We start from the raw sequence: 230,686 nt of genomic DNA, 5'->3' as shown, positions 1-230,686 counted from the left end.
CACCATGCTATCCGCTATGTTACCGGCTTACCTGTGGAGGACGATGGTGTGATTCATCAATTGTGGCTTAAGACGACTTCAAGTATACTATTTTCCCGTCTTGGTTATTCCACCGTCTTTAAACCTAAACTCTCAGGTTCAGCATGACAACGAATTATATTTTTGTGACCGGCGGGGTCGTTTCCTCTCTGGGCAAAGGCATTGCCGCAGCCTCCCTCGCAGCCATCCTTGAAGCACGTGGTCTTAATGTGACCATCATGAAACTCGATCCGTACATCAACGTCGATCCGGGTACCATGAGCCCAACGCAACATGGTGAAGTGTATGTCACCGATGATGGGGCCGAAACCGATCTGGATTTAGGTCACTACGAGCGCTTCATCCGCACTAAAATGTCGCGCCGCAACAACTTTACGACCGGTCGTATTTACTCAGAAGTGCTGCGCAAAGAGCGTCGCGGTGACTATCTGGGCGCCACGATTCAGGTTATCCCGCACATCACCAATGCCATCAAAGAACGCATCATTGAAGGCGGCGAAGGCCATGACGTCGTTCTGGTTGAGATTGGCGGAACCGTGGGTGATATCGAATCGCTGCCGTTCCTCGAAGCGATTCGCCAGATGGCGGTCGATGTCGGTCGTGAACACACCATGTATATGCACCTGACGCTGGTGCCGTATATGGCGGCCGCAGGCGAAGTGAAAACCAAGCCAACCCAGCATTCAGTGAAAGAGCTGTTGTCGATCGGGATTCAGCCAGACGTGCTGATTTGCCGTTCTGACCGCGCTGTGCCGGCTAACGAACGCGCCAAAATTGCGCTGTTCTGTAACGTGCCGGAAAAAGCGGTTATTTCCCTGAAAGATGTGGATTCCATCTACAAAATTCCAGGCATGCTGAAATCGCAGGGTCTGGATGATTACATCTGCAAGCGTTTCAATCTGAACGCACCGGAAGCGAACCTGGCCGAATGGGAACAGGTTATTTACGAAGAAGCCAATCCGGGCGGCGAAGTTACCATCGGTATGGTCGGCAAATATGTCGAGCTGCCGGATGCGTACAAGTCAGTGATTGAAGCGTTGAAACACGGTGGACTGAAAAATCGCGTCACCGTGAATATCAAGCTGATCGACTCACAGGATGTTGAAACGCGTGGTGTCGAATTACTGAAAGATCTCGATGCTATCCTGATCCCTGGCGGCTTCGGCTACCGCGGTGTGGAAGGCAAGATGATGACGGCGCAATACGCCCGTGAGAACAACGTGCCTTACCTGGGTATTTGCCTGGGCATGCAGGTTGCGCTGATGGAATTTGCCCGCAACGTTGCCGGTATGGAAGGCGCGAACTCTACTGAATTTGTGCCAGACTGTAAGTATCCGGTGGTTGCGCTTATCACCGAATGGCGTGACGAAGAGGGCAACGTTGAACAACGTACTGAGCAGAGCGATTTGGGCGGCACCATGCGTCTGGGCAGCCAGCAGTGCCAGTTGACGCCGGAAAGCAAAGTGCGTCAGTTGTACGGTTCTGAAATCATTACCGAACGCCACCGTCATCGTTACGAAGTAAACAATATGTTGCTGAAGCCGATTGAAGCGGCGGGTCTGCATATTGCAGGTCGTTCTGGCGACGATCAGCTGGTTGAGATCATTGAGATCCCGAATCATCCGTGGTTTGTTGCCTGTCAGTTCCACCCGGAATTCACGTCGACCCCACGCGATGGTCATCCGCTGTTCGCTGGCTTTGTGAAAGCCGCGCAGGAGCACCAGAAGCGTTTAGCGAAGTAAGTTTCACGAGCAACGCGCGAACTTTTCGCGCGTTGCTTGTCTTAGGATTGACTAACTTGTACTGAGGAAAATCGAATGTCCAAAATCGTAAAAGTCATCGGTCGCGAAATCATCGACTCCCGTGGCAACCCAACTGTAGAAGCAGAAGTGCATCTGGAAGGCGGTTTCGTTGGTCTGGCTGCTGCGCCATCAGGTGCATCTACCGGTTCTCGCGAAGCACTGGAGCTGCGTGACGGTGACAAATCTCGTTTCCTGGGCAAAGGCGTAACCAAAGCGGTTGCGGCTGTTAACGGTCCTATCGCTAACGCGGTAACCGGTAAAGATGCCAAAGACCAGGCGAACATCGATAAGATCATGATCGAGCTGGACGGTACTGAGAACAAATCTAACTTCGGTGCTAACGCCATTCTGGCGGTTTCACTGGCTGCTGCTAAAGCCGCTGCTGCCTCTAAAGGCCTGCCGCTGTACGCACACATCGCTGAACTGAACGGCACCCCGGGCAAATACTCTATGCCGCTGCCAATGATGAACATCATCAACGGTGGTGAGCACGCCGACAACAACGTCGACATCCAGGAATTCATGATTCAGCCCGTTGGCGCGCCAACCCTGAAAGAAGCGATTCGCATGGGTTCTGAAGTCTTCCATCACCTGGCGAAAGTGCTGAAGTCTAAAGGCATGAGCACCGCAGTGGGTGACGAAGGTGGCTACGCGCCAAACCTGGGTTCTAACGCCGAAGCGCTGGCTGTTATCGCTGAAGCGGTAAAAGCTGCAGGCTACGAGCTGGGCAAAGACATCACCCTGGCGATGGACTGCGCAGCATCTGAATTCTACAAAGACGGCAAATATGTGCTGGCTGGCGAAGGCAACAAAGCCTTCACTTCAGAAGAGTTCACTCACTTCCTGGAAGACCTGACCAAACAGTACCCAATCGTTTCTATCGAAGATGGTCTGGACGAATCTGACTGGACTGGTTTCGCATACCAGACCAAAGTGCTGGGCGATAAAATCCAGCTGGTGGGTGACGATCTGTTCGTAACCAACACCAAAATCCTGAAAGAAGGTATCGATAAAGGCATCGCTAACTCCATCCTGATCAAATTCAACCAGATCGGTTCACTGACCGAAACTCTGGCTGCAATCAAGATGGCGAAAGATGCTGGTTACACCGCGGTGATTTCACACCGTTCAGGTGAAACCGAAGACGCAACCATCGCTGACCTGGCGGTAGGTACTGCGGCTGGCCAGATCAAAACCGGTTCTATGAGCCGTTCTGACCGTGTTGCTAAGTACAACCAGCTGATTCGTATCGAAGAAGCGCTGGGCAGCAAAGCACCGTTCAACGGTCTGAAAGAAGTTAAAGGCCAGGCGTAATCGCCTGAGTATGCTGCCTGCGGGCAGCATCGTCTGAATTAAGCCCCGCCTTGTGCGGGGCTTTTGCTTTTATTTGGCACGAAGCAGCTGTTACTCGGCGCAAAAGATCTGCCATAATCTGCGCCTCAAATTTTTAGACGTGAGTAAAAAATGTTCTACCCGATTAACGAAATGTTCCAGACGCTGCAGGGCGAAGGTTTTTATACCGGTGTTCCGGCGCTGTTCATCCGCTTACAAGGATGTCCGGTGGGCTGTAGCTGGTGTGATACCAAACATACCTGGGAAACGCGTGCAGATCGGGAGACCTCGCTGGGCGATATTCTGGTGAAAACCGTCGAAAGCGATGCCTGGGGCAACGCCGATGCCGCGATGCTGATCGACACTGTTCAGCGCCAGGGCTGGACCGCACGTCACGTAGTGATTACTGGCGGTGAACCGGCGATTTTTGATCTGCGTCCACTGACGGAAGCCTTGGAAGCGGCAGGCTTTGCGTGCCAGATCGAAACCAGCGGCACGCACGACGTGCAGTGTTCTGATGCAACCTGGGTGACAGTTTCACCAAAGGTAAATATGCGCGGCGGTTACGACGTATTGCCGCAGGCATTGCAACGTGCAGATGAAATCAAACATCCGGTGGCGCGTGAGCGCGATGTTGAAGCGTTAGATGCGTTGCTGGCAGGATTGCACGACGATAAAAAGCGCATTGTCGCGCTGCAACCGATCAGCCGTGGCGATGCGGCCACTAAACTCTGTATCGAGACCTGCATCGCCCGCAACTGGCGGCTTTCCATGCAGACGCACAAATATCTGAATATCGCCTGAGTTGTAGGGTCGCCATTCAGGCGACCTCACTCAACGGTTACTGCTTCACTGACCTCAACCGCGATACACGCAGCCAGCGGTACAGGTCTCTTTTATCATCACCGCGCTCAACTCTGGCAGAATCGGCTTCATCTGATCCCAAATCCACTTTGCCAGCACTTCACTGGTGGGATTTTCCAGACCTGGAATGTCATTCAGATAGTGATGATCGAGGCGTTCGTAGAGGGGGTTAAACGCCGCCTTCAGTTCGGCAAAATCCATCACCCAACCGGTATGCGCATCCACTTCACCGGTGATTTCTAATCGCACCAGGAATGAATGGCCGTGCAAACGGCCACACTTGTGGCCTTCTGGCACATGCGGTAAGCGATGAGCAGATTCAAACTGGAACTCTTTAAATAACGTGGTAGACATAATGGCTCTCAGACTTAAAAACCGCTGAAGTCTACCTGAATTGCAGATTTTTCGCACCCGCTGGCAGTGAAAAGGGCATTTTGCGGCTTTTCAACATCTAAACGACTAATTAACTCATTGAATCATATCGGCTTCATTTACCACTTTTGCTGGTTAACTTTACCCGAAAAACCACTTAGTCATTTTGGTTATTTAATATGTCGAAGGCGTATTTAATCGTTAATATACAGCCCGGTAACCTACGCATTCTTTCGCAGCATATTGATCCGGACTTCTGACACTGGAATTTTTAACGCAATGACGACTCAGGCACCAGGTTCACTGCTTCCGTTATCACCGGAGCAACTCGCGCGCTTACAGGCGGCGACCACGGATTTCAACACCACTCAGATGGCCTGGCTCTCCGGCTATTTCTGGGGCATGGTCAATCAGACGCCGGGTGCGGTTGCCGCGCCAGCGCCTGTTCAGGCAGAAACCCCGACCATCACACTGATCTCCGCCTCGCAAACCGGTAACGCGCGCCGCCTGGCCGAGCAGCTGCGTGATGACCTGCTGGCGGCGAAGCTGAACGTCAATCTGGTTAACGCTGGCGATTACAAATTCAAGCAGATCGGCCAGGAAAAGCTGCTGGTGGTGGTGACCTCCACGCAAGGCGAAGGCGAGCCACCGGAAGAAGCGGTGGCGCTGCACAAGTTCTTGCTGTCAAAGAAAGCGCCGAAGTTTGAGGGCACGGCGTTTGCAGTGTTCGGCCTTGGCGACACCTCTTATGAGTTTTTCAGCAAAGCCGGTAAAGACTTCGATGAGCGTCTGGCGGAGCTGGGTGCAGAACGTCTGCTGGATCGCGTCGATGCCGATGTGGAATACAAAGATCAGGCGAACGCGTGGCGTCAGCAGATCACTGAAATTTTGAAAGCGCGTGTGCCGAGCGAATCGCCCGCACAGGCCGCCGTCACTGCGGCGGGCAGCGTCAATCTGATCGACAGCAGCCCATACACCAAAGAAGAGCCGCTGGTCGCCAGCTTTGCGGCTAATCAGAAGATCACCGGACGCGATTCGGATAAAGATGTTCGTCACATTGAGATCGATCTTGGCGATTCTGGCCTGCGCTATCAGCCGGGCGATGCGCTGGGCGTGTGGTTTGAAAACGATGCCGAACTGGTGCAGGAACTGCTGCAGCTGGTGTGGCTGAAAGGTGACGAGCAAGTTGTGGTGCAGGGCAAAACGCTGCCGCTGGCTGAAGCGCTGAAAACGCATTTCGAACTGACGGTCAACACACCACAAATCGTCGAGCAGTATGCGGCGCTGTCCCGCAATGACGCGCTGTTGGCGCTGGCCGGTGACAAGCCGAAGCTGCAGAGCTATGCGCAGAGCTTCCCGATTGTCGATATGGTTCGTCAGGCACCGACTGAACTGAATGCTGAACAATTAGCCGGCCTGCTGCGTCCGCTGACGCCGCGCCTTTACTCCATCGCCTCATCGCAGGCGGAGAACGAAACCGAAGTGCACATCACTGTGGGTGCGGTGCGCTTTGAAATCGACGGTCGCCAGCGTGGCGGCGGAGCCTCAACGTGGTTAGCGGATCGCATCGAGGAAGAGGGCGAAATCCGCGTGTTCATCGAGCACAACGACAACTTCCGCTTACCGGCTAATCCGGAAACGCCAGTGATCATGATTGGTCCGGGCACCGGCATCGCACCGTTCCGCGCCTTTATGCAGCAGCGCGATAACGATGGCGCAGGCGGCAAAAACTGGCTGTTCTTTGGCAACCCGCACTTCACCGATGATTTCCTCTATCAGGTGGAGTGGCAGAAGTACGTCAAAGATGGCCTGCTGACTAATATTGATCTGGCATGGTCGCGCGATCAGGCTGAGAAAATTTACGTACAAGATAAAATCCGCGCCAAAGGGGCGGAGGTGTGGAGCTGGTTACAGGAAGGCGCGCACCTTTACGTCTGCGGCGACGCTAATCGCATGGCGAAAGACGTTGAGCAGGCATTACTGGATGTGGTGGTCGAACACGGCGCTATGGATCGTGAAACGGCTGACGAATTTTTAAGTGAGCTGCGCATTGAGCGCCGTTATCAGCGAGACGTTTACTAATGAGCGAAAAACATCCTGGACCGCTGGTCGTTGAAGGCAAGCTGGTCGACGCTGAGCGTCTGAAAAAACAGAGTAACTACCTGCGCGGCACCATCCTCGACGATCTCGACGATGGCCTGACCGGTGGCTTCACCGGCGATAACTTCCTGCTGATCCGTTTTCACGGTATGTATCAGCAGGATGACCGTGATATCCGTGCCGAGCGCGCGGCGCAGAAACTGGAACCGCGTCACGCCATGATGCTGCGTTGCCGTCTGCCGGGCGGTATCATCACGCCAACGCAGTGGCTGGCGATTGATAAATTCGCCACCGATAAAACCATTTACGGCAGCATCCGTTTGACCAACCGTCAGACCTTCCAGTTTCACGGCATTTTGAAGAAGAACGTCAAGCCGACGCACCAGATGCTGCACGAAGTTGGACTGGACGCACTGGCAACCGCCAACGACGTGAACCGTAACGTGCTATGCACCTCGAACCCGGTAGAATCAGAGCTGCATCAGGAAGCGTACGAGTGGGCGAAAAAGCTCTCAGAGCATCTGCTGCCGCAAACCCGTGCTTACGCTGAAATCTGGTGGGACAAAGAGAAGGTCGCGACCACCGATAAAGAGCCGATTCTCGGTGAAACCTATCTGCCGCGTAAATTCAAAACCACGGTTGTAGTGCCGCCGCATAACGATGTCGATCTGCACGCTAATGATTTGAACTTTATCGCTATTGCTGAGAACGGCAAGCTGATTGGCTTTAACCTGCTGGTCGGCGGCGGATTGTCGATCGATCACGGTAACAAAGCCACCTATGCGCGCACCGCGAGTGAGTTCGGCTTCCTGCCGGTCGAGAAGATTCTCGACGTGGCGGCTGCGGTTGTCACCACGCAGCGCGATTGGGGCAACCGTACCGATCGTAAAAATGCCAAGACTAAGTACACGCTGGAACGCGTCGGCGTTGACACCTTCAAAGCGGAAGTGGAAAAACGTGCTGGCCTGACTTTCGAACCGATTCGTCCGTATGCGTTCACCACACGCGGCGACCGCATTGGCTGGGTGAAGGGCATCGATAAAAAATGGCACCTGACGCTGTTTATTGAGAACGGTCGCTTGCTCGATTATCCAGGTCGTCCGCTGAAGCGCGGTATTGCCGAAATCGCCAAAATCCATCAGGGCGATTTTCGTCTCACCGCTAACCAGAACCTGATTGTGGCGGGCGTATCTGAGGAGCAAAAGGCGCAGATTGAAGCCATCGCCCGTGAACACGGTTTGATGGAAGCGGTGACGGCGCAGCGTGAGAACTCAATGGCATGCGTGGCGTTCCCGACCTGCCCGCTGGCGATGGCCGAAGCCGAGCGCTTCCTGCCGTCGTTCGTCACCAAAGTGGAAGCGATCATGCATCAGCATGGCGTTGGCCAAGAGCACATTGTGCTACGCGTTACCGGTTGCCCGAACGGTTGCGGACGTGCTTTGCTGGCGGAGTTGGGTCTGGTGGGGAAAGCGCCGGGCCGTTACAACTTACATATTGGCGGCAACCGTGAAGGCACACGCATTCCGCGCATGTATCGCGAAAACATCAACGAAGGCGAAATCCTCGCCAGCATCGATGAGCTGGTAGGGCGCTGGGCAACCGAGCGTCAGGCCGATGAGGGCTTCGGTGACTTCGTGATTCGCGCAGGCATTATCAAAGCCGTGGTTGATCCCGCCCGTGATTTTTGGGACTCGGAGGCAGTATGACGGTACTCGATCTCGCAGCACTGAATGGTTCATCAAAAGTTGACCGCATCATGGCGTTGGCCGAAAGCAACGTGCAGCTGGAGAAGCGCTCGGCTGAAGAGCGCGTAAGCTGGGCGTTGGAACATTTGCCAGGCGCGTTTGTGCTGTCATCCAGTTTTGGTATTCAGGCGGCGGTTCTGCTGCATATGGTGACGCAGCAGAAGCCGGACATTCCGGTGATCCTCACCGATACCGGTTATCTGTTCCCGGAAACCTATCGCTTTATTGATGAGCTGACCGACAAGCTCAATCTTAACCTGCAGATCTTCCGTGCTGAGACGTCAGCGGCATGGCAGGAAGCGCGTTACGGCAAACTGTGGGAGCAGGGCGTCGAAGGGATTGAGCAGTATAACCAGATCAACAAAGTGGAACCGATGAATCGCGCGCTGGAAACGTTGGAGGCGCAAACCTGGTTTGCTGGCTTGCGCCGCGATCAATCTGGCAGTCGTGCCAGTTTGCCGGTGCTGGCGGTACAGCGCGGCGTGTTCAAGATTCTGCCGATTATTGATTGGGATAACCGTCAGGTGCATCAGTATCTGAAGCAGCACGGATTGAAATACCATCCGCTGTGGGATGAAGGTTATCTGTCAGTGGGCGATACGCACACCACCAAAAAGTGGGAGCCGGGCATGGCAGAAGAAGAGACGCGTTTCTTCGGCCTGAAGCGTGAGTGCGGATTGCATGAAGGTTGATTAGCAGGTCGGCATAAATGCCGACCCTACAACGTAGGGAGCGCATTCATGCGCTCCTTTTTATTCACCCCTCTTGCAACCCCGCAAACTCCTCCGCCGCACGCGTCACATTCACCTTCGTCACCTCATAATGCGCTACCGCGACAAACGGATCTTCCGCCAGGAGGGTATCCAGCCGCGCGCGATCGATATCTTTCACCATGATCATGCCGCCGGTACGCGGATCTTTACGTCCCGCCGCAATAAACACGCCATTGGCGAAATAGCGATCCAGCCACTCGATATGCGGCGCCAGCAACGCTTCCACTTCTTCTACCGGACGAAAATAGTTCAGATATACCACGTACATAGTGAATCCTCAGGTTGTCGGATTAGCGAGCTCGGTTAACAGCGGCAGTAAGATCTTCACGCTGTCATGCGTGCGTTGGGTTATACGGCCAGGCAGCCAGCGGTCAAGATAATTCAGGTTATCGCGTTCGGTTTGGTGGCGTACATTGCCGTCCGGGAAATGGCGGGAATGCGCGCGTTGCTGCTGTCCATCTTTGTTGCCCAGCGCCCAATTGGCAGCGGTGACATCCATTAAGGGCATGCCGGCTTTATCAAACGGATTTACGCCCGGATAATCGCGGGCGGTCATCGCGTGACTCGCCGCTGAGATGCCGTAACGGTGCGCCAGTTGTACGGCGCGTGCACTGGTCTGCTTGCGCACCGCCGAGGGTGTATTGATGCCGCTATTAAAGTAGAGATGATCACCGACGATCAGGCTGTTGAGATCGATCACCAGCAGCGTATTCTTCTTCTCCTGCGCGCTCATGCGCGCCAGGTAGTCATCCATGCCGTGCAAACCCGCTTCACCGGCGCTTAGCGCCACAAAGCGCACGCCATAGTGCAGCGGCGTTTTGCTCAGCGCCTGCGCCAGTTCCAGCATTACACCAAGCCCGGAGGCGTTGTCATCCACGCCCTGCAAGCGCAGGCCGCCGAGATTGTTATCAGCTTCGTGGCGGCTGAGCGGTGTCCAGGTATCCAGATGCGTGACAATCAGGATCTCCTGCGGTACCGCACCCGCACGCGCAGCAATCACCGAGGTAGCGGTGACTTTATGTGTTCGGATCTCACCTTTTTTCTCTAGCCAGTCATAGCGAGTTTTGAACTGGCGGGTATTACTTTGATATCCCAGTTGGCTGAACTGCTGCTGCAGATAATCGGCAGTCAGCAACTCGGCGGGACTGCCGCTCATGCGGCCGGGGAAATAGGTGGCAATGTGGCGAAGTTGCTGTTCAGCAAAGTGTCCTGGCGCGCTGTTGCTCGCAGCCTGAACAAAGAAAGGCAAACCGCCCGCGAGCAGTGCAGCCAGCACCGTGCGGCGGAAAGTGGCAAACATAATTTTTGTCCTTTTCTGACATCCGGTCATGCTAAAAAAATTCCGAGTTAGTATGAAACTGTGACGGCGCTGGCACAATTTGATTTGCTCCGAAACACTAGCAATATCATTTGTTAAGCACAAAATGTTATCAACAATCCTGGGTCGTTATTCCATTCGGTAACTACTCATTCCAATTCGTAATTTCATCTGTCGGAAGGGCGGGACGTATAGTCGCGTTAACTTATTGTAAAACTAGCAAGGTTAACGTGGATTATCTGCCTCTCTTTGCCGATCTCAAAAGCCGCCCGGTGTTAGTTGTCGGCGGTGGCGAGATTGCTGCGCGCAAAATAGAACTGCTGCGACGTGCCGGTGCGCGCATATTGGTCGCCGCGCGCGAACTCGGCCATGAGCTGCAGGCGCTGCTGGACATTGCGGCAATTGAATGGATTGCCCACCGCTTCGATCCGGCGCAGTTGGATGGCGTTTTCCTGGTGATTGCCGCCACCGATGACAACGTACTCAACGCACAGGTATTCGATGCGGCGAATGCGCGCCACAAGCTGGTGAACGTGGTGGACGATCAGCCGAAATGCAGCTTTATCTTCCCGTCGATTGTTGACCGCTCGCCGCTGGTGGTGGCGATCTCCTCCAGCGGCACTGCGCCGGTGTTAGCGCGTCTGCTGCGTGAAAAAATCGAAGCGTTACTGCCCGCTAATCTCGGACAGATGGCCGAAGTGGCCGGACAGTGGCGCGACAAGGTGAAACAACGCTATCACCGCATGTCTGAGCGTCGTCGTTTCTGGGAACGCGCCTTTAATGGACTGTTCGCCAGCCAGATGGCGGCGGGCAACATTAATGAGGCGCGCCGCACGCTCGATCGTGAGCTGGATAACGACAGTGACAATCAGGGTGAAATCACGCTGGTGGGCGCCGGGCCGGGCGACAGCGGTTTGCTGACGCTGCGTGGCCTGCAGGTGATGCAGCTGGCCGATGTGGTGCTGTATGACCATCTGGTTAGCGACGAAGTATTAGAGCTGGTGCGCCGCGATGCCGATCGGATCTGCGTGGGTAAACGCGCCGGAGCCCATTCGGTGCCGCAGGAAGAGACCAATCAGATGCTGGTGACGCTGGCGCAGCAGGGTAAACGCGTGGTGCGTCTGAAAGGCGGCGATCCGTTTATTTTTGGTCGCGGTGGCGAAGAGTTGCAGGCGGCGCAGGCGGCAGGCATTCCATTCCAGGTGGTGCCGGGGATTACCGCAGCGGCAGGCGCGACGGCGTATGCGGGCATTCCGCTCACCCATCGCGATCACGCCCAGAGCGTGCTGTTTATTACCGGTCACTGCCGCGCGGATGGCGACGACATCGATTGGCCGTCGCTGGCGCGCGCGCGTCAAACCTTAGCGATTTATATGGGCACGGTGAAAGCGGCGGAAATTGCTGCCGGGCTTATCGAGCATGGCCGTGCGGCTTCCACGCCGGTGGCGGTGATTGGCCGCGGCACGCGTCAGGATCAGCAGGTGCTGACCGGTACATTAGATCAACTGGAGGCGCTGGCTGCGGCCGCGCCCACGCCAGCACTGTTAGTGATTGGCGAAGTAGTGAATTTGCACGGGCAATTGGCCTGGTTCCAACATTCGGCACAGCAGGGGGCTCGCGAGTCCGCCGTTGTCAATTTGGCTTGAGGAAAAATTATGGACCAAAATCGTCTTACTCATCTGCGCCAGCTGGAGGCAGAGAGTATCCATATCATCCGCGAGGTGGCGGCCGAGTTCAGCAATCCGGTGATGATGTACTCCATCGGTAAAGACTCCTCGGTAATGCTGCATCTGGCGCGCAAAGCCTTCTATCCGGGCACGCTGCCGTTTCCGCTGCTGCACGTTGATACCGGCTGGAAATTCCGTGAGATGTACGAGTTCCGCGATCGCACCGTAAAAGCGATGGGCGCGGAGCTGCTGGTGCATCGTAACCCGGAAGGTGTGGCGATGGGCATCAACCCGTTCGTCCACGGCAGCGCCAAACATACCGACATCATGAAAACCGAAGGCCTGAAGCAAGCGCTGAACAAATACGGCTTTGATGCGGCCTTCGGCGGCGCACGGCGTGACGAAGAGAAATCGCGTGCGAAAGAGCGTATCTACTCATTCCGCGATCGCTTCCACCGCTGGGACCCGAAAAACCAGCGTCCTGAGCTGTGGCACAACTACAACGGCCAGATTAACAAAGGTGAAAGCATCCGCGTGTTCCCGCTCTCGAACTGGACCGAGCTGGATATCTGGCAGTACATCTTCCTGGAAAATATCGAAATTGTGCCGCTATACCTCGCCGCACCGCGTCCGGTGCTGGAGCGTGACGGCATGCTGATGATGATCGATGACGACCGTATCGATCTGCAGCCAGGTGAAGTGATCAAACAGCGTATGGTGCGTTTCCGTACGCTCGGCTGCTGGCCGCTAACCGGCGCGGTGGAATCTGAAGCGCAGACGCTGCCAGAAATTATTGAAGAGATGCTGGTCTCCACCACCAGTGAACGCCAGGGACGCGTGATTGACCGCGACCAGGCCGGTTCGATGGAAATGAAGAAACGTCAGGGTTATTTCTAAGGAGACGCAGATGAATACCGTTATTGCACAACAGATTGCCGATCAGGGCGGCGTAGAAGCCTGGCTGACCGCGCAACAACATAAAAGCCTGCTGCGTTTCCTCACCTGCGGTAGCGTCGACGACGGCAAAAGTACGCTGATTGGTCGCTTGCTGCACGACACGCGTCAAATTTATGAAGACCAGCTTTCATCGCTGCACAATGACAGCAAACGTCACGGCACGCAGGGCGAGAAGCTCGATCTGGCATTACTGGTGGATGGCTTGCAGGCCGAGCGCGAGCAGGGCATCACCATCGATGTAGCGTATCGCTACTTCTCCACCGAGAAGCGCAAATTCATCATCGCCGATACGCCGGGACACGAGCAGTACACGCGCAACATGGCGACAGGTGCGTCCACTTGCGATTTAGCCATCCTGCTGATTGATGCGCGTAAAGGCGTGCTGGATCAAACGCGTCGGCACAGCTTTATCTCCACGCTGCTGGGCATCAAACATCTGGTGGTCGCCATCAACAAGATGGATCTGGTGGAGTACAAGCAAGAGACCTTCGAACAGATCAAACAGGATTACCTCGATTTCGCCGCGCAGCTGCCGGACGATCTCGATATTCGCTTTGTGCCGATGTCAGCGCTGGAAGGCGATAACGTGGCGACGCCAGGCGTGACCATGCCGTGGTACAGCGGTCCAACGCTGCTCGACGTGCTGGAAACCGTTGAACTGAACCGCGTGGTGGATCACCAGCCAATGCGTTTCCCGGTGCAGTATGTGAACCGTCCTAACCTCGATTTCCGCGGTTATGCCGGTACGCTGGCCTCGGGCGTGGTGAAAGTCGGCCAGCGTGTGAAAGTGCTGCCATCAGGCGTGGAATCGACCATCTCGCGCATCGTCACTTTTGATGGTGACTTACCAGAAGCGGGCGCCGGTGAAGCGATAACGCTGGTGCTAAATGATGAGATCGACATTAGCCGTGGCGATCTGCTGGTGGATGTTGAAGCCGATCTGCAGGCGGTGCAATCCGCCACCGTTGATGTGGTGTGGATGGCCGAACAGCCGCTGCAGCCGGGTCAAAGTTACGAAGTGAAGATTGCCGGGAAGAAAACCCGCGCGCGCGTTGAAAAAGTGATCCATCAGGTGGAGATCAACTCGCTGGAGAAGCGCACGGTGGACAGCCTGCCGCTTAACGGCATCGGCCTGGTCGAGCTGACCTTTGATGAGCCGATGGTACTGGACGCTTATCGCCAGAATCCGGTCACCGGCGGCATGATCTTTATCGATCGCCTGAGCAACGTGACGGTGGGGGCTGGCATGATCAATCAGCCACTTACTGATGTGCGTGCGCAAGCAGGCCAGTTCAGCGATTTCGAGCTGGAACTGAACGCGCTGGTGCGTCGCCACTTCCCACACTGGAACGCGCGCGATCTGCTGGGTGGCAAGTAATGGCGCAACACGATGAAAACGTGGTGTGGCACGATCATCCGGTAACACGTGAGGAGCGTGAACAGCGTCACGGCCATCAAGGCGTGGTGCTGTGGTTCACCGGGCTTTCCGGCTCGGGGAAATCCACCGTGGCCGGCGCGCTGGAGCAGGCGCTGCATCGTGCGGGTGTGAATACCTATCTGCTGGATGGCGACAACGTGCGTCACGGCCTGTGCCGTGACCTCGGCTTCAGTGATGACGATCGTAAAGAGAACATCCGTCGTGTCGGCGAAGTGGCGAAATTGATGGTCGATGCCGGTTTAGTGGTATTGACTGCCTTTATCTCGCCGCATCGCGTTGAACGCCAAATGGTGCGCGATCTGCTTAAATCGGGGCAGTTTATCGAAGTGTTTGTCGATACGCCGTTGGCGGTGTGCGAAGCGCGCGATCCCAAAGGTTTGTATAAAAAAGCCCGCGCCGGTGAGCTGCGTAATTTCACCGGCATCGACAGCGTGTATGAAGCGCCAGAAGCCCCTGAAATCCATCTTAATGGCGAACAATTGGTTACAAAACTGACCGGCCAATTGTTAGACCTACTGCGCCACCGCGATATCATCAAATCCTGAACCGACAGCGGCAAATCCCCCTGGATTTGCCGCGCTTAGCGTCAACAGGATCTCTATGCAGAACGTAACGCCAATGCTAGCCCGCAAAGATGAACGCACCCCGGATGAGCCTCGCTCATCATTGCCGGGCGGCGTGTTTGGCTTTCTCTCGTACTGGTGCGCGCTGGCGATTCCCTTCATGCTTTACGGCTCCAATACGCTGTTCTTCTTCCTCTACACCTGGCCGTTTTTTCTCGCGCTGTTGCCGGTTTCAGTGCTGATTGGCATTGTCCTGAGTCTGATGATCCGTACCCATTTGTTCTGGAGCGGCATCGCGACGGCGATGGTGGTGATATGTTTGTTCTGGCTACTGTTCTCCTTTCTCTCGGGTTGGTAACGCCCACCTGATGTGCAAACGCATCGGCTGGTTACAAAACTTTACCTGCCGTCTCGCGCCGCTCTCTGTCATTATTTGTACTGACAAACGCCCGTGCGCGGCATTTTCGCCGCCGCAGTGGAGTCCAGCGTCAAGTTATGGGATGATTGGGCCGTTTTTCAGGGGGCGGGGATGGGAAAACTGACGTTACTGCTACTCGTGCTGCTGGGATGGCTTCAATATTCTCTGTGGCTGGGTAAGAACGGTATACATGATTATACGCGCGTCAACGAAGACGTCGCGTCACAACAGGCGAATAACGCCAAGCTTAAAGCGCGTAACGATCAGCTTTTCGCCGAAATTGACGATCTCAATGGCGGCTCGGAAGCGATCGAGGAACGCGCACGCAATGAACTGGGCATGATTAAGCCCGGTGAGACCTTCTATCGTCTGGTGCCAGACCAGAATAAACGCAACGCGCAACAAGCTGCGCAAAATCAACAACGATAAGCCATGAACAAGCGCCCGATCCTTGCGGATGTGATTGCCGTGGTGCCCGCCGCAGGTGTGGGCAGCCGTATGCAGGCTGCCTGCCCAAAACAGTATCTGACCATTGGTCAATTCACCCTTCTTGAACACAGCGTTGCACGCCTGCTGGCACATCCTGCAGTAAAACAGGTGATCGTGCCGGTAAGCAATGACGATGGCTGGTTCGATTCCCTGCCGCTGGCGCAAGACTCCCGCATTCTCAGAGTGACGGGTGGCGACACGCGCGCCGAATCGGTGCTGGCCGGCTTGAACGCCATTCATCACAGCGAATGGGTGCTGGTGCATGACGCCGCACGTCCTTGCCTGCATCCCGATGATTTAGCGCGATTGCTGGCTGTACGTGAATACAGCAAGGTTGGCGGGATTTTAGCCGCGCCGGTGCGCGATACCATGAAGCGCGCCGAACCGGGCAAAACCGCTATTGCGCATACCGTGGATCGCGAAGATTTATGGCATGCGTTAACGCCGCAATTTTTCCCTCATCAACTGCTCACCGCTTGCCTGACCCGCGCACTTCATGAAGGCGCTACCATTACTGATGAAGCGTCAGCGCTGGAATATTGCGGTTATCATCCAGAGTTGGTGAGCGGGCGCAGCGACAATATAAAGGTGACGCGGCCAGAAGATCTGGCGCTGGCGGCCTTCTATCTTACCCAGATTCAGTTACAGGAGAGCGCATGATGCGTATCGGTCACGGTTTTGACGTTCACGCTTTTGGCGGCGAAGGTCCGTTAGTGATTGGTGGGGTGCGTATTCCCTTCGAACACGGTTTCGTCGCCCATTCAGATGGCGATGTGGCGCTGCATGCATTGACCGATGCCTTGCTTGGTGCAGTGGCGATGGGTGATATCGGCAAGTTATTCCCGGATACCGACCCGGCCTTTAAAGGTGCCGACAGTCGCGGGTTGCTGCGCGAAGCCTGGCGACGTATTCAGTTGAAAGGCTATCGCATCGGGAATGTTGATGTGACCATCATTGCGCAGGCGCCGAAAATGTTGCCGCATGTGCCGCAGATGCGCGTCAATATTGCCGAAGATCTCGGCTGTCATATGGACGACGTCAACGTTAAAGCCACAACGACCGAAAAGCTTGGCTTTACCGGTCGTGGCGAAGGCATTGCCTGTGAAGCGGTAGCGCTGCTGCTGAAGGTCGATGCGGCATGAGTGAGCTGCATTACCTGCATGGCGTGCCCACAGCCACTGGCGTGATCAAAGCCAATCCCGAAGATTTCGTGGTGATTGAAGATCTCGGCTATCCCTATGATGGTGAGGGCGAGCAGTTGTTGGTGCGCATCCGCAAAATTGGCTGCAACACGCGCTTTGTTGCCGAAGCCATCGCCAAATTTCTCAAAGTGCCGGTGCGCGATCTCAGCTATGCTGGCATGAAAGATCGTCATGCGGTCACCGAGCAAACGCTCTGTTTCCGCGTGCCGGGCAATGGCATGCCGAATCTGGCCGGATTTCAGCTAGAAGGCGTTGAAATCCTGCAGGTGATTCGTCATAAGCGCAAACTGCGTACCGGGGCGCTGGCGGGCAATGCGTTCCGCTTAGTCGTGCGTCAGATTTCCGATCGCAGCGAAGTCGACGCGCGTTTGCAGCAGATTCAACAGCGCGGCGTGCCGAACTACTTTGGTGAGCAGCGCTTTGGGCGCGGCGGCAACAACCTGACGCAGGCGAAACAGTGGGCGAAAGAGACATTCCGTCCGCGCGATCGCAATATGAAAGGTTTGCTGTTGTCGGCTACCCGCAGTTATCTGTTTAATCAGGTTACCAGCGCCCGTTTGCAGCGCGATGGTGCACTGGATGTGGTGCAGGTGGGCGATGCGGTGCAGCTGGCGGGACGCGGCAGTTGGTTCGTAGCACAAGCTGAAGAGTTGCCTGATGTGCAGCAGCGCGTCGATAGTCATCAACTGCGCATCACTGCGCCGCTGCCCGGTCGCGGTGAACCCGGACCGCAAGGCGACGCGCTGCTTTTTGAGCAGCAGAGCCTGGCAGGCGCAGAAGAATTGATTACACTGCTTGAGCGCGAGCGCGTTGATGCCGCTCGGCGCGCGATGCTGGTTGTGCCAAAGGATCTGCGCTGGGAGTGGTGGGATGAGGTAACGCTGGAGATGCAGTTCTGGCTGCCCGCCGGCAGTTTTGCCACCAGCGTGGTGCGTGAGCTTCTCCAACAAGAAGGTAACGATGCGGATATTGCTGAGTAACGATGACGGAATCCATGCGCCGGGTATTCAGACGCTGGCGCGTGCTTTACGTGAGTTTGCCGAGGTGCAGGTGGTCGCGCCCGATCGTAATCGTAGCGGCGCATCTAACTCGCTAACCCTGGAGACGCCGCTGCGTACCTTTACGCATGAAAATGGCGACATCGCGGTGCAAATGGGCACGCCAACCGACTGCGTGTTCCTTGGCGTCAATAATTTGATGCAACCACGTCCTGACATCGTGGTGTCCGGTATCAACGCCGGGCCAAACCTTGGCGATGATGTGATCTACTCGGGTACGGTCGCTGCGGCGATGGAAGGACGTCATCTCGGATTGCCCGCGCTCGCCGTTTCACTCAATGGACATCAGCATTACGATACCGCTGCCGCTGTTACCTGCACGCTGCTGCGTGCCTTATCACGTGCCCCGCTGCGCACTGGCCGCATTCTCAATATCAACGTCCCTGACTTGCCGTTAGCGGAAATTAAAGGTTTTCGCGTTACGCGTTGCGGCAGCCGTCATCCCGCTGATCAGGTCATATGCACCGAGGATCCACGCGGGCAGCCGCTCTACTGGATTGGCCCGCCGGGACTCAAACTGGATGCAGGCCCAGATACCGATTTCGCCGCCGTTGATGCGGGTTATGTCTCTCTCACCGCGCTGCATGTCGATTTGACAGCACATGCGGCACAAGAGGTGTTAAGTGACTGGCTGGTCCAGGCTGAGGTGAAGCTGGCATGGTGAATCGCCGCATCGAAACGCTATTGGATCAGTTGCGCGCGCAGGGCATTCATGATGAACACCTGCTGAAAGCCATTGCCGATGTGCCGCGTGAGCGTTTTATCGATGAGGCTTTCGAGCACAAAGCATGGGAAAACGTCGCGTTGCCGATTGGCATGGGCCAGACCATTTCACAGCCCTACATGGTGGCGCGCATGACCGCCTTGTTGGAGCTCACGCCCGAATCACGCGTGCTGGAAATCGGCACGGGTTCTGGTTATCAGACCGCCATTCTGGCGCATCTGGTCAATCATGTTTACTCCGTAGAACGTATCAAAGGTTTGCAGTGGCAAGCCAAACGCCGCCTTAAGCAACTCGATCTGCACAATATATCAACCCGTCATGGCGATGGCTGGCAGGGCTGGGCGACGCGCGGCCCGTTTGATGCCATCATCGTGACCGCCGCACCACCTGAAATTCCGACTTTGCTGATAGCGCAATTAGGCGAGGGCGGCAAAATGGTGCTGCCGGTTGGCGAGGATCAACAGGTGTTGAAGCGTTTGCGTCGTCAGGGGGGTGAATTGATTGAAGAAATCATTGAGCCCGTACGCTTTGTGCCGTTGGTTCAGGGTGATCTGGCCTGAACCGTCCTTACGCAATTCTTCACAACTGTTACATGGCACGGCACAGTTGATATTGTTACTATCCTTGTTTATCAATGCTAAAAACCGTTTTTAACGTTACGCGCAGTGGATAATGCGGTTAACGCCGTTACACATTTATATTCAGGGTTGCCATCACGGGGGATCAGTGAGCATGGGAAGCACAGCATTTCAATTACGCCGTTTGGCGGCACTTTCTTTGGTAGGTTTTTGGCTGGCGGGCTGTAGTTCTGGCGACAATACCCAGGCACCCATTAGCCAGATTGGTAGTAATAACGGCGATAGCGGTATGGCTTCAGCCCCGAGCGGCGGCATGATCTCTGCGCAAAACAGCGCTGTGCCTGCGATGCCGCGTGGCGGAATGTTAAGCAGCAGCACTCCATCTACACAGCCCTCATCTGGAATGGTTAGTGATAATAATAATGTGGCCACCGAAAATGGCCGTATTGTGTACAATCGCAACTATGGGAATATTCCGAAAGGTAGCTACGGTGGCGAAACTTATACCGTAAAACGTGGCGATACCTTGTTCTATATTGCCTGGATTACCGGCAACGATTTCCGTGATTTGGCGCAGCGCAATAATATCGCCGCCCCGTACGGCTTGAATGCCGGGCAAACGCTGCAGGTTGGCAATGGTAACGGCCAAACGATTACCGGTGGAAACGCGATAACCGTAGCGGATGCCACGCAGGGCGGCGTACCTGTTACACCGAGTCAGACGCAAATTAAATCGACCCCTGTTGCACAGCAACCTGTTATTACGTATTCTGATGATTCGGGTAATTCGTCGGGAAGCAAATTGCTGCCGTCGAAAGGAGCAAATAATGTGGCAACGACCACAGCTCCGGTTGTCGCACCACCTACAGTCAGCAGCACGACAAATAGCACAACCCCAGTGGGAAGCTGGCGTTGGCCGACTGATGGGAAGATCATCGATAACTTCTCCGCTGCGGAAGGCGGAAACAAAGGTGTCGATATCGCCGGTTCGCGTGGACAACCTGTTGTCGCCACAGCTTCGGGAAGAGTGGTGTACGCAGGCAACGCGCTCCGTGGGTACGGTAATTTAATCATCATCAAACACAATGATGACTACCTGAGCGCCTACGCCCACAACGACTCTATGCTGGTCCGGGAACAACAGGAAGTTAAGGCGGGGCAAAAAATCGCTACCATGGGTAGCACCGGTACCAGTTCAGTACGATTGCACTTTGAAATTCGTTACAAGGGGAAATCCGTAAACCCGTTGCGTTATTTACCGCAGCGATAATCCGGCAGAACCTTGGTTCTGCCCTTGGATCACGGGTAGGAGCCGCTAATGAACCAGAATACGCTGAAAGTTAACGATTTACATGAAGATGCGGAATTCGAGGAAAACAACGGAGCTGAGGTTTTTGATGAGAAGGCTCTCGTTGAGAACGAACCTGGTGATAACAACGACGTAGCGGAAGAAGAGCTGTTGTCACAGGGTGCGACGCAACGCGTTTTGGATGCGACGCAGCTTTACCTCGGAGAGATTGGTTATTCACCACTGCTGACGGCAGAAGAAGAAGTCTTCTTTGCGCGCCGTGCACTGCGGGGTGACATTCCTTCTCGCCGCCGCATGATTGAAAGTAACTTACGTTTGGTAGTAAAGATTGCCCGTCGTTACAGCAATCGTGGTCTGGCACTGCTGGATCTGATTGAAGAGGGTAATCTCGGCTTGATTCGCGCCGTAGAGAAGTTTGACCCAGAACGTGGGTTCCGTTTCTCAACTTACGCCACGTGGTGGATTCGTCAGACAATTGAACGGGCGATTATGAATCAAACCCGTACTATCCGTCTGCCGATTCACATCGTTAAAGAGTTGAATGTTTACCTGCGTACCGCGCGTGAACTTTCGCACAAGCTTGACCATGAGCCTAGTGCTGAAGAGATTGCCGAGCAGCTAGACAAGCCTGTTGATGACGTGAGCCGTATGCTGCGTCTCAATGAGCGCATTACCTCGGTCGATACACCTTTGGGTGGTGATTCCGAAAAAGCGCTGCTGGATATCCTGGCCGATGAGAAAGACAACGGTCCGGAAGACACCACGCAAGACGATGATATGAAACAAAGCATCGTTAAGTGGTTGTTTGAATTGAATGCCAAGCAGCGTGAAGTGTTAGCACGTCGTTTCGGCCTGTTAGGCTATGAAGCGGCAACGCTGGAAGATGTAGGCCGTGAAATCGGGTTGACCCGTGAACGCGTACGTCAGATCCAGGTGGAAGGACTGCGTCGTCTGCGTGAGATTCTGCAGACTCAAGGTTTGAACATCGAAGCACTGTTTCGCGAGTAACAGAATACGTTGGTAAGAAATAAAAGCGGTGGTGAAAACCACCGCTTTTTTATTGGGTAAAAATAAAGTCTAAGAATCTTTGATGTCAACGATAATGCGTTCGTAAAGCGAAGTCTTAGATTCTATTCTATAGCGATAAACCTAAAATAACGCCAATGGATATTAGTGAATCAGCTAATAAATGGTTTATTTATTTTCGTTCTCATTTAATAAAATGTAATGCTGCGCATGACTTTCTTTGTAATATTGCCTTAGTTCCATCCCCTATGTCATTCGGATAGAAGTTTTACGCCTGATGCTATGCCATTTTCTTGTTCGCCGTATCACAGGTTATTCGGATAATGAAAAATTAAAAGGGAGTGGCTAAAACAATGAGTGTGCAAAGCAGTAGTGCAAATTCGCAATACTCCAGAGTGGTTTTCGGTATGCCAATATCCCTGCTGTGGGGATATATTGCAATGGCCATATTTATGACCGGCGATGGTATTGAACTCGCTCATCTCTCCCGATATCTTTATGATCTCGGTTATGGAGAAAAACAAGTTTCCTTAGTTTTTACTGTTTATGCATTAACTGCTGCTGTCTCAAGTTGGCTTTCTGGAGCAGTCAGTGAAATTTATGGCCCTAAGAAGATCATGCTTACCGGCGCTATTTGGTGGATTATTTTACATGCCATCTTCGTTTATTTTGGCGTGAGTGAAAATAACTTTGTCTGGATGCTGGTCAGTTATACGCTGCGTGGCTTCGCTTATCCGCTATTCTTTTATGGGTTCTATGTATTAGTGGTGCAGCGCACGCCTGAACATCGACTCGCCTCCGCGACAGGTTGGATTTGGTCGATGTTTACCATTGGTTATGGCATCACTGCTTCCTTCCTTTCTGGTCTTCTGGTACCTGAGATAGGCTTCATCAATACCTTATGGCTTTCACTGCTGTTCGCTGCGGTAGGTGGCGTGATTATATTCATTACGGTTAAAAATCAGAGTGAACATAATCTAAATAGTGAGGGCGTGAACCGCAAAGAGAAACTGCGCGAAATATCACGCGGAATAACGCTGATCTTTGAAGACCGAAGTATGTTCTTTGCATTGATAACACGCATATTGTGTAATGTGGCACTGTTTGGTTTGCCCGTATTCATGCCGATTTATTTCACTCGAGAATTGGGTTTTTCAACGAAAGAATGGGCCACTATCTGGGGCGTGTTTTTTCTGGTGCAACCGATAACCAATGTGCTTTGGGGAATAATCGGTGATCATATTGGCTGGATTTTTCAAATGCGCTGGTTCGGTTTCTTTGGATGTACTATTACCACTGCGGCATTCTATTATTTACCTTCATTTTTCCCCGGTAATCTAGTATTAGCAATCGTCTGCGCGCTGTTATTAGCCTTAACACTTACTTCATTTGTGCCGATGGGTGCTATTTTTCCGATGCTGGCGCCGCAGCATAAAGGTGCTGCCGTTTCGGTGCAGAATTTGGGTGGCGGCTTCGGCAATCTTATTGGGCCGGCTGTTGCCGCATTAATGTTCGGTCTGTCATTTGAAATAGAGCATGTCATTATTACTTTCTCACTGCTCTATTTTGCCGGCGGTGTGATGACGTTCTTTATCCGTAATCCCCAACCAAAAATTGCGCGTAAAGCGCCATTACATTCAGCAGCTAACAAATCCGAATAAATACCCTTCATCAAAAGGAGAGAAACATGACAACACCATTTTCACTGCAAAACAAGGTTGCGATAGTCACTGGTGCCGCATCGGGAATTGGTCACGCTATTGCCCGCTGTTTAAGTGCTGCGGGCGCGCAGGTGGCGATGATTGATCGTGCAGAAGAAGTTAAATCGGTTGCCAGCAAGATGGATAGCCCTTCGCAAGGTTACGTTTTCGATCTGGCTAACGTCGAGGCGCTTGGCGAGTTGGTAGAGCAAATTCACGATGATTTTGGCCAAATCGACATTCTGGTTAATAACGCTGGTATTGGCATGCTGGAACCTGTGGGCGAAGTGCAACTCTCAAGCTGGAATACCACGATGTTGATTAATATGACGGCACCATTCTTCCTTGCTCAACATTGTGCCCGCTTTATGAAGGCGCAAGGATTTGGCCGCCTTATCAACATATCCTCACAGGCTAGTGTCATTGCACTCAATGAGCACGCAGCATACTGCACCAGCAAATCAGGCATGGTTTCTTTCACGCGCGTGTTAGCAGCAGAGTTGGGGCCGTTTGGCATTACCGCTAATGCTGTTTCACCCACGGTGGTTGAAACAGAGTTGGGTAAGCGTTACTGGCATGGTGAGCGTGCCGAACAGATGAAGTTAAAAATACCTTCGCGGCGCTTTGCCACGCCTGACGAAGTTGCGAGCACGGTGCTTTATCTCAGCAGCAACGAAGCGGCAATGGTCAATGGTGAGAACTTAGTGCTTGATGGAGGTTATAGCGTAATTTAAGTCAGGGCCCTTTCATTGCGATCAGGCCACTGATTTTGCTCAATACCAGAGAAATGTAAGTTAGCAAAAAAATGACCCGCACAGAACTTGGCTTCTGTGCGGGCGATTAACTAAACCAAGGTTTTCAAGCGATAAATCCATTCCAGCGCTTGCTTAGGCGTTAGGCTATCGGGATCCAATGCCTCAAGAGCATCTAACGCCGGTGAGGTTTCTGTCACCAGCAACTGCATTTGAGAACCTTCCACCGTGGAAGCGGCAGAACTGCCAGACAACGCTTCCAGCTCCTTTAGTTTATTACGCGCGCGTTTAATCACTTCCTTCGGCACGCCTGCCAATGCCGCTACGGCGAGACCATAGCTTTTGCTTGCGGCACCGTCCTGCACGCTGTGCATAAAGGCGATGGTGTCACCGTGTTCGACAGCATCCAGATGCACATTCACTACGCCTTCCATTTTTTCCGGTAGCGTGGTCAGTTCGAAATAGTGGGTGGCGAACAGCGTCATGGCCTTAATGCGATTCGCCAGACTTTCGGCGCAGGCCCATGCCAGCGACAAACCATCGTAAGTTGAGGTGCCACGCCCGATTTCATCCATCAGTACCAGACTATTTTCGGTAGCGTTATGCAGAATGTTGGCGGTTTCCGTCATCTCAACCATAAAGGTTGAGCGTCCGGAAGCCAGGTCATCGGCAGCACCGACGCGCGTGAAGATACGATCGATGGGACCGATGACTGTCTCTTCTGCTGGCACATAGCTACCAATCCACGCCATCAGTGCAATCAATGCAGTCTGGCGCATGTAGGTACTTTTACCGCCCATATTGGGGCCGGTAATGATCAGCATCCGGCGCTGCGGTGAGAGTGAAAGCGGGTTAGCGATAAAAGGCTCTTTCAGAACCTGTTCAACCACTGGATGGCGGCCAGCGGTGATGCGGATGCCTGCTTTTTCTTGCAGCACCGGGCGGCAATAGTTAAGTGTCCAGGCGCGTTCGGCCAGGTTCGCTAACACGTCCAGTTCAGACAGGGCAGCTGCACTGATTTGCAACGCTTCGAGATGCGGCAATAAGCGATCGAACAACTCATCGTAGAGACCCTTCTCCAGCGCCAGCGCTTTGCCTTTAGACGTCAGAACCTTGTCTTCATACTCTTTCAGTTCAGGAATGATATAGCGTTCAGCATTCTTCAGCGTCTGGCGGCGAACATAATGAATCGGCACCTGATGGCTTTGACCACGACTCACCTGAATGTAATAGCCGTGAATCGCATTGAAACCGACTTTTAGCGTGTCTAGTCCAAGTTTTTCACGCTCACGAATCTCCAGACGATCAAGATAATCGGTAGCGCCATCGGCCAGCGCACGCCATTCATCAAGTTCGGCGTTGTATCCCGGAGCAATCACACCACCGTCGCGTACCAGCACCGGCGGTGATTCAATGATCGCTTGTTCCAGCAACTCACGCAGTTCGGTGAATTCGCCCATCTGAGAGCGCAGATGGATTAATTGGGTCGCTTCTACACCTTCCAGCAGCTGGTTTAACTCTGGCAGTTGCTGGAATGCATGACGCATACGAGCCAAATCGCGTGGACGCGCGGTGCGTAAGGCCAGGCGCGCCAGAATGCGTTCCAGATCGCCTACCTGCCGCAGCACTGGCTGCAACTCCTGGCTGAGCGATTGCAGCTCAGCGATAGATTCCTGGCGACGTGCAATGGCAGTGACATCGCGCAGCGGCATATGCAGCCAGCGTTTCAGCATACGGCTACCCATCGGCGTGACGGTTTTATCCAGTATCGCCGCCAGCGTGTTCTCCATGCCGCCGGCCAGGTTTTGCGTAATTTCCAGGTTGCGGCGCGTAGCCGCATCCATGATCACGCTATCCTGCTGACGTTCCATACTCAGCGAGCGAATATGGGGCAGCGAGGTGCGTTGTGTGTCTTTGACATATTGCAGCAGGCACCCTGCAGCGCGTAGCGCCAGATGCGCCTGCTCGACGCCAAAACCACTTAAGTCGCGGGTGCCAAATTGCAGATTAAGCTGCTGACGCGCTGTATCAATTTCATATTCCCACAGCGGACGGCGGCGCAGGCCACGGCGTTGATCGATCAACGACATCGTCTGGAAATCTTCGGGATAGAGCAGTTCAGCAGGATTGGTGCGTTGCAGTTCTGCTGCCATCGTTTCCAGATCGGCGGGCTCACTCAGGCGGAAGCGACCAGAACTAATATCCAGCGTCGCATAACCAAAACCGCGCTGGCTTTGGAAAATGGCGGCGAGCAGATTATCCTGACGCTCTTGCAGCAACGCTTCGTCGCTGATGGTGCCGGGCGTAACAATACGCACCACTTTTCGCTCAACCGGGCCTTTGCTTAAGGCTGGGTCGCCAATCTGCTCACAGATCGCCACCGATTCGCCGAGTTGCACCAGTTTCGCCAGATAGCCTTCAACCGCATGGTAAGGTACGCCCGCCATCGGGATTGGTTCACCGGCAGAGGCGCCACGTTTAGTCAGCGAGATTTCCAGCAACTGCGAAGCGCGTTTTGCGTCATCGTAAAACAGCTCGTAGAAATCGCCCATGCGATAAAACAGCAGGATGTCAGGATGATCGGCCTTCAGGCGCAGGTACTGCTGCATCATGGGCGTATGGCCACTAAAGTCCATTTGCTCTGCTCCTTTCATCTCATTCTCACTCAACATTCATTCTTTTAATTACCTGAGGCTGGGTCAATACAGCCTGGAAGTGTCGTTATCGTGTGAACGGATAACGAAAGCCGGATGTTACCATTTTTGCCATGTGGCCTTCATCCGCCAACTGGGCTTTATGGCTGCCGACCATAACAAATTGCCGCAAACGGTAAAAAGCAAAATTTAATGATAATGGTTAAGTGTGGAGCTGCTTCGCAAATTGGCGTTGTAAGCGACTGAAGCCAGCTGGAAAGGGCTAAATTTTAAGATATTGCTCTGTATGTCGCTGCAATGAACGATTACCATAAGTGCTTATGTTTTCACCTGGCTTATGGATATCCAATGCGTTTTAAGGTTGCTCTTCTTCCGCTTATTACTCTGCTTGCTGCCTGCAGCAGTAAGCCCGCATCCCATCAGCAGCCCGCCGTTGTGCCTGCACCTAAAGGTGGTTTTTTACTGGAGCCCTCGCACGCGGTTCAGCCGATGTTTGGCGATTTTGCCGGTAATCCTGCGGCTGAGCAGTTCATCGATCAAATGGTGGAAAAACACGGTTTTAACCGTGAACAGCTGCATGCGGTGATTGGCCAGGCAAAGCGTCTGGATTACGTGCTGCGCCTGATGGACCAGCAAGCGCCGAGCTATACGCCGCCAACCGGCCCGAACGGTGCGTGGATCCGCTATCGCAATAAGTTCATCACGCCGGATAACGTGCAGAATGGCGTGGCATTCTGGAATCAGTATCAGGATGCGCTGCAGCGTGCGCAGCAGGTTTATGGCGTGCCGCCGGAAATCATAGTGGGTATTATCGGCGTCGAAACGCGTTGGGGCCGGGTAATGGGCAAAACGCGCTTGCTGGATGCGCTGGCAACGTTGTCATTTAGCTATCCGCGTCGTGCAACCTATTTCAGTGGTGAACTAGAGACTTTCTTACTGATGGCGCGCACAGAACAAGACGATCCGCTGGACCTGCGCGGCTCCTTTGCCGGTGCGATGGGTTATGGGCAGTTCATGCCATCCTCCTATAAGCAATATGCGGTCGATTTTAACGGTGATGGTCATATCAACCTTTGGGATCCGGTTGATGCGATTGGCAGCGTAGCCAATTATTTCAAGGAACACGGCTGGCGCGCGGGTGAAAACGTTGCGGTGCCCGCCAGCGGTCAGGCTCCAGCGCTGGAAAATGGCTTCAAAACCAAGTATCCGGTTAGCACGTTAGCCGCGAGCGGTTTAACGCCACAGGGATCGCTGGACGGTAATACTCAGGTCAGTTTGCTGCGACTGGATCTTGGCACTAGCTATCAATATTGGTACGGTCTGCCGAACTTCTACGCGATCACCCGCTATAACCACAGCACGCACTATGCAATGGCAGTGTGGCAATTAGGTGAAGCCGTTGCTAAAGCACGTCAGGGTAGCCTCTTTTAATGCTGTCCATATAAAGTGTGAGGGTATAAGATGGCGCCCCTTTTGCGGTGCCATCTTCACCGCATCCTACTTCTGAGGAGCGCTAATGAGTACCTTACCTGCCTGTCCTGTGTGCCAGGCCGATTACACCTGGCAAGATGGCGACAATCTGAATTGCCCCTCTTGCGGTCATATCTGGACAGCAAGCGCCGATGATGCAGCGGACGGTTTAGTGGTACGTGATGCTAACGGCAATCTGTTAGTTGATGGCGATAGCGTTACCGTGGTCAAAGATCTTAAGGTTAAAGGCAGTTCCTCTCCGCTGAAAATGGGTACCAAAGTCAAAAGCATTCGCTTAGTCGAAGGCGATCACAACATTGATTGCAAGATTGATGGCTTTGGTCCGATGAAACTCAAATCTGAGTTCGTAAAAAAGAATTAATCACCGGACGGCTTAGCGCCGTCCTGTTTGTTTCAACTCAGCAAACGATCCACTTCCTCGCACTGTTCTGCTGTTAGCTCGCCACCATAATTGCGCGAGTAGCTGCTCATTGAGTCAAATCGGCGCGCAACAGCCGTTTTTATGGTGGTAACAAAATCATCGCCGATGGTGTAAATCGCCATTAATTGACCAATGCGTTGTTGAATCTCACTGAGTTGCGCTACATCGCCAGCCCGCCAGGCCTGCATCGCGCGCGCAAATAACTCAGGCACAATATTGTTCAAGCCTGAAATCACACCTGAACCGCCAGCCAGTAGATTGGGCAGTAGGTATTCGTCATAGCCAGAAAGCACAGTGAAATCGCTGCGCACTTTTCTGGTTTCATCAATCATCGCGCGGTTGTGCGACAAACAATCCATGGTGTCTTTGATACCCATAAAATTGGGCAACTCCTCGGCCAGTTCTGCCACCAAGGCAGGCGTTAAATCACAGCCGGTACGCGCGGGAAAATTGTAGGCAAACCACTGACCACCCAGCTGTTTATCCAGCGTTTTGAAATAGCTCAGCAGCTGCTTCTGTGTCTGCCCGTAATAGTAGGGAGGCAGTACCATTACCGCATCAAATCCATTCTGCCAGGCCGCGTCGGCCAGTTGCAGCATATCCGCAATGCAGGTGCTGGAGACGTTGGCCACCATGCTCAGTGGCGAGAGTTGGCGCGCCTCGCGAATCAACAACAGCCGCTCCTGTTGAGTGAGCGATGCAAATTCGCCAATGCTGCCCATCAAAAGCAAGGTATCAATACCCGATTGGTTTAAACGCGAAAAATGGCGTCCAAGTGCATCAATATCCAGATTATTTGTGCTGTCGAAGGGCGTCACTGACGGACACCATACGCCGGGCAATGCGGGTTGTGCAGACATAACAGATTCCTTAGGTTGAAAAATGAAACATCGTTTTAACTTAATGGCATCTGCGCATCCTAACCAGCTAGCGAGGGCAAAAAGGTGAGATATCGCACTTTTCTCTTTCTATCAAGATGAGAAAAGCAGGTAGTGTTTAGCCCTTCAGCCCAGACAGGAGCTTTGCTATGCAAGACTGGAATCCACAGCTATATCGCCAATTCGAATCAGAGCGCACCCGCCCGGCGCGTGAGCTATTGGAGCGTATTCCGCACCATGATGTGCGCTTTGCCACTGATCTTGGCTGCGGGCCCGGCAACAGCACTGAGCTACTGGCACAGGCGTGGCCGGAGGCGCAGATAACCGGCATTGATAGCTCCGCTGCAATGTTAGAGCAGGCGCGCGAACGTCTTCCCAGCGGCCATTTTCAACAGGCCGATATTCGTCGCTGGCAGGCCGAACAGCCGCAGCAAGTCATCTATGCTAACGCCTCGCTGCAGTGGTTGACTGAACATCACACATTGCTACCGCATCTGGTTGATCAATTGGCCATCGGGGGCGCATTAGCGATTCAGATGCCCGATAATCTTGAAGAACCGTCGCACCGCTTAATGCGTGAAGTGGCAGCGACTGAAAAATGGCAGGCGCTAATTTCGTCACAGGCGGCGGATCGCAAACGTCTGCTGACCACCGATCACTATTACGATCTGTTGACCGATGCGGGTTGCCAGGTTGATATCTGGCGCACCACTTATTATCACCCAATGGCTGATGCGCAGGGCATCATTACCTGGTTGCGCGCCACCGGACTGCGTCCTTTCCTCGCCGGACTTGATGAAACGCAGCAAGCGGCATTTCTCCATGATTACCATCAGAAACTCATTCCGGCTTATCCCGCACGCAGCAATGGCCAGGTTTTGTTAGCGTTCCCGCGGCTGTTTATGGTTGCAGTGAAAACAGGTTGAGCTAACTGGAAGCCAGTACGCAGAAATGATGGCCAAAGGTTGAAAAGGGCTTTTCAGTGCACCATTTACTGCTAACGTGAAGCGCCACAACGGGAGAAGGCGATGAACGATGAACAGTTACAGCAGCTAAGTCGCCGCATTGGCGAACAGCTGAAGAAACAGCAGGCAACGGTGACCGCGGCAGAATCCTGCACCGGTGGCTGGATTGCGAAAGTATTTACCGATATCAGCGGAAGCTCTGCCTGGTTTGAGCGCGGTTTCGTGACCTACAGCAATGAAGCTAAGCAGCAGATGGTGGGCGTACAGGACACAACGCTGCAGCAGCATGGCGCCGTAAGTGAACAAACGGTGCGTGAGATGGCTACCGGTGCGGCTAAAGCTGCGGCGGCAGAATACGCTATCGCCGTAAGCGGTATTGCCGGTCCGGATGGTGGCACGCCCGATAAACCGGTGGGCACCGTGTGGTTTGCGATTGTAGGTCCGGAGGGGCGCGTATTAGCGCAGCGCCAGATTTTTTCTGGCGACCGGGACGCGGTGCGCCGTCAATCAGTGGCTTGGGCGCTGCAAACGCTGCTTGATGAATTTCTGATAAATTAAACTTGATACTGTATGACTATACAGTATAATTAGCGGCAACAGAACGAGCGACATAGTTGATGTCGACTCACCCAGCATGATTAGGAGTGGAAATGGCGATCGACGAGAACAAACAGAAGGCTTTAGCTGCCGCACTGGGCCAGATTGAGAAGCAATTTGGTAAAGGCTCCATCATGCGCTTGGGTGAAGACCGCTCAATGGATGTCGAAACCATCTCTACCGGCTCACTGTCACTGGATATTGCGCTCGGCGCGGGTGGCTTGCCGATGGGCCGTATTGTTGAGATTTACGGACCGGAATCTTCGGGTAAAACCACGCTGACCCTGCAGGTTATTGCTTCTGCACAGCGTAAAGGCAAGACCTGTGCCTTTATCGATGCTGAGCATGCACTGGATCCGGTGTACGCGAAAAAACTGGGCGTAGATATCGATAACCTGCTGTGTTCACAGCCGGATACCGGTGAGCAAGCGCTGGAAATTTGTGATGCGCTGGCGCGCTCAGGTGCTGTTGACGTCATCATCGTCGACTCCGTGGCGGCGCTGACGCCGAAAGCAGAAATCGAAGGCGAGATCGGCGATTCACACATGGGTCTGGCCGCTCGTATGATGAGCCAGGCAATGCGTAAGCTGGCAGGTAACCTGAAGCAGTCCAACACGCTGCTGATTTTCATCAACCAGATTCGTATGAAGATTGGTGTGATGTTCGGTAACCCGGAAACCACAACCGGCGGTAACGCACTGAAATTTTACGCTTCTGTTCGTCTGGACATCCGCCGTATCGGTGCGATTAAAGAAGGCGACGAGGTGGTGGGTAGCGAAACCCGCGTTAAAGTCGTGAAGAACAAAATTGCCGCGCCGTTTAAGCAGGCTGAATTCCAGATCATGTACGGCGAAGGTATCAACACCTTTGGCGAGCTGGTGGACCTTGGCGTGAAGCACAAGCTGGTTGAGAAAGCCGGTGCGTGGTACAGCTACAACGGTGAGAAGATTGGTCAGGGGAAAGCGAACTCAACCAACTTCCTTAAAGAGAACCCAGCGATTGCGAATGAAATCGACAAGAAGCTGCGTGACTTGCTGCTAAGTGGTGATGCCGCTGCCGCAGACACCGCGAAAATCCCAGCTGATGATCGCGAAGAAGCCAGCGAAACCAACGAAGATTTCTAAAATATTAACGGGAGCAGAGATGCTCCCGTTTTGCTTTTCCCCGCCAGCGCTTTTCCTCTCTGCCTTCTTGCTTTACCCTGCGACCCTGCACGACTGTTAGAACAAGGTTGATCATATGTCATCGTCACCATCTGCGGCACCTGTGCCAACATATTCCCGTTTGCTAGACCGCGCGATGCGCATCCTTTCGCAGCGCGATCATAGCCGTGAAGAGCTGAAGCGTAAGTTGCAGCTCTCTTCCCAACGTGCGGCCTATCTGCAGCAGCAGGAAAACACGCCCATTCCAGATGAGTTATTGGAAAAAGTGCTCGACTGGTGTCAGGAGAGTGGTTGGCTTAACGATGAACGCTTTACCGAACGCTTTATTCAGAGCCGAGCCCGAAAGGGATATGGTCCACAGCGCGTACGCATGGAGTTGCAGCAAAAAGGCATTGGCCGCGATGAGATCAATCAGGCGCTATTCGATACCGAAGTGGACTGGAGCCAGTGCGCAGCCGATCTTGCCAAACGCAAATTTGGCGAGCCCTTACCGCAAACCTGGGCCGAGAAAAGTAAGGTACAGCGTTTTTTAATGTCGAAAGGCTTTATGATGGAAGATATTCAGGCCGTTTTCAGAAATAGTGACGACTGAAAGGCGATGTGATTTTACTTCCCACTGAAGAAAATTTATCTTATTCCCACTTTTTGTTCCTTAGTCAGCGGCAGGCCGGATGGATAGGGTTTGCCAGCGAAAGGGAACGTTCGTTAGCGTGATTCCAGGAATTTTATGAGCAAGAGCACTGCTGAGATCCGTCAAGCGTTTCTCGACTTTTTTCATAGCAAGGGACATCAGGTTGTAGCCAGCAGCTCCCTCGTACCGAACAACGACCCGACGTTACTGTTTACTAATGCCGGGATGGTCCAGTTTAAAGACGTTTTCCTCGGTCAGGATAAGCGTGACTATGCTCGCGCAACAACGTCTCAGCGTTGTGTGCGTGCTGGCGGCAAGCATAACGACCTCGAAAACGTGGGCTACACGGCACGTCACCACACCTTCTTTGAAATGTTGGGCAACTTCAGCTTTGGTGATTACTTCAAAAAAGAAGCAATCGCTTATGCATGGGAACTGCTGACGGGTGAGCAGTGGTTTAAGCTGCCTAAAGAGCGCCTGTGGGTGACCGTCTATGAAACAGACGACGAGGCCTTCGAAATTTGGGCCAACGATATTGGGGTGCCGCGTGAGCGCATTATCCGTATCGGTGACAACAAAGGCAGCGCCTACGCATCAGACAACTTCTGGCAGATGGGCGACACCGGTCCTTGCGGTCCATGCACCGAAATTTTCTTCGATCATGGTGACCATATCTGGGGTGGCCCGCCGGGCAGCCCGGAAGAAGATGGCGATCGTTACATCGAGATCTGGAACATCGTTTTCATGCAGTTCAACCGTCAGGCCGACGGCACGATGGATCCGCTGCCGAAACCGTCAGTGGATACCGGCATGGGTCTGGAGCGTATTGCTGCCGTGTTGCAACACGTTAACTCCAACTATGAAATCGATCTCTTTGCCAAATTGATCAAGTCTGTTGCGCAGGTAACCGGTGCAACCGATTTGGATAACAAGTCACTGCGCGTTATTGCTGACCATATTCGCTCTTGTGCCTTCCTGATCGCCGATGGCGTAATCCCATCAAATGAAAACCGCGGTTATGTATTGCGCCGCATCATTCGTCGCGCGGTGCGTCACGGCAATATGCTGGGTGCGAAAGAAGCATTCTTCTACAAGCTGGTTGCGCCATTGATTGATGTGATGGGTGCTGCAGGCGAAGATCTGAAGCGTCAGCAGAAGCATGTAGAAAATGCGCTGAAGAACGAAGAAGAGCAGTTTGCTAAAACTCTGGAGCGTGGACTTGCGCTATTGGATGAAGAACTGGCGAAACTGCAAGGCGATACACTTGATGGCGAAACAGTATTCCGTCTGTACGACACCTTCGGTTTCCCGGCGGATTTGACCGCCGATGTGTGCCGTGAGCGTAATCTGAAGATTGATGAAAGCGGTTTTGAAGCCGCGATGGAGCAGCAGCGCCAGCGCGCGCGTGAAGCCAGTGGGTTTGGTGCCGACTATAACAATGTTATTCGCATTGATGCCGCCACCGACTTTAAAGGCTATGACCATCTGGAACTGAACGCTGTTGTGAAGGCGCTGTTTGTGGACGGTCAGCAAGTTGAGCAGATCAGTGCGGGACAGGACGCGGTTGTCGTGCTTGACGAAACGCCATTCTACGGCGAATCAGGTGGACAGGTTGGCGACACCGGCGTGCTGGCTGGGCAGAATGCTGAATTTAGCGTTCAGGATACACAGAAGTATGGTAAAGCGATTGGTCATATCGGTAAGCTAAGCAGCGGCCAGTTACACGTTGGCGATCGTTTGCATGCCCAGGTCGATGAAACTCGTCGTGCGCGCATCCGTCTGAATCACTCTGCCACGCACTTACTGCATGCAGCACTGCGTCAGGTTCTGGGTGATCATGTAGGACAGAAAGGCTCGCTGGTTAATGATAAATATCTGCGCTTCGATTTCTCACATTTTGAAGCCATGAAGCCACAAGAAATCCGTCAAGTTGAGGATATTGTTAACGCGCAGATTCGTCGTAACCTTGCCGTTGAGACCGAAATCATGGATCTCGATGATGCAAAACAGAAGGGCGCAATGGCCCTGTTTGGCGAGAAATACGATCAGCGCGTACGCGTGCTGACTATGGGTGATTTCTCTACCGAGCTGTGTGGGGGTATTCACGCGCAGCGTACCGGTGATATTGGCCTATTCCGTATTCAGTCTGAATCGGGCACTGCAGCAGGTGTACGCCGTATTGAAGCCGTAACGGGCGAAGGTGCGTTGGCACAAGTTAATGCGCAGAGTCAGCAGCTGCTTGATGTGGCGCAATTGGTGAAAGCCAATAGCAGCAACCTAAATGAGAAAGTGCGTGGCTTGGTTGATCACGTCCGCGCGCTAGAGAAAGAGTTGCAACAACTGCGCGATCAGCAAGCTGCGCAGGAAAGCGCTTCACTGAGCAGCAAGGCGGTTGACGTTAAAGGCACGAAGTTGCTGGTCAGTGAACTGAGCAACGTTGAGCCAAAAATGTTGCGTACCATGGTTGACGATCTGAAGAACCAGTTAACGTCTGCCATCATCGTGCTGGCAACGGTTGATGACGGCAAAGTTTCACTGATTGCTGGTGTGACCAAAGATCTCACGGACCGCGTTAAAGCCGGCGAACTGATTGGCGAACTTGCCTCTCAGGTTGGCGGTAAAGGCGGTGGTCGCCCAGATATGGCCCAGGCCGGCGGGACAGACCCGCAGGCGCTGGCTGGCGCGCTGGCTGGCGTGCAGGAATGGGTCAGTAACCGACTGTAACGTATAATACTTCGCATTGTGATAAGCGCCAGAAGCCCGTTTTCTGGCGCTTTTTTAGCGCAGTGCACACCAGGTAATGACAAAGTCCGGTTGATGTAGTGTATTTCGGCTAAACTAACTATCAGCAGAATGTATTGGCATGGCGAAGCACAATGGTGTATTTGTCATAGGCATTGTTCAGCGTTATATGATGGATACGGCCGGGAGACCGAACAAGCCCGACTCTTTTAATCTTTCAAGGAGCAAAGAATGCTTATTCTAACTCGTCGAGTTGGTGAAACCCTCATGATTGGCGATGAGGTGACTGTAACGGTGCTGGGTGTTAAAGGTAACCAGGTCCGCATTGGTGTTAACGCGCCTAAAGAAGTTTCGGTACATCGCGAAGAGATCTATCAGCGTATTCAAGCCGAAAAAACTCAGCAAACGAGTTACTAACGGATTCAGCGCCTCGCTCATGAGCGAGGCGCTACCGGTTTTTCTCCTCAAGTCTTGCACCTCTCCCGCTTTTCTTTCTCATTCGCTCAATCCTTTTAACGCCCATTTGTGTTCTCCTGCAGGCTTTCTTTGTTGATAAATCACTCTTTTTGTCGCTAAAGCATCCGAATTGAGCGTCATTTGTGCAATCAAACAAATGGCTGAAAATAAATGTTTGACTTATAAGTCCGGGAAAGTAATATGTGCGCCACGCAGTGCCGATGAGCAGAAACAAGTTCAGAAGCACGGTTCGGAAGAACGCGTAAGGTGAGGTGGCCGAGAGGCTGAAGGCGCTCCCCTGCTAAGGGAGTATGCGGTCAAAAGCTGCATCCGGGGTTCGAATCCCCGCCTCACCGCCATTTCCGATGCATCCATAGCTCAGCTGGATAGAGTACTCGGCTACGAACCGAGCGGTCGGAGGTTCGAATCCTCCTGGATGCACCATTCGGAAAGATGAAGTAAGAGTGAACGAGCAGTTCCTTTCATGGTGAGTTGTTTGCACCCTGCGCTGTACAAGAATTAACTCGATGCATCCATAGCTCAGCTGGATAGAGTACTCGGCTACGAACCGAGCGGTCGGAGGTTCGAATCCTCCTGGATGCACCATTCTTCGTATCATCCTCAGGTTGTTTCAGTTAGTTCCTCGAAAGAAAATCTCAATGCATCCATAGCTCAGCTGGATAGAGTACTCGGCTACGAACCGAGCGGTCGGAGGTTCGAATCCTCCTGGATGCACCATTCATCTTTAAGCTTCTCAAAATTTACTTCAGCAGTAACTCGATGCATCCATAGCTCAGCTGGATAGAGTACTCGGCTACGAACCGAGCGGTCGGAGGTTCGAATCCTCCTGGATGCACCATCTCTTCTTCGTAATCCCTCTTTTTTTTGACACTCGCTTTCTAAATCTTTACGTCGTAATCGTCGCTTGCAAAAAAATCGCTGAATTAACCGTCGTTTATCCCCGGCATTGCACTCTGACCTTTTTCCTAAAACGAAAAATGCTAATGCTTTCAAAGCATTTGCGGTTAAGCGCGCCTGGCGACAACCTGAGCGCATTACGCTAAAGTAATGGCTCATTTTGTGGTACTCGATGGAGTGACAATGTACGACCAATATGATGCCCTGATTTTCGATATGGACGGCACAATTCTCGATACTGAGCCGACACATCGAAAAGCCTGGCAGCAGGTGCTTAGCCGCTACGGTTTCACCATGGATGAAGAAAAAATGGTGGGCTTCAATGGTGCCCCAACCTGGCAACTGGCGCAGTTCATTCTTGATCAGAACAATGCTAAGCACGATCCGCACCTCTTAGCGGCGGAAAAAACCGTTGCGCTGAAGGCGATGTTGCTGGATGACGTGCGCCCGCTTCCGTTGATGGAGGTGGTCAAAGCCTATCATGGTCGCCGTCCAATGGCGGTGGGCACCGGCAGTGAACACAGCCTGGCGAAAGCCTTGCTCGAAGAATTAGGTGTGTACCATCTCTTTGATGCGGTTGTCGGGGCTGATGACGTACAACGCCACAAACCGCAACCGGATACCTTTTTACGCTGCGCTGAATTAATGGGTATCGCCCCCGAGCGCTGTGTGGTGTTTGAGGATGCTGACTTTGGCGTACAAGCTGCCAAAGCAGCAGGCATGGACGTGGTTGATGTCCGTTTACTGTGAATGAATTTCTGACCTATGGATCGTTATTCGGCAGCAGCTTTCTGAGTGCAACCCTGTTACCGGGGAGCTCGGAAGCGGTGCTTGTTGCACTGCTGATCGCTCAAAAGGGTTCGGTTTATGGATTGTTATTGGCTGCATCAGTGGGAAACACGCTGGGTGGCCTGACCAACATTCTTCTTGGTCGCCTGATGCCGCTTAAAGGGCAAGGGCGATGGCACGACACAGCAATGACGTGGTTACACCGATTGGGACCTGCAGCACTGATTTTTAGCTGGCTGCCGGTAGTGGGCGACTTACTCTGCGTACTTGCAGGTTGGTTGCGCTTTGCCTGGCTGCCTTCGGTACTGTTCCTCGCCATCGGTAAAACGCTGCGTTATATCGTTATCGCGACCGCCACATTACAAACAATGCAATGGTGGCATTGATTCGCACAGATTCGAGGCTACGGTTAACATTATGCTGAACAAAAATAAATTATTCACACAGCGGGAGGTTAATGTGATCCCGGACGTATCTAAGGCACTTTCCTGGCTGGAAGCGCATCCTGACGCGTTAAAGGGTATCGGCCGTGGTATTGAGCGCGAATCATTACGCGTAAAACCCGATGGTCACCTGGCAACCACAGGACATCCTGAGTCACTCGGTTCGGCGCTTAAGCACGATTGGATCACCACCGATTTTGCCGAAACGCTGATGGAGTTCATCACGCCGGTTGATCAGAGCATCGATCGTTCACTGGCGTTCCTGCGCGATATTCACCGCCATGTGGCGCGTGAGTTGGGCGAAGAGCGCTTGTGGCCTTTCAGCATGCCTGGCTTGATTGATGACGTTGATAGCATTGAGTTGGCGCAATATGGCAACTCCAACATCGGCAAAATGAAAACGTTGTATCGTCAGGGGCTGAAGAATCGCTATAGCGCGCTGATGCAGATTATCTCTGGCGTACACTATAACTTCTCGCTGCCGCTGTCGTTTTGGCAGGAGTGGGCGGATGTAAAAGATGCAGAGAGCGGCAAAGAGACCATCTCTGCCGGCTATTTGCGTTTGATTCGCAACTATTATCGTTTTGGCTGGGTCATTCCGTATCTGTTCGGTGCATCGCCGGCGATCTGCTCCTCTTTCCTGCAAGGGCGCGAGAGCAATCTACCGTTTGAGACTGACGGCAAGGGCACGCTGTGGCTGCCACATGCGACCTCACTGCGCCTGAGCGACCTCGGTTACACCAACAAATCGCAGAGCGGGTTGGGTATCACTTTTAACTCGCTGGAAGGTTACGTTGCAGCACTGAAAGCCGCGATCAAGACGCCGTCGGAAGAGTATGCCGAAATGGGCACCAAAGATGCCGATGGCAACTGGCTACAGCTGAACACCAACGTGCTGCAGATTGAAAACGAGCTGTATGCGCCCATTCGGCCGAAACGCGTTACGCGTTCAGGCGAAGCGCCATCTGATGCGCTGCTACGCGGCGGTATTGAATACATTGAAGTGCGTTCGCTGGATATCAACCCATTCTCCGCCATCGGCGTAGATGCCGACCAGGCACGCTTCCTCGACCTGTTCCTGATTTGGTGTACGCTGGCAGATGCGCCGGAAATGAGCGCCGATGAATTGCTGTGTACACGTAAGAACTGGAACCGCGTGGTAATGGAAGGGCGTAAGCCCGGCCAGGTCATCGCTGTCGGCTGTAGCGAAACTGAACATACGTTGGTAGAAGTGGGTAAAGCGCTGTTTGCCGATCTCCGTCGCGTGGCGGAAGTGCTCGACAGCAATCACGGCAACACGCAATATCAGCAGGTTTGCGATCAACTGGTGGCATCTTTCGACGATCCTGAGCTAACCTATTCGGCGCGCATTCTTCATGCGATCAAAGAAAACGGGTTAACTGGCGCTGGCGTGGCCCTGGCAGAGCAATATCGTCATCTGTTGTGCGAAGAGTCGTTAGAGATTCTGACTGAGGATGATTTTAGTCGTCAGGCGCGGGAGTCGGTTCAGGCGCAAGAGAAGCTGGAACAGAGCGATACGCTGGATTTCGAAAGCTACCTTGCGGGTCGCGAAGGCTAGAAAAGAAAATGGCCACATCAATGTGGCCAAAATAAACATCTCTGTTGTCAGGGATGATGATAACAAATGCGCGTCTTTCATATATTCAGACGTTGGACGAACAGAAAAGTTTCATCGTTTTAAAAAAAATTCCAAAACAGGAGGTGACGTATGCCACTACTGGATAGTTTTACTGTTGATCACACCATCATGGGCGCACCTGCAGTACGCGTAGCAAAAACCATGAAAACTCCGCATGGCGATACCATCACCGTTTTCGACCTGCGTTTTTGCCGTCCGAATATTGAGATTCTGACTGAGCGTGGCATTCATACGCTGGAGCACCTGTTTGCCGGCTTCATGCGTAATCACCTGAATGGCGATGGCGTAGAAATCGTCGACATCTCACCGATGGGTTGCCGCACCGGCTTCTACATGAGTTTGATCGGTACGCCTGACGAGCAACGTGTGGCGAAAGCGTGGAAAGGCGCGATGGAAGATGTCCTGAAAGTAAAAGAACAGGGCCAGATTCCAGAGCTGAACGAATATCAGTGCGGTAGCTACAAGCTGCACTCACTGGATGAAGCGCAGCAGATCGCGCGCAACGTGCTGGCTCACGACATCGGCGTGAACCGCAACGAAGATTTGAAGCTGCCAGCTGAAAAGCTGAAAGAGCTGCATATCTAGTTGAGACACAATGAAAAACGCCGCGATTATCGCGGCGTTTTTGTTTGCAAGCGTCAGGAGCCGATGGAGGATTTCAGTGCATGATGCGGCGTGATGCGCACCTGCTTCACCATATTGTCCTGTACATCGAGAATATCGATATCGTAGGCACCAATCGTGACGCGGGTATCGACCAGCGGAATCTCTTCCAGCGCTTCCAGCAGCATGCCGTTAACGGTGCGCGCATCATCTTCCGGCAGCGTCCAGTTAAAGGCTTTATTGATTTCACGCACATTGGCGCTGCCTTCGATCAAGACTGAACCGTCATTCTGCGGCATCACTTCTTCGGCCAGCGACGGGGACATTGAGGTGGTAAAATCGCCAACGATCTCTTCCAGAATGTCCTCGATTGTCACTAATCCTTTGATATCGCCATATTCATCAACCACCATGCCGACTTTCTTTTTATTACGCTGAAATTTAACCAGTTGCACGTTGAGCGGCGTGCCTTCAGGAACATAGTAAATTTCATCAGCGGCACGCAACAAACGATCTTTATTGAACTCCTTCTTCTCGGTCATCATGCGCCACGCTTCACGCACGCGCAGCATACCGACACAGTCATCCAGCGAATCGCGGAACAGCACGATGCGCCCGTGCGGCGAATGGCTGAGCTGGCGTTCAATCGATTTCCAGTCGTCGTTAACGTTAATGCCGACGATTTCATTGCGCGGCACCATAATGTCGTCCACGCTGACTTTTTCCAGATCGAGCACCGAGAGAAGCATGTCCTGATTGCGCCGCGACATCAGTGAACGTGATTCATGCACAATGGTGCGCAGCTCTTCTTTACTCAATGCCGAGCTGATTGAACCATCGGTTTTAATGCCGACCATGCGCATCAACATGCGCGTAATGGTGTTCAGTAGCCACACCAGCGGCAACATCACATATTGCAGCGGAGCCAGTAACACGCTGCTGGGATAAGCCACCTTCTCGGGATAGAGCGCTGCGACCGTTTTCGGTAGTACTTCAGCAAATACCAGCACCACAAACGTCAGAATACCGGTGGCAATGGCGACGCCAGCATCGCCATACAGGCGCATACCAACAATAGTGCCGAGCGCGGAAGCGAGAATATTAACGAGGTTGTTGCCGATTAACACCAGGCTGATTAAGCGATCGGGGCGACGCAACAGTTTTTCTACGCGCCGCGCGCCGCGATTACCGCTTTTGGCTTTATGGCGCAGTTTGTAACGATTGAGCGTCATCATGCCGGTCTCTGAACCGGAGAAATACGCAGAGACCAGCACCATGATGACCAGCGTAATGATCAACGTGGTGGTTGAAACGTGTTCCAACACAAAATCCTTAGTGAGAGGTGAGCAGGTGCTGAAGCACGCGACTGCCGAAGTAAGCCATCGTTAGCAGCAAGGCGCCGCCACAGTTAAACCACACGACGCGGCGTCCGCGCCAGCCTTCACGATAGTGTCCCCACAGCAAAACGATATAAACAAACCAGGCAATGATGGAGAGAACCGCTTTGTCTAAATTCTCAGCACTAAACAGGTTGTGCATGAAGAGCAATCCAGTGCACAGCACCAGCGTCAGCAGCACCACACCGATTTGCGTGATGTGAAACATTTTGCGCTCGATGCTGAGCAGCGGCGGCATATCCTGAGTAAAAGCCAGTTTCTTGTTTTTTAACTGGTAATCAATCCACGCCAGCTGCAGCGCATACAGTGCCGCGATAATCAGTGTGGCATAGGCAAACAGCGACAGGCCGATGTGCACCATCATGCCCGGCGTGGTTTCCAGATGCGTAATAAAGGCATTTGGCACAAAGGTGGCAAAGGCCAAATTTATCAACGCAAAACTGTAAACAATCGGTAGCAGTAGCCAGCCACGATTGCGCGAAGCGACAATCGTCATAATGGCGCAGATCAGCAGGCTAACCAGCGAGCCGATATTCAGCAGGCTGAGATTTTGCCCGTTATCAACAGCGAAAATACGCTGCTGCAGAGCGATGGCGTGCGCAATCAGCGCCACGCAGGCGGAAAGCACAGCAAAACGACGCCAGCCACCGTTGCGTTTAAGCAGGCTGGGAATGATCAATGCAAGACTGAGGGAGTAGGCGAACAGCGCCACGATCGCGAAAACGAACATAGATCCTTTCAGGTATCGGTCAGATAAGGAAAAAAGCAGTATAGCGCCAGCAGCAGCAGGCTCCAAACGATCTGACGGTCAATTGCAGAGATCGCTTCTTCTTCGTGTTATAATCCGCCGCATTGTGTCGCCTATGGCGGCCTCGCTACGGTTCTAAGTGAGAGAGCATGTTTGATAATTTAACCGATCGTTTGTCGCAAACTCTGCGCAATATCAGCGGCCGCGGAAGGCTGACCGAAGACAACATCAAAGATACGCTGCGTGAAGTGCGTATGGCGCTGCTGGAAGCCGACGTGGCGCTACCGGTGGTGCGTGAATTTATTAATCGCGTGAAAGAAGCCGCCGTTGGTCACGATGTGAACAAAAGCCTGACGCCAGGCCAGGAGTTCATCAAAATCGTGCGCAACGAACTGGTTGCAGCGATGGGCGCCGAAAATAATGCGCTCAATCTGAATGCTCAGCCGCCAGCCGTGGTGCTGATGGCGGGTTTGCAAGGTGCCGGTAAAACCACCAGCGTGGCGAAACTGGGTAAATTCTTGCGCGAGAAGCATAAGAAGAAAGTTCTGGTTGTTTCTGCTGACGTTTATCGCCCTGCGGCGATCAAACAGCTGGAAACCCTGGCTGAGCAAGTCGGCGTTGATTTCTGTCCGTCCGATCTGAGCCAAAAGCCGGTCGATATTGTTCAAAACGCGCTGAAACAAGCCAAAGTGCAATTCTACGATGTGCTGTTGGTGGATACCGCCGGCCGTTTACACGTCGATGAAGCGATGATGGACGAAATCAAACAGGTACACGCCGCGATTAATCCGGTGGAAACGCTGTTTGTGGTCGATGCCATGACGGGTCAGGATGCCGCTAATACCGCGAAGGCCTTCAACGAAGCGCTGCCGCTGACCGGCGTGATCCTGACCAAAGTCGACGGTGATGCGCGTGGTGGTGCGGCACTGTCGATTCGTCATATTACCGGCAAGCCCATCAAATTTATGGGGATGGGCGAGAAGACCGAAGCGCTGGAAGCTTTCTATCCAGAGCGTATCGCATCGCGCATTCTTGGCATGGGCGATGTTCTGTCGCTGATCGAAGATATCGAGAGCAAAGTTGACCGCGATCAGGCGGAGAAACTGGCGAAGAAACTGAAAACCGGCGACGGTTTCGACCTCAACGACTTCCTTGAGCAGTTGAAGCAGATGCGCAACATGGGCGGCATGGCGAGCCTGATGGGCAAACTGCCGGGCATGGGGCAACTGCCCGACAACGTGAAATCGCAGATGGATGACAAAGTGCTGGTTCGTATGGAAGCCATCATCAACTCGATGACGCGTAAAGAGCGTGAGAAGCCAGAGATTATCAAGGGTTCGCGCAAACGTCGTATTGCGCTGGGCTCAGGCATGCAGGTGCAAGACGTTAATCGACTGTTGAAACAGTTCGATGATATGCAGCGCATGATGAAGAAAATGAAGAAAGGTGGCATGGCCAAAATGATGCGTGGCATGAAAGGCATGATGCCACCTGGATTCCCTGGTCGCTAAGGCGGCCGTCAAAAAGCCGGAAATTTGGCACGCTTAGGTTGCTTTTTGCGCCAAAATGAGTAAAATTTTCGGGCTTTTTATATCGCGCTCGGGCCCCGTTCCTCGATGGGGCCCGAGCGCTTTATTAACTAATGAGGATGTTATGGTAACAATTCGTTTGGCACGTCACGGCGCTAAAAAGCGTCCGTTCTATCAGGTCGTCGTAACTGACAGCCGCAATGCTCGTAACGGTCGTTTCATCGAGCGCGTAGGTTTCTTCAACCCGATCGCTTCTGGTCAGGCTGAAGGTCTGCGTCTGGATCTGGACCGTATTGAGCACTGGGTTGGCCAGGGCGCAACGCTTTCTGATCGCGTTAACGCGCTGATCAAAGAAGCAAAGAAAGCAGCTTAATCTGTCACGGTGGTGAGCATGAGCATTAAACCTGCCGGGCAGCCTCCCGTTAACCCGATTGTATTGGGAAAAATGGGCGCGGCTTACGGAATTCGGGGTTGGCTCAAAGTGTTTTCCTCCACTGAAGACGCTGAAAGCATCTTCGACTACCAACCTTGGTTCATCCAGCGCGCCGGTAAATGGCAGCAGGTCGAACTCGAGGGCTGGAAGCACCACAATCAGGACCTGATCATCAAAGTCAAAGGCATTGACGATCGGGACGCTGCGGCACAGTTAACCAATTGCGAAATTACGGTTGACTCCACGCAGCTGCCAGCGCTGGAAGCAGGCGATTACTACTGGAAAGACCTTATGGGGATGAAAGTAGTGAACCTCGAAGGCTACGAAATGGGCAAAGTCATTGATTTGATGGAAACCGGCTCGAACGACGTGCTCGTCGTTAAGGCAAACCTGAAGGATGCATTCGGTGCGCAAGAGCGGTTAATTCCGTTTCTTGATGAACAGGTTATCAAGAAAGTCGATCTCTCTACTGGCCTTATTGAAGTAGATTGGGATCCTGGTTTTTGATCTCCGGACAATCCGGTAACGTAACGGCGAACGCGATGTGGATTGGTGTTATTAGCCTGTTTCCAGAGATGTTTCGCGCTATTACCGAGTACGGGGTAACTGGCCGGGCAGTAAAAAATGGCCTGCTCGACATTCAAAGCTGGAGTCCTCGTGACTTCACGCATGACCGGCACCGTACCGTGGACGATCGTCCTTACGGCGGCGGACCGGGAATGTTGATGATGGTGCAACCCTTACGGGACGCCATCTCCGCAGCGAAAGCGGCGGCGGGAGAAGGCGCTAAGGTGATTTATCTTTCACCTCAGGGACGCAAACTAGACCAACAGGGCGTTTGCGAACTAGCAACCAATCAGAAGTTGATTCTGGTTTGTGGTCGCTATGAAGGGATAGATGAGCGCGTAATTCACACTGAGATTGATGAAGAATGGTCAATCGGTGATTACGTTCTCAGTGGCGGTGAGCTGCCAGCCATGACGTTGATTGACTCGGTCGCCCGGTTTATTCCAGGCGTATTGGGTAAACAGGCGTCAGCCGATGAGGATTCGTTCTCGGATGGTTTGCTGGATTGCCCGCACTACACCCGACCTGAAGTGTTAGAAGGGATGGAAGTTCCGCCAGTTCTGCTGTCGGGCAACCATGCCGAGATTCGCCGCTGGCGCCTGAAACAGTCGTTAGGCCGTACCTGGCTAAGAAGACCTGAACTTCTGGAAAACCTGGCTCTGACTGAAGAGCAAGCACGGTTGCTAAATGAGTTCCAACGGGAACATCAGCAGCAACAAAACGATGAGGCGGGAGAGTAATCTTCCCTCACTATCAGTTTACCCAGGATAAGAGATTTAATTATGAGCAACATTATCAAGCAACTTGAACAAGAGCAGATGAAGCAGGACGTACCTTCATTCCGTCCGGGTGATTCCGTGGAAGTGAAAGTATGGGTCGTAGAAGGTTCTAAGAAGCGTCTGCAGGCATTCGAGGGCGTGGTTATCGCTATTCGTAACCGCGGTCTGCATTCTGCATTCACTGTTCGTAAGATTTCTAACGGCGAAGGTGTTGAGCGTGTCTTCCAGACTCACTCTCCAGTAATTGACAGCATTGCTGTTAAACGTCGTGGTGCTGTGCGTAAAGCCAAACTGTATTACCTGCGTGAGCGTACCGGTAAGTCAGCTCGTATCAAAGAGCGTCTTGGCGCGTAAGCGACTTCTCAAAGTTAATAGCAAAAAGGGGTTGGCCATTTGGCCAGCCCCTTTTTTTATGGATGCTGCAAATGATAGATCGCGGTGTTTACCGCTCCGCTCTCCAATACGATGAGTCCATAACGATAATCAACCAATGTGAAGCCGCTGCGTAAGGCAACCGCACGGCTGGCGTAATTCTCTTCTGCTGCCAGAATTTCCAGCTGGTTAATGTGTGGATAATTGAAGCCAAATTCGACCAACTGCGCGACTGCGCGCGTCGCCACGCCCTGGCGCTGCGTATCGCTGCGTACCCAATACCCTAACGCACTCCATTCGTCGGCTTGCTTTGCAAAGCGAATACCCGCACCGCCCAATAGTCGATCGTTACCATCAACAATGGCGAACTCTTCCGCCTCACCGTTACTGCGTTGTATACGTGTGAAATCGATCCAGCGGGCTGCTTCATCAGGATGATAGTTCTCATGTGCCCAAGGCAACCAGGGTTGTAGGCTGCTCACTGATTCATTTACGGCTTGGGTAAAAGCATCTACATCCTGCAATGTAAAAGGACGCAGTGTTATAAGTGGAATAGGCATCGCACGATCCCTGAAAAATAATGAATAACAGAATGTTAGCTGGACTGAGGGCAAAAATCATTAGCGAGATGCGATGGGGTGTAATCATTAGTTTACATTTTGCTGTGGTGGTGTATTTTGTTAACATCATGATATTAATCAATATTATATTATATTAAGTGCCTTTTTATTCTTATGGTAACAAAAGTGTACATATGTGGATTGCAAGCTGTACAGGGTGTGATAAAGTAAGCGTCATCCTCAGTGAGGATCCCAAACCGCATATACGAGTAAAAAGGATCGCAATCATGCAAAAAGACGCGCTGAACAATGTGCATATCGCCGACGAACAGATTTTAATTACCCCGCAAGAGCTGAAGGCCAAATTCCCGCTCACTGCGGCGCAAGAAGCGCAAATTGCGTCTTCTCGCCAAACCATTGCCGACATTATTGCGGGCCGCGATCCGCGCCTGTTGGTGGTTTGTGGCCCTTGTTCGATTCACGATACCGAAGCCGCACTTGCCTATGCCCGTCAGTTGCAATCACTCTCTGCACAGTTGAAGGATCAGCTGTACATCGTTATGCGCGTTTATTTTGAAAAACCTCGAACCACCGTCGGCTGGAAGGGGTTAATCAATGATCCTTACATGAATAATTCATTTGATATGGAAGCTGGGCTACATATCGCGCGTCAGCTGCTGGTTAATCTTGTTGAGATGGGTTTACCGCTGGCGACCGAAGCGTTGGATCCTAACAGTCCACAATACCTGGGCGATCTGTTTAGCTGGTCTGCGATCGGTGCACGTACTACTGAATCACAAACTCACCGTGAAATGGCATCGGGTCTTTCAATGCCGGTTGGCTTTAAAAATGGCACCGATGGCAGCCTCGGCACCGCCATCAATGCTATGCGCGCCGCCGCAATGCCACATCGCTTTGTTGGCATCAATCAGGCCGGTCAGGTTTGTCTGTTGCAAACGCAGGGCAACCCAGATGGACATGTGATTTTACGCGGTGGAAAAGCACCCAACTATGGTCCTGAAGATGTCGCGCAGTGTGAAAAAGAGATGCTGAAAGCGGGACTGCGCCCGGCCTTAATGATAGATTGCAGCCATGGTAATTCTAACAAAGACTATCGCCGCCAGCCTGGCGTAGCCGAATCGGCTATCGCGCAGATTAAAGATGGAAACCGTTCCATCATTGGCCTGATGTTGGAAAGCAACATTCATGAAGGCAACCAGTCTTCTGAACAGCCACGCAGCGAAATGAAATATGGTGTATCCGTTACTGATGCCTGTATTGACTGGGAAACTACAGAAACTTTGCTGCGTGAAATCCATCAGGATCTGCAGGGAGTGCTGTCGGCGCGTCTGTCACACGAGGTGTAATGAGTCATGGTGGCTGAACTGACCGCGCTACGCGATCAAATAGATGAAGTAGATAAAGCCCTGCTTGGGTTACTGGCAAAACGACTTGAGCTAGTGGCCGAAGTGGGTGAAGTTAAAAGCCGCTACGGTTTACCCATTTACGTACCTGAGCGTGAGGCCAGCATGTTGGCTTCACGTCGCCAGGAAGCTGAAGCCATTGGCGTGTCGCCAGACTTGATTGAAGATGTATTGCGTCGCTTGATGCGTGAATCTTATGCGCATGAAAATGACAAAGGCTTCAAAACGCTTTGTCCGACGCTGCGTCCGGTGGTGATTGTAGGTGGTCGTGGCCAGATGGGGCGTCTGTTTGAAAAGATGCTTACGCTTTCTGGTTATCAGGTGCGGATTCTGGATAAAGGCGATTGGGATCGCTCAGACGAACTGTTGAAAGATGCGGGCATGGTGATCATCAGTGTGCCAATCCATCTGACAGAGCAAATTATCGGTGAGTTACCTAAGTTGCCAGAGGATTGCATTCTGGTCGATTTGGCCTCGGTGAAGAATCGCCCCCTGCAGGCGATGTTAGCCGCGCACACCGGACCGGTTCTGGGCTTGCACCCGATGTTTGGTCCGGATAGCGGCAGCCTGGCTAAGCAGGTTGTAGTTTGGTGTGATGGCCGTCAGCCGGAAGCTTATCAATGGTTTCTCGAGCAGATTCAGGTCTGGGGCGCGCGTCTGCATCGTATCAGTGCCGTTGAGCACGACCAGAATATGGCATTTATTCAGGCACTGCGTCACTTTGCGACTTTCGCTTACGGACTGCACTTGGCGGAAGAGAACGTCAATCTGGATCAGCTGCTGGCGTTATCTTCACCAATTTACCGCCTTGAACTGGCAATGGTTGGGCGCCTGTTCGCGCAGGATCCACAACTTTACGCGGACATCATCATGTCCTCAGAGAGTAATCTGGCGCTGATCAAACGTTACTACCAGCGATTTGGCGATGCGATCAAACTGCTCGAGCAGGGCGATAAGCAAGCCTTCATCGATAGCTTCGAACGCGTCGAACATTGGTTTGGTGATTACGCTAAGCGCTTCCTGGTAGAAAGCAGAAGCATGCTGCGATCGGCGAACGACAGCCGGCAATAGAACAAAAGGCATCCCTGAGGATGCCTTTTTGCTTAGAGGCGTGGCTCTACCGGCACCACATTCTCGCCGGGATAGCAGCCAAGAACTTTTAATGAACGGGTTAAGCCGCTCAACTCCGTTAATGCCAGTTGCATGCTCTCTGATTGCAGATTGCCTTGCACATCAATATAAAACATCTCTTCCCATGGATTGCCGTTGATTGGACGGTTTTCCAATTTACTCATGATGAGACCGTGGTTACGTAATACCATCAGCGCCTCAACCAATGCGCCAGCTTGTTGGCCAGTCGCCATAATCAGAGTCGTTTTCGCCGGAACCTGGCTGGAAACCTCAATCGCTTTACGGGCCAGCACAATGAAGCGCGTATGGTTCTGTTGTTGATTGGCCAGATTACGTTCTAGCACTTGCAATCCATACAGCTCACCGCCTGCTTCGCTACCCAATGCGGCAACCTTTGGTGAATTCATCGCTGCTACCTTTTCCATCGCCGCGGCGGTACTTTCTGTGTACTCAATTTTCCACTGCGGGAAGCGATTAATGAACTGGCTGCACTGCTGGAAGGGTTGTGGATGGCTATAGACCGTGTCGATTTGCTGTAGGTCGGTGCTGCCGTTTACCAGTACACAGTGCTCAATCGGAATGGTCAGTTCACCCACAATCGATAGCGTGGTTTGCTGAAGCAGATCGTAAACGTCATTGATCGAACCCGAGCTGGTATTTTCAATGGGCATTACTGCGTAATCCGCTTGGCCGCTCTCAACCTGATGAATGATGTCATGGAATTTCAAACAGCCTAACTCAACCATCGAATCAAAATGTCGGGTAGCATATTTACGCGCCGCGAGGTGTGAATAAGAACCTTTCGGTCCAAGGAATGCAATGCGTGGTGCATGTGCATGCGGATGGTTGAGGTTTTTTTGCAATAGTGCTTGCTGGGTAAGAACCGAATCTTCAATCACCAACTGGAATAAACGCGTGATGTAGTGCGCATCTAGCTGATGCCTTTTACCCAGAGAAATGAGATTTTCCAGCAGAGCACGTTCGCGCTCAACGTCGCGGATCGGACGATGCGTTGCCAGTTTTGCCTGAGCAACTTCAACGGCCAGTGTGCGACGCTCTGATAAAAGCGCTAAGAGTTTTTCATCAACGGCGCTGATCCTATCGCGTAAGGCCAGCAGCGGATTTTCGGGATTCATAGGGCTCACCTGTAAAATGTCCAATAAAAAAGCCTCCCATTTGGGAGGCTTTGTTGTTCGTCTTCGCATTCATTTTCACATGACGAATCGCCTCCCAATCAGGGGAAGGTAAAAAAGAATGCGAAGAAGAACGGTAGATGTTTCATGGTTGGTTCCATAAATGAAGTGGCTTGAGAGTAACCGCAGTGATTTAAAGCTGTCAATAAAAAACGCGCCCGGAGGCGCGTTACTAAAGATGTATGTTTATTCCGTAGGCATGAAATCTTTAACACTACTGTTGGCGCGACGGGCTTCGGGTTTATGTTGCGCTTTATTGAGTTGTCGCTCCAACTTGGCAATCAAGTCATTGATGGCCGTATACATATCATCATGTTTCGCGCTGGCAACCAGCGTTCCGTTAGGCGTATTAATGGTGGCGTCTGCCACAAATTCCTTCGGCTCTTTCGATAACACAATGTGAGGGTTTATCAGATGTGTTTGCCATTTTTCCAGCTTGGCGAGGCGCTCTTCAACGTGGTTACGGATGGCCTCGGTGATTTCCATTTGTTTGCTGGTAATGTTCAGAATCATAGTTAAACCTCTCTGTCATTTCCGTCTGGGTAGGACCAGCATACCGCGGATATCAAGAAAATGTGTGATCTAGATCACATTGAAATGTCACTTTTTGTCAATGCCGCTTAATTGTGAGAAAGGCTGGGAAAGTGGTGCGAAACTCTTGAAGACGAGAGAGGAAGGGCGCATGATTGATGGGATAATAATGATGATAAATCAGTAAAATTACTGAGTTACCCACAAAGTGACATAAAAAAAGCAGCCATATAGGCTGCTTTTTTGTGGATGTAATAATCAGGACTGATTATTCGCCGCAATGATTTTTGCCACTTTGTCGGCTTCAGCCGTCAATTGCAGCTGGCGGTAAGCATTTTCCATCAACGGCAACGCTTCATGAGTCGCCTCAGTATCCGGATAATCCTTCATCATCGTTTCCACGCGGTTAACAACAGCGACATAAGCACCGCGCTTGGTATAGAATTGCGCCACCGAGAGTTCATACTTCGCCAGGCGCTCTTTCAAGAATGCTAAACGTTTCTGTGCATCCGCAGCATATTGGCTGTTTGGATAACTGCGCAGTAACTGCGAGAAGTCACGGAAAGCATCACGAGCGTGCGTCGGATCACGATCGGAACGATCGATACCGAAGAAGCCCTGCAATGCAGAGTCATCCAGCGCCATATCCGTCAGACCTTTCATATAGATGACATAGTCGATATTCGGATGGGTTGGATTCAGACGCATAAAGCGAGATATAGCGGCTTGCGCTAGTGGCAGATCGGCATTTTTGTAATACGCGTAGATCAAATCCAGCTGTACTTGCTGTGAGTAAGGACCAAATGGATAGCGGTTATCCAGTGCTTCCAGTTGCTTAATCGCCGCTTTAAAGTTACCGTCCTGCAGCTTTTGCTGGGCCGTGGCGTAAATTTCAGACGGCGGGCTGTCCGGGACTGGATCCGATGAGCCGGAACAACCCACAAGCGCCAGGCTCAGGCTCAGTGTGGCAGCAGCCACCAGATGTTTCATACGCGTCATGACGAAATGATTATCCTCAAAGTGTTGTAGCAGAAGCTGTCCGTATAGCTCCCAGTTATGACCAGGTACGATAGCACATTATATTAAACGGCATCGCCGTGAAAACCCAACGTTAACGAAGAAGCTGTATATGGCACAACAAGTTCAACTCACCGCAACGGTGTCCGAAGCACAGCTTGGACAACGCTTAGATCAGACTTTGGCAGAATTGTTCCCTGATTATTCACGTTCTCGCATAAAAGAATGGATTCTTGAGCGCCGAGTCAGCGTCAACGGCACTATCATCGATAAACCAAAAGAAAAAGTTTTTGGCGGTGAGCATGTTTCGATTGATGCTGAGATCGAAGAAGAGCAACGCTGGGAAGCGCAAAACATCCCACTCAACATTGTTTATGAAGATGACGACATTCTGGTAATCAACAAACCCCGTGGTTTAGTGGTACATCCAGGCGCAGGGAATCCGGATGGCACAGTGCTTAACGCACTGCTCTATCACTATCCACCGATTTCTGACGTACCTCGCGCAGGCATTGTTCATCGTCTGGATAAAGACACCACCGGCTTGATGGTGGTAGCGAAAACCGTTCCTGCACAAACGCACTTGGTTGAATCGCTGCAGCTGCGTGAAATTACGCGTGAATATGAAGCGGTCGCCATCGGCACCATGACTGCGGGTGGTACTGTGGATCAGCCAATGGCGCGCCACTCAACCAAACGCACGCATATGGCGGTACATCCGATGGGTAAACCGGCGACTACGCATTACCGCATCATGGAGCACTTCCGTGCACATACGCGTTTGCGTTTACGTCTTGAAACGGGTCGTACGCATCAGATTCGTGTGCATATGGCCCATATCAATCATCCGCTGGTGGGCGATCCGCTGTACGGTGGCCGTCCACGTCCGCCAAAAGGGGCATCTGAAGCTTTCATCACAACACTCCGTGGTTTTGATCGCCAGGCGCTGCATGCCACGATGTTACGTCTCTATCATCCGATTACCGGTATCGAGATGGAATGGCATGCGCCATTGCCGCAGGATATGGTCGATTTAATTGATGCACTGAAAGCCGATACTCATGAATTCCGCGATCAGATGGACTGGCTATGAGTGAATGGATCATCCCGGATTGGCCTGCGCCGCAGCATGTTCGGGCATGTTCCACCACGCGTCACGGCGGCGTTAGCGCTGCCCCTTGGGATTCGCTGAATCTTGGTGGGCATGTTGGCGACGCTGAGTCGCATGTTGCTCAAAATCGTCAACGCTTAATTGAGCAGCTGGCATTACCTAAGATGCCGCAATGGCTCGATCAGGTTCATGGTCAAATCGTTGCGCGCTTACCTGCCACTGAACCGCTGCCATGCGCTGATGCCGCAATCACGCGTGAAAGCGGGGTGGTTTGCGCAGTGATGACGGCGGATTGTTTGCCGGTGCTGTTTTGTAGCAAAGATGGCAGTGAAGTCGCAGCTGCGCATGCTGGATGGCGTGGACTCTGCAATGGCGTACTGGAACAGACGTTGTCACAGTTTCACTGTCCGGCGAACGACATCCATGCATGGCTTGGCCCGGCAATCGGTCCGCAAGCATTTGAAGTTGGACCGGAAGTCAGATCGGCATTCATGGCACATGATTTACAAGCGGAACAGGCTTTTCGCCCGGTTGGTAGCAAATACTTTGCCGATATTTGGCTGCTGGCTCGCCAGCGCCTGCAGGCTGCCGGAGTGCATTCCATCAGCGGTACAATGCGTTGTACCTTCCATGAACGCGATGATTTTTTCTCCTTCCGGCGCGATGGTGTTACCGGGCGTATGGCAACTTTGATTTGGCTGAGATAGTCTTACGCCACAAGACGGTCCAGTTAGCGTATTTTTTGCTCACAACTCAGGTCATTAACCTTGAAAAATTTGAGGGATGACCTCATTTAATCTCCAGTAGCATTTTGACCTGTAATGGGAGGAATTATGCGTCTGGATCGTCTTACTAATAAATTTCAACTGGCACTTGCCGATGCACAGTCCCTTGCTCTGGGACATGACAATCAATTCATTGAACCCCTTCATTTGATGAGCGCGCTGCTTAATCAGGAAGGCGGATCGGTGCGTCCGTTGCTAAGCGCAGCGGGTGCCGATGTGGCTGGTCTGCTCACCACTATTGAACAAGCAATTAATCGACTGCCGCAGGTAGAAGGTACCGATGGCGACGTACAGCCATCCGCCGATCTCATTCGGGTGCTTAACCTGTGCGACAAGCTGGCGCAAAAGCGCGGCGATAACTTTATATCATCTGAATTATTTGTATTGGCGGCCCTCGATTCACGTGGCTCGCTGGCTGACCTTTTGAAATCAGTTGGCGCGACTTCGGACAAACTCTCTAAGGCCATCGACCAATTACGGGGAGGAGACAACGTGAACGATCAAGGGGCTGAAGATCAGCGTCAGGCTTTAAAAAAATACACCATTGACCTTACCGAGCGTGCCGAACTTGGCAAACTGGATCCGGTCATTGGGCGTGATGAAGAGATCCGTCGCACCATTCAGGTGTTGCAGCGTCGTACCAAAAATAACCCGGTACTGATTGGTGAACCTGGCGTCGGTAAAACGGCTATCGCCGAAGGTTTAGCGCAGCGCATCATCAATGGTGAAGTGCCGGAAGGTCTCAAAGGTCGTCGCGTGCTGGCATTGGATATGGGTTCGCTGGTGGCTGGCGCCAAATATCGCGGAGAATTTGAAGAGCGTCTCAAAGGCGTGCTAAGCGATCTGGCGAAACAGGAAGGCAACGTCATTCTGTTTATCGACGAACTGCATACCATGGTTGGCGCCGGTAAAGCCGATGGTGCAATGGATGCGGGCAACATGCTGAAACCCGCACTGGCGCGCGGTGAGTTGCACTGTGTCGGCGCAACTACGCTGAATGAGTATCGTCAGTTTATTGAGAAAGATGCGGCACTGGAACGTCGTTTCCAGAAAGTTTTTGTCGCTGAGCCGAGTGTGGAAGATACCATTGCCATTCTGCGCGGATTGAAAGAACGCTATGAACTGCATCACCATGTGCAGATCACCGATCCCGCGATTGTGGCTGCGGCGACGCTGTCGCATCGTTACATTTCCGATCGTCAGCTGCCAGATAAGGCCATTGACCTGATTGATGAAGCGGCATCCAGTATTCGTTTACAGATGGATTCGAAGCCCGAATCACTCGATCGACTGGAGCGTCGCATTATCCAGTTAAAACTGGAGCAGCAGGCATTAAAGAAAGAGTCTGATGACGCCAGCGTGAAACGTCTGGAAATGCTTGAAAGCGAACTTGATCAGAAAGAGCGTGAATACGCTGAGCTTGAAGAGGAGTGGAAAGCAGAAAAAGCCTCTTTGACCGGCACGCAGAACATCAAAGCAGAACTTGAGCAAGCGCGTCTGACGATGGAGCAAGCGCGTCGCGTTGGCGACCTTGGTCAGATGTCTGAACTGCAGTACGGTAAAATTCCGGAGCTGGAGAAACAGTTAGCCATTGCTACGCAGTCTGAGGGGAAAACCATGAAGCTGTTACGCAATCGCGTAACGGATGTGGAGATCGCCGACGTGCTGGCACGTTGGACTGGAATTCCAGTCGCACGCATGATGGAAGGTGAACGCGATAAATTGCTGCGTATGGAGCAAGAGTTGCACTCACGCGTTATCGGACAGAACGAAGCGGTTGAAGCGGTTTCGAATGCGATTCGACGTAGCCGGGCTGGCCTATCGGATCCGAATCGTCCAATTGGTTCCTTCTTGTTCCTTGGACCCACGGGCGTCGGTAAAACCGAATTGTGTAAAGCGCTGGCTAACTTCTTATTCGACAGCGATGACGCAATGGTGCGCATTGATATGTCCGAGTTTATGGAAAAACACTCCGTGTCGCGTCTGGTGGGTGCACCTCCAGGATACGTCGGCTATGAAGAGGGCGGATATTTGACCGAAGCGGTACGCCGTCGGCCTTATTCGGTGATTTTGCTGGATGAAGTCGAGAAGGCGCATCCTGATGTGTTCAACATCCTACTGCAGGTGTTGGATGATGGTCGCTTAACTGATGGGCAAGGCCGCACGGTGGATTTCCGTAATACCGTGGTGATCATGACCTCGAACCTTGGTTCCGACCTTATTCAGGAACGTTTTGGTTCTCTGGATTATCCGGAAATGAAAGAGGTGGTAATGACGGTTGTTGGACAGCACTTCCGTCCGGAATTTATCAACCGTATAGATGACATGGTGGTGTTCCATCCGCTGGGCGAAAAACACATTGCTTCGATTGCGCAGATTCAGTTGCAACGTTTGTATAAACGTCTTGAGGAGCGTGGCTACCAGCTACATATCTCCGATGATGCGCTCAAACTGCTCGGCGAAAATGGTTATGACCCGGTTTATGGTGCGCGTCCATTGAAGCGTGCTATTCAGCAGCAGATTGAAAACCCGCTGGCGCAGCAGATTCTTTCTGGTGCCTTGGTTCCGGGTAAAACGATTGAAATGGATGTAAAAGACGATGTGATTGTTGCTCATCAGTAATGACATTCACTTGAAACGGGCCTGCGGGCCCGTTTTTTTTGGCCTTTTCGCAAGAATCAGCTGCTTTTTGCAACGTATCGCCTGGAAAGTGAGCGGTCGCGCAAAAACTTGAAATTTGCACTTGTCAGCTCCGAATAACTCCCTATAATGCGCCACCACTGAGACGGCAAAGCGGCAACGCAGACGGCTCAGCAGGGAGTGAGGAAATTCACCCCGCCGGATGAAAACGCTGAAAAAAGTGTTTGACTCCGAAGGAGGAAAGCGTAATATACGCCACCTCGCGACAGACGGTTAACCCGCTGCTCGCAACGCTCTTTAACAATTTATCAGACAATCTGTGTGGGCACTCGCAGGATTGATATCAGCGTCTCCGGACGCAAAAAATATCAAGTCTCACGAGTGAACACATAATGAAATTCATTATGACGTTTTACAGATGAGCATCGCTGCACTCGTTGCAGCAAATCAAACTTAAATTGAAGAGTTTGATCATGGCTCAGATTGAACGCTGGCGGCAGGCCTAACACATGCAAGTCGAACGGTAGCACAGAGGAGCTTGCTCCTTGGGTGACGAGTGGCGGACGGGTGAGTAATGTCTGGGAAACTGCCCGATGGAGGGGGATAACTACTGGAAACGGTAGCTAATACCGCATAACGTCGCAAGACCAAAGTGGGGGACCTTCGGGCCTCACACCATCGGATGTGCCCAGATGGGATTAGCTAGTAGGTGGGGTAATGGCTCACCTAGGCGACGATCCCTAGCTGGTCTGAGAGGATGACCAGCCACACTGGAACTGAGACACGGTCCAGACTCCTACGGGAGGCAGCAGTGGGGAATATTGCACAATGGGCGCAAGCCTGATGCAGCCATGCCGCGTGTATGAAGAAGGCCTTCGGGTTGTAAAGTACTTTCAGCGGGGAGGAAGGCGGTAAGGTTAATAACCTTGCCGATTGACGTTACCCGCAGAAGAAGCACCGGCTAACTCCGTGCCAGCAGCCGCGGTAATACGGAGGGTGCAAGCGTTAATCGGAATTACTGGGCGTAAAGCGCACGCAGGCGGTCTGTCAAGTCGGATGTGAAATCCCCGGGCTTAACCTGGGAACTGCATTCGAAACTGGCAGGCTAGAGTCTTGTAGAGGGGGGTAGAATTCCAGGTGTAGCGGTGAAATGCGTAGAGATCTGGAGGAATACCGGTGGCGAAGGCGGCCCCCTGGACAAAGACTGACGCTCAGGTGCGAAAGCGTGGGGAGCAAACAGGATTAGATACCCTGGTAGTCCACGCCGTAAACGATGTCGACTTGGAGGTTGTTCCCTTGAGGAGTGGCTTCCGGAGCTAACGCGTTAAGTCGACCGCCTGGGGAGTACGGCCGCAAGGTTAAAACTCAAATGAATTGACGGGGGCCCGCACAAGCGGTGGAGCATGTGGTTTAATTCGATGCAACGCGAAGAACCTTACCTACTCTTGACATCCAGAGAACTTAGCAGAGATGCTTTGGTGCCTTCGGGAACTCTGAGACAGGTGCTGCATGGCTGTCGTCAGCTCGTGTTGTGAAATGTTGGGTTAAGTCCCGCAACGAGCGCAACCCTTATCCTTTGTTGCCAGCGGTTCGGCCGGGAACTCAAAGGAGACTGCCAGTGATAAACTGGAGGAAGGTGGGGATGACGTCAAGTCATCATGGCCCTTACGAGTAGGGCTACACACGTGCTACAATGGCGCATACAAAGAGAAGCGACCTCGCGAGAGCAAGCGGACCTCATAAAGTGCGTCGTAGTCCGGATCGGAGTCTGCAACTCGACTCCGTGAAGTCGGAATCGCTAGTAATCGTAGATCAGAATGCTACGGTGAATACGTTCCCGGGCCTTGTACACACCGCCCGTCACACCATGGGAGTGGGTTGCAAAAGAAGTAGGTAGCTTAACCTTCGGGAGGGCGCTTACCACTTTGTGATTCATGACTGGGGTGAAGTCGTAACAAGGTAACCGTAGGGGAACCTGCGGTTGGATCACCTCCTTACCTGAAGATACCTTCCCGCGTAGTGCTCACACAGATTGTCTGATAGAAAGTAACGAGCAGAAAAAACCTCTACAGGCTTGTAGCTCAGGTGGTTAGAGCGCACCCCTGATAAGGGTGAGGTCGGTGGTTCAAGTCCACTCAGGCCTACCAAATTTCTTCTCATGCTGCGTTAAAGCGCCGCTCGTATAGTGAACTATACGTCGCGACACTTTGCCTTGCCTGAAAAGAAATGACCGTTTGTAAAAACGGGACTCCTGGTGAGTGGTAGTAGTGGTCTCTGCAGTAACTGTATGGGGCTATAGCTCAGCTGGGAGAGCGCCTGCCTTGCACGCAGGAGGTCAGCGGTTCGATCCCGCTTAGCTCCACCATTACAGTGACTCAAAACAATACTTCAGAGCGTGCCGGCAACGGCGTGCTGCGAAGTATTATGCTCTTTAACAATCCGGAACAAGCTGAAAATTGAAACGACGTGTTGGTTCATTTCTCCGTAATAAGAAATGAATAACGACATGTTCGAGTCTCTCAAATGCTTGCAGTCTGCAGCGTTGCAAAACGCCTGTGGGTTGTGAGGTTAAGCGACTAAGCGTACACGGTGGATGCCCTGGCAGTCAGAGGCGATGAAGGACGTGCTAATCTGCGTAAAGCGTCGGTAAGGTGATATGAACCGCTACAGCCGACGATGTCCGAATGGGGAAACCCGGTGCACTCAGTGCATCATCGCAACATGAATACATAGTGTTGCGAGGCGAACCTGGGGAACTGAAACATCTAAGTACCCAGAGGAAAAGAAATCAACCGAGATTCCCCCAGTAGCGGCGAGCGAACGGGGAACAGCCCAGAACCTGAATCAGTTTGTGCGTTAGTGGAAGCGTCTGGAAAGTCGCGCGATACCGGGTGATAGCCCCGTACACGAAAGTGCACATTCTGTGAGTTCGAAGAGTAGGGCGGGACACGTGGTATCCTGTCTGAATATGGGGGGACCATCCTCCAAGGCTAAATACTCCTGACTGACCGATAGTGAACCAGTACCGTGAGGGAAAGGCGAAAAGAACCCCGGCGAGGGGAGTGAAACAGAACCTGAAACCGTGTACGTACAAGCAGTGGGAGCCTTCATTTATGGGGGTGACTGCGTACCTTTTGTATAATGGGTCAGCGACTTATATTCTGTAGCAAGGTTAACCGTATAGGGGAGCCGCAGGGAAACCGAGTCTTAACTGGGCGTTAAGTTGCAGGGTATAGACCCGAAACCCGGTGATCTAGCCATGGGCAGGTTGAAGGTTGGGTAACACTAACTGGAGGACCGAACCGACTAATGTTGAAAAATTAGCGGATGACTTGTGGCTGGGGGTGAAAGGCCAATCAAACCGGGAGATAGCTGGTTCTCCCCGAAAGCTATTTAGGTAGCGCCTCGTGAACTCATCTTCGGGGGTAGAGCACTGTTTCGGCTAGGGGGCCATCCCGGCTTACCAACCCGATGCAAACTGCGAATACCGAAGAATGTTATCACGGGAGACACACGGCGGGTGCTAACGTCCGTCGTGAAGAGGGAAACAACCCAGACCGCCAGCTAAGGTCCCAAAGTCATGGTTAAGTGGGAAACGATGTGGGAAGGCACAGACAGCCAGGATGTTGGCTTAGAAGCAGCCATCATTTAAAGAAAGCGTAATAGCTCACTGGTCGAGTCGGCCTGCGCGGAAGATGTAACGGGGCTAAACCATGCACCGAAGCTGCGGCAGCGACGCGTATGCGTTGTTGGGTAGGGGAGCGTTCTGTAAGCCGTTGAAGGTGTGCTGTGAGGCATGCTGGAGGTATCAGAAGTGCGAATGCTGACATAAGTAACGATAAAGCGGGTGAAAAGCCCGCTCGCCGGAAGACCAAGGGTTCCTGTTCAACGTTAATCGGAGCAGGGTGAGTCGACCCCTAAGGCGAGGCTGAAAAGCGTAGTCGATGGGAAGCAGGTTAATATTCCTGCACTTGGTGTTACTGCGAAGGGGGGACGGAGAAGGCTAGGTTATCCGGGCGACGGTTGTCCCGGTTTAAGCGTGTAGGCTGACACCTTTGGTAAATCCGGGGTGTCTTAAGGCTGAGGCGTGACGACGAGCCACCACGGTGGTGAAGTAACTGATGCCCTGCTTCCAGGAAAAGCCTCTAAGCTCCAGGTAACACGAAATCGTACCCCAAACCGACACAGGTGGTCAGGTAGAGAATACCAAGGCGCTTGAGAGAACTCGGGTGAAGGAACTAGGCAAAATGGTGCCGTAACTTCGGGAGAAGGCACGCTGGCGCGTAGGTAGAGGGACTTGCTCCCCGAGCCGAAGCCAGTCGAAGATACCAGCTGGCTGCAACTGTTTATTAAAAACACAGCACTGTGCAAACACGAAAGTGGACGTATACGGTGTGACGCCTGCCCGGTGCCGGAAGGTTAATTGATGGGGTTATCCGCAAGGAGAAGCTCTTGATCGAAGCCCCGGTAAACGGCGGCCGTAACTATAACGGTCCTAAGGTAGCGAAATTCCTTGTCGGGTAAGTTCCGACCTGCACGAATGGCGTAATGATGGCCAGGCTGTCTCCACCCGAGACTCAGTGAAATTGAAATCGCTGTGAAGATGCAGTGTACCCGCGGCAAGACGGAAAGACCCCGTGAACCTTTACTATAGCTTGACACTGAACATTGAGCCTTGATGTGTAGGATAGGTGGGAGGCTTTGAAGCGTGGACGCCAGTCTGCGTGGAGCCAACCTTGAAATACCACCCTTTAATGTTTGATGTTCTAACGTAGGCCCGTAATCCGGGCTGCGGACAGTGTCTGGTGGGTAGTTTGACTGGGGCGGTCTCCTCCCAAAGAGTAACGGAGGAGCACGAAGGTTGGCTAATCCTGGTCGGACATCAGGAGGTTAGTGCAATGGCATAAGCCAGCTTGACTGCGAGAGTGACGGCTCGAGCAGGTGCGAAAGCAGGTCATAGTGATCCGGTGGTTCTGAATGGAAGGGCCATCGCTCAACGGATAAAAGGTACTCCGGGGATAACAGGCTGATACCGCCCAAGAGTTCATATCGACGGCGGTGTTTGGCACCTCGATGTCGGCTCATCACATCCTGGGGCTGAAGTAGGTCCCAAGGGTACGGCTGTTCGCCGTTTAAAGTGGTACGCGAGCTGGGTTTAGAACGTCGTGAGACAGTTCGGTCCCTATCTGCCGTGGGCGCTGGAGAATTGAGGGGGGTTGCTCCTAGTACGAGAGGACCGGAGTGAACGCACCACTGGTGTTCGGGTTGTCATGCCAATGGCATTGCCCGGTAGCTAAGTGCGGAAAAGATAAGTGCTGAAAGCATCTAAGCACGAAACTTGCCCCGAGATGAGTTCTCCCTGACCCCTTGAGGGTCCTGAAGGGACGTTGAAGACTACGACGTTGATAGGCCGGATGTGTAAGCGCAGCGATGCGTTGAGCTAACCGGTACTAATGACCCGTGAGGCTTAACCTTACAACGCCAGAGGCGTTTTGGTCTGAGAGACCTGATTTTCAGCTTGTTTTACCGGATAGATTTGCGCGGCCCGCGAGGGCGGCGTGAGCAAAAGAATTTGCCTGGCGGCTTTAGCGCGGTGGTCCCACCTGACCCCATGCCGAACTCAGAAGTGAAACGCCGTAGCGCCGATGGTAGTGTGGGGTCTCCCCATGCGAGAGTAGGGAACTGCCAGGCATCAATCAGGTGAAGAAGCCCCGAACGGAAGTTCGGGGCTTTTTTACGTCTGTATATTGCTAATTAAAGCTACAATATGGCTGAATTTACATGAAAATCAGCTAAAAACCGCAATAAAAGTTCTCAGTCAGTCACATTTCGTGATCAAGGATTAGAGACGATTCCCGCAATCAGTTAATAGATGCTTTACTCAATCCTTTGGCGTTAATTCTTCGCAAGGAAAAGAGGTAAGCATGACAGACTCACAACAACAAAAAGTGGCACTACCTGAAGCGGCAGCTGACAGTAAACAACGCATCTGGGCGATTGTTGGCGCTTCATCCGGCAATTTAGTTGAATGGTTCGATTTTTATGTTTACTCCTTCTTCTCACTCTATTTTGCCCACGTCTTCTTCCCAAGCGGGGATACCACCACTCAATTGCTGCAAACTGCTGGCGTTTTCGCAGCAGGCTTTTTAATGCGTCCGATCGGCGGATGGTTGTTTGGTTATATTGCCGATCGCCACGGCCGTAAAGCCTCGATGCTGATCTCCGTGTGCATGATGTGTCTGGGATCGTTAGTCATCGCCTGTTTACCTGGCTTTAGCGAAATTGGCATAGCTGCCCCAGTAATTCTTCTGCTGGCACGTATGTTCCAGGGCTTATCGGTCGGTGGGGAGTATGGCACGAGCGCCACCTATATGAGCGAAGTGGCACTGGAAGGAAGAAAAGGATTTTATGCTTCTTTTCAGTATGTGACGTTAATCGGAGGTCAATTACTGGCCGTGCTGACCGTCGTCGTTCTGCAACAACTCCTTAGCGATGAACAGCTTCGAAGTTGGGGGTGGCGTATACCGTTCTTCCTCGGCGCGATATTGGCTGTTGTTGCATTGTGGTTACGTCGTTCTCTCAACGAAACCTCCGAGAAAAAACACCGCGAACATCGTGATGCCGGCAGTATTACGGGATTACTACGCAATCACACGCGTGCGTTTCTGATGGTGCTAGGTTTTACCGCAGGTGGTTCGCTGAGCTTCTATACGTTTACCACCTATATGCAGAAATATCTGGTGAATACCGCCGGGATGGATGCGCGCAGTGCCAGTGGATTGATGACCGGAGCTTTGCTGGTATTTATGTTGATTCAGCCGATCGTTGGCGCACTGTCAGATAAAATCGGTCGTCGAGCCTCAATGATGATTTTCGGTGCTGGAGCAGCAATCTGCACGGTTCCGATTCTGATGCTGCTACAAAATGTGCAAAGCAGCTGGCTGGCATTTTGCTTGATTATGCTGTCACTGATCATCACCAGTTTCTATACCGCGATTAGCGGCATTTTGAAGGCCGAGATGTTCCCACCTGAAGTGCGTGCGCTGGGCGTTGGCCTTTCCTATGCGGTGGCGAATGCCATATTTGGTGGTTCGGCTGAATATGTCGCGTTGCTGCTTAAAAGGGAAGGCATTGAAACCAGCTTCTTTTGGTATGTCTCAGCCATGGGCGCTTTAGCATTCCTGGTATCGTTAATGCTGCATCGTAAAGGGAAGGGGATCGCACTGTAGTTACTGGCTGAGATTCCACAGTGCGATGCCGCTGGCGGCACCGGCGACATCCCAGCTAAGATCTTTCCAACTCCAGCCGCTCCCTGCTGAGCGGCTGTCATACAACTCTTTCCCGACCCCAAAACTGAGCGAAAACAGAAAGCCGAAACGCAAATTTTGCCCACGGCTTTGTTGTTGATGCTGAGAGATCTCACTACCTGCAGCGGCCAACACAGCGGAAGAGAAGTAGTGTTGTGCTTTATCTTTACCCGTCCAGTTATCTTCGGCGACATGCGCACATCCACTACACAGCAAAACCACGCAGAGGATGAGCGCACGCATCGACTAAAGCAGACGGCTAATCAAGCGATCAATACGAATACGGCGCAGGCGGCGAATCAGTTTGCGTACCTTAGCCGGATAATCGGAAATACTCTCCAATTCGCGGAAATGCTGCACCACGGACGTATGCTCACGAATCAAAGCCAGTTCTTTTTCACGCTGCTCAGCCAATTGATTCAGCGGATCGTGAATCAGCACCGCATTTTCCAGGTCAAGTCGCCACGCGCGCGGGTTGAGGTTATTACCTGTGATCATCATCCATTCGTCATCCACCCAAATGCCTTTTAAGTGATAACTGTTCTCGCCATCTTTCCATAAACGCACCGTCAACTGACCGTTATTGACGTAATACTGTAAACGGCTGAGGAAGCGACGCAGATTGATCTCATATAGATAGGGCAACGCCCCGATAATCTTAAACGGCTGCTCCGGCGGGATATAGAAATCATTGGCCGTTTTGTCGCCAATGATGATTTCCACTTCTTTGCCCTGACGCAGTAAATGAATCAGGTTACGTACCAAAATGGCGGGCAGGTTGAAATAAGGTGTACAAAGCGTCAACTTACGCTCGGCGCACGGCATCAAATGGAAGATGGTTTTATTAAGCAGACTGCGTTTACCCAGGCCAACCAGCGGCGTGACGGCAAGTGATTCATTATCTGCATTACCGGTGAACTGATAATTAAAGCTGCGTAGCTCCTGACGGAATTGACGCGTTTCGTTCTTTATTTCCGGGCTGGAAGGACGCTCAGTTTTATCAAGGCGGTTAACCGCATCGGATTCCTTGAGATTTTCGCATATCCACGCATACATGGTATCGGTCAGCTGCGAATTGCGGATCAGCTGATAGCGATCATAACGATACTTATCATGCTGATGAAGATAAACGTCATTCAGGCTCGCGCCGCTATAAAGCAGCGTATCATCAATGATAAAACCTTTCAGATGCAGCACGCCGAGCGCTTCACGCGTGTTAACCGGAATGCCATAAACTGGGATGGCGATATCCGGATGCTGAGCAGCCATTTCGCAATACCAGTCAGCATTGGTCACGCCGCGGGCAGCGCCAATACGACCACGCTGCGCACGATGCCAGTCAACCAAAATACAGACATCCAGTTCCGGACGTGCCTGACGGGCCGCGTACAGCGCCTGCATAATGCCCCGGCCGCCGTCATCATTTTCCAGATACAGCGCGGTGATGCAGATACGCTTTTCTGCCTCGGCAATTTTCGTCAGCAGGGTTTCGCGAAACTCGGCAGGCGAGTAAAGCGTCGTCAGATCCGACACGGATTGTGACAGTTTAGGCAGCTGTGCGAGGTGTTGTTGGTGTTTATTACGTTTAAATTTAGACAACATCACGGTGCACTTCTTCTCTGTTCATTGCATGGCCTTTTGCCATCAAATCATGATCCTAACGGTAAATAATACCATCAACCGGCCTGTAGAGGAGGATTTTTACCTTTCTGTACAGGTTAGCTGATGACGTTACCGAGCGGCAAATTCAGGCTGACAATGCCATCATCCAGTTGAATATTCACACGAAAGTTGAGTTTTCGCGCCAGCGTAATCATGCCGCTATTGTTTGGCATGGTGATACCGTTCAATTGTTGCAGGCCATGATCGCGCGTATAGCGAATCATCTTCTCCAGCAAGCGCCTGCCCATGCCCAACCCCTTAAGATCGGATCGTACCAGCACCGAGAATTCAGCATCGATATTGTCTGCATCCGAAATCGCGCGCGTCACGCCAATAATTTCGTCAGTGCCGTTATGCTGGCGCACCGCCACAATCGCCATTTCACGGTCATAATCGATTTGCGTCATATTCGCCAAATCTTCATGGGTGAACTCATTGATTTCACTGAAATAGCGATAGTAGAGATCTTCTTTGGTGACCTGAGCGATAAACGCGCGCAGTTGCGGTTCATCTTCCGGCAGAATGGGGCGGAACAAGCAATGTTGCCCATCTTTCAGCTCTACTTGCTCTTCCAGATGATGCGGATAAGGGCGGATTGCCAGGCGTGTTTCGTTATCACCGCTAAAGGGCGCCAGATGCAACGTAACGTCCAGCAGCGTAAATTCATCGGCCGATGCCAGCAGCGGATGAATGTCCAGGCGTTGAATCTCCGGACAATCGACCACCAGGTTGGAAACCTGCACTAACAGCTGACTAAGCCCGGTAATATCCAGCGGTCGTAAGGCGCTACGGCTGCGTACTTTGCCGCTTTTCATCGCCTGAATCACCAGATAGCGCGCCAGCGTCATATTCAGTGGCGGCAAAGCGACGGCGGCTTGCTTATCAGGCTGCCACTCGACGCCACCTTCGCCCAGCAGGATGATGGGACCAAACAGCGGATCCTGTTCGACCACCACGCGTAACTCCTGTGCCCCGGCGCGGTTCGCCATACTTTGTACCAGCAGGCCATCAATATGCGCCTGTGGATGGGTTACGCGCACGCGATCGAAAATGGCTTCAGCCGCTTGTTCTACTTCTGCGGCACTGCGCAGATACAGCATTACGCCTTGTACCTCGGACTTGTGCGGAATATCCGGCGAACGCAGTTTAAGTGCCACGGGATAACCAATCTGATCGGCGATTTTGCCCGCGGCAGCGCTATCGCTGGCAATCCAGGTGGGCAGCGTTGCCAATCCGTAAGCCTGCAACACCGGCTGTACTTCATGGGTATCCAGTGTAGCGATGCCTTTATCCAGTGCTTGTTGAATCAGCTGATGCGCCTGTGCGCTGTTCTGGGTCAGCCCGATCGGTAGCGCGGGCGTCTCACGTAACTGCTTTTGGTTACGGCGATATTCCACCTGATGCATAAAGGCGGTTATCGTTCCTTCGGGTGTGCGCCAGGTGGGAATGCCAGCCTGGGTAAAAGCGCGCCGTGCGACCTGCGAGGAGTATTCACCGCACCAGTTAGTCAGCAGCGTGATCTGCTTGCCACGCGGATGTTTGGCAACTGCAGCAATAATCTGCTCGGCCGTTTCACTGGAGGGCGATACGGCGCTTGGCGCATGAATGATCATCAGTGCATCAAGTTCATGGCTATCCAGCAGCCGCTCGATGCAGGCGACATAGCGCGCCGGCGTCGCATCATCTTTCAAATCGAGCGGATTACCGCGGCCAACGCCTTCCGGCAGCAGTGCGGCCAGCGCCTGCAACGTCTCTTCGCCCAACGTCGCCAGCTTACCGTTGCGCGCATACAATTCGTCTAATGCCAGCGCAGCCGGTGCTGCGCCGTTACTGATGATCATCAGGCGATCGCCGCGCAGTGGTCGCATATGGCTTAGCGACTCCACCGCCGTAAACAGCTCGTGCGTATCCTGCACGCGCAGCAAACCGGCGCGCTGAATTGCCGCATCCCAGGCCGCATCCAGCCCGCTGTGGGTGCCGATCATCGCCTGCGCCTGATGGCTGCGACCACTTTTAATCACCAGAATCGGTTTATTACGCGAGGCGCTGCGTGAAGCGGAAACGAAACGACGCGCATCGCTGAGGTGTTCGAGATAAAGCAGAATCGCGCTGGTTTTGCCATCGCGCGCGAGGAAATCCAGCAGATCATCAACGTCGATATCCAGGCTATCTCCCAATGCGATAAACCAGGAGAAGCCGAGATTGCGCTGCTGTGCCCAATCGAGAATAGTGTTAGAGACCGCTGCGGATTGGGAAATAAAAGCAATGCGTCCTTTGGCAATGGGTACCGGCGAGAAGCTGGCATTCAACCCTTGCCACGGCGCCAGCAACCCTAAGCTGTTGGGCCCGAGCAGGCGAATTTGCCATTGACTGGCGCAGGCTTTTAGCTCTTCCAACTGGCTGGACGGTGCCGAGAGAATAATGCAGGCCTTACAGCCTTTTTCACCCAGCTGTTGCAGCAGTTCGAGATTCCGTTTGGCGTGAGTACAGATAACGGCGAGATCGGGTGCGAAGGGCAGGCTGGCAATATCGGGCCAGGCCAGCACGCCGCTCACCGCTTTGTACTTCGGCGTCACCGGCAACACTGGACCGCTAAATCCGCCGGCCAGTAGATTACGCATCATAAAGTAGCCGGCGCGCCCCGGTGTAATCGAGGCACCGATTACCGCGATTGATTTAGGTCGTAACAGCGCTTCCAGTCCGCGTTGGCTCATCATCCGCTCCTGCCATTAAGATTGGCATGATTGTAAACGCTTTTTACCGCGCTTGCCGATTCGCCGATCGCAGGCTGAGGATCTCTTTTAGGTTCCAGCGTTTTAAATGGCCGACATACTGCATATTCTGCTGCACCTGCCATGCAGAGACATCGCCGTCCCGTAAATGCAGTAAATCCGCCGGGCTGACCCAATTAGCCTGTCCCTGCAACAGTTCAATACCCGCGTGATGATAGCCCGCCAATACAAATTCGGAGCAGAAGAAGCGATTGGCTTGAGGATCGTCAACATCAGCTAACTGCACGCGGGCCATTGCGGTAAGGCAGGCACTGCGAACTTCTTCATTGACGAGCGGCAGTTCACACAAACGGCGTGACACCATAAACGGCATAAACATCACGATGCCTTTGAAGTTGTATTTTTTGCCTTGCTGTAAATCGGCAAACTCCCGTAAGCGCAGCATTTGCTCGCTGGTCATGCCAGGCACGCGCAGCACCAGCAGACTATTGCTTTCATCTATAGCAAGATTTAGTGGAATGATTTTAACGCCACTGCCAACCGCTTCCGCAACCTGTTCATCACCAAGATAAATCGCGGCATGGCTTACGCCAGTCAGAGTAAACAGGCGAATTCCCCAGGATTGTGGTGACGTGGCCGATGAGAGCAACAAATCGCCGGGCATCAAAGCGCTGCTTGAAATCAGTGCGGTAGGGCGTGTGCTGGCAGATTGCAGCTGCGGCGGAAAAGCGCGGTCGGGTTGCGGGGCGGTGCTGCAGCCGGTGAGCGGCAGCATCAGCAGCCAGAAGATTTTCATCGTGCATCCTTTGCATATAAAGCCAACTCCGTGGCGATGCGCGACTATAAATCAAACGTGCCGGTTACAAAAGAGGCAAATCCTTAAAGGACATTTTCGAGGCTATGCACCGGATGATGCGGTTTCCCCGCCAGATAAGCATGACGGAAACGTGCGAAATAGTGCTGCAATTCCGTGGCGGCAGCGAGATCGCCCGCCTGTTCCAGCAGCGCGGCAGCGACCTCGGCAGTACAGTGCTGGCCTGCGCCGTGGGCTTCGCGCAGCGTGTAGCGCGATGGCGTCGAAACGTTAAGCGACATCACCGGCAACGCATCAAGCCACGGGCTTTTGCGGAACATCTTGCGCGCTTCAGTCCAGGTGCCGTCGAGCATGATGAACAGCGGCGGTTTACCGGTAAGTGGCGGGCGGGTGAGGACTTGGCGATCGGCATCGGCATACGACGCGGGAAAAACCACCAGCGGCTGATAATGTTCATTTTTAACCGCCGCCAGCAGCGCGGCATCCTGCTCGGTACGCGACCAGCCAAAGGCCTCGGTGTCCGGTAGAACATCGGCGATTAATCTGCCGGTGTTACTCGGCTTCATCGGCTCGGTATCGAACATCACCAGACAAAAGCGGCTACGCGCTTGCTGTGGCTGGATCGTGGCGCACAGACAATTTTTTTGCGGCAACAAGCAGCGTTGGCAACGTACGACACGATTCCCACGCGCAAGAAACGGGCGCGTGGCGCGCGCTAAACGTTGCGCACGTAAGCGCAGGACGGCATTTTCAAACATAGATTCGCTGGCAGGAGAAAAAACGCCAGTGTAATGGAATTAGTGGGGAAAGGTAATAAGGAAGGCCAGCTTGCGGCTGGCCATCAGCGGTTTACAGCGATTCGTCGAGCCATTCGTTGAACGGCGCTTTCGGCATCGCGCCATTTAGCATGTCGACCATCTCACCATTCTTGAACAGCATAATGGTGGGAATGCTGCGAATACGGAAACGCGCGCTAAGCGCCGGTTCAGCTTCGGTATTCACCTTAACAAAGCGCACCTTACCGCGACGCTCGTCAGCAACATCTTTAAACACCGGCGCGAAGTTTACGCACGGGCCGCACCACGGCGCCCAGAAGTCGATCACCACGGGCAGATCGTCTTGCAGATACTTATCCAGCGTGGCTGCCGTGGCGTTGGCGACTTCGCCATTAAACAGCTCGCTACCACAACGACCACATTTCGCTCCATCGGCAATACGCGACTCTGGCACGCGATTGGTTGCCTGACAGGCGGCACAAACTGTATTCATATTTACCTCAACCCGAACCTGTAAATCTGATGATTGCGGGACATTATGAAAAGGTTGAGTGCTATGCTCAATCTGGATTACCCAATAGGTTCAATAGTTGATAGCTAAGCACCGACACATCAGGTAATCTTCGCGCTCTCAATGCTGGAGGAACAGATGAACGACGAATTTAAAGGCAAAAGCGGCAAGGTAAAAGTGATGTACGTACGTGATGAGGATGGCGGTCAAAAGCCGAATCCCCGTACCGGCAAAGGCGGCCGTCCTGCTGCGCGCCAGGAAGATAATCGTCGTTCTGGTCCTCGCAGTGCACGTACTAATGAAGAGGGTGGCCGTAGCGGTGCACCGCGTGGCGCACGCAGCGAAGCGGGCGGTCGTGGTTCTGCGCCACGTGATGCGCGCAACAGTGAGCGTGGCCGCAGCTTTGGTCAGCGCGACGATCGTGGTAGTGACAGCCGCAGCTTCGGTGATTCACCGTGGCGCACCGTTTCACGTCCGCCCGTCGCCGATGACAGCCAACTGGATGATGCCGACAACAAGCCGGTCATCGATCCCGAGCAGATTCGCCGTCAGCGTCAGGAAGAGACGCGCGTATACGGTGAAAATGCCTGCCAGGCGCTGTTCCTGAGTCGTCCGGAAAGTATCGTGCGCGCCTGGTTCATTCAGAGCGTGACACCGCGTTTCCGTGAAACCCTGCGCTGGCTGGCGGCCAACCGTAAAGCCTATCACGTGGTGGAAGATGCCGAGCTGACTAAAGCTTCAGGTACAGAACACCACGGTGGCGTGTGCTTCATTATCAAGAAACGCATGGGCATGCCGGTTACCGAGTGGCTGACAAAGGCACCGACTAAAGATTGCGTACTGGCGCTGGAAGATGTCAGCAACCCGCACAACCTCGGCGGCATTATGCGTAGCTGCGCGCACTTCGGTGTGAAAGGTTTGCTGGTGAATGACGCTTCACTGCTGGAGTCAGGTGCGGCAGTGCGTACCGCCGAAGGTGGCGCTGAGCACGTTCAGGCGATCAGCGGCGAAAGCTTTGCCGCTGGCCTGGAAGCTTTCCGTAAAGCGGGTTACACCATCGTTACCACTTCCAGCCACGAAGGCACACCGCTGGCAAAAGCTGAGCTGCCGGCCAAAATGGTACTGGTATTAGGTCAGGAGAGCGAAGGTCTGTCAGACAGCGCTTTCCAGCAAGGCGATCTCAGCCTGTCGATTGGCGGGACTGGCAACGTTGAAAGCCTCAACGTGTCAGTGGCGACCGGAATTTTGCTCGCCGAATGGTGGCGTCAGAACGCATAAAAAAACGGGCCGCAAGGCCCGTTTTTGTTTTATCGCTTAGTGAGCACCGCCACCGCCGCTGCCCGCACCAAATGGCGGACGCGCAAACCACACCAGCACCAGCAAAATCAAGAACACGCCCGCTGACGCCCAGAAGATCTCATTCGCCGAGATAATCAGACCCTGATTCGTGATCTGCTGCGCAATATACGCCGATGCCTGCTGCTGGGTCATACCCAGGCTTTCCAGTTGGTCGTACATCTGTTGTGAATTGACGTTGTACGGATTCACAGACTCCGACAGATAGCTATGATGCATCGACTCACGATTGCTCCACATGGTGGTGGTAATCGAGGTACCGATGGAACCGGCCAGCGTACGAACGAAGTTCGACAGGCTCGATGCCGCCGCCATACGTTCTGGCGGTAAGCCTGACAGCGTAATGGTAGTAAGTGGCATAAAGAAGCACGCCACGGCAAAGCCCTGAATAAACTGCGGCCACGCTGACGCACCAAAATCCATGCCCGGCTCAAACGTGTAGGCGCGCCAGTAGAAACAGACGGCATACATGATGAAGCTGAAGGTCACCAGCTTACGCATATCCAGCTTGTGCGCGAAGCGACCAATAATCGGCGACAGGATCACCGGCAGAATCCCGACCGGTGCTGACGCCAATCCGGCCCAGGTGGCGGTGTAGCCATATACCTCCTGCAACAGCTGCGGCAGTAACACAATTGAGCCGAAGTAGAGCATATAGGCCAGGCTTATCGACAAACAGCCGATGGTGAAGTTGCGCATTTTGAACAACGACAAATCGACGATGGGGTGATCGTCGGTGAGCTCCCACACCAGCAACACCAATAGCGCCACCACGGCGACCACCATCAGAACGATGATTTCGGTGGAGCTAAACCAGTCGAGCTCTTTACCGCGATCGAGCATTACCTGCAGTGAGCCAATACCGACCACCAGCAGCACCAGGCCAACCATATCGATCGGGCGGATTTCAGTTTTGGTTTCACGTCCACGCAGCGTTTGCAGCGTCAGTAACACCACCACCAATCCAATCGGCACGTTGATGAAGAAGATCCAGCCCCAGTGATAGTTATCGCTGATCCAGCCGCCCAAAATCGGGCCGCAGATCGGCGCCACAATGACCGTCATCGCCCACAGCGAGAGTGCCACGCTGCGTTTCGCCGGCGGATAGTTGTTTAACAACAAACTCTGCGATAACGGAATCAGCGGACCGGCGACCACACCCTGAATGACACGGAAGAAGATCAGCATCTCAAGGCTTTCGGACATGCCGCAAGCCCAGGACGCGATCACAAACAGGATGGTCGACCACGTAAACAGCTTCACTTCACCGATGCGCTTCGCCAGCCAACCGGTAATGGGAATCGAAATGGCGTTCGCCACCCCGAAAGAGGTAATCACCCACGTGCCCTGCGAGTTCGAAGCACCGAGGTTACCGGCGATGGTTGGAATCGCCACGTTAGCGATGGTGGAGTCGAGTACCTGCATAAACGTCGCCAGCGACAAGGCGATAGTCATCAGGACTAACGGCGCACCTTCAAGCGGTTTTTGTGCCATAACAGCCTCCCGCGGCGTTAGTCAGCGTTGGCACGAACGATGTCAGTAATCAGCTGGTTAACCGGCGCGAGGTCGATTGCCAATGCATTACTTTCATAAGCGGCTTGCGAACGCATAGCACTGGCCAGCGTGGCGCCCTCTTTGTTCTGCGTGTCCACTTTCACCAGCGTGGAGAGGCCGATACGCAGCGGATGCTCCGCCACTTGTTTTGGATCCAGCTCAATACGCACTGGCAGGCGCTGCACCACTTTGATCCAGTTACCGGTGGCGTTCTGCGCGGGTAGCAGTGAGAAAGCGCTGCCGGTACCCATATCCAGACCCACCACTTTGCCGTGATACTCCACGTCATCGCCGTAGATATCGCTGATCACCGTGGCCGATTGGCCAATACGTACGCCCGCAAGCTGCGTCTCTTTAAAGTTCGCGTCGATCCACAGATTGGTGGACGGCACGACTGCCAGCAGCGGCGTAGTGGTAGAGATTTGCGAACCAACCTGCACGCTACGACGTGAAATGAAGCCATCAATTGGGCTACGGATGTCGGTACGCTGCAGTGCCAGCCATGCATCGCGCAGCTCGGCAGCACTCTGCTGCACCGCGGGCTGTTTTTCCAGCGAGGTATTCAGAATCATCGCCTGATTAGCGTTGTATTGCTGCTCCGCCACATCCAGCTGCGCTTTGGCCGTCGCAACGGCATCACGTGAGTGTTGCAGCTCTTCGCGGCCAATCAGATTAGACGCGCCCAGCGGTTCGCGGCGTTTCAAGTCAGCTTCGGCTTGATCCAGCGCGGTTTGCTGCAGCTTAATAGTGGCTTGATACTGCTTGCCATTGATCATCAACTGATGAGTTTGACGCACGCTGGTGGCCAAGGCGGTCTGCGCTTTTTCAAACGCCTGCTGCGCATCGGTTTTATCCAGCGAAACGAGCACGTCGCCTTTTTTCACCATGTCGGTGTTATCAAACCACACTTTGTTTACGCTGCCGGAAACCTGCGCCATCACCTGCACCTGGTTACCTGCGACGTAAGCATCATCAGTTTCCTGGAAGTGACGCAGCACCAGATACCAGTAAGCCAGATACGAAACACCAATAATTACAAACACGATAGCCAGCAGGATCAGCACACCTTTGCGCTTCTTCTTTTTATTCGCTGGCTGTTGCGGGCTTTGGGCTTCCGCTGTCGCACTCATGTCGTTCTCCACGTTTTCCATTTAGTCGGGATGTGCCGATCCTTCAACACGGTTGCCCGAGTCAAAAAAGCCAGCACTTAAGCGCTGGCCGGACAAAAGGGGATTAAAATAGCGATTTCGGAAGGTGATTGTGTCGCACTTCTTGCTATTAGCGCGACAGGGAAGCGATAACCTGATCTTCGTCCATTTTATCGAGACGGTTAAGTAACTTACGGGTAATCGATTCCAGCTGATCCTGCTCGTTGGTCGAAAGCGAAGACCACAAGTATTGCAGGCTCTGATGCTGCGGTGGCAGCAACTGACGTAAGAATTCATTGCCTTTTTCGGTCAAATGCAGATGCAGGCAGCGACGGTCGTTCTCGCTTTCACGGCGTTCAATCCAACCACGCTTCTCCAGCTCATCGGCGATACGCGTGGCGTTGGTGCGTGAAGATCCGAGCGCAGAACTCAGTTCTGAAGGCTGGATGCTCTGATTTTCCTGCGCATCGAGGGTAATCAGCGCCATGAATAAGGTCTCGTTAATTCCCTGCGCCTTCAACATTTTGTTGCGATTATCCAGCAGTTTTCCCTGCATGTGCATGCACAGACGGGTAAGAATGATCTCCTGCAGCGGAAAATCTTTATGGCGGTTAGCACGGATGTTTAGCATCTGTTCAATGGGAGTAAACGAACTTTCCATTTTAAAAAAACCTCTTAGTTGCAACTGGTATAGTAATGATGGTGACAGATTAAGCGTAGTCACAATTTCCGCAGGTGATTGTTAGCACGATCACATTGTCAACATCTGACATTCCAGGTTGTTCCTTAACCCTGGGCATTTCGCCCTGACATCCCGCCTGACAACACAGGCAGTCAATGCCATCAATTCATCTCAGGAAACCATTTTACTGATAAATAATTTCGTGAGAAAAAATAACTGTGGTGAATAACTGCGCTGCTAACCATAACAAAGCCAATCATCAATGAACAGTATTGCTCACCATTTTGGACCCGTCTTTACGATTTCTAAACACTTTTACAGCACAGGTTGTTCATTAAAATCAAAGTGTTGATTAACATTCGCTTAACAACACGCGTACGGATGCCAGACCAGCCAAAAGGATGGAATTCGATTGCCAAACGGGAAGCATTCATTGCGCGAGGATAAGAGAGATAATCATTGTTGGGTAATAGTAACCCAAAAAATTATTTCAATGGTGTGTTAATTAACAGGACGTACCAGTGCGCTATAGCGCACGCTTCGCTTACTAGCGGCAGGAAAAGGTTGAGGCAGCCACATACCGTAGCCGCACAATGTATTGCGCAGGGCTGTTTTACTGCATTGATGGTAAGAAAAACGGCGCGATAAATCGCGCCGCCACAATACAAACGCTAATGTAAATCCAGCGCGTTAATGCGTTATTTCGCTGCCGCCAGGGCGTCCTGAATCCACTTATCGAATTCAGCCTGATGACCTTTGATCCAGCCATCAACGTGGCCGTTGATGTCGGCTTCAGAAGCATGACCCGCATGCATCGCCGCATTCTCAGCATTGATGTCGCCAATTGGCAGCTTCATTTCAGCAAACAGTTTAGCCGCTGCCGGGTTCTTCTCGGTCCAGGCTTTGTTAGCGACGATGTGCATGGTATTCACCGGGAAACCGTAGTTAGCACCGTTTGCCAGCTTCGTATCGACTTTGCTCTGCTCGCCCGGCAGGGATGAGAACGGCACCTGCAGCCACACCACATCTTTACCCGGCTTCAGCACGTCGCTGACCCAATACGGTGTCCAGGTATAATAGAAGACCGGTTTGCCCTGCTTAAAGCGCGTGATGGTATCGGCAATCATCGCCGAGTAGTTGCCCTGATTATGCTCAACGGTATTGCTCAGCTTGTAAGCATCAATCTGGTGATTAATTACTGCTTCACAACCCCAGCCTGGCGTACAGCCGGTTAAATCCGCCTTACCATCGCCATTGGTATCAAACAGTTTGGCGATCTTTGGATCTTTCAGCTGCTCAATATTAGTGATGTGGTACTGCTCAGCGGTTTTCTTATCGATGAGGTAACCCTGTGCTGCGCCACCGACGTAGGTGCCCTGGCGATAAAACTTCGCATCGCCGCCCGCGGCTTTATACATATCGTCGTGCAGCGGTTTCCAGTTGGTGGCAATAAAGGTGGCATCACCGGCAGCGATGGTGGTGTACGCCACGTTGTAATCAATCTCGCTTGGCTTTTCAACGGTATAGCCAAGTTTCTCCAACGCGCGGCTCACCAGCAGCGTCTGGAAAGTCTCTTCAGAAATGGTGCTCTGAGTCGGTTTAACGGTGATGCCTTTACCGGGCAGGTCGGCGGCGGACACGTGCGTCGCGGCGAACGTCGTCAGGACGGCAGCGAATAGAGCTGTCTTGCGCATAGTCATTCCTTTTTTTACGTGTTACGTCGAAGACGGGCGGTCGCAGCGGACCGCCCATTGAAATCAGGCTTTTTTACTGAAAGGGCGTAGCAGCAAACCCAGCGGGCCGGTGCTGTACCAGTGGCGGCTGCCACGGCTGCGGCTGTCGCGGCCCATTGACTGCGTCAAACGATCGAGGATGATGGCAAGAATCACGATGCCCACGCCACCCACGGTAGCGAGGCCCATATCCAGTCGACCAATACCGCGCAGCACCATCTGGCCGAGACCGCCAACGGCGATCATCGAGGCGATCACCACCATCGACAGTGCCAGCATCAGCGTCTGGTTTACGCCGGCCATGATGGTCGGCATTGCCAGCGGCAGCTGCACTTTAAACAGCATCTGACGCGGGCTGGCACCGAAGGATTCGCTCGCTTCAATCAGATCGGCTGGCACCTGCTTAATGCCGAGAATGGTGAGGCGCACAATCGGCGGCAGCGCAAAGATGATGGTCACTACCACGCCCGGTACGTTGCCGATACCAAACAGCATCACGATTGGCACCAGATAAACGAAGGCCGGAGTGGTCTGCATTGCATCCAGCAGCGGACGGATAATGCGTGCGGCACGTTCGCTGCGCGCCAGCCAGATGCCGAGTGGCAAGCCGATGACGATGCAGAAAAACAGGGCGGTAAGCACCAGCGCTAACGTTACCATCGCCTGCGACCAGGCACCGATTGCGCCAATGGCAATCAGCGAGATCAGTGTGGCGATGCCCATCGCCGGGCTGGCAATCTGCCAGGCGATCAGGGCAAACACCACAATCGCCACCGGCGCAGGCATGCCGAGCAGCAACTGTTGGAACGCGCTGAGGATGTAATCCACCGGCACGCGAATGCCCTGAAACACCGGACGGAAATGGCTAACCACCCAATCAATGCCTTCGGTGACCCAGCTATCGAGTGGAATCCAGGTTTTATGGAACGGGTCCATAATGTTGAAATGCTCAGGCGCGGGAGCCGGTGCGCTGCTGAGCCAGTCGCTGCTGCTGCTGGCTGCACCGCTGGCGGCATCGTGGCCACCGCTGCTGGCTGCAGACGGATCGCCCCATGCATCGGCGCTGCCGGAGCTGCTATCCGCCGGCGCGGCACTGCCGCTCGCCCAGGGATCGCTGCTGCTGGCGGCGGCGTTGGCATCGGTTGTGGCGGGTTGCTGCGTGATTTGGCTGGCGCTTTCCCACGGATTCGACGTTTGTGCACTCATATTTAGGCTCCTTCACGGTCTAAAGCGCGCAATAGCATGCTTTTCGAAATGATACCGACGTACTGATTCTCCTCGCTGACCACCGGCACGGCGCAGGGCGCTTGTGCAACATGGGACAGCAGATCGTTCAGGGAGGTATCAGCAGGAACCGCTAAAGGCGTGTCGAGTAGCGCGCTATCCAGCCCTTCACCGGCGGCCAGTGCGGCTTTCAGTGAATCGGTAGAAACCACGCCGACAAACTTCTGTTTCTCCAGCACATAGCCATATTCGCGATCTTCATCCTGCAACAGTTTGATAGCGGATCGCGGACCAAAACCCGCCGCTTTACGGATCAGTGATCCCGCGCTGCGACGCGCAATATCTTTGGCGCTAAATACGTGGCTGATATCGACGCCGCGGAAGAAGGTACGCACATAATTGTTGGCGGGATTATTAAGGATTTCATCCGGAGTGCCGACCTGTACCACTTCGCCGCCCTGCATAATGGCAATGCGATCGCCAATACGCATCGCTTCATCAAGGTCGTGAGAAATAAATACGATGGTGCGCTGATGTTTCGCCTGCAGTTTTACCAGTTCATCCTGCATTTCGGTACGAATCAGCGGATCAAGTGCTGAGAAGGCTTCATCCATTAATAAAATATCAGGATTAATGGCCAAAGCGCGGGCTAATCCAACGCGTTGACGCATGCCGCCAGAAAGTTCGTCGGGATAAGAATGGGCGTAATTATCCAGGCCAACCTGACGCAATGCGTCTAGCGCTTTTTCCTGCCGTTCCGCCAAAGGGACGCCAGCTAATTCCATGCCAAAGGCGGCATTATTTAGCACCGTCAGATGTGGCATGAGCGCGAAGGATTGGAATACCATGCTGATCTTATTTCTGCGTACTTCACGCAGTTCCGAATCCGATATTTTGGCAATATCGACACCGTCTATGATTACCTGGCCGCGGGTGGGCTCTATCAGACGATTGAGAAGGCGAACCATGGTGGACTTACCTGAACCTGAAAGCCCCATGATGACGAAGATCTCGCCTTCTTCAATGGCCAGACTGGCATTTTTGACGCCGACCGAGAGACCGGTTTTTGCCAGAACACTCTCTTTGCTTTCGCCTTTATCAATCAGCTTAAATGCCTTTTCGGGATTATCCCCAAATACTTTATATAAATTCTTTACTTCGAGTTTAATTGCCATGCAGTAATTAATTTCCCGGTTAAATGTTTAACTATTTCTTGTTGTGGTCCTGATTAAAATTAAGCGCCCTATACCCTAACATAGTGAAATTATCTGACAACCCTGAATGGCGATATTCGGCGGCGTGCGACTGCACGAATAGCTAAAATCGCCAGTGCTCACAAGGGATGCGCGTGGATTAATTTTTTGCGGTTGATAAGTGAAATTATGCGTGTTTCGGTCTGTTTCAGGTGCAGAGTGGCCGAAAAGTTATCCAAATTGAAGAAATATAAGTGAAATAAATGGATGAGATAAGCGGAAATAAAATGGAGTTAAAATATAATTATCACTGAATTAATACGCTAAATAATTCGCGTCACAGCAAGGCGACAAGCCCGCTCGCCCCAGGAGCATAGTGAACTATGTGACTGGGAAGAGTGGGCGCAGTCAACGCAGCAGTGGCGCGAAGTATGACGCGTATTAGAAGTTCCAGTCTTCGTCTTCGGTTTCTACGGCCTTCCCCATAACATAAGACGATCCTGAGCCGGAGAAAAAGTCATGGTTTTCATCGGCATTAGGCGACAGTGCGGACAAAATCGCGGGATTCACCGCAGTCAACTCCGCCGGGAACAGCGCTTCGTAGCCGAGGTTCATCAGCGCTTTATTGGCGTTGTAGTGCAGGAACGTTTTCACCTCTTCCGCCCAGCCCACTTCGCCGTAAAGCGCTTCGGTATACACCACTTCGTTTTCATACAGCGCCAGCAGCAAATCAATCGCAAACTGTTGCAACTCTTCACGGCGACCTTCATCGACGTTTTCCAGTGCTTTTTGGTACTTATAACCGATGTAATAGCCGTGAACCGCTTCGTCACGAATGATAAGACGAATCAGGTCGGCGGTGTTGGTCAGCTTGCCACGGCTCGACCAATACATCGGCAGCCAGAACCCGGAATAGAACAGGAACGATTCAAGGAACACGCTGGCAATTTTCTTCTTCAGCGGATCCTCGGCGCGATAGTGCTCCAGCACAATCTTTGCCTTGTTCTGTAGCGCGTCGTTCTCTTCACTCCAGCGATAGGCTGCATCGACATCCGCGGTATTACACAGTGTGGAGAAAATTGAGCTGTACGAACGCGCATGCACCGCTTCCATAAAGGAGATGTTCGACAGCACCGCTTCTTCGTGCGGCGTGATGGCATCGTCCATCAGGCCTGGCGCACCGATCACATTCTGGATGGTGTCGAGCAGCGTCAAACCGGTAAACACCCGAATGGTCAGCTGCTGTTGCTGGTGGTCCAGCGATTGCCACGCTGGCAGATCGTTGGAGAGCGGTACCTTTTCCGGCAGCCAGAAGTTGCTGGTCAGACGGTTCCACACTTCGAGGTCTTTCTCGTCCTGGATACGGTTCCAGTTAATCGCTTGAATTTGTTTTAGTTGCATAGTTTTCATCACAGTGAGCAGGAGACGCAGCCCTGTACCTCGGTGCCTTGCAGCGCCATCTGGCGCAGACGAATGTAATAGAGCGTTTTGATGCCTTTCTTCCACGCGTAAATCTGCGCTTTGTTGATATCGCGCGTGGTGACGTCGTCGCGGAAGAACAGCGTCAGCGACAAGCCTTGATCGACGTGCTGCGTGGCTTCGGCGTAAGTATCAATAATCGCTTCCGGCCCAATCGAGTAGGCATCCTGATAAAGGTCGAGATTGTCGTTGGTCATAAACGGTGCCGGATAATAGACGCGGCCGGTTTTGCCCTCTTTACGGATCTCAATGCGCGACACAATCGGGTGAATGCTGGAGGTCGCATGGTTGATGTACGAGATGGAACCGGTTGGCGGAATCGCCTGCAGGTTCTGGTTGTACAGTCCATGCTGCATGACCGCTGCACGCAGCGCTTGCCAGTCGGCCTGCGTGGGGAGGGCAATCCCGGCATCGGCAAACAGTTTTTCCACCCGCGCGGTGCGCGGCAGCCAGGCTTGTTCGATGTACTTATCGAAGTAAGTGCCGCTGGCGTATTGCGACGCGGCAAAACCATCGAAACGCTGCTGATGCTCCTGCGCCAGCAGGTTTGAGGTGCGCACGGCGTGGTAGGTGACGCAATAGAAGTAGAGATTGGTGAAGTCCAGCGCCTCTTCTGAACCGTACGCCATGCCTTCACGCGCCAGATACCCGTGCAGGTTCATCTGACCAAGGCCGATAGCGTGCGAACGGCGATTGCCTTCCGCCACCGACGGCACCGAATTGATCTCACTCATTTCGGACACGGCGGTCAACGCACGCACGGCGGTTTCCACGGTTTGCGCCAGATTGCGTGAATCCATGGCATGCGCAATGTTGAGCGAACCAAGGTTGCAGGAGATATCTTTGCCGATGCGACGATAGCTGAGATCGTCATAGAACTCGCTGGCGCTGTTGACCTGCAAAATCTCGGAACAGAGGTTGCTCATGTTGATGCGGCCGGCAATCGGGTTGCTGCGGTTAACGCTATCTTCAAACATGATGTACGGATAGCCCGATTCAAACTGAATCTCCGCCAGCGTCTGGAAGAAATCGCGCGGCTTGATGTAGGTTTTGGTGATGCGATCGTCCGCCAGCATCTCGTCGTAAAGCTCGCTGATGCTGATATCACCGAAGGCTTTGCCGTAGATGCGTTCGACATCATACGGCGAGAACAGCGCCATATCGCGATTCTCTTTCGCCAGCTGGAAGGTGATATCCGGGATCACCACGCCGAGCGACAGCGTTTTAATACGGATTTTCTCGTCGGCGTTTTCGCGTTTGGTATCAAGGAAGCGGAAGATATCCGGGTGATGCGCGTTCAGCCACACCGCGCCTGCGCCTTGACGCGCGCCAAGCTGATTGGCGTAGGAAAACGCATCTTCCAGCATTTTCATCACCGGAATCACGCCGGACGACTGGTTTTCAATGCGCTTAATCGGCGCACCCGATTCACGCAGGTTGGAGAGCAGAAACGCCACACCGCCGCCGCGTTTGGATAGCTGCAACGCCGAGTTCACCGCGCGACCAATCGATTCCATATTGTCTTCGATGCGCAGCAGGAAGCAGGAGACCAGCTCGCCGCGCTGCTGCTTACCGCAGTTGAGGAAAGTGGGCGTAGCAGGCTGGAAGCGACCGCTGAGCATTTCCGCCAGCAGCTCGCGCGCTAAGGTTTCGTTGCCGCGTGCCAGCGTCAGCGCCACCATGCAGGCGCGCTGTTCGAAGGTTTCCAGATAGCGTTTGCCGTCGAAGGTTTTCAGCGTGTAGCTGGTGTAAAACTTCCACGCACCGAGGAAGGTGTGAAACTGAAAACCCGCCGCATCGGCTTCGTCATGCAGCTGGCACAGGAAATCGAATTCGTACTGATTCAGCACCTCGGCTTCGTAGTAGCCTTCGGCCACCAGATAGCGCAGGCGCTCGCCCGCAGAAGCAAACTGCACGGTATTGGGTTGCACATGCTGCAGGAAAAACTGGCGCGTGGCGTCGTGATCTTTGCTGAACTGGATGCGGCCATCGGCGTCATACAGGTTCAGCATCGCGTTGAGCGCGTGGTAATCGGTTAGCGAGCTGTTCAGGGTGTCTGTCGTTGCCAAAATTGGGTCACTCCCGCTTTTACATTAGCGATATCGTCGGGGGTTCCCATCAGCTCAAAGCGGTAGAGATAAGGAACCTGACATTTCTGCGCAATGATGTCGCCCGCCAGGCAATAGCCTGCACCGAAGTTGCGGTTACCGGCAGCTATCACCCCGCGAATCCCGCGTCGGTTGGCATCATCATTGAGGAATTGAATAACTTGTCTGGGCACGGCACCGCGCGAACTGCCGCCGCCGTAGCTCGGCACCACTAAAATGTAGGGCTGTTCGATATGCAGGCGCTGCTTGCCATCAACCGGAATGCGGCGGGCAGGCAGCCCCAGACGAGTGATAAATCGGTGCGTGTTTTCCGACTGGCTAGAGAAATAGACCAGTGGACACATGGCTTATCCCCCGACCGCCGCCAGCTGGTGCAGGCCGGCGATTTTGTCGGGACGGAAGCCGCTCCAGTGATCGTCTTGCGTCATCACCACTGGCACCTGGCGATAGCCGAGTGATTTGAGGTTGTCGATGGCTTCAGGTTGGCTATCAAGATTGATCAGCTGATAGTCGATACCTTTGCGGTCCATGGCATTTTTTGTCGCGTTGCACTGGACACAGTTATCTTTGGTGTAAATAATAATGCGCATGATTCGTATTTCCCTTTGATTGCGGTCAGATTGCGAGATACGAAGCAAAATCCGGTTTGCATCGAACTTCGTCCTTGACGACATTTGGTGACTGATTGATGAGTTGAATACTAGATGTAGTGTTGTTTAGGGTCAAGCCCACCAGATATAGGGATTTCTGGTTTAGAACATCGGAAAATCGCTAAGCCCAGAGATCATGCACCTTCCAGGCCGGAAAAATATTTTGTAAAGAGAATGAGGTGGGAGGGCTGGTCGATCTTGTGCGATCGGCCATCATCCCAACCTTCTCCCGCAGGCGGGAGAAGGGGCCGATCGCGCAAACTATTCCCTCTCCCGCTTACGGGAGAGGGCTAGGGTGAGGGAAAGCGCGCACGAACTGCGCCCACAAAAAAGCCCCGCATCAGCGAGGCTTTTTAGGTCTATTTACAGGACAGGCCTATCGGCGTGAAGATACCAACAGCGCGCCCAGTACCAGACCGATAGCAGCACCGACGCCAACGCCGTGCCACGGTTTGTCGTGTACATAGGCATCAACCTGCGTACCCGCATCACGTGCCGCCTGCGATACGCGACTCTGTCCACCGCTCAGTTTGGCACGCGTCTGCTTCAGCAGCGCCTGCGCCTGACTGCGCGCGCTATCAACCTCGTCTTTGGCTTCACTGCCATAAGATTTAAGTAACGCCTCTAGCGAATCGGCCAGTTCGTTTACATCCTGATTGATATCAATGTCATCGTTTTTTGCGCTTCGATTAAACATTTTTTAGCTCCCTTTGATTTAAAACGTAATACTCAGTGTAGACGAAGCGTGATTAAACGCAGGGATGTGCCAGGCTTTAGGGAAAATTCCGAATGCCCATGCCATCCTGCTGCTGTAAGGTTGCGGGGCTGTGAGAAGAGAGGAGCAAGCATGTATTTACGACCCGATGAGGTAGCACGCGTACTTGAGAAAGCGGGCTTCGAAATGGATACCCAGACGCCAAAGATTTACGGTTATCGCCGCGGCGAAAACTATGTTTACGTTAATCGCGAAGCGCGTATGGGACGTACCGCATTGATTATTCACCCGACGCTGAAAGAGAAAAGCCACAACTTCGCTGAACCGGCGTCAGAAATGAAAACCTGCGATCATTACACGCAATTCCCGCTCTACCTGATGGGCGATTCGCAGGAACATTATGGCATTCCGCACGGCTTCAGCTCGCGCGTTGCGCTTGAGCGTTATCTTCAGGGCGTATTCGGCGCCTAATGCTGCGCCCCGTTTTCGCGGGGCCGCAAACCTTTCCCATCCCATTCATTACTCTTTGCCGCATTGCAAATCCGCACGCTGACGCGTATAAACTTGTGTCCATATAGATGTTCAGACGTCCATACGGATAAATATCATGCAAACTCAGGATACGCCTCCTCAAGAAAATTTTAAGCGCACCATGAAAGTACGGCATCTGGTGATGCTGTCGCTCGGCGGCGTGATCGGTACCGGATTGTTCTTCAATACGGGCTACATCATCTCAACCACCGGTGCAGCCGGTACGTTACTGGCCTATTTGATTGGCGCGCTGGTGGTGTGGCTGGTGATGGTATGCCTGGGAGAATTGGCCGTCGCGATGCCGGAAACTGGCGCGTTCCATGTTTATGCTGCGCGCTATCTCAGCCCGGCAACCGGTTATACCGTCGCCTGGCTTTATTGGCTGACCTGGACAGTCGCGCTGGGTTCGAGCCTGACCGCCGCCGGATTCTGTATGCAGTACTGGTTCCCGAGCGTGCCGGTGTGGCTGTGGTGTCTGGTGTTTTGCATTGCCATTTATCTGCTGAATATTGTCTCAACGCGCTTCTTTGCTGAAGGTGAATTCTGGTTCTCTATCATCAAAGTGATCACCATCATCGCCTTTATCATTCTCGGCGCGGGGGCGATCTTTGGTTTTATTCCGATGAAAGACGGCAGCGCTGCGCCAGGATTGCATAATCTCACCGCCTCCGGCTGGCTGCCGCACGGCACGCTGCCGATTCTGATGACCATGGTGGCGGTCAACTTCGCTTTCTCGGGCACGGAATTGATCGGTATTGCCGCCGGTGAAACCGAGCAGCCGCAAAAAGCGCTGCCGCTGGCGATCCGCACCACCGTCGCCCGTTTAATCATCTTCTTTATCGGCACGGTATTCGTGCTGGCAGCGTTGATCCCAATGGATCAGGCGGGCATCGTCAAAAGTCCGTTTGTGCTGGTGTTCGAAAAGATCGGTATTCCGTATGCCGCCGATATCTTCAACTTCGTGATCCTTACTGCGATTCTTTCCGCCGCCAACTCAGGCCTGTATGCTTCCGGCCGCATGTTGTGGTCGCTGGCCAATGAGAACACGCTGCCGCGCTGTTTTGCCCGGGTTAACCGCCGCGGTATTCCGGTGCTGGCGCTGACGGTTAGCATGGTTGGCGGCCTGTTGGCGCTGTTCTCCAGCGTCATTGCGCCGGATACGGTATTTGTGGCGCTGTCGGCGATTTCTGGTTTTGCCGTGGTGGCGGTGTGGCTGAGTATTTGTGCCTCACATTATGTGTTCCGCCGTCGTCATCTGCAGGCGGGGGGCACCTTAAAGGAACTCGCGTATCGCGCGCCGCTCTATCCGTTGACGCCAATTCTCGGCTTCCTGCTGTGTCTGCTGGCGTGTATCGGTTTGGCCTTCGATCCATCGCAGCGCATTGCGCTGTGGTGCGGCATTCCATTTGTGCTGTTCTGCTATGCCGCATACCATGTGACACAACGACGTAAGTCATCTCTTAAGGCTGAGGAGGCCAACGATGTCGCGTAATCCCATCGCGCAGGCACTAACCCAAACTGACACGCTGATTCTGGATGGTGCGCTGGCGACCGAACTGGAGGCGCGCGGCTGTAATCTGGCCGATGCGCTGTGGTCCGCCAAAGTGCTGATGGAAAATCCTGAACTGATTTATCAGGTGCATCACGACTATTTTGCCGCTGGCGCACATGTGGCGATCACCGCCAGTTATCAGGCTACACCGCAGGGATTTGCCGCGCGCGGATTAGATGAAGCGCAGGCGCTAGAACTGATCGCTCAGAGCGTGCAACTGGCGCAGCGGGCGCGTGACGACTATCGTGCATCTTCCGCCAGCACAGCGCCGCTGTTGGTGGCCGGTTCGGTCGGGCCGTATGGCGCGTTTCTGGCTAATGGTGCGGAGTATCGCGGTGATTACGCGCTGCCGGAAGAGGAAATGAAAGCGTTCCACCGTCCGCGCGTTCAGGCGTTGCTGGAAGCCGGTGTGGATCTGCTGGCATGCGAAACATTGCCGTCCTTTGCCGAAGCGCAGGCGCTGGTCAGTTTGCTGGCCGAATTTCCTGACAGCAGCGCATGGTTCTCCTTTACCCTGCGCGATGCCGAACACATCAGCGACGGTACGCCGTTAAGCAAAGTGGCCGAGCTGGTGAATGCGACGCCGCAGGTGGCGGCAATTGGCCTCAACTGCGTGGCGCTGGAGAGCGTGACGCCCGCGCTGCGTAACTTGCAGGCGCAGAGTGACAAACCGCTGCTGGTCTATCCGAATTCCGGCGAGCAATACGATGCCAGCAGCAAAACCTGGCACTCGGCGCCGTCGGGCTGCACGCTGCATGACAAGTTCGCCGAATGGCAGCAGGCTGGTGCACGTCTGATTGGCGGCTGCTGCCGTACCACCCCGCAAGATATCGCGGCGATTGCGGCTTGTTGTCAACCGCAATAAAGCGCAGAAAATCATCAGTACTAGCGCGATTAAGCTCAGCCAGGGCAGTTTACACTGTCCTATCTGATGCTGAAGCGGACCTGCTATGAACCTGCGACTTCTTTTTCCTGCTTGTGCGCTGTTGCTGAGCGGCTGCGCCACTATTGTCGGCACTGAAACGCAACCGGTAAAAATCGACTCCTTGCCGCAAGGCGCGCGTTTCACCGTGCAGGATGAGACCGGCCGCGCGGTGGCGCAGGGCTATACGCCGCAAACCGTCGAGCTGGCGAAATCTACCGGTAATTATTTTGGTAAGAAGCACTATCAGGTAATGCTGGAGAGCCCGGGCTACGTGCCGATAACCTTGCCGATCGAGGCGAATGCCAATCTGTGGTATTTGCTGGGCAATATTCCGCTGTTGGGTTTTCCCGGCTGGCTGCTGGTCGATCCTTTCTATGGCGGCATGTACGATCTCAAACCTGAACATCCGCAACCGAAGCTGAATGTGGTGGGCGCACGCGGCTGATATTCAGGTGCGCATGAATGCGCACCCTACGAAAACCCGGCTGCATTAACGTAGGGTCGCCATTCATGGCGACCAAACAATCACTGCGCGGTTGGCTTCACCATCGCATTGGCAGGCTTATGCTGCGCCAGATATTGCTGCTGGAAAATGCACATGCGGATGGTGTTGCGATATTCGCCGTTGATGAAAAACTCGTGCTTGAGCACGCCTTCCACCTCAAAACCCAGCTTGGTGTAGATGTGAATCGCCTTCTTATTTTCCTGATCAACAATCAGATAGAGTTTGTAGAGATTCAGCACCGAAAAGCCGTAATCCATCGCTAACTTCGCCGCTTTGGTGGCTAAGCCTTTGCCCTGATGTGAAGGATCGATAATGATCTGAAACTCAGCACGGCGATGCACGTGGTTAATCTCGACCAACTCCACCAGACCGGCTTTGTGCCCATCATGCTCGACCACGAAACGACGCTCGGTTTGGTCATGGATATGTTTGTCATACAGGTCTGAAAGCTCGACAAACGCTTCGTACGGCTCTTCAAACCAATAACGCATCACGCTCGCGTTATTATCTAATTGATGCACAAAGCGTAAATCTTCCCGCTCCAGCGGACGTAACTTAACCGTCATACGGTGTTCCTTGTTGTTGAATGTTGCTCCACGATGCGGCCTTGCGCCATGCGTGCCGCGCGATCGCACATGTGATCGATCACATCGGGATCGTGGCTGACCAACACCATGGTTAAACCATCTTTCTGTTTCAGATCGTTCAGCAGGTTGAGGATCTCGGCCTGCACCGACATATCTAGCGCTGAGGTCGGCTCATCCAGCAGCAAAATCTTCGGTTCCAGCAGCAGGGCGCGCACAATCGCCACGCGCTGGCGCTGACCGCCTGAAAGCTGATGCGGATAGCGATCCGCCAGCGCCGGATCCAGTCCGACATGGCGGAACCCGGCATTAATACGGTCGTCGATATTATCACGCTTGAGCATTTTTAGCGGCTCCGCCAGCGTGCGGCGCAGGCGATGGCGTGGATGCAGCGAGGCGTACGGATCCTGAAATACCATTTGCACATCGCGGCGCAGCTGTCCGGTAAACGCGTGGCCAGGCTGTACCGCGGTGCCCGCCAGCGACATGCTGCCGCTCCAGTGCGGATTCAATCCCGCCAGCACCCACAGCAGCGATGACTTGCCGCAGCCGGATGGCCCAACCAGACCAAAACACTCTCCGGCCGCGACCTGCAACGACACATCGTGTACCACGGTGCGCAGCTCGTAACCTTGCTTGTGCGATACGCTGAGGTTGGATAACTCAATCATAATTTTTCTCCAGCGCCGCGCGATCCAGTACCGGCAAACGCTCACCGTGCGTGGCCTTACTCGGACGACAGGCCCACAACGTGCTGGTGTAAGGATGGCTGGCGTTGGCCAACTCGGCGGCCGGCAAGGTATCCAGCACCCGGCCCTGATACATCACCATCACGCGTTCGCAGTGTTCGGAAACCTGTTGCAGATCGTGACTGATCAGCAACAAACCCATGTTGCGCTGCTCCACCAGACGACGAATCAGCGCCAGCACCTGATCGCGCATCGCGTGATCGAGCGCTGACGTCGGCTCATCAGCGATCAGCAATTCAGGATCGGTAATCAGGGCGATCGCCAGCATCACGCGTTGACCCATGCCGCCAGAGAGTTGATGCGGATAGCGCTTCATTAACTGACGCGGATCGGGCAACCCGACGGCATCCAGCATCTCGCACACTTTTTCTTTGCGCTCGGCGCGGCTCAATTTGTGGTGCAGCACCAGCGGTTCTTCTACCTGCCAGCCGATAGTGCGCGTGGGATTGAGGGCGTATTTAGGATCCTGCATCACCATCGCCACTTTGCTGCCGCGCAGCTGGATCCAATCACGCTCGCGCAGGCTCAACGCATCGGTGCCGACAATCTGCAAGCGATCGGCCTGCAAATGCAGCGCAGGCGACAGCAAGCCCATCAGCGTGCGCGCGGTGAGGGATTTACCCGAACCGGATTCACCTACCAGCGCAACACGTTCGCGGCCAATTTGAAAGCCGATGTTATCGACCAACAGCGCATCATCGCTGCGAATCGTCAGGCCTTGTACATCAATTAACAGATCATTTGGCATGGCGAGTATCCAGTCGGTCACGCAGGCCATCGCCTGTCAGGTTAAACGCCAGGCTGGCGAACAGAATGGCACCGCCGGGTGCGGCAGCAACCCACCATTGGTCAAAGATCACTTTACTGCCTTCAGCCACCATCGAACCCCATTCGGCAGTGGGCGGTTGCACGCCCATACCGAGGAAGCCCAACCCGGCCGCTGAAAGAATAATGCCACCAAGACTCAGCGCGGCGCGCACTACCGCCGTTGGCATACACAGCGGCAGAATATGGCCAAACATCAGGCGCAAGCCGGTGATGCCCTGCATACGCGCGGCAGCAAGATAATCACTGCGGCGCAGCGCCAGCGTTTCTGCACGCGCCTGACGCGCAAACGGCGGCCAACTGGTGAGTGCCAGCGCCAGCGCGCCATTCATCAAACCGGGGCCGAGCATGGCGACCAGCGCCAGCGCGATCACCAGATTGGGTAGCGAGAGGAAGATATCGGTTATGCGCATCAACACGCGCTCGGTCCAGCCGCCAACGTAACCGGCAGTGATGCCGACCAGCAGGCCAACCGGAATGGTCAGTACCAGAATCAGTGACACCAGCAGCAGCGTCGGGCGCGCACCGTAAATTACGCGTGACAGTAAATCGCGACCAAAGCCATCGGTGCCAAACCAGTGCAGCGCCGACGGCGCTTGTAAGCGCTGTGAAATGATCTGCGCATTGGGATCAAACGGTGCCAGCAACGGCGCGAACAGCGCCATCGCCACCACAATCAGCACCAGCGTCAGACCGAGGGTGAGCGAGGTCACCCGCGCACGACGGCGGCGCGGGCGCAGCGTTTCGAGTTCAGAGAGTTGTTGAGTCATCGGGTTCTCGGATCGGTTAACCAGGTCAGGGCATCGGCCAGCGCATTAAGCAGAATAAAGCAGCTGCCAATTAGCAAGGTCGAGCCGAGAATCGCCGGTACATCAGAGGAAAACAGTGCGTTAGTCATGTAGCGACCCACGCCAGGCCAGGCAAACACCGTTTCGGTCAGCACCGAACCTTCCAGCAGCGTGGCGTAGGAGAGGGCGATGACGGTAATCAGCGTGCCGAGCACGTTGGGGAAAATATGACGCAGCAGGATGCGACCACGGCTTGCGCCCTTGGCGCGCGCCAGAACCACATACTCTTTGTTGCTCTCTTCCAGCAGCGCCGCGCGCAGCAGGCGCGTAATGCCCGCCATCGCCAGCAGGCCGAGTATCACCACCGGCAGCCACAAATGGGCAATTGCATTGCGGAACATCTCGGGATCGCCGGACATCCAGCTATCGATCAGCACAAAGCCGGTTTTCGGCTCCAGTGTGTAAATCCAGATGTCATCGAGCTGGCCCGGCCCGGCGGACCAGTGCAGCACGGCGTAAAACAGCAGCAAACCCAGCAAACCGAGCCAGAACACCGGCACAGAGTAGCCGAGGAGCGAAACAAAGCGCGCCACGTTATCGATGAGGCTACCCGGTTTCCACGCTGCCAGCAGCGCTAAGGCAATGCCGAATACCGCGGCAAAAATCATCGCACAGGTTGCCAGCTCAATGGTGGCCGGAAAGGTGCGCATCAGGTCGGCGCTGACCGGCTGATTAGTGAGATGCGATAAACCGAGATCGCCGCGTGCCAGATGGCTGATATAGCGCCAGAACTGCACCAGCACCGGTTGATCGAGGCCGAGATCGTGGCGCACCTGCGTATAGGTGGCTTCGCTAGCGTGATCGCCAGCGATCTGTTGCACCGGATCAACAGGCGACAGGTGCGACAGCATAAAAGTGAACGCTAACAAACCGACCAGCGTCACCAGCAGCGACAGCAAGCTGGTGACGATGTGGCTAACACGTTGCCAGAGTGGCCGGGCGAACCCGGCCTGTGAAGCTGACACTGCCATTACTTAGAAACCTGCGAGTAATACACCATGTCCGGATTGATGCCTTGCACATAGCCTTGCAGATTGTCGCGCAGCGCAATCAAGTTTTTTGCCTGTAAGCCAATCACGTACGGTGAGTTCTTCAGCACTTCACGCTGCATCGCCTGATACAGCTCGACACGCTTGTTCGTGTCGCTCTCGGCGGTGGCCGCCAGCGTTTGCTTGTTCAACTCGGGTGTATGCCAGTCAGAACGGTAGGCGATGGTTTTGCTGCCATCTTCCGGGTTGTAGGCGAAGGACGCGGCGTTGGTATTGGGATCGAAATAGTCTGCGCCCCAGGCGTTCAGGGTGGCTTCGTATTTGTGCGCTTTCACGCGGGTAGAGACTTCTGAGCTAAGGCCAGGCTGCACTTCAACTTTCACGCCGCCTTTGGCGAAGCTGCCCTGCAATGCCTGGGCGATGTCGAGGTACGGCGGTTGGTTGCTGGTGGACAGCGTAAAGCTAACATTGGTCAGGCCGGCTTTCTTCAGAATGGCTTTGGCTTTCTCAGGATCGTAGCTGTATGGCGTGTCGTTGATTGCGCCAAGGAAGCCTTTCGGCAGGAAGGTCTGATGCACGTCGAACTGGCCTTTCAGCAGATCGTTGGCGATACCTTTATAGTCGAACAGGTAACGAGCCGCTTCCCACAGCGCCGGATTCTTCAGCACTGGATTTTCACCCACGTTGAACTGGATGTAATAAAGCGACGCCATGGGAATCGCTTCGGTCTTCACGCCCGCTTTGCCTTTCAGCGAGGCGATCTGATCAGCACCGAGGTTACGCGCAATATCCACATCGCCCTGTTCCAGCAGCAGACGACGCGCAGCTGGTTCCGGTACGTTCTTGATCAGGATGTTTTTCAGCTTCGGAGCGCCCGCGGGAGAAGTCGGGTTAGCCGACAGCAGAATCGCTTCATGTAGCACGACTTTACGAATCTGATACGGGCCGCTACCGGCAGAGTGAGTCCCGAGCCATGCGTGACCAAAGTCGCCATTCTTCGCGTTGGCTTGCGCGGTTTTCTCATCAACAATTGAAGAGACCGGTGCGGAGAGCAGGCTGAGAACATAGGCCGGACTGACGTTAGCGCTCCAGCTGATCTGCACGTGGTTGTCATCTACCTTCTTCAGGAAGGTATCGACGTTGTCTTTATTCCAGCCGAGTTGGGTAAGAATAAAGGAGGGATCGAGATTCAGTTTCACCACGCGACCCAGCGAGAAGATCACATCTTCCGGACGCAGCGGATTGCCGCTGGCGAACTGTGCGCCTTTGCGCAGCTCGAACGTCAGGCTGCGGTTATCGCTGCCCGCTTGCCATGACGTGGCCAGCGTCGGCTTTAAGTCGATGGGATTAGTGGGATCGGACTGAACCAGACGCTGATAAATGTTAGTGAAAGCTTGCACTGTGGTCAGTTCAAAGCCCTGAGCGGGATCGAAGCTATCAGCATCATCCGTTGACTGGGCAATCACCAGGGTATCTTTTGGCGTCGCTGCCTGAACAGAGAAGGCAGCTACCAGCGATAACGCCAGCAGTGAGGGAATAATTTTTTTCATGTGTTGTTTCCTTGCCTAAAAAAAGTAACGCGAGTTTACGAGAGCGCAGCAATGAAGAATAGTCATTTTCAGGCTATGCATATGCATTAATGATCTAAGCCGAAGGGTTCAGTTATAAGGGGTGTTGTCGATCTAAAGCTGTTTGCCCGGTGCGCATAAATGCGCACCCTACAAATGCTCAGCGATATTGTCGAGGCGCCATTAACGGCGACCGGAATAGTTAATATCAACCCAACTACAACGAAATTTAAATGGTTAGTGAGTTACAGATAATTAACTTTACTTCGTTACTTCCCGGAATATAATAGCCGCAATTTCAAAGCAGGAGAGTTCAGTTGGACAGTCACCCTTTTAGATGGCAACACAAGGCAAGCTGACGCGCGAACTTTTTTGTCGCTGCTTGCCAACATGGCGGGCAGCAATCCTCCCTTTCTGATGATTGTTCCCTGAAAAACGACACTGTCGCGTGCTTTAGCGCGTGGGAATATCATCATGCACATGATTTTTAATACACTTTTCCCTCCACCTCGATACGCGCGCTGAACCTCAGCGTGCTGATTTTCTCTGCGTGCCAGGCAGCGTTCCGCTGTTCGGTTGCGTAGTATTTATTATCGTCATTATTTATTACTCGTTATTTAACGAGCGACTCTTTTCGTCTTTGATTTCCGGGAGGTGATATGGAAATTCCCGACAGGTTATTTTTAATTTAATTAAGTATTGCCGTTAATTTAATTTGTGTGCCATGCACACAGGGATTTTTATTGCCGTAAATAAGAGGAATGTCATCATGACTGACATGAAACTCAACCAGAACAAAAAAGCCTGGAATACCACGCGCCAGACACGTCAAAAAACACCACGTTACCTGATTGAAGATGAGGCCGGTTTCACTGCCGACGAAACGCTGGTGCGTTTGCGCAGCGACGCGCTTGGCCTGAGTGAGCGTGAAGCCGAGGCGCGCTCAGGTGTGTATGGTCGCAATCAGGTTGAACACGACAAAGCGCCACCGGCTTTAATGCAGTTGCTGCAAGCATTCAACAATCCGTTTATTTATGTGTTGATGGCGCTGGCATTAGTGAGCTTTTTTACCGATTTCTGGCTGCCGCTGCGCCGCGGCGAGGAGACCGATCTGACCGGTGTCATCATCATTGTGACGATGGTAACGCTCAGCGGTTTGCTGCGCTTCTGGCAGGAGTTCCGTACTAATAAAGCGGCGCAGGCACTGAAATCGATGGTGCGCACCACCGCCACCGTGCTACGTCGTGAATCAGCACAGCACGCACCGCTGAAACAGGAAGTGGATATCGCCACGCTGGTGCCTGGCGACATCATCTACCTTTCAGCGGGGGATTTGGTGCCTGCTGATGTGCGCCTGCTCGATTCGCGCGATCTGTTTATCAGCCAGGCGATTTTAACCGGCGAATCGCTACCGGTTGAGAAATATGACGTTACCGGCCACGTCACCAGCAAAAGCAGCGGTGCCAGCGAGCAGGGCTCATCGCTGCTGGAACTGGGCAGCGTCTGCCTGATGGGCACCAACGTTTCCAGCGGCAGCGCGAAAGCGGTGGTGGTGGCGACCGGTAGCGAAACCTACTTCGGTAGCCTGGCAAAATCGATAGTGGGTAATCGCTCACAAACCGCCTTTGACCGCGGCGTAAACAGCGTGAGCTGGCTGCTGATCCGCTTCATGTTGGTGATGGTGCCGGTTGTGCTGTTGATAAATGGCTTAACCAAAGGCGACTGGCTGGATGCTTCGCTGTTTGCGCTGGCGGTGGCGGTAGGCTTAACGCCTGAAATGTTACCGATGATTGTCAGCTCGAATCTGGCGAAAGGCGCCATCGCCATGTCGCGGCGTAAAGTGATCGTCAAACGCCTGAATGCGATTCAAAACCTTGGCGCGATGGACATCCTGTGCACCGACAAAACCGGCACATTGACCCAGGACAATATCATTCTTGAACATCATCTGGATTGTGCTGGCGTGGAAAACTCACGCGTGCTGATGCTCAGTTGGCTCAACAGTCATTATCAAAGCGGCACGCTGAACCTGATGGATCGCGCCATTTTGCAGTACGGCAAAAACCGCGTTAGCGAGGCGGTGGGCGACAGCTACATCAAAGTGGATGAACTGCCGTTTGATTTCATCCGTCGTCGCGTTTCGGTGGTAGTACGTGATCGTCGTCTGAATCAACAGATGCTGATCTGCAAAGGCGCGGTGGAAGAGATGCTGAGCATCGCGACCGCCGAGCGCGAAGGCAAGTTGGTGCAGCCGCTGAACGAGACGCGCCGTGCAGAGTTGTTGGCGCTGGCGCATCAATATAATGAGCAAGGTTTCCGTGTATTGCTGGTGGCCAGCCGCGTGCTGGATGAGCCGGGCTTACAGCAGCCGTTGAGCGTGGCGGATGAGCAAGGATTAATGGTAGAAGGACTGCTCACCTTCCTCGATCCGCCGAAAGAGAGCGCTGCCAAAGCCATTAGTGCACTGCATGATAATGGCGTCAGCGTCAAAGTGCTGACCGGCGATAATCCGGTTGTCACTGCGCGCATTTGCCAGCAGGTGGGCATTGATAGCAGCGCGATCCTTACCGGTGACCAGATTGCTTTGATGAGCGACGAGCAGTTGGCGGTAGCTGCTGCACAAAGTTCGGTGTTCGCTAAACTCACCCCGCTGCAAAAATCGCGTCTTGTGAGTACGTTGCAGCAACTCGGTCACACCGTTGGCTTCCTGGGAGACGGCATTAATGATGCACCGGCGCTGCGTGATGCTGATGTGGGGATTTCTGTCGATAGCGCGGCGGATATCGCGAAAGAGTCTTCCGATATTATCCTGCTGGAAAAAGACTTGATGGTGCTGGAAGAGGGCGTGATGAAGGGACGCGAAACCTTCGGCAACATCATTAAGTACCTGAATATGACCGCCAGTTCTAACTTCGGTAATGTCTTCTCGGTGTTGGTGGCGAGCGCCTTTATTCCGTTCCTGCCGATGCTGGCGATTCATCTACTGATTCAAAACCTGATGTACGATCTGTCTCAGCTGGCGTTGCCATGGGACAAAATGGACCGCGAGTTTCTGCGCAAACCGCGTAAATGGGATGCACGTAATATCAAACGCTTCATGCTATGGATTGGACCGACGTCGTCGATTTTCGATATCACTACCTTTGCAGTGATGTGGTATGTGTTTGCGGCGAATACGCCAGAAATGCAGTCGCTGTTCCAGTCCGGCTGGTTTATTGAGGGCTTGTTGTCCCAGACGCTGGTGGTTCACATGCTGCGCACGCAAAAGATCCCATTTATCCAGAGCCGTGCGGCGCTGCCGGTACTGCTCACCACCGCTTGTGTGATGATCGCCGGTATTTTGCTGCCGTTCTCACCGCTGGGCGCGATGGTCGGTTTAGTGCCGCTGCCGTGGACCTACTTCCCTTGGCTGGTGGCAACACTGCTGGGTTATTGCGTGGTCGCGCAGGGCATGAAAATGCTCTACATCAAGCGCTTTGGTCAGTGGTTTTAAGTACAGGGAGGTGAAATGCGCAACCGCAATCTCAATAAGGTGGTGTTCCATCTGCTGCTGATGATGGTGATCATCGTAGTGTTATCGCTGGTATTTCGGTAATCGTTTTAAGGGCAGGTTCTTCTGCCCTTTTCTTTACGCTTCGTCCGGCTGGTAATAGGCAGCGACTGGCGTTTAAAGGTAACAGACATAAGAGAAACGTGTTGATTGAGTAATGCGTGGAAGTCTAAGTGGATTACTCTAAAAGATGCAAAAAATCGCCTCTCTATATATGTATGCATAAATACACAACGTACGAAAACGCAACAAAATAAACGCAGGGTCGTCATTTATGGCGACCTATTAGCGCTTAGGTCACAAGGATTTAACGATTATTTAAGAGGTTAACGTTGAGGGTTTATTCATATGAATAAAATAATTAAAACTTTTAGTTGAATAGCTAAATACTTTTGTGAGCCTTGCCGCACTAATCAGACGCCGATATCTGGCTTTCGATAGTTATTGATAAACATCAAACAAATAACGGCTGGCTCCTCGCTATGATGCGTGCTGTTTCAGATGAGGTGCGCGTAATAAGGTGAAGCCAACAACACGCATCGGGATAGGGAAATTCAGCCTGGACAGATGGTACAGAATGATGCGTTATACTCTTAATTCCTGCCTGATTTTTGACACCATAGACGGCTCGTTAACGCCGTGTGACGGCTCCTCATCTGATAGCCATCTTTCTATTACTGCCAGTTCGTTATTGCATTTTTTTCTACAAAATACCGGGGTGGTTAATCGAGAAGAAGTGCTTAAGCGCGTGTGGGACGATCAAGGACACACCTCGTCAAACAGCAATCTAAATCAATATCTGAGTATGCTGCGTAAAACATTCCGCCTTTACGGCATTGATAACGTGATTGTGAGCATTTCACGCGGCAATCTTCAATTGAACCCGTCTGTCATCATCGAAATACTGCCCTCTTCACCCGTTGCTTTACCCGATATGATGCTGAGGAAAAAAGAGTCACCTTTCCAGCAATTCGGCGAATTATCCTCTCCAGCCGGTTGGAATATCGCCAGTGCAACACTGTTGAGCCTGGCTTGTATACTCATGATGTTCACCTATTATGGGAAACTCAGCCCACCCGCAATAACGTTGACACCTTTATCATCTAAGCAATGCGATTTATCTGTCGTCGAGGAGATGTTGGCAACATTTAATCAAACTCCCTATGTCAAAAATTTTAATGCGGTGCGGCAAACGCTTAATATTGAGTGTCAGCCTGGTCGGAAGTTTATTTTTTTCTATGATGATAAGCTGCAAAAGGAGGGGCTTGGCCGCGTGTTTTTAGCCCACTGCGCTAAACAGAAGAGCAATGTTTTTAGTTATTGCGATAACTATTTCTATTACGCATGGAAACCCACGTGAAATTTGCACCTCGCCCACTCTTTATCGCCTCTACATGCGTGGCCGTTGCGGCCTTGCTCATTTCAGGTTGGGATTATTTATCTGCTCAACGAGCAAACGAGTTAAATTGTTCGACCAAAGCGATTATGCATTTTGAAGGCATGCAGTATCAAAACGTCAATGCAAATGTACATTTTAATTTTCGTGAGCAGGGTAAAGGATCACTGATTGTTGAGGGCTACACCCACTCCAATTCAGGATCGCTATATTTACAACGCTATGTCTCTTTTCGTTATTCAAGCCAACGCATTTCACCCGCTGAAAGGCATTATCGCATCGTTCAGTGGCAAGCTAGTGCCTCATCAATAGATGAATCTCCCGATGTGATTTTTGACTACTTTATGCGCGAGATGTCCGACAGCCACGACGGTCTTTTTCTCAATGTACAAAAGCTCAACGAAAAAGCGGTGCTTATCGGATCAATCAATTCTCCTCTGTTTATCTGCGCGCTGAAATCGGGTAGCTAATTTAGCGCAAACACCTCCTTTTGCTGCGGCTCAACTCCTCGCAAATAAAACGTTTCTACTCACTCATAGTCACTCTTCGTCGATCCCGGCGAAACAATGATTTTGTCCACACTTTTGCCCGCAGCGGCGAACCATTGTTTATCACTTAATCAGCATTCAAATAACAACGCAGATAAGCCGTGCAATCCGCGTTTTTTACACGTAGCAAACCTACCTAAAGTCCCCGCTAAAACAGCATTAATAAATAAAAATACGGTTTAGAAAATAAAATATCAGCACGTTAATCTAAATATCAACCTGGGGTGGATTTAAATTCCGTTAATCGCTGTGTTGCCTATATTGGGTTCCGAACCGCTAACGACGGTGTGACTGCGGCCAGTGGGGCGCTCAATGACCAAGAGGAAGGTGTTATGGGTGATGCATTAGGGCTGATTGAAACCAAAGGATTAGTCGCTTGCATTGAAGCAGCAGATGCAATGTGTAAATCCGCCAATGTGCAGCTGATTGGTTATGAAAATGTCGGTTCGGGGTTGGTTACCGCCATGGTGAAAGGCGACGTCGGTGCAGTGAAAGCCGCTGTGGAATCCGGTGTCGAATCTGCTGAGCGGTTGGGTGCGGTGGTGACCTCGCTGGTGATTGCCCGGCCCCATAACGACATCAATAAAATTGTTATCAAACATAAAGCTTAAGCGGGAGAACGCAAATGGGAGATGCATTAGGTCTGATTGAAACCAAAGGCTTGGTGGCCTGTATCGAAGCGGCGGATGCCATGTGCAAAGCCGCCAATGTAGAACTGATCGGTTATGAAAACGTCGGTTCAGGTCTGGTGACTGCCATGGTGAAAGGGGATGTCGGCGCGGTAAAGGCGGCGGTGGATTCTGGCGTGGAGTCTGCACAGCGCATCGGTGAAGTCGTCACCTCATTAGTGATCGCGCGTCCACACAACGACATCAACAAAATCGTTATGCAGTACAAAGTGGCTGAATAAAGGGAATAACCATTATGAAAGAAGCTCTCGGGTTGATTGAAACCAAAGGTTTAGTGGCCTGTATTGAGGCCGCTGATGCGATGTGCAAAGCCGCCAATGTTGAATTGATTGGCTATGAAAACGTTGGATCTGGCCTGGTGACGGCGATGGTGAAAGGCGATGTGGGCGCGGTTAATGCCGCAGTAGATTCCGGTGTCGAAGCGGCGAAACGCATTGGTGAAGTAGTCACTGCTCGTGTTATTGCGCGCCCACATAACGACATCGAAAAAATCGCGGCGCAGCACAAAGCCTGACGCATTCCACTCTTTGTGCGCTGATGAAGGATTGACTCATGATGGAACTGGACCGCGACTTAAGCTCCCGCCAGCAGGCGCGGGAGTTAGTGCGCAAGGCGAAAATTGCTCAGGCGCAATTCGCCACGTTTACTCAGCAGCAGATTGATAATGTCGTAGAACACATTGCCCGCCATGCAGCTCAGCATGCAGAAGCCCTGGGGCGCATGGCCTGCGAAGAGACCGGCTTCGGCAACTGGCAAGATAAAACGCTGAAAAATCAGTTTGCTTCATTGCAGGTTTTCGAGGCCATCAAATCGATGAAAACCGTGGGTATCATCCATGAAGATACCGCGAAGCAGGTGATGGATATTGGCGTGCCGTTGGGCGTAATTTGCGCGCTGGTGCCTTCAACTAATCCAACCTCCACTATTTTTTATAAAACGCTGATCGCGCTCAAAGCCGGCAATGCCATTGTGTTTTCACCGCATCCCGGCGCACGGCAATGCAGTTTACGTGCGATTGAAATTGTCACACAGGCAGCAACCGAAGCCGGCGCGCCTGCGGGAATCGTCAGTGGACTAAGCCAACTCACACAGGAAGCCACTTCTGAGCTGATGCACAGCAAGGAGATTTCACTGATTCTCGCCACTGGCGGGGAGGGCATGGTGCGAGCTGCTTATGCTTCGGGGACGCCAACCATCAGCGGTGGCCCGGGCAATGGGCCCGCATTTATTGAACGCAGTGCCAATATCCAGCAGGCCGTTGCGGACATCATTACCAGTAAAACCTTCGACAACGGGGTTATCTGCGCCTCTGAACAGTCAATCATCGTTGAGCGGTGTATCTATGACGAAACGCGACGTGAATTAGAAACGCAGGGCGCCTGGTTCATGAATGCCGATCAAGCGGCAAAAATGGCGGCATTACTCCTGCGCGCTAACGGCACTATCAATCCTCAAGTGGTAGGCAAAACCGCACTGGTGCTGAGCGACATGGCGGGATTCAGTGTGCCGGCAACTACGCGCGTATTAATTGCTGAACAAAACGAAGTATCACGTACCAATCCTTATGCGCGCGAGAAATTGTGTCCGGTGCTGGGAATGTATGTCGAAGAAGATGGACAACATGCCTGCCAGCGCGTGGTTGAGCTACTCACTAACGAAGGCGTTGGCCATACCTTAGTCATTCATACCCGCGACCCGAAGATCGTGCGGCAATTCAGCCTCGAAAAGCCGGTGCACCGCATTCTTATCAACACGCCTGCGGCCCTGGGTGGCATTGGCGCAACCACCAATATCATGCCCGCTTTGACACTCGGTTGTGGCGCAGTTGGCGGTGGTTCCAGCTCTGATAATGTCAGTCCGCTTAATCTGATCAACATCCGCAAAGTGGGTTACGGCGTACGTTCGATCAACGCTTTGCGTCCGCCTGAATCCCACATTTCTGTGGCGATACCTGAAACGGCAACCGTGAAAGCTTCACCAGCGAGCATTTTTGATGATGCGCGTTTTACGCAGAGTGGGGATGACCAACGCTTTGTTTCAGCGATACCACCGCCTGCGCCCTCGGGAGAGGTCAGCGCGCAACAGGTTGAACGCATCATCCGCCAGGTATTGGCAAAACAATCGACGGCAACTTTCTGAATTGAGGCGATAAAACGATGATTCTCGCAAAGGTTACGGGCCATGTTGTTGCTACGCAAAAGTGCGATGCGCTGCGCGGTAGCAACTTATTGCTGATTAGCGCATTGGGCGATGATCAACAGGTGATATCGGACCGAAGCTGGGTTGCCGTCGACATTGTGGGCGCAGGGATGGGTGATGTGGTATTGGCTGAAAATTACGTTGCCCTGAGCAAAGAGCAGTACAAAGCGATGTCGGTGGTCGCCATTGTCGAGAAAGTGTTTCGTGAGGCAAGGGAGTGAATCAACCATGAGGGAATTTCAGCTAAAGCCGCGGATTCAGTTCGGCAAGGATGCGCTGGCGCAACTGAGTGGGTTACCGGCTCTGAATGCGTTGTTAGTGACCGATCAAGCCATGGTACAGCTCGGTTATGCGCAAAAAGTCACTCAGCTATGGCAGCAACAAGGCACCCGCTTTCAGGTGTGGGATGACGTAAAGGCGGATCCCGATGTCGCCACCGTGGCGCGCGGTGTTGCGCTGATGGAAAACCACTATCCACAACTCATCGTCGCCTTGGGTGGTGGGTCGGTGATTGATGCGGCGAAAGCAGTGCTGTTCACGCTGGCCAATGATGTCTCGGCACCGAAGCGTGAGCGCCCGTGTTTTGTCGCCATTCCAACGACCAGTGGCACGGGATCGGAAGTTACTGCGTTTTCTGTAGTCAAAGCGCAAGGGGAAAAACTGGTATTGGTTGATAGCGAAATGCTGCCCGATATCGCCATTCTTGACCCCGCATTTGTTGCCTCAGTGCCGCCCGCTATCACCGCCGATACCGGCATGGATGTGTTATGCCATGCGCTTGAAGCTTACGTCTCGATTCACGCCAGTGATTTCTCCGATGCGCTGGCAGAGAAAGCGGTTCAGCAGGTGTTCAGCTATTTACCGTCCTGCTGGCGCAACGGTGAAGATACATTCGCCCGCGAGAAAATGCATAACGCCTCATGCATGGCAGGTATGGCTTTTACCAATGCATCACTCGGCATCACCCATAGCCTGGCACATGCGCTTGGCGGAGTATTTGGCATCCCACACGGACGTGCTAACGCCCTATTAATGGGGCATATCGTGGCGTGGAACGCGGATTATGCAGGCAGTTGCGACAACGTTGCGGCACAGAAATATGCGCATCTTGCACGCCTGCTTGGATTACCGGCAGATAACGCACGGCAGGGCGTACGCAGCTTGCTACTGGCTATTCGCGCCATGCAAGAGGAGATGACATTGCCGCTCGGCATCGAGGAGTTAGCGGTAGACGCTGAGCAATTTGAGCAGCAATTGTCGGCGCTGGCCCATCAGGCATTGCGCGACAGTTGTACCCCGACAAACCCACGCAAGCCGGATCTGGCCGCGCTTATCGCTCTGTTACGTCAAGCATGGAGCATTGATGCCAACGTTCTGCGTGCTCAGGAACATTAAAAAGAACATCAGGAGATCCTCATGTCACATTACAGCCCTACGCCACGCATAAAAGTACTGGCGGAACGTTTACTTAGCCAAAAAAGCACCCTGTGTTCTGAGCATGCGGCTTTGCTGCATGCCATTGATAGTCAGGTAAGTGGTGTGCCTGCGGCTGTTAAACCCGCACGCCGTTTCTATGAGCTGGTGCGTCAGATGCCCGCGACGATCGAAGCCGATCAGTTGATTATTGGCAATGCGACGTGTAAGCCGCACGGTTCACTATTTCATGATGAAGCTACCCGCAACCGTCCTTCGGTGTTCCAGTTCTTAAGCCTTGATGGGCTCCCTGTTTCACCGGATTACAAGGTGGTTATTGAGCAGGGCGTGCTGACCATGCGTAATAAGCTGGAAAAACAGTGCGAAGCGCTAAGCAGTAGCATTAGCCGCAGCAGTATCGATGAAGCCAATGCCTGCCGTGCCGCGATATATGCCTGCGATGCATTAATCACATTGGCAAAGAATCTCGCCGATCAAGCCGATAAGCGAGTTATCACCGAACAGAACAGCTATCGCCGGGCTGAGCTGCGTGAAAGTGCCGAGATATTACGGCATGTGCCTGCGCAGCCTGCGCGAAGTTTTAAAGAAGCATGTCAGGCTTTCTATCTGTTTCAATTGGCAGTGCTGATGGATAACGGCGAGTATGCCGTCAATCCATGTGGTGCTGACAAAGCTCTCTTCCCTTGGTATCAACATGATGTGGAAAGCGGAAAAATCAGTGTGCAGCAGGCATATGAGATTGTTGAAAGCCTGTGGTTCAAGCTGGCTGAGCTGAGTGAGGTGCGCGTTGAGCGTGCCATTCAGGGCTATCCGATGTTTGATGCAATGCTGTGTGGCCACGCGATCGATGATAACGCTATCGCTATCAATGAACTCTCCTCACTATTCCTAAGCGCCCAGCAGAATCTCAGCGCACTGAATCTGCCCGTACGTCTGTTCCGCGGCACGGCTTCAATAGAAAGGCCTATCGCCGCTACTGACGAAATGCCCGTAATGGAAGGCTTATCGCCACGCATGCAGCGTTTACGTAACCATTATTTGCAGGCGCGTCCGAGTGTCTCCATCTATAGGGCGTTGGCTTTCACCGAGGTCGTCAAAAATAATCCGGGGCTGCCGGTGGTGTTACAGCGTGCAAAAGCCTTCCGTCGTGCCTGTGAGACTGCGCCAATCCTGATACAAAATGATGAGCTGATTGTCGGCCATCCGTGCGGTAAACCTCGAGCAGGCGCCTTTTCACCCGATATCGCCTGGCGCTGGGTGCGCGATGAGCTCGACACCATGGGCACACGTCCGCAAGATCCTTTCGTCATCAGCGAAGCGGACAAGAAAACCATCCGTGAAGAGATTGTCCCGTTCTGGGAGGGCCGCTCGCTGGATGAAATCTGCGAGGCACAATATCGTGAAGCGGGCGTTTGGTCTTTCAGCGGTGAAACTTTTGTCAGCGATCTTTCCTATCACCAGATCAACGGCGGTGGCGACACTTGCCCAGGTTACGACGTACTGCTGTTTACCAAGGGGATTAACGGGATTAAAGCTGATGCGCAAGCGCATTTGGCTACCCTGAGCATGGAAAACCCTGAGGATATCGATCGCATCTATTACTACAAAGCGGCGATAGAAACCTGCGAAGGGGTAATGAGTTACGCTCAACGTATTGCATCTCATGCACGCGAACTGGCATCGACAGAATCAAACCCTCTACGACGCACTGAGTTGTTGACGATTGCCGAGGTTAATGAAAATGTCCCCGCCAATCCGCCTAAGACCTTGCAGGAAGCGTTGCAAAGCATCTGGACGGTGGAGTCTCTGTTTGAAATCGAAGAGAACCAAACTGGGTTATCTCTGGGGCGCGTCGACCAATATTGCTACCCGATGTTTGCGGAAGATATCCGCACCGGTCGACTAACGGCAGAATCCGCAGTCGAAATGCTGCAGGCGTTCATTATCAAATGTGCTGAGCTGATGTGGATGTCCAGCGAAGCCGGCGCCAAGTATTTTGCCGGTTATCAGCCGTTTATCAATCTGACAGTAGGGGGGCAGAAGCGCACCGGCGGCGATGCCTGTAATGATTTGACCTATCTGATTATGGACGCCGTGCGTTTTGTGAAGGTTTATCAGCCTTCATTGGCCTGTCGTATTCATAATCAGTCGCCGCAAAAGTACATGGAAAAAATCGTTGATGTCGTAAAAGCCGGTATGGGTTTCCCAGCCTGCCACTTCGATGATTCTCATATCAAAATGATGCTGCGCAAAGGTTTTGATTTTGAAGATGCGCGTGATTACTGCCTGATGGGCTGCGTAGAGCCGCAAAAATCAGGACGTATTTATCAGTGGACTTCAACCGGCTATACACAGTGGCCGATTGCCATTGAGTTTGTGCTAAATCGCGGTCGTATGGTGCTGTTTGACAGTTATCAGGGACTTGATACCGGAGAGCTCAGCGAGCTGAAAACCTTCGAACAATTTGATGCTGCGGTAAAAAAACAGGTAGCGCATATTGTGCGTTTGTCTGCAGTAGGCACGGTTATTAGCCAGCGCGTCCATCGTGAAGTCGCGCCCAAGCCGCTCATGTCATTGCTGGTGGAAGGTTGTATGGAGAGCGGTAGGGATGTGGCCGCGGGCGGGGCGATGATCAACCACGGCCCGGGGCTCATTTTCTCTGGTTTGGCGACGTATATTGATTCCATGGCTGCAATTCGCAAACTGGTTTACGAAGATCGTCAATACACGTTGGAACAGATGCGCGATGCGATGTTGGCTAATTTTGTCGGCTACGATGCGTTGCGCCGTGACTGCCTGAATGCGCCAAAATATGGCAACGATGACAAAAATGTCGACTTACTGGCCCTGGATATTACCGAATGGACGGAAAAAGAGTGCCGGCAATATCAGATGCTGTATTCAACATTGAGTCACGGAACGCTATCTATTTCCAATAATACGCCTATCGGCGAACTCACTAACGCAACGCCGAATGGTCGACTGGCCTGGATGCCGCTATCAGATGGCATTAGTCCAACGCAGGGTGCGGACAAGCAAGGTCCTACTGCGGTGATCAAGTCTGTCAGTACCATGAATGTTGAGACCATGAATATTGGCATGGTGCATAACTTTAAATTCCTCAAAGGATTATTAGACACCCCGGAAGGACGCCAGGGATTGATCACCCTGCTACGCACGGCTTCTATCCTCGGTAACGGGCAGATGCAATTCAGCTATGTCGATAATGAAGTGTTGAAAAAAGCACAGCGTGAACCGGAGAAGTATCGCGATTTGATTGTTCGCGTAGCGGGATATAGCGCTTACTTCGTTGAACTGTGTAAAGAAGTTCAGGATGAAATTATCAGCCGCACGGTAATAGAGAAATTCTAGTTCTAAAAGGAATGAATGACAGGGATGTCTAACAAGGAGTGTATTATGGAAGCAGCGGCAGAATTAAAAGGAAGAATATTTAATATTCAGAAATACTCTATTTATGATGGCGAGGGTATTCGTACTCTGATTTTTTTTAAAGGCTGTAATATACGCTGCCCCTGGTGCGCAAATCCTGAAGGATTGGTGAAAGCTTTTCAAGTGATGTTTTCACGTGAGAAATGCATTGATTGTGGTGATTGCGTGAGTGTTTGTCCCGCAGGTGTTCATCAAAATGTTGAGGGTAGACATGTTATCGACCGCTCAGCTGAGTGCATTGGTTGCCGGAAATGTGAAAACATCTGTACGCAACGTGCATTAGATATTCTGGGTAAAGATGTCACCGTAGCAGAGTTGATGGACATTATTATGCAGGATTATGATTTTTATCTTTCATCCGGTGGTGGCGTCACTATTGGTGGTGGTGAAATGAGCCTGCAAACCGATTTTGCTGTTGCGCTCTTCACTGAATGTAAAAAGTTGATGATTAATACAGCGGTGGAAACGCAAGGGACAACGTCACTGGTTAATTATGAAAAGTTAAAGCCAGTAACAGATACCTTTCTGTTCGACCTTAAACACATAATCAGTGCGCAACATAAGGTTTTATTCGGCATTGGCAATGAATCCGTGCTGCGTAATCTTGAATGGTTAGTGGACTCAGGTGCAAAAGTTATCGTCAGAATGCCTTTGGTTCGTGGTTACAACGATTCCTACGATGCCATAACAGGAGCAATTAATTATATTTCTGGACTGGCAAAACGCGGCAATATCTTACGAATTGATATTTTACCTTATCACCAATTAGGTAAGGCGAAGTATGAACGGCTGGGGATGGATTATCCCATTCATCACGATCCCTCTTATAGCCAGCAAGAGCTGCAACGCCTGGAAGTGTTCCTGAAGAAATTTGAATTTGATATTCGCTTAGTTCGGCATTAATCGGAGGCGCAATGAACAGTTTGGGCATTATTGAAACGATAGGTTTGGCTGCGGCAATACAGGCAGCTGATGCCGCCTGTAAAGCGGCGAATGTGAACTGCATTGGTTATCGCACGGTAGGATCTGGTCGAGTGAATATCTGCTTTGTTGGTGAAATCAGTGCCATCCGTACTGCCATTGAATATGGCATTAGCGTTGTTAAAAGCGAACAGCGGCTTGCATCGCTAATCATTGCTCGTCCGGAAGAAAGCGTGGTTGCGGCTTTACAAACCTTAAAGGGCAGGGGGTTTTATTTGACACATAAGCCTGCTGTTTTTAAAGCAGCGGTTATGCCAGAAATCACGCGTTCTCATGAGAATAAAGAGCAAAAAGTGTCCATTAAGAAAGGACAGAAATCATGATGGATGCCCAGGTTTTACAGCGTATTGATGTTCATCTTTCAAGATCTAACGCCTTGATACCGGTCGGCATTTCTAATCGTCATGTTCACTTATCGCGTGAAGATGTGGACATTTTATTTGGTAAGGGATACCCGTTAACTCCGTGTAAACCTTTGCGGCAACCGGGGCAATTTGCTGCGCAAGAAACCATTACGGTCGTAGGGCCAAAAGGTTCGCTGCAGCACGTACGTGTACTTGGGCCTACTCGCTCTGCATCACAGTTGGAACTCTCCCGTGCTGATTGCTTTGCGCTTGGTATCAAAGCGCCGATAAGGGAATCAGGGGCATTGGACAACGCGGGCAATGCATTGCTCATCGGTCCGGCAGGCCATGTTGAATTACGGTCTCAGGTGATTTGTGCCTGGCGGCATATCCATATGTCACCGCTGGATGCGAGCAGAATGAATGTTATCCATGGGCAGCAGGTCAGCGTGCGATCTCAGGGCAAGCGCGGCTTGATCTTCGAAGCCGTGATTGTACGCGTCGATGAAAACTTTGTTCTTGAGTGTCATCTTGATATTGAAGAAGCCAATGCTGCAGGGTTGAGCAACGGCGAGATGGTGACGTTGGTGCAATGAAGAGGATGTGACATGACGGAAAGGGATATTGAGCGGCTTGTCGCGTTAACTTTGCAGCGTTTATGCCGACCAACGCTATTACTGATCTCAGAAGCACAAGAATACCGGGAGATTATATATTCGCGGCTGGCAAGTTGTGACTGTGCTTATCGACTCGCATTTGAAGGGGACGAAGAAGAGGCATCATGGCGTTCATTAGGCGCTGGATTTCATAACGAAGCCTGGGTGGACAATCTGTCACCAATATCTTATAGCGCGATGGTCATTCCATTTCTTAGCTATTCACTGGCGGCGGATGTGGTAAATGGCGTGATTCGTCGACCATTTGCAAAAGCTATCCATCAGGCACTCAGTAGTGGGTTACCTGTGCTGGCATTGCATTATTACTGCGATCCAGAAAGTGAAATTAATCGTATAAAAGGGAAAAATCCACACCCAGGCTACATCGAACACGTTCAGGCAACGTTGATGACCTTGAGACGCATGGGGGTCACTTTGTGTTCCCTAGATGCGTTAATCGCTAAATTGAACGGAAGTGAAACGTCTGACGCTGCGGCAGTAACACGACGTTATATTACGCTCAATGACATTATTAATAAAAAAGTAAAGATGGATGGTTCAGGATTATTGTTGACTGATGCTGCATCCGACTATTTAAAGAAGCAAAAAATTACGCTTAATAGATGATTAAAATCAGGAGTTAATTATGTCTGCAAAAAACAAATGCTGGCTATGGCTAATTTTGGTCATTATTTCAGAAACATCTGCAACTTCAACCCTCAAGTTTTTTGATTCAAGTGAAGGGGGAATCAAAGCGTTGTTATTAGTATTTCTTATCGTGTTTTACGCCATTTGTTACTATTCATTATCACGAGCGGTAAAAGATATACCTGTTGGACTCGCTTACGCCACATGGTCCGGGACAGGTATTTTATTAGTATCAACATTAGGGATGCTCTTTTACGATCAGCATCCAGATACTGCGTCGATTGTTGGGATGATGATTATTGCTAGTGGCATTGTGATCATGAATGTTTTTTCAAAAATGGGTGAGCAAGCTGAGAGTTAACGGTTTTTAACTACGTTAAGAATATTTTAATCGATTAGCATAAAAGGAAAGTTATATGTTTAATCTCGGATTTTTATGGCTAGCCCTTTCTATTGGTTCGGAAATTACTGGGACATCGATGATTAAAAAAACCCAAGGCTTTAGCAAGCTTGGGCCATCATTGTTAGTTATCTGTGCTTACGGACTCTGTTATTTCGCACTCACTCGAGCGATGAGTACCATTCCCGTTGGGGTCGCTTATTCACTCTGGTGTGGGTTTGGTATTGTCGGCGTAACACTATGCTCAATGCTTATTTATAAACAAAAGCCGGATATCATTGCGGTCGTTGCAATGGTACTTATTATTGCAGGTGGGGTGATAATGAACGTGTTTTCTGCGGGCTGAATGGTCCAAAATCAGGATAATAAAAAAGGCCGCAGTAGCGGCCTTATTAGTAAATTGAGAAAGTTATTCGCTCACTTTCTTTTTCAGATCGCTGGCACCTTCTTTGGTTTTATTCCAGCCTTTCTGGGTGCCTTCTTTAGTGGCATCCCAACCTTTCTCAGAACCTTCTTTGGTTTTGTTCCAGGCCTTTTGCGTACCTTCGCTGGCTTTGCTGCTCAGGTTATCGCTTTTGCCTTCCGCAGCATGCTTAGCTTTAAGCTGCTGCTCTTTACCTTCATTCTGCGCCTGATGCAGTTTCTCTTTGGCGGTGTTAGCGCCAGCTTGTGCGTTAGCGACGGTTTCATCAGTTGCATGTGTAGTGGCGGCAAAAGCCGAAGAAGCCAGCAGAAGAGCCGATACTGCAATAATTGTCTTTTTCATAATTCCCTCTTTCATGAAATATGTCGTCTTAGGTGTTCATCCTGGCATATGCCGGGATGGAAAGATTTAAGAATAAACCAGGAATGAAAAAGGTCTAGTTTCGTTGGAAAAATCACCAGTAGATAGCATTTTAGGTTGTTGCGGGAAGAGAGGGGAGCCAACTTAGCGACGGCTCTGCAGCATTTACACGATCAATCTCAGCCAGCGACGCTGCTTAATTTGTCGCTGATGCCGCAGTTGTCGATGCATCCAGTTAACGATGAACAAATTAGCCGACGCCTGCCAATTTCTGGAAAATCCTTGTTCGTTAACAAGCGCGCCATCCTGCAACGTTTGTGGAAAGAGGCGCGAGCTAAGAATTTCTATCGACGCCTTTTCAGGCTCAACAGTGGCGCAATGTGCAGCAATTGCGCACCAAAGTCGGCAATCAGGGATTGAACGTTACGCTGGTAACGTTATGGAATCCGGCTGGCAATAAAAACGCGACTGCAGAAGCGTTCATGACGAGTTTGCCTGAGTATGGAGCTGCGTCTATTCTTCATCGCGTTCTTTAGCGGCTCGCTGACGATCGTAGAACTCATCTTCGGCGGAGATGATCTCATCCATTAGTGAATTCATATCCACTTCATGCAACTCTTCAACGAAGAGACCGGTGAGCGGCGTTTCTGGTGTCAGCTTTCCGTCTTCATATAACTGCCAGATCTCTTTCGCATAGCGTGTCTGCAAAATTTGTGGAGCAAATTGCCCGTAATAGGCGGTGATGTTATTCACATCACGTTCAAACATCGACTCAGCATGGTTGTTTGCTGCAGCATCAACAGCCTGTGGCAAGTCGATGATCACTGGCCCGTTGGCGTCTTGCAGCACGTTAAACTCTGACAGATCGCCATGAACAATGCCGGCGCATAGCATGCGCACGATATTGCGGATCATAGTATCGAAATCCTTCATGGCGTTCTCTTCGGACAAGAACACATCGCTTAGGCGTGGAGCGACCAGGCCTTCAGCATCTGTGACCAGTTCCATCAACAATACGCCGTCGATACAAATGTAGGGCTGCGGAACGCGCACGCCAGCATTAGCCAGGCGGAACAATGCATCAACTTCAGCGCTTTGCCAGGTCTCTTCTTGCTGCTTGCGTCCGAATTTGGAACCTTTCTGCATAGCACGTGAATTGCGGCTATTACGGACCTTACGTCCTTCCTGATACTGAACGGCCTGTTTAAAACTTCGCTGCGCGGCGTCCTTGTACACTTTGGCACATTGGATCTTGCCGCCAGTTAAAACTGTATAAACGTCAGCTTCTTTGCCGCTTCTTAGTCTTTGTAGTACTTCATCTACCAAGCCATCATCGACGAGAGGCTGGAGTCTATTTGGGATTTTCATGCGAGTCGCCTTGAAAGAGTCCAGATACAAAAAAGCCCGCAAGGCTTGCGCCATACGGGCTCTTAGGACTACATCGGATGACTCTGGTAATCACCGATGGAGAATTTTGGTGGAGCTGGCGGGAGTTGAACCCGCGTCCGAAATTACTACACCGTCGGCACTACATGCTTAGTCAGTCTTTACATTCGCCGGCCAGCTGCGGACAGACACGCCACTGACAAACTAGCCTGATTAGATTTAGTGCTTCAACCCCAGGCAAGGCATCCACACGATCTCTTTTGGGTTTGACCTCTCTTGATCCCCGTCTTAAGAGCGGAAGCTAGGGAGAGAGGGCTTCAAAGCAGGTTATTAAGCTGCTAAAGCGTAGTTTTCGTCGTTTGCGACTATTTTTTTGCGGCTTTTTACGAGGCAAACCGCCCCTCGGCATGCTCCTAAGGCTTCACAATCCCGTCGAGTCCAGAATCAGCCCCAAGAAATTTCAATACTACAGAAAAGAAACGTTGAAATCCAGTACTTAACGTTTTGAATTCTTCATAATACGTGCTTTATCCATCTTCCATTCACGTTCTTTGACGTCGTCACGCTTGTCATGTTCTTTCTTGCCGCGCGCCACACCGATTTTCAGTTTGGCCCAGGCATTTTTCCAATACATCGACAGTGCTACCACGGTAAAGCCTTCGCGGTTAACACGTCCGTAAAGCGAATCGAGTTCGCGTTGTTTCAGCAGCAACTTGCGGCTGCGCGTGGGATCACACACCACATGCGTTGAAGCCACCGCCAGCGGCTGGAAAGTAGAACCGAACAGGTAAGCTTCACCATCGCGCAGCAGAATGTAGCTATCGCTGATGTTAGCCTTACCGGCACGGAGTGATTTAACTTCCCATCCTTGTAACGACATACCCGCCTCGAACTCTTCTTCAATGAAGTATTCATGACGTGCGCGTTTATTGAGGGCAATAGTGGCTGAACCGGGTTTGTTAACTTTTTTCTTTGTCATAGTGCGGCGTAGTCTACATCACTCAGTTTATGGGCGCATCCCCTGTCCTGCAGGGCGGTAAAAAACACTCCATTTTAGCACAGCAAGCAAAGCCGTGAATTTTTGTTTGGTAACCGAAAATGGTATTATTCAATGGTTTTGTGATGAACAGGAACCATTATGGCCCAGATTAGCCGTTCAGCGCTGGTCCCTTATAGCGCTGAGCAGATGTACCGTCTTGTGAATGACGTGGATGCGTATCCTCAGTTTCTGCCGGGTTGCACCGGCAGTCGTGTGCTGGATAACAGCGGAGATCAAATGACCGCGGCCGTTGATGTCTCGAAAGCAGGCATCAGTAAAACCTTCACCACACGAAATACACTGATCAGCAATCAAAGTATCTTGATGCAGTTAGTGGATGGCCCATTCCGTAAATTGACCGGCGGCTGGCATTTCACCTCATTAGGGGATGATGCCTGCAAAGTTGAGTTGAACCTTGATTTTGAGTTCACCAACATGTTGGTAGAAATGGCATTTGGCCGCATCTTTAAAGAGCTGGCAAACAGCATGGTGCAGGCGTTTAGTCAGCGCGCGAAAGAGGTTTACCGTGCCTGATATCAGCGTGGAAGTGGTTTACGCATTGCCGGATAAGCAGTATTTGCGTGCCGTAACGCTAGATGAAGGCGCAACGGTTGAACAAGCGATAAAGGCGTCTGGCTTGTTGTTGCTGCGTAAGGATATCGATTTAAGCACGAACAAAGTCGGTATTTATAGCCGCCCGGTAAAATTGAGTGATGCAGTGCAGGATGGTGATCGCATTGAGATCTATCGTCCGCTGATTGCCGATCCGAAAGAGTTACGGCGTCAACGCGCAGAGCGCTCAGCTGAAAAGAAATAGTCAGAAAGCAAAAACTAAAAAAGGCGCTCAAGCGCCTTTTTTATTGCCATTCACTTAGCCTTCTTTGCCGGTGAGTTTCGGCTTGTTATCGATGTTGGTCAGCGTTCCGTTGCTGTCGAAAGTCAGCGTCAGCGTCTGCTGTTTCACACCTTCATGGCCGGGTTCCTGACGAAACACGTAATACCAAACGTTGCTGCCAAACGGATCGCGCATCATCGGTGTACCGAGTGTGTAGGCGACCTGCTGCTGCGTCATGCCGTTATGAATCTTCGACACATCGTTGGCGACCAGGTAATTCCCCTGATTGATATCCGGACGATACACAACGCGCTCAAGGGTGGAACATCCAGCGGTCATCATCAACATTACTACTGCCGCGGCAGTCAGCGTTTTACAGCGCATCTATACATTCCTTTTCTGGGGCCAAACGCCTTTCAGCAGGCTATTTTTTTGCCATCAAATTCTGAACTCTGCCTGCGGCAGGCTTTATTACTCAGACGACATAACTGCCGATGATAATAAACCTTTTCGCTATTTGAAACCTCTACAGAGCAAGCATATGACCACCAGCCGGGAAAAAAGTGCTGAATCAGGCAGCTAAAAGTTCTTTGGCGTTAGCCAATGTATTACGAGTGACTTCGCTACCACCTAGCAAACGGGCCAACTCTTGCAAACGTGCGCGTTTATCCAGCGGCTGCATATGCGTTTCGGTCATCGCGCCATCGGTCTCTTTGCTGACGAAGAAGTGCTGATGACCGCAGCCGGCAACTTGCGGCAGATGCGTAACGCACATCACCTGCGTGGACTCGCCCAGTTGTCGCAGCATTTGGCCAACCACTGCGGCGGTTGGGCCGCTGATCCCGACATCCACCTCATCGAAGATCATCGCTGGCGTTTCCATTTTCTGTGCGGTAATCACCTGAATCGCCAGTGCGATACGTGACAGCTCACCGCCTGACGCCACTTTGCCCAATGGCTGAAGTGGTTGACCTGGGTTGGTGGTGACACGGAAATCAATGCGTGTTGCGCCATCAGCGGTGAGTTGGTCTGCATTAAACTCCAGCACAATGGCAAATTGGCCGTGCGGCATCGCCAGAGTACGCATGCTTTGGGTAATTAACTGGCTCAGCTCCTGTGCCGAATGCTCACGCAGTTGGTGCAGATTTTCAGCACTGGCTAACGCGGCTTTATGGTGAGCGACAACGTCAGCCTGCAGAGTTTCCTGGTCGCTCTCTTGCTGTGAAAGCAGCTCTGCCTCGTCCAGCAGTTGCTGATAAAGCACCGGCAATGTTTCAGGTGAGACATGATGCTTACGTGCCAGCGCGATCTGCCGTGACAGGCGCTGCTCCAGCTCATGCAGGCGATTGGGATCGAGGTCCAGACGTTCGCAGTAATGGCGCAGTTCATCACTGGCTTCACTGAGCTGAATCGCGGCTTCTTCCAGCAGATTGAACACGCCACTGACTTTATTATCCAGCGTCACGAGTTCACCCAGCATGTGGCGGGCGCTATACAGCAGGCTCTGCAGGTTGGTGTCATCCCCATCAGCGAGAATGTGCAGCGCTTGCTGGCTGGTAGACAGCAATTGGCCGCTGTTGGCTAAACGTTTGTACTCTTCATCAATCTGTTCGAATTCGCCCAGCTGCGGGGCAAACTCATTGAGTTCTTTCAACTGATACTGCAGCAGCTCGCGACGTGATTCGCGCTCTTGTGATAGCTGCTGATGTTGTGCCAGCGCGCGGCAGCTCTGATGCCAGCGCTGATAGTGCTGACGCATGTCAGACAGCAAATCATCGTGGGCTGCATAAGCATCCAGCAGATGTTTTTGGTGATCGGATTTGAGCAGCAACTGGTGGGCATGCTGGCCGTGGATCTGAATCAGCAACTGACCTAATTCACGTAACTGCGATAACGGTACCGACGTGCCGTTGATAAAGCCGCGCGAACGACCATCTGCGCTAATCACACGACGCAGCAGACATTCATTGCCTTCATCCAGCTGATTCTCCACCAGCCAGCGCTGCGCGGAAGGGGACGTTTTGAGTTGGAAGCGTGCGCAGATATCAGCGCGACTCGCCCCCTGACGCACCATATCTGCTTCAGCGCGGCCACCCAGACACAGGCCCAGCGCATCAATAGCGATAGATTTACCTGCGCCGGTTTCACCCGTGATCGCCGTCATACCCCGATGAAAGTCGATCTCCAGTTCACGAACGATAGCAAAGTTACTGATGGTCAGTTGTGCCAGCATAGAATCACCTGTATGTAAAAACAGATATGGTTTTACATACAGTATATCCTGGTTTTTTATACAGTAAAGTGGTCGGCGCTGATTTTCAGAACAATTTTTTTGACCAACCCAGTTTTGAACTTAACGTATTAAAATAATTGTAATTTTTAGGATGGATAAGATTGAGATGATTGGCGCTGCGGCGAATCAGTACATCTTCACCTTCCTGAATCGGCAAGGCAATCTGACTGTCGCAACTGATCTCCAGATCGCTGCGCAGGGAAGAAAAACGTAGCCGAATGGTACTGCTACTGTTGATCACCAGCGGACGCGCAGAAAGCGTATGTGGGAACATCGGCACCAGCGTAATGGCGTCCAGTGACGGCGTTAGAATGGGGCCGCCAGCCGAAAGCGAATAGGCGGTAGAGCCGGTCGGCGTGGAGATAATTAAGCCATCGGATCGCTGTGAAAAGGCAAACACCTCATCAATATAAACTTCGAATTCAATCATGTGCGCGACTTTACCTGGGTGCAGCACCACTTCGTTGATGGCGCTACCAATGCGCGGTGAGCAATCTTGTTTGCACACCTGCGCCTCCAGTAAGAAGCGACTCTCAACAAAGTAATCACCCTGCAGCACATCATCAAGCTGTTGCTGAGCATTGTCAGGATCGAGATCGGTAAGAAAACCAAGGTTGCCACGGTTAATGCCAATCACTTTGATGTCATAGCGCGCCAACACGCGCGCGGCGCCAAGCATATTGCCATCGCCGCCAACGACAACGGCCAAGTCGGCACGTTGGCCAATGTCGGCCAGGCTGCCGGTTTGGGCATTTTTCAAATCCAGTTCGCGCGCAATCTGCTGCTCAACAATCACCTCATAACCCTTTGCCGTTAGCCAGCACCAGAGCATTTCATGGGTGGTTAACGCGGTAGGATGGCGCGGATGGCCGACAATCCCGATGCAGTTAAAGTGTTTGTTCATTTAGCGCGAGTTCCTTATAAGCCAAAACGGCCAGGCAATGTGATGGGTTTACTTGAAACCGTCAAACTGATCCCCATAATAAGCCAACCAGCGAGATGAATGTGCAAAACGCGGAGAAATTCATGAGTAGTAAAGAACAGAACACCCCAAACGAGCAAGTCTCAGACGAAATTCAACAGGATCAGCAGCACGTGGACGCAGAGACAACCGCTGAGGTGGATCCACGTGATGAGCGTATCGCGCAACTGGAAGCCGAGTTAGCCGTTTCGCAGACCGGCGTGCGTGATGCACAGTTGCGTGCGCAGGCGGAGATCGAAAATATCCGTCGCCGTGCTGAAATGGATGTGGAAAAGGCGCACAAGTTTGCGCTGGAAAAATTTGCCAACGAGTTGCTGCCCGTGATCGATAGCCTGGAGCGCGCGCTGGAAGTAACAGATAAAGGTAATGCTGAACTGGCTTCGATGATTGAAGGTATCGAGCTGACGCTTAAATCGCTGCTGGGCGCAGTACGTAAGTTTGGCGTGGAAGTTGTGGGTGAAACCAACGTGCCGTTCAATCCAGAAATTCATCAGGCAATGTCAATGATGGAATCAGAGGATATGGCGCCAAATCACGTACTGATGGTAATGCAGCGCGGTTATACCCTCAACGGTCGCCTGTTGCGTCCGGCGATGGTTGCAGTGACTAAAGCGAAAAGCTAATTGGTTGCTGTAATGACAACGGCCGCGTAATGCGGCCGTTTGTATTTTTAAGGCAGCACGGGCATCCAGTCGATCGGCCTTTGACCCGACTGGCTCAGCAGCGCATTAGCCTGCGAGAAGTGTTTACTGCCAAAGAAGCCTCGATGTGCAGAGAGCGGAGAAGGGTGCGGCGCTTTCAGCACATGATGACGTTGCGTATCAATGATGCTGCCTTTCTTCTGCGCGTGCGAACCCCATAGCAAGAAAATCACGCCTTCGCGATGCTGATTAATCACGCTGATGACGTTATCGGTAAAGGTTTCCCAGCCAAAGCGCGCATGGGAATGTGCCTTACTGGCTTCCACCGTTAACACGGTGTTCAACAGCATCACGCCTTGCGTCGCCCAGCTTTCAAGAAAACCATGCCTTGGACGCACAAAGCCCGGAATATCCTGTTCTAACTCTTTGTACATATTCAGCAGTGACGGTGGGATCGCCACGCCCGGCTGGACGGAAAATGCCAGTCCGTGCGCTTGGTTTGGGCCGTGATAGGGATCCTGACCCAAAATCACCACTTTGATATCGCCCAGTTCGGTTAGCCGAAAGGCATTAAACACATCCTTCTGTGGCGGATAAACCATTACGCCTGCAGCGCGTTCATTGGCGACCGCTTTTAGGGTTTCCACAAAGTAAGGTTTCTCTTTCTCTTCAGCCAGCACGTCGTGCCAGGTCAGCTTCTCAGCCATCATTGACTCCCTGCAAAATAGTGCGCCTAGCTTAACGTGTCGGACTCGACAGCAGAAGGGTAAAAATAATTTGAAAATTTACGCAAAAAGTTAATTTTGAAATTGTTATAAATCAGATTGTTAGATTTTAAGGAATGAACTGCGCTGGGGGGAAATTGATACAGGTCAAAACGGCGGGTTTCATGCAGTGATATACCACAGCATTCCATATCGTAATGAACCTCGTTGTCCTGTTGCGACAACGTAAAGCCTTGGAGAACTACTATGATTACCGGCATTCAAATTACTCAGGCAAATAATCCACAGCTGTTGAACTCTTTCTGGCTGCTGGACGATGATAAAGCTGAAGCGCGCTGCCTGTGCGCGAAAGGGGATTTCGCAGAAGACCAGGTTGTTGCTATCAGCGACCTTGGTGAAATCGCTTACCGTGAAATTCCACTTGAGCAGAAACCACAGGTGCGTATTGAAGGTGGTCAGCATCTGAACGTTAACGTGCTGCGCCGGGAAACGCTGGAAGATGCTGTCAAGCATCCGGAAAAATACCCACAATTAACCATTCGCGTTTCCGGCTATGCCGTACGCTTTAACGCGCTGACGCCAGAGCAGCAGCGTGACGTGATTACACGTACATTCACCGAAAGCCTGTAATTGCAGCGCTGACGAAAAGACACACAGCAATACAAGCCGCGCCAGTGCAGATTGGTGCGGCTTTTTTTATGGCATTGGTTTAGGGAGAAAGGGGGGCTGAAGTGAAATTCATAGCCAAAGCGTTATTTCGCTACGCTTAAATAAAAAAATCGCCCCAAAGGAGGCGATTAGATAGGACATGTGCTGTTTTATTCCGCACCGGACTCTGGTGTATTGCTGCCGCTTGGCTTGCGGCGTTTACCGACATTTTTGGTATCGCGATGGCGTTTTTTAACGCGCGGTTTCTCTTCTTCTTTCTCTTTCAGCTCTTTACGCTTCGCAAGCGCCTTTTTCGACGGTTTTCCGGTCACTTTGGCACTGGGTGCGCGGCTTTCTGGACGCAACTCATCAATCACTCGCGCCTTTAAGGGCTCATTTACGTAACGGGTGATTTTGCCCAGCAGCACGTGGTCGTGTGCTTCAACCAGAGAAATTGCCGTGCCTTTGCGACCCGCACGTGCGGTACGGCCGATGCGGTGTAAATAGGTATCGGCGGTGCGCGGCAAATCGTAGTTAATGACGTGCGAGATATCGTCAATATCGATACCGCGTGCGGCAACGTCGGTGGCGATCATCACCTTAACGCGGCCATCATTCATACGTTTGATCGCTTCGTTACGGTTTACCTGCACCATTTCGCCTTCAAGATAGCTGGTGCGAATGCCCGCTTCATGCAGCCAGGTGACCAGTTCGTGCAGACGCTCGCGTTTACGCACAAATACGATAACGCGCGTGGCATCGGGCTGTTTCAACAGGTGAATCAGCAGCTTGTTTTTATGCTCAAGATCATCGGCGCGGTAATACCACTGCTGAATCTTTTTGCGTTCGCTTTTGCTTGGGTCGGCCTCAATAAACACCGGCTCGTTCAGCAAACGCTCGGCAAAATCTTTAATATGCTCGCCTTCAAGCGTCGCCGAGAACAACAGCGTCTGTTTGCGCCAGCGAGTTTCAGCGGCGATGGTTTCGATGTCTTGCGCGAAGCCCATATCGAGCATGCGGTCAGCTTCATCGAGAATCAGCGTTTCAACTGCACGGCAGTCAAAGTTCTCTTCTTTGATGTACTGCAGTAAACGGCCGGTGGTGGCGACCACGATATCCTGGTTTTCGCTAAACACTTCGGCATGGTTCATATATGCCACGCCACCGGTGATGGTCGCGATATCCAGATGCGTGTGTTTAGCCAGTTCGCGCGCGTGATCGGCAACCTGCATTGCCAGTTCGCGGGTGGGAGTCACAATCAGAATACGCGGCGGGCCTGATTTTTTGCGCGGGAAATCGAGCAAATGCTGTAAAGCGGGCAGCAAAAATGCTGCAGTTTTCCCCGTCCCGGTTGGAGCCGAACCCAGAACGTCACGGCCTTCCAGCGCGGCAGGAATGGTCTCGGCCTGAATAACAGTAGGGCGAGTAAAGCCTTTTTCCTGCAAAGCTTGTAGCAGGCTTTCGTCGAGTTCGAGTTCGGAGAATGTGGTTACGGTCATGGTCTACCTCAGTTTGGGGCGCTGATTATAGACAGAACGAATATAATCTTCATCTGTTTGTGTAGGTATTACAGGCGCAGGTGAATTCCTATCGCCACCACGTTACACTTTCGGCAGTAAAAAATTCAATGGTAGTGAAGTATGTCTCAGGACCAACCGCCGGCGCGGCCGACGTTAAGAAAAGATGGTTTTACCTTCAAGCAATTTTTCGTGGCGCACGATCGCTGTGCAATGAAAGTGGGCACAGATGGCGTTTTACTCGGTGCATGGGCACCGATTGCAGGTGCACGGAGCATCCTCGACATTGGCTGTGGTAGCGGACTGATCGCGCTGATGCTGGCCCAACGCACGTCAGATCAGGTTGAGATTGATGCGGTTGAACTGGAAGCCAGCGCTGCGCAGCAGGCGCAGGAAAATATGCAGGCTTCGCCGTGGGCGGATCGCATCCATGTGCACCATCAGGATATTGTCAGCTGGAGCGAGCAGTGTGAAAAACGCTTTTCGCTGATTGTCAGTAACCCGCCCTTTTTTGCGCCCGGCATGGCAACGGGCAGCGTGGCGCGTGATACCGCGCGCAGCACTGCAACACTTGATCATCACACGCTACTGCGCTGTGCTGCGCAGTTGATTGAAGAAGAAGGGCTCTTTTGCGTGGTGCTGCCTGCAGAAGCCGGCGAAGCGCTGACTTCACTGGCGCTGGCGGACGGCTGGTACCTGCGTTATCGCTACGATGTCGCCGCCTATGCCCAGCGTCCACCAAATCGTGTGGTGTTAGGTTTTTCACCGACCTCAGGCGAAACGTTACAGGAACGTCTCGCTATTCGTGATGAAGATAAAAGCTATTCAGCGGATTGGCTAAGCCTGGTTAAAGATTTCTACCTGTTTCGCTAGCGCTCAGGCTGCAGGATGGTGGGTAACGCCTCATCCAGCAGCTCGGGATTGTCGAGGGTAAAGTGCAGCCCGCGACTTTCCTTGCGCGCCAGCGCACAGCGCACCATCAGTTCGGCAACCTGCACCAGATTGCGCAGTTCCAGCAAATTGTTAGACAGGCGGAAATGTGCGTAATACTCATCGATCTCCTGCTGCAGCAAATTAATGCGCCGCAGTGCGCGCTCCAGACGTTTGGTGGTGCGCACAATGCCCACGTAGTCCCACATAAATAGCCGCAGTTCATGCCAGTTGTGTTGAATCACCACGCGCTCATCGGCATCATCAACGCGACTTTCATCCCACGCGGGCAGATGTTCCACCGCAGCGACATCCGGCAGGCGAGCGATCATGTCCTCTGCCGCTGACCAACCGTAAACCAGGCACTCCAGCAGGGAGTTAGAAGCCATGCGATTTGCGCCATGTAAGCCGGTGTAGCTCACTTCACCAATGGCATAAAGGCCGTCAACGTCTGTGCGTCCTTGCTGGTCAACCATCACGCCGCCGCAGGTGTAATGCGCTGCAGGCACTATCGGAATCGGCTGTTTAGTGAGATCCAGGCCAAAGGTCAGCAATTTTTCATAAATCATCGGGAAGTGCGCGCGCACAAAACTTTCCGGCTGGTGGCTAATGTCGATATACATGCAATCGACGCCCAGGCGTTTCATCTCATGGTCGATTGCGCGCGCAACAATATCGCGCGGCGCCAGTTCAGCCCGCTCATCAAAGTCAGGCATGAAACGCGTACTATCTGGACGCAACAGCCATGCTCCTTCACCACGTAGCGCTTCGGTTAGCAGGAAGTTCTGCGCTTGCGGATGGAATAAGCAGGTGGGATGGAATTGGTTGAATTCGAGGTTCGCCACGCGGCAACCCGCACGCCACGCCATTGCAATCCCATCGCCGGAGGCCACATCCGGGTTCGTGGTGTATTGATACACTTTCGCTGCGCCGCCAGTGGCTAATACCACGGCGCGCGCGCGACAGGTTTCCACCTTTTCGCGCTTGCGGTTCCAGATCCACGCGCCGACTACACGACGTTTCCCGGGCAAACCAAGCTTATCGGAGAGAATCAAATCCACCGCATTGGTGCGTTCGATAATACGAATATTGGGATGGCTCAGCGCCTGACTCACCAGCGTGGTTTCCACCGCGCGTCCAGTGGCGTCCGCGCTATGCAGGATACGGCGGTGACTGTGCCCGCCTTCGCGTGTGAGATGGTAACGTGCTTCGCCGTCAACCTGCGGTTCTTTATCGAATGCCACACCATTATCAATCAGCCATTGCACGCAGTGACGCGCGTTGCTGGCGATAAAGCTCACCGTATCGCGGTCGCATAAGCCTGCTCCGGCAACGAGCGTGTCTTCAACGTGTGATTCGATGCTGTCTGTTTCATCAAACACCGCCGCAATCCCGCCCTGCGCATACAGCGTTGAGCCCTCATTGACCTGCGCTTTACTCAGCACGGTAACCTGATAATGCGGCGCTAAGCGCAGCGCTAACGATAAACCTGCCGCACCGCTGCCTACGATGAGTACATCACACTGATATTCTGGGAGAGAAGTCATGCTGTTTAATTTACTAAACAAAAGGTCGTTTGAGCATAAGCCGGGATGGGGAAGTTGTGAAGTATTTTGAACAATCTGCGGCGGGGAATTCTTTATCTGGTGTAGATATTAACGTGAATTCAGTAAGTTAACTCTGAAATTGAACTGAATGTGTTTTTTATATCAAACACTCTGAAAATTCAGGTAATAAAGGTGAAAATGACGGCGTCATAAGGTACTCTGCCAGCGATTATCGGTGCCGCAAAAGACACCACCAGCGTGGCAAGTCGCTACACTGAAAGACAATCAACAACAATGATGTCGTGGTTCCGATACGGAAAAATTCAGGTCGTAGTGAACTTCAGGCCATCAGGTCACTCTAAGCGCATGCTTGCTCAGAATAATGAGATGTGCTGGCAGTTCACTTACGCATAAAAAAGTTTTGGGGAGATATTACCTCGGATGAGCGAGCAGTTAACGGATCAGGTTCTCGTTGAGCGGGTTCAGAAGGGAGATCAAAAGTCCTTTAATTTACTGGTGATTCGATACCAGCATAAAGTGGCGAGCCTGGTTTCACGCTATGTTCCTTCAGGCGATGTGCCTGATGTGGTTCAGGAATCTTTTATTAAAGCGTATCGTGCACTGGAATCGTTCCGTGGCGACAGCGCCTTTTATACATGGCTGTACCGCATCGCGGTGAACACAGCGAAAAATTATCTGGTTGCTCAGGGGCGTCGTCCGCCATCCAGTGATGTGGATGCTATCGACGCAGAAAATTTCGAAAGTGCAGGTGCGCTGAAAGAAATATCGAACCCTGAGAACTTAATGTTGTCTGAGGAACTGAAACAAATCGTCTTTCGCACCATTGAGGCGCTTCCCGAAGATCTTCGTATGGCCATTACCCTTAGGGAATTGGATGGTTTAAGTTACGAAGAGATTGCCGTCATCATGGATTGTCCGGTCGGTACCGTACGTTCGCGTATCTTCCGTGCACGAGAGGCTATTGATAATAAAGTTCAACCGCTTATCCAACGTCAGTGATAACGGCTACTGGAAGGGTACCAAAGCATGCAGAAAGAAAAACTTTCCGCTTTAATGGATGGTGAAACTTTAGATAACGAGCTGATGGCATCGTTGTCGAAGGATGCGGATCTTCAGCAAAGCTGGGAAAGCTACCATCTCATCCGCGACACCTTGCGAGGTGATATCGGAGAAGTGCTGCATTTTGATATCTCCGCACGTGTGGCTGCGGCCATCGAAAACGAGCCGGCACGCAAAATCACTCCGCTGATTCCTGAAGCGCAGCCTGAGCCGTCACGTTACGAGAAGATGCCGTTCTGGCGTCGTGGTGGTAGCTGGGCGGCACAGCTGACGCAGGTCGGTGTCGCTGCTTGTGTATCACTGGCGGTGATTGTCGGGGTTCAGCACTACAACAGCTCACCAACTGGCAGCGCCACCGAAGCGTCCGATTCACCGGCATTTAACACTTTGCCGATGATGGGTAAAGCGTCACCCGTTAGCTTAGGCGTGCCTTCTGAAGCGTTCGACACCAACAGCTCTAATCAGCAGGTGCAAGAACAGCGTCGTCGCGTCAATGCTATGCTGCAGGATTATGAACTGCAACGTCGTCTGCATGCCGATCAGGTTCAGTTTGAGAAAAACGATCCGCAACAGGCTCAGGCTAATGTTCCCGGAAATCAGTCGTTAGGAACTCAGCAGCAGTAATGAAGCAGCTTTGGTGTGCCGTTAGCCTGCTGGCAGGCAGCCTGTTTTGCTCATCTATCGCCTCGGCGCAGACTTCTGCGTCCGGGGCGTTGTTGCAACAGATGGAGCAGGCAAGCCAGAACCTCAACTACGAATTTGCCTACATCAATGTCTCGCGTCTTGGCATTGAATCTCTGCGTTATCGTCACGCGGTAATCGACAATCGTATCTTTGCCCAACTGTTGCAGATGGATGGGCCGCGCCGTGAAGTCATCCAGCGTGGAAATGACATCAGCTATTTTGAGCCGGGATTAGATCCTTTCTCGCTGCCGGGCAATCACATAATTGATGCGCTACCAGGTTTGATGTTCGCTGACTTCTCTCGCTTGGGTGAGGCCTACGATTTCATTCCGGTTGGCCGCTCGCGTATGGCCGATCAAATGTGCGAAGTGGTGCGCATTGTGTCACGCGATGGCACGCGCTACAGCTATGTAGTGTGGCTGGATGTGGATACCAAATTGCCGCTGCGTATCGATCTGCTTGATCGTGACGGCGAAACGCTAGAGCAGTTCCGCGTGATCAGTTTTGCCGTTGATGAAGGTGTGCGCAATCTGATGCAAGGGCTGGAAAAGGCCAACTTGCCGCCGACGCTGTCACTGCCGGCCGGTGACAAAGTTGAACTCAGCTGGCAGCCAAACTGGCTTCCGGCGGGCATGAAACTGATATCACAAAGCCGCCGCGATATACCGTCGATGAACAAAACCGTTGAGTCGCGTCTGTACAGCGATGGCTTATTTAGCTTTGCCATCAACATTACGCCAGCAGATAAAAGCAGCAGTGTGCAGGCATTGCGCACTGGGCGTCGTACGGTGCAGACAGAAGTGCGCAATAATAATGAAATCACGGTGGTGGGCGAGTTACCGCCAGCCACTGCCAAACGTATTGCGGACAGCATAGATTCGGGTTCACCAAAATGATGAGAGAATGGGCCACCGTTGTGGCGTGGAAAGAAGGCATAGCCACACTGCACACGGAAGCAAAAACGTCGTGTAACAGCTGCTCGGCGCGCAAAGGCTGCGGCAGCCACGCACTTAATCATCTGGGACCCAAAAATGCCCACGTGATGACTATCGCCAGCGTGGAGCCGTTGCAACCCGGCCAGCGCATTGAGCTTGGCATTCGTGAAAGCAGCTTGTTAGGTTCCGCCTTGCTGGTTTACATGACGCCGCTGTTTGGCCTGTTTGTGCTTGCTGGCATTTTCCAGATGCTGTTCGCGAGCGATCTTGCTGCGGCCTGTGGCGCGCTATTAGGCGGTATTGGCGGCTTTATCGTGGCGAAAGGTGTCTCGAATGTATTCGGCGATCGCGAAGCATTTCAGCCGGTGATTCTCAGCGTTGCGTTACCGCCCGATGCGTTGCGCGTGGAAAGCGAAGTTTGATCCCCAGCAGGCCGCATCTGATGCGGCCTTTCTCATTCGGCTTAACCGCTGAAATCTGTTGCGATTCCCCACAGTTCCATTCTTTAACGCGCGGCGTTAACAGTGTAATATGCGTCGTCATTAATGAGGCCGACAGGGTTCCGGGTAAAGCTCACTTTCCTGAATGTGTCCGTGCTCAAGTTTCCCACTGATTTTCTACGTGAAGATATTCATATAAATGAAGCACATACGAAATTTCTCCATCATCGCTCACATTGACCACGGCAAATCAACGCTCTCTGACCGTTTGATTCAAATTTGTGGTGGCCTGAGCGATCGTGAGATGGCGGCGCAGGTTTTGGATTCCATGGATCTGGAACGTGAGCGCGGCATTACCATCAAAGCGCAGAGCGTAACGCTCGATTACAAAGCGCTGGACGGTGAAACTTACCAGCTCAATTTTATCGATACTCCCGGTCACGTTGACTTCTCCTATGAAGTTTCCCGCTCGCTGGCGGCATGTGAAGGAGCATTGCTGGTGGTCGATGCAGGGCAGGGCGTTGAAGCACAGACGCTGGCAAACTGCTACACCGCAATGGAAATGGATCTGGAAGTGGTACCGGTACTGAACAAAATCGACCTGCCTGCCGCCGATCCTGAGCGCGTAGCGGAAGAGATTGAAGATATTGTCGGCATTGACGCTACCGATGCGGTGCGTTGCTCGGCGAAAACCGGCGTCGGCGTGCCCGATGTGCTGGAGCGACTGGTGCGTGACATTCCACCGCCAGAAGGCGATCCAGAAGGTCCGCTGCAGGCGTTGATCATCGATTCCTGGTTCGATAACTACCTTGGCGTGGTGTCGCTGATCCGTATTAAGAACGGTACGCTGCGTAAAGGCGACAAAGTTAAAGTGATGAGTTCTGGTCAAAGCTATAACGCGGATCGTCTTGGCATCTTCACGCCGAAGCGCGTTGATCGCAACGAGCTGAACTGCGGTGAAGTTGGCTGGTTAGTGTGTGCGATTAAAGACATCCTCGGCGCACCCGTGGGCGATACGCTGACCCTGCAGCGCAATCCGGCAGATAAAGTGTTGCCTGGCTTCAAAAAAGTGAAGCCACAGGTTTACGCCGGTCTGTTCCCGATCAGCTCTGATGACTATGAAGCATTCCGTGATGCGCTGGGCAAATTGAGCCTTAACGATGCGTCACTGTTCTACGAGCCAGAGAGCTCAACGGCGCTGGGCTTCGGTTTCCGTATCGGCTTCCTCGGTCTGTTGCACATGGAGATCATTCAGGAGCGTCTGGAACGTGAATACGATCTGGATCTGATCACCACCGCGCCAACCGTGGTGTACGAAGTAGAAACCACCGACGGTGAAACGATCTATGTCGATAGCCCGTCGAAGCTGCCACCGCTGAATAATATTGCAGAACTGCGCGAGCCGATCGCTGAGTGTCATATGCTGCTGCCGCAGGAGTTCCTCGGTAACGTCATTACGTTGTGTATCGAAAAACGTGGCGTGCAAACCAACATGGTTTACCACGGCAAGCAGGTTGCGCTGACTTATGAGATCCCGATGGCGGAAGTGGTGCTCGACTTCTTCGACCGTCTGAAATCAACCTCGCGCGGTTATGCCTCGCTGGATTATAACTTCAAACGTTTCCAAACCTCTGACATGGTGCGTGTCGACGTGATGATTAACTCAGAACGTGTTGATGCGCTGGCGCTGATTACTCACCGTGATAACTCACAATATCGTGGCCGCGATTTGGTAGAGAAGATGAAAGATCTGATCCCACGTCAGCAGTTTGATATTGCGATTCAGGCGGCAATCGGCAACCACATTATCGCTCGCTCAACGGTAAAACAGCTGCGTAAAAACGTCCTGGCGAAATGCTATGGCGGTGACGTTAGCCGTAAGAAGAAACTGTTGCAGAAGCAGAAAGACGGTAAGAAGCGAATGAAGCAGGTCGGCAACGTTGAGCTGCCGCAGGAAGCATTCCTTGCCATTCTGCATGTCGGTAAAGACAGCAAATAAGGATTTTTAATGGCTAACATGTTCGCCCTGGTTTTAGTGATCGCCACGCTGATCACTGGCGTTATCTGGTGTATCGATCGCTTTAAATGGGCACCGGCGCGTCGTGCGAAGCAAGCTGCCGCGCAAGCGCAGGCTGGCAATGCACTTGATAGCAAAACGCTGGCGAAAGTTGCCGCGCAGCCGGGTTGGGTAGAAACCACGGCATCGGTGTTTCCGGTGCTGGCGGTGGTATTAATCGTACGTTCGTTTATTTTTGAGCCGTTCCAGATTCCATCAGGCTCAATGATGCCAACGTTGCTGATTGGCGACTTTATCCTCGTGGAGAAGTTTGCTTACGGCATTAAAGATCCGATTACCCAAACCACGCTGATTCCAACTGGCCATCCACAGCGCGGCGATGTAGCGGTATTTAAATACCCGAAAGATCCAAGCGTCGATTACATTAAGCGTGTGATTGGCTTGCCAGGCGACAAAGTGGTGTTTGATCCCTACAGCAAAACCCTGACCATCAATCCGGGTTGTAGCAGCGGCAACTGCAATACCGCGCTGCCGGTGACTTATACGAATGTTGAGCCAAGCAACTTCATTCAAACCTTCAGCGGCTTTGATGGCAATGAAACCGGCAACGGCTTCTTCCAGGCGCCGCAGGGTGAAACCATGAAGGGCGGTCTGCGTCTCGGTACCCGTAAAGAGACATTGGGCAGCGTAACGCACGATATTCTGCTGGTAAACGAGGCGCAAAGTCAGGCAAGCATGTATTATCAGCAGCCGGGCCAGCCGCAATCCACCTGGATTGTGCCGCAAGGGCAGTATTTCATGATGGGCGATAACCGCGATAACAGCGCCGACAGTCGCTACTGGGGCTTCGTGCCCGAGAAGAATCTGGTCGGCAAAGCGGTGGCTATCTGGATGAGCTTCGAGAAACAAGAAGGACAGTGGCCTACCGGCGTGCGCTTTAGCCGCATTGGTGGGATCCACTAATTAGCTTCAAAAAAGGTTGGCCTTCCGTAAGGGAGGCCAGTGCACACGAAACAGAACAGGTTGGAACCGCAGCCCTGTTTCGTATGCAGTGACAGACGCACAGAACAACTGGAATAGCATGAACCCCATCGTCATTAATAAGCTGCAGCGCAAACTGGGCTACACTTTTACTCATCCGGATTTATTGCAGCAGGCATTGACGCACCGTAGTGCCAGCAGCAAACACAATGAACGTCTTGAATTCCTTGGCGATTCTATTCTTAGCTACGTGATCGCCAATGCGCTTTATCACCGCTTCCCGCGCGTGGACGAAGGCGATATGAGTCGCATGCGTGCCACGTTGGTTCGTGGGAATACGCTGGCGGAAATGGCGCGAGAATTCGACCTCGGCGAATGTTTACGCCTTGGTCCGGGCGAGTTGAAAAGCGGCGGTTTCCGTCGTGAATCTATTCTCGCGGATACCGTTGAAGCCTTGATTGGCGGCATTTTCCTTGATAGCAGCATTCAAACCGTCGAAAAGTTAATTCTCGACTGGTATCACTCGCGACTGGAAGCCATCAGCCCTGGCGATAAGCAAAAAGATCCGAAAACGCGCCTGCAAGAGTATTTGCAGGGACGTCATCTGCCGCTGCCTTCGTATTTGGTGGTGCAGGTGCGTGGCGAAGCCCACGATCAGGAATTCACCATTCACTGTCAGGTGAGTGGCATGGCAGAACCGGTGGTGGGCATTGGCTCCAGCCGCCGTAAAGCCGAGCAAGCAGCTGCCGAACAGGCGTTAATTAAGCTTGGCCTCGAATAAATAGTCACATCGCAGCGTCGAAAGCGGCGCTGCCCAAGTCAGGACTCGAATGAGCGAACTCGAAACATATAGCGGCTTTGTCGCGATCGTAGGCCGACCAAACGTCGGTAAATCCACTTTGCTGAACCAGTTGCTGGGGCAGAAAGTGTCGATCACGTCACGCAAGCCGCAAACCACGCGTCACCGTATTATGGGCATCCACACGGAAGGCGCTTATCAGGCGATCTATGTGGATACGCCAGGGCTGCACATGGAAGAGAAGCGAGCGATCAACCGCTTGATGAACCGTGCGGCCAGCAGCTCCATCGGTGATGTTGAGCTGGTGATCTTTGTGGTTGAAGGCACGCGCTGGACGCCAGACGACGAAATGGTGCTCAACAAGCTGCGTGATAATCAGGTTCCTGTGGTATTGGCGATCAACAAAGTCGACAACATTCAGGATAAGAGTATTCTTTTGCCTCATCTGCAGTTCCTCAGCCAGCAGATGAACTTCCTCGAAATCGTACCGATCTCTGCGGAAAGCGGCAAAAATGTTGACGCTATTGCGGCGATTGCACGCAAATGCCTGCCAAAATCTGAGCATCATTTCCCAGAAGATTATGTCACCGACCGCTCGCAGCGTTTTATGGCATCTGAGATCATCCGTGAAAAACTGATGCGCTTCCTTGGCGCTGAGCTGCCTTATTCCGTTACCGTAGAAATTGAGCAGTTTGTCTCTAACGATCGCGGCGGCTACGACATCAATGGTCTGATTCTCGTTGAGCGCGAAGGCCAGAAAAAGATGGTCATCGGCAATAAAGGCGCCAAGATCAAAACCATCGGCATTGAGTCACGTAAAGACATGGAAGAGATGTTTGAGGCGAAAGTGCATCTCGAACTGTGGGTTAAAGTGAAATCTGGCTGGGCGGACGATGAACGTGCGCTGCGCAGCTTAGGTTACTCTGACGAAGGGTAATCGATGGAAGGCTGGCAACGCGCCTTTGTGCTGCATAGTCGCCCTTACAGCGAAACCAGCCTGCTTCTCGATCTATTCAGCGAAAGCGAAGGGCGCGTCCGCGTCCTTGCCAAAGGTGCCCGCTCGCGCCGTTCGCAACTGAAAGGTGCACTGCAACCCTTCACGCCACTGCTGGTGCGCTGGGGCGGACGCGGTGACGTCAAAACGCTACGCAATGCCGAAGCCGTTTCGCTGGCATTGCCGCTCAGCGGCATCACGCTCTACTGCGGACTCTACGTCAACGAACTGCTGTCGCGCGTGCTGGAGCAGCAAATCCCTTTCTCTGACATGTTCTTCGATTACCTGAATTGCATCCAAACTCTGGCGGCAGGCAACGGCTCGCCTGAACCGGCGCTGCGTCGGTTTGAGCTGGCGCTGCTTGGGCATCTCGGCTACGGCGTCGATTTCCTGCATTGTGCCGGCAGCGGCGAAGAAGTTGCCGATGGCATGACCTACAGCTACCGTGAAGAGAAGGGCTTTATCGCCAGTTTAGTGGTCAATCAGCGTAGCTTTACCGGCCGCCAGCTGCGTGCATTATGGGAACGTGAATTCCCCGATGCTGATACCTTGCGCGCCGCCAAACGCTTTACGCGTATGGCGCTGAAGCCCTATCTTGGCGGCAAACCGCTAAAGAGCCAGGAACTGTTTCGCCAGTTTGTGCCAAAAAAGAAACCCGATGTGGCAAACGACTAGCGCTGGTCGTACCGCCTGATATAGTCAGCGCGGTACACTGCAAACACACTGAACACATTTAAGGATTGTCATGGCTGAGTTGCTGTTAGGCGTCAACATTGACCACATTGCCACCGTACGTAACGCACGTGGCACAAACTATCCCGATCCGGTGCAGGCCGCGTTTGTTGCTGAGCAGGCCGGTGCCGACGGCATTACCGTGCATCTGCGTGAAGATCGTCGCCACATTACCGATCGCGATGTGCGCATCCTGCGTGACACCATTCAGACGCGCATGAATCTGGAGATGGCGGTGACTGACGAGATGATCGACATTGCCTGCGAAATCCAGCCGCACTTCGTTTGTCTGGTGCCGGAAAAGCGTCAGGAAGTGACGACCGAAGGCGGATTGGATGTGGCGGGTCAGCAGGACAAAATTAATGCCGCGGTGCGCTTGTTGAGCGACGCAGGTATTCTGGTGTCACTGTTTATTGATGCCGATCACCGCCAGATTGAAGCCGCCGTAGCCAGTGGCGCACCTTATATCGAAATTCACACCGGCGCCTATGCCGAAGCGCCAGAAGGTCTGGCGCGCCAGGCTGAACTGTCACGCATCCGTAAAGCCGCAACCTTCGCCGCCAGCCTTGGTCTGAAAGTGAATGCCGGCCACGGTTTGACCTATCACAACGTACAACCGATTGCTGCACTGCCAGAAATGCATGAACTGAATATCGGCCATGCAATCATTGGTCGCGCACTGTTCAGCGGTCTGGCTGATGCGGTCAGCGAAATGAAGCAGCTGATGCGGGAAGCACGTCGCTAATGGCGATTCTCGGACTCGGTAGCGACATCGTCGAGATCGAACGTATCGCGGGAGTGATCGAACGCTCCGGCGATCGTTTGGCCCGCCGCGTATTAAGCGAAGCCGAGTGGCAGCAATATCAGGCGCACCAGCAACCGGTGCGCTTCCTTGCCAAGCGTTTTGCGGTGAAAGAGGCGGCAGCGAAAGCGTTCGGCACCGGCATTCGCGGTGGCCTGGCCTTCAATCAGTTCGAAGTATATAACGATGCGCTGGGCAAACCGGGGTTACGTTTCTTTGAGCAAGCCAAAGTGATTGCCAGTCAGCTCGGTGTGAGGCACGTACATGTGACCTTAGCAGATGAACGCCATTACGCCTGTGCGACGGTAATTATCGAAGATTAATGGTGCAACACCACAAACTTCTCCCACAGCGCCTCGCGACTCTCCGGGTGCTGTGGATCAGCAATAATGGTGTTATCAATCGGGCAGACGCTTTGGCAGGTCGGCACATCATAATGGCCCACGCACTCGGTGCAGCGGTCAACATCAATCTCATAGATCGCATCGCCTAAGCTGATTGCCTGGTTTGGGCATTCAGGTTCGCACATATCGCAATTGATGCATTTGGTGGTAATGAGCAGAGCCATAGCGGAAATCCAATAACAGCATAAACGGCGCGGGTATTATACGCGCCTCATCTCATCAGACCAGCTTTTTCACCAACTCTTCGCTGTGACGGATATGGCTTGATGCGCGTTCCGGATCGTTTTGTACCAGCGCCATAAACAGCAGATCCGTGAGCGCCAGCTGCGCGCTGGTCGACGATATCGCCGCGCTGCGCGTGCTCTGTTCCTCAGCCACGGTATAGAGGCAAACCGTGGCACTCTGCTGCAGCGCATTTGGCGTAAAGCCGGTAAAGGCCAGCACATCGGCGCCGACCTGCACCGCTTCCTGCGCCGCCAGGTTAATTTCGCGTCGTTCGCCGGTATAGGAAATGGCCAGCAACACATCGCCCGGCGCCATTGCTTGCACGCTGGCCAGCAAAGCGTGCATATCCTGCTCCGCCACCGCATTGATGCCGATTTTCATTAGCTTCCATGAAAAATCTTTCGCCACTAAACCGGACGCGCCGATGCCGACCAGTAAAATACGATTGGCATTTTTCAGTAGCTGTAAGGTTTGCAGCAGTTTCTCTTCGCTATTGATATCCAGCGTGGCGCGGATCGCCGAGATTTTTTCGGTCAGCAGCTTTTCGCCCACCACTTTGAGTGGGTCATCGCTAAGAATATGGTTATGCACAGTAATCGCATCGCGATCGGCCATCGATTCGCTCAGCGCCAGCTTCAGCGCCGGAAATCCTTTATAACCCAGTTTCTGGGCAAACTTCACCACGCTGGACTGGCTAACCCCCGATTCCTCGGCAAGTTTTTGTGAACTGAGATGCCGTGCACGATCCGGCTGCGACAGCAAAAAATCCGCCAGCCGGCGCTCATTTAGCGCCAGTCGAGGGTAAAGCTGACGAATGCGCAGCAATGAACTCATGGTTCGATCCTTAATTCTTTTATCCGCAAACAGCGCGTAAAGGCGAAGAATAAACTATTCAAATGGCATTGTAGTCACTGGAATTAAAAATAGCAGCTTTCGCCTCGAACGCCGAAGCTGGCTACACTGTAGTGCAGAAACCGCGAAGGATAGAGAAGGAGTGCTGTTTGACTAAGGGTACACAACGACGCGTGGTGTTTTTCGATCTCGATGGCACGCTACATCAGCAAGACATGTTTGGCACCTTTATGCGCTATCTGCTGCGACGTCAGCCGATCAATCTGCTATTGGTGGTGCCGCTGTTACCGGTAATTGGTCTTGGCATGCTAATCAAAGGCCGCGCCGCACGCTGGCCGATGAGTTTACTGCTGTGGGCGATTACCTTCGGCCATAGCGAATCACGTCTGCGCCAGCGTGAAGCGGAATTCGCTGAGTGGTTCCGCCAGCGCGTTACTGCGTTTCCGGTAGTGCAGCAGCGCCTTACCGACTATCTCAGCAGCAACGATGCCGATGTCTGGTTAATTACCGGTTCGCCGCAGTCGCTGGTGGAGCAAGTCTATTTTGACTCGGCCTTCTTACCGCGGGTACAGCTGATCGCCAGCCAGATGAAACCGGGCCGTGGCGGACGCTTGCTGTCGATGCGCTGTCTCGGCCATGAAAAGGTGGCGCAGCTCGAAGAGAAAATCGGCACACCTCTACAGCTGTATAGCGGCTACAGCGACAGCAAGCAGGACAACCCGCTGTTGTTCTTCTGTCAGCATCGCTGGCGAGTTACGCCGCGCGGCGAGTTGCAGCAGCTGGAATAACGCTTCGATTCCGGCTGCTGCATCGCTATAATGCGCCGCCTTTATTGCCCGCAGGAGTTGCCCGGTGAACCCACAAACTGATGAATATTGGATGCGTTATGCGCTGGAACTGGCTAAGCGCGCGTGGGAGCAGGGCGAAGTGCCGGTTGGTGCGGTGTTGGTGCAGGGCGATAACGTGATTGGCGAAGGCTGGAATCGGCCGATTGGTCAGCACGACCCCACCGCGCATGCCGAGATCATGGCGCTACGTCAGGGTGGCAAGGTGCTGGAAAACTATCGTCTGCTGGATACCACGCTCTATGTCACGCTGGAACCTTGTGTGATGTGTGCCGGTGCGATGGTGCACAGTCGCATCACGCGGCTGGTGTATGGCGCTAAGGATGAGAAAACCGGCGCGGCCGGTTCACTGCTGGATGTGATTGGTCATCCCGGTATGAATCATCACATTCAGATTGATTGCGGTGTGCTGGCGGATGAATGCGCTGGGATGCTGAGTGACTTCTTCCGCATGCGTCGTGAGCAGAAGAAGGCGCTGCGTCAGGCGCAGCGCACCGGTTAATTCATCGCAATTTTCGGTTCGACCGCCGGGTAACCGGCGCCTAACTCGGCCTCGAGCGCCGACTGCTGCGCTAAACGCTTCTCCTGCTCCTGCAAATATCCCACCAGGCTTATCTGATACTTACGGATATTCTCCACGTAGTTATACGCTTCATGCCCGCGCGCGTAGCCGTAGGTGGTTTGCGTGTAATAGCGCTTCTGGCTCAGCATCGGCAAACGTAGCTTCACGTCGGCCCAGCTGTCCGGATTGCCGCCCTGTTTCGCCGTCAGCTTACGCACATCCAGCATGTGCGCGTAGCCCATGTTATAAGCCGCCAGCGCAAACCAGATACGTTCATCTTCAGGAATGCTCTCGGGCACTTTTTCCATCATGCGTTTGAGATATTCGCTGCCGCCACGAATGCTCTGTTCGGGATCGAGACGATCGTTGACGTCAAGGCTGTCGGCGGTATTACGCGTCAACATCATCATGCCGCGCACGCCAGTTGGCGAAGTGGCCTGCGGATTCCAGTGCGATTCCTGATATGAGATCGCCGCCAGCAAACGCCAATCCATGCTGGCCGAATATTTCTCAAACAGCGGTTTGATATCCGGCAGCGTGTTGTCAATGGCGCGCAGGAACGTGCGAGTATCAACGTAATCAAAGGTGCCAACGTGACCGAGATATTTCTCTTCCAGCCGCGCCATGGTGCCTTCTTCGCCCATCTGGCTATAGAAGTCGAGCATCGCCGCGTTTAGGCTGTCATCATCGTTACGTGGCAAGTACCAGGTAACCGGTTCTTCATCTGTCACATCAAACGCCACCGCCAGCTGCGGATGAATACGCTGCAGCAAGCCAATGGTGACCGAATCACCTACGGTGTAATCGAGTTTGCCGTCGGCAACCGCTTCGAGCAGCGCTTTCTGGCCCTGATCGGTGGAGATCGCCCAGTCGAGATCGGGATAGCTGTCAGCTTTGGCGGAACGTAAAGTTGACAGATATGCCGAACCGGACTGCACAATCAGGCGGCCTTTAAGATCGCCGAGATTTTTTGGTCGGGGCTTATCAATGCGGTACACCAGCTGCTGCGACACCGAATAGTAGCTCGGGCCACTTTGGTAGTGCGCGAGGCGCTCGCTGTTGTAGATCAGACCGGCAGCCAGCAAATCCGCTTTACCGTCATCCAGGTCGTCAAACAGATCGCCGAGGTTAGGACGCACCTCAACCTCAAGTTTCACGCCAAGATAATCGGCGAAGCGCTTCGCCAGCTCGTAATCCATGCCGGCTGGTGCATTGTTAATGGTGTAGTAAGTCAGCGGAGAGTTAACGGTACTGATGCGCAGCACTCCGCGTGATTTGATCTGTGATAGCGCGTCTGTTCCGCTCCCGTACCACGGGATTGAAGGCCACAATGCTAGCGCAAGTAGCACGGTGATCAGACCGATAAACAGATAGTTTATTTTTAGGCGTTTCAAATAGTTGTCTCGTAATGGCTCACAGGCCTCTGTCTTTTAAAGGCAGTATTTATGTTGTTTTAACTCCCAGAGCGATGGGCATTTTGCGCAACAAAAAGGGGCAGGGCAACTTTTATAGCAAGAATTGTGCAAAATTCAGCCAAACGCCAGGTGCCAGAATTTATGCGCAAACGGTTTCGTAACCGGTGCTGTTTCTCTATAATACCGCCCGTTTTCCCCTGTTGCGCCCAATGAAGCGTCGCCCGGCACTTCAAAGACGAGAGATCTTTAATGATGGAAATTCTGCGTGGTTCGCCCGCTCTGTCGGCATTTCGTGTAAACAAACTGCTGACCCGCTTTCAGGACGCTCACCTTTCAGTGAGTGATATTTACGCCGAGTACGTCCATTTTGCCGATGTGAGCGCACCGCTCAGTGCGGATGAGCAAGCCCGCCTGCAACGTCTGCTTAAATACGGTCCTTCTCTCGCCGAACATGCGCCACAAGGGCGTCTGTTGCTGGTAACGCCGCGTCCCGGCACCATTTCACCCTGGTCATCGAAAGCCACCGACATCGCCCACAACTGCGATCTGCCACAGGTTTTGCGCCTTGAGCGCGGCATGGCCTTTTATGTGCAAGCGCCCACGCTGACGGAAGCACAGTGGCAGCAACTGGCCAGCCTGCTGCATGATCGCATGATGGAAACTGTATTCACTGACCTCAACGATGCGCAGCAGCTGTTTGCTCACCATCAGCCACAGCCGCTTTCAACTATCGACGTGCTGGGCGCAGGTCGCAGCGCGCTGGATCAGGCCAACACCACGCTGGGCCTGGCGCTGGCCGACGATGAGATCGATTATCTGCTCGACGCCTTTACCAAGCTGGGCCGCAATCCGAACGACATCGAGCTCTACATGTTTGCGCAAGCAAACTCCGAGCACTGCCGTCACAAGATCTTCAATGCCGACTGGATTATCGACGGCGAAAAGCAGCCGAAGTCGCTGTTTAAAATGATTAAAAACACCTTTGAACACAATCCTGAGCATGTGCTGTCTGCTTATAAAGACAACGCTGCGGTCATGGAAGGTTCCGAGGTTGGCCGCTTCTATGCCGATGCACAGAAGGGCGAATACGCATTCCATCAGGAAGAAGCGCACATCCTGATGAAAGTCGAAACCCATAACCACCCAACCGCCATTTCACCGTGGCCGGGTGCGGCGACCGGTTCCGGTGGCGAAATCCGTGATGAAGGTGCCACCGGACGTGGCGCGAAGCCCAAAGCCGGTCTGGTCGGATTCTCGGTATCGAACCTGCGTATTCCAGGCTTCGAACAGCCGTGGGAAGAGGATTTCGGCAAGCCGGATCGCATTGTTACTGCACTGGATATCATGACCGAAGGCCCGCTAGGCGGCGCGGCGTTCAACAATGAATTTGGTCGTCCGGCCCTGAACGGCTATTTCCGTACCTATGAAGAGCGCGTCAACAGTCACAATGGCGTGGAACTGCGCGGCTATCACAAGCCAATCATGCTGGCGGGCGGCATCGGTAACATCCGTGCCGATCACGTGCAGAAAGGCGAGATTGTCGTGGGCGCCAAGCTGATCGTGCTGGGCGGTCCGGCCATGAACATCGGTTTGGGCGGTGGCGCGGCATCGTCAATGGCTTCTGGCCAGTCAGATGCCGATCTCGACTTTGCATCTGTCCAGCGCGACAACCCAGAAATGGAGCGTCGTTGCCAGGAAGTGATCGACCGCTGCTGGCAGCTGGGCGAAGCTAACCCGATTCTGTTCATCCACGATGTGGGCGCAGGCGGTCTTTCGAACGCCATGCCAGAACTGGTGAGCGACGGTAATCGTGGTGGTAATTTCAATCTGCGCGACATCCTCAGCGATGAACCAGGCATGAGCCCGCTGGAAGTCTGGTGTAACGAATCGCAGGAACGTTATGTGCTGGCAGTAGCGCCGGAGAAACTGGCGCTGTTTGATGAGCTGTGCCTGCGTGAACGCGCGCCGTATGCGGTGATTGGTGAAGCCACTGAAGAGCTGCACCTGAACCTCGCCGACAGCCACTTCGACAATAAGCCCATCGACATGCCGCTCGACGTGCTGCTGGGCAAAACGCCGAAGATGACGCGTGATGTTGCCAGTCAGCAAGCCAAAGGCGATGCGCTACAGCGCGATGGGATTACCGTTGCGGATGCAGTGAATCGTGTGCTGCACTTGCCGACCGTAGCGGAAAAAACCTTCCTGATTACTATTGGCGATCGCAGCGTAACCGGCATGGTCGCGCGCGATCAGATGGTGGGGCCGTGGCAGATTCCGGTGGCGAACTGCGCCGTCACCACCGCCAGCCTCGATAGCTATCACGGTGAAGCCTTCTCCCTCGGCGAACGTGCGCCAGTCGCCTTGCTCGACTTCGCGGCTTCAGGTCGTCTGGCAGTCGGTGAGGCGCTGACCAACATCGCAGCAACCTCAATTGGTTCGCTGCAACGCGTGAAGCTCTCCGCGAACTGGATGGCCGCTGCCGGTCACCCGGGCGAAGACGCCGGTTTGTACGCTGCCGTTAAAGCGGTCGGCGAAGAGTTGTGTCCCGCGTTGGGCATCACCATTCCAGTGGGCAAAGACTCCATGTCGATGAAAACCCGCTGGCAGCAAGGTACCGAGCAGCGCGAAATGACCTCGCCGCTGTCGCTGGTCATCACTGCATTTGCGCGTATTGAAGATGTGCGTCGCACGGTGACACCGCAGCTGCAAGCCGATCAAGATAACCTGCTGCTGCTGGTGGATCTGGGCAACGGTGCTAACACCTTGGGTGCAACCGCGCTGTCGCAGGTGTATCGTCAACTGGGCGACAAACCTGCCGACGTGCGTGACGCCACCCAACTGGCGGGCTTCTTTAACGCCATTCAGGCGCTGGTAGCTGAGCAGAAACTGCTGGCCTATCACGACCGTTCTGACGGCGGCCTGCTGGTCACGCTGGCGGAGATGGCCTTTACCGGTCACTGCGGAATCGAAGCCGATATCGCCGCACTGGGCAGCGATGCGTTAGCTGCATTGTTCACCGAAGAACTGGGCGCGGTGCTGCAGATTAACGCAGCGGATCGTGCAGCTGTTGAGAAGGTGTTTGCTGACCACGGCCTGAGCGCGAGCCTGCATGTGATAGGTAAAGCGTTGCCGGGCGATCGCTTCGTGATCCGTTCTGGCGATAGTGTGGTGTACAGCGAAAGCCGCACCACGTTGCGTACCTGGTGGGCAGAAACCACTTGGCAGATGCAGCGTCTGCGTGATAACCCAGCCTGCGCCGATCAGGAGCATGAAGCGAAGAAAGACGATAACGACCCAGGTCTGAACGTCCATTTGACCTTTAAGCCAGAAGAGGATGTTGCAGCCCCGATGATTGCAACCGGCGCACGTCCGCGTGTGGCGGTATTGCGTGAGCAGGGCGTCAACTCACACGTAGAAATGGCCGCCGCCTTCCACCGTGCTGGCTTTACTGCAGTTGACGTGCACATGAGCGATCTGTTGGCTGGTCGTCGCGGTCTGGAAGAGTTCCAGGCACTGGTCGCCTGCGGTGGCTTCTCTTACGGTGATGTGCTGGGCGCGGGTGAAGGCTGGGCGAAATCCATCCTGTTCAATGGCCGCGTGCGTGATGAGTTTGAGAACTTCTTCCATCGTCCACAGACGCTGGCACTCGGCGTATGTAACGGTTGCCAGATGATGTCGAACCTGCGTGAACTGATTCCAGGCAGCGAACTATGGCCACGCTTTGTGCGTAACCAGTCCGAGCGTTTCGAAGCACGTTTCAGCCTGGTCGAGGTAGCGGCGAGTCCGTCGCTGTTGCTAGATGGCATGGTTGGATCGCATATGCCAATCGCGGTATCGCACGGTGAAGGTTTTGTTGAAGTACGCGACGGTGCGCATTTGGCACAGCTGGAGAGCAAAGGATTGGTGGCGCTGCGCTTCGTCGACAACTTCGGCAAAGTGACGGAAAGCTACCCGGCGAACCCGAACGGCTCACCAAACGGCATCACTGCGGTAACCAACGAAAGCGGCCGCGTCACCATTATGATGCCGCACCCAGAGCGTGTGTTCCGTACCGTGAGCAACTCCTGGCATCCGGCAGAGTGGGGCGAAGATAGCCCGTGGATGCGTATCTTCCGCAACGCGCGTAAGCAGTTGGGTTAAGCGTTCATCCTGCATGTTATCGGTGCCCATTAATGGGCACCCTACAAAGGCCGCGCAAAAGCGGCCTTTATTTTTTCGTAGGGTCGCCATTCATAGCGACCTGTCTGAAATCGGCATTGATTACGAACTGTCGGAAATTGGCGACATTACGCCTGTGGTGGTGTCGTCAAAAGGTGACATTTAACCCATTGATTTATATGATCTGGAAATACATGCTCTAAACCTGTTGCTAATCAGCGACATTTTTCCCAGACCGTCCGGTCCGCTTTTCAGGCGAGGATCGCTTCCCATCTGGCATTCCTCTGATAATAAACACTATTTATTTATTGGCACGATACTTGCTATACTCCCTGTGTGGCTCATTCATCTGTTTATGATTGCCCCGCTTTAGCGGCTGAGCTCATAAAAACCGAATGACGCACCAAACGGAGCCTGTCGTCCACCTCACCGATAATCGTTTGCTTTGCAACGTTATCAAGCATCGGACGCAACGTTGAGTTAGGCTCCACCTTTTTTGCAAGCGATGCTGCGGCGTCGCTCTCACGGCAGGCCAAAAGGCCTGCCGTTTTCATATCTGGCCTTTCTTCCATTTTGATACTTCGCTAGCATGCCTGCAGCTCACATTTAAGGAAGCGCGGTTGTGAATAAATGGCGTCTGTTTCCCCGATCCCTGCGGCAGTTGGTGTTAATGGCCTTCCTGCTGGTATTGTTGCCGCTGCTGGTATTGGCGTGGCAAGCGTGGGAAAGCCTCTCGGCGTTAAGCAACCAGGCGGCGGATACCAACCGCAACACTTTTACCGATGTGCGTCGCAGCGAAGCGATGGCGCGGACCGCGCTGGAGCTGGAGCGCAGCTATCGTCAATATTGTGTACTTGGCGATGCGTCGCTGGCGAAGCTGTATCAAACGCAATGGACGCGTTACGGCCAAATGCTCAGCAGTCACGCCGCCAGTTTGCCCGATCTGCCTTCATTCAAAGTACTGCAAACGACCCTACCGCAGCTGCAGCAGATGCAGTGCGATAACGGCAATCCTGAAGCGCAAGCCGCCAATGCGCTGGAGCGTTTCTCCGATACCAATACAAAAATGGTGCAGGCCACGCGTGAAGTGGTGTTTTCGCGCGGCTTACAGCTGCAGCGTGAAATTGCCGATCGCGGCCAGTTTTTTGGCTGGCAGGCGCTAATCCTGTTCCTGATCAGCCTGGTGCTGGTCTTACTGTTCACTGGGATGATCATCGGTCCGGTGAAGCGGGTTGAGCGCATGATCAATCGGCTGGGTGAAGGCAAAACTTTAGGCGATAGCGGCAGCTTTCGCGGTCCACGTGAGATCCGATCTCTGGGCCAGCGCATCGTCTGGCTGAGTGAGCGTTTAAGCTGGCTGGAGGAGCAGCGCCACGAATTTCTGCGGCATCTGTCGCATGAGCTGAAAACGCCGCTCGCCAGCCTGCGTGAAGGTACTGAACTGCTGGCGGATCAAGTCGCCGGTCCACTGAATGCCGAGCAGCAGGAAGTGGTGGCGATTCTCGATACCAGCAGCCGCCATTTACAGCGTCTCATCGAGCAGTTACTCGATTACAACCGCAAGCTGGCCGATAGCCCAATGGCTCTGGAGCCCGTTGCGCTAAATGAAATCATAGATGCGGTAGTAAAAGTGCACTCGTTGCCAGCCAATGCACGTGAAATGACGACGCACATTGATCTGCAAGTGCATCACTGTCTTGCGGAAGCGACGCTGCTGCAACGTGTGATTGATAACCTCTACTCGAACGCCGTGAACTACGGCAGCGAATCCGGTAACATCTGGCTGCAGAGCCAGCAGAAGGGCAACCAGGTGTGGATTGAGGTGGCGAACACCGGCACACCGATTCCGGCTGAAGAGCAGGCGATGATTTTTGAGCCCTTTTATCAGGGCAGCCAACAGCGTAAAGGGCCGGTTAAAGGCAGTGGGCTGGGCTTAAGCATCGCCAAAGATTGTCTGCGCAGGATGCACGGCGATCTGCAGTTGGTAACACGCAAGGATGCGGATGTCTGTTTTCGTATCATTTTGACGACCAGCGCCGGGAATGCCTGATTAATGAAATTCACCCTATCTAAATTTGTGACCTGTGCAGTGCTGGCGTTAAGCCTCAGTGCCTGTCAGACACCGTCACAAGATCGTGCGCAGCATAATGGCGTCAGCGTGCCTGAACCGGACGTGCGTCTGCCGGATTACCTCGCGACCGATTGCCAAAATGTGTGGCAAATCGAAACGCCAGCCGCCTCAGGCAATCCGCTGTATTGGCAGCGCGCCATTGATTGCGCCGAGCATTTATCGCCGGCTGAAGCGCGTGCTGAAGCACGTCGTTGGCCGGTGCAAGGTTGGGCGCGTGCCTTTAAACAAGGCATCTTACTCGCGAACGGTAACGTCACGCCGGTCGAACGCCGTGATTACGTCACCACATTGGACGGTTATAGCGCCTCTTATCCGGCGGCAGTGCGTCCGCTGCTGCAGCTGTGGCGCAGCAACCAGGCGGCGCAACTTGAGTTGAGTGAAGCGCGAGGACGTTACGCGGCGCTGCAGCAAAGTAATGATGCTGAAATGGATAACCTGCGCCAGCAGCAAACCAAAATGCGCCAGTCACTGACCGATACCCAACGCAAGTTAGAGCGTTTAACTGATATTGAACGCCAGTTGTCATCGCGCAAGGTGCCGGACAGCAGCGACGCAGCGCACGGCGGCAGCGATGTGCAGAGTGAGGATCAGTAATCATGAAACAGGCCGCACGTTTATTGCTGGTGGATGACGATCCGGGCTTACTAAAACTGCTCGGGATGCGTCTGAGTAGCGAAGGCTATCAGGTAGCGACGGCCGCCAGCGGGCCGGAAGCGCTGCGTCATCTGCAGAAAGAGAAGGTCGATTTGGTGATCAGCGACCTGCGCATGGATGAAATGGATGGTCTGGCGCTGTTCGGCGAAGTGCAGAAACGCCATGCGGGTTTACCGGTAATTATTCTCACTGCGCACGGTTCGATCCCCGAAGCCGTTTCCGCCACCCAACAAGGCGTGTTCAGCTTTCTGACCAAACCCGTCGATCGTGATGCCTTGTACAAAGCGATAGATGAAGCGCTGGCCCAACGCGCGCCGATCAGCGATGACCGCTGGCGCGAAGCGATTGTGACACGGAATCCGCAGATGCTGCGCTTGCTGGAACAATCGCACATGGTGGCACAATCTGACGTAAGCGTTCTGATCAATGGCCAAAGCGGCACCGGCAAAGAAGTATTGGCGCAGGCGATCCATGCCGCCAGCCCGCGCGGTACTAAGCCATTCATCGCTATCAACTGCGGTGCGCTGCCGGAACAACTCTTAGAGTCCGAACTGTTTGGTCACGCTAAAGGGGCTTTCACCGGCGCAGTCAGCGCGCGTGAGGGGCTGTTCCAGGCGGCAGAAGGCGGCACGCTGTTCCTGGATGAAATTGGTGATATGCCGCAAGCGTTGCAAGTGAAACTGCTGCGCGTGCTGCAGGAGCGTAAAGTTCGGCCGTTAGGCAGCAACCGCGATCTGGATATTAACGTGCGCATTATTTCAGCCACTCACCGCGATTTGCCGAAAGCGATGGAGAAGAAGAGCTTCCGCGAGGATCTCTACTATCGTCTTAACGTGGTGAACCTGAAAATTCCAGCGCTGCACGAGCGTGCCGAAGATATTCCGCTGCTGGCGAATCATCTGCTGCGGCAGTCCGCCGATCGTCATAAACCCTTTGTGCGTAGCTTCTCGGTGGATGCGATGAAGCGATTGGTCAGCGCCGCATGGCCGGGCAATGTGCGTCAACTGGTCAACGTGATTGAGCAGTGTGTCGCCTTAAGTACCGCGCCGGTCATCGGAGATGCTTTAGTAGAGCAGGCGCTGGCAGGCGAAAATACCGCGTTGCCCACTTTCGTTGAAGCGCGTAATCAGTTTGAGCTGAACTATCTGCGTAAATTGCTGCAGATGACTAAAGGAAATGTCACTAACGCTGCGCGTCTGGCTGGACGTAACCGCACTGAATTCTATAAGCTGCTGTCGCGCCATGAACTGGACGCCAGCGAATTTAAAGAGTAGCTTGCTGCGGCGGTGTCAGGAACACTTATACTAACGGTATCCGTCCATCATGGAGGGAGTAAAAAAGGATCTGTCATGAAAAAGATCGATGCAATTATTAAACCATTCAAACTCGATGATGTACGTGAAGCGTTAGCGGAAGTGGGCATCACCGGGATGACGGTCAGTGAAGTGAAAGGTTTTGGTCGTCAGAAAGGCCACACTGAGCTGTATCGCGGCGCAGAGTACATGGTTGATTTTCTGCCAAAAGTGAAAATCGAAATGGTGGTAGGTGACGATATCGTCGATACCTGCGTAGAAACCATTATGAAAACTGCGCAGACCGGCAAAATCGGCGATGGCAAAATCTTTGTCTTTGACGTGGCGCGCGTTGTGCGTATCCGTACCGGTGAAGAGGATGAAGAGGCGATTTAAGCCCCTTCGCGCATTGCCTGAAAAAGCCTGCCTTATGCAGGCTTTTTTGTTTTACAGCACTTTGTGAGGACCAAATACTTCGTAGTGAATGCGGTCGGCGCTTACGCCTGCATCGACGAGCTGACGCGCGACAAACTGCATAAACGGCAGCGGTCCGCAGATCCAAAACTGTCGATCGGCTTGGTTTAATGCGGAGGATACACTCGCCAAATCCATCAAGCCCTGCGCGTCGTAACGTCCGGCATCGGCACTTTCTGGCTGGCGATACCAAACGTGACTGGTGAAGTTTGGCAGGCGTGCGCCCAGAGATTTCACTTCTTCAGCGAAGGCATGTTGAGATCCTGCTTCAACGGCATGTAACCAGTTGACCGCCGCCGCATGTTGCTGCTCTACCAGATTGGCTAGCATCGCCAACATTGGGGTTTGCCCCACGCCAGCAGAAATCAGCGTAATTGGCGTGGCTGCTTCGGTCTGCAGGAAGAAATCACCCGCTGGTGCAGCGCACTGCACGATATCACCCACCTGCGCATTATTGTGCAGCCAGCCCGACACGCTACCCAGTTCTTCGCGTTTAACCGCGATGCGATAAAACGTCCCGTTTGGCTGGTGGGTCAGCGAATACTGACGATGCTGAATATGTTCGTTGCCTGTCGGCTGCAAACTGATGGCCAGATACTGACCTGGTAGGAAGGTTGCCACCGGCTGACCGTCGTTGGGCACCAGCTCAAAACTCTTGATAACCGAACTTTCCTGATTGATGGCGCGAATACGGAAATCACGCGCGCCGCGCCAGCCACCCGTCTTCGCTTCGGAGGCAGAATAGATGGCTTCTTCCCGCTGAATAAACACATCGGCCAGCACGCCATACGCTTTGCCCCACGCGGTTAGCACTTCATCACCCGGATGCAGCAGCTCATCAATCGTCGCCAGCAGGTTTTCGCCCACAATCGCGTACTGCTCGGGCTGAATGTTCAGGCTGGTATGCTTCTGCGCAATTTTCTCCACCGCCGGCAACAGCACGGCCAAATTTTCCAGGTTGCTGCCATAAGCCACAATGGCGTTGAACAACGCTTCCCGCTGATTGCCGCTGCGCTGGTTGTTCATGTTGAACACGTTTTTCAGTTCAGGATGTTGCGTCAGTAAACGCTGGTAGAAATGACCGGTAAGCTGCGGACCGATCTGGGCAATGGCGGGCAAGGTGGATTTGATGGTAGCGATAGTTTGCGCGTCGAGCATGGTGACATCCTCAGAGTGAATTTAAACATGTATTTTAAATGCATCTTATGGGTAATCGAAGCGCCTGTAAATCCCCTGTTGTGATTAAGGATTAGGCAAAAAAGGTGCGTGCTGGCCCGCAAAGCTGAAATTTTCTCCGGTTGAATGTGAGGAAATATCGTCATTTTCAGGCTTGCAAAAAAGCGTAAAAAACCCGTTCCAGCGCCATGCCAATCGTTTGCGCAAAAAGAGGGGATTGACGCTACCGTCACCTGTCAAAACCGTTTACACTGTTCGCCTTCGCCCCCTTGCCGGGGCCTATACTGCCGTTAAAAAGTTAGCTGAGTCAGGAGAGTCCGGATGTTAAAGCGTGATATGAACATTGCCGATTATGATGCCGCGTTGTGGCAGGCTATGGAGCAAGAGAAAGTGCGTCAGGAAGAGCACATTGAACTGATTGCTTCTGAAAACTACACCAGCCCACGCGTAATGCAGGCCCAAGGTTCACAGCTCACCAACAAATATGCCGAAGGCTATCCGGGCAAACGTTATTACGGCGGATGTGAATACGTTGATATCGTTGAGCAACTGGCGATCGATCGTGCGAAAGAACTGTTCGGCGCCGATTTCGCGAACGTGCAGCCGCACTCCGGTTCTCAGGCTAACTTCGCGGTTTACACTGCGCTGCTGCAGCCGGGCGACACCATTCTGGGCATGAACCTGGCGCACGGTGGTCACCTGACACACGGTTCTCCGGTGAACTTGTCTGGTAAGCTGTACAACGTTATCCCTTACGGCATCGATGAAACCGGCAAAATCAACTACGAAGAACTGGCTGAGCTGGCGCAAACCCACAAGCCAAAAATGATTGTTGGCGGCTTCTCTGCTTACTCAGGCGTGTGCGATTGGGCCAAAATGCGTGAAATCGCCGACAGCGTTGGCGCATACCTGTTCGTTGATATGGCACACGTAGCGGGCCTGATTGCTGCAGACGTGTACCCAAACCCGGTTCCTCACGCACACATCGTGACTTCTACCACCCATAAAACCCTGGCGGGTCCGCGCGGCGGCCTGATTCTGGCGAAAAACGGTGACGAAGATCTGTATAAAAAACTGAACTCCGCGGTGTTCCCGGGTGGTCAGGGCGGTCCTTTGATGCACGTGATCGCCGGTAAAGCGGTGGCGTTCAAAGAAGCAATGGAACCAGAGTTCAAGACTTATCAACAGCAGGTTGCTAAGAACGCTAAAGCGATGGTGGAAGTTCTGCTGGAGCGCGGTTACAACATCGTTTCCGGTGGCACTCACAACCACTTGTTCCTGATTGATCTGGTCAGCAAAAACCTGACCGGTAAAGAAGCCGATGCCGCTCTGGGCCGCGCCAACATCACCGTGAACAAAAACAGCGTACCAAACGATCCGAAGAGCCCGTTCGTGACCTCTGGCGTGCGTATTGGTACACCTGCAGTGACGCGTCGTGGCTTCAAAGAAGCTGAAGTCCGTGAGCTGGCGGGCTGGATCGCTGACGTGCTGGACAACATTAACGACGAAGCGACCATCGAACGCACCAAACAGAAAGTGCTGGAAATCTGCAGCCGTCTGCCGGTGTACGCGTAACCTTTACGCGGGTCGATGCAGGACAAAAAAGGATGGCGCAAGCCATCCTTTTTTTATTGCCGTCGCCGCAGTGCTCTGACAAAGTAGCGCGCACTCGTGCTGCTCAGCAGCATTTTTGCTGGAGGGAATATGGCAATCGGCTCCGCCAAATGGCTCGGTTTGGGCTACTTCACTTACTTCTTTTGTTACGGCATTTACCTGCCTTTCTGGAGCGTCTGGCTAAAAGGCACCGGACTCGATGCGGAAAAAATCGGTCTGCTGCTGGGGTGTGGCATGGTGGCGCGCTTTGTCGGCAGTTTGCTGATTGCCTCGCAGGTAAAAAATCCCTCACAGCTGATCACCGCGCTGCGTCTGCTGGCGCTGATGACGTGCCTGTTCGCCGTCGGTTATTGGCTGGGACAACAGTGGCTGTGGCTGCTGTTCGTGATGATCGGCTTCAACCTGTTTTTCTCACCGCTGGTGCCGCTGAGTGATGCGCTGGCCGCCACCTGGACGCAGCAAATCGGCCTGGCTTACGGGCCGGTTCGTCTTTGGGGGTCGCTGGCATTTGTCATCAGTTCCGCTTTAACCGGCATGTTAGTCACGGCGTTCTCGTCTCAGGCGATTTTGGTGCTGCTCTCATTAGGCGCCATCAGCATGTTGGGCGGAATGATGTTAACGCCAGCGACCAGACCGCAGGGCAGTGAACGCCAGACGTCAACCGACGGTGGCTGGCAAGTGTGGCGTGACCTGCTGCGCGAAAATGCGGTGTGGCGCTTTATGTTATGCGTGACATTGTTGCAGGGTGCGCATGCGGCTTACTACAGCTTCAGCGCGATCTGGTGGCAGGAGAGCGGTTATTCCGCGTCAATTATTGGCTATTTGTGGTCGTTAGGCGTGGTTGCTGAGATTGTTATTTTTGCGCTCAGCAGCCGACTGTTCCACCGTTGGACCGCGCGCGATCTGCTGCTGTTATCCGGCGTGAGCGCCATTATCCGCTGGACGTTGCTGGGTTCCAGCACGGCGTTGCCGTTGCTGATTGTGGCGCAGATCCTGCACTGCGGCAGCTTCACCGTCTGCCATTTAGCGGCGATGCGTTTTATTGCCGCGCGTAAGGGTGCAGAAGTGATTCGTTTGCAATCACTTTACTCGGCATTGGCGATGGGCGGCGGTATCGCAGTGATGACAATGATTTGCGGTGTACTCTTTACCCATCTGCAAGGACATCTGTTCTGGGTAATGGCCTTAGTGGCGTTGCCGGCATTGTTCCTGCGTCCGCGTGCTGCTTAGCTCTCCAGCAACTGACGAATGCGCTGCTGCTGATGACTACTCAGCGGCAGCTCAGCCTGGATTAGCGGCGGTGAAAACAGCGGCAACGAAATGGCGTACGGCGTGATCACCAGCGCGATATCGCGCGGCGCGCCCTCACGCTGAAAGTGGACGACATCCTGATAGCTGATGTTAATGGGTAGCAGCATCATTTCCCGCAGCTGCTGCTCCAGTAACTGCTCCAGCGCCGCATCTGCGCCCGTCAGCAGTAATACCTGCTTTTCCTGCAATGCACTTTCTTGCATCAGCCAGGCACCAAATAACACCGCAACCAAACTGACCTCTTCAGCGCTAAAGCGTGTGGCAAAATTCCGGCTGAAATGCTCGAGTGCGCGCTCTGTGGTGCGCAGCAGACGCGGATAGAGCCGTGCAACATCCAGCGCCACGCTGTTATCTATGCCGATGGAGAAGTGGCTGCGATCAAGTGCCTGTGCCAGATGAGTAAAAAGTTGCTGCCTGAGTTCGGACTGATTTTTGAAACGGGTCTGCGCCAGCTGCTCAAAGCGCGCAATCAACGCTTCCACTGAATGCATCAACTTGACAGCTTGTGGATGGTCGAGCTGCGCACCGTTCGGTGCATGAAGCAGGCTGAACAGCAGCGTCCAGAAGTCGGTTTCACTGACGTCGGGCGCTAAGTGGCAGCGTTTCTGCCAATGGTGAATTACGTCGTCCGCGGCAGCGCGTTCAATTTTTTCCGCCAGCCATGCGCGTTGTCCCTCATTGAAAAGGGCGTTCTGTCGCTGGCACAGCGAATACTTCATGAAGATTTGCAGAAACAGGCGGTCACGTGCGCTGAAGTCGCGCGCCAGACGCAGGCTGCAGTGCTGGATCAGCGCCTGCAAGTTCGTTTCATCCCACAGCGCTTTCTCGATTTGCAGTATTTTCAGGCGCTGACGCAGCACCGGGGCAAAATGCTCGCAGACAAACGCCTGCGACAAACGCAGCGCGCGTCGCAGCCAGTGGATCAGGCACAGCCGCCTGTCCAGTTCCGTCCCATGAATGCGGAAGCTGCCATCGACCATCTGGTGTAGCTCCAGTTGGTGGTAACGCTGTATCTCATCTCCCACATCCGCGATATCCTGTCGGGCGACAACAGGCGCAACACCATTTAACTGGCAGAGCTTTTCAAGCGTCAAAGCGGGAGCGGGCAGAAATAGCAGCAGTAACAGATGACAACGACGCTGGGAGCGGCTGAAGAGTGGTGCAGAGGAAGGTGCAGAACTCATCAATGGTTTATCCGCAGGTCACTTTTGAGCTAAGAATAGCTAACTCCACGCGGTAACCTTGCACTTTGTCGTGACTTTTGTTCAGAGCTTTAGGGCGGGTCACAATTTTTCTGGACCACTCTACACTTCACTTTAAAATTGTTACTTTATAACACATGAAAATTGCACTCATTACGTTTACGCTGTTGTTCAGCACCGCAGCCTGGTCACATCCGCACAGCTTTATTGACATGAAAACCGAGTTCATCAGTGAAAACCAACATCTTAGCGGCATGAAAATGGTGTGGACCATGGATGAGATTACCTCCGCGGACTTGCTCTACGACGCAGGTAAGGCTAAGCCCGGCGATGTGGTGTGGAAAAAGCTGGCCGCGCAGGTGATGGCGAATGTGCTCGGTCAGCACTATTTCACCGAGGTGTGGCAAGATAAAAATCGGGTCAAATTCCTGAATTTGCCGAAAGAGTACAACCTGTCGCGCAACGGCAACAAAGCGGTGCTGGAGTTTATCGTGCCGTTTGGCGAGCCGCAGGTAATGCGCGCGACGCAGTATCGCATTCAGACCTTCGATCCCAGTTATTTCGTTGATATGTATTATGATAATCCGCAGGCATTAACCATGGACGACGTCGTTAAATCCCATTGCCAAATCGATCTGTACACGCCGAAACCGGATGACTCGCTGAAACAATATGCGCTGTCGCTGGATAAAGCTGATGCGCCGCCAGAGGATATGGATCTGGGCCAGCAATTCGCTCAAACGGTAACGCTGACATGTCATTGATTTCGCTTCCTTCCCATGCACGACGCTTATGGCCGCTGTGGCTGATGGCGGGGTTAATGCTGTTGGCGGGCGTGCTGTTTTGGCAGCACTGGTCGCAAATTTTGCTGCAAAGCGTGCTGTGGCAAAAAGTCCTGAATCGCGAGATGACGCAGCTGTTGCAGCAGGTCGCTGAGCAACCGCAGCAGGCGGGCGTGACGCTGATGTTGTTTAGCCTCGCCTATGGCGTGCTGCATGCGTTGGGGCCGGGACACGGCAAAGTGGTGATCAGCACTTTTCTCGCTACGCACCCCGCAAAGCTGAAAACCAGTCTGAAACTGACGTTGCTGGCAGCATTGCTGCAAGGCAGCGTGGCGATAGTTTTGGTGACGCTGATGTTGGTGGTTCTGCAAACCTCATCGCGCCAGATGCATCTCGGCAGTTATTGGCTGGAGAAGGGCAGTTATCTGTTAGTTGTTGCACTCGGGATTTGGGTTGGTTGGCGTGCGCTGCGAACGCTGCACCAGCAATTACGAACTAAACCAAAAATGCAGATTCACGCCATTCGTCCGCAGCATCAGCACGACGAACACTGCGGCTGCGGTCATGCTCATCTGCCAAGCGCCGCGCAGATGGATCAGGCGGTGAGCGGCAAAACCCAAGCGTTAGTGGTGTTCTCAATGGGACTGCGTCCCTGTTCCGGTGCCATCATGATGCTGCTGTTCGCTAAAGTAATCGGTGTTTATGCATGGGGCGTAGCTTCGGCCGTGGCGATGGCGATGGGCACCGCATTGACGGTGTCAGCGCTCGGCTTGTTAGTACAGCGTTCTCGTGCGTTGGCACTGCGTTTAGGGCGCGCCAGCGACACTAATCCCTTGGCTAAGCTGCTCATGCCAGTGTTTGCGCTATTGGGCAGTGTGTTGTTAATCGTCGCGGGCGTTGCCTTATGGCAGAGCGCCTCGCCAGGCATTGGCGGCGGAATTCGTCCATTATGAAATTAAGGATAAACAGGTAGTGTAAATAACTCGCTGCTGCAAGTATTTCTCCCCTCAATAAGCAATTAAATATCTCCGCTTAGTACGCTGGTGAAAATAGATTTCTCTGTCTAAGCTCAATCACACCAGTCAATATTCTGGTGGCTTGAGCAATAATAAAATTTCAGCAAAACATTCTGCGAGGAGAAAACGATGCCTGAAACTCGGATTAATAATGGCAGCGTGGATACGGTGCACGAAGTGCATGGCGGCCTACCATTGAAACGTATTTCCTGGAGCGCAGTATTTGCCGGCGTTATCGCTGCGCTAATAATTCATATTTTATTAGGGATATTAGGTACGGCGATTGGTGCGACAACCATCGATCCACAACAGGAACAAAATCCACTGCAGCATTTGGGCACTGGCGCATTAATCTGGACTGGCGTCAGCATGCTGATCGCCATGGGTGTCGGCAGCTACGTTGCCGGGCGTCTGGCGCAGCGTGAAGGGGCTTTGCACGGATTATTAATGTTTGGTGTCAGCACTATCCTGACATTATGGTTGGCGATTACCCTGGCGACTGGGGTTATTGGCGGTGCCTTTAATATTTTAGGTGCTGGCGTGAATGCGGTGGGCAATGGAATTTCCGCTGCGGCGCCTTCACTGACCAATATGGCAAAAGAAAAGCTGCAGGAAAGTAATATCAATCTGGATGATTTAAAAAATGAACTGCAAACCACATTGCGCCAAACCGGTAAATCGGAATTACAGCCTGAGAATCTACAAAAGGATGTAAATAACGAAGCCAATAATGCGCAAAATCAGGCAGAGCAAACGGCGCAGAATCCACAGAATGCTGATAATGATCTGGCTAATTGGTTGAAAGGCGTTATGAATCGTCATTCAGATACCTTGCAGGCTGCCGACCGCGATGCGCTGAAAAATATTATCAAAGCACGCACCGGTAAAAGCGATCAGGAAGTCGAGCAGATTGTGACTCAGACCGAGGAGAGCTATAAAAAAGCCGTGCAACAGTATCAGGAGTTGAAACAGCAGGCGGAGCAGAAAGCCCGCGAAGTGGCTGAGCAAGCGGCAGCCGCAACGGCGAAAGCGAGCTGGTTTACCTTCTTTATGCTGGTGATTGAAGCGGTACTGGCGGCGTTGCTGGGACGCGTGGGTCGCAAGACACAGCCGCGTCAGGTATTAAGTCACGAACGTCGGTAATAAAAAAGGCGGCTGATTCAGCCGCCTTCTCTTATTTAGCGCTTCAGCGCTTCACTCAATTCTTCACGCATCGATGCCAGCATAGCTTTCACTACGCGTGGGTTACCGGCAACGATGTTACCTGACATCACATAACCGTGGTTGCCAGTAAAGTCAGTCACCAAACCGCCCGCTTCACGCACCAGCAGTTCGCCCGCCGCAAAATCCCATGGCTTCAGGCCAATCTCAAAGAAACCATCAACGCGACCCGCAGCGGTGTAAGCCAGATCCAGCGCAGCCGAACCGGTACGACGGAAATCAGCACACTGCGTGAACAGTTTGCCAACGATGTTGATGTAAGGCGTTGCGTGCTGCTTCAACTTGAACGGGAAGCCGGTAGCCAGAATGGTGCCATCCAGATCGCGAGCCGTGCTGCCGCGCAGGCGGTAACCGTTCAGCTGTGCGCCCTGACCGCGTACTGCGGTAAACAGTTCGTTGCGCATTGGATCGTAAACCACAGCAACTTCGGTGCGGCCTTTAATGCGCACAGCGATAGAAACTGAGAAGTGTGGTAAACGCTTGATGAAGTTGGTGGTGCCATCCAGCGGATCGATTACCCATTGAATGTCTTGATCTTCGCCCGCCAATTCACCGCTTTCTTCGGTGATGATGGTGTGTTTCGGGTACGATTTACGAATTACTTCGATAATCAGACGTTCTGCGTCACGGTCAACATTGGTAACGAAGTCGTTGCTGCCTTTTTGGCTGGCTTCGACAGCGTCCGGGGTTTCATAATTCTTGGCAATTAAATTTCCGGCCTTGCGCGCGGCGCGCACGGCTATGTTGAGCATCGGATGCATCGGTATCTCTCGCTGGATGTTAAAGAACGGGGAAAACGGCGCGGAGTATATCAGCGTGTTCAGCAAATGTCCTCTTTTTATGTTAGAATGCGCGCCATCATTTCCCTGACCGCCTCTAATTATGCTGCAAAATATCCGAATCGTACTGGTAGAAACGTCGCACACTGGCAACATGGGTTCCGTCGCACGCGCGATGAAAACCATGGGCTTAACCAACCTTTATCTGGTCAATCCGTTGGTGAAACCCGATTCACAGGCCATTTCCCTCGCCGCTGGCGCCAGCGATGTCATTGGTAATGCGCGCATTGTCGATACTCTGGATGAAGCCATCGCTGGCTGTAGTTTGGTGGTTGGCACCAGCGCACGTTCACGCTCACTGCCGTGGCCGATGCTCGACTCGCGCGAGTGCGGTATCAAAAGCGTGGAAGAAGGCCAGCAGGCGCCGGTCGCCTTGGTATTTGGTCGTGAGCGCGTCGGCCTGACCAACGAAGAGTTGCAGAAGTGTCACTATCACGTCGCGATTCAGGCCAATCCGGAATACAGCTCGCTGAATCTGGCGATGGCGGTGCAGATCATCGCTTACGAAGTGCGCATGGCATGGCTGGACGCGCAGGAAAAAGCCGCGCCCGCAGCAGAGCCCGACGTGTCGCCGTATCCATTGGTCGACGATCTGGAGCGCTTCTATCAGCACATCGAACAGATGATGTTGAACAGCGGCTTTATCCGCGAAGGTACACCAAGCCAGGTAATGAGCAAGCTGCGTCGTTTATATACGCGTGCTCGCCCGGAACGCGACGAACTCAACATCCTGCGCGGCATGATGGCATCGTTTGAAAAGCGCAAAGGTAATGGGGATAATAGTTGAGTAAAACAGTCGGTTAAATAGTTGAGTAAATTACTCGGTTAAATAGTTGACCGTTTTACTCAGGAATGTCAGACTGGCGTCAATTCTTCAGATAACCCGCCGATAATCGGACGGACGCTTACGAGGTTGTATGCTATGAGACTGACATCCAAAGGACGTTATGCCGTAACCGCTATGCTGGACGTTGCACTGCACTCACACGAGGGCCCGGTGCCGCTAGCTGACATTTCTGAGCGTCAGGGCATTTCGCTGTCCTATCTGGAGCAGTTATTCTCGCGTCTGCGTAAGCACGGCTTAGTGGCCAGCGTTCGTGGTCCAGGCGGCGGTTATCTGTTAGGTAAAGACTCTGGCGCTATCGCCGTGGGTGCCGTGATCACTGCCGTTGACGAATCTGTCGATGCCACCAAATGCCAGGGTAAAGAAGGCTGCCAGGGCGGCGAGCGTTGCCTGACACACGTGCTGTGGCGCGATCTGAGTGAGCGCATCAGCGACTTCCTCAATAACATCACGCTGGCGGAATTGGTGAATAACCAGGAAATTCTTGATGTCGCCGATCGTCAGAACACCGTCGATAATCGTCGCTTCCAGCAGCATCGTGTGCAAGAAACCATCAACGTTAATCTTCGCGCGTAATCTGACTTAGCCTGGTTTTCCCAACCCTGAATGATTTGAGTTTGAGGAAGGCGGCACGCGAGCGTATCCCCAGGAGCATACACAAGTATGTGACTGGGGTGAGTGAGTGCAGCCAACGCACCTATAACTTGAAGCATGACGGGTTCATACTGGAAAGGCCGAATGTGCTATAAAGACGTATAATTTTTTATACGGAGTTTTAGCGCAATGAAATTACCGATTTACCTGGATTACGCAGCCACTACGCCTGCTGATCCGCGTGTCGCCACCAAAATGATGCAGTTCCTCACGATGGATGGCACTTTCGGTAACCCCGCGTCCCGTTCCCACCGTTTTGGCTGGCAGGCTGAAGAAGCTGTTGATGTCGCTCGCAACCAAATTGCTGAGCTGGTCAATGCCGACCCCCGTGAAATCGTCTTTACCTCCGGCGCGACCGAAGCTGATAACCTTGCCATTAAAGGTGCAGCGCAATTTCATCAGGCGCGCGGCAAACACATTATTACCAGCCAAACCGAACACAAAGCGGTGCTCGACAGTTGCCTGCAACTGGCGCACGAAGGCTTTGATGTCACCTTCTTACAGCCTGGCGGCGACGGTATTGTCACGCCGCAGATGCTCGAATCTGCACTGCGCGACGACACGGTGCTGGTGTCGCTGATGCACGTCAATAATGAAACCGGTGTGATTCAGGATATCGCCGCACTCGGCGCGCTGTGCCGTGCGCGTGACATCCTGTTCCACGTTGATGCCACGCAAAGCGTCGGCAAACTGCCGATTGACGTCACTGAACTGCCGGTGGATTTGATGTCGTTCTCAGCGCACAAGCTGTATGGCCCGAAAGGCATCGGTGCGCTGTGGGTGCGTCGTAAACCACGTCTGCAACTTGATGCACAGATGCACGGCGGCGGTCACGAGCGCGGCATGCGTTCTGGCACTTTGCCGGTGCATCAGATTGTCGGCATGGGCGAAGCCTACCGCATTGCGCGCGAAGAGATGAGCAGCGAAATGGCGCGTCTGGTCGAGCTGCGCCAGCGTCTGTGGAGCGGCATTAATCAATTGGGTCACGTGAACCTCAACGGTTCGCTGGAGCAGGGCGCTCCGAACATCCTCAATATTAGTTTTGCCCACGTCGATGGCGAATCGTTGATTATGGCGCTGAAAGATTTGGCGCTGTCATCCGGTTCCGCCTGTACCTCGGCCAGTCTCGAACCTTCCTATGTACTGCGCGCGATGGGCGTTGAGCAGGAGCTGGCACACAGCTCGCTGCGTTTTTCGCTTGGGCGCTTCACCAGCGCAGAGGAAATTGAGTACGCTATCGAGCTGGTTAACAAAGCGGTAACACGTTTGCGGGCGCTCTCGCCTGCGGCAAACTCCCGCTAATTCATGCACCCCTTGCGCCGGTTCTGGCGCAAGGTGACACCTAACGCAAACGGAGCCACGCGATGACAACACAACCGATGATAATTACGCTCAGCTCCCAGGCCGCCGATGCGCGCTGGGGTGACAAAGCGCTGCTGAGCAGCAACGAAAGTGGCATGACCGTTCACCTGACTGGCGCAGATGCGCTGATGAGCATCCAGCGCGCGGGTCGCAAGCTGGACGGTCAGGGCATTCGTCATGTCGCATTGCAGGGCGAAGGCTGGGATTTGGAAAAGTGCTGGGCATTCTGGCAAGGCTATCGCAGCCCGAAAGGCAAACGTCAGGTCGAGTGGCCGGAATTCAATGAGGCCGATCAGGCAGAGTTTGCGCGTCGTCTGAAGATCGTTGATTGGGTGCGCGATACCATCAACCTGCCGGCGGAAGATCTCAGCCCGGAACAGCTGGCGCACAACGCGGTTGATTTGATCAACGAAGTGGGCGGCAAAGCGGTCAGCTATCGCATCACCAAAGGTGATGACCTGCGCGTACAAGGTTACACCGGCATCCACACCGTGGGTCGTGGTTCAACGCGCGCGCCGGTGCTGCTGGCGCTGGATTTCAATCCAACCGGAGATGAAAATGCACCGGTTTACGCGTGTCTGGTCGGTAAAGGCATCACCTTTGATACCGGCGGTTACAGCCTGAAGCAGAGCGCCTTTATGGACTCAATGAAGTCCGATATGGGCGGTGCGGCAACGCTCACTGGCGCACTGGCGCTGGCGATTTCACGTGGTTTGAATAAGCGCGTGAAACTGTTCCTGTGCTGCGCAGACAACATGGTCAGCGGCAACGCGTTCCGTCTGGGCGACATCATCCGCTATCGTAACGGCAAAACCGTAGAAGTGATGAACACCGATGCGGAAGGGCGTCTGGTGCTGGCTGATGGCCTGATCGATGCCAGTGAACAGAATCCTGAACTGCTGATCGATGCGGCAACGCTGACCGGTGCGGCGAAAACTGCGCTGGGCAATGATTATCATGCGCTGTTTACCTTTGACGATGTGCTGGCGGAATCGCTGCTTGGCAGCGCGACCGGCGAAAATGAAGCCTTCTGGCGTCTGCCGTTGGCTGAGTTCCATCGCAGCCATCTGCCTTCGAACTTTGCCGATCTGAATAACATCGCCAGCCCGTCACACGCGGCGGGTGCCAGCAGCGCGGCTGCGTTCCTGTCGCATTTCGTCAGCAAATATCAGCAAGGCTGGCTGCACATTGACTGCTCCGCGACGTACCGCAAAGGCGCGGTGGATCAGTGGTCCGCCGGTGCGACCGGTTTGGGCGTGCGCACCGTCGCTAACCTGTTACTGAAATAATCCTCATCATGGCAGACGTAAGTCTGCCTATTTTTTTGGAAATCATTACATGAGTAACCGTCTTGAAGAGGTGCTGAAGCTGGCCGCCACTGAGCCTGCGCACCGTCCCGAATTTTTTCAACTGTTGCTGGACGCCGATGTTTGGGTGCCAGGCGAAAGCCCGGCCGAACAGTTTGATGCGACTTCACCGGTCGAATTGCAGCATTGGGAAAAAGAGGGCGGCGGCAGCGTAATTCCGTTCTTTACGTCAGAAGAAGCGATGGGCGAGGCTATCACAGATGAACAGCCTTATCTGCGCATGCCGGTACGTACGCTATTTGAGATCACTCAAGGCGAAACGCTGTTCCTCAATCCGAAACTGCCTGCGGGCAAAGAGTTTTCGCCGGGTGAAATCGCGCATTTGATTGGCGAAGAGGGCAGTGCGCTAAACCAGCAAACCGTGCTTGAAGGTGGCCAGGCGCTGCTATTGTCCGAAGTGGCCGAACCGCCAGCGCAAATGATTGATTCGCTGACGCAGCTGTTTGCCAAGTACAAGCAGGTGCGCCGTGCTTACATCGCCAGCATTCGTGAAAGCGCCACCGAAGAACCGAACCTGCTGATTGGTATCGAAGCGGATAGCGATATTGATGAAATTATTCAGGCGGCTGGCGGCGTCGCGACAGATACGCTTGCTGATGACGCGCCGATTGATATCTGTGAAGTGGTCAATGAAGATCGCGGTGTGAGCCATTTTTTCACTGCCCACATCACGCCGTTCTATGAACGTCGCTGGGGCAGTTTCCTGCGCGATTTCAAAGGCAGTCAGCGGATTATTTGATGCTGTAAGGTCGCCATTCATCGCGTAATGCCGCTCACTTAAGCAAATAATTGCCTGATTATGCAGGTGCGCATGAATGCGCACCCTACGAAAGCCCAGCTCTGTAACGTAGGGTCGCCATTCATGGTGACCGATTCACGCTTAAATGACGAGCATTACGCTGTTCATGGCGACCTGATCATCACTTCTCAATCGGTAAATCGTCGCGGCTGCCCCATTCGCCCCACGAGCCGTCGTACAGCGTTACATCGCGCACACCGAGCGAGGTGAGCGCCAAAATCACCACCACCGCCGTCACACCCGAACCGCAGCTGGCAATTACCGGCTGATCCAATTTTAAGCCCGCCCTAGCAAACAGATCGCGCAGTTCCGCTGCCGGTTTCAGTTCGCCATTCACCACCAAACTGTTCCACGGCACGTTTAAACTGTGAGGAATATGTCCACGCAGCAGGCCCGGACGCGGTTCATCCACTTCGGCGTTGAAACGGTTTGCCGCGCGCGCATCAACAATCTGCGCGCCGCCTTCGTGGCTGATCAGCAGCACATCGGTCAGACGCTTCACCTGTGCGCCATCATAAACGGCTTCGAATTCGGCTTCTGGCAGGTTAACCGGTCCGGTAGCAACATCGAAACCGGCGGCTTTCCAGCCCTGTAATCCGCCGGCCAGAATTGACACATTTTCACAACCGAAGGCGCGCAGCATCCACCACGCGCGTGGTGCAGAGAATAGGTTGCCTTCGTCATACACCACCAAATGTTTATCCTGGCTGATGCCCAACTCACGCATTGCCACGGCAAAGGACTCGGCGCGCGGCATCATATGGGGATAAGGACTCGTATGATCGGACAATGCTTCGATGTTGAAGAACGGGGCATTCGGTAGATGACCGGCCAGATACTCAGCCTGAATATCACGCACGGCTTCCTGACCTGGCGGTAACATGCGGGCATCAAGCACCTGCAACGTTTCCTCGTTGTAATGTTCTTTCAACCAATCAGCGGACACAAATATGGCTGTCATAGCAACCTCTTCTCAGCAAACGGGAAAAGACCAGTCTCCGGGAATGTGAACGCTATCTCAAGGGCATGATTGCTAAAGTTGTCGAAAATGCGCAGCATTACTCTTTCTTAACTTCTGGGACTGGTGAGGGATTTACCATGGCAAAACGTTTTAACCGGCTGCTGCTCAACGCGCTGATCGGAGGAGTATTACTGGGTGGCGGAACGTCGGCGATTCATGCGGCGGAAACGACAGCCGCAACAGCAACGCAGCAATCACTCTCCGTTATCGATCTCTCCGAACTGCAACTTGAGGGCGCCGCCGCGCTGGTATTGACCTTTAACACGCCGCTCGATAGCCAGCAGGATTTCGCGGCACATCTGCAGATTATTGATGAGAAAAGCGGCAAGGTGGATGGTGGCTGGGAGCTAGCGCAAAACGGTAAAGCGCTGCGTTTTCGACATCCGGAACCGTCGCGCAAGTTGACGATTAATGTTGATGCCGGGCTTAAAGCGGCTGATGGCAGTCCCTTATCCAAATCGTTTAGCCAAACGATCACCACGCGTGATATTCAGCCAATGGTTGGCTTTGCTAGCCGCGGTTCGCTGCTGCCGCTGCGCCTGACGCAAGGTTTACCGGTGCTGGCGCTGAATGTAGATACGGTTGATGTCGATTTTTTCCGGGTAAAAAGCGCTTCGCTGGCCGATTTCCTGGCCCAATGGAATTACGGCAACAACATGTCGTATTGGGAATCGCGCGATCTGCTGAAAAATGCCGATCTGGTTTATGGCGGACGTTTTGATCTCAACCCGGCGCGCAATACGCGTGAGAAAATGCAGTTGCCGCTTGGTGATGTGGATGCGCTGAAACAGCCAGGCGTTTACCTGGCGGTGATGAAACAGGCCGGTACTTACAACTACACGCAACCGGCGACACTGTTCACATTAAGCGACATCGGTCTGTCGCTGCACCAATTCCCCGATCAACTGGAACTGTTTGCCCAAAGCCTGGCCAGCGGCGCACCGCTCGATGACGTCAGCGTGCAGCTATTAGATGAAAAGGGTAAACAACTTGCTCGCGGTAGCAGTGACAGTAACGGCCATTTGCGCTTACCGGCGAATGCCAAAGGCAAGCTGTTGCTGGCAACACAAAAAGGGCAAACCTCGCTGATCGATCTTAACCGTCCGGCATTGGATTTGGCTGAGTTTCCGATTGATGGCCCACAAGGCTACGACAAACAGTTCTTCGTATTTGGTCCACGCGATCTCTATCGTCCAGGTGAAACGGTGATCGTCAACGCGCTGCTGCGTGATGCCGATGGCAAACCCTTGCCGTCGCAGCCAGTGAAAGCTGAAGTTGTGCAGCCGAATGGCGAAGTGTCGCAAACCTTTGTCTGGCAGCCAGAAAGCGGCGTCTATCAACATCGCTTCGCGTTGCCCGCTTCTGCCATGACCGGCGAATGGACGCTGCGCATTAACAGCGGTGACAACCAGCCGCGCAACTGGTCGTTCCATGTGGAAGATTTCCTGCCGGAACGTATGGCGCTGGCACTAAATAATAGTGCGCAACCGGTGGCGCCGGATGACGACGTGACTTTTGCGGTGGAAGGCCGCTATTTGTACGGCGCACCTGCCGCGGGCAACGAACTGCAAGGGCAACTGTTCCTGCGCCCGGCGCGTGAAGCGGTGGCTGCGCTGCCAGGCTATCAATTCGGCGACATTACTGAAGAACTCAAACGCACGCTGGATGATGTGGATGAGAAGCTGGATCAGAGTGGTAAAGTGCAGCTCAAGGTTGAGAGCAGCTGGAAAGAGAGCCATTCACCGCTCAATCTGATTCTGCAAGCCAGCCTGCTGGAAACCGGCGGCCGGCCGGTGACGCGCCGCGCAACTCAGGCGATTTGGCCGGCGCCGGCGTTGCCTGGCATCCGTCCGCTGTTTAACAGTGAATCAGTGTATGACTATCGCACCGATCGTTATCACGATGAGCCGACCGTAGCGGAAAACAGCCTTGCTGAATTCGACGTGGTATACGCCAACCCACAGGGTGAGAAGCTGGCGGCGCAAGATCTTGATGTACGCCTGATTCACGAACGCCGCGACTATTACTGGAGCTTCTCCGACAGCGAAGGCTGGCAGTCGCGCTACGATCAAAAGGATCTGCAGGAAGAGGAGCAACGTATCAACATTGCTGCCGGCGGCAGCCAGAGAGTGAGCTTCCCGGTGGAGTGGGGCACGTATCGACTGGAAGTGCATGCTGGCGACAACATCATTAGCAGCGTGCGATTCCAGGCGGGATATTGGTGGCAGGACAACACCAACGGCACCGGCGCACTGCGTCCGGATCAGGTCAAACTGAAAATAGATAAAACCGCCTATCAAGTGGGTGACACCGCGCATGTACAGGTTGAATCACCTGCCGCAGGTAAAGGCTATCTGCTGGTGGAATCCAGCAGCGGCACATTGTGGTGGCAACCGCTGGATGTTCCGGCGGGCGGCGCAACCATTGATGTGCCGATTAGTGACAGCTGGAAGCGACACGATCTCTATCTCAGCGCCATCGTGGTGCGCGACGGTGACAAAGCCAGCGGCATCACGCCCAAACGCGCGGTGGGCCTGCTACATCTGCCGATGGCAACCGAAGCGCGCCGCCTCAGCTTAGCGCTCGACGCGCCGGATAAAATTCGCCCTGAGCAGACGTTAAAAGTGAAGGTGAAAGCCAGCCGTGAAGGGAACGCATTGCCGCAGCAGGTTCAGGTACTGCTGTCGGCGGTGGACAGCGGCGTGCTTAACATCACTGACTATAAAACCCCTAATCCGTGGGAAGCGTTTTTTGGCCGCAAGCGCTACAACGCCGATCAATACGATGTATTTGGTCAACTGATTGACGGCGGTGGCAAGCTGGCCGCGCTGCGCTTTGGTGGTGACGGCGACGATGCGGATGCCTTGTCGCGCGGCGGTAAAAAGCCGGTCACCGACGTGCAGATCGTGGCGCAACAGTTGCAGCCCGTGACGCTGGATGCCAATGGTGAAGGCACGCTGGAGCTGCCAATTCCGGCCTTTAATGGCGAGTTGCGTTTGATGGCACAGGTATGGAGTGACGACAGTTTCGGATCGGCCGATCGTAAGCTGGTGGTTGCCGCACCTTTGATCAGCGAACTGGCAACGCCGCGCTTCCTTGCCAGTGGCGATCAATCCACACTGGCGCTGGATCTCACCAACCTCACCGATCAACCGCAAACGCTAAAAATCAATGTCACCGCCAGCGGGCAGATTGCCCTTAACGGCCAAATCCCCGCCAGTGTGCAGCTGGCGAAAGGCGCGCGTACCACGTTGCAGATTCCGGTTAAAGCGCAGGGCGGCTTTGGCGAAGGCGATGTGCAGGTGACTGTTTCCGGCATGAGTTTGCCGGGCGAAACACTGGCACCGAGCGAGCGCAAATGGAAAATTGGCGTGCGTCCGGCTTATCCGGCACAAACGCTGAGCTTCGATAACGTGATGCAAACCGGGCAGAACTGGCAGGTGATGGCGAGTGCCTTTAATGGTTTGCAGCCGGATACTTTGAGCGGTCAACTGTCGCTCAGCAATCGTCCACCGCTGAATATCGCAAGCTTCATCAGCTCACTGTATGCCTATCCTTACGGCTGCCTTGAGCAGACCACCAGCGGCATTTGGCCATCGGTGTTCACCAACCATGCGCAGCTGACGGCGATGGGCATCAAAACCAGCAATGATGAAGCACGTCGTGCTTCGATTGATACCGGCATCGCACGTCTTGCCGGCATGCAACGCGGCAACGGCAGCTTTGGTTTGTGGAGCAAAGAGAGTCAGGAAGAGTTCTGGCTCACCGCTTACGTCACTGATTTCCTGCTGCGCGCCAGCGAAGCCGGGTACAGCGTGCCGGATGGCGTGATTACCCGCGCCGACGAACGTCTGCTGCGTTACCTGCAGGATCCGACGCAGATCGAAACCAGCTGGAGCAGCGATGCCGATGCTTTGCGTTTCAGCGTGCAGGCCTACGCCGGAATGGTGCTGGCGCGTCAGCAGCAGGCCCCGCTGGGTGCGTTGCGTGCGCTGTATGAAAAACGCGAACAGGCAAAATCGGGCCTTGCGCTGGTACAGCTTGGTGTTGCACTGAAGTTGATGGGCGATCAGCAGCGTGCGCAACTGGCGCTGGCGCAAGGCATTGGTCTGGAACGTAAACCTAACAGCTGGCTCGGTGATTACGGCAGCCCGGTGCGCGATCGTGCGCTGATTCTGTCGCTGTTAACTGAAAACCAGTTGCTGCCAGAGATGCAAGGTTCGCTGTTGATTGATTTGGCGAAAGCGGTACAGGGTCAGCGCTGGTTCTCCACCCAGGAAAACAACGCGTTGTTCCTTGCTGCCCGCACTTTGCAGCAGCACAAAGGCGAAATCTGGCAGGCCACACTACAAGGCAAAGCGGAGCCACTCAGCAGCGACCAACCTTTGAATCTCAGCATCAGTGAAGATCAGCTGCGACAAGGCGTGTCGGTGAAAAGCAACAACGCGTCGCCGCTTTACGGCACGCTGAATGTGGTGGGCTATCCGCGCACCGCACCGTCGCCGATGAGCAACGTTCTGCAGATCACTCGTGAATACTTCACGCTGGATGGTAAGCCAGCGGATCTCACCCACCTGAAAAGTGGCGAACTGCTGATGGTGCGGCTCAAAGTCGCAGCCAGCGAGCGCGTCAGTGATGCGTTGGTCGTGGATCTGCTGCCAGCCGGACTGGAGCTGGAAAACCAGAACCTGAGCGACAGCAGCGCCAGCTTGGGTGACAGTGCCGATGCGCTGAAAGAGAGCATGATGGATATGCAGCAAGCCAACATTAAGCATATCGAATTCCGTGACGATCGTTTTGTCGCCGCGCTGGCGCTCGATGGCTACACGCCGGGCACGCTGTTGTATCTGGCGCGCGCGGTTACGCCGGGCAGCTATCGCCTGCCGCCGCCGCAGGTGGAATCAATGTATGTGCCGGAATGGCGCGCGATTGGCAGCACGCCGGAAAAACTCAATGTGCGTTAAGTATTGATGTCTGGAAGTAACCGACTAAAGCGGTGGCGCTGGCTACCGCTTTTTTTACTGGCGCTGCTGGTCGCGTTGTGGCTGCTGGATCGACTCACGCCATTGCCGCTGCACGACGTGCAACCGGCGCGCGTCGTGGTGGCCGAAGACGGCACGCCGCTGTGGCGTTTTGCTGACAAACAGGGCGTGTGGCGTTATCCGGTAGCACTGGACGATGTGTCGCCCGCCTACATTGAGGCGCTACTGACCTACGAAGATCGCTGGTTCTGGCATCATCCCGGCATCAATCCCATGGCGATTGTGCGCGCAGTGGGGCAAAACGTGCTGCATCACGGCGTGGTGTCCGGCGGCAGCACGCTCACTATGCAGGTGGCGCGTCTTATTGATCCGCAACCGCGCACCCTGCGCGGCAAAGTGGTGCAGGCGTGGCGCGCGCTACAGCTGGAATATCATCTCTCTAAACGCGACATCCTTACGCTGTATCTCAATCGCGCCCCTTTTGGCGGCACGGTTGAGGGTGTTGGCGCAGCGAGCTGGATGTGGCTGGGGAAACCGCCTTCACAGCTCACCAAAGGTGAGGCGGCACTACTGGCGGTGCTGCCTCAGGCGCCGAGCCGCTTGCGTCCTGACCGCTGGCCGCAACGCGCCGAAATCGCACGCAATAAAGTGCTGGATCGCCTCGCGGAATATCACGTCTGGTCAGCGCAGGATGTCGCCGATATCAAACAAGAAGCGGTGTGGCTGCCGCCGCGTCAGATGCCGCAACGTGCGCCGCTGCTGGCCCGCCGCTTATTGTCGCTGTCGCCCGACAACAAAATCACCTCAACGATAGATGTGTCGCTACAGCGCGAACTCGAGAATCTGGCTGCCTCGCTGAAAAGCAACCTGCCGCCGCGAACCTCGCTGGCGCTGCTGGTGGTGGATCATCAAAACATGAAAGTGCGCGGCTATGTCGGATCGGTGGATTTCAATGACGACAGCCGTTTTGGTCACGTCGATATGATATCCAGCGTGCGATCGCCGGGATCGGTGTTGAAGCCCTTTGTCTATGGTATGGCGCTGGATGATGGGCTCATTCATGGCGAATCGCTGCTGCAGGATGTGCCGCGTCGATTCGGCGACTATCGTCCCGGTAACTTTGATTCGGGCTTTCACGGGCCAGTGAGCGCCAGTGATGCGCTGGAGCGATCGCTCAATTTACCTGCTGTACAATTGCTGGATGCGCTGGGGCCAAAAAACATCGCCGCGCGATTACGTAATGTGGGTTTGAGTCTGCGCTTTCCTGCAGGGGCGGAGCCAAATCTTTCGTTGGTGCTGGGTGGCACCGGCGCGCGTATGGATGAGATTATGGCTGCCTACAGCGCCTTTGCCCGGCACGGTAACGCGGCGCAGTTACGCTGGCTGACGACACAACCCTTGCAAGAAAGGCCGCTATTGTCGCCGGGCGCGGCATGGATTGTACGGCGCATTCTGGCAGGCGCGGCACAACCCTCGGCCAGCGGTGCGGTGGCAGACGTAGTGCCGTTGGCGTGGAAAACCGGTACCAGCTATGGCTATCGCGATGCATGGACGATAGGTATCACCCCGCGCTATCTGATTGGCGTATGGGTAGGACGGCCTGATGCAACGCCCGTCGCCGGTCAGTTTGGTTTTGCCTCGGCGGTGCCGGTGATGAATCAGGTCAATAATCTGCTGGCGGGGCATATGCCGGTGAACGGTGCGCCGCGCGATCCGCGCCCGTCATCGGTCAGCGCCATGAGCATCTGCTGGCCTGGCGGACAGCCGTTACCCTTCGGCGACGAGAACTGTCGCCAGCGTCGTCAGAGTTGGGTATTGAATCAAACGGTGCCCCCCACGCTGCTGGCGTCGGGGCAGGAGAGCGTCAATGGCTTACGCCAGCGCTACTGGCAAAACAGCCGGGGATTGCGCGTGGCGGCAGATTGCCCGGATGCACAAAGCCGTGAGCGCCTGATGTGGCCGCTGCCACTTGAACCCTGGCTGCCGGATGCGGAACGGCGTGCCCAGCGCTTGCCGCCGATCGATCCTACTTGTCCGCCACTCAATCAGGGCAATGCGCCGCCCATGGTGATTACCGGTGTGATCAATGGTCAACGCGTACAGCCGTTGCCGGGCAAAGTGGTGCTGGTGATGTCGGTAGCCGTGCAGGGCGGGCAAGGTGAGCAGCGCTGGTGGTTTTTAAACGGGCAACCGCTTGAGCGTAACGCGAGCAACAAGAGTGCGGCGCTGGTACTGGATGAGCCGGGAAGTTATCAGTTGGTGGTGATGGATGAAGCGGGGCAGCTGTCATCGGTGGCCTTTACCCGCGGTTGAGTACATGGATATGGCATACTTTTTGCCTGCGCGCCCCGACAAAAATCAATTATTTTCAATAATTCCACCAATCGCCAATAGGCAACGCGCCATGATGTCCCTATAATCGGCGCGTTTTCTTACCGGGAGGAGCTCCCGGATTCTTCAGGATGCTAACTAGAGGTCAACATGGCAATCGAACGTACTTTCTCAATCGTGAAACCAAACGCCGTCGCTAAGAACGTGATTGGTGCAATCTATAACCGTTTTGAAAGCGCGGGCTTCAAAATCGTTGGCGCAAAAATGCTGCACCTGACCAAAGAGCAGGCTGAAGGCTTCTACGCTGAGCACAAAGGCCGTCCATTCTTTGATGGTCTGGTTGAATTCATGACTTCTGGTCCAGTTGTGGTTTCTGTACTGGAAGGCGAAAACGCTGTTCAGCGTCACCGCGATCTGATGGGTGCAACTAACCCAGATAACGCGCTGGCAGGTACTCTGCGTGCTGATTATGCGGACAGCTTCACCGAGAACGCGACCCACGGTTCTGACTCTGCTGAATCTGCAGCACGCGAAATCGCGTACTTCTTCGCAGAAAACGAAGTCTGCCCACGCACTCGCTAAGTGCATTGAGGGTCAGGCGGACACGCGTCTTTACAGCTGTTCAACATCGGTGAAACGGTTCCCCTGGCATCATGCAGCAGATGTAGTACAATTACGCGCCCTTGTTGAGCTAGCCTCAGCGAGGGCGCTGTTTTTTTCCTACTATTAACCAGAGCCGTAACGTGTAACAACGAGGCCAGAGAACATTATGTCCGAACAGATTGTGACGCCGTCGTCCGCTTCCCCCGTGATTGTTTCCCCCAAAAACGAAAAAATTAACCTGCTGGATCTCAACCGTCAGCAGATGCGTGAATTCTTTCTTGAGATGGGCGAAAAGCCGTTCCGTGCCGATCAGGTCATGAAGTGGATGTACCACTACTGCTGCGATGATTTCGAGCAGATGACTGACATCAACAAAGTGCTGCGCGGTAAGCTGATGCAGCGCGCTGAAATCCGTGCACCGGAAGTGGCGGAAGAGATGCGTTCCACCGATGGCACCATTAAATGGGCAATTCGCGTGGGCGACCAGCTGGTTGAAACCGTCTATATCCCGGAAGCGGATCGCGCAACCCTGTGCGTCTCTTCACAGGTAGGCTGTGCGCTGGAGTGCAAATTCTGTTCTACGGCGCAGCAGGGCTTTAACCGCAACCTGCGCGTGTCAGAGATTATTGGCCAGGTATGGCGCGCCGCGAAAATCATCGGTGCCGCGAAAATTACCGGTCAACGTCCGATCACCAACGTGGTGATGATGGGCATGGGCGAGCCGCTGCTTAACCTGAACAACGTGGTGCCGGCAATGGATATCATGCTGGACGACTTCGGTTTCGGTCTGTCAAAACGTCGCGTTACGCTGTCAACGTCAGGTGTGGTGCCGGCGCTGGACAAGCTGGGTGATATGATCGACGTAGCGCTGGCGATTTCGCTGCATGCGCCGAATGATGCCATTCGTGACGAGATCGTGCCGATCAACAAAAAGTACAACATTGAGACTTTCCTTGCGGCGGTAAAACGCTATATCGGTAAGTCCAACGCCAATCAGGGCCGCGTGACCATTGAGTACGTGATGTTGGATCACGTCAATGACAGCACCGACAATGCGCATGAGCTGGCGGCACTGCTAAAAGAGACGCCGTGCAAAATCAACCTGATTCCGTGGAACCCGTTCCCCGGCGCGCCGTATGGCCGTAGCTCTAACAGCCGTATCGATCGCTTCTCCAAAGTCCTGATGGATTACGGTTTCACCACCATTGTGCGTAAAACCCGTGGTGATGATATCGACGCCGCTTGTGGTCAGTTAGCAGGCGATGTGATTGACCGGACTAAGCGTACGCTGCGTAAGAAAATGGCGGGCGAAGCCATCTCTGTGAAGGCGCTCTGAAAGCCAGCGCCTGCTGATATTCAGCGGGCGTAACTCATGTCAGTCTCTCCGCATATTTTTTAGGGAGAGACTGAAATGCATAAAGGATTATTCGCCGCGATTCTGGCGGGCTTTGTTGTAACCGGTTGTGTCAATCATCCTGCAAGGCAAAGCGCAGCGGATATCCGCTTGCAGCTCGGATTGCACTATCTGGCAGTGAAGGATTATGCCGCCGCGCAGCGCAATTTGTTACGTGCTCAGCAGGCAGCGCCAAAGGATTATCGCGTTCCGTTAGCCCTTGCTCGTGTGGCGCAGGCGCAACAGAATAGCGCACAAACGCGCTGGCACTACCAACGCGCACAGCAGTTAGCGCCGCGGAATGGTTACGTCGCTAACAATTACGGTGCGTTTCTCTGCGGTTTAAGGCAGTATGACGAAGCGCATCAACAGTTTAAGCTGGCAATTGAGGCGCAGGAAATCGATGCTCGTCAGGATGCATTCCTGTTTTCGGGCTATTGTTACCTGCAGGCTGATGAGAGTGCCGCAGCGCGCGAGCAATTAGGTTACGCGCTGGATGCCGCACCGGAGCAGGGCAGTCAACTGCTAAGGGAAGTGGAAAGGCGGCTTGAACAGCGGGAACAGAAGTCGGTTCCGCTGCTTTTAGAAGTGTACCATCAGCATTTGCCTGCAACGGCTGAGAGCTTATGGTTACAGATACGTTTCGCCGCGCAACAGGGAAACGCTGCTGACGTTACACGTTATGGCGACCGGTTGGCGCGAAGTTTTCCACAATCGATACAGTACCAGCGTTATTTAGCTAATGAATACTGAAGCCACTCAAGAGAATTCTGCAGTACATTCCACAGGTGAACGCCTGCGTCTGGCCCGTGAGCAAATGGGACTGACCCAGCAAAACGTCGCTGAACGCCTGTGCCTAAAACTTACTACCGTACGCGATATTGAAGAGGACAAATCACCTGCTGATTTAGCGTCTACCTTCCTGCGCGGTTACATTCGCTCTTATGCTCGTCTGGTGCATGTGCCAGAAGATGACCTGCTGCCGATGATGGCAAAACAGGCCCCCATGCGCGCCGCCAAAATCGAGCCGATGCAGAGCTTCTCATTGGGTAAGCGTCGTAAAAAGCGCGATGGCTGGCTGATGATCTTCACCTGGTTGGTGATTTTCGTCGTTGTCGGTTTGACTGGTGCGTGGTGGTGGCAGAATCATAAAGCGTCACAGGCTGATTTGGTGTCGATGGCCGATCAAAACGGCAGCGGCGACAATAGCCAATCCATTCCGTTGGGTGACAACAGTACCGATAGCAATGCCGATGCAGATACCAACGCTGCCGGTACGCCAGTCGATAACGGTGCTGGCGCTGTGGCCACGCCTGAAAGCAACAACGCGAGCAGCACACCGGCTGCGAGCAATAACACTACAGCGCAAACCAACGGCAGCGACAACGCCGTGGTTTCGCCAAGCCAGGCGCCAATTGATACGGCACCGCCAGCGGCGACGTCTCCAGCACCGGCGAATAGCGTTCCTGCAGGCCAAATGCCTACCGCGAATGCGGCAGTCAGCCAACCGGCAGGCGATCCGAATGCTGTGGTGATGAACTTCAAAGCGGATTGCTGGCTGGAAGTGAGCGATGCGACCGGTAAGAAGTTGTTCAGCGGTCTGCAACGTAGTGGCGGTAAGCTAAGTTTGTCCGGAACGGCTCCGTATCGTCTGAAAATTGGCGCACCAAGTGCGGTTGACGTGCAATATCAGAATCAGCCCGTTGATTTAAGTCGTTTTATCCGTAATAACCAGGTTGCCCGTCTGACGCTGGGTGCGCAATAACGCGCAGCGCGCTTTCCGGGTAATTGTGGAGAGAGAATATGCATAACGAAGCACCCATTATCCGTCGCAAATCAACACGGATTTACGTCGGCAAGGTGCCAGTTGGTGATGGCGCGCCCATCGCCGTTCAGTCAATGACCAACACCCGCACCACTGATGTGGACGCCACCGTTAACCAGATTCGCCAGCTTGAGCGCGTCGGGGTTGATATCGTTCGCGTCTCCGTTCCCACGATGGATGCGGCTGAAGCCTTCAAACTGATTAAGCAACAGGTCAACGTGCCGCTGGTAGCGGACATTCACTTTGACTATCGCATCGCATTGAAAGTCGCGGAATATGGCGTCGATTGTCTGCGTATCAACCCAGGCAATATCGGCAACAACGAGCGTATCCGCCAGGTGGTGGATTGTGCGCGTCATTACAATATTCCGATCCGTATCGGCGTGAATGCCGGTTCGCTGGAAAAAGATCTGCAGGAAAAATACGGTGAGCCAACACCGCAGGCGCTGCTCGAATCTGCGATGCGCCATGTGGATCATCTCGATCGCCTTAACTTTGATCAGTTCAAAGTAAGCGTCAAAGCGTCTGACGTCTTCCTTGCCGTTGAATCCTATCGTCTGTTGGCGAAAGCCATCGATCAGCCGCTGCACCTCGGTATCACCGAAGCGGGTGGCGCGCGCGCGGGCTCAGTTAAATCGGCGATTGGTTTAGGCCTGCTGCTGGCCGAAGGCATCGGCGATACGCTGCGTATTTCACTGGCGGCCGATCCGGTTGAAGAAGTGAAAGTCGGCTATGACATCCTCAAGTCTCTGCGCATCCGCGCGCGTGGCATCAACTTTATTGCCTGCCCGACCTGTTCGCGTCAGGAGTTTGATGTCATCGGTACGGTCAATGCGTTGGAAGAGCGTCTGGAAGACATCATCACGCCGATGGATATTTCCATTATCGGTTGCGTGGTGAACGGTCCGGGGGAAGCCACGGTTTCTACCCTCGGCGTAACCGGCGGGGCCAAGAAAAGCGGCTTCTACGAAGATGGCGTACGCCAGCGCGATCGTCTCGATAACAACGACATGATCGATCAGCTGGAAGCGCGTATCCGCGCCAAAGCCAGCATGCTGGATGAAAGCCGCCGCATCAACGTGCAGCAGCTGGAAAAATAAGCCTGGTGCGCGCCAGTCGCGTGCCAGTTTGTGATTGAACCTGTGCGGTTTCATCCTCATAAGGTATGATGCCGCTCAGGTTTTTTTGTCTTAAAGAGATTCTAACGTGGCGAAGAATATTCAAGCGATTCGCGGGATGAACGATTACCTGCCGGCGGATACCGCAATTTGGCAGCGTATTGAAGGCACTCTCAAGCAGGTGCTGGCCAGCTATGGTTACAGTGAAATCCGTCTGCCAATCGTTGAGCACACCCCGTTGTTCAGCCGCGCGATCGGTGAAGTCACCGACGTGGTTGAGAAAGAGATGTACACCTTTGAAGACCGCAACGGCGAAAGCCTGACGCTGCGTCCGGAAGGCACCGCAGGCTGCGTGCGCGCCGGTATCGAGCACGGTCTGCTGTACAACCAGGAACAGCGTCTGTGGTACACCGGTCCGATGTTCCGCTACGAGCGTCCGCAGAAAGGTCGTTACCGTCAGTTCCACCAAATGGGTGTGGAAGTCTTCGGCCTGCAAGGCCCGGACGTTGATGCTGAGCTAATTATGATGACCGCGCGCTGGTGGAAAGCGTTAGGTATCGCTGAGCACGTCGAGCTGGAGCTGAACTCTATCGGTTCGCTGGACGCGCGCGCCAACTATCGCAGCGCGCTGGTGGCGTTTCTTGAGCAACATCAGGACGTACTGGACGAAGATTGCAAGCGCCGCATGTACACCAACCCACTGCGCGTGCTCGACAGCAAAAATCCTGACATCCAGAAACTGTTAAACGATGCTCCAACGCTGGGCGAATTCCTCGATGAGGAATCACGTGCGCATTTCAGTGGCTTGTGCGGGTTGCTCGACGACGCTGGCATTAAATATCGCATCAACCAGCGCCTGGTGCGCGGTCTCGATTACTACAACCGTACCGTGTTTGAATGGGTGACCAGCAGCCTCGGTTCGCAGGGCACGGTGTGCGGTGGCGGACGTTACGATGGTCTGGTCGAACAGTTGGGTGGTCGTGCCACGCCAGCCGTGGGTTTTGCCATGGGCATGGAGCGTTTGGTGTTGCTGGTGCAAGCGGTTAATCCAGAATTTGAACCGACGCGCATTGTTGATGTCTATGTTATCGCTTCGGGGCAGGGCGTTCAGTCCGCCGCGATGCAACTGGCGGAAAAACTGCGTGATGCTGATCCCGCGTTGAAGCTGATGACCAACTTCGGTGGCGGTAACTTCAAGAAGCAGTTTGCCCGTGCAGATAAGTGGGGCGCACGCATTGCGCTGGTGCTGGGCGAAGATGAAGTGAACGCGGGCCAGGTTGTGGTGAAAGACTTGCGTACCGGCGATCAACAGACGCTGGCTCAGAGCGACGCCGCTGCAACGTTGCGCACGCTGCTGCAGTAAGCGCAGCACTGCAACAGCCATTTTAAAGAGAGGGATTGCGTGGAAGTTTACAGCAACGAAAACGAACAAGTTGACGCGCTGCGTCAGTTCTTTGCCAATAACGGCAAATTCCTGGCCGTAGGCGTAATCATCGGTATCGCTGCGCTGGGTGGCTGGCGTTTCTGGTCCAGCCATCAGGAAGGAACCGATAAAGCGGCATCAGCAGAATATCAACAGCTGACTAGTGCGATGCAGGCGGACAAGCCTGATTCGCTGCAAGCGGTGGCCACTTTCGCCAGCGAAAACAACAATACCTATGGTGCGTTGGCTTCGCTGGATCTGGCTAAGCAGTATGTTGAAACTAATCAGTTAGATAAAGCTATCGCTCTGTTACAGAGTGGGCTGAAAGATACCAAAGATGCCAACCTGCAGGCGGTGATTAACCTGCGTCTGGCACGCATTCAATTGCAGCAAAGTCAGGCCGATGCCGCACTTTCTACCCTTAACAATGTTAAAGGTGATGGCTGGACAGCCATTGTAGCGGACATTCGTGGCGAAGCACTGCTGAGCAAAGGCGATAAGCAGGGCGCGCGTGATGCCTGGAGCAAAGGTGCTGAATCGCAGGCCTCTCCTGCGCTGAAGCAAATGCTGCAGATGAAGATGAATAACTTAAGTTAAGCCAGTCAAGAGAGCGCACATGGAATTACGTAAATACCTGCTGCCAGGGCTGATTTCAGTCACTCTGCTCAGCGGTTGCTCGCTGTTCAGCGGCGAAGAAGATGTAGTGAAAATGGCCCCGCTGCCTAAAGTGGAAAACCAGTTTACGCCGCAGACTGCGTGGAGCACCTCGGTCGGGGACGGCGTTGGTGATTTCTATTCCAATCTGCATCCAGCCTGGCTGGACGGTACCGTGTATGCTGCGGATCGTTTTGGTGTGGTTAAAGCGCTTGATGCCAGCAATGGTAAAGAGAAATGGAAAGTCGATCTCTCTGAGAAAACCGGCTTCTTCTCGAAAAACATCTCTGCGCTGCTTTCTGGCGGCGTCACCGCCAGCGGCGATCGCATCTACATCGGTAGCGAACGTGGTCAGGTATTTGCGTTGAATACCAGCGATGGTGGTATTGCCTGGCAGACCAAAGTCGCCGGTGAAGCGCTGTCGCGTCCGGTGGTGAGCGACGGTTTAGTGCTGGTGCACACCAGCAACGGTATGTTGCAAGGTCTTGATCAAAGCACTGGCGTTGTCAAATGGACCGTCAACCTCGATATGCCAGCGCTGTCACTGCGCGGTGAATCGGCACCGACCGTGGCCTTTGGCGGCGCAATCGTCGGTGGCGACAATGGCCGCGTCAGCGCAGTCATTGTTAATCAAGGTCAGCTGATTTGGCAGCAGCGTATTTCGCAGCCAAGCGGCGCCACTGAAATCGATCGCCTGAGCGATGTCGATACCACGCCAGTCGTGGTTAACGGTGTCGTTTATGCGCTTGCGTACAACGGTAATCTTACCGCGCTGGATCTGCGCTCCGGTCAGGTGCTGTGGAAACGTGAGATTGGCGGCGTTAAAGACATGGTGGTTGATGCCGGTCGTATCTATCTGGTCGATCAGGATGACCGCGTGATCGCCCTGAATGCTGACGGTGGCGTAGCCATCTGGCGTCAAAGCGATCTGCTGCATCGTAATTTGACTTCGCCAGTGCTGTTCAACGGCTATCTGGTGGTGGGTGATAGCGAAGGTTATCTGCACTGGATCAACACCCTTGACGGTCGCTTCGTCGCGCAGCAGAAACTGGACAGCGATGGCTTCCAGACTGAACCGGTTGTGGCCGGTGACAAACTGCTGATCCAGGCGAAAGGCGGAGAAGTTTACGCCATCACCCGTTAAGGAATTGGCTTTGCGGGAACGCGTTTCCCGCTCGCTTATACGGCTCCTGATTCGTCAGGGGCCGTTTCGTTTTTAGTCAGGCATGGTATTCTTTGCGCCTTCAGCCTGACGCCTGGCGTCAAATGTCGTTATAATCACGCCATTCGGGCGAATTATTTTAAAAACTGAGGCAAGTGTTATGGTACCTGTGGTCGCGCTGGTTGGGCGTCCCAATGTGGGAAAATCTACGCTATTTAACCGTTTAACACGCACACGTGATGCGCTGGTAGCGGATTTTCCTGGACTGACTCGCGATCGCAAATATGGTCGCGCCGAAGTGGAAGGGCGCGAATTTATTGTTATTGATACCGGCGGTATTGATGGCACCGAGGAAGGCGTTGAAAACCGCATGGCGGAGCAGTCGCTATTGGCGATTGAAGAAGCGGATGTGGTGCTGTTTATGGTGGATGCGCGCGCGGGCGTGATGCCGGCGGATCAGCAAATCGCTAATCATCTGCGTGCACGTGAAAAAGCCACCTTTGTCGTCGCCAACAAAACTGACGGTATTGACCCGGAAGCGGCAGTGCTGGATTTCTATGCGCTGGGCTTAGGTGAGATTCACGCCATTGCAGCTTCGCATGGCCGTGGAGTTAACAGTCTACTGGAAACGGCATTGCTGCCGTGGATGGAAGAAATCGTTCCGGAAGTGGAACTCACCGAAGAAGAAGAGAATGCCGCCTATTGGGCAGAATTAGAAGAAGAGGGTGAGAAGGCGCTGGAGGAAGAGGAAGAAGAAGATTTCGACCCCACCACACTGCCGATCAAACTGGCTATCGTTGGCCGCCCTAACGTGGGTAAGTCAACGCTAACTAACCGCATTCTTGGCGAAGATCGTGTTGTGGTCTTTGACATGCCAGGCACCACGCGCGATAGCATCTACATTCCGATGGAACGTGACGATCGTGAGTATGTTCTGATTGATACCGCGGGCGTACGTAAGCGCGGTAAAATCACCGAAACTGTAGAAAAATTCTCCGTTATCAAAACGTTGCAGGCAATTGAAGACGCTAACGTAGTGATGCTGGTCATTGATGCGCGTGCCGGAATTTCCGATCAGGATCTGTCACTGCTTGGCTTCATCCTCAACAGTGGGCGCTCACTGGTGATTGTGGTCAACAAGTGGGATGGCATGACGCAGGAAGCGCGAGATGAAGTCAAAGAGCAGTTGGACTTCCGTCTGGGCTTTATCGATTTTGCGCGCATCCACTTTATTTCTGCCCTGCACGGCAGCGGCGTGGGTAACCTGTTCGAATCCGTGACCGAAGCATACGACTGCTCTACCAAACGTGTGGGCACCGCAATGCTGACGCGCATCATGACCATGGCAGCCGACGATCACCAGCCGCCGTTGGTACGTGGTCGCCGCGTGAAGCTGAAATATGCGCATGCCGGGGGGTATAACCCGCCAATCGTGGTGATTCACGGCAACCAGGTCAAGGATCTGGCGGATTCCTATAAGCGTTACCTGATGAACTACTTCCGTCGTTCACTCAACGTGATGGGCACGCCCATCCGTATTCAGTTCAAAGAGGGCGATAACCCGTACGCGGGCAAACGCAACCTGCTGACGCCAACGCAGCAGCGTAAACGTCAGCGTCTGATGTCGCACCTGAAGAAGAACAAGCGTTAAAATGAGAAGGGCCCAGCAGGGCCCTTTTTTTATGCAGGTGCGCATGAATGCGCACCCTACGAAAACCGAGCGCTTTAAACGTAGGGTCGCCATTTATGGCGACCAACCGCCAAATGCAGAGGAAGTTCTATGAATTCTCCATGCCCAATCTGCCAGCAGCTGCTGACTCACGATGAAACCGGTTTTGACTGCTCCCACTGCGAACGTCATTTCACGCACATCGCCTTGTGCCCTGATTGCCATCAACCTTTGCAGGTGCTGAAAGCCTGCGGTGCGGTGGACTACTTTTGCCCGCACGGTGATGGACTCATTTCGAAGAAGCGTGTCGAATTTATCCCCGACTTAGCGTTGCAGTAAGAAAATTCGCCGCCCGGCGTCATAGTTATTAATAGCTTACGACTGGATTTGTAGCAAAAATGCTATTAACCAGTGACTACCGCGTTATGGATATTCACTTTTTATTGTACCAGGTGGTACAATCCTGCCGCCTTGTAGCGAGAATCACTCTCACCTGCGTTGTGTCCTCGCTCACAAGCGCCGAATCACGGGCATTGCACCCGTACCAATAGATATAAAATAAAGCGTAACGAAATTGTTCCTGTCCCCCGCTTCGGCTGGGGCCTTGTCATCGGCTGCCACAGATTTATCGGCACCAGCGCTTTATTTTTTCAGGAGAGTTTTTGTTATGGCAGAAAATTCCGCTCGTCCCGGCAAAGGGCTGAGCATCTGGTCCGTACTGTTTGGCTTGGTCCTGCTGGCAATCGGCTTGTTCTTCGCTATCGGCGGCGGCAAGCTGGTCGCGCTGGGCGGCAGCTGGTACTTCCTTATCGCCGGTATCGTCATGCTGCTGTCGGCCATTCAGTTCTTCCGTCGCAAATCATCCGCCGTCACCCTGTTTATTCTGGTGTTTGCTGGCACGCTGATTTGGTCACTGTTTGATGCGGGCTTGCATTTCTGGCCGTTGGTATCGCGCTTGATGGTGCCAGCGGGCTTGATGCTGTTTGCGTTCCTCACCTGGCCAGCCCTGCGTAAAAGCGAAGGCAAAAGCTCTCTGGCGAAAGTCTCTTATGCGCTGTCTGCGGTTATCGTGGTTGGCATGGTGGCCACCTTCGTGCAGATGTTCCAGCCGCATCCTTCCGTTGCGTTTGACGGTAAACAGCTGCCGCTGATTCCGGTCGATAAATCAAAACCTCAGCAAGACTGGAGCAGCTACGGCCGTACGCCGGGTGGCGACCGCTTCGCTGCCATCGATCAGATTACCCGCGATAACGTGAAAGACTTGCAGGTCGCCTGGACTTTCCACACTGGCGATACGCCGATCAGCCCAACCGGTAACGGCGCGGAAGATCAGCAAACCCCATTGCAGGTGGGTAACACGCTATTCCTGTGCACCCCGCACAACAATGTGATTGCGGTTGCAGCAGACAGCGGTAAGGAAATCTGGAAACGCGAAATCAACGCGCAGGCCGAAGTGTGGAACCGCTGCCGTGGCTTAGCCTATTTCGATGCGACTAAACCGCTGCAGCAGCCAACGCAGCCGGGTTCAACGCCGGTCACTGCCGCTGTGCTGCCTGCGGGTGATACTTGTCAGCGTCGTATTCTGATGAACACAATTGATGCGCGTCTGATTGCTATTAACGCCGACAACGGTGAGCTGTGCGACACCTTCGGTACGCACGGTGTGGTTGACCTGAAAGCCGGCCTGGGCAATGCGCCCGATCCGCAATATCAGCTGACTTCACCTCCCGCGATGGCCGGTACCACCGTGGTGGTGGGCGGTCGCGTTGCGGATAACGTCCAAACCGATATGCCTGGCGGCGTGCTGCGTGGTTTTGACGTGATCACCGGTCAGATGCGTTGGGCGTTTGACCCAGGCAATGACGATCCCAATGCGATTTTGATGCCGGGCAAAGATTACACCCGCAGCACACCGAACTCGTGGGCACCAATGTCTTACGATCCGGCGATGAACACCGTGTTCCTGCCAATGGGTAGCTCGTCAGTGGATCTGTGGGGTGCGAACCGTACCAAACTGGATCACACTTACGGCGCCTCAATCCTGGCCCTGGATGCGACTACCGGTAAACAGAAATGGGTTTATCAGACCGTGCATAACGATCTGTGGGACTTTGATCTGCCAATGCAGCCAAGCCTGGTAGACTTCCCGATGAAGGATGGCACCAACAAGCCAGCCGTTGTTATCGGGGCAAAAACCGGCATGATTTGGGTGCTGGACCGCCTGACCGGCAAGCCTTTGACCAAAGTTGAAGAGCTGCCGATGCCGCAGGGTCACATCCCGAACGAGCAGTACACCAAAACGCAGCCGCATTCGGTAGAAATGCCAAACATCGGCAATCAGAAAATGTCTGAGTCTGATATGTGGGGTGCAACGCCGTTCGACCAACTGGCGTGCCGTATTGCCTTTAAAGGCATGCGTTACGATGGTCTGTTTACTGTACCGGACACCGATAAATCCCTCAGCTTCCCGGGTTCACTGGGCGGTATGAACTGGGGCGGTATCTCGTTTGACCCGAACAATCAATATATGTTCGTCAACGATATGCGTCTGGGCCTGTGGGTACAGATGATTCCACAAGACACCAGCAAGACCGCAGCCAGCAACGGTGGCGAAGCGATCAACACCGGTATGGGCGCGGTTCCGCTGAAAGGCACACCGTATGCGGTAAATAAAAACCGCTTCATGTCACCGCTGGGCATTCCATGCCAGGCTCCACCGTTCGGTACGCTGTCGGCAATTGATATGAAAACCCGTCAGATCGTGTGGCAGGTGCCGGTGGGTACCGTCGAAGATACCGGTCCATTTGGTATCAAGATGCGCGCGAAGATGCCAATTGGTATGCCGACCTTAGGTGGCACACTGGCTACGCAGGGTGGTCTGGTGTTCATCGCGGGTACGCAGGATTACTATCTGCGCGCTTTCGATAGCTCAACCGGTAAAGAAGTGTGGAAAGCACGTCTGCCAGTCGGCAGCCAGGGCGGTCCAATCAGCTACGTTTCGCCGAAAACCGGCAAACAGTACATCCTGATCTCCGCAGGTGGCGCCCGTCAGTCACCAGACCGTGGTGATTACGTGATTGCTTACGCGCTGCCAGACAGCAAGTAAGTTCAACTATGAGAAAGGCCGACATCATGATGTCGGCCTTTTTTTTAAAACCTTCCGTGGCACATCTCTTCCTTTAAGGCACCTTAATTACTGCTGCTTGGAAGGGCGGCGGCTTTTTTGACCTCCTTTTCTTCCAGCTTCCCTGGCTCTTTCAGGATCGTTTCTGAAATTACCCCCGCTGACTTTGCCGCCAGCGCTACCTGCTTCCCTGGCGCGCTCCGGGTCCTCTGCAAAGTTCCCGGCACCACCTCGTTGCTTTTTTTGTGTCATAGCAGAGACCTCATCTAAGGGTGTTTTCTTCGACGTGGACTAGCTAGCCACATAATGAGTATAGTCAGTCAGTTACGCTATGCCTTGAGAGATCTCTGATAACCTATTCGCCGTCGCGCCATAGTGATTGCAGCTCGGGTGGTGCCAGTTGTTCTGGAATTAATATCACCAGTGTCCCAGCCTCACGATGTGTGGCGTAGGTGATTTGAATGCGGTAATAGCGTTGATCGCCACGTCCCATGTTTGCCGCTTGATCTTCCGGTTCGCCGAGCGGCATGGCCTGTTCCAGCACCTGGCAGACGCGCTGTTTTTGCGGCTCGGGCAAGTCCGCCAGGGTAAAACGCCGCTCACCGCGCAGCTTGGGTATAAAGGCGATACCGCCTTCACGTGCCAGCTCAATGATGGCATCGTCGGTCAGTTGAATGTCCACGTTACGCCCACCTGCTGCCAGGCGGATTGAATTTTTTCCGCCACTGATTGATTAAACCGTTGATTGGCGTGCTGCACGGTAAAGCGCGCAAAGGTGCTGAAATCGGCATCCTGCGGCAGCGTTTTGTCGCACAGCGTGTCATACCAGGCTTGACCCGCCAGTTCCCACGCGAAGCCGCCCAACGCTTTAGCAGCGAGATAGAAGGCGCGATTAGGAATGCCGGAGTTGAGATGCACGCCGCCGTTATCCTCACGCGTTTCGATATAGTGATCCATATCGGCGGGTTGTGGATCTTTGCCCAGCACCGGATCGTCATAAGCGGTACCGGGTGACGACATTGAGCGCAACCCGCGGCCATTGATCCCGCCCGCCAGCAAACCTTCACCGATGATCCAGTCAGCCTGATCGGCGCTCTGCTTAAGATGAAACTGCTTCACCAGTGAGCCAAAAACATCAGACATCGATTCGTTCAGCGCGCCTGCCTGCTGGAAGTAGATCAGTCCGGCTTCGGTTTCCGTTATGCCGTGCGTCAGTTCGTGCGCGACAACATCCAGCGCGATGGTGAAGCGATTGAAAATCTGGCCGTCACCGTCGCCAAATACCATCTGCTGGCCGTTCCAGAAGGCATTCTGGTATTCCTTACCGTAATGCACGGTGCCATCGAGCTTGAGGCCTTTGTTATCGAGGGAATTGCGCTGATAGGTTTGCCAGAAGAAATCGTAGGTAATGCCGAGATAGTTCCATGCTTCTTCGGCCGCGACGTCGCCGTTTCCGGGCTGGCCTTCCTCGCGGATTAACGTGCCGGGCAGATTTTGCGTGCCCTCGGCGTCGTAGATAGCGCGCTGTACGATGCCTGGCTTGGCGGTGTCGGCGTTGGTGGTTTGATGATTATGTTCAGCCATCAGTTGCTGAACGTGGGTGAGGGTGCGGCGCGCATAGTCTTGCTGCGCACCGGAGCAGTTATCGATGATGTTACGCAGCATGTATGGAGGAATTACGCTAAAAGGCATACCAAACTCCCTGGCTTCTTAGTGAATGTGCCAGAAAGTATAGTTTTCATACTATCAACGCGCTTTACGGCTCCGGGATTTCTGCGGTTCAAGCGCGGTAACCTGGCTTTCCACCCAGCCATCATCCAACCGGGTACGCAACAGATCGCCTTTGCTCAGCTGCTGAGTTTTTTTCACCACCTGGCCCTGCGTATCCGTTGTTACGCTGAATCCACGCGCCAGCGTCGCCAAAGGACTCACGCCTTCCAGCTGCGCGGCCAGGTTGCCAAAGCGCTGACGGTTGTGATTGAGCTGCTTTTCCATGCCCTGCTGCAGACGATAATGCCACTGCTGGAGCTGCTGCTGAGCGCGCAGAATCCGTCCCTGCGGTTGCTGCGCATTAAGGCGTTGTAGCAGGCGATCCTGCTGACGATTGGCGGTACGCATGCGCTGGTCCATCGCTTCGCCAAGGCGACGCTGCAGCTGGAACAGCGCAGTTTGCTGACACGCCAGACGGAGTTGCGGATGCTGCTGCTGTAAACGGTGCTGAATGCGGGTGAAGCGACGCTGTTGCTGTGCCAGATAGAAATCCATCGCCATCTCCATGCGCTGCTGCTGTGACTGCAAACGGCGCAACAATTCCAGCTGATTACGACTCACCAGTTCTGCCGCGGCAGAAGGCGTTGGCGCGCGTAAGTCCGCAACAAAATCGGCGATGGTGACATCGGTTTCGTGCCCAACGGCGCTGACGATCGGCAGGCGGCTGGCAAAAATCGCCCGCGCCACGCGCTCGTCATTGAAGCTCCACAAATCTTCCAGCGAACCGCCGCCACGGCCGACAATCAGCACGTCACACTCATCACGCTGGTTGGCCAGCTCAATGGCACGCACAATGCCAGCAGGCGCATCCACGCCTTGCACCGCCGTAGGATAGATAATTACCGGCAATGACGGATCGCGTCGATGCAGCACCCGCAACACGTCATGCAGCGCGGCACCGGTGGCAGAGGTAATCACCCCCACCTGACGCGCCGGATCGGGTAGCGGCTGTTTGAACTGCTGATCGAACAAGCCTTCCGCTGCTAAACGCGCTTTCAGCTGTTCGAATTGCTGTTGCAGCAAGCCTTCACCGGCTGGATGCATGCTTTCGATAATCAGCTGATAATCACCGCGCGGTTCATACAGCGTGATGCTGGCGCGCACTAAAACCTGCTGGCCGTGCTGAGGACGGAAGGTGACGCGACGATTGCTATTGCGGAACATCGCGCAGCGTACTTGTGCACCGTCATCCTTCAACGTGAAGTACCAATGGCCGGAAGAAGGCTGAGTGAAATTTGAAATTTCAGCGCTGAGCCACACCAGGCCCATCTCATTTTCCAGCAGTTGGCGCACCGTGGTGTTCAGGCGGCTGACAGTAAAAATATTGGCGGTTGGCGGTAGCGACATGTGATGTAGATCAAATTTTAAATCAGAGGGTTAATCAACTGATACTACATTGCTTGCCCTGAGGATCAAGACTTTTTCTGAAAAAACACTGGAGGCAATCGGTTTCGGCCTGTATAATGCCGCGGCAATATTTTATCTGTTTTAATCGCCCCCAGGTGGAGATATTGCAATGCTAAGAATCGCTAAAGAAGCCCTCACATTTGACGACGTTCTGCTCGTTCCCGCTCACTCCACTGTCTTACCCAACACCGCTGATCTCAGCACTCAACTGACGAAAAACATCCGTCTGAACATCCCGATGCTCTCCGCTGCTATGGACACCGTGACCGAAGCCGGTCTGGCGATTGCGCTGGCGCAGGAAGGGGGTTTGGGCTTTATTCACAAAAACATGTCAATTGAGCGCCAGGCGGACGAAGTTCGTAAGGTGAAAAAACACGAAAGCGGTGTCGTTACCGATCCGCAGACCGTGCTGCCAACCACCGCGCTGGCCGCCGTAAAAGAGCTGACCGAGCGTAACGGCTTTGCCGGTTACCCAGTGGTCAACACCGAAAACGAACTGGTAGGCATCATCACGGGCCGCGACGTGCGTTTTGTGACCGACCTGACGTTGCCTGTTTCTGCGGTGATGACACCGAAAGAGCGCCTGGTAACAGTCAAAGAGGGTGAAGCTCGTGAAGTTGTGCTGCACAAAATGCACGAAAAGCGTGTTGAAAAAGCGCTGGTTGTTGATGACAGCTTCCACCTGCTGGGCATGATCACCGTTAAAGATTTCCAGAAAGCCGAACGTAAACCTAATGCCTGTAAAGATGCCGAAGGCCGTCTGCGCGTAGGCGCTGCGGTTGGTGCGGGCGCAGGCAACGAAGAGCGCGTAGATGCGCTGGTGGCTGCCGGTGTTGATGTGCTGCTGATTGACTCGTCACACGGTCATTCTGAAGGCGTGCTGCAGCGTATTCGTGAAACCCGTGCAAAATACCCGAACCTGGAAATCATCGGCGGCAACGTCGCCACCGGTGCAGGCGCACTGGCGCTGGCGCAGGCCGGCGTGAGCGCGGTGAAAGTGGGTATCGGTCCTGGCTCAATCTGTACCACGCGTATCGTTACCGGCGTCGGTGTTCCACAGATCACTGCGGTCTCTGACGCGGTTGCCGCGCTGGAAGGCACCGGTATCCCGGTTATCGCTGATGGCGGTATCCGCTTCTCAGGGGACATCGCTAAAGCGATTGCTGCAGGTGCAGCAGCCGTAATGGTGGGCTCAATGCTGGCCGGTACCGAAGAATCGCCGGGCGAAATCGAGCTGTATCAAGGCCGTTCGTTCAAATCTTACCGCGGCATGGGTTCTCTGGGCGCGATGTCCAAAGGCTCTTCAGACCGTTACTTCCAGAGCGATAACGCCGCTGACAAACTGGTACCGGAAGGTATCGAAGGCCGCGTTGCCTATAAAGGCCGTCTGAAAGAGATCGTGCACCAGCAGATGGGCGGCCTGCGTTCTTGCATGGGCCTGACCGGTTGTCCGACCATCGACGATCTGCGTACTAAAGCAGAGTTCGTGCGTATCAGCGGCGCGGGCATCAATGAAAGCCACGTGCATGACGTGACCATCACCAAAGAGTCACCAAACTACCGCATGGGTTCGTAATCCCGTAAAATTTAGCGCCCGGCACTCGCCGGGCGCTTTTATTATTAAGTCCATCCCAATGGAAACGCCTCAATGACGACTGAAAATATTCATAAACATCGTATTTTGATCCTCGATTTTGGTTCTCAGTATACGCAGCTGGTTGCGCGCCGCGTGCGTGAGCTGGGCGTCTACTGCGAACTTTGGGCGTGGGATGTCACCGAAGAGCAAATCCGCCAGTTCAATCCGAACGGCATCATTCTCTCTGGCGGTCCGGAAAGCACCACCGAGCTGAACAGCCCGCGTGCGCCGGAATACGTGTTCAACGCGGGCGTGCCCGTGTTGGGCGTTTGCTACGGTATGCAGACCATGGCGATGCAGCTGGGCGGCAAGGTTGAAGGCTCTAACGAGCGTGAATTTGGCTATGCGCAGGTAGAAGTGCTGACCCAAAGCGCGCTGGTGCGTGACATTGAAGATGCGATTAGCGCAGCAGGTAAACCGCTGCTGGACGTATGGATGAGCCACGGCGACAAAGTCACCGCCATCCCAGCCGGTTTTGAAACCGTTGCCAGCACCGAAACCTGTCCGTTCGCCATCATGGCTAACGAAGAGAAAAAATTCTACGGCGTGCAGTTCCACCCAGAAGTGACGCATACCCGTCAGGGCCTGCGTATGCTGGAGCGTTTTATCCGTGACATCTGCGGCTGTGAAGCGCTGTGGACGCCAGCCAAAATCATTGAAGATGCGGTTGAGCGTATTCGTCAGCAGGTTGGCGACGACAAAGTGATCCTCGGCCTCTCAGGCGGCGTAGACTCCTCTGTGACTGCGATGCTGCTGCACCGCGCCATTGGTGAGCGTTTGACCTGCGTGTTTGTCGACAACGGTCTGCTGCGTCTGAATGAAGCGGAGCAGGTGCTCGACATGTTCGGCGACCACTTTGGTCTGAACATCGTGCACGTTGCGGCTGAAGCGCGTTTCCTTGATGCGCTGGCGGGCGAAAACGATCCTGAAGCGAAGCGTAAAATCATCGGCCGCGTATTTGTTGAAGTGTTCGACGAGCAGGCACTGCGTCTGGAAGACGTGAAGTGGCTGGCCCAGGGCACCATCTATCCTGACGTGATCGAATCAGCTGCTTCTGCCACCGGCAAAGCGCACGTGATCAAATCGCACCACAACGTGGGCGGTTTGCCAAAAGAGATGAAGATGGGCCTGGTTGAGCCGCTGAAAGAGCTGTTCAAAGACGAAGTGCGTAAAATCGGTCTGGAACTCGGCCTGCCGTACGACATGCTGTATCGCCACCCGTTCCCGGGTCCAGGTTTGGGCGTACGCGTGTTGGGCGAAGTGAAGAAAGAGTATTGCGACCTGCTGCGCCGTGCTGATGCCATCTTCATCGAAGAGCTGCATAAAGCTGACCTCTACAATAAAGTCAGCCAGGCGTTCACCGTGTTCCTGCCAGTCCGTTCTGTCGGCGTGATGGGCGACGGTCGTAAATACGATTGGGTGGTTTCACTGCGAGCAGTGGAAACCATCGATTTCATGACCGCGCACTGGGCGCACCTGCCGTATGATTTCCTTGGCCGCGTCTCAAACCGCATCATCAACGAAGTGAACGGCATTTCCCGCGTGGTTTATGATATTTCGGGTAAACCACCTGCGACGATCGAGTGGGAATAATCGAGCTGTTCGCTTAGAGTAAAATCCTTTAGCAACCGTCGCTTTAAGCCCGCACATTCGCGGGCTTTTTTGTGGTGAGCTCACAGTAAAAGATAGGCGTTAGAGCGGATGTAAGCCTCCATGCATGCTTATTGGCTTGGGCGGAAGTAACTGCGGCTTCTCTGAGATGCAATTTTGCCAAAAAAGCCTTTCCGTCATCGGTTTTCCAAGGAAATAACCTTGCGCCTGATCGCATTTCACGCTGAGCAATTCATCAAATTGATAAGCGGTTTCTACACCTTCTGCGGTTACTGTCATCGAAAGCGCACGTCCTAAACCGACAATAGACTCAATGATCGCCTGACTGGCATCGCATCCTAATAAGTCAGCAATAAAGCTTCTGTCTATTTTAATGCCATCGAAAGGAAATTTTCTCAAATAGCTAAGTGATGAATATCCCGTGCCAAAATCATCCATGCTTAACCGCACGCCGATTTTTTTAAGACTCGACATAATAGTCAATACTTTCGCCGCATCGTCCAACAGAACTGATTCAGTAATTTCCAATTCCAATCGCTGAGGGGCGAGCCCGGTGTTGTGTAATACCGTGTTAATTCTGGCAATAATATCCCCTCGCTCGAATTCAACCGGTGATAAATTAACGGAAACAAATAATGTCTCAGGCCATGTAAGCGCCGTTCTACAGGCTTTATCAAGAACCCAGTCGCTTAACTGGACTATCAGGCCCGTTTGTTCGGCAATCGGTATAAAATGCTCAGGGCTGAACTGACCTTTTACAGGATGATTCCACCGGACCAGCGCCTCTGCTCCACACAGCGTATTTTCATTAATTTTAAAGCGAGGTTGAAATTCAAGGAAAAACTCTTCCTGGCGAATAGCGGTACGTAAGTCGGTTTCCATCTGCCTTTTTTGTTGAACGCGCTCGTTCATCTCTTCCACATAAAACTGCCAATTATTTCGTCCAGCAGATTTTGCTTCATAGAGTGCGATATCAGCGAATCGGATCAACTCTTCAACGGTTTGCTGATTATGGGTTGCACTAACGATACCAATGCTTACGCCCAGCGATATTTCGTGCTCGCCAATGACAAAAGGATGATTGACAGCGGCGCAAATTCTACTGCACAGCGTTGTAACATCCTGGTCTTTAAGTTGATTCTGAGTGACGATTAAAAATTCATCGCCGCCGAGTCTAACAACGAGATCGTTATCACGAACACAATTTTTTAAGCGTAATGCAACTTCGCAAAGCACGGTATCACCCGCAGAGTGCCCTAAGGTATCGTTGACAGGTTTGAAACGGTCTAAGTCCAAACTTAAAACATAAATAGGTGGCGAGTTGGATGCTTTTCCCTCTAGCTTCTCAATCATATAATTATGCAGATAATGTCTGTTCGCCAGTCCGGTCAATGAGTCATGCTGCGACATGTGCTCTATGTGAGCTTTCGCTTCTATTTCTGCGGTTTCATCCGAAACCGTTCCACGATATCCGATAATGCGGTTATGCGAGAAAATAGGTCGTACAGAGATATTGCAATAGCGCTTACGGCTTAATCCGTCTATATATTCACCAGAAAGAATTTTTCTTTCTGAGGCTTTATGTGAATTTTCATTAACTTTTTCTTTGAAATCGACAATGCTATAACTAATCAAGTGGGTAAATTTTTTCCCAATCCAATACTCTGTTGGAAAGTGAACCACACCTGTGAATCGTTCGGACAGGTATAAAATGATACCGTCACTGTCGGTTTCCCATATCCAATCTGATGCTGCTTCAGCGACAGATTTAAAACGCTCTTCGCTAATAGCCAGCGCGGCCTGACTTTCGTCGATTAACTTAGCCACTAATACAGCCCGGCGAAGTAAAAGAAAAACAAACAGACTAAATATGGCTGCAGTTATTAAGAACAAGGGAAGAACGACTTTAAGAAGATCATTGCCTGGTGTTGATGTTGTCCACAGGAGACGAAATTTTGTGCCCAGATCGGATTGCAATATAATTGAAGGTGGTGAAGCGTTTTTATTGATAAGGATATCTGTATGTAAGTTGCTTAATTCAAAGTCGCTTCCTATTTTTGCCAGTTTTACAGGATCTAAAATATCTGCAAACAGAAGGATAGGAAGGTTATCAATTGTTTCACCTTTAGGTAGTTTGCCTGGTTTAATGAGTGCAGCATAAACAATTGCAGGCTGTCCATGAATCAAATAGAAACCATGTACTGCCTGTTCATTTTCACCTTTATCACGTGCTTCCTTATACAGCTTTTTAATATCACCAGTAATAAATTTATCGGCCTGTATATTACTGATAACACCATTCACGATAGAGTAGCGTGTTTTCAGATCGGAACTCAGAATGAAGACACCTTCCAGTGAGTAATTGATATACATTGATGGGCCAATGTTATCTCTGTTGAATGCCCAGTCCACATCAACGTCTTTATGCCCAGCATAACGATAGGCATCATCCCAAAAGGCGTAATCTTTGAGCGCAGTAGTGAGTTTTTCAATATCTGAGTTTATCGCATGCTGCGCATCAGTTTGGCTGTGTTTGATTTGATGGGTGTTCTGCTCATTGGCAAGCCACATTATCGCGCTGATGGCCAAGCTAAACATTACTATCAGGAGGATAATAAAATTAACTACAAATTTTTTTGCGGCATCACCACTGTTAATTTTTATCCCGTTGGTTTTGAACATGATGTTAGCTATCCGATTATTTTGGTTATTGTGGCAGCGCATCTAAGGATTAAATGTATTTTTTTACAGTTAATGGACTGCTGGCTTTCTATTTTTCGGCAGTAATTGTAAATTCTTTAGCTTTATTTTAATGATAATGATAATGAGAACGATATTAATATTATGCCGCTGAAATCTGATTGCTTCGACGTAACGTTATTGCACTACTGTCTAATTGAGGGGGAGGGAAATAGGGTGATCTTTATTTCTAAATGATCGCCTTCAGGAGGCTGTCGGCTGCAAGGTTAGATATTTTCTGCATCACAGCATACCAGGTGAATACAAACCCACCCATTTCGTTGCAAGATAGTGCGTGATTTTTACTCATCAGGATGCCGTCGATGTTGCCTTTCAAAGTTGTACTGATCTCCCTTCTTTGCATCATCTTGCTCTCGTTAGGCGCCAGTCTGGCGCAGGCAACGCGCAGCGGCGAATTAACCTCAGAACGCGGTGGCTGGGCATCTGCACGGCGCGATTCTGCCGGCATCGCACCTGATCCACAGCGTTATGCGTCAGAAGCGATTGTGCAGGTGTATGCCGCACCAACGTATGGCTGGAAGGGCGCAGTGGCGGTGCATCCGTGGATCATCTTCAAACGTGCCGGTGAAACCCGATACAACCGCTATGAAGTGATCAGCTGGGGCAGCGGCGATAAAGTGCGTCGTAACAGCAACCTACCAGATGGTTATTGGTACGGTGCTAAGCCGCGCCTGCTGGTCGATCATCGTGGAAGTGAAGCACAAGCGTTGATTCCGCAGATCGAAGCGGCAATCAAATCGTACCCCTGGCCAACCACGTATCACGCCTGGCCAGGCCCCAACAGCAATACCTTCATGGCGCATATTGGTCGTGAAGTGCCAGCATTAAAATTGGATTTACCGGCCAATGCGCTCGGCAAAGACTATCGATCGCTGCTTAATCCGGTGGGGTTACCGCCGTCAGGTCGTGGCGTACAGCTTTCTCTGCTGGGTGTGCTGGGCGTAACGGTGGGAGCGGAAGAGGGAGTGGAAGTGAATGTGCTGGGTCTGAATATGGGACTGGATTTCACCCCCTTCAGGCTGCGTCTGCCATTTATCGGCGGCATTGGGCAGAACAATGTACAGCGAGACAATCCATAAAAATGGCCCCGATTTGGGGCCTTTTTTTTAGCAGACGCCAAAATCGCCGTCTTCGTGATACAGATTCACGGTATCGGCTCTGACTTCAATTTCTCGCTTGATGTGATCGTCAACGCGAGCGCACCACAACATATCGCCTTCCACGCGCAGCACCTGCATCTTTGGGCCACCGGTCTTCGACTGTACAAAATCATCCACGTTAAACATGCTTCTTCTCCGTCAGGTCAGTGATATTTACAGAGTTTATATGTTCGTCACGGCGTGTGCGCTGGAATTTGTGCGCTGGTTTCCAGCACGCGATTAAAGCGTGCCGCGTTGAGACCGTTCTGGTTATTTTCTAAACCTACCGCCGGTGAAATAGTAGCGAAATACACAGGGGTTGTCAGTTGACAACTCATTGCGGTAAGCATAAGGTAGCCAGCGATGTCAGACAGGAAGCGGCATCCGCATAAAGCGGTAGAAGAAGCTTTGCGATATGCAGAAGCTAAAGGGTGGCGAGTTGCTGTTGGCGGCCATCATGCGTGGGGAAAGATGTATTGTCCGGACAACTCAGCCGAGTGTCGATGTGGAGATTACTGCATTACCTGCATCTGGAGTACGCCGAAAAACCCCGAAATGCATGCCATGCTTTTGCGGCGTGTGGTGGATAACTGCAGTAGAAGCCCTAAGCGGGTTAAGTGACGAGGAACAGAACATGGAATTTGAGTTTACGCTGCGATTTCAACTCAATGATGAGATTTGCGCCAATGAAGCACTTGAGCGACTTGGTGGAAATGGCTGCACTGATGCGCTTATTGGCGCGGGCGTGGCGGGAAAAATAAGCATGACATTCAGTCGCGAAGCCATTACTGCACCGGAAGCGGTGCGCAGCGCGTTAGACGATGTTTTTCAGGCCTTGCCCGATGCTGAACTGATTGAAGCCGCGCCGGACTTAGTTGGGCTGACGGATATCGCAGAGTTAATAGGGGTTTCGCGGCAGAATATGCGCAAGCTGATGCTCAGCCACAGCCCGCAGTTTCCGCGTCCGATACATGATGGAAAAACAGCGTTATGGCATTTGATCGATGTGCTGGAGTGGTTAAATCAGCGTGGTTCAACGCGGGTCAATCCAGCATTGAGTGAACTGGCGCGCGCAACGTTGCAACTCAATTTACAGCAGATGCTGCAACGTTACGCACACTGTTTAAAGCCTTAGTGGTGTAGTAAAAATATCGTCGCCAGACCGAGGAAGATAAAGAATCCACCGGTATCGGTAATCGCGGTAATCAATACACTAGAGCCAACGGCAGGATCGCGTTTCATCCTGGTCATGATTAAAGGGATCAGTACGCCCATCAGCGCGGCCAGCAGCAGATTTAACACCATCGCCAACATCATCACGCCGCCCAGTTGCAAATTGTCGTACATCAGCCATGTGACGCCGCCCATAATGCCGCCCCAGAACAAGCCGTTAATCAATGCCACGCCGAGTTCGCGCATAATCAGGAACGAAAAGTTACCCGGCTCAACCTGATGCAGCGCCAGCGCGCGCACAATCATGGTGATGGTTTGATTACCGGTATTGCCACCGATGCCCGCGACGATTGGCATCAGTGCCGCAAGCGCAACCAGCTGCGATATGGTGGCTTCGAATAAGCCAATCACGCGCGAAGCGACAAAAGCGGTACACAAGTTAACCGCCAGCCAGGCCCAGCGTTTGCCAACCGCTTTGCGCACTGGCGCAAACACGTCTTCGCCCTGGCTGATACCCCCCATTTTACGAATGTTGCTCTCATTCTCTTCGTTCACCAAATCGACCACGTCTTCAATGGTGATACGGCCAATCAGCTTGCCTTGTGCATCGGTAACCGCAGCGGAGATCAGGTTATAACGTTCGAATGCGCTGGCAGCGTCTTCCGCTTTATCGTTGAGCTGAAAGGTGGTGGGATGCGAATTCATCACTTCGGCAACCATCATCTTGGGTTTGTTCAAGAGAATATCGGTGAGCGTTAACTCGCCTAGCAGCTGATTCTGCTCGTCAGTGATAAAAATCTTATCGGTGCCATTCGGCATTTTTTTGCCTTTGCGCAGATAGCGTTGCACCGTGGCTAAGGTAACGTCAGATCGCACTGTCAGGATGTTGAAATCCATGATCTGCCCGACACGATCGCGATCCAGCTCGATCACGCTCAGCAGGCGGGCGCGAAGACTCGGTTCAAGGGTGGTGAGCAGACGTCCGGTGAGATCGCGCGGCAAATAGCGCGCCAGATATACCTGATCGTCGATATCCAGCGGCTCAATGGCATGCAGAATATCGCGATCAGACATTTCTTCCGTCAGGCTGGCCCAAACGGTTTCTGAAGCCTCAACCAACACGTGACCGCGCTGTGCCGTTGGCACTAAACGCCACAGCGCCTGACGCTCTTCTTCTGGCAGGGCTTCAAGAATATCGGCTAAATCCGCGGCGTGTAATTGCAGCAGTTCACTCTCTAATTCTTGACGCCAGTCGGTAATGTCGCGCAGTTCGGCCGCATTGAGGTCGACGGATTTTTCCAGCAGGACATCAACCAGATCATGCTCATTTAGCAGCAGATTAAGAATGTGATGGCGGGTTTCAGCTAATTTTTGTGAATGCGAAGCAGACATAACGCGTTCCTTGTGTCTGTAAAGTCAGCTCACAGTGTAGCGCGTTGCGGGTAACAGGACGTAAAAAGCAGCATTGTCTCAAAGGATAATGTTTTTAGCAGCGACAGGAGACGCGAAAGGTCGTTAGCGCGAATCACTGGTGCTTAGCGTGACCGGTGCAGGTATGGCACTCTTTTGCTGATGATGCTCAATGGCGCCGGGAATGATGAAAAGCAGGCGGCCAAACAAAATTAAAAAACTGACCAGTAAAACAACGCGGGTCATGGTGCTGGTTTTGGGACGTCTTCGTGCAGAAATGGCGCTGTTCACGCGGCGTGGTTCCTGTAATTACCCGGTTGGGCGGAAGCAATATTTAGTCATACTTAGATCGCTAAAGCAATCGCTGTGTGAAAAATGAGCAAAAAAGAGGCGACATATTGATGGCTATCAAACAAAGTAACGGCCGCCAATAGCGGCCATTCGCTTAATAGCTGGCTTTCTGCGCCAGCAGCGTAGCGAAACGGTATTTGATGCGGTTACCGTTTTCATCACGACGATGCAGTTCACCGACATCTTCGTTGTACTTCACGATATGCCAGTTGCGGTAATAGTGGCTGAGCTCACCGGATTTAAACGCAAACGGGAAGTTTTGCGTATTGGGATAATCGTCGGTGTCCATCGCCGCCACAATCAGGTTATAGCCGTATTTGCGCGTGCTGGCCTGCATATCGGCAATCAGCTGCGGGATGGTTGCCGGCTGCAGAAACATCATCACCACCGTCGACAGCACAAACTGATAGCCGCCGTTAAACCGTACGTTGTTGAGATCGCACAGCTCGGTGTGAATGTTCTGCAGAGCCTCTTCCGCGATGATGCTGTTCAGGCGCTCAAGACTGACTGGATTGCTGTCCCATGCCGTAACGTCAAAACCATGCTGATTGAGAAACAGGCTGTTGCGGCCCTGGCCACAGCCCAAATCCAGCGCTTTCCCCGCCTCAAGATGAGGAAGGGCGGCTAGCACTTCAGAATGTGTCGGCGTGAGACCGTACTTTTCAGCGTAATAATTATCGGGGCGTGTAGTCATAACCAGATTGCGGGCCGCTGCCCGCTTTACTCCTCTTCTTCCAGCATCAGTTTCCAGCCGGTGACATCATTCCAGTAGGCTTGCTCGCGCTCGAGATCCAACTGCACCAGCGTATTCTGGCTCAGGAAGCCGGCCGGAAAGGTCAGCGTCCAATGGCCGTCGTCGGTGCTGAGCTTGAGCGAATCCGGTTTGGTGGTCGCCTGGCGCTGATTATTCAGCAGCGTGCCAAGACGCAGCAGGAACACCATCGGCAGAAACTGTTTCTTTTTAAACAAGGTGAAACGGGGCATCTCATCCTGTTTCACCGCTTTGCGGTGATAACGTACCAGCGTGGCCAACAGCATCTGTTGATCCTGATTAAAGCCCGGCATGTTGGAGTTTTGCAGGATGTAGGCCGAATGGCGCTGCATGCCGCTGTGATTGATGGTCAATCCCACTTCGTGCAGCAGCGCCGCCCACTTCAGCAGCGCCGACAGCTGCGGATTGGCTTGTTTCGGATTTTGCTCCTGCCACTGCAGATAGAGCTTCTCCGTGGTTTCCAGCACGCGACGTGCCTGATCGCTGTCAATCGCGTAGTGATTTGCCAGGCTTTGCGCGGTGCGGCTGCGGATGTCCTGATGGCGGAAGCGGCCTTCCATCTCATACAGCACGCCCTCACGCAGTGCGCCGTCAGAGAGGCGCAGCTCGCGAATCGCTAACGCATCAAACACGCCACACAAAATCGCTAAGCCGGGTACAAACACCGCTTTACGCTCTTCCGACAAGCCCGGCAGGCTCAGCGCGTTGAAGGATTTGTGCTTCAGTACTTCGGTGGTAAGCAGTTCCAGCGTTTCTGGCGTAATCAGCTTCTCTTTTTCACCCATCGCCAGCAGCACTTCACAGGCCGCTTTGATAGAGCCCGATGCGCCCAGCGCATATTGCCAACCGTGCAGACGATATTGCCACGCCATGGTTTCGAGCTTCTGCGCTGCGGAGAGGCGCGCACGGCGGAAGTTTTCTGGCGTGATATCGCCTTTCGGGAAGAAGAGATTGGCGAAGCTGACGCAGCCCATACGGCGGCTTTCCACTAGCTGCGGCTCAAAATCTTCACCAATCACCAGCTCGGTTGAGCCGCCGCCAATATCAATCACCAGTTTGCGACCTTTTTCCGGCTGAGTATGCTCCACGCCCATGAAAATCAGACGCGCTTCTTCGTTGCCGGAAATCACTTCGATCGGATAGGGAATCACCTCGGCGGCGCGCTGCAGGAACTCTTCTGCGTTGCTGGCGATGCGCAGGGTGTGCGTGCCGACGATGGTGACGTTGGCGGGACTAAAGCCCTGCAAACGTTCGGCGAACAACGCCAGACAGCTCAGCCCGCGCTCAAACGCGTCTTCGCTCAGACGATTCTGTGCATCCAGCCCATCGGCCAGATGCACACGCTGTTTCAGGCGTCCCAGCACTTGCAAAGCGCCATCCACCACGCGGGCAATGACCATATGGAAGCTGTTCGAGCCGAGGTCGATTGCCGCGAACTCTTGAGGTTTCGGCGTACTTTTATGTGAGATTGGCATAGGCGTTATTCGGGTTGTTCCAGTTTCTTGATGTAGTCGTAAATGGCCAGCTGCGAACGCACCTTTTTACGGTTGCCGCGCGGCACATAACGATTACTCAGCTCTTTGTCGACGATGCGGGCTTTCACCGTATCACTAAACAGAATGGCGATGATGTCCAGTATGCGTTGCTTCACGCGGGGATCAAGAATCGCTACGGCAACTTCAATGCGGTGATCAATGTTTCGCGTCATCCAGTCCGCGGAGGAGAGGAACACCTTTTTCTCGCCGCCGTTCTCAAAAATATAGACGCGGTCGTGCTCGAGATAGCGGTCAACGATGCTGGTAATGCGAATATTTTCACTGATGCCCGGCAAATCAGGAATGAGCGAACACATGCCGCGCACCAGCAGATTCACTTTTACGCCTGCCGATGAGGCGGCATACAAACGATCAACTAATCCGTTATCCACCAGATTATTGATCTTCAGAGTGATTCCTGCAGGATTGCCTTGCTGCGCGTTGGCAATCTCCGCATCAATAAACCGATACAACACGTCGCGCGAGTTCTGCGGTGAAACCAGCAGATGTTCGAAGGTCACTGGGCGATAGGGATTCTCAATAAAGTTGAACACGCGCCGCACTTCATTGGTGATACGCGCATCAGCGGTCAGCAATGAATAGTCAGTATAAATGCGCGCGGTTTTTTCGTTGAAGTTCCCGGTGCCGATATGCGCATAACGCACCACTTCTTCGCCTTCACGGCGCGAAATCAGGAACAGCTTGGCGTGAATTTTCAGACCCGGCGCGGAGAAGATTACATGTACGCCCGCTTCGGTCAGGCGTTTCGCCCAGCGGATGTTGGCCTCTTCATCGAAGCGCGCCTGCAGTTCAACCACCACCGTGACTTTCTTACCGTTATAGGCGGCGTGAATCATCGCATCCATGATGCGCGAGTTTTTCGCCACGCGGTAAATGTTGATCTTAATCGCCAGCACGTTCGGGTCGAACGAGGCCTGACGCAGCAGCTCCAGCACATGCTCAAAGGTGTGATACGGGTAATAGAGCAACACATCGCGATTACGGATGGCGTCAAAACCGTTGCGGAAGCCGTCAAAACCGATGTGGCGAATCTGCGGCAGCGGACGGTTTTCCAGATTGCTTTTACCCACGTTCGGGAAACCGATGAAATCTTTGAAGTTATGATAGCGGCCGCCTGGCACAATCGAATCGTAGTTCGAGATCGACAGCTTATGGCGCAGCATTTCCACCATCGCATCAGGCATATCGCGCTGATAAACGAAACGAACGGGCTCAGCATTGAGACGCTGCTTCAGGCTCGACGACATCAGCTCCAGCAGGCTCGATTCCATCTCCGTCACCAAATCGTATTCGGCGTCGCGCGTCATCTTCATTGAATAGGCATTCAGCGTATCGTAATCGAAGAAGCCTTTGAAAATTTCATCAAGGCAATAGCGCAGAATGTTGTCCAACAGAATCATTGGTTTGCGGCGGCGCGGTGATTCAGCGGGCAAGTTAATAAAGCGCGGTACCTTATCCGACGGGATCTCCAGCAGCGCATAACGAATATCGTCGCCGCGAATGATCTCCACCGCCAGATAGGTGTAATCGTCTTTAAGGAATTCAATCAGGTCAGTATCATGGTTGATCAGAATTGGCGTAACGTGCTGGCGTAATTGATGTTTGAAGTAATAACGCAGCCACTCTTGCTGATTCGGTGACAACTGGCGTTCGTTAATCAGGAAGATCTGATTACGCGCCATTTCCAGCAGCAGATCGTTGTAGAGTGCATCAAACTCTTGATCCGATTTCTGTACGCGCAGCTGAATTTTCTTTAACAGATGACGCAGAGAAGTCGGTTTTCCTTGCTCTTCGATGATCAGAATTCGCCGTTTAAGATCGGCAAAGCGGACTTTATAGAACTCTTCGAGGTTATTGGAATAAATTCCCAGGAAGCGCATACGCTCAATCAGCGGATTACTTTTATCCGAGGCTTCCTGTAACACACGTTCATTGAAGCTTAACCAGCTTAATTCTTTTTCTATATACAGCTTATCCTGACCCATTCTGACTCCGTGATGCTGTTGCTGGACGGAATGTCCGGCGGAAAAGGCGCAAAAATGCGTTACCGCTCAGTGTCCACCACCATTATGGCGAGAGTATGGCAGGCTTGTCCAACGTCAAAGGTTGTCTTATCAATCAGCTACGGGCAACATAGCGACTTGTTTCCATCGGTAACCTGGCCTGCATGAGCATAAATCGAATTCCCGTCCACTTTAGCGACCGTCGTCGACGCGCCACTGATAATTTAGTGCGCCGTATCGTCACGGCTTGCGGCGTGGGAATTTTGTTGCTGATGTTACTGCTTTTCTTCTGGCTGATTTGGGTGGTATTACCGCTGTTTAGCGCGCCGGGTATGCAGGCCACCACCCCTATTCAGCTGTGGGACAAAGCCCCAATGCTGGCGATGGGCAGCGACGGTCATCTGGGCTGGCGCATTAGCCGCAACGAAGCACGCTTTATTCCGCTGGATGGCCAACCTGCCGCACCCGCACTGGCGCTGAATGGTAAGCCCGATGCAGCCAGCGTCAGCAGCGATAACCGCAGCGTGCTGCTCAATATGCAGGGCGAACTGCTATTAATGCAACCGGATATCCGCAACGGCAGCGGCGAATGGCGTTTCCCGCTGGGCGATCGTCCGCTGCGCTTACCGCAAGGTCCGGTCAGTAACATGGCGTTGACCTCACTCAGCGACCATCAATGGCTGATTGCCGCGCAAACCGCAGCGGGTATCAGCCTGCTGACGCTGCAAAATCAACAAAAAGTGAATCAGATCCTGTTAACACAGCAGCAGGCCGATCATCTGCTGTTGTCGCCGGACGGCACCTTACTCTACGCCAGCAGTGGGCGCTTGCTGCGCGTGTGGCACATCACGCCGGATGGCGCGCAGTTACGCGAAACGCAAACCCTCAACCTGGTGCCGCAAAGCCTGCATATGCTGGCCGGCGGACGAACGTTGTTAGTTCAGGATGCGCAGGGCGTACATCAATGGTTTGCTATCGCCAGTGATAAAGGGCCGCGTCTGCAACAGATTCATACCTTCAACGGCAGCCAGCATGCGCGCGGCATTACGCCAGAATCGCAGCGCCGCGTGTTTGCGACTTACGATGAGCAGGGCACTGTTCAGCTGTTTGCCAGCAAGCAGCAGGGCGCGATCTTAACGCGTCAGCTGGCGCCGGGCATTCAGGCGCTGGCGTTCGCGCCGCGCGGTGATGCTTTGATCGTCGAACGCGCGGGACAATGGCAACAGTTCGCGCTGGATAATCCGTGGCCGGATTTTACCTGGCGCAACCTGTGGCAGAAAATCTGGTACGAAAATTATCCGCAGGCTGATTGGGTCTGGCAATCCACGGCGGCGGGCGACAGCTATCAAGCCAAGTTCAGTTTAATGCCGCTGGTGCTCGGCACGCTGAAAGCCGCCAGTCTGGCGTTATTGTTTGCCACGCCGCTGGCGCTGGCCGCTGCGATGTACACCGCGTGGTTTATGTCGCCAGGTTTACGTCGCTGGGTTAAACCCGCCATCGAAATGATGGGCGCGCTGCCAAGCGTGGTCATTGGTTTAATCGCGGGCGTTTGGCTGGCGCCACATATCAGCACCTCGCTGGTCGGCGTTTTGCTCCTGCCGCCTGTCCTCGCCGCCACATTATTACTGTGTGGCGTGCTGAGCCCGCGTTTGCCTGCCAGCTGGCGACGTCCCGGTTTTGAAGTGATTCTGCTGCTGCCTGTGCTGTTAGTCGTGACGTTACTGACGCTGTGGCTGCCGACGCTGTTTTGGCCGGAGATGGGCGAGCGTTTAGCGCATTACGAACAGCGCAACCTGCTGGTGGCCGCGCTGGCGATGGGGTTCGCGCTGATTCCGCTGATTTTCACCTTATCGGAAGATGCGTTGTTCAGCGTACCCGGCGCGCTCGGGCAGGGCTCGCTGGCGCTGGGTGCCACGCCGTGGCAAACCCTAACGCGCGTAGTGCTGCCGGGTGCATCGGCGGGCATCTTTGCTGCATTGATGATTGGCTTTGGTCGCGCAGTCGGCGAGACAATGATTGTACTGATGGCGACCGGCAACACGCCCGTCAGCGAAGGCGGCTTATTTGCTGGACTGCGTGCGCTCTCCGCCAACATCGCCATTGAGATGCCCGAAGCCGCAGCAGGCAGCGCACATTACCGCATTCTGTTCCTCAGTGCGTTGTTACTGTTGATATTTACGTTAGTGATCAACACCATCGCCGAGTTGATTCGTCAGCGCCTGCGTCAACGCTATACCCAGCATGAGGGGCACGGATGACGGCGATGAAACAAAATGATCGCTGGCGCTGGCTCACCGCCGGGGCTGTCGCGGTGTGCCTGCTGGCGTTTACCTTGCTGATTGGCCTGCTGGGCTGGCAGGGCGTGCGCGCCTTTTGGCCGCAGCCGGTCGATCAATATCAGTTCCAGCCGCCGGAAGGCAATGCGCTGATGGTATTGGGCGAAACGCTGGACAAACAGCAGCAGGGCGAGCAGTGGCGCTATGTGGTGAAAACCGGCAACCGCGATTTTGCCGCGCCCGATTTTCGCGTGCTTTACAGCCAGGGCGAAGCGAAAACCCGTCGTCCTATTGATGTGTTGGTGCTGCAGCGTCGCAACGGCGGCAATGCCTATGGCTGGCTGGTGGAGCTGCGCCAGGATAATGAAGTGATGACAGCGCACAGCCGCGATGCCTTGCTACATCAGCGTTTGCAGCAGGTACATGAGCAACTGCGGCAGGCGAGTAAAATCCGCCGCATTGAGATGGCGCGCCTTAATGCACAACTGGAAAGTCTGAAGCAGCAGGCCGATGAGCAGCAGCGTGACGGTACCTTTAGCCTGGAAATGCAGTCTGAGTTTGAGGCCAATCGCACGGCACTACAGCGGCGCTTCAATGCGCTGGCGCAGCAGTTAACGCATCTGCAACACGAAAGTCAGCGCGATACGCTGGTGTTGCGCGATGTGAACGGCGTGGATCACATCATCCCGTTGGCGCAAGTCGTTGCAGCGTGGTATCCGAATACCATGACGTTGACCAATAAAACGCTGCACTTCTTCAGCCAGATTTGGCAATTCATCAGCGACTCCCCGACGTCTGGTGGCGGTGAAAGCGGTGCGTTTCCGGCAATTTTTGGCACCGTGCTGATGGTGCTGTTGATGTCGATTATCGTCATGCCGCTCGGCGTCATCGCTGCGGTGTGGCTGCACGAATATGCTGGGCGCAATGCGCTGACGCGGCTGGTGCGCATTGCGGTGGTGAATCTCGCGGGGGTGCCATCGATTGTCTACGGCGTGTTTGGCCTCGGTTTCTTTGTCTGGCTGATTGGCGGCACCCTCGATCAGCTATTCTTCTCCCGCACCTTACCCAATCCCACCTTTGGCACGCCGGGCTTGCTGTGGGCGGCGTTAACGCTGGCGCTGCTCACGCTGCCGGTGGTGATCGTTGCCACCGAAGAGGGATTATCACGGATTCCGGATAATCTGCGTCAGGGATCGCTGGCGCTGGGCGCAACCCAGGCGGAAACGCTGTGGCGCGTGGTGCTGCCGCTGGCGGTACCGGCAATGCTGACCGGCTTGATTCTGGCGGTGGCGCGTGCTGCTGGTGAAACTGCGCCGCTAATGTTGGTGGGTGTGGTGAAAATGGTACCGGAACTGCCGGTTGACGCGGTCTTCCCTTATCTGCACCTTGATCGCAAATTTATGCACCTCGGTTTTCAGATCTACGATTTGGCTTTCCAGAGCCCCAACATTGATGCTGATCGACCGCTGGTTTACGCCACCGCCTTGTTGCTGGTGGTGATCATCCTGTCGCTCAATCTGCTGGCGATGGCACTGCGCCATCGACTGCGTGAGCGTTACCGGCTTATGACGCACTAAAAAGGTTTTTGATGACGCCCGATTACGACATTGCCCTGAGCGTTAATCAGCTGTCGCTGTGGTATGGCGAACGCCAGGCGCTAAATAACATCGATCTGCAGATCCCGAAAAACCGCATCACGGCGTTGATTGGTCCCTCCGGCTGCGGAAAATCGACGCTGTTGCGCTGCTTTAATCGCATGAATGATGTGATTGATCGCTGCCGTATTGAGGGCGAGATTCTGCTTGATAATTACGCGGTGATGCAGGCCAATCAGGATCTTCCCGCACTGCGCCGCCGTATTGGCATGGTATTTCAGCGACCGAATCCGTTCCCCAAATCGATTTACGAAAACGTGGTGTATGGCCTGCGCTTGCAGGGCGTGCGCGATCGTCGTGTGCTGAATGAAGCCTGTGAGCGCGCGCTGCGTGCCGCGGCATTGTGGGGGGAAGTGAAAGACCAGCTGGGACAAAACGCGTTAACGCTCTCCAACGGCCAGCAGCAGCGTTTGGTGATTGCGCGCGCCATTGCGATTGAGCCGGAAGTGTTGCTGCTGGACGAACCCACCTCGGCACTGGATCCGATTTCAACGCTGGTGATTGAGGAGTTGATGACCACGCTGAAGCAGCATTTCACGCTGGTGCTGGTGACGCACAATATGCAGCAGGCAGCCCGCGTGTCGGATTACACCGCGTTTATGCATAACGGGCAACTGGTGGAGTTTGACGAAACCGACCGCATCTTCACCTCGCCAAAAGCGCGACGCACCGAAGATTACATTACGGGAAGGTTTGGTTAAAAAAGTCTGCGATTCGTAGCGGCGCAATTTATTGCGCAATGTCTGGATCGGCACGATGGTGCCATCGAAATGCGCGATAAATCGCGCCGCTACGGAATATGCATATCATTCAGTCGTGGGCGTAACCCTGCGGCGGCAACGGCTGACCATCCAACCACGCTTTACCCTCACGCATCTGCAAACGCCCATCAACAAACCAGCTGATCACCAGCGGATAGATCGCGTGTTCCTGATGCTGCACGCGCGCGCTGATCTCGTCTTCGCTGTCGCCCGCAAACACTGGCACGCGCGCCTGCAAAATAATCGGACCGCCATCCAGCTCGTCAGTGACAAAATGCACCGAGGTGCCATGCTCCTCGTCGCCGTTTTCCAGCGCCTGACGATGCGTATGCAGGCCCGGGTATTTTGGCAGAAGCGAAGGATGGATGTTCACCAAACGATCGTGATAGTGCGCGACAAAAGCGCTGCTGAGGATGCGCATATAACCGGCGAGCACCACCATATCCGGTGCATAAGCATCAATCTCCTGCATCAGCTGGCGATCAAAGGCTTCACGGTCGGCAAAATCACTGGCGGCTAACGCATGCTGCGGGACATTGGCTTCCTGCGCACGCGTTAAACCAAAGGCACTGGCTTTATTACTGAAAACGGCAGCGACGCTGCCGTTAATACGCCCGCTTGCGCAGGCGTCGAGGATGGACTGAAGATTGCTTCCGTTGCCGGAGATCAGTACAACCAGTTTCTTCATGGATTGATAACCACACGCTCTTCAGAATCAGAAGCTTTAATCACACCGATTTTCCACGCTTTTTCGCCAGCGTCAGTCATCAGCTGCACCGCTTTATCCGCCTCTGCCGGGCTCAGCGCAATCACCATGCCCACGCCACAGTTAAAGGTGCGGTACATTTCGTGACGGCTGACGTTGCCAGCCTGCTGCAACCAGCTGAACACAGAAGGCCACTGCCAGCTGCTCTCTTCCAACACTGCCTGGGTGTTGTCTGGCAACACGCGCGGGATGTTTTCCCAGAAGCCGCCACCGGTCAGATGCGAAATCGCATGCACATCAACCTGCTCGATCAGGCTGAGAATGTTTTTCACATAGATACGGGTTGGCGCCAGCAGGTGATCGGCCAGTGATTTGCCATCCAGCTGTTTGGTCTCTGGATCGGTCTGGCTGACTTCCAGAATCTTGCGCACCAGCGAGTAACCGTTCGAGTGTGGACCACTGGAACCCAGCGCGATCAGCACGTCGCCGTCCTGCACTTTCGAACCGTCAATGATTTCTGATTTTTCCACCACGCCGACGCAGAAACCGGCGACGTCGTAATCTTCGCCGTGGTACATGCCTGGCATTTCAGCGGTCTCGCCGCCTACCAGCGCACAACCCGACTGCAAGCAACCTTCGGCGATGCCGGTGATGACCGATGAAGCGGTATCCACGTCCAGCTTGCCGGTCGCGTAATAATCGAGGAAGAACAGTGGCTCTGCACCTTGCACGATCAGGTCGTTGACACACATCGCGACCAGGTCAATACCGATGCTGTCGTGGCGTTTGAGATCCATTGCCAGACGCAGCTTGGTGCCGACGCCATCGGTTCCGGAGACCAGCACCGGCTCGCGGTACTTCTGCGGCAGCGCACAAAGCGCGCCGAATCCGCCCAATCCACCCATCACTTCCGGGCGGCGAGTTTTTTTCACTACGCCTTTAATACGGTCAACCAGATCGTTACCAGCATCAATATCAACACCGGCGTCTTTGTAGCTGAGAGAGGTTTTGTCGGTCACTGCGGAATCCCCACGCGAATTGCGGTTGGTGGCAAAAATTAAGCGCGGCAATTCTAACAGCGCAGGCAAACGTTTGCGAGTCCCATCTCATGCTGCCTTTGCACAGCGCTGAATTTTCGCCAATCCTTATTCCAGCGCGTAATGAATCGGCCCATTGACCAATGACATATGGCGCGGTGGTGAAAAGGCGGTATAATCCGGCGATTTTTTTTTAGCTCAACTCAATTCCGGGAGAACAATCATGAAGATCGTGGAAGTCAAACACCCGCTGGTCAAACATAAACTGGGCCTGATGCGTGAGCATGATATCAGCACCAAGCGTTTCCGCGAGCTGGCCTCGGAAGTGGGCAGCTTGCTGACCTATGAAGCCACCGCCGATCTGGAAACCGAGCGCGTGACGATCGAAGGCTGGAACGGCCCCGTTGAAATCGATCAGATCAAAGGTAAAAAAATCACCGTCGTGCCGATTCTGCGTGCGGGCCTCGGCATGATGGAAGGCGTGCTTGAGCATGTGCCGAGCGCACGTATCAGCGTGGTTGGCGTCTATCGTGATGAAGAGACGCTGGAGCCGGTACCGTATTTCCAGAAGCTGGTCTCGAACATTGAAGAGCGTCTGGCTTTGGTGGTCGATCCGATGCTGGCCACCGGTGGTTCAATGATTGCCACTATCGATCTGCTGAAGAAAGCCGGTTGCACCAGTATTAAAGTGTTAGTGCTGGTGGCGGCACCCGAAGGCATTGCGGCGCTGGAGAAAGCGCATCCGGATGTGGAGCTGTATACCGCGTCTATCGATCAGGGATTGAACGAAAAGGGATACATCATTCCCGGACTCGGCGATGCCGGGGACAAAATTTTCGGAACCAAATAAAGCAACCAGCCGGCCAGAGAGTCGGCTTTTTTTTGTCTAAAAACACAACAATGTCATCCTCGAGTTATTCGCGCTAGGGCAATGCGGCAATCGCGTTCATCCCGATGAGCTTACTTCAGTAAGTGATTCGGGTGGACGGGAGCAGCCAACGCAGCCATAGCGCGAAGAACGAAGAGGATAGGGGATAATAATGACTCGTCGCGCTATTGGCGTTAACGAACGCCCGCCACTGCTGCAAACCATTCCACTCAGCCTGCAGCACCTGTTCGCCATGTTCGGCGCTACCGTGCTGGTGCCGATTCTGTTCCACATCAACCCGGCCACGGTGTTGCTGTTCAATGGCGTCGGCACGCTGCTTTATCTGTTCATCTGTAAAGGCAAAATCCCGGCTTACCTCGGATCGAGCTTTGCCTTTATTTCGCCGGTGCTGCTGCTGTTGCCGCTGGGTTACGAAGTGGCGCTGGGCGGCTTTATCCTCTGCGGTTTTCTGTTCTGCGTGGTGGCGTTGATCGTGAAGAAAGCCGGTACCGGCTGGCTTGACGTGATGTTCCCTCCGGCGGCGATGGGCGCGATTGTCGCGGTTATCGGCCTTGAACTGGCGGGCGTGGCGGCGAACATGGCCGGTTTGCTGCCCGCTGAAGGCACATCGCCAGACAGCAAAACCGTGATCATCTCGATGGTGACGCTGGCGGTGACGGTATTTGGATCGGTGCTGTTTCGGGGCTTCCTCGCCATCATCCCGATTTTAGTCGGCGTGTTAGTCGGCTATGCGCTCTCTTATGCGATGGGTATTGTGGACTGGACAGCGGTAGAGAATGCGCCGTGGTTCGCACTGCCAACTTTCTATACGCCGCGTTTTGAGTGGGTGGCGATGCTGACCATTCTGCCAGCTGCGCTGGTGGTCATTGCCGAGCACGTCGGACATTTAGTGGTGACCGCCAACATCGTGAAGAAAGATCTGATCCGCGATCCGGGCCTGCACCGCTCAATGTTCGCCAACGGTTTATCCACCATGATCTCCGGCTTCTTCGGCTCCACGCCAAATACCACCTATGGCGAGAACATCGGCGTGATGGCGATAACTCGCGTGTATAGCACCTGGGTGATTGGCGGCGCGGCGATCTTTGCCATCCTGCTTTCATGCGTCGGCAAGCTGGCGGCGGCGATTCAGGCCGTTCCTGTACCGGTGATGGGCGGCGTATCGCTGCTGCTATATGGCGTGATTGGCGCGTCGGGTATTCGCGTATTGATCGAATCTAAAGTGGATTACAACAAAGCGCAGAACCTGATCCTGACCTCGGTGATCCTGATCATCGGCGTGAGCGGTGCCAAAGTGCACATTGGCGCAGCAGAGTTGAAAGGCATGGCGCTGGCGACCATTGTTGGCGTTGGCTTGGCTCTGATCTTCCGTTTAATCAGCGTATTACGTCCAGAAGAAGTGGTGCTGGACGCGGAAGAGAAGCGCGAAAGTTAAAGCGGCAAGCCGGGCAGGGAAGCCCGGTTCATCTCCGGCAAAGATCGTGATAAACTTGCGCGGTTTTCTGCCCGCTCATCCGTTGAGGTACTTCTGAACACGCCGGCACAGCTCTCATTGCCACTCTATTTACCCGATGATGAAACCTTCGCCAGTTTCTGGCCGGGGGAAAACACGTCTCTGCTGGCGGCGCTGCAAGGCGCACTCTCTCAGCAACACGGTAGCTATCTCTATTTCTGGTCGCGCGAAGGCGGTGGCCGCAGTCATCTGCTGCACGCAGCCTGTGCGGAACTCTCGGCGCGCGGCGAAGCGGTGGGCTATGTGCCGCTGGATAAACGCACCTGGTTTGTGCCGGAGGTGCTGGAAGGAATGGAGAATCTGGCGCTGGTGTGCATCGACAATATCGAATGCATCGCGGGTGATCCAGAGTGGGAAATGGCGATATTTGATCTCTACAATCGCATTCTGGAAATCGGTAAAACGCGGTTGCTGATTACCGGCGATCGACCGCCGCGCCAACTGAATCTCGGCTTACCGGATCTGGCTTCACGCCTCGATTGGGGGCAAATCTACCGTTTACAGCCGCTGTCTGATGACGACAAATTACAGGCAATGCAGCTGCGTGCCGGATTACGGGGCTTTGAGCTGCCGGAAGATGTCGGGCGCTTCCTGCTGAAACGCCTCGACCGTGAGATGCGCACGCTGTTTGATACGCTGGATCGCCTCGATCGTGCCTCCATTAGCGCCCAGCGCAAACTCACCATTCCGTTTGTTAAGGAAGCGCTTGATCTTTAACTCATTGTAACGAATGGATTTAAGCTGAATTAACCGCGCCACATGCCGTAGCGACGCAATTCATTGCGCGATAAATCGCGCCGCTACGGAACGTGCGATGATTTATTCACTGCTTAAGCGATCGGCATCAAGCCATGAATGGCGACCCTACGTGCGCGGTTTTCGTAGGGTGCGCATTTATGCGCACCTGGACATTATCCCTTCTGATACACCTTGAAGCGTTTCTGTAGTTCACGGAACTGATCGATGCGTGCGTCATAGCGCGCCTGTTTTAGGCTGCCGAGCGGTACTTGTGCGCTGGCGCTGCTCAAGGTGGAAATCGCCTGATCGAGCTGCCCGTTGAGTGCCAAACCTTCAGCGCGCGCCGACAGTTCTTCATCGCGTAAACCCTGCGCCGCAGAGGCTTGCGCCAGCAGATCAAAGGCGTTGACATCGTCCGGATGGGCAAAGGTATAGCGATTGAGGATGCGGCTGGCGTTGGCTGGCTGCTTCGCTTCGACATAGGCGTTAGCCAGGTTCAACTGCAGAACTGGATTGGTGCTGCTGCCTTTAGCGCTGCTTAGCATGGCGATCGCCTGCTGCGGCTGATTCAGCCCGATGTCGATGTCGGTCATGATATCAAGGAACCAGACGTTATCCGGCTGCTTCGCCAGCAGCGGGGCGATCACACGTTTGGCGCTATCAAAGCTTTTCGCCTGCAGGAACTGCACCGCTTTGCCGTATTGTGCCGCCTGCTGTTCACGCACGTTGCCTTTGGCATATTCATTCAACAGATCATCGGTCAGCTGATTGCGGCCAGTGGAATACATGCCGAGCGAACGCACCTTGGCCATGTAAAAATCCTGCGACGACTGCACCACCACCGGACGCATCTGGTTAGCGCGGTTGCGCGCATCGGCGAGGCGGCTATCGGGTAACGGGTGCGTCAGCAAAATCTCCGGAGGCTTGGAGGAGAAGCGGCTCTGGTCCGCCAGCTTCTGCAGGAAAGTCGGCATGGCTTGTGGATCGAATCCGGCGCGTTGCAGCACCTGAATGCCAATGCGATCGGCTTCCTGTTCGTTGCCTTGGGTAAAGCTGATAATGCCTTGCTGCGCGCCCGCCAGCGTACCGGTCAGCGCTGCCATCCCCGCTTGCGGACTGGCCATCGCGAGCAGAATCGAACCCAACGCGCCCACCCACGTCAGTGGCGCATTGCGTCTCTGCTCTTCCATGGCGCGCGCCAGATGACGCTGGGTCACATGCGAAATTTCGTGTGCCATTACCGATGCCAGCTGGCTTTCATTATCGGTATAGCGGAACAGCGACGAATGCAGCACCACGTTGCCGCCGAAGAAGGCGAAGGCATTGAGTTCATCGTTCTGAATCAGAAAGAAGTGAAAGGGCGTGCGGACGGAATTAGCGTGAGCCACCAAACGCTGGCCAAGTTCGTTAATATATTGATTTAACAGCGGATCGTTAATCAGAGGCGCACTGGCGCGCAGTTGGCGTACGTAGAAGTCGCCCATCTGCAGTTCCTGATTAATCGACAGCGTGGAACCTGCTGTGGTGCCCATATCGGGCAGCGTATCACTGACGTCGGCACGCGCACTGGGCGCTGACGTCAGCAGCAGCGTAGGAATAAGGGCCGCCAGTACTGATTTTTTCAACCGGTTAAACATGCCTTGATCCTGTAAAAGTCACCCGAATTTGGACAGGTACGTTGTTCAAATGTTCTGCGTCTATTTTCTGTGTGCAGCGCGTTCTATCTTAACCACACCGCGGCGACAAGCAAATGATGAAGCTTAAGGGTTTTTAAATGAAAAAAGGTTACAGCATGGCGAAATTGCCGCAAAAAATTGAATATGAGAGAGCGAGTTAACCAGAGTTGTCCGCGCACAAAAGTTAAAGTTACGTAAAGTTGCTCAAAATTATTGAATTTGGCATGAAATTTTCCAGGTTTACTCTGAAAAGTAGTGGTAAATCAGTGGGTTTGGCCCGCTTTATCCATCAAGAATTTTAATCGTGAAGCCAACATGAAAAGCAGTTTATACAGTTATTATTGGCTATGTTTTAAACGCACGTAAACTTACTCCTGATGGATTGTGATAACCCTTTCACGGCCAGCCATTTCTTAACTCTCCCCAATGCGACAATCGAAAAGCTTTTTCAATTAGCCGAGCTAATTATTTTTCCCGCAACCATTGAGCCGGACAGCCCATCACTACAGGACTTTTGCCCTGCTCACGCTGTGGTATAGATAAAGCACTTTTTTCAAACGGACTGTGAATTGACGCGCAGTGTAAGCCGGAGAGTTTTTATGCGTTCTGTAGTTTCATACGCCCTGATCGCGATTGTCGGTGGCTTTGTTGGCGCCACCGTGAGCAAAGGTGATGATTTGTATCAGCGTGTTGTCAGCCATTTCTCGTCTGAACCCAGCGATCCCGACGGCTTCTGGAGCACACCTGCCGTCGAAGGCTACGGCAAAATCCATTATGAAGCTGATGCGGCATTCAAGCCGGTGGTCGGTTTAAGTAACAAAATCGTGTTTCAAATCACCCGCAGCGAAGGAGATATGAAGCGTCCAAACCTCGGACTGGAACGCGTAGCGCGCGTGGTGAATCTCTACATCGCCTCGGGCGTACCGGCCGATGATCTGCATTTTGTGGTGTCGGTCACCGGTGATGCCACACCTGCGATGCTGGATAACGCGCATTTCCAACAATTCTATAAGGCCGACAACCCTAATCTGGCGCTGATTGGCGCGCTGAATAAGTTGGGCGTGAAAGTTTCGGTGTGCGATCAGTCGGTCGCGTTCCATCACTTCCCGAAAGCGTGGATCGACCAATCAGTGATTCATGCACTCTCCAGCCCGACCACCGTGTCGACGTTGGAAAATCAGGGTTATGCACTCTTACAGATGTAAATTTCAGGCACAGGAGAAGTGAAATGCGTCCAGCATCCTATATCGTTATTGCGGCCCTGGCAGGATTTGTCGGCGGCAATGTATTACAGCTCCCCGATTTGGTCGACAAGGTCAGCGACAAGTTTGCCGATAAGAAAAGCGAGCCTGCCGACTTCTGGAGCACGCCAGCTATCGCCGGTTACGGCAAGATCCACTTTGTAAATGTGCCGGACTACAATCCGGCCACCACGCCCGGACTGAGCAATAAAATCGTCTTCCAGATTAACCGCAATGAAGGGGATGTCCGCCAGCCGAACCTCGGGCTGGAACGCGTGGCGCGCGTGACTAACCTCTATTACGCGGCAGGCGTACCGCTCGATCAGCTAAAGTTTGTGGTCTCGATCAACAGCGATGCGGTCCCGGCAGCGCTGAATAACGATCAGTTCCGCAAAACGTATGGCACCGATAACCCAAATCTCAAGCTGATTGATGAGCTGAGAAAAGCCGGCGTGAAGGTGACCATCTGCGATCAGTCGGTGGCTTTCCATCAGCTGGAGCGTGACTGGATTGATACGCGCGTTACCCACACGCTGTCGAGCGGCACCACCGTGGCGTCGCTGCAAAACGAAGGATATGCCTTCCTGATGTTGTAATGTCTGCCTGACAGCAGTTCGCGCTGCTGTCATCTGTTCGTCATGTTTTCGCGATGTTGCTGTCACAGTTCGCCACTACTTTAAGCGCCGATGAGATCGATCTCATTGGCACTTTAAGAGGCGAACATGTCCGATTTAATCAGCGTAGCCAAACTGGCTGGCGTTTCTCGCGCCACCGCCGCACGCGCATTCTCCGATCCGCATCTGCTGCGTGCTGACACCCTGCAAAAAGTGTTGAACGCCTCTGAGCAACTCGGCTTTCGCCCTAATCACATTGCCCGCCAGCTGCGCACCCAGAGATCTACCACCTTCGGTGTGCTGCTGCCGTCGCTGCTTAATCCGATTTTCGCCCGCCAATTACACGCGATGGAGCGCCAGGCGCGCGCGGCAGATTACGGCCTGTTGGTGGCGACCAGCGATTATCAGCCAGAGCGTGAAGCGGCGATTGTGGAACATATGTTGAATCAGCGCGTTGCCGGTTTGGTTCTCACCGTCGCCGACGCCGATAACAGCGCCATCCTGCGTACGCTGCATCAGGCCAGTATGCCGTTTGTGTTGACGCACAACGTGCCGCAGGCGACCGATTGGCCAGCGATTTGCGTCGACAACCGCCTGGCGATGCAGCAAGCCACTGAACATCTGCTGCAACTCGGCCATCGCCACATCGGCATGGTGGCCGGTCCGATGCTGCAATCCGACCGCGCGCGTCTGCGCTATCAGGGCTATTGCGATGCCATGCATCAGGCCGGGTTGCGCGCGCTGCCGGTACTCGAAATGCCCAGCCATACACAATCTAATTTTGCGCTGTTGCAGCCACAGCTGCGTGGTGAAACGCCGCTGAGCGCGGTGGTTTGCACCAACGATCTGCTCGCCATCAGCCTGATCGGTGCCGCGGCACGCGCGGGGGTGCGCATCCCGCAGCAGCTGTCGGTGATGGGTTTTGATGGCATCGATATCGGCGAGCAAATTGCGCCGTCGCTGGCGAGCGTGACCCAACCAGCCGACCTGCTCGGCGCCGGGGCGATCGACATGCTGTTACAACAAGCCAGCCGCGGTACCCGCGTGCTGCCACATCGATTAAGGCTTGGTGCAAGTATCGCTGCGCCATCAACCGCTTTTTCTTCCATTGCCAACATCAGGGAACCATCATGAAAAAAGTAACAATGATTGCCGGGGTGCTCGCACTGACCGCCGGTTCGCTGCTCAGCCCGCTGGTGCAGGCTACCGATACGGCGATTTGCTACAACTGTCCGCCCGAGTGGGCGGACTGGGGAACCCAGCTTAGCGCCATTGCCAAAGACACCGGGATTCAGGTGCCGCAGGACAACAAAAACTCCGGCCAGGCGCTGGCGCAGCTGGTGGCGGAAAAGGGCAATCCGGTGGCAGATGTGGTTTATTACGGCGTCAGTTTTGGCATCCAGGCGGACAGCGCCGGCGTCATCAACAGTTATAAACCGGCACATTGGGACGACATCCCCGCTGGAATGAAAGATCCTGATGGCAAATGGGTGGCGCTGCACTCCGGCACCATGGGATTTATGGTTAACGTGGACGCACTTGGTGGGGCGCCGGTACCGCAATCCTGGGATGATCTGCTGAAACCCGAATACAAGGGCATGATCGGCTATCTCGATCCCGCCAGCGCTTTTGTCGGTTACGTTGCGGCCGTAGCGGTAAACCAGGCAAAGGGCGGCAACATGAAAGACTTCACGCCCGCACTGACCTGGTTCAAAAAATTGCAGGCTAACCAGCCGATCGTACCGAAGCAGACCGCCTACGCGCGTTTGATTTCCGGTGAGATTCCGATCCTGCTCGACTACGACTTCAACGCCTATCGCGCCAAATATAAAGATCACGCCAACGTCGCCTTTGTGATCCCGAAAGAGGGCACGGTTACGGTGCCGTACGTTATCAGCCTGGTGAAGAACGCGCCGCACGCTGCCAACGGTAAGAAAGTGATCGACTACGTGTTGTCGGATAAAGGTCAGGCGATTTGGGCTAATGCCTTCCTACGTCCGGTACGCACCTCAGCGATGTCAGCGCAGGCCAGGACATTTTTCCTGCCAGATAGCGATTATGCGCGCGCGCAAACGGTGAACTATCAGCAGATGGCCGATGCGCAGAAAGCCTTCTCGGCGCAATACCTGAGTGAGATGCGTTAATGTCGATGGCTGACACCCTGGCGGCTTCGCGCCGCCAGATACGGACGCAACCGGGCAGCCGCTGGCTGTGGTTGGTGCTGCCCACGCTGCTGTTCTTCTGCGCTTTCTGGCTACTGCCGTTTGCCCGCCTGTTGCAAATCGGTATGCAGGACGATCGTAGCACCCAGCACAGTGGTTACTGGACGGTGATCACTCAGCCGCACTATCTGCTGAGCCTGCTAAACACCGTGCTACTGTCGCTGGCGGTGACGCTGGTAACGTTACTGATTGCCGCTATCGTTGGCTGCTTTCTGGCGCGTCAGCGTTTTGCCGGGCGCGGCACCTTGCTGGCGTTGCTGACTTTCCCGCTGGCGTTTCCCGGCGTGGTGGTGGGCTTTCTGGTGGTAATGCTGGCCGGACGTCAGGGATTGCTGGCGCAAATCAGCATGAGCCTGTTGCATGAGCGCTGGACGCTGGCCTATTCGCTGGTGGGCCTGTTTATCGGCTACCTCTATTTTTCGCTGCCGCGCGCCATCATCACGCTGGTGGCGGCCAGTGAAAAACTCGATCGCTCGCTGGAAGAAGCGGCGCGTTCGCTGGGTGCCAGCCAGTGGCGCATCACCTGGGATGTGATTGTGCCGGGCCTGCAACCGGCGCTGCTCTCCACTGGCGCGCTCTGCTTCGCCACCAGCATGGGCGCTTTTGGCACCGCCTTTACGCTCGGCACTGATTTGGCGGTGCTGCCGCTGACCATCTATGGCGAATTCACTAACTACGCCAACTTTGCCACCGCCGCCGCGCTGTCAGTGGTGATGGGCGGATTCGCCTGGCTGGGACTGATGCTGGCGCGCCGTCTGGCGCAGTCAAAGGAGGCGCAATGAATCGTCGCGGACTGTTTAGCCTGCAGCTGCTGATTACCACCATCACCGCGCTGTTTATGATCGTGCCGGTGGTGTTGTCGATGCTGGCGGGCGTCACCAATAACTACTTTATCGGCCTGCGCAGCGGTTTCACGCTGAAGTGGGTGGCGCAAGTGTGGCAGATGTACGCCGATACCTTCTGGCTGTCGCTAGTGATTGCGCTGTATTGCCTATTGATTACCTTAATCATTGGCGTGCCCGCCGCGTGGGGGTTGCTGAAAGCGCCGGGACGTTGGGCGGCTCGCATTGAAGAGTGTCTGATGCTGCCGGTGGCGCTGCCCGGTTTGGCAACGGCGCTCGGCATCATTCTGCTCTACGGCCAGTTTTCCGGCCTGCGTGATAGCTGGGTGTTCATCCTGATTGGTCACGTGCTGTTTACCTTGCCGTTTATGATGCGGCCGGTACTGGCGGTGATGCAGGCGGTGGATATGCCGCGTCTGGAAGAAGCGTCTGCCAGCCTCGGTGCCAGCCAGTGGCAGCGCTTCTTTACCGTGGTGGTACCCAACTGCCGCAATGGCATTCTCGCCGGCGCTTTTATGGTGATCACGCTGTCGGTCGGTGAATTTAACATCACCTGGATGCTGCACACGCCGCTAACCAAAACCCTGCCGGTTGGCCTGGCCGACAGCTACGCCTCAATGCGGCTGGAAGTGGGTTCCGCCTACACACTGATTTTTATTCTAATGATTCTGCCGCTGTTGCTGATGCTCAATGCCGTAAATCACTGGCTTAACCGCGCGGTCTCGCGCCAACACAAGGAGGCAGCATGAATTCTGCGGCCGTTACCGTGACGCTGCGTGGTTGCGCACGTCACTTTCATCATCATCAGGCGCTGCAACCGCTCGATCTTACGGTCCATCCCGGCGAAACGCTGGTGCTGCTAGGACCATCCGGCTGCGGCAAAACCACCACGCTGCGCATTATAAGTGGGCTAGAGAGCTGTGATGTCGGTGGCGAAGTGTGGTTTGACGATCGCAACGTTACCGCGTTGCCGATTGAAAAACGCAACGTTGGCATGGTGTTCCAGAATTATGCGCTGTTCCCCAATCTGAATGTGGCTGAGAACGTGGCATATGGTCTGAAAGTGCAAGGTGTGGCGCGGGCCGAACGGGAAGCACGCGTGCAGGAGATGCTGGCGTTGGTGGACCTCACCGCGCTAGCACAGCGCAGCATCGACAAACTTTCCGGCGGGCAGAAGCAGCGCGTGGCGTTAGCGCGGGCGTTAGCCGCACGACCCAAAGTGCTGCTGTTTGATGAGCCGCTGGCAGCATTGGATGCGCGCCTGCGCGATCGTCTGCGACTGGAAATCGGCACATTACTGAAGAAGCTGGCGATCACGGCGGTCTACGTGACGCACGATCAGCAGGAAGCGATGGCGCTCGGCGATCGCATTGCGGTGATGGAGCAGGGCCGTTTGGTGCAAATCGATACACCGCAAAATATCTACCAGTATCCGGCCTCAAAATTTGTTGCCGATTTTGTTGGCGCGATCAACTGCGTGGATGTGGATGTGCACGGCAATCCGCAGCGTTTCTGCCGCCCGGAAGATGTGCTGCTGGCCAGCGACGATCGTTACACGCGACGGGGCTTTATTGTCGCCAGCACCTTCCTGGGCGCGTCGCAGCGGTTGATGATCGATATCGGGCTGGCGATGCCGATTCAGGTGGATCGCCACGCGCGTGAAACCTGGCATGCCGGACAAGCGGTGAGCTGGACGCTGGCGCAGGATGCCCGTTTAATGGGTTTGGTCGCCATAAATGGCGCCCCTACAAATGCATGCAGCCTCGTCGTAGGGTCGCCATAAATGGTGCCCCTACAAATGCATGCAGTCTCGTCGTAGGGTCGCCATTAATGGCGACCGAAGCGCATAACTTTCCAGAGGAAAAGATTCGTGTCTGAAGCCATGACGCTGATCGCGCAAATCAGCGATCTACACATTAAGGCGAATGGTCGCCTGTCATACAAAAAAGTCGACACGCAAGCCGCGCTGCTGCGGGTGATTGAGACGCTGAACCGGCTGGTACCGCGACCCGACATTGTGGTGATTACCGGCGACCTGGTCGATTTCGGTACGGCTGAAGAGTATCAAACGTTAAAGCAGGTGCTGCGTCAGCTGCAATTGCCGTTTCTGCTGATGCCGGGCAACCACGATGATCGCCAGGCGCTGCGTGCGGCGTTCCTGGATCATCACTATCTGCAATACGGTGAAACCCTGAACTGGCAGATGCAACTGAAAGGTGTGCAACTGCTGGCGCTCGATTCCAGCGTGCCGCAGCAGCCTTGGGGTTATGTGGATGACGCGCAGTTGCAATGGCTTGATGAGCAGTTGCAGCGCCATCCGCAGTTGCCAACGCTGGTGATGTTGCATCATCCGCCGTTTCTCTGTGGCATCGAACATATGGATAACCAGCCGCTGCGCAATCCGGCGGCGCTGGCGGCGATTATCCAGCGCCATCCGCAGGTGGAACGTGTGCTGAGCGGCCATCTACATCGCTCAGTGCAGGCGCGGTTTGCCGGTACGCTGGCGTGCGTGGCACCGGGCGTATCGCATCAGGTGGCGTTTAATCTTGCGGATAAAGCGCCCGCTAATTTTGTGCTGGAGCCGCCCGGTTTCCTGCTGCATCGCTGGCATGCGCAGCAGGGCATGAGCACGCATTTGTGTGCCATTGGCGATTATCCCGGTCCGTGGCCGTTTTATGATGCCAACGGTTTGATCGATTAGCGCCAGCGTAGAGAAAGAATTATGGGTGGCTGGCAGGATGCGTCGTGCTCAATTTGAGTTGTAGGTGTACAATCGCCCGTTCCCTCACCAGGGCAAGTGCATCCAACAATAACAAGACTGTCAGGCACACAAATTTATGAATCTACTCACCAGAGCAGGTGCTCCATGCTGATGCGCCTGCGGCCAAAAACTGACCTGCGTACGCTGATCGCACTACTGGCGATCACCAGCATCGTCATCACACTCGCCAATACGCTGTACGCCACCTGGCGCGTGCAACGCATGGTCCTGATTGAAAGCACGCTTGAAGCGAATCGCGCTTACGCGACCAAACTGGCGGCCACCACTGAGGTCTTCTTTCAGTTGGCTCAGTCGCAGCTGCACTACAGTGCGACCCAGTTAGGCAATGATTTTGAGAACGAAGATTTGGCGCAGCAAGAAGTGAACAGGCTGCGCGAACAAACCAACAGTTTTAACTCGGTCGCGGTGGTAGACAGTAACGGTATCGTGAAAGCGATTTCGCCAGAGTCACTCATGCTGAAAGGCATGCAGCTGACCAGCCAGTCATCGCGTGAAGCGCTGGCAAAGCGTCAGCCGATGGTCAGCAAGCCCAGCATCTCCGCCGCCAACAACCTGATTGTGTTTGTCTCCTGGCCAATCTGGAGTAAAGAAGGGCGCTACCTCGGCTATGTCGGCGGCACCATTTATCTGAAGAAGAAAAGCATCCTGAACGCGCTGCTCGGCGAGCAGTTCTACCGTGATGGCACCCAGGTTTACGTGATGGATAGTAATAATCAGGTGCTGTATCACCAGAACAACCAACTGATTGGCAAGAGCGTGCCAGGCATCGTTAGCGATCGTCAGCGCGAGGAGCACACCAACGGTGAAGTGCAGTTGAGCGAAGAGGGGAAAACCAAGCTGGCCGGTTATGCCATCGTGCCGACCACCGGCTGGATGGTGGTGGCGTTGAAATCAACGGATGTCACGCTGGCACCGCTCTCGGGATTGTTATTGAAAGTGCTGAAAAACTCGGTGCCGTTTGCGCTGCTGACCTTGCTGGTGGCAGTGATTCTGGCACGTCTGATTGCGCTGCCGCTTTGGCAGCTGGCGCGTAAAGCCAGCCAGATGGATTCGCAAGGCGTGTCGAGTGAGATTGGCGGCATTCGTGCGTGGTATTTCGAAGCGGCGCAGGTCAAACGCGCGTTGCTTACCGGTATTGGTTTAGTGCAGGACAAAATTGGCCGCCTGAAATCGGAAGTGCAGAGCGATCCCATGACCAATCTGCTCAACCGCCGTGGCCTAAGTGCCGTGCTCGACTACTTCGCCACCATGCGCCAGCCGTTTTCAGTTCTGGCGCTGGATATCGATCACTTCAAACGGGTCAACGATACCTTCGGCCATGACGTTGGTGATGAGGTGATTAAACATGTGGCGCGAACCTTACGCAGCAGCGCACGTCAAACCGATGTGGTGTGTCGTAACGGCGGGGAAGAGTTCCTGATGCTGTTGCCTGCGACGTCGGTGGAAGATGCGCGCATTCTGGCCGAGCGCGTGCGCATCAGCATTGCGGAAAACTGGATTGATCAGGTCGGCACTGTCACGCTGTCGGTGGGTATTGCCGACTGGCAGCCGGAAAGTGGTTCGCAGGAGCAAAGCCTTAAGCAAGCCGATGCCGCGCTGTATCAGGCGAAAAATGCCGGACGCAACTGTGTGATGATCTCCGGTCAGGATGCGTTGGTGAGTAGTATCACGCATTAACCCTTCAAATCATGCACGTTGCGTCGCCACACATTGCGCCGCGACGCAACGTGCGCTTTTCTGTTTTAGTTTCAAGGATGTTTTCATGCTCGTTCTGCTTTATCAATGGTACAAACGCCGCTTCAGCGATCCGCAGGCCATCGGGCTGCTGGTAATTCTGCTGGCGGCGTTTTGCATTCTGTTCTTCCTCAGCGGTTTGCTGGCACCGCTGCTGGTGGCGCTGGTGCTGGCCTATCTCCTTGAGTGGCCAACGGTGCGTCTGCAGCGCGTGGGCTGTAGCCGAACCTGGGCAACCAGTGCGGTGTTGGTGGTGTTTGCGGGTATCTTGCTGGTGATGGTGCTGATTGTCGCTCCAGTAGCATGGCAGCAGGGCATCAACCTGACGCGCGACTTACCCAACATGCTGAATAAGCTCTATGTGTTTGCCGCTGGCTTGCCGAAGCGTTATCCGGCGCTGGTCGATGCCGGCATCATCGATATTATTGTCGAGAACCTGCGCAGCCGTCTGACGGGCTTGGGCGAATCGTTGGTGAAGTATTCACTGGCGTCGCTGGTGGGGCTTATGACGCTGATGATCTATCTGGTGCTGGTACCGCTGATGGTGTTCTTCCTGCTGAAAGATAAAGAGCAGATGCTGAATGCGGTGCGCCGCGTGCTACCGCGCAATCGCGGTTTAGCGGGCGTGGTGTGGCAAGAGATGAATCAACAGATCACCAACTACATTCGCGGCAAAGTGCTGGAGATGGTAGCGGTGGGATTGGTTACCTGGCTGGCGTTCCTGCTGCTGGGCCTAAACTACTCGCTGCTGCTGGCGGTGCTGGTCGGTATTTCCGTCTTAATTCCCTATATCGGCGCAATGGTGGTAACCCTCCCAGTGATCGGCGTTGGCCTGTTCCAGTGGGGATTGGGCAGTGATTTCTGGACGATGATCGCCATTTATCTGGTGATTCAGGCGCTGGATGGCAACGTGCTGGTGCCGATTCTGTTCTCAGAAGCGGTCAACCTGCATCCGCTGGTGATCATTCTGTCGGTGGTGATTTTCGGCGGGATGTGGGGATTCTGGGGCGTATTCTTTGCGATTCCGCTGGCAACGCTGGTGAAAGCCGTGGTGCATGCGTGGCCGGAAACTCCGGCGCTCGATGAGCCGGGGATAGAGTAAAAGAAAACGGGTGCGACTTGCGCACCCGTTCACATTAGGCTGATTCCAGATAATTCAGCACGATATCGTGGTGGTTGGCGGTTTTGAAATCGTCGAACACTTTCTCCACCTTACCGTTGCCATCGATCAGGAAGCTGATGCGGTGAATGCCGTCGTAGGTTTTACCCATAAAGGTTTTCTCACCCCACACGCCAAACTGCTCACACACCTGATGATCTTCATCGGAAAGTAGCGTGAAGTTCAGCATCTCTTTATCGGCAAAGCGCGACAGTTTCTCCGCTTTGTCGGTACTGATGCCCAATACAGTGACACCCTGTTTTTTCAACTCTTCCATGTTGTCGCGTAGACCGCAGGCCTGCACGGTGCAACCCGGCGTCATGGCTTTTGGATAGAAATAGACCAGAACGCGCTGTCCCTGGAAGTCGGCCAAATTTACTTGTTCGCCGTCCTGATCGGGCAAGCTAAATTTCGGTGCGGCATCACCGGCTTTCAGTGGATTCATCACAACTCTCCATTTTTTTTACATGCTGTGGGTAATACACCATCAGGAGCAAAAGTGCCAGGGGGTGTTTACCGTCAGGGTTATTTCACCACACGGTTTGCCGCAGCGGCAGAGTGTGTGGCGAAATAACCCGGAGCCTGATTAAACGGTGCTGTCAGCATCGTCGGTGACACTATAAAGACGAATTGAACCTTGTGCATGCAGTTCTTCGCACAGCTGATTGAAAGCCTGCTCGATGGGCGCACTGAACTGATTGGCTGGGCTGTGCGCCGTCATTTGAATATAGAGCGTGGGTGCCACACCGTCCTGCGCTGGTTTAATCCGCGACACCAGTTCGGCGATATTCATCTGATGTTTGTCGAACAAATCGGTAAAGCGTTCAATGATGTGTGGTGAATCGGGGACTTCAATTTGCACCCAAACGGTAGCCGGCATCGGCGGTGTGGCGCGCGCATTGGTGCGCTTCATCACAATCAGCAATTCCAGTTCGGCCCCTTTCATCGGCAGCGTCGATTCAATCAGGGTTATCGCGTTCCAGCTGCCGGAAAGCAGCATGATAAAGGTGAACTCATCTCCCAGCATGGCCAAACGGCTGTCCTCGATATTACAGCCGCAGCTGCTGACATGGCGGGTGATGGTATTGACGATACCCGGACGATCAACGCCCAGTGCGGTGATCACCAGATGGTGAGGCTGTGACTGCGACAAAATGGCATTTCCTGTACGTTCGCTAATAACTATAAGGTAAACATAAAAAAAACTGCTGACAAGCGCGGGAATGGCGTGGCTCGCTTGCTTTTCTTTCAATGTAAAACGTAACATGAGGCACTTGTTTGTCGAGGGGATAGCCCATGTTCACCGGAAGTATTGTTGCGCTCATTACGCCAATGAATGAAAAAGGTAATGTCTGCCGCGAAAGTCTAAAAAAACTGATTGATTATCATGTTGCCAGCGGCACCGCGGCGATTGTTTCTGTTGGCACTACCGGCGAATCTGCCACGCTCAGCCATGACGAGCACGGTGATGTGGTTATGCAAACGCTGGAACTGGCGGATGGCCGCATTCCGGTTATTGCAGGCACTGGCGCAAATGCCACGGCGGAAGGCATCTCTCTGACCAAACGCTTTACCGGCAGCGGTGTGGTGGGGTGTTTGACGGTCACGCCTTACTACAACCGTCCGACTCAGGAAGGTTTGTTCCAGCACTTTAAAGCCATAGCAGAAAGTACCGATCTGCCGCAGATGCTGTATAACGTTCCTTCGCGTACCGGTTGTGACATGCTGCCGGAAACCGTGGCGCGTCTGGCCGAAATTAAAAATATTATCGGAATCAAAGAAGCTACCGGGAACTTATCGCGTATCTCACAGATCCAAGAGCTGGTTAATGATGAGTTCATCATCGTCAGCGGCGATGACGCTACGGCGCTGGACTCGATGCAACTGGGCGGCAAAGGCGTAATTTCGGTCACGGCCAACATTGCAGCGCGTGAAATGGTTGAACTCTGTGCCTTGGCGCAACAGGGCAAATTCGCCGAAGCGCGTCGCCTGAATCAGCGTCTGATGCACCTGCACCAGACGCTTTTCTGTGAACCCAATCCAATCCCGGTGAAATGGGCAGCAAAACAGCTAGGATTAATCGCGGATGACACGCTGCGCTTGCCAATGACGCCACTGACCGAAGCCGGTCAGGCGAAAACGGCGCAAGCGCTGATTAAAGCGGGTCTGCGATAATTTAGGGAGAATCAATGAGTTATTCAGTTAAGCGCTCGACGCTGGCAACGGTAGTGGGCCTTTCCACCCTGATGCTGCTAACAGCGTGTTCCAACGATCAGCGTTATAAGCGCCAGGTCAGCGGTGATGAATCTTACCTGCAGGCGCCTGATCTGCATGATTTAAAAGCCCCAGCGGGCATGATTCTGCCGTTGCAGAATGGTGATTACGATGTTCCGCATAGCGTGGCGAAAGGCGCGGTAGGCAAAGAGCTGGATATTCGTCCGCCAGCCCAGCCGCTGGCCCTGCTGAACGGCACGCGCGCGCAGTTCACCGGCAATACCGGCGTGCTGGCAGTAGAAAGCAGCCGTGGTTCTATCTGGTCGCAAGTGGTAGGTGTCATTCAGTCTTACAAGTTCCCGATTGCCCAGCGTGATGACGCTTCGCAACAGCTGACCACCGATTGGGTGCAGTGGAACCGTGCTGACGAAGATAACCAGTACCGCGGTCGCTATCAGATTAGCGTGCAGAATCAGAGCTACCAGCAAGTGCTGACGGTACGTTTGCTCGAATTGCAGCAATCAGGTCAAGCCGTTACCTCTCCGGCGCAGATTCAACGCTATACCGGTCAGATGTTGAACGATATCAGCACCGGTCTGGATAAAGTGGATTCTGCCAGCCAGGCTGCAGCGGCGAGCCGCGCTACTGGACAGATTGATGTGCAGAGCGGCGCGGATGACACCGGTTTACCGCTGTTGATTCTGCGTGCACCGTTTAACGTCACCTGGCAGCGTTTGCCAGCGGCGCTGAAACGCGTGGGCATGGAAGTGACAGACGACAACCGTTCGCAGGGCAGCCTGAAAGTCACTTATAAACAGCCGGGCAGCGGCGTATGGGATGAGATCGGTGCCAAAGATCCAGAACTACCAAACGGCGATTACAAATTGCAGGTTGGCGATCTGGATAACCGCAGCAGTCTGCAGTTCATCGATCCGAAAGGTCACGTGCTAACCCAGACGCAGAACGATGCGCTGGTGCAGGTGATTCAAGGCGCACTGAAATAAATTGCCAAAGGGCCGGAGATTTCCGGCCTTTTTGTTTTGATTTGGCATATACACAAACCCTCCAAGCTGCAGATGCGTTTGCCGCCTTCCTGTATCTCGAATGATTTTGTGTATAATAGCGCCCGGCGAAGTAAACGATTGCGTCATGCAGTCGGTGCGCGGTAAAACACCGCTGAACACGGGTTCTTTCATGTTTGGAGTTAACAAGATGCAAAAGCGAGCTGAGTTGTATCGCGGTAAAGCGAAAACCGTATACAGCACCGATAATCCGGATCTGCTGATACTTGAATTCCGCAACGATACGTCAGCAGGAGACGGTGCACGAATCGAGCAGTTTGATCGCAAAGGAATGGTAAACAACAAGTTTAACCATTTCATCATGACCAAATTGCAGGAAGCGGGCATTCCGACCCAGATGGAAGCGCTGCTGTCGGATAACGAAGCGCTGGTGAAAAAGCTGGAGATGGTGCCGGTGGAGTGCGTGGTACGCAACCGTGCGGCAGGATCGCTGGTAAAACGTCTGGGCGTGGAAGAGGGCATTGTGCTCAATCCACCGCTGTTTGATCTCTTCCTGAAAGATGACGCCAAACACGACCCAATGGTGAACGAATCCTATTGCGAAACTTTCGGCTGGGTAAGTAAAGCGAACCTGGCGCGCATGCAAGAGCTGACCTTTAAAGCCAATGATGTGCTGAGCAAGCTGTTTGATGACGCAGGTTTGATCCTGGTCGACTTCAAGCTGGAATTTGGTCTGTTCAACGGCGAAGTGGTGCTGGGCGATGAGTTCTCGCCAGATGGCGCGCGTCTGTGGGACAAAAACACCATGGACAAAATGGACAAAGACCGTTTCCGTCAGAGCCTCGGCGGCCTGGTTGAAGCGTACGAAGAAGTCGCACAGCGTTTGGGTGTGAAGCTGGATTAAATCTGTCCATCTATCTTGTAGGGTCGTCATTTATGACGACCTTTTTTTATGCCCGTAATAGAGGTCGTCATTAATGACGACCCTACGGTGTTATGTAACCACAATGCTGGTGCTTCCTGCTGCCGCCAACTAAAATCATGCCAAATCATGTTTAAAGGAGTAGGCCATGCGCTGGCAAGGGCGTCGTGAAAGCGACAATGTAGAAGATCGACGCAATGATTCACCGGGCCTTGGCGGCGGCGGTGGACGGCAAATCCGCATTCCACGCGGCAAAGGCGGCCTCATCTTGCTGGTGGTGGTCGCCGTTGCAGGCTACTACGGCTACGACCTCACCGCACTGCTGGAAGGCGGCGGGGGTGTCGCGCCAACTTCGCAGCAGCGTCAGGTGAACACCGCGCAGAGTAATGAAGATGCCAAATTCACCTCAGTGATTCTGGCGACCACGGAAGATACCTGGAGCAAGCTGTTCCAGCAGATGAACAAACAGTACGTGCCACCGAAACTGGTGATGTATCGCGGTGCAACGCGCACCAACTGCGGCACCGGACAATCGGCGATGGGACCGTTTTACTGTCCTGCCGATCAAACCGTGTATATCGATTTGTCGTTTTACGATGATATGAAAACCAAACTCGGCGCGGGCGGTGATTTTGCCCAAGGCTATGTGATCGCCCACGAAGTAGGGCATCACGTACAAAAACTGCTGGGCATCGAGCCAAAAGTACGCCAGATGCAACAGGGCGCGAGCCAGGCGCAGGTGAACCAGCTGTCGGTGAAAATGGAGCTGCAGGCGGACTGCTTCGCCGGCGTTTGGGGCCATTACATGGAACAGCAAAACATTCTGGAGGTGGGCGATCTGCAGGAAGCGCTCAATGCGGCGGAAGCGATTGGCGATGATCGTCTGCAGCAGAAAGGTCAGGGCCGCGTGGTGCCGGACAGCTTCACGCACGGCACCTCTCAGCAGCGTTATACCTGGCTGAAGCGCGGTTTCGATAGCGGCGATCCCGGCCAGTGCAATACTTTTGCTAGCAAGTGATCTCTTTGATTGAACAGACGGCGGCGATGCAGCGTGCAGGCATTCGCCGCCTTTGCGTTGTCGCGGGGGAGGCCAATTGGGCGCTGCAGCAAGCCACACGTTGGCACACTGCGCTGCCTGGCGACTGGCTGACGGTGAGTGACAGCGCAGATTTCCCACGTGCGGTCGCACCCTCGGCCTTACGTACCTTGCTGGGGCGTGAATTCCAGCATGCGATATTCGATGCCCGCAGCGGTTTTCACGCCGATGCCTTCGCGGCGCTGGCCGGCACCTTACGCGCGGGCAGTTGGTTATTCCTGTTAACGCCTGATTGGGAAAGCTGGCCCAGGCAAACCGATGCCGACAGCCTGCGCTGGGCGGATGTCGCCGAGCCGATCGCGACACCACATTTTATCCATCATCTGCAATCGCTAATGCTGCAAGACTCGCAGGTGATGTTGCTGCGTCAGCAGCAAGCTGTTCGCAATCCCGTGGAAACGCATCTGCCCGATTGGTGCTGCCGGGCGCCGCAGCAGCAAACGCAAATACTTGAACAGCTCGCAGCGATGCCGCAAGGCGTTGCGATAATTACCGCTGCGCGCGGCCGCGGCAAGTCCGCGTTGGCCGGCATGCTGGCGCGGCGTAATCAGCACTGTTTAGTCACGGCACCGGCCAAAGTCTCCACGGCAGTTTTGGCGGCGTTTGCCGGTGAGCATTTCAGTTTCATGGCACCCGATGCCATTCTCGCGCAGGAACAGGTACCACAGCCGCAGTGGCTGATCGTTGATGAAGCGGCTGCTATTCCCTCGCCCGTCCTGCAACAACTGGTGCAACGTTTCCCGCGCGTGCTGCTTACCACCACCGTGCAAGGGTACGAAGGTACCGGACGCGGCTTTATGCTGCGCTTTTGCGCCACCTTGCCCGATGTGCGCTACTTCCAGCTCGATGAGCCGTTGCGCTGGTCGCCGAACGATCCGCTCGAGCAGTGGCTCAGCCAGGCATTGCTGTTTGAAGATGCGCAGGAGAGCCGCGTAAGCAGTGAGATCGCGATTTATCCGGCAACGCCTGAGCATAATTTACCGGCGCTGGAAGCGGGTTATCGGCTGCTCGCCAGTGCGCACTATCGCACATCACCTCTGGATTTACGGCGTATGCTGGATGCGCCCGGCATGCGCTTCTGGTTGGCGGGTGAATCTGAACAGATAACCGGCGCGCTATGGCTGGTGGAAGAGGGCGGATTGGACCCGACATTGGCCCACGCGGTGTGGGCCGGTCATCGCCGTCCGCGTGGCAATCTGGTGGCGCAATCGCTGGCGGCACATGCCGGTTTCGTCGAGGCGGCGACGCTGCGCTCACTGCGTATGAGTCGGATTGCGGTGCAGGCTGCACAGCGCCTGCGTGGTATCGGCAAAGCGCTGGTGGCAACGGCGCATCAGCAGGCGCAGGGCTGGGATTATCTCTCCGTCAGTTTCGGCTATACCGAATCCTTGTGGCACTTCTGGCGCGCCTGCGGTTTTACGCTGGTGCGCATCGGCTCGCAACGTGAAGCCAGCAGTGGCTGTTATGCCGCGATGGCGATGCTGGCAATATCTGCGGAAGGTGAAGCGTTACAACAGCAGGCAGCACAGCGCCTGGCACGTGATTGGCGGTGGCTGCAAGATATCATTGAGCTGCCGTTAGCGCTGGCCAGCGATGCCAGCCAGCAGCTAAATGACGAGGATTTAACGCTGCTGGTCGGTTTTGCCTGGGCGCAACGTCCCTTCGAAGCCAGCTACGCGGTGTTACAGCGCCTGGTGCGCCAATCTCCTTCACCGTTGTTGAACGCCATCCTGCTACAAAAACAGACGCTGACGAGCGCAGCGCAAAATGCCGGTCTCAGCGGGCGTAAAGCCTTGATGCACCAGCTGCGATCGGAGGCTGCCGCAGCACTGGTTCATTTCGATCCCGATGCGGCACAGCGGCTCCGCTCATTGCAATAAATGCATTATCTCGTTCAAATTTTCCCGATATCTCTGTGCCAGCAGCGGCGTATAGTGATTTGAGGAGGATCTTATGGCACTACGATATGTAATTGTTCAGCAACCCAGCAGTGCGGCGCAGCTGTTCCTGCTGTATCACGGCGTAAACGATAATCCGGATTCGATGGCGCAGATTGGCAGCTGGTTCGCGAAAGCGTTTCCGCAAGCGCTGGTGATTTCGGTTGGCGCACCTTACGCCGGCAGCTTGCCGCAAGGTCGTCAATGGTTTGCCGATATTCCGGCGCACGATCGTTCTGAGCAGCAGGGCGTGGATGCGATAATGCCAGAATTCGTGGAATCGGTACGCCACTGGCAGCAGGAGAGCGGCGTGCGCGCAGAAGCCACTGCGCTGGTCGGCTTTTCGCAGGGCGGTACCATGGTGTTGGAAGGCATGAAAGCGCAGCCGGATCTGGCGGGACGCGCAATTGTGTTTAGCAGCCGCTATGCCACGCTGCCGCTGCGCGCCACCACGCGCAACACCATCCATCTGATTCACGGTGATGACGACGAACAGATTCCGCTGCAGCATGCGCAAGAGGCGAGGCAACGTCTGCTGTCATTGGGCGGCGATGTGACGCTGGATGTGGTCGAAGATTTACCGCACGCGATAGACGATCGCAGCATGGAGCTGGCGCTGAATCATCTGCGTTATACCGTGCCGCGTCGTTACTTCGATGAAGCGCTGAGCGGCGCCAGGCCCGGCGATGATGATGTAGTGATGATGATGTAGCGGCAAAACGTAAGGGACGCATTCATGCGTCCCTTGAATGGGTCGCCATAAATTACGACCCTACAGAATGGATTTTAACTCGCGTTATTTCTTCTTAGGCCAATCCTCTTCGTCATCCCATTTATCGTTAAAGTCACGATGTGGCGGCAACGTCGGTTTGTTGTCCATGAATTTTTTATGGTCGATACGTTTTAGGTCTTTATAAACGTTCATTAAAATACCAACCATCAGCAGGATCACCAGGATCCACCAGTACTCTTTAAAGAATTCCATCCCCTTTCTCCTTCTGCGCGCTTAGGCGATCAGCTGTTCCATGATGCGCTGATACATACGGCTCAGCATTTGCAAATCTGACGCTTTCACGCACTCATTGATCTTATGAATGGTGGCGTTCACCGGGCCGAGCTCCACCACTTGTGCACCCATACGCGCAATAAAGCGCCCATCGGAGGTGCCGCCGGTGGTGAGCAACTGCGGCTTAATCTCATTATAGTGCGCCACAGCGTTCACCACGGCATCAACCAGCTTGCCGCGTGAAGTCAGGAACGGTTGACCGGAAACATTCCACTCCAGCGTATAGCGCAGCTGATGACGATCGAGCAGTTCAGCGACGCGATCTTTGATCATCTGATCGGTCAACTGTGTGCTGAAACGGAAGTTGAACTGCACAAAGAATTCGCCAGGAATCACATTATTACTGCCGGTACCGGCCTGCACATTGGCGATCTGCATGCTGGTCGGCGGGAAGAATTCATTGCCTTCATCCCACACCGTTTCTACCAGCTCATTTAGCGCTGGCATGGCGCGATGCACAGGATTATCCGCCAGATGCGGATAGGCTACATGGCCTTGTACGCCGTGAAGAGTCAGATTGGCGGTCATCGAACCACGACGGCCATTCTTCACCACGTCGCCAACGATTTCGGTGCTTGACGGTTCGCCAACCAGGCAATAATCCATGCGTTCGTTGCGCGCCATCAGGCGCTCAACCACTTTCACCGTACCGTTAACCGCGCTGGCTTCTTCATCAGAGGTAATCAGGAATGCCAGACGACCTTTATGCTGCGGATTGGCGGCAACAAAGCGCTCGGCTGCCACCACCATCGCCGCCAGCGAGCCTTTCATGTCAGCGGCACCGCGGCCAAACAGCATGCCGTCGCGGATGCTTGGTTCAAATGGCGGGCTGATCCAGCGATTGGCGTCGCCAGGCGGTACCACATCGGTATGACCGGCAAACGCCAGCGTCTCGCCCTGGCCGCGCGTGGCCCAAAAGTTCAGCGTATCGCCAATATGCATCGGCTCGACAGTGAAGCCGATGGCTTCCAGGCGCGTAATCAGCAGCGCCTGACAACCGGCATCATCCGGGCTGAGAGACGGGCGACGGATAAGCTGCTGAGCCAGCTCAATAACCGGACAGAACATGTTATGACTTCTCCTGGATAAAGGCGGAATAAAGGGAATCGTTGAAGCCGACCAGCAGATCGCCATTCGGCGCGGCCAGTACAGGGCGTTTGATGATAGCCGGCTGCGCGAGCATGACCGCTTTAGCGCTGGCCGCATCGGTTACCGCCGCGCGTTCCTCATCCGGCAGCTTGCGCCAGGTGGTGCCGCGCGTGTTGAGCAGTGCCTCATAACCGAGCTGATCAATGAAAGATTGCAGCAGCACGTCCTCAATGCCATCCACGCGATAATCATGAAAACGATAGTCAATGCCGGAAGCTGCTAAAGCGTTGCGTGCTTTTTTAATCGTGTCGCAATTTTTAATTCCGTACATCACCCACTGCGCTGTCATCGCTTATTCCCGTTTTATAAAAAAATAAAGCGCGAGTTTACCACAGCGCTCTAAGGGCTGTGAGCGCTGGCGGCGAAAGCCTGGCTTATTCACGTTTTTTCATGACGAATTTGCCGTTATAAATTTTATTACTTAGGACCGGGAAACGCTTTCACTTAAGCATCGAATTATTGCCAGCGGCATCATCAGGCCACTAAGGATTATCCTAAGTGCCAATTTCTGCTACCCGATTTAAGGTTGGCTTTTTTCCTGACGCATTATAGGGTTGCTGAAATGTGCGTCAGTACGCAATTTCAGTAAATTACAGTTTTCGACTACTTTTGCCGATAGTGATAACAGGTGGAAACGTATTCACCTGTAGAAAAAAACGGCGTAGAATTGCCGCTACAATAAG

The 230,686-nt window shown here is 53.6% G+C and carries 208 protein-coding genes, 7 tRNA genes, 3 rRNA genes, 1 other RNA gene and 1 other annotated feature; of the genes, 147 read left to right on the top strand and 72 right to left on the bottom strand.

Translation table 11 applies throughout. The annotated features are described in order from the left end of the window. Positions 1-143 precede the first annotated feature (143 nt). From pyrG to queE, 3 genes are all read left to right on the top strand, one after another. Positions 144-1,781, top strand: coding sequence for a glutamine hydrolyzing CTP synthase (gene pyrG / locus AC6I8K_RS14715; protein ID WP_064738024.1), 1,638 nt, complete (start codon positions 144-146; stop codon positions 1,779-1,781). 75 nt (positions 1,782-1,856) lie between these two features. Next, a complete protein-coding gene (eno, locus tag AC6I8K_RS14710; RefSeq protein ID WP_497826951.1) occupies positions 1,857-3,155 on the top strand; it encodes a phosphopyruvate hydratase in 1,299 nt (432 codons plus the stop codon). Positions 3,156-3,305: 150 nt separating this feature from the next. After that, positions 3,306-3,977: a 7-carboxy-7-deazaguanine synthase QueE gene (queE, locus tag AC6I8K_RS14705; protein ID WP_497826950.1), complete on the top strand. Its 672-nt coding sequence runs from the start codon at positions 3,306-3,308 to the stop codon at positions 3,975-3,977. A gap of 54 nt (positions 3,978-4,031) precedes the next feature. Here the strand turns inward: queE and queD are convergent, their stop codons facing one another. Next, complete coding sequence (gene queD / locus AC6I8K_RS14700) at positions 4,032-4,391, bottom strand: 6-carboxytetrahydropterin synthase QueD (protein ID WP_064738021.1); 360 nt, start codon at positions 4,389-4,391, stop codon at positions 4,032-4,034. 297 nt (positions 4,392-4,688) lie between these two features. Here queD and cysJ point away from each other — a divergent pair, with 297 nt between their 5' ends. The 3 genes from cysJ to AC6I8K_RS14685 are packed head-to-tail and all read left to right on the top strand — an operon-like array spanning position 4,689 to position 8,946. Beyond that, entirely contained in the window at positions 4,689-6,491 is a 1,803-nt protein-coding gene (gene cysJ / locus AC6I8K_RS14695) for an NADPH-dependent assimilatory sulfite reductase flavoprotein subunit (RefSeq protein ID WP_497826949.1), read from the top strand. Continuing rightward, positions 6,491-8,215, top strand: a complete 1,725-nt coding sequence (cysI, locus tag AC6I8K_RS14690; RefSeq protein ID WP_483816027.1) for an assimilatory sulfite reductase (NADPH) hemoprotein subunit — start codon at positions 6,491-6,493, stop codon at positions 8,213-8,215. The genes cysJ and cysI overlap by 1 nt, the downstream gene beginning before the upstream one ends. Continuing rightward, positions 8,212-8,946 (top strand): phosphoadenylyl-sulfate reductase, encoded by a 735-nt coding sequence (locus AC6I8K_RS14685; protein WP_483816026.1) that lies wholly within the window; start codon positions 8,212-8,214, stop codon positions 8,944-8,946. The genes cysI and AC6I8K_RS14685 overlap by 4 nt, the downstream gene beginning before the upstream one ends. 64 nt (positions 8,947-9,010) lie before the next feature. On the opposite strand, the gene AC6I8K_RS14680 is transcribed toward AC6I8K_RS14685, so the two are convergent. Together AC6I8K_RS14680 and AC6I8K_RS14675 are read right to left on the bottom strand one after the other, a co-directional pair. Then, complete coding sequence (locus AC6I8K_RS14680) at positions 9,011-9,295, bottom strand: YciI family protein (protein ID WP_483816025.1); 285 nt, start codon at positions 9,293-9,295, stop codon at positions 9,011-9,013. A gap of 9 nt (positions 9,296-9,304) precedes the next feature. Continuing rightward, positions 9,305-10,327: an aminopeptidase gene (locus tag AC6I8K_RS14675; protein ID WP_064738016.1), complete on the bottom strand. Its 1,023-nt coding sequence runs from the start codon at positions 10,325-10,327 to the stop codon at positions 9,305-9,307. A 248-nt stretch (positions 10,328-10,575) separates the two neighbouring features. Here AC6I8K_RS14675 and cysG point away from each other — a divergent pair, with 248 nt between their 5' ends. The 15 genes from cysG to AC6I8K_RS14600 all read left to right on the top strand — a co-directional run bounded on the left by cysG (position 10,576) and on the right by AC6I8K_RS14600 (position 24,208). Continuing rightward, complete coding sequence (cysG, locus tag AC6I8K_RS14670; RefSeq protein WP_497826948.1) at positions 10,576-11,991, top strand: siroheme synthase CysG; 1,416 nt, start codon at positions 10,576-10,578, stop codon at positions 11,989-11,991. A gap of 9 nt (positions 11,992-12,000) precedes the next feature. Continuing rightward, positions 12,001-12,909: a sulfate adenylyltransferase subunit CysD gene (cysD, locus tag AC6I8K_RS14665; protein WP_007893231.1), complete on the top strand. Its 909-nt coding sequence runs from the start codon at positions 12,001-12,003 to the stop codon at positions 12,907-12,909. Positions 12,910-12,919: 10 nt separating this feature from the next. Further along, on the top strand, positions 12,920-14,347 hold the full coding sequence (cysN, locus tag AC6I8K_RS14660) for a sulfate adenylyltransferase subunit CysN (RefSeq protein ID WP_483816023.1): 1,428 nt from the start codon (positions 12,920-12,922) through the stop codon (positions 14,345-14,347). After that, positions 14,347-14,952: an adenylyl-sulfate kinase gene (gene cysC / locus AC6I8K_RS14655; protein WP_064738013.1), complete on the top strand. Its 606-nt coding sequence runs from the start codon at positions 14,347-14,349 to the stop codon at positions 14,950-14,952. The genes cysN and cysC overlap by 1 nt, the downstream gene beginning before the upstream one ends. Positions 14,953-15,007: 55 nt before the next feature. Next, complete coding sequence (locus AC6I8K_RS14650) at positions 15,008-15,328, top strand: DUF3561 family protein (RefSeq protein WP_008104547.1); 321 nt, start codon at positions 15,008-15,010, stop codon at positions 15,326-15,328. A gap of 171 nt (positions 15,329-15,499) precedes the next feature. Next, positions 15,500-15,817, top strand: a complete 318-nt coding sequence (gene ftsB / locus AC6I8K_RS14645) for a cell division protein FtsB (RefSeq protein ID WP_007893240.1) — start codon at positions 15,500-15,502, stop codon at positions 15,815-15,817. Between the two features lie 3 nt (positions 15,818-15,820). Further along, a complete protein-coding gene (gene ispD, locus AC6I8K_RS14640; protein ID WP_497826947.1) occupies positions 15,821-16,537 on the top strand; it encodes a 2-C-methyl-D-erythritol 4-phosphate cytidylyltransferase in 717 nt (238 codons plus the stop codon). After that, positions 16,537-17,019, top strand: coding sequence for a 2-C-methyl-D-erythritol 2,4-cyclodiphosphate synthase (ispF, locus tag AC6I8K_RS14635; RefSeq protein WP_497827255.1), 483 nt, complete (start codon positions 16,537-16,539; stop codon positions 17,017-17,019). Before ispD ends, ispF begins: the two co-directional genes overlap by 1 nt. Beyond that, positions 17,016-18,059 (top strand): tRNA pseudouridine(13) synthase TruD, encoded by a 1,044-nt coding sequence (truD, locus tag AC6I8K_RS14630; protein WP_064738011.1) that lies wholly within the window; start codon positions 17,016-17,018, stop codon positions 18,057-18,059. Before ispF ends, truD begins: the two co-directional genes overlap by 4 nt. Continuing rightward, complete coding sequence (gene surE, locus AC6I8K_RS14625) at positions 18,040-18,801, top strand: 5'/3'-nucleotidase SurE (protein WP_497826946.1); 762 nt, start codon at positions 18,040-18,042, stop codon at positions 18,799-18,801. The genes truD and surE overlap by 20 nt, the downstream gene beginning before the upstream one ends. After that, a complete protein-coding gene (locus tag AC6I8K_RS14620) occupies positions 18,795-19,421 on the top strand; it encodes a protein-L-isoaspartate(D-aspartate) O-methyltransferase (RefSeq protein ID WP_064738009.1) in 627 nt (208 codons plus the stop codon). The genes surE and AC6I8K_RS14620 overlap by 7 nt, the downstream gene beginning before the upstream one ends. A 166-nt stretch (positions 19,422-19,587) precedes the next feature. Further along, entirely contained in the window at positions 19,588-20,709 is a 1,122-nt protein-coding gene (gene nlpD / locus AC6I8K_RS14615) for a murein hydrolase activator NlpD (protein WP_196762307.1), read from the top strand. A 48-nt stretch (positions 20,710-20,757) separates the two neighbouring features. After that, a complete protein-coding gene (gene rpoS, locus AC6I8K_RS14610; RefSeq protein ID WP_007893257.1) occupies positions 20,758-21,756 on the top strand; it encodes an RNA polymerase sigma factor RpoS in 999 nt (332 codons plus the stop codon). Positions 21,757-22,127: 371 nt separating this feature from the next. Beyond that, positions 22,128-23,435 (top strand): MFS transporter, encoded by a 1,308-nt coding sequence (locus AC6I8K_RS14605; protein WP_497826945.1) that lies wholly within the window; start codon positions 22,128-22,130, stop codon positions 23,433-23,435. 26 nt (positions 23,436-23,461) lie between these two features. Continuing rightward, positions 23,462-24,208 carry a GolD/DthD family dehydrogenase gene (locus AC6I8K_RS14600; RefSeq protein ID WP_483816018.1) on the top strand — a complete coding sequence of 249 codons (747 nt, stop codon included), beginning with the start codon at positions 23,462-23,464 and terminating at the stop codon, positions 24,206-24,208. A gap of 110 nt (positions 24,209-24,318) precedes the next feature. On the opposite strand, the gene mutS is transcribed toward AC6I8K_RS14600, so the two are convergent. Beyond that, entirely contained in the window at positions 24,319-26,862 is a 2,544-nt protein-coding gene (mutS, locus tag AC6I8K_RS14595) for a DNA mismatch repair protein MutS (RefSeq protein WP_497826944.1), read from the bottom strand. 366 nt (positions 26,863-27,228) lie between these two features. Here mutS and mltB point away from each other — a divergent pair, with 366 nt between their 5' ends. Both mltB and AC6I8K_RS14585 read left to right on the top strand, forming a co-directional pair. After that, complete coding sequence (mltB, locus tag AC6I8K_RS14590; RefSeq protein ID WP_483816016.1) at positions 27,229-28,311, top strand: lytic murein transglycosylase B; 1,083 nt, start codon at positions 27,229-27,231, stop codon at positions 28,309-28,311. 85 nt (positions 28,312-28,396) lie between these two features. Beyond that, a complete protein-coding gene (locus AC6I8K_RS14585) occupies positions 28,397-28,732 on the top strand; it encodes a zinc ribbon domain-containing protein YjdM (RefSeq protein WP_064738003.1) in 336 nt (111 codons plus the stop codon). Between the two features lie 32 nt (positions 28,733-28,764). Here the strand turns inward: AC6I8K_RS14585 and AC6I8K_RS14580 are convergent, their stop codons facing one another. After that, positions 28,765-29,652: a dihydrodipicolinate synthase family protein gene (locus AC6I8K_RS14580; protein ID WP_497826943.1), complete on the bottom strand. Its 888-nt coding sequence runs from the start codon at positions 29,650-29,652 to the stop codon at positions 28,765-28,767. Positions 29,653-29,819: 167 nt separating this feature from the next. Here AC6I8K_RS14580 and tam point away from each other — a divergent pair, with 167 nt between their 5' ends. The 15 genes from tam (at position 29,820) to luxS (ending at position 40,619) form a co-directional block, all read left to right on the top strand. Next, positions 29,820-30,596 (top strand): trans-aconitate 2-methyltransferase, encoded by a 777-nt coding sequence (tam, locus tag AC6I8K_RS14575; RefSeq protein ID WP_064738001.1) that lies wholly within the window; start codon positions 29,820-29,822, stop codon positions 30,594-30,596. A 102-nt stretch (positions 30,597-30,698) separates the two neighbouring features. Beyond that, entirely contained in the window at positions 30,699-31,193 is a 495-nt protein-coding gene (pncC, locus tag AC6I8K_RS14570) for a nicotinamide-nucleotide amidase (RefSeq protein WP_064738000.1), read from the top strand. Between the two features lie 92 nt (positions 31,194-31,285). Continuing rightward, complete coding sequence (gene recA / locus AC6I8K_RS14565) at positions 31,286-32,356, top strand: recombinase RecA (protein ID WP_064737999.1); 1,071 nt, start codon at positions 31,286-31,288, stop codon at positions 32,354-32,356. A gap of 115 nt (positions 32,357-32,471) precedes the next feature. Continuing rightward, a complete protein-coding gene (locus AC6I8K_RS14560; protein WP_176973523.1) occupies positions 32,472-32,987 on the top strand; it encodes a regulatory protein RecX in 516 nt (171 codons plus the stop codon). A 135-nt stretch (positions 32,988-33,122) separates the two neighbouring features. Continuing rightward, on the top strand, positions 33,123-35,750 hold the full coding sequence (alaS, locus tag AC6I8K_RS14555) for an alanine--tRNA ligase (RefSeq protein WP_483816014.1): 2,628 nt from the start codon (positions 33,123-33,125) through the stop codon (positions 35,748-35,750). A 249-nt stretch (positions 35,751-35,999) separates the two neighbouring features. Further along, on the top strand, positions 36,000-36,185 hold the full coding sequence (csrA, locus tag AC6I8K_RS14550) for a carbon storage regulator CsrA (RefSeq protein ID WP_004155916.1): 186 nt from the start codon (positions 36,000-36,002) through the stop codon (positions 36,183-36,185). Between the two features lie 305 nt (positions 36,186-36,490). Then, positions 36,491-36,583, top strand: a tRNA-Ser gene (locus AC6I8K_RS14545). A gap of 8 nt (positions 36,584-36,591) precedes the next feature. Beyond that, positions 36,592-36,668 (top strand) — tRNA-Arg (locus tag AC6I8K_RS14540). A gap of 85 nt (positions 36,669-36,753) precedes the next feature. Beyond that, positions 36,754-36,830 (top strand) — tRNA-Arg (locus AC6I8K_RS14535). 55 nt (positions 36,831-36,885) lie between these two features. After that, a tRNA-Arg gene (locus AC6I8K_RS14530) sits at positions 36,886-36,962 on the top strand. Positions 36,963-37,006: 44 nt separating this feature from the next. After that, positions 37,007-37,083: transfer RNA gene (locus AC6I8K_RS14525), tRNA-Arg, on the top strand. Between the two features lie 242 nt (positions 37,084-37,325). Further along, entirely contained in the window at positions 37,326-37,892 is a 567-nt protein-coding gene (gene yqaB, locus AC6I8K_RS14520; protein ID WP_064737997.1) for a fructose-1-phosphate/6-phosphogluconate phosphatase, read from the top strand. Continuing rightward, positions 37,889-38,317, top strand: a complete 429-nt coding sequence (locus AC6I8K_RS14515) for a YqaA family protein (protein WP_064737996.1) — start codon at positions 37,889-37,891, stop codon at positions 38,315-38,317. Before yqaB ends, AC6I8K_RS14515 begins: the two co-directional genes overlap by 4 nt. 31 nt (positions 38,318-38,348) lie before the next feature. Beyond that, positions 38,349-39,953: a glutamate--cysteine ligase gene (gene gshA / locus AC6I8K_RS14510; protein WP_483816012.1), complete on the top strand. Its 1,605-nt coding sequence runs from the start codon at positions 38,349-38,351 to the stop codon at positions 39,951-39,953. 150 nt (positions 39,954-40,103) lie between these two features. Then, positions 40,104-40,619: an S-ribosylhomocysteine lyase gene (luxS, locus tag AC6I8K_RS14505; protein WP_007893307.1), complete on the top strand. Its 516-nt coding sequence runs from the start codon at positions 40,104-40,106 to the stop codon at positions 40,617-40,619. A 53-nt stretch (positions 40,620-40,672) separates the two neighbouring features. Here the strand turns inward: luxS and AC6I8K_RS14500 are convergent, their stop codons facing one another. Then, the gene (locus tag AC6I8K_RS14500) at positions 40,673-41,959 is read right to left on the bottom strand and encodes an HlyC/CorC family transporter (RefSeq protein WP_064737994.1); all 1,287 of its coding nucleotides are present in this window, start codon (positions 41,957-41,959) and stop codon (positions 40,673-40,675) included. A 10-nt stretch (positions 41,960-41,969) separates the two neighbouring features. Continuing rightward, positions 41,970-42,764 carry a cytochrome C assembly family protein gene (locus tag AC6I8K_RS14495; protein ID WP_064737993.1) on the bottom strand — a complete coding sequence of 265 codons (795 nt, stop codon included), beginning with the start codon at positions 42,762-42,764 and terminating at the stop codon, positions 41,970-41,972. A 167-nt stretch (positions 42,765-42,931) separates the two neighbouring features. Here AC6I8K_RS14495 and ffh point away from each other — a divergent pair, with 167 nt between their 5' ends. From ffh to rplS, 5 genes are all read left to right on the top strand, one after another. Further along, on the top strand, positions 42,932-44,293 hold the full coding sequence (ffh, locus tag AC6I8K_RS14490) for a signal recognition particle protein (protein WP_008108995.1): 1,362 nt from the start codon (positions 42,932-42,934) through the stop codon (positions 44,291-44,293). Between the two features lie 142 nt (positions 44,294-44,435). Next, complete coding sequence (rpsP, locus tag AC6I8K_RS14485; protein WP_007893313.1) at positions 44,436-44,684, top strand: 30S ribosomal protein S16; 249 nt, start codon at positions 44,436-44,438, stop codon at positions 44,682-44,684. Positions 44,685-44,702: 18 nt separating this feature from the next. After that, positions 44,703-45,251 (top strand): ribosome maturation factor RimM, encoded by a 549-nt coding sequence (gene rimM, locus AC6I8K_RS14480; RefSeq protein WP_008108998.1) that lies wholly within the window; start codon positions 44,703-44,705, stop codon positions 45,249-45,251. Between the two features lie 35 nt (positions 45,252-45,286). Continuing rightward, the gene (trmD, locus tag AC6I8K_RS14475; RefSeq protein ID WP_064737992.1) at positions 45,287-46,051 is read left to right on the top strand and encodes a tRNA (guanosine(37)-N1)-methyltransferase TrmD; all 765 of its coding nucleotides are present in this window, start codon (positions 45,287-45,289) and stop codon (positions 46,049-46,051) included. A 42-nt stretch (positions 46,052-46,093) separates the two neighbouring features. Then, positions 46,094-46,444, top strand: a complete 351-nt coding sequence (gene rplS, locus AC6I8K_RS14470) for a 50S ribosomal protein L19 (RefSeq protein WP_007893316.1) — start codon at positions 46,094-46,096, stop codon at positions 46,442-46,444. A gap of 56 nt (positions 46,445-46,500) precedes the next feature. On the opposite strand, the gene AC6I8K_RS14465 is transcribed toward rplS, so the two are convergent. Beyond that, positions 46,501-47,022 carry a GNAT family N-acetyltransferase gene (locus AC6I8K_RS14465; protein WP_497826942.1) on the bottom strand — a complete coding sequence of 174 codons (522 nt, stop codon included), beginning with the start codon at positions 47,020-47,022 and terminating at the stop codon, positions 46,501-46,503. 287 nt (positions 47,023-47,309) lie between these two features. Between AC6I8K_RS14465 and AC6I8K_RS14460 the strand changes: the two genes are divergently transcribed. Together AC6I8K_RS14460 and tyrA are read left to right on the top strand one after the other, a co-directional pair. Beyond that, on the top strand, positions 47,310-48,389 hold the full coding sequence (locus tag AC6I8K_RS14460) for a 3-deoxy-7-phosphoheptulonate synthase (RefSeq protein ID WP_061719955.1): 1,080 nt from the start codon (positions 47,310-47,312) through the stop codon (positions 48,387-48,389). Positions 48,390-48,395: 6 nt separating this feature from the next. Next, positions 48,396-49,517, top strand: a complete 1,122-nt coding sequence (gene tyrA / locus AC6I8K_RS14455; RefSeq protein WP_064737990.1) for a bifunctional chorismate mutase/prephenate dehydrogenase — start codon at positions 48,396-48,398, stop codon at positions 49,515-49,517. A 32-nt stretch (positions 49,518-49,549) separates the two neighbouring features. Here the strand turns inward: tyrA and pheA are convergent, their stop codons facing one another. From pheA to bamD, 4 genes are all read right to left on the bottom strand, one after another. Continuing rightward, the gene (gene pheA, locus AC6I8K_RS14450; RefSeq protein ID WP_064737989.1) at positions 49,550-50,713 is read right to left on the bottom strand and encodes a bifunctional chorismate mutase/prephenate dehydratase; all 1,164 of its coding nucleotides are present in this window, start codon (positions 50,711-50,713) and stop codon (positions 49,550-49,552) included. Positions 50,714-50,735: 22 nt separating this feature from the next. Beyond that, positions 50,736-50,860, bottom strand: a sequence feature (Phe leader region). Then, positions 50,812-50,859, bottom strand: coding sequence for a pheA operon leader peptide PheL (gene pheL, locus AC6I8K_RS14445; protein ID WP_100703679.1), 48 nt, complete (start codon positions 50,857-50,859; stop codon positions 50,812-50,814). Its footprint overlaps the feature before it by 48 nt. A 96-nt stretch (positions 50,861-50,956) precedes the next feature. Then, positions 50,957-51,283, bottom strand: a complete 327-nt coding sequence (gene raiA / locus AC6I8K_RS14440) for a ribosome-associated translation inhibitor RaiA (RefSeq protein ID WP_007893325.1) — start codon at positions 51,281-51,283, stop codon at positions 50,957-50,959. A gap of 276 nt (positions 51,284-51,559) precedes the next feature. After that, entirely contained in the window at positions 51,560-52,300 is a 741-nt protein-coding gene (gene bamD, locus AC6I8K_RS14435) for an outer membrane protein assembly factor BamD (RefSeq protein ID WP_064737988.1), read from the bottom strand. A gap of 130 nt (positions 52,301-52,430) precedes the next feature. Between bamD and rluD the strand changes: the two genes are divergently transcribed. From rluD to AC6I8K_RS14390, 9 genes are all read left to right on the top strand, one after another. Further along, positions 52,431-53,411 carry a 23S rRNA pseudouridine(1911/1915/1917) synthase RluD gene (gene rluD, locus AC6I8K_RS14430; RefSeq protein ID WP_064737987.1) on the top strand — a complete coding sequence of 327 codons (981 nt, stop codon included), beginning with the start codon at positions 52,431-52,433 and terminating at the stop codon, positions 53,409-53,411. Further along, complete coding sequence (gene yfiH, locus AC6I8K_RS14425; protein ID WP_497826941.1) at positions 53,408-54,136, top strand: purine nucleoside phosphorylase YfiH; 729 nt, start codon at positions 53,408-53,410, stop codon at positions 54,134-54,136. The genes rluD and yfiH overlap by 4 nt, the downstream gene beginning before the upstream one ends. A 126-nt stretch (positions 54,137-54,262) precedes the next feature. Next, on the top strand, positions 54,263-56,836 hold the full coding sequence (gene clpB, locus AC6I8K_RS14420; protein WP_497826940.1) for an ATP-dependent chaperone ClpB: 2,574 nt from the start codon (positions 54,263-54,265) through the stop codon (positions 56,834-56,836). Positions 56,837-57,309: 473 nt separating this feature from the next. Then, positions 57,310-58,851, top strand: a 16S ribosomal RNA gene (locus tag AC6I8K_RS14415). Positions 58,852-58,924: 73 nt separating this feature from the next. Continuing rightward, positions 58,925-59,001: transfer RNA gene (locus AC6I8K_RS14410), tRNA-Ile, on the top strand. Positions 59,002-59,143: 142 nt separating this feature from the next. Next, positions 59,144-59,219, top strand: a tRNA-Ala gene (locus AC6I8K_RS14405). A gap of 201 nt (positions 59,220-59,420) precedes the next feature. Then, a 23S ribosomal RNA gene (locus AC6I8K_RS14400) occupies positions 59,421-62,329 on the top strand. Positions 62,330-62,429: 100 nt separating this feature from the next. After that, a 5S ribosomal RNA gene (gene rrf / locus AC6I8K_RS14395) occupies positions 62,430-62,545 on the top strand. Together the 16S, 23S and 5S rRNA genes with 2 tRNA genes alongside form the textbook arrangement of a ribosomal RNA operon. 233 nt (positions 62,546-62,778) lie before the next feature. Next, positions 62,779-64,083, top strand: a complete 1,305-nt coding sequence (locus AC6I8K_RS14390) for an MFS family transporter (protein ID WP_497826939.1) — start codon at positions 62,779-62,781, stop codon at positions 64,081-64,083. Here AC6I8K_RS14390 and AC6I8K_RS14385 read toward each other — a convergent pair whose 3' ends face one another. From AC6I8K_RS14385 to trxC, 6 genes are all read right to left on the bottom strand, one after another. Continuing rightward, positions 64,084-64,404 (bottom strand): YfiM family lipoprotein, encoded by a 321-nt coding sequence (locus tag AC6I8K_RS14385; protein ID WP_483816006.1) that lies wholly within the window; start codon positions 64,402-64,404, stop codon positions 64,084-64,086. 3 nt (positions 64,405-64,407) lie between these two features. Next, a complete protein-coding gene (pssA, locus tag AC6I8K_RS14380; RefSeq protein WP_064739639.1) occupies positions 64,408-65,763 on the bottom strand; it encodes a CDP-diacylglycerol--serine O-phosphatidyltransferase in 1,356 nt (451 codons plus the stop codon). A 116-nt stretch (positions 65,764-65,879) separates the two neighbouring features. Further along, the gene (locus tag AC6I8K_RS14375) at positions 65,880-68,537 is read right to left on the bottom strand and encodes a bifunctional acetate--CoA ligase family protein/GNAT family N-acetyltransferase (RefSeq protein ID WP_497827254.1); all 2,658 of its coding nucleotides are present in this window, start codon (positions 68,535-68,537) and stop codon (positions 65,880-65,882) included. A gap of 43 nt (positions 68,538-68,580) precedes the next feature. Further along, the gene (locus AC6I8K_RS14370; RefSeq protein ID WP_497826938.1) at positions 68,581-69,351 is read right to left on the bottom strand and encodes a YaeF family permuted papain-like enzyme; all 771 of its coding nucleotides are present in this window, start codon (positions 69,349-69,351) and stop codon (positions 68,581-68,583) included. 83 nt (positions 69,352-69,434) lie between these two features. Then, positions 69,435-70,127 carry a tRNA-uridine aminocarboxypropyltransferase gene (locus tag AC6I8K_RS14365; RefSeq protein WP_064739636.1) on the bottom strand — a complete coding sequence of 231 codons (693 nt, stop codon included), beginning with the start codon at positions 70,125-70,127 and terminating at the stop codon, positions 69,435-69,437. 91 nt (positions 70,128-70,218) lie between these two features. Then, on the bottom strand, positions 70,219-70,638 hold the full coding sequence (gene trxC, locus AC6I8K_RS14360) for a thioredoxin TrxC (RefSeq protein WP_064739635.1): 420 nt from the start codon (positions 70,636-70,638) through the stop codon (positions 70,219-70,221). 156 nt (positions 70,639-70,794) lie between these two features. On the opposite strand from trxC, the gene AC6I8K_RS14355 reads away from it, so the two are divergent. Further along, positions 70,795-71,934 (top strand): tRNA/rRNA methyltransferase, encoded by a 1,140-nt coding sequence (locus tag AC6I8K_RS14355; protein WP_064739634.1) that lies wholly within the window; start codon positions 70,795-70,797, stop codon positions 71,932-71,934. A gap of 36 nt (positions 71,935-71,970) precedes the next feature. Here the strand turns inward: AC6I8K_RS14355 and emrB are convergent, their stop codons facing one another. The 11 genes from emrB to AC6I8K_RS14300 all read right to left on the bottom strand — a co-directional run bounded on the left by emrB (position 71,971) and on the right by AC6I8K_RS14300 (position 84,480). Beyond that, positions 71,971-73,506: a multidrug efflux MFS transporter permease subunit EmrB gene (gene emrB, locus AC6I8K_RS14350; protein WP_064739633.1), complete on the bottom strand. Its 1,536-nt coding sequence runs from the start codon at positions 73,504-73,506 to the stop codon at positions 71,971-71,973. Between the two features lie 17 nt (positions 73,507-73,523). Next, complete coding sequence (gene emrA / locus AC6I8K_RS14345; RefSeq protein ID WP_064739691.1) at positions 73,524-74,696, bottom strand: multidrug efflux MFS transporter periplasmic adaptor subunit EmrA; 1,173 nt, start codon at positions 74,694-74,696, stop codon at positions 73,524-73,526. 148 nt (positions 74,697-74,844) lie between these two features. Beyond that, positions 74,845-75,375 carry a transcriptional repressor MprA gene (gene mprA / locus AC6I8K_RS14340; protein ID WP_008101638.1) on the bottom strand — a complete coding sequence of 177 codons (531 nt, stop codon included), beginning with the start codon at positions 75,373-75,375 and terminating at the stop codon, positions 74,845-74,847. 719 nt (positions 75,376-76,094) lie between these two features. After that, positions 76,095-77,096, bottom strand: coding sequence for a glycine betaine/L-proline ABC transporter substrate-binding protein ProX (gene proX / locus AC6I8K_RS14335; RefSeq protein WP_483816004.1), 1,002 nt, complete (start codon positions 77,094-77,096; stop codon positions 76,095-76,097). A gap of 57 nt (positions 77,097-77,153) precedes the next feature. Then, positions 77,154-78,335: a glycine betaine/L-proline ABC transporter permease ProW gene (gene proW, locus AC6I8K_RS14330; RefSeq protein ID WP_497826937.1), complete on the bottom strand. Its 1,182-nt coding sequence runs from the start codon at positions 78,333-78,335 to the stop codon at positions 77,154-77,156. 2 nt (positions 78,336-78,337) lie between these two features. Continuing rightward, entirely contained in the window at positions 78,338-79,528 is a 1,191-nt protein-coding gene (gene proV, locus AC6I8K_RS14325) for a glycine betaine/L-proline ABC transporter ATP-binding protein ProV (RefSeq protein WP_483816002.1), read from the bottom strand. Between the two features lie 459 nt (positions 79,529-79,987). Next, positions 79,988-80,947: a class 1b ribonucleoside-diphosphate reductase subunit beta gene (gene nrdF / locus AC6I8K_RS14320; RefSeq protein WP_497826936.1), complete on the bottom strand. Its 960-nt coding sequence runs from the start codon at positions 80,945-80,947 to the stop codon at positions 79,988-79,990. Between the two features lie 8 nt (positions 80,948-80,955). After that, complete coding sequence (gene nrdE / locus AC6I8K_RS14315) at positions 80,956-83,094, bottom strand: class 1b ribonucleoside-diphosphate reductase subunit alpha (RefSeq protein ID WP_497826935.1); 2,139 nt, start codon at positions 83,092-83,094, stop codon at positions 80,956-80,958. Further along, positions 83,073-83,477 carry a class Ib ribonucleoside-diphosphate reductase assembly flavoprotein NrdI gene (gene nrdI, locus AC6I8K_RS14310; RefSeq protein WP_483815999.1) on the bottom strand — a complete coding sequence of 135 codons (405 nt, stop codon included), beginning with the start codon at positions 83,475-83,477 and terminating at the stop codon, positions 83,073-83,075. Before nrdI ends, nrdE begins: the two co-directional genes overlap by 22 nt. A 3-nt stretch (positions 83,478-83,480) precedes the next feature. Next, positions 83,481-83,723, bottom strand: a complete 243-nt coding sequence (gene nrdH, locus AC6I8K_RS14305; RefSeq protein WP_064739627.1) for a glutaredoxin-like protein NrdH — start codon at positions 83,721-83,723, stop codon at positions 83,481-83,483. A 436-nt stretch (positions 83,724-84,159) separates the two neighbouring features. After that, positions 84,160-84,480, bottom strand: coding sequence for a DUF883 family protein (locus AC6I8K_RS14300; protein WP_064739626.1), 321 nt, complete (start codon positions 84,478-84,480; stop codon positions 84,160-84,162). 150 nt (positions 84,481-84,630) lie between these two features. Between AC6I8K_RS14300 and AC6I8K_RS14295 the strand changes: the two genes are divergently transcribed. The 4 genes from AC6I8K_RS14295 (at position 84,631) to AC6I8K_RS14280 (ending at position 87,951) form a co-directional block, all read left to right on the top strand. After that, the gene (locus AC6I8K_RS14295; protein WP_064739625.1) at positions 84,631-84,969 is read left to right on the top strand and encodes a DUF2002 family protein; all 339 of its coding nucleotides are present in this window, start codon (positions 84,631-84,633) and stop codon (positions 84,967-84,969) included. 136 nt (positions 84,970-85,105) lie between these two features. Next, positions 85,106-86,521 carry an S-methylmethionine permease gene (mmuP, locus tag AC6I8K_RS14290; RefSeq protein WP_064739624.1) on the top strand — a complete coding sequence of 472 codons (1,416 nt, stop codon included), beginning with the start codon at positions 85,106-85,108 and terminating at the stop codon, positions 86,519-86,521. Further along, positions 86,511-87,446, top strand: coding sequence for a homocysteine S-methyltransferase (mmuM, locus tag AC6I8K_RS14285; RefSeq protein ID WP_483815998.1), 936 nt, complete (start codon positions 86,511-86,513; stop codon positions 87,444-87,446). The genes mmuP and mmuM overlap by 11 nt, the downstream gene beginning before the upstream one ends. Positions 87,447-87,531: 85 nt before the next feature. Next, positions 87,532-87,951 (top strand): hypothetical protein, encoded by a 420-nt coding sequence (locus AC6I8K_RS14280; RefSeq protein ID WP_064739622.1) that lies wholly within the window; start codon positions 87,532-87,534, stop codon positions 87,949-87,951. An 80-nt stretch (positions 87,952-88,031) separates the two neighbouring features. On the opposite strand, the gene speG is transcribed toward AC6I8K_RS14280, so the two are convergent. From speG to AC6I8K_RS14250, 6 genes are read right to left on the bottom strand one after another with little or no spacing between them, the layout of a single operon-like run. Then, on the bottom strand, positions 88,032-88,577 hold the full coding sequence (gene speG, locus AC6I8K_RS14275) for a spermidine N1-acetyltransferase (RefSeq protein WP_064739621.1): 546 nt from the start codon (positions 88,575-88,577) through the stop codon (positions 88,032-88,034). Next, positions 88,574-89,266 carry an ABC transporter ATP-binding protein gene (locus AC6I8K_RS14270; RefSeq protein ID WP_497826934.1) on the bottom strand — a complete coding sequence of 231 codons (693 nt, stop codon included), beginning with the start codon at positions 89,264-89,266 and terminating at the stop codon, positions 88,574-88,576. Before AC6I8K_RS14270 ends, speG begins: the two co-directional genes overlap by 4 nt. After that, positions 89,259-90,092, bottom strand: a complete 834-nt coding sequence (locus tag AC6I8K_RS14265; protein ID WP_497826933.1) for an ABC transporter ATP-binding protein — start codon at positions 90,090-90,092, stop codon at positions 89,259-89,261. The genes AC6I8K_RS14270 and AC6I8K_RS14265 overlap by 8 nt, the downstream gene beginning before the upstream one ends. Continuing rightward, complete coding sequence (locus tag AC6I8K_RS14260; protein ID WP_064739618.1) at positions 90,082-90,939, bottom strand: ABC transporter permease; 858 nt, start codon at positions 90,937-90,939, stop codon at positions 90,082-90,084. The genes AC6I8K_RS14265 and AC6I8K_RS14260 overlap by 11 nt, the downstream gene beginning before the upstream one ends. Next, positions 90,936-91,988 carry an ABC transporter permease gene (locus AC6I8K_RS14255; RefSeq protein WP_483815995.1) on the bottom strand — a complete coding sequence of 351 codons (1,053 nt, stop codon included), beginning with the start codon at positions 91,986-91,988 and terminating at the stop codon, positions 90,936-90,938. The genes AC6I8K_RS14260 and AC6I8K_RS14255 overlap by 4 nt, the downstream gene beginning before the upstream one ends. Then, complete coding sequence (locus tag AC6I8K_RS14250; RefSeq protein WP_064739616.1) at positions 91,988-93,556, bottom strand: ABC transporter substrate-binding protein; 1,569 nt, start codon at positions 93,554-93,556, stop codon at positions 91,988-91,990. Before AC6I8K_RS14250 ends, AC6I8K_RS14255 begins: the two co-directional genes overlap by 1 nt. Before the next feature lie 787 nt (positions 93,557-94,343). On the opposite strand from AC6I8K_RS14250, the gene mgtA reads away from it, so the two are divergent. From mgtA to AC6I8K_RS14170, 16 genes are all read left to right on the top strand, one after another. Further along, a complete protein-coding gene (mgtA, locus tag AC6I8K_RS14245) occupies positions 94,344-97,067 on the top strand; it encodes a magnesium-translocating P-type ATPase (RefSeq protein WP_497826932.1) in 2,724 nt (907 codons plus the stop codon). Between the two features lie 637 nt (positions 97,068-97,704). Next, positions 97,705-98,484, top strand: coding sequence for a winged helix-turn-helix domain-containing protein (locus AC6I8K_RS14240; protein WP_497827253.1), 780 nt, complete (start codon positions 97,705-97,707; stop codon positions 98,482-98,484). Further along, positions 98,481-98,990, top strand: coding sequence for a FidL-like protein (locus tag AC6I8K_RS14235; protein ID WP_497826931.1), 510 nt, complete (start codon positions 98,481-98,483; stop codon positions 98,988-98,990). The genes AC6I8K_RS14240 and AC6I8K_RS14235 overlap by 4 nt, the downstream gene beginning before the upstream one ends. Positions 98,991-99,400: 410 nt before the next feature. Next, complete coding sequence (locus AC6I8K_RS14230; protein WP_064739612.1) at positions 99,401-99,679, top strand: BMC domain-containing protein; 279 nt, start codon at positions 99,401-99,403, stop codon at positions 99,677-99,679. A 14-nt stretch (positions 99,680-99,693) separates the two neighbouring features. Continuing rightward, positions 99,694-99,978, top strand: a complete 285-nt coding sequence (locus tag AC6I8K_RS14225; RefSeq protein ID WP_064739611.1) for a BMC domain-containing protein — start codon at positions 99,694-99,696, stop codon at positions 99,976-99,978. Positions 99,979-99,992: 14 nt separating this feature from the next. After that, a complete protein-coding gene (locus AC6I8K_RS14220) occupies positions 99,993-100,271 on the top strand; it encodes a BMC domain-containing protein (RefSeq protein WP_064739610.1) in 279 nt (92 codons plus the stop codon). A 38-nt stretch (positions 100,272-100,309) separates the two neighbouring features. Beyond that, entirely contained in the window at positions 100,310-101,896 is a 1,587-nt protein-coding gene (locus AC6I8K_RS14215) for an acetaldehyde dehydrogenase (acetylating) (protein WP_497826930.1), read from the top strand. 17 nt (positions 101,897-101,913) lie between these two features. Further along, a complete protein-coding gene (locus AC6I8K_RS14210; RefSeq protein ID WP_064739608.1) occupies positions 101,914-102,177 on the top strand; it encodes a EutN/CcmL family microcompartment protein in 264 nt (87 codons plus the stop codon). Between the two features lie 7 nt (positions 102,178-102,184). After that, on the top strand, positions 102,185-103,351 hold the full coding sequence (locus AC6I8K_RS14205; RefSeq protein ID WP_497826929.1) for a 1-propanol dehydrogenase PduQ: 1,167 nt from the start codon (positions 102,185-102,187) through the stop codon (positions 103,349-103,351). Between the two features lie 21 nt (positions 103,352-103,372). Then, positions 103,373-106,762 (top strand): choline trimethylamine-lyase, encoded by a 3,390-nt coding sequence (gene cutC / locus AC6I8K_RS14200; protein WP_497826928.1) that lies wholly within the window; start codon positions 103,373-103,375, stop codon positions 106,760-106,762. 45 nt (positions 106,763-106,807) lie between these two features. Then, on the top strand, positions 106,808-107,743 hold the full coding sequence (gene cutD / locus AC6I8K_RS14195; protein WP_483815990.1) for a choline TMA-lyase-activating enzyme: 936 nt from the start codon (positions 106,808-106,810) through the stop codon (positions 107,741-107,743). An 11-nt stretch (positions 107,744-107,754) separates the two neighbouring features. Next, the gene (locus tag AC6I8K_RS14190) at positions 107,755-108,144 is read left to right on the top strand and encodes a BMC domain-containing protein (RefSeq protein ID WP_483815989.1); all 390 of its coding nucleotides are present in this window, start codon (positions 107,755-107,757) and stop codon (positions 108,142-108,144) included. Beyond that, positions 108,141-108,761, top strand: coding sequence for a phosphate propanoyltransferase (locus AC6I8K_RS14185; protein ID WP_064739603.1), 621 nt, complete (start codon positions 108,141-108,143; stop codon positions 108,759-108,761). Before AC6I8K_RS14190 ends, AC6I8K_RS14185 begins: the two co-directional genes overlap by 4 nt. A gap of 12 nt (positions 108,762-108,773) precedes the next feature. Continuing rightward, positions 108,774-109,448: a hypothetical protein gene (locus AC6I8K_RS14180; protein WP_483815988.1), complete on the top strand. Its 675-nt coding sequence runs from the start codon at positions 108,774-108,776 to the stop codon at positions 109,446-109,448. A 19-nt stretch (positions 109,449-109,467) separates the two neighbouring features. Next, positions 109,468-109,830 carry a DMT family transporter gene (locus tag AC6I8K_RS14175; protein WP_497826927.1) on the top strand — a complete coding sequence of 121 codons (363 nt, stop codon included), beginning with the start codon at positions 109,468-109,470 and terminating at the stop codon, positions 109,828-109,830. A gap of 55 nt (positions 109,831-109,885) precedes the next feature. Continuing rightward, a complete protein-coding gene (locus AC6I8K_RS14170) occupies positions 109,886-110,215 on the top strand; it encodes a DMT family transporter (protein ID WP_064739600.1) in 330 nt (109 codons plus the stop codon). A gap of 63 nt (positions 110,216-110,278) precedes the next feature. Here the strand turns inward: AC6I8K_RS14170 and AC6I8K_RS14165 are convergent, their stop codons facing one another. From AC6I8K_RS14165 to smpB, 4 genes are all read right to left on the bottom strand, one after another. Next, complete coding sequence (locus AC6I8K_RS14165) at positions 110,279-110,635, bottom strand: KPN_00521 family repetitive protein (RefSeq protein ID WP_064739688.1); 357 nt, start codon at positions 110,633-110,635, stop codon at positions 110,279-110,281. Between the two features lie 531 nt (positions 110,636-111,166). Beyond that, positions 111,167-112,021, bottom strand: a complete 855-nt coding sequence (locus AC6I8K_RS14160; protein ID WP_064739599.1) for a PA4780 family RIO1-like protein kinase — start codon at positions 112,019-112,021, stop codon at positions 111,167-111,169. A gap of 107 nt (positions 112,022-112,128) precedes the next feature. Next, positions 112,129-112,491: a transfer-messenger RNA gene (gene ssrA / locus AC6I8K_RS14155) on the bottom strand. A 44-nt stretch (positions 112,492-112,535) separates the two neighbouring features. Continuing rightward, entirely contained in the window at positions 112,536-113,018 is a 483-nt protein-coding gene (gene smpB, locus AC6I8K_RS14150; protein ID WP_007886141.1) for an SsrA-binding protein SmpB, read from the bottom strand. Between the two features lie 159 nt (positions 113,019-113,177). On the opposite strand from smpB, the gene AC6I8K_RS14145 reads away from it, so the two are divergent. Continuing rightward, positions 113,178-113,612: a type II toxin-antitoxin system RatA family toxin gene (locus tag AC6I8K_RS14145; protein WP_008101549.1), complete on the top strand. Its 435-nt coding sequence runs from the start codon at positions 113,178-113,180 to the stop codon at positions 113,610-113,612. Then, on the top strand, positions 113,605-113,895 hold the full coding sequence (locus tag AC6I8K_RS14140) for an RnfH family protein (protein WP_064739595.1): 291 nt from the start codon (positions 113,605-113,607) through the stop codon (positions 113,893-113,895). Before AC6I8K_RS14145 ends, AC6I8K_RS14140 begins: the two co-directional genes overlap by 8 nt. A 54-nt stretch (positions 113,896-113,949) precedes the next feature. Here the strand turns inward: AC6I8K_RS14140 and bamE are convergent, their stop codons facing one another. The 3 genes from bamE to nadK all read right to left on the bottom strand — a co-directional run bounded on the left by bamE (position 113,950) and on the right by nadK (position 117,110). Beyond that, entirely contained in the window at positions 113,950-114,297 is a 348-nt protein-coding gene (gene bamE, locus AC6I8K_RS14135; protein WP_064739594.1) for an outer membrane protein assembly factor BamE, read from the bottom strand. Between the two features lie 187 nt (positions 114,298-114,484). Next, positions 114,485-116,146, bottom strand: a complete 1,662-nt coding sequence (recN, locus tag AC6I8K_RS14130) for a DNA repair protein RecN (RefSeq protein ID WP_483815985.1) — start codon at positions 116,144-116,146, stop codon at positions 114,485-114,487. An 85-nt stretch (positions 116,147-116,231) separates the two neighbouring features. Next, positions 116,232-117,110 carry an NAD(+) kinase gene (gene nadK / locus AC6I8K_RS14125; protein ID WP_497826926.1) on the bottom strand — a complete coding sequence of 293 codons (879 nt, stop codon included), beginning with the start codon at positions 117,108-117,110 and terminating at the stop codon, positions 116,232-116,234. 122 nt (positions 117,111-117,232) lie between these two features. Between nadK and grpE the strand changes: the two genes are divergently transcribed. Then, positions 117,233-117,811 carry a nucleotide exchange factor GrpE gene (gene grpE / locus AC6I8K_RS14120; RefSeq protein WP_483815984.1) on the top strand — a complete coding sequence of 193 codons (579 nt, stop codon included), beginning with the start codon at positions 117,233-117,235 and terminating at the stop codon, positions 117,809-117,811. 47 nt (positions 117,812-117,858) lie between these two features. Here grpE and ung read toward each other — a convergent pair whose 3' ends face one another. Further along, positions 117,859-118,536, bottom strand: coding sequence for a uracil-DNA glycosylase (gene ung, locus AC6I8K_RS14115; RefSeq protein WP_497827252.1), 678 nt, complete (start codon positions 118,534-118,536; stop codon positions 117,859-117,861). A gap of 264 nt (positions 118,537-118,800) precedes the next feature. Between ung and grcA the strand changes: the two genes are divergently transcribed. Next, the gene (gene grcA, locus AC6I8K_RS14110) at positions 118,801-119,184 is read left to right on the top strand and encodes an autonomous glycyl radical cofactor GrcA (RefSeq protein ID WP_061718019.1); all 384 of its coding nucleotides are present in this window, start codon (positions 118,801-118,803) and stop codon (positions 119,182-119,184) included. 188 nt (positions 119,185-119,372) lie between these two features. Here the strand turns inward: grcA and srmB are convergent, their stop codons facing one another. Beyond that, positions 119,373-120,701 (bottom strand): ATP-dependent RNA helicase SrmB, encoded by a 1,329-nt coding sequence (gene srmB, locus AC6I8K_RS14105; RefSeq protein ID WP_483815983.1) that lies wholly within the window; start codon positions 120,699-120,701, stop codon positions 119,373-119,375. Between the two features lie 141 nt (positions 120,702-120,842). Between srmB and trmN the strand changes: the two genes are divergently transcribed. Further along, positions 120,843-121,592: a tRNA(1)(Val) (adenine(37)-N(6))-methyltransferase TrmN gene (gene trmN / locus AC6I8K_RS14100; RefSeq protein ID WP_064739588.1), complete on the top strand. Its 750-nt coding sequence runs from the start codon at positions 120,843-120,845 to the stop codon at positions 121,590-121,592. On the opposite strand, the gene nadB is transcribed toward trmN, so the two are convergent. Further along, entirely contained in the window at positions 121,589-123,196 is a 1,608-nt protein-coding gene (gene nadB / locus AC6I8K_RS14095) for an L-aspartate oxidase (protein WP_497826925.1), read from the bottom strand. The genes trmN and nadB overlap by 4 nt on opposite strands. 441 nt (positions 123,197-123,637) lie before the next feature. Between nadB and rpoE the strand changes: the two genes are divergently transcribed. From rpoE to acpS, 11 genes are all read left to right on the top strand, one after another. Beyond that, the gene (rpoE, locus tag AC6I8K_RS14090; protein ID WP_007886161.1) at positions 123,638-124,216 is read left to right on the top strand and encodes an RNA polymerase sigma factor RpoE; all 579 of its coding nucleotides are present in this window, start codon (positions 123,638-123,640) and stop codon (positions 124,214-124,216) included. 27 nt (positions 124,217-124,243) lie between these two features. Continuing rightward, positions 124,244-124,900, top strand: a complete 657-nt coding sequence (gene rseA / locus AC6I8K_RS14085; RefSeq protein WP_064739586.1) for an anti-sigma-E factor RseA — start codon at positions 124,244-124,246, stop codon at positions 124,898-124,900. After that, complete coding sequence (rseB, locus tag AC6I8K_RS14080; protein WP_064739585.1) at positions 124,900-125,856, top strand: sigma-E factor regulatory protein RseB; 957 nt, start codon at positions 124,900-124,902, stop codon at positions 125,854-125,856. Before rseA ends, rseB begins: the two co-directional genes overlap by 1 nt. Beyond that, positions 125,853-126,317, top strand: coding sequence for a SoxR-reducing system protein RseC (gene rseC, locus AC6I8K_RS14075; RefSeq protein ID WP_483815982.1), 465 nt, complete (start codon positions 125,853-125,855; stop codon positions 126,315-126,317). Before rseB ends, rseC begins: the two co-directional genes overlap by 4 nt. A gap of 217 nt (positions 126,318-126,534) precedes the next feature. After that, a complete protein-coding gene (gene lepA / locus AC6I8K_RS14070) occupies positions 126,535-128,334 on the top strand; it encodes a translation elongation factor 4 (RefSeq protein WP_064739583.1) in 1,800 nt (599 codons plus the stop codon). Positions 128,335-128,343: 9 nt separating this feature from the next. Then, positions 128,344-129,315: a signal peptidase I gene (gene lepB / locus AC6I8K_RS14065; protein WP_064739582.1), complete on the top strand. Its 972-nt coding sequence runs from the start codon at positions 128,344-128,346 to the stop codon at positions 129,313-129,315. A gap of 118 nt (positions 129,316-129,433) precedes the next feature. Further along, positions 129,434-130,114, top strand: a complete 681-nt coding sequence (gene rnc, locus AC6I8K_RS14060; protein ID WP_064739581.1) for a ribonuclease III — start codon at positions 129,434-129,436, stop codon at positions 130,112-130,114. Positions 130,115-130,163: 49 nt separating this feature from the next. After that, positions 130,164-131,069: a GTPase Era gene (gene era, locus AC6I8K_RS14055; protein WP_176971031.1), complete on the top strand. Its 906-nt coding sequence runs from the start codon at positions 130,164-130,166 to the stop codon at positions 131,067-131,069. A gap of 3 nt (positions 131,070-131,072) precedes the next feature. Then, positions 131,073-131,801 carry a DNA repair protein RecO gene (recO, locus tag AC6I8K_RS14050; RefSeq protein WP_008101510.1) on the top strand — a complete coding sequence of 243 codons (729 nt, stop codon included), beginning with the start codon at positions 131,073-131,075 and terminating at the stop codon, positions 131,799-131,801. A gap of 70 nt (positions 131,802-131,871) precedes the next feature. Beyond that, a complete protein-coding gene (gene pdxJ / locus AC6I8K_RS14045) occupies positions 131,872-132,603 on the top strand; it encodes a pyridoxine 5'-phosphate synthase (RefSeq protein WP_483815981.1) in 732 nt (243 codons plus the stop codon). Next, a complete protein-coding gene (gene acpS / locus AC6I8K_RS14040) occupies positions 132,603-132,983 on the top strand; it encodes a holo-ACP synthase (protein WP_064739578.1) in 381 nt (126 codons plus the stop codon). Before pdxJ ends, acpS begins: the two co-directional genes overlap by 1 nt. Here acpS and AC6I8K_RS14035 read toward each other — a convergent pair. Continuing rightward, entirely contained in the window at positions 132,980-133,228 is a 249-nt protein-coding gene (locus tag AC6I8K_RS14035) for a YfhL family 4Fe-4S dicluster ferredoxin (RefSeq protein WP_064739577.1), read from the bottom strand. The two genes, acpS and AC6I8K_RS14035, sit on opposite strands and share 4 nt — an antisense overlap. Positions 133,229-133,283: 55 nt before the next feature. Continuing rightward, on the bottom strand, positions 133,284-134,123 hold the full coding sequence (locus AC6I8K_RS14030; RefSeq protein WP_064739576.1) for a MurR/RpiR family transcriptional regulator: 840 nt from the start codon (positions 134,121-134,123) through the stop codon (positions 133,284-133,286). A gap of 167 nt (positions 134,124-134,290) precedes the next feature. Here AC6I8K_RS14030 and yfhb point away from each other — a divergent pair, with 167 nt between their 5' ends. Continuing rightward, a complete protein-coding gene (gene yfhb / locus AC6I8K_RS14025; protein ID WP_064739575.1) occupies positions 134,291-134,929 on the top strand; it encodes a phosphatidylglycerophosphatase C in 639 nt (212 codons plus the stop codon). Positions 134,930-134,993: 64 nt separating this feature from the next. Then, positions 134,994-135,488 (top strand): tRNA adenosine(34) deaminase TadA, encoded by a 495-nt coding sequence (gene tadA / locus AC6I8K_RS14020; protein ID WP_073991675.1) that lies wholly within the window; start codon positions 134,994-134,996, stop codon positions 135,486-135,488. On the opposite strand, the gene mltF is transcribed toward tadA, so the two are convergent. Beyond that, positions 135,485-136,942, bottom strand: coding sequence for a membrane-bound lytic murein transglycosylase MltF (gene mltF, locus AC6I8K_RS14015; protein WP_064739574.1), 1,458 nt, complete (start codon positions 136,940-136,942; stop codon positions 135,485-135,487). The genes tadA and mltF overlap by 4 nt on opposite strands. A 270-nt stretch (positions 136,943-137,212) precedes the next feature. Here mltF and purL point away from each other — a divergent pair, with 270 nt between their 5' ends. Then, complete coding sequence (gene purL, locus AC6I8K_RS14010) at positions 137,213-141,103, top strand: phosphoribosylformylglycinamidine synthase (protein WP_497826924.1); 3,891 nt, start codon at positions 137,213-137,215, stop codon at positions 141,101-141,103. Positions 141,104-141,474: 371 nt separating this feature from the next. Here the strand turns inward: purL and AC6I8K_RS14005 are convergent, their stop codons facing one another. Further along, complete coding sequence (locus tag AC6I8K_RS14005; RefSeq protein ID WP_064739572.1) at positions 141,475-141,693, bottom strand: hypothetical protein; 219 nt, start codon at positions 141,691-141,693, stop codon at positions 141,475-141,477. A gap of 50 nt (positions 141,694-141,743) precedes the next feature. Between AC6I8K_RS14005 and AC6I8K_RS14000 the strand changes: the two genes are divergently transcribed. From AC6I8K_RS14000 to glnB, 4 genes are all read left to right on the top strand, one after another. After that, entirely contained in the window at positions 141,744-143,171 is a 1,428-nt protein-coding gene (locus AC6I8K_RS14000) for a sensor histidine kinase (RefSeq protein WP_497826923.1), read from the top strand. A gap of 3 nt (positions 143,172-143,174) precedes the next feature. Next, entirely contained in the window at positions 143,175-143,846 is a 672-nt protein-coding gene (qseG, locus tag AC6I8K_RS13995) for a two-component system QseEF-associated lipoprotein QseG (protein WP_497826922.1), read from the top strand. A 2-nt stretch (positions 143,847-143,848) separates the two neighbouring features. Next, positions 143,849-145,180, top strand: a complete 1,332-nt coding sequence (gene glrR / locus AC6I8K_RS13990) for a two-component system response regulator GlrR (RefSeq protein WP_064739569.1) — start codon at positions 143,849-143,851, stop codon at positions 145,178-145,180. Between the two features lie 75 nt (positions 145,181-145,255). After that, positions 145,256-145,594 carry a nitrogen regulatory protein P-II gene (glnB, locus tag AC6I8K_RS13985; protein ID WP_007886217.1) on the top strand — a complete coding sequence of 113 codons (339 nt, stop codon included), beginning with the start codon at positions 145,256-145,258 and terminating at the stop codon, positions 145,592-145,594. 51 nt (positions 145,595-145,645) lie between these two features. On the opposite strand, the gene hmpA is transcribed toward glnB, so the two are convergent. Beyond that, a complete protein-coding gene (gene hmpA, locus AC6I8K_RS13980; protein ID WP_497826921.1) occupies positions 145,646-146,830 on the bottom strand; it encodes an NO-inducible flavohemoprotein in 1,185 nt (394 codons plus the stop codon). A 339-nt stretch (positions 146,831-147,169) separates the two neighbouring features. Between hmpA and glyA the strand changes: the two genes are divergently transcribed. Further along, complete coding sequence (glyA, locus tag AC6I8K_RS13975; RefSeq protein WP_064739567.1) at positions 147,170-148,423, top strand: serine hydroxymethyltransferase; 1,254 nt, start codon at positions 147,170-147,172, stop codon at positions 148,421-148,423. 129 nt (positions 148,424-148,552) lie between these two features. After that, a complete protein-coding gene (locus AC6I8K_RS13970) occupies positions 148,553-149,692 on the top strand; it encodes a 3-phenylpropionate MFS transporter (protein WP_483815975.1) in 1,140 nt (379 codons plus the stop codon). Here AC6I8K_RS13970 and csiE read toward each other — a convergent pair. After that, on the bottom strand, positions 149,689-150,957 hold the full coding sequence (gene csiE / locus AC6I8K_RS13965; RefSeq protein WP_483815974.1) for a stationary phase inducible protein CsiE: 1,269 nt from the start codon (positions 150,955-150,957) through the stop codon (positions 149,689-149,691). The genes AC6I8K_RS13970 and csiE overlap by 4 nt on opposite strands. 155 nt (positions 150,958-151,112) lie before the next feature. Here csiE and AC6I8K_RS13960 point away from each other — a divergent pair, with 155 nt between their 5' ends. From AC6I8K_RS13960 to AC6I8K_RS13950, 3 genes are all read left to right on the top strand, one after another. After that, entirely contained in the window at positions 151,113-151,739 is a 627-nt protein-coding gene (locus AC6I8K_RS13960) for a DUF1007 family protein (RefSeq protein WP_483815973.1), read from the top strand. Beyond that, complete coding sequence (locus AC6I8K_RS13955; protein WP_497826920.1) at positions 151,730-152,710, top strand: nickel/cobalt transporter; 981 nt, start codon at positions 151,730-151,732, stop codon at positions 152,708-152,710. Before AC6I8K_RS13960 ends, AC6I8K_RS13955 begins: the two co-directional genes overlap by 10 nt. A 192-nt stretch (positions 152,711-152,902) precedes the next feature. Next, positions 152,903-153,916: an MFS transporter gene (locus AC6I8K_RS13950; RefSeq protein WP_064739562.1), complete on the top strand. Its 1,014-nt coding sequence runs from the start codon at positions 152,903-152,905 to the stop codon at positions 153,914-153,916. 35 nt (positions 153,917-153,951) lie between these two features. Here AC6I8K_RS13950 and suhB read toward each other — a convergent pair whose 3' ends face one another. Next, on the bottom strand, positions 153,952-154,755 hold the full coding sequence (suhB, locus tag AC6I8K_RS13945; protein ID WP_008108283.1) for an inositol-1-monophosphatase: 804 nt from the start codon (positions 154,753-154,755) through the stop codon (positions 153,952-153,954). 121 nt (positions 154,756-154,876) lie between these two features. Here suhB and trmJ point away from each other — a divergent pair, with 121 nt between their 5' ends. The 5 genes from trmJ to sseB all read left to right on the top strand — a co-directional run bounded on the left by trmJ (position 154,877) and on the right by sseB (position 159,799). After that, positions 154,877-155,620 carry a tRNA (cytosine(32)/uridine(32)-2'-O)-methyltransferase TrmJ gene (gene trmJ / locus AC6I8K_RS13940; RefSeq protein ID WP_064739561.1) on the top strand — a complete coding sequence of 248 codons (744 nt, stop codon included), beginning with the start codon at positions 154,877-154,879 and terminating at the stop codon, positions 155,618-155,620. Between the two features lie 135 nt (positions 155,621-155,755). Further along, the gene (gene iscR / locus AC6I8K_RS13935; RefSeq protein ID WP_007886228.1) at positions 155,756-156,253 is read left to right on the top strand and encodes a Fe-S cluster assembly transcriptional regulator IscR; all 498 of its coding nucleotides are present in this window, start codon (positions 155,756-155,758) and stop codon (positions 156,251-156,253) included. Positions 156,254-156,460: 207 nt separating this feature from the next. Then, the gene (locus tag AC6I8K_RS13930; protein WP_497826919.1) at positions 156,461-157,633 is read left to right on the top strand and encodes an IscS subfamily cysteine desulfurase; all 1,173 of its coding nucleotides are present in this window, start codon (positions 156,461-156,463) and stop codon (positions 157,631-157,633) included. Between the two features lie 62 nt (positions 157,634-157,695). Beyond that, positions 157,696-158,982: an aminopeptidase PepB gene (gene pepB, locus AC6I8K_RS13925; protein WP_064739559.1), complete on the top strand. Its 1,287-nt coding sequence runs from the start codon at positions 157,696-157,698 to the stop codon at positions 158,980-158,982. A gap of 49 nt (positions 158,983-159,031) precedes the next feature. Then, entirely contained in the window at positions 159,032-159,799 is a 768-nt protein-coding gene (gene sseB, locus AC6I8K_RS13920; protein ID WP_497826918.1) for an enhanced serine sensitivity protein SseB, read from the top strand. A 181-nt stretch (positions 159,800-159,980) separates the two neighbouring features. Here the strand turns inward: sseB and sseA are convergent, their stop codons facing one another. Next, positions 159,981-160,820, bottom strand: coding sequence for a 3-mercaptopyruvate sulfurtransferase (gene sseA, locus AC6I8K_RS13915; RefSeq protein WP_497826917.1), 840 nt, complete (start codon positions 160,818-160,820; stop codon positions 159,981-159,983). Between the two features lie 137 nt (positions 160,821-160,957). Between sseA and AC6I8K_RS13910 the strand changes: the two genes are divergently transcribed. From AC6I8K_RS13910 to AC6I8K_RS13850, 13 genes are all read left to right on the top strand, one after another. After that, entirely contained in the window at positions 160,958-165,844 is a 4,887-nt protein-coding gene (locus AC6I8K_RS13910; RefSeq protein ID WP_497826916.1) for an alpha-2-macroglobulin family protein, read from the top strand. Positions 165,845-165,850: 6 nt separating this feature from the next. Beyond that, complete coding sequence (gene pbpC, locus AC6I8K_RS13905) at positions 165,851-168,175, top strand: peptidoglycan glycosyltransferase PbpC (RefSeq protein WP_497826915.1); 2,325 nt, start codon at positions 165,851-165,853, stop codon at positions 168,173-168,175. Positions 168,176-168,343: 168 nt separating this feature from the next. Next, positions 168,344-168,775, top strand: coding sequence for a nucleoside-diphosphate kinase (ndk, locus tag AC6I8K_RS13900; protein ID WP_007884899.1), 432 nt, complete (start codon positions 168,344-168,346; stop codon positions 168,773-168,775). A gap of 187 nt (positions 168,776-168,962) precedes the next feature. Beyond that, positions 168,963-170,132, top strand: coding sequence for a dual-specificity RNA methyltransferase RlmN (gene rlmN, locus AC6I8K_RS13895; RefSeq protein WP_064739554.1), 1,170 nt, complete (start codon positions 168,963-168,965; stop codon positions 170,130-170,132). A 75-nt stretch (positions 170,133-170,207) separates the two neighbouring features. Then, a complete protein-coding gene (gene pilW, locus AC6I8K_RS13890; protein ID WP_483815968.1) occupies positions 170,208-170,942 on the top strand; it encodes a type IV pilus biogenesis/stability protein PilW in 735 nt (244 codons plus the stop codon). Then, entirely contained in the window at positions 170,932-171,954 is a 1,023-nt protein-coding gene (gene rodZ, locus AC6I8K_RS13885; RefSeq protein ID WP_497826914.1) for a cytoskeleton protein RodZ, read from the top strand. The genes pilW and rodZ overlap by 11 nt, the downstream gene beginning before the upstream one ends. Positions 171,955-171,992: 38 nt before the next feature. Then, on the top strand, positions 171,993-173,114 hold the full coding sequence (gene ispG / locus AC6I8K_RS13880) for a flavodoxin-dependent (E)-4-hydroxy-3-methylbut-2-enyl-diphosphate synthase (RefSeq protein WP_008108306.1): 1,122 nt from the start codon (positions 171,993-171,995) through the stop codon (positions 173,112-173,114). Between the two features lie 106 nt (positions 173,115-173,220). After that, complete coding sequence (gene hisS / locus AC6I8K_RS13875) at positions 173,221-174,495, top strand: histidine--tRNA ligase (RefSeq protein ID WP_064739551.1); 1,275 nt, start codon at positions 173,221-173,223, stop codon at positions 174,493-174,495. A 39-nt stretch (positions 174,496-174,534) separates the two neighbouring features. Beyond that, complete coding sequence (locus AC6I8K_RS13870; RefSeq protein ID WP_483815966.1) at positions 174,535-175,152, top strand: YfgM family protein; 618 nt, start codon at positions 174,535-174,537, stop codon at positions 175,150-175,152. A 19-nt stretch (positions 175,153-175,171) separates the two neighbouring features. After that, on the top strand, positions 175,172-176,353 hold the full coding sequence (gene bamB / locus AC6I8K_RS13865; RefSeq protein WP_064739549.1) for an outer membrane protein assembly factor BamB: 1,182 nt from the start codon (positions 175,172-175,174) through the stop codon (positions 176,351-176,353). Between the two features lie 178 nt (positions 176,354-176,531). After that, positions 176,532-178,022, top strand: coding sequence for a ribosome biogenesis GTPase Der (der, locus tag AC6I8K_RS13860; RefSeq protein ID WP_064739548.1), 1,491 nt, complete (start codon positions 176,532-176,534; stop codon positions 178,020-178,022). Between the two features lie 129 nt (positions 178,023-178,151). Beyond that, a complete protein-coding gene (locus tag AC6I8K_RS13855; RefSeq protein WP_497826913.1) occupies positions 178,152-178,379 on the top strand; it encodes a zinc ribbon domain-containing protein in 228 nt (75 codons plus the stop codon). 328 nt (positions 178,380-178,707) lie between these two features. Beyond that, positions 178,708-181,146 (top strand): glucose/quinate/shikimate family membrane-bound PQQ-dependent dehydrogenase, encoded by a 2,439-nt coding sequence (locus AC6I8K_RS13850; RefSeq protein WP_064739547.1) that lies wholly within the window; start codon positions 178,708-178,710, stop codon positions 181,144-181,146. An 87-nt stretch (positions 181,147-181,233) separates the two neighbouring features. On the opposite strand, the gene AC6I8K_RS13845 is transcribed toward AC6I8K_RS13850, so the two are convergent. The 4 genes from AC6I8K_RS13845 to xseA all read right to left on the bottom strand — a co-directional run bounded on the left by AC6I8K_RS13845 (position 181,234) and on the right by xseA (position 184,281). Beyond that, positions 181,234-181,416: a con-10 family general stress protein gene (locus tag AC6I8K_RS13845; RefSeq protein ID WP_045814915.1), complete on the bottom strand. Its 183-nt coding sequence runs from the start codon at positions 181,414-181,416 to the stop codon at positions 181,234-181,236. Positions 181,417-181,519: 103 nt separating this feature from the next. Continuing rightward, entirely contained in the window at positions 181,520-181,846 is a 327-nt protein-coding gene (locus AC6I8K_RS13840; RefSeq protein WP_064739546.1) for a protealysin inhibitor emfourin, read from the bottom strand. Continuing rightward, entirely contained in the window at positions 181,831-182,856 is a 1,026-nt protein-coding gene (locus tag AC6I8K_RS13835; protein WP_497826912.1) for a M4 family metallopeptidase, read from the bottom strand. The genes AC6I8K_RS13840 and AC6I8K_RS13835 overlap by 16 nt, the downstream gene beginning before the upstream one ends. Positions 182,857-182,910: 54 nt before the next feature. Beyond that, on the bottom strand, positions 182,911-184,281 hold the full coding sequence (xseA, locus tag AC6I8K_RS13830; protein ID WP_497826911.1) for an exodeoxyribonuclease VII large subunit: 1,371 nt from the start codon (positions 184,279-184,281) through the stop codon (positions 182,911-182,913). A 169-nt stretch (positions 184,282-184,450) separates the two neighbouring features. Between xseA and guaB the strand changes: the two genes are divergently transcribed. Both guaB and guaA read left to right on the top strand, forming a co-directional pair. After that, entirely contained in the window at positions 184,451-185,917 is a 1,467-nt protein-coding gene (gene guaB, locus AC6I8K_RS13825; protein ID WP_008108316.1) for an IMP dehydrogenase, read from the top strand. 72 nt (positions 185,918-185,989) lie between these two features. Next, positions 185,990-187,570 carry a glutamine-hydrolyzing GMP synthase gene (gene guaA, locus AC6I8K_RS13820; RefSeq protein ID WP_064739543.1) on the top strand — a complete coding sequence of 527 codons (1,581 nt, stop codon included), beginning with the start codon at positions 185,990-185,992 and terminating at the stop codon, positions 187,568-187,570. Positions 187,571-187,669: 99 nt separating this feature from the next. Here guaA and AC6I8K_RS13815 read toward each other — a convergent pair whose 3' ends face one another. Beyond that, positions 187,670-190,270: a bifunctional diguanylate cyclase/phosphodiesterase gene (locus AC6I8K_RS13815; protein ID WP_497826910.1), complete on the bottom strand. Its 2,601-nt coding sequence runs from the start codon at positions 190,268-190,270 to the stop codon at positions 187,670-187,672. Between the two features lie 380 nt (positions 190,271-190,650). Here AC6I8K_RS13815 and AC6I8K_RS13810 point away from each other — a divergent pair, with 380 nt between their 5' ends. Next, complete coding sequence (locus tag AC6I8K_RS13810) at positions 190,651-191,427, top strand: DUF3750 domain-containing protein (RefSeq protein WP_483815960.1); 777 nt, start codon at positions 190,651-190,653, stop codon at positions 191,425-191,427. Between the two features lie 27 nt (positions 191,428-191,454). Here the strand turns inward: AC6I8K_RS13810 and AC6I8K_RS13805 are convergent, their stop codons facing one another. Further along, complete coding sequence (locus AC6I8K_RS13805; protein WP_008108319.1) at positions 191,455-191,634, bottom strand: GDFGVC terminal motif YodC-like protein; 180 nt, start codon at positions 191,632-191,634, stop codon at positions 191,455-191,457. 487 nt (positions 191,635-192,121) lie between these two features. Between AC6I8K_RS13805 and AC6I8K_RS13800 the strand changes: the two genes are divergently transcribed. Further along, on the top strand, positions 192,122-192,622 hold the full coding sequence (locus tag AC6I8K_RS13800) for a helix-turn-helix transcriptional regulator (RefSeq protein ID WP_064739540.1): 501 nt from the start codon (positions 192,122-192,124) through the stop codon (positions 192,620-192,622). On the opposite strand, the gene mgtE is transcribed toward AC6I8K_RS13800, so the two are convergent. The 5 genes from mgtE to ppk1 form a co-directional block, all read right to left on the bottom strand. Next, positions 192,619-194,052: a magnesium transporter gene (gene mgtE / locus AC6I8K_RS13795; RefSeq protein ID WP_064739539.1), complete on the bottom strand. Its 1,434-nt coding sequence runs from the start codon at positions 194,050-194,052 to the stop codon at positions 192,619-192,621. The genes AC6I8K_RS13800 and mgtE overlap by 4 nt on opposite strands. Before the next feature lie 123 nt (positions 194,053-194,175). Further along, complete coding sequence (locus tag AC6I8K_RS13790; RefSeq protein ID WP_064739538.1) at positions 194,176-194,361, bottom strand: YfgG family protein; 186 nt, start codon at positions 194,359-194,361, stop codon at positions 194,176-194,178. Positions 194,362-194,515: 154 nt separating this feature from the next. Then, positions 194,516-195,115 carry a tellurite resistance methyltransferase TehB gene (tehB, locus tag AC6I8K_RS13785; protein ID WP_483815959.1) on the bottom strand — a complete coding sequence of 200 codons (600 nt, stop codon included), beginning with the start codon at positions 195,113-195,115 and terminating at the stop codon, positions 194,516-194,518. Between the two features lie 26 nt (positions 195,116-195,141). Then, positions 195,142-196,668 (bottom strand): exopolyphosphatase, encoded by a 1,527-nt coding sequence (gene ppx / locus AC6I8K_RS13780; RefSeq protein ID WP_497826909.1) that lies wholly within the window; start codon positions 196,666-196,668, stop codon positions 195,142-195,144. A 5-nt stretch (positions 196,669-196,673) separates the two neighbouring features. Beyond that, positions 196,674-198,734 carry a polyphosphate kinase 1 gene (ppk1, locus tag AC6I8K_RS13775; protein WP_064739535.1) on the bottom strand — a complete coding sequence of 687 codons (2,061 nt, stop codon included), beginning with the start codon at positions 198,732-198,734 and terminating at the stop codon, positions 196,674-196,676. A 182-nt stretch (positions 198,735-198,916) separates the two neighbouring features. Here ppk1 and AC6I8K_RS13770 point away from each other — a divergent pair, with 182 nt between their 5' ends. From AC6I8K_RS13770 to pstB, 3 genes are read left to right on the top strand one after another with little or no spacing between them, the layout of a single operon-like run. Beyond that, positions 198,917-201,010 (top strand): ABC transporter permease subunit, encoded by a 2,094-nt coding sequence (locus AC6I8K_RS13770; protein WP_497826908.1) that lies wholly within the window; start codon positions 198,917-198,919, stop codon positions 201,008-201,010. Beyond that, entirely contained in the window at positions 201,007-202,605 is a 1,599-nt protein-coding gene (gene pstA, locus AC6I8K_RS13765; protein ID WP_497826907.1) for a phosphate ABC transporter permease PstA, read from the top strand. The genes AC6I8K_RS13770 and pstA overlap by 4 nt, the downstream gene beginning before the upstream one ends. A gap of 11 nt (positions 202,606-202,616) precedes the next feature. Continuing rightward, positions 202,617-203,384, top strand: coding sequence for a phosphate ABC transporter ATP-binding protein PstB (gene pstB, locus AC6I8K_RS13760; RefSeq protein WP_064739532.1), 768 nt, complete (start codon positions 202,617-202,619; stop codon positions 203,382-203,384). Positions 203,385-203,493: 109 nt separating this feature from the next. On the opposite strand, the gene purN is transcribed toward pstB, so the two are convergent. Together purN and purM are read right to left on the bottom strand one after the other, a co-directional pair. Beyond that, the gene (purN, locus tag AC6I8K_RS13755; RefSeq protein WP_497826906.1) at positions 203,494-204,132 is read right to left on the bottom strand and encodes a phosphoribosylglycinamide formyltransferase; all 639 of its coding nucleotides are present in this window, start codon (positions 204,130-204,132) and stop codon (positions 203,494-203,496) included. Next, positions 204,129-205,169 (bottom strand): phosphoribosylformylglycinamidine cyclo-ligase, encoded by a 1,041-nt coding sequence (gene purM / locus AC6I8K_RS13750; protein WP_497826905.1) that lies wholly within the window; start codon positions 205,167-205,169, stop codon positions 204,129-204,131. Before purM ends, purN begins: the two co-directional genes overlap by 4 nt. 241 nt (positions 205,170-205,410) lie before the next feature. Here purM and upp point away from each other — a divergent pair, with 241 nt between their 5' ends. From upp to hda, 3 genes are all read left to right on the top strand, one after another. Continuing rightward, complete coding sequence (gene upp / locus AC6I8K_RS13745) at positions 205,411-206,037, top strand: uracil phosphoribosyltransferase (RefSeq protein ID WP_008108331.1); 627 nt, start codon at positions 205,411-205,413, stop codon at positions 206,035-206,037. A gap of 190 nt (positions 206,038-206,227) precedes the next feature. Further along, positions 206,228-207,511: a uracil permease gene (uraA, locus tag AC6I8K_RS13740; protein WP_483815954.1), complete on the top strand. Its 1,284-nt coding sequence runs from the start codon at positions 206,228-206,230 to the stop codon at positions 207,509-207,511. A 93-nt stretch (positions 207,512-207,604) separates the two neighbouring features. Next, positions 207,605-208,306, top strand: a complete 702-nt coding sequence (hda, locus tag AC6I8K_RS13735; RefSeq protein ID WP_483817913.1) for a DnaA inactivator Hda — start codon at positions 207,605-207,607, stop codon at positions 208,304-208,306. Positions 208,307-208,500: 194 nt separating this feature from the next. Here hda and bepA read toward each other — a convergent pair whose 3' ends face one another. Next, positions 208,501-209,964, bottom strand: coding sequence for a beta-barrel assembly-enhancing protease (gene bepA, locus AC6I8K_RS13730; protein ID WP_483815953.1), 1,464 nt, complete (start codon positions 209,962-209,964; stop codon positions 208,501-208,503). Positions 209,965-210,602: 638 nt separating this feature from the next. Between bepA and AC6I8K_RS13725 the strand changes: the two genes are divergently transcribed. The 10 genes from AC6I8K_RS13725 to AC6I8K_RS13680 all read left to right on the top strand — a co-directional run bounded on the left by AC6I8K_RS13725 (position 210,603) and on the right by AC6I8K_RS13680 (position 220,540). After that, the gene (locus AC6I8K_RS13725; RefSeq protein ID WP_064739528.1) at positions 210,603-211,208 is read left to right on the top strand and encodes a DsrE family protein; all 606 of its coding nucleotides are present in this window, start codon (positions 210,603-210,605) and stop codon (positions 211,206-211,208) included. A 23-nt stretch (positions 211,209-211,231) separates the two neighbouring features. Beyond that, the gene (locus tag AC6I8K_RS13720) at positions 211,232-211,840 is read left to right on the top strand and encodes a DsrE family protein (protein ID WP_064739527.1); all 609 of its coding nucleotides are present in this window, start codon (positions 211,232-211,234) and stop codon (positions 211,838-211,840) included. A gap of 126 nt (positions 211,841-211,966) precedes the next feature. Further along, the gene (locus tag AC6I8K_RS13715) at positions 211,967-212,992 is read left to right on the top strand and encodes a LacI family DNA-binding transcriptional regulator (RefSeq protein WP_497826904.1); all 1,026 of its coding nucleotides are present in this window, start codon (positions 211,967-211,969) and stop codon (positions 212,990-212,992) included. Further along, positions 212,989-214,002, top strand: coding sequence for an ABC transporter substrate-binding protein (locus AC6I8K_RS13710; RefSeq protein WP_497826903.1), 1,014 nt, complete (start codon positions 212,989-212,991; stop codon positions 214,000-214,002). The genes AC6I8K_RS13715 and AC6I8K_RS13710 overlap by 4 nt, the downstream gene beginning before the upstream one ends. Next, positions 214,002-214,862, top strand: a complete 861-nt coding sequence (locus AC6I8K_RS13705) for an ABC transporter permease (protein WP_497826902.1) — start codon at positions 214,002-214,004, stop codon at positions 214,860-214,862. The genes AC6I8K_RS13710 and AC6I8K_RS13705 overlap by 1 nt, the downstream gene beginning before the upstream one ends. Further along, the gene (locus AC6I8K_RS13700; RefSeq protein ID WP_497826901.1) at positions 214,859-215,671 is read left to right on the top strand and encodes an ABC transporter permease; all 813 of its coding nucleotides are present in this window, start codon (positions 214,859-214,861) and stop codon (positions 215,669-215,671) included. Before AC6I8K_RS13705 ends, AC6I8K_RS13700 begins: the two co-directional genes overlap by 4 nt. Further along, entirely contained in the window at positions 215,668-216,705 is a 1,038-nt protein-coding gene (locus AC6I8K_RS13695) for an ABC transporter ATP-binding protein (RefSeq protein ID WP_497826900.1), read from the top strand. Before AC6I8K_RS13700 ends, AC6I8K_RS13695 begins: the two co-directional genes overlap by 4 nt. 99 nt (positions 216,706-216,804) lie before the next feature. Next, on the top strand, positions 216,805-217,623 hold the full coding sequence (locus AC6I8K_RS13690) for a phosphodiesterase (RefSeq protein WP_497827251.1): 819 nt from the start codon (positions 216,805-216,807) through the stop codon (positions 217,621-217,623). Between the two features lie 165 nt (positions 217,624-217,788). Continuing rightward, the gene (locus tag AC6I8K_RS13685) at positions 217,789-219,381 is read left to right on the top strand and encodes a sensor domain-containing diguanylate cyclase (protein WP_497826899.1); all 1,593 of its coding nucleotides are present in this window, start codon (positions 217,789-217,791) and stop codon (positions 219,379-219,381) included. Positions 219,382-219,466: 85 nt separating this feature from the next. Beyond that, positions 219,467-220,540 (top strand): AI-2E family transporter, encoded by a 1,074-nt coding sequence (locus tag AC6I8K_RS13680; protein WP_064739519.1) that lies wholly within the window; start codon positions 219,467-219,469, stop codon positions 220,538-220,540. A 34-nt stretch (positions 220,541-220,574) separates the two neighbouring features. On the opposite strand, the gene bcp is transcribed toward AC6I8K_RS13680, so the two are convergent. Together bcp and AC6I8K_RS13670 are read right to left on the bottom strand one after the other, a co-directional pair. Continuing rightward, positions 220,575-221,042: a thioredoxin-dependent thiol peroxidase gene (bcp, locus tag AC6I8K_RS13675; RefSeq protein WP_064739518.1), complete on the bottom strand. Its 468-nt coding sequence runs from the start codon at positions 221,040-221,042 to the stop codon at positions 220,575-220,577. 141 nt (positions 221,043-221,183) lie between these two features. After that, on the bottom strand, positions 221,184-221,750 hold the full coding sequence (locus tag AC6I8K_RS13670) for a glycine cleavage system transcriptional repressor (protein ID WP_064739517.1): 567 nt from the start codon (positions 221,748-221,750) through the stop codon (positions 221,184-221,186). Between the two features lie 143 nt (positions 221,751-221,893). On the opposite strand from AC6I8K_RS13670, the gene dapA reads away from it, so the two are divergent. The 6 genes from dapA (at position 221,894) to ypfH (ending at position 228,500) form a co-directional block, all read left to right on the top strand. Beyond that, positions 221,894-222,772 carry a 4-hydroxy-tetrahydrodipicolinate synthase gene (dapA, locus tag AC6I8K_RS13665; protein WP_007884824.1) on the top strand — a complete coding sequence of 293 codons (879 nt, stop codon included), beginning with the start codon at positions 221,894-221,896 and terminating at the stop codon, positions 222,770-222,772. A 14-nt stretch (positions 222,773-222,786) separates the two neighbouring features. After that, positions 222,787-223,815, top strand: a complete 1,029-nt coding sequence (gene bamC / locus AC6I8K_RS13660) for an outer membrane protein assembly factor BamC (RefSeq protein WP_064739516.1) — start codon at positions 222,787-222,789, stop codon at positions 223,813-223,815. Positions 223,816-224,023: 208 nt separating this feature from the next. Beyond that, complete coding sequence (purC, locus tag AC6I8K_RS13655) at positions 224,024-224,737, top strand: phosphoribosylaminoimidazolesuccinocarboxamide synthase (protein WP_064739684.1); 714 nt, start codon at positions 224,024-224,026, stop codon at positions 224,735-224,737. Positions 224,738-224,903: 166 nt separating this feature from the next. After that, complete coding sequence (gene ypfJ, locus AC6I8K_RS13650; protein WP_483815946.1) at positions 224,904-225,773, top strand: KPN_02809 family neutral zinc metallopeptidase; 870 nt, start codon at positions 224,904-224,906, stop codon at positions 225,771-225,773. Continuing rightward, positions 225,773-227,731, top strand: coding sequence for a tRNA(Met) cytidine acetyltransferase TmcA (locus AC6I8K_RS13645; RefSeq protein WP_497827250.1), 1,959 nt, complete (start codon positions 225,773-225,775; stop codon positions 227,729-227,731). The genes ypfJ and AC6I8K_RS13645 overlap by 1 nt, the downstream gene beginning before the upstream one ends. Before the next feature lie 73 nt (positions 227,732-227,804). After that, complete coding sequence (gene ypfH / locus AC6I8K_RS13640) at positions 227,805-228,500, top strand: esterase (RefSeq protein WP_497826898.1); 696 nt, start codon at positions 227,805-227,807, stop codon at positions 228,498-228,500. An 84-nt stretch (positions 228,501-228,584) separates the two neighbouring features. Here the strand turns inward: ypfH and AC6I8K_RS13635 are convergent, their stop codons facing one another. Genes AC6I8K_RS13635 through AC6I8K_RS13625 form a run of 3 tightly spaced genes read right to left on the bottom strand, consistent with a single transcriptional unit; the run spans position 228,585 to position 230,292 of the window. Continuing rightward, on the bottom strand, positions 228,585-228,773 hold the full coding sequence (locus AC6I8K_RS13635) for a YpfN family protein (RefSeq protein ID WP_007884817.1): 189 nt from the start codon (positions 228,771-228,773) through the stop codon (positions 228,585-228,587). A 21-nt stretch (positions 228,774-228,794) separates the two neighbouring features. After that, complete coding sequence (gene dapE, locus AC6I8K_RS13630) at positions 228,795-229,922, bottom strand: succinyl-diaminopimelate desuccinylase (protein WP_222233788.1); 1,128 nt, start codon at positions 229,920-229,922, stop codon at positions 228,795-228,797. Between the two features lies 1 nt (position 229,923). After that, positions 229,924-230,292 (bottom strand): ArsC family reductase, encoded by a 369-nt coding sequence (locus AC6I8K_RS13625; RefSeq protein ID WP_497826897.1) that lies wholly within the window; start codon positions 230,290-230,292, stop codon positions 229,924-229,926. Positions 230,293-230,686: the final 394 nt, after the last annotated feature.

This window comes from Pantoea sp. X-Soil-ISGK-421 (assembly GCF_059730785.1).
The sequence above is the reverse complement of the archived record's forward strand: the minus strand, read 5'-3'. Positions and strand labels throughout refer to the sequence as shown.

What these genes read in the sequence shown, in the direction of transcription:
- pyrG (WP_064738024.1), top strand. Translation starts at nt 144, where the DNA reads ATGACAACGAATTATATTTTTGTGACCGGCGGGGTCGTTTCCTCTCTG.
- eno (WP_497826951.1), top strand. Translation starts at nt 1,857, where the DNA reads ATGTCCAAAATCGTAAAAGTCATCGGTCGCGAAATCATCGACTCCCGT.
- queE (WP_497826950.1), top strand. Translation starts at nt 3,306, where the DNA reads ATGTTCTACCCGATTAACGAAATGTTCCAGACGCTGCAGGGCGAAGGT.
- queD (WP_064738021.1), bottom strand. Translation starts at nt 4,391, where the DNA reads ATGTCTACCACGTTATTTAAAGAGTTCCAGTTTGAATCTGCTCATCGC.
- cysJ (WP_497826949.1), top strand. Translation starts at nt 4,689, where the DNA reads ATGACGACTCAGGCACCAGGTTCACTGCTTCCGTTATCACCGGAGCAA.
- cysI (WP_483816027.1), top strand. Translation starts at nt 6,491, where the DNA reads ATGAGCGAAAAACATCCTGGACCGCTGGTCGTTGAAGGCAAGCTGGTC.
- AC6I8K_RS14685 (WP_483816026.1), top strand. Translation starts at nt 8,212, where the DNA reads ATGACGGTACTCGATCTCGCAGCACTGAATGGTTCATCAAAAGTTGAC.
- AC6I8K_RS14680 (WP_483816025.1), bottom strand. Translation starts at nt 9,295, where the DNA reads ATGTACGTGGTATATCTGAACTATTTTCGTCCGGTAGAAGAAGTGGAA.
- AC6I8K_RS14675 (WP_064738016.1), bottom strand. Translation starts at nt 10,327, where the DNA reads ATGTTTGCCACTTTCCGCCGCACGGTGCTGGCTGCACTGCTCGCGGGC.
- cysD (WP_007893231.1), top strand. Translation starts at nt 12,001, where the DNA reads ATGGACCAAAATCGTCTTACTCATCTGCGCCAGCTGGAGGCAGAGAGT.
- cysN (WP_483816023.1), top strand. Translation starts at nt 12,920, where the DNA reads ATGAATACCGTTATTGCACAACAGATTGCCGATCAGGGCGGCGTAGAA.
- cysC (WP_064738013.1), top strand. Translation starts at nt 14,347, where the DNA reads ATGGCGCAACACGATGAAAACGTGGTGTGGCACGATCATCCGGTAACA.
- AC6I8K_RS14650 (WP_008104547.1), top strand. Translation starts at nt 15,008, where the DNA reads ATGCAGAACGTAACGCCAATGCTAGCCCGCAAAGATGAACGCACCCCG.
- ftsB (WP_007893240.1), top strand. Translation starts at nt 15,500, where the DNA reads ATGGGAAAACTGACGTTACTGCTACTCGTGCTGCTGGGATGGCTTCAA.
- ispD (WP_497826947.1), top strand. Translation starts at nt 15,821, where the DNA reads ATGAACAAGCGCCCGATCCTTGCGGATGTGATTGCCGTGGTGCCCGCC.
- ispF (WP_497827255.1), top strand. Translation starts at nt 16,537, where the DNA reads ATGCGTATCGGTCACGGTTTTGACGTTCACGCTTTTGGCGGCGAAGGT.
- truD (WP_064738011.1), top strand. Translation starts at nt 17,016, where the DNA reads ATGAGTGAGCTGCATTACCTGCATGGCGTGCCCACAGCCACTGGCGTG.
- surE (WP_497826946.1), top strand. Translation starts at nt 18,040, where the DNA reads ATGCGGATATTGCTGAGTAACGATGACGGAATCCATGCGCCGGGTATT.
- AC6I8K_RS14620 (WP_064738009.1), top strand. Translation starts at nt 18,795, where the DNA reads ATGGTGAATCGCCGCATCGAAACGCTATTGGATCAGTTGCGCGCGCAG.
- rpoS (WP_007893257.1), top strand. Translation starts at nt 20,758, where the DNA reads ATGAACCAGAATACGCTGAAAGTTAACGATTTACATGAAGATGCGGAA.
- AC6I8K_RS14605 (WP_497826945.1), top strand. Translation starts at nt 22,128, where the DNA reads ATGAGTGTGCAAAGCAGTAGTGCAAATTCGCAATACTCCAGAGTGGTT.
- AC6I8K_RS14600 (WP_483816018.1), top strand. Translation starts at nt 23,462, where the DNA reads ATGACAACACCATTTTCACTGCAAAACAAGGTTGCGATAGTCACTGGT.
- mutS (WP_497826944.1), bottom strand. Translation starts at nt 26,862, where the DNA reads ATGGACTTTAGTGGCCATACGCCCATGATGCAGCAGTACCTGCGCCTG.
- mltB (WP_483816016.1), top strand. Translation starts at nt 27,229, where the DNA reads ATGCGTTTTAAGGTTGCTCTTCTTCCGCTTATTACTCTGCTTGCTGCC.
- AC6I8K_RS14585 (WP_064738003.1), top strand. Translation starts at nt 28,397, where the DNA reads ATGAGTACCTTACCTGCCTGTCCTGTGTGCCAGGCCGATTACACCTGG.
- AC6I8K_RS14580 (WP_497826943.1), bottom strand. Translation starts at nt 29,652, where the DNA reads ATGTCTGCACAACCCGCATTGCCCGGCGTATGGTGTCCGTCAGTGACG.
- tam (WP_064738001.1), top strand. Translation starts at nt 29,820, where the DNA reads ATGCAAGACTGGAATCCACAGCTATATCGCCAATTCGAATCAGAGCGC.
- pncC (WP_064738000.1), top strand. Translation starts at nt 30,699, where the DNA reads ATGAACGATGAACAGTTACAGCAGCTAAGTCGCCGCATTGGCGAACAG.
- recA (WP_064737999.1), top strand. Translation starts at nt 31,286, where the DNA reads ATGGCGATCGACGAGAACAAACAGAAGGCTTTAGCTGCCGCACTGGGC.
- AC6I8K_RS14560 (WP_176973523.1), top strand. Translation starts at nt 32,472, where the DNA reads ATGTCATCGTCACCATCTGCGGCACCTGTGCCAACATATTCCCGTTTG.
- alaS (WP_483816014.1), top strand. Translation starts at nt 33,123, where the DNA reads ATGAGCAAGAGCACTGCTGAGATCCGTCAAGCGTTTCTCGACTTTTTT.
- csrA (WP_004155916.1), top strand. Translation starts at nt 36,000, where the DNA reads ATGCTTATTCTAACTCGTCGAGTTGGTGAAACCCTCATGATTGGCGAT.
- yqaB (WP_064737997.1), top strand. Translation starts at nt 37,326, where the DNA reads ATGTACGACCAATATGATGCCCTGATTTTCGATATGGACGGCACAATT.
- gshA (WP_483816012.1), top strand. Translation starts at nt 38,349, where the DNA reads ATGCTGAACAAAAATAAATTATTCACACAGCGGGAGGTTAATGTGATC.
- luxS (WP_007893307.1), top strand. Translation starts at nt 40,104, where the DNA reads ATGCCACTACTGGATAGTTTTACTGTTGATCACACCATCATGGGCGCA.
- AC6I8K_RS14495 (WP_064737993.1), bottom strand. Translation starts at nt 42,764, where the DNA reads ATGTTCGTTTTCGCGATCGTGGCGCTGTTCGCCTACTCCCTCAGTCTT.
- ffh (WP_008108995.1), top strand. Translation starts at nt 42,932, where the DNA reads ATGTTTGATAATTTAACCGATCGTTTGTCGCAAACTCTGCGCAATATC.
- rpsP (WP_007893313.1), top strand. Translation starts at nt 44,436, where the DNA reads ATGGTAACAATTCGTTTGGCACGTCACGGCGCTAAAAAGCGTCCGTTC.
- rimM (WP_008108998.1), top strand. Translation starts at nt 44,703, where the DNA reads ATGAGCATTAAACCTGCCGGGCAGCCTCCCGTTAACCCGATTGTATTG.
- trmD (WP_064737992.1), top strand. Translation starts at nt 45,287, where the DNA reads ATGTGGATTGGTGTTATTAGCCTGTTTCCAGAGATGTTTCGCGCTATT.
- rplS (WP_007893316.1), top strand. Translation starts at nt 46,094, where the DNA reads ATGAGCAACATTATCAAGCAACTTGAACAAGAGCAGATGAAGCAGGAC.
- AC6I8K_RS14465 (WP_497826942.1), bottom strand. Translation starts at nt 47,022, where the DNA reads ATGCCTATTCCACTTATAACACTGCGTCCTTTTACATTGCAGGATGTA.
- AC6I8K_RS14460 (WP_061719955.1), top strand. Translation starts at nt 47,310, where the DNA reads ATGCAAAAAGACGCGCTGAACAATGTGCATATCGCCGACGAACAGATT.
- tyrA (WP_064737990.1), top strand. Translation starts at nt 48,396, where the DNA reads ATGGTGGCTGAACTGACCGCGCTACGCGATCAAATAGATGAAGTAGAT.
- pheA (WP_064737989.1), bottom strand. Translation starts at nt 50,713, where the DNA reads ATGAATCCCGAAAATCCGCTGCTGGCCTTACGCGATAGGATCAGCGCC.
- raiA (WP_007893325.1), bottom strand. Translation starts at nt 51,283, where the DNA reads ATGATTCTGAACATTACCAGCAAACAAATGGAAATCACCGAGGCCATC.
- bamD (WP_064737988.1), bottom strand. Translation starts at nt 52,300, where the DNA reads ATGACGCGTATGAAACATCTGGTGGCTGCTGCCACACTGAGCCTGAGC.
- rluD (WP_064737987.1), top strand. Translation starts at nt 52,431, where the DNA reads ATGGCACAACAAGTTCAACTCACCGCAACGGTGTCCGAAGCACAGCTT.
- yfiH (WP_497826941.1), top strand. Translation starts at nt 53,408, where the DNA reads ATGAGTGAATGGATCATCCCGGATTGGCCTGCGCCGCAGCATGTTCGG.
- clpB (WP_497826940.1), top strand. Translation starts at nt 54,263, where the DNA reads ATGCGTCTGGATCGTCTTACTAATAAATTTCAACTGGCACTTGCCGAT.
- AC6I8K_RS14390 (WP_497826939.1), top strand. Translation starts at nt 62,779, where the DNA reads ATGACAGACTCACAACAACAAAAAGTGGCACTACCTGAAGCGGCAGCT.
- AC6I8K_RS14385 (WP_483816006.1), bottom strand. Translation starts at nt 64,404, where the DNA reads ATGCGTGCGCTCATCCTCTGCGTGGTTTTGCTGTGTAGTGGATGTGCG.
- pssA (WP_064739639.1), bottom strand. Translation starts at nt 65,763, where the DNA reads ATGTTGTCTAAATTTAAACGTAATAAACACCAACAACACCTCGCACAG.
- AC6I8K_RS14375 (WP_497827254.1), bottom strand. Translation starts at nt 68,537, where the DNA reads ATGAGCCAACGCGGACTGGAAGCGCTGTTACGACCTAAATCAATCGCG.
- AC6I8K_RS14370 (WP_497826938.1), bottom strand. Translation starts at nt 69,351, where the DNA reads ATGAAAATCTTCTGGCTGCTGATGCTGCCGCTCACCGGCTGCAGCACC.
- AC6I8K_RS14365 (WP_064739636.1), bottom strand. Translation starts at nt 70,127, where the DNA reads ATGTTTGAAAATGCCGTCCTGCGCTTACGTGCGCAACGTTTAGCGCGC.
- trxC (WP_064739635.1), bottom strand. Translation starts at nt 70,638, where the DNA reads ATGAATACAGTTTGTGCCGCCTGTCAGGCAACCAATCGCGTGCCAGAG.
- AC6I8K_RS14355 (WP_064739634.1), top strand. Translation starts at nt 70,795, where the DNA reads ATGAACGACGAATTTAAAGGCAAAAGCGGCAAGGTAAAAGTGATGTAC.
- emrB (WP_064739633.1), bottom strand. Translation starts at nt 73,506, where the DNA reads ATGGCACAAAAACCGCTTGAAGGTGCGCCGTTAGTCCTGATGACTATC.
- emrA (WP_064739691.1), bottom strand. Translation starts at nt 74,696, where the DNA reads ATGAGTGCGACAGCGGAAGCCCAAAGCCCGCAACAGCCAGCGAATAAA.
- mprA (WP_008101638.1), bottom strand. Translation starts at nt 75,375, where the DNA reads ATGGAAAGTTCGTTTACTCCCATTGAACAGATGCTAAACATCCGTGCT.
- proX (WP_483816004.1), bottom strand. Translation starts at nt 77,096, where the DNA reads ATGACTATGCGCAAGACAGCTCTATTCGCTGCCGTCCTGACGACGTTC.
- proW (WP_497826937.1), bottom strand. Translation starts at nt 78,335, where the DNA reads ATGAGTGCACAAACGTCGAATCCGTGGGAAAGCGCCAGCCAAATCACG.
- proV (WP_483816002.1), bottom strand. Translation starts at nt 79,528, where the DNA reads ATGGCAATTAAACTCGAAGTAAAGAATTTATATAAAGTATTTGGGGAT.
- nrdF (WP_497826936.1), bottom strand. Translation starts at nt 80,947, where the DNA reads ATGCAACTAAAACAAATTCAAGCGATTAACTGGAACCGTATCCAGGAC.
- nrdI (WP_483815999.1), bottom strand. Translation starts at nt 83,477, where the DNA reads ATGTGTCCACTGGTCTATTTCTCTAGCCAGTCGGAAAACACGCACCGA.
- nrdH (WP_064739627.1), bottom strand. Translation starts at nt 83,723, where the DNA reads ATGCGCATTATTATTTACACCAAAGATAACTGTGTCCAGTGCAACGCG.
- AC6I8K_RS14300 (WP_064739626.1), bottom strand. Translation starts at nt 84,480, where the DNA reads ATGTTTAATCGAAGCGCAAAAAACGATGACATTGATATCAATCAGGAT.
- AC6I8K_RS14295 (WP_064739625.1), top strand. Translation starts at nt 84,631, where the DNA reads ATGTATTTACGACCCGATGAGGTAGCACGCGTACTTGAGAAAGCGGGC.
- mmuP (WP_064739624.1), top strand. Translation starts at nt 85,106, where the DNA reads ATGCAAACTCAGGATACGCCTCCTCAAGAAAATTTTAAGCGCACCATG.
- mmuM (WP_483815998.1), top strand. Translation starts at nt 86,511, where the DNA reads ATGTCGCGTAATCCCATCGCGCAGGCACTAACCCAAACTGACACGCTG.
- AC6I8K_RS14280 (WP_064739622.1), top strand. Translation starts at nt 87,532, where the DNA reads ATGAACCTGCGACTTCTTTTTCCTGCTTGTGCGCTGTTGCTGAGCGGC.
- speG (WP_064739621.1), bottom strand. Translation starts at nt 88,577, where the DNA reads ATGACGGTTAAGTTACGTCCGCTGGAGCGGGAAGATTTACGCTTTGTG.
- AC6I8K_RS14270 (WP_497826934.1), bottom strand. Translation starts at nt 89,266, where the DNA reads ATGATTGAGTTATCCAACCTCAGCGTATCGCACAAGCAAGGTTACGAG.
- AC6I8K_RS14265 (WP_497826933.1), bottom strand. Translation starts at nt 90,092, where the DNA reads ATGCCAAATGATCTGTTAATTGATGTACAAGGCCTGACGATTCGCAGC.
- AC6I8K_RS14260 (WP_064739618.1), bottom strand. Translation starts at nt 90,939, where the DNA reads ATGACTCAACAACTCTCTGAACTCGAAACGCTGCGCCCGCGCCGCCGT.
- AC6I8K_RS14255 (WP_483815995.1), bottom strand. Translation starts at nt 91,988, where the DNA reads ATGGCAGTGTCAGCTTCACAGGCCGGGTTCGCCCGGCCACTCTGGCAA.
- AC6I8K_RS14250 (WP_064739616.1), bottom strand. Translation starts at nt 93,556, where the DNA reads ATGAAAAAAATTATTCCCTCACTGCTGGCGTTATCGCTGGTAGCTGCC.
- mgtA (WP_497826932.1), top strand. Translation starts at nt 94,344, where the DNA reads ATGACTGACATGAAACTCAACCAGAACAAAAAAGCCTGGAATACCACG.
- AC6I8K_RS14240 (WP_497827253.1), top strand. Translation starts at nt 97,705, where the DNA reads ATGCGTTATACTCTTAATTCCTGCCTGATTTTTGACACCATAGACGGC.
- AC6I8K_RS14230 (WP_064739612.1), top strand. Translation starts at nt 99,401, where the DNA reads ATGGGTGATGCATTAGGGCTGATTGAAACCAAAGGATTAGTCGCTTGC.
- AC6I8K_RS14225 (WP_064739611.1), top strand. Translation starts at nt 99,694, where the DNA reads ATGGGAGATGCATTAGGTCTGATTGAAACCAAAGGCTTGGTGGCCTGT.
- AC6I8K_RS14220 (WP_064739610.1), top strand. Translation starts at nt 99,993, where the DNA reads ATGAAAGAAGCTCTCGGGTTGATTGAAACCAAAGGTTTAGTGGCCTGT.
- AC6I8K_RS14215 (WP_497826930.1), top strand. Translation starts at nt 100,310, where the DNA reads ATGATGGAACTGGACCGCGACTTAAGCTCCCGCCAGCAGGCGCGGGAG.
- AC6I8K_RS14210 (WP_064739608.1), top strand. Translation starts at nt 101,914, where the DNA reads ATGATTCTCGCAAAGGTTACGGGCCATGTTGTTGCTACGCAAAAGTGC.
- AC6I8K_RS14205 (WP_497826929.1), top strand. Translation starts at nt 102,185, where the DNA reads ATGAGGGAATTTCAGCTAAAGCCGCGGATTCAGTTCGGCAAGGATGCG.
- cutC (WP_497826928.1), top strand. Translation starts at nt 103,373, where the DNA reads ATGTCACATTACAGCCCTACGCCACGCATAAAAGTACTGGCGGAACGT.
- cutD (WP_483815990.1), top strand. Translation starts at nt 106,808, where the DNA reads ATGGAAGCAGCGGCAGAATTAAAAGGAAGAATATTTAATATTCAGAAA.
- AC6I8K_RS14190 (WP_483815989.1), top strand. Translation starts at nt 107,755, where the DNA reads ATGAACAGTTTGGGCATTATTGAAACGATAGGTTTGGCTGCGGCAATA.
- AC6I8K_RS14185 (WP_064739603.1), top strand. Translation starts at nt 108,141, where the DNA reads ATGATGGATGCCCAGGTTTTACAGCGTATTGATGTTCATCTTTCAAGA.
- AC6I8K_RS14180 (WP_483815988.1), top strand. Translation starts at nt 108,774, where the DNA reads ATGACGGAAAGGGATATTGAGCGGCTTGTCGCGTTAACTTTGCAGCGT.
- AC6I8K_RS14175 (WP_497826927.1), top strand. Translation starts at nt 109,468, where the DNA reads ATGTCTGCAAAAAACAAATGCTGGCTATGGCTAATTTTGGTCATTATT.
- AC6I8K_RS14170 (WP_064739600.1), top strand. Translation starts at nt 109,886, where the DNA reads ATGTTTAATCTCGGATTTTTATGGCTAGCCCTTTCTATTGGTTCGGAA.
- AC6I8K_RS14165 (WP_064739688.1), bottom strand. Translation starts at nt 110,635, where the DNA reads ATGAAAAAGACAATTATTGCAGTATCGGCTCTTCTGCTGGCTTCTTCG.
- AC6I8K_RS14160 (WP_064739599.1), bottom strand. Translation starts at nt 112,021, where the DNA reads ATGAAAATCCCAAATAGACTCCAGCCTCTCGTCGATGATGGCTTGGTA.
- smpB (WP_007886141.1), bottom strand. Translation starts at nt 113,018, where the DNA reads ATGACAAAGAAAAAAGTTAACAAACCCGGTTCAGCCACTATTGCCCTC.
- AC6I8K_RS14145 (WP_008101549.1), top strand. Translation starts at nt 113,178, where the DNA reads ATGGCCCAGATTAGCCGTTCAGCGCTGGTCCCTTATAGCGCTGAGCAG.
- bamE (WP_064739594.1), bottom strand. Translation starts at nt 114,297, where the DNA reads ATGCGCTGTAAAACGCTGACTGCCGCGGCAGTAGTAATGTTGATGATG.
- recN (WP_483815985.1), bottom strand. Translation starts at nt 116,146, where the DNA reads ATGCTGGCACAACTGACCATCAGTAACTTTGCTATCGTTCGTGAACTG.
- nadK (WP_497826926.1), bottom strand. Translation starts at nt 117,110, where the DNA reads ATGAACAAACACTTTAACTGCATCGGGATTGTCGGCCATCCGCGCCAT.
- grpE (WP_483815984.1), top strand. Translation starts at nt 117,233, where the DNA reads ATGAGTAGTAAAGAACAGAACACCCCAAACGAGCAAGTCTCAGACGAA.
- ung (WP_497827252.1), bottom strand. Translation starts at nt 118,536, where the DNA reads ATGGCTGAGAAGCTGACCTGGCACGACGTGCTGGCTGAAGAGAAAGAG.
- grcA (WP_061718019.1), top strand. Translation starts at nt 118,801, where the DNA reads ATGATTACCGGCATTCAAATTACTCAGGCAAATAATCCACAGCTGTTG.
- srmB (WP_483815983.1), bottom strand. Translation starts at nt 120,701, where the DNA reads ATGACCGTAACCACATTCTCCGAACTCGAACTCGACGAAAGCCTGCTA.
- trmN (WP_064739588.1), top strand. Translation starts at nt 120,843, where the DNA reads ATGTCTCAGGACCAACCGCCGGCGCGGCCGACGTTAAGAAAAGATGGT.
- nadB (WP_497826925.1), bottom strand. Translation starts at nt 123,196, where the DNA reads ATGACTTCTCTCCCAGAATATCAGTGTGATGTACTCATCGTAGGCAGC.
- rpoE (WP_007886161.1), top strand. Translation starts at nt 123,638, where the DNA reads ATGAGCGAGCAGTTAACGGATCAGGTTCTCGTTGAGCGGGTTCAGAAG.
- rseA (WP_064739586.1), top strand. Translation starts at nt 124,244, where the DNA reads ATGCAGAAAGAAAAACTTTCCGCTTTAATGGATGGTGAAACTTTAGAT.
- rseB (WP_064739585.1), top strand. Translation starts at nt 124,900, where the DNA reads ATGAAGCAGCTTTGGTGTGCCGTTAGCCTGCTGGCAGGCAGCCTGTTT.
- rseC (WP_483815982.1), top strand. Translation starts at nt 125,853, where the DNA reads ATGATGAGAGAATGGGCCACCGTTGTGGCGTGGAAAGAAGGCATAGCC.
- lepA (WP_064739583.1), top strand. Translation starts at nt 126,535, where the DNA reads ATGAAGCACATACGAAATTTCTCCATCATCGCTCACATTGACCACGGC.
- lepB (WP_064739582.1), top strand. Translation starts at nt 128,344, where the DNA reads ATGGCTAACATGTTCGCCCTGGTTTTAGTGATCGCCACGCTGATCACT.
- rnc (WP_064739581.1), top strand. Translation starts at nt 129,434, where the DNA reads ATGAACCCCATCGTCATTAATAAGCTGCAGCGCAAACTGGGCTACACT.
- era (WP_176971031.1), top strand. Translation starts at nt 130,164, where the DNA reads ATGAGCGAACTCGAAACATATAGCGGCTTTGTCGCGATCGTAGGCCGA.
- recO (WP_008101510.1), top strand. Translation starts at nt 131,073, where the DNA reads ATGGAAGGCTGGCAACGCGCCTTTGTGCTGCATAGTCGCCCTTACAGC.
- pdxJ (WP_483815981.1), top strand. Translation starts at nt 131,872, where the DNA reads ATGGCTGAGTTGCTGTTAGGCGTCAACATTGACCACATTGCCACCGTA.
- acpS (WP_064739578.1), top strand. Translation starts at nt 132,603, where the DNA reads ATGGCGATTCTCGGACTCGGTAGCGACATCGTCGAGATCGAACGTATC.
- AC6I8K_RS14035 (WP_064739577.1), bottom strand. Translation starts at nt 133,228, where the DNA reads ATGGCTCTGCTCATTACCACCAAATGCATCAATTGCGATATGTGCGAA.
- AC6I8K_RS14030 (WP_064739576.1), bottom strand. Translation starts at nt 134,123, where the DNA reads ATGAGTTCATTGCTGCGCATTCGTCAGCTTTACCCTCGACTGGCGCTA.
- purL (WP_497826924.1), top strand. Translation starts at nt 137,213, where the DNA reads ATGATGGAAATTCTGCGTGGTTCGCCCGCTCTGTCGGCATTTCGTGTA.
- AC6I8K_RS14005 (WP_064739572.1), bottom strand. Translation starts at nt 141,693, where the DNA reads ATGGAAGAAAGGCCAGATATGAAAACGGCAGGCCTTTTGGCCTGCCGT.
- qseG (WP_497826922.1), top strand. Translation starts at nt 143,175, where the DNA reads ATGAAATTCACCCTATCTAAATTTGTGACCTGTGCAGTGCTGGCGTTA.
- glrR (WP_064739569.1), top strand. Translation starts at nt 143,849, where the DNA reads ATGAAACAGGCCGCACGTTTATTGCTGGTGGATGACGATCCGGGCTTA.
- glnB (WP_007886217.1), top strand. Translation starts at nt 145,256, where the DNA reads ATGAAAAAGATCGATGCAATTATTAAACCATTCAAACTCGATGATGTA.
- hmpA (WP_497826921.1), bottom strand. Translation starts at nt 146,830, where the DNA reads ATGCTCGACGCGCAAACTATCGCTACCATCAAATCCACCTTGCCCGCC.
- glyA (WP_064739567.1), top strand. Translation starts at nt 147,170, where the DNA reads ATGTTAAAGCGTGATATGAACATTGCCGATTATGATGCCGCGTTGTGG.
- AC6I8K_RS13970 (WP_483815975.1), top strand. Translation starts at nt 148,553, where the DNA reads ATGGCAATCGGCTCCGCCAAATGGCTCGGTTTGGGCTACTTCACTTAC.
- csiE (WP_483815974.1), bottom strand. Translation starts at nt 150,957, where the DNA reads ATGAGTTCTGCACCTTCCTCTGCACCACTCTTCAGCCGCTCCCAGCGT.
- AC6I8K_RS13960 (WP_483815973.1), top strand. Translation starts at nt 151,113, where the DNA reads ATGAAAATTGCACTCATTACGTTTACGCTGTTGTTCAGCACCGCAGCC.
- AC6I8K_RS13955 (WP_497826920.1), top strand. Translation starts at nt 151,730, where the DNA reads ATGTCATTGATTTCGCTTCCTTCCCATGCACGACGCTTATGGCCGCTG.
- AC6I8K_RS13950 (WP_064739562.1), top strand. Translation starts at nt 152,903, where the DNA reads ATGCCTGAAACTCGGATTAATAATGGCAGCGTGGATACGGTGCACGAA.
- suhB (WP_008108283.1), bottom strand. Translation starts at nt 154,755, where the DNA reads ATGCATCCGATGCTCAACATAGCCGTGCGCGCCGCGCGCAAGGCCGGA.
- trmJ (WP_064739561.1), top strand. Translation starts at nt 154,877, where the DNA reads ATGCTGCAAAATATCCGAATCGTACTGGTAGAAACGTCGCACACTGGC.
- iscR (WP_007886228.1), top strand. Translation starts at nt 155,756, where the DNA reads ATGAGACTGACATCCAAAGGACGTTATGCCGTAACCGCTATGCTGGAC.
- AC6I8K_RS13930 (WP_497826919.1), top strand. Translation starts at nt 156,461, where the DNA reads ATGAAATTACCGATTTACCTGGATTACGCAGCCACTACGCCTGCTGAT.
- pepB (WP_064739559.1), top strand. Translation starts at nt 157,696, where the DNA reads ATGACAACACAACCGATGATAATTACGCTCAGCTCCCAGGCCGCCGAT.
- sseB (WP_497826918.1), top strand. Translation starts at nt 159,032, where the DNA reads ATGAGTAACCGTCTTGAAGAGGTGCTGAAGCTGGCCGCCACTGAGCCT.
- sseA (WP_497826917.1), bottom strand. Translation starts at nt 160,820, where the DNA reads ATGACAGCCATATTTGTGTCCGCTGATTGGTTGAAAGAACATTACAAC.
- AC6I8K_RS13910 (WP_497826916.1), top strand. Translation starts at nt 160,958, where the DNA reads ATGGCAAAACGTTTTAACCGGCTGCTGCTCAACGCGCTGATCGGAGGA.
- pbpC (WP_497826915.1), top strand. Translation starts at nt 165,851, where the DNA reads ATGTCTGGAAGTAACCGACTAAAGCGGTGGCGCTGGCTACCGCTTTTT.
- ndk (WP_007884899.1), top strand. Translation starts at nt 168,344, where the DNA reads ATGGCAATCGAACGTACTTTCTCAATCGTGAAACCAAACGCCGTCGCT.
- rlmN (WP_064739554.1), top strand. Translation starts at nt 168,963, where the DNA reads ATGTCCGAACAGATTGTGACGCCGTCGTCCGCTTCCCCCGTGATTGTT.
- pilW (WP_483815968.1), top strand. Translation starts at nt 170,208, where the DNA reads ATGCATAAAGGATTATTCGCCGCGATTCTGGCGGGCTTTGTTGTAACC.
- rodZ (WP_497826914.1), top strand. Translation starts at nt 170,932, where the DNA reads ATGAATACTGAAGCCACTCAAGAGAATTCTGCAGTACATTCCACAGGT.
- ispG (WP_008108306.1), top strand. Translation starts at nt 171,993, where the DNA reads ATGCATAACGAAGCACCCATTATCCGTCGCAAATCAACACGGATTTAC.
- bamB (WP_064739549.1), top strand. Translation starts at nt 175,172, where the DNA reads ATGGAATTACGTAAATACCTGCTGCCAGGGCTGATTTCAGTCACTCTG.
- der (WP_064739548.1), top strand. Translation starts at nt 176,532, where the DNA reads ATGGTACCTGTGGTCGCGCTGGTTGGGCGTCCCAATGTGGGAAAATCT.
- AC6I8K_RS13855 (WP_497826913.1), top strand. Translation starts at nt 178,152, where the DNA reads ATGAATTCTCCATGCCCAATCTGCCAGCAGCTGCTGACTCACGATGAA.
- AC6I8K_RS13850 (WP_064739547.1), top strand. Translation starts at nt 178,708, where the DNA reads ATGGCAGAAAATTCCGCTCGTCCCGGCAAAGGGCTGAGCATCTGGTCC.
- AC6I8K_RS13845 (WP_045814915.1), bottom strand. Translation starts at nt 181,416, where the DNA reads ATGACACAAAAAAAGCAACGAGGTGGTGCCGGGAACTTTGCAGAGGAC.
- AC6I8K_RS13835 (WP_497826912.1), bottom strand. Translation starts at nt 182,856, where the DNA reads ATGCCTTTTAGCGTAATTCCTCCATACATGCTGCGTAACATCATCGAT.
- xseA (WP_497826911.1), bottom strand. Translation starts at nt 184,281, where the DNA reads ATGTCGCTACCGCCAACCGCCAATATTTTTACTGTCAGCCGCCTGAAC.
- guaB (WP_008108316.1), top strand. Translation starts at nt 184,451, where the DNA reads ATGCTAAGAATCGCTAAAGAAGCCCTCACATTTGACGACGTTCTGCTC.
- guaA (WP_064739543.1), top strand. Translation starts at nt 185,990, where the DNA reads ATGACGACTGAAAATATTCATAAACATCGTATTTTGATCCTCGATTTT.
- AC6I8K_RS13815 (WP_497826910.1), bottom strand. Translation starts at nt 190,270, where the DNA reads ATGTTCAAAACCAACGGGATAAAAATTAACAGTGGTGATGCCGCAAAA.
- AC6I8K_RS13810 (WP_483815960.1), top strand. Translation starts at nt 190,651, where the DNA reads ATGTTGCCTTTCAAAGTTGTACTGATCTCCCTTCTTTGCATCATCTTG.
- AC6I8K_RS13805 (WP_008108319.1), bottom strand. Translation starts at nt 191,634, where the DNA reads ATGTTTAACGTGGATGATTTTGTACAGTCGAAGACCGGTGGCCCAAAG.
- AC6I8K_RS13800 (WP_064739540.1), top strand. Translation starts at nt 192,122, where the DNA reads ATGGAATTTGAGTTTACGCTGCGATTTCAACTCAATGATGAGATTTGC.
- mgtE (WP_064739539.1), bottom strand. Translation starts at nt 194,052, where the DNA reads ATGTCTGCTTCGCATTCACAAAAATTAGCTGAAACCCGCCATCACATT.
- tehB (WP_483815959.1), bottom strand. Translation starts at nt 195,115, where the DNA reads ATGACTACACGCCCCGATAATTATTACGCTGAAAAGTACGGTCTCACG.
- ppx (WP_497826909.1), bottom strand. Translation starts at nt 196,668, where the DNA reads ATGCCAATCTCACATAAAAGTACGCCGAAACCTCAAGAGTTCGCGGCA.
- ppk1 (WP_064739535.1), bottom strand. Translation starts at nt 198,734, where the DNA reads ATGGGTCAGGATAAGCTGTATATAGAAAAAGAATTAAGCTGGTTAAGC.
- AC6I8K_RS13770 (WP_497826908.1), top strand. Translation starts at nt 198,917, where the DNA reads ATGAGCATAAATCGAATTCCCGTCCACTTTAGCGACCGTCGTCGACGC.
- pstA (WP_497826907.1), top strand. Translation starts at nt 201,007, where the DNA reads ATGACGGCGATGAAACAAAATGATCGCTGGCGCTGGCTCACCGCCGGG.
- pstB (WP_064739532.1), top strand. Translation starts at nt 202,617, where the DNA reads ATGACGCCCGATTACGACATTGCCCTGAGCGTTAATCAGCTGTCGCTG.
- purN (WP_497826906.1), bottom strand. Translation starts at nt 204,132, where the DNA reads ATGAAGAAACTGGTTGTACTGATCTCCGGCAACGGAAGCAATCTTCAG.
- upp (WP_008108331.1), top strand. Translation starts at nt 205,411, where the DNA reads ATGAAGATCGTGGAAGTCAAACACCCGCTGGTCAAACATAAACTGGGC.
- uraA (WP_483815954.1), top strand. Translation starts at nt 206,228, where the DNA reads ATGACTCGTCGCGCTATTGGCGTTAACGAACGCCCGCCACTGCTGCAA.
- bepA (WP_483815953.1), bottom strand. Translation starts at nt 209,964, where the DNA reads ATGTTTAACCGGTTGAAAAAATCAGTACTGGCGGCCCTTATTCCTACG.
- AC6I8K_RS13725 (WP_064739528.1), top strand. Translation starts at nt 210,603, where the DNA reads ATGCGTTCTGTAGTTTCATACGCCCTGATCGCGATTGTCGGTGGCTTT.
- AC6I8K_RS13720 (WP_064739527.1), top strand. Translation starts at nt 211,232, where the DNA reads ATGCGTCCAGCATCCTATATCGTTATTGCGGCCCTGGCAGGATTTGTC.
- AC6I8K_RS13715 (WP_497826904.1), top strand. Translation starts at nt 211,967, where the DNA reads ATGTCCGATTTAATCAGCGTAGCCAAACTGGCTGGCGTTTCTCGCGCC.
- AC6I8K_RS13710 (WP_497826903.1), top strand. Translation starts at nt 212,989, where the DNA reads ATGAAAAAAGTAACAATGATTGCCGGGGTGCTCGCACTGACCGCCGGT.
- AC6I8K_RS13705 (WP_497826902.1), top strand. Translation starts at nt 214,002, where the DNA reads ATGTCGATGGCTGACACCCTGGCGGCTTCGCGCCGCCAGATACGGACG.
- AC6I8K_RS13700 (WP_497826901.1), top strand. Translation starts at nt 214,859, where the DNA reads ATGAATCGTCGCGGACTGTTTAGCCTGCAGCTGCTGATTACCACCATC.
- AC6I8K_RS13695 (WP_497826900.1), top strand. Translation starts at nt 215,668, where the DNA reads ATGAATTCTGCGGCCGTTACCGTGACGCTGCGTGGTTGCGCACGTCAC.
- AC6I8K_RS13690 (WP_497827251.1), top strand. Translation starts at nt 216,805, where the DNA reads ATGACGCTGATCGCGCAAATCAGCGATCTACACATTAAGGCGAATGGT.
- AC6I8K_RS13685 (WP_497826899.1), top strand. Translation starts at nt 217,789, where the DNA reads ATGCTGATGCGCCTGCGGCCAAAAACTGACCTGCGTACGCTGATCGCA.
- AC6I8K_RS13680 (WP_064739519.1), top strand. Translation starts at nt 219,467, where the DNA reads ATGCTCGTTCTGCTTTATCAATGGTACAAACGCCGCTTCAGCGATCCG.
- bcp (WP_064739518.1), bottom strand. Translation starts at nt 221,042, where the DNA reads ATGAATCCACTGAAAGCCGGTGATGCCGCACCGAAATTTAGCTTGCCC.
- dapA (WP_007884824.1), top strand. Translation starts at nt 221,894, where the DNA reads ATGTTCACCGGAAGTATTGTTGCGCTCATTACGCCAATGAATGAAAAA.
- bamC (WP_064739516.1), top strand. Translation starts at nt 222,787, where the DNA reads ATGAGTTATTCAGTTAAGCGCTCGACGCTGGCAACGGTAGTGGGCCTT.
- purC (WP_064739684.1), top strand. Translation starts at nt 224,024, where the DNA reads ATGCAAAAGCGAGCTGAGTTGTATCGCGGTAAAGCGAAAACCGTATAC.
- ypfJ (WP_483815946.1), top strand. Translation starts at nt 224,904, where the DNA reads ATGCGCTGGCAAGGGCGTCGTGAAAGCGACAATGTAGAAGATCGACGC.
- ypfH (WP_497826898.1), top strand. Translation starts at nt 227,805, where the DNA reads ATGGCACTACGATATGTAATTGTTCAGCAACCCAGCAGTGCGGCGCAG.
- AC6I8K_RS13635 (WP_007884817.1), bottom strand. Translation starts at nt 228,773, where the DNA reads ATGGAATTCTTTAAAGAGTACTGGTGGATCCTGGTGATCCTGCTGATG.
- dapE (WP_222233788.1), bottom strand. Translation starts at nt 229,922, where the DNA reads ATGTTCTGTCCGGTTATTGAGCTGGCTCAGCAGCTTATCCGTCGCCCG.
- AC6I8K_RS13625 (WP_497826897.1), bottom strand. Translation starts at nt 230,292, where the DNA reads ATGACAGCGCAGTGGGTGATGTACGGAATTAAAAATTGCGACACGATT.